The 230,686-nt window shown below is 36.3% G+C and carries 219 protein-coding genes and 7 tRNA genes (2 of these 226 only partly in view); 122 read left to right on the top strand and 104 right to left on the bottom strand.

From position 1 onward, the window contains the following. From mraY to O0955_RS11690, 10 genes are all read left to right on the top strand, one after another. Positions 1-181: the 3' end of a phospho-N-acetylmuramoyl-pentapeptide-transferase gene (gene mraY, locus O0955_RS11735; RefSeq protein WP_269427726.1), read on the top strand. Its footprint begins 1,067 nt before the window's first position; 181 of the gene's 1,248 nt are visible here — the last part of the coding sequence; its start codon lies beyond the left edge, outside the window; the stop codon is at positions 179-181. A 28-nt stretch (positions 182-209) separates the two neighbouring features. Beyond that, positions 210-1,601 carry a UDP-N-acetylmuramoyl-L-alanine--D-glutamate ligase gene (gene murD, locus O0955_RS11730; RefSeq protein ID WP_428982411.1) on the top strand — a complete coding sequence of 464 codons (1,392 nt, stop codon included), beginning with the start codon at positions 210-212 and terminating at the stop codon, positions 1,599-1,601. A 14-nt stretch (positions 1,602-1,615) separates the two neighbouring features. Further along, on the top strand, positions 1,616-2,809 hold the full coding sequence (locus tag O0955_RS11725) for an FtsW/RodA/SpoVE family cell cycle protein (protein WP_269427725.1): 1,194 nt from the start codon (positions 1,616-1,618) through the stop codon (positions 2,807-2,809). A gap of 118 nt (positions 2,810-2,927) precedes the next feature. Continuing rightward, positions 2,928-4,034 carry an undecaprenyldiphospho-muramoylpentapeptide beta-N-acetylglucosaminyltransferase gene (gene murG, locus O0955_RS11720; protein WP_269427724.1) on the top strand — a complete coding sequence of 369 codons (1,107 nt, stop codon included), beginning with the start codon at positions 2,928-2,930 and terminating at the stop codon, positions 4,032-4,034. Between the two features lie 95 nt (positions 4,035-4,129). Continuing rightward, positions 4,130-5,485, top strand: coding sequence for a UDP-N-acetylmuramate--L-alanine ligase (gene murC, locus O0955_RS11715; protein WP_269427723.1), 1,356 nt, complete (start codon positions 4,130-4,132; stop codon positions 5,483-5,485). Further along, on the top strand, positions 5,478-6,527 hold the full coding sequence (locus O0955_RS11710) for a cell division protein FtsQ (protein ID WP_269427722.1): 1,050 nt from the start codon (positions 5,478-5,480) through the stop codon (positions 6,525-6,527). Before murC ends, O0955_RS11710 begins: the two co-directional genes overlap by 8 nt. 51 nt (positions 6,528-6,578) lie before the next feature. Next, positions 6,579-7,937: a cell division protein FtsA gene (ftsA, locus tag O0955_RS11705; protein ID WP_269427721.1), complete on the top strand. Its 1,359-nt coding sequence runs from the start codon at positions 6,579-6,581 to the stop codon at positions 7,935-7,937. Between the two features lie 130 nt (positions 7,938-8,067). After that, positions 8,068-9,705 carry a cell division protein FtsZ gene (ftsZ, locus tag O0955_RS11700; RefSeq protein WP_269427791.1) on the top strand — a complete coding sequence of 546 codons (1,638 nt, stop codon included), beginning with the start codon at positions 8,068-8,070 and terminating at the stop codon, positions 9,703-9,705. Positions 9,706-9,871: 166 nt separating this feature from the next. Then, entirely contained in the window at positions 9,872-11,113 is a 1,242-nt protein-coding gene (locus tag O0955_RS11695) for an aminotransferase class I/II-fold pyridoxal phosphate-dependent enzyme (protein ID WP_269427720.1), read from the top strand. Between the two features lie 255 nt (positions 11,114-11,368). Further along, complete coding sequence (locus O0955_RS11690) at positions 11,369-11,545, top strand: histone H1 (protein ID WP_269427719.1); 177 nt, start codon at positions 11,369-11,371, stop codon at positions 11,543-11,545. A 152-nt stretch (positions 11,546-11,697) separates the two neighbouring features. Here O0955_RS11690 and dapA read toward each other — a convergent pair whose 3' ends face one another. From dapA to O0955_RS11670, 4 genes are all read right to left on the bottom strand, one after another. Further along, positions 11,698-12,585 carry a 4-hydroxy-tetrahydrodipicolinate synthase gene (gene dapA, locus O0955_RS11685; RefSeq protein ID WP_269427718.1) on the bottom strand — a complete coding sequence of 296 codons (888 nt, stop codon included), beginning with the start codon at positions 12,583-12,585 and terminating at the stop codon, positions 11,698-11,700. 60 nt (positions 12,586-12,645) lie between these two features. Next, positions 12,646-13,026, bottom strand: a complete 381-nt coding sequence (locus tag O0955_RS11680) for a GxxExxY protein (RefSeq protein WP_269427717.1) — start codon at positions 13,024-13,026, stop codon at positions 12,646-12,648. 77 nt (positions 13,027-13,103) lie between these two features. After that, positions 13,104-15,116 (bottom strand): NAD-dependent DNA ligase LigA, encoded by a 2,013-nt coding sequence (ligA, locus tag O0955_RS11675; protein WP_269427716.1) that lies wholly within the window; start codon positions 15,114-15,116, stop codon positions 13,104-13,106. Positions 15,117-15,207: 91 nt separating this feature from the next. After that, positions 15,208-15,885 (bottom strand): ACP phosphodiesterase, encoded by a 678-nt coding sequence (locus O0955_RS11670; RefSeq protein WP_269427715.1) that lies wholly within the window; start codon positions 15,883-15,885, stop codon positions 15,208-15,210. A gap of 189 nt (positions 15,886-16,074) precedes the next feature. Here O0955_RS11670 and tyrS point away from each other — a divergent pair, with 189 nt between their 5' ends. Continuing rightward, on the top strand, positions 16,075-17,361 hold the full coding sequence (gene tyrS / locus O0955_RS11665) for a tyrosine--tRNA ligase (RefSeq protein WP_269427714.1): 1,287 nt from the start codon (positions 16,075-16,077) through the stop codon (positions 17,359-17,361). Between the two features lie 54 nt (positions 17,362-17,415). Here the strand turns inward: tyrS and O0955_RS11660 are convergent, their stop codons facing one another. From O0955_RS11660 to O0955_RS11650, 3 genes are all read right to left on the bottom strand, one after another. Then, positions 17,416-18,336, bottom strand: coding sequence for a LuxE/PaaK family acyltransferase (locus O0955_RS11660; protein ID WP_428982410.1), 921 nt, complete (start codon positions 18,334-18,336; stop codon positions 17,416-17,418). Positions 18,337-18,427: 91 nt separating this feature from the next. Continuing rightward, entirely contained in the window at positions 18,428-18,736 is a 309-nt protein-coding gene (locus tag O0955_RS11655; RefSeq protein ID WP_269427713.1) for a hypothetical protein, read from the bottom strand. Between the two features lie 44 nt (positions 18,737-18,780). After that, positions 18,781-21,213 carry a penicillin acylase family protein gene (locus tag O0955_RS11650; protein ID WP_269427712.1) on the bottom strand — a complete coding sequence of 811 codons (2,433 nt, stop codon included), beginning with the start codon at positions 21,211-21,213 and terminating at the stop codon, positions 18,781-18,783. Between the two features lie 185 nt (positions 21,214-21,398). On the opposite strand from O0955_RS11650, the gene O0955_RS11645 reads away from it, so the two are divergent. From O0955_RS11645 to O0955_RS11610, 8 genes are all read left to right on the top strand, one after another. After that, the gene (locus O0955_RS11645; RefSeq protein WP_269427711.1) at positions 21,399-24,290 is read left to right on the top strand and encodes a TonB-dependent receptor; all 2,892 of its coding nucleotides are present in this window, start codon (positions 21,399-21,401) and stop codon (positions 24,288-24,290) included. Between the two features lie 158 nt (positions 24,291-24,448). Next, a complete protein-coding gene (locus O0955_RS11640; RefSeq protein ID WP_269427710.1) occupies positions 24,449-26,911 on the top strand; it encodes a glycoside hydrolase family 31 protein in 2,463 nt (820 codons plus the stop codon). A 60-nt stretch (positions 26,912-26,971) separates the two neighbouring features. Next, complete coding sequence (gene glgB / locus O0955_RS11635; protein ID WP_269427709.1) at positions 26,972-28,936, top strand: 1,4-alpha-glucan branching protein GlgB; 1,965 nt, start codon at positions 26,972-26,974, stop codon at positions 28,934-28,936. Positions 28,937-29,297: 361 nt separating this feature from the next. Next, positions 29,298-29,873, top strand: a complete 576-nt coding sequence (locus O0955_RS11630; protein ID WP_269427708.1) for an MliC family protein — start codon at positions 29,298-29,300, stop codon at positions 29,871-29,873. Between the two features lie 453 nt (positions 29,874-30,326). Next, positions 30,327-33,200 (top strand): hypothetical protein, encoded by a 2,874-nt coding sequence (locus tag O0955_RS11625; protein ID WP_269427707.1) that lies wholly within the window; start codon positions 30,327-30,329, stop codon positions 33,198-33,200. A gap of 30 nt (positions 33,201-33,230) precedes the next feature. Beyond that, the gene (locus tag O0955_RS11620) at positions 33,231-33,920 is read left to right on the top strand and encodes a hypothetical protein (protein WP_269427706.1); all 690 of its coding nucleotides are present in this window, start codon (positions 33,231-33,233) and stop codon (positions 33,918-33,920) included. A gap of 28 nt (positions 33,921-33,948) precedes the next feature. After that, positions 33,949-34,893 carry a T9SS type B sorting domain-containing protein gene (locus O0955_RS11615; RefSeq protein WP_269427705.1) on the top strand — a complete coding sequence of 315 codons (945 nt, stop codon included), beginning with the start codon at positions 33,949-33,951 and terminating at the stop codon, positions 34,891-34,893. 16 nt (positions 34,894-34,909) lie between these two features. Then, positions 34,910-35,890 carry a PorP/SprF family type IX secretion system membrane protein gene (locus O0955_RS11610; RefSeq protein WP_269427704.1) on the top strand — a complete coding sequence of 327 codons (981 nt, stop codon included), beginning with the start codon at positions 34,910-34,912 and terminating at the stop codon, positions 35,888-35,890. Between the two features lie 778 nt (positions 35,891-36,668). Here the strand turns inward: O0955_RS11610 and gap are convergent. From gap to pfkA, 3 genes are read right to left on the bottom strand one after another with little or no spacing between them, the layout of a single operon-like run. After that, positions 36,669-37,670, bottom strand: coding sequence for a type I glyceraldehyde-3-phosphate dehydrogenase (gene gap / locus O0955_RS11605; protein ID WP_269427703.1), 1,002 nt, complete (start codon positions 37,668-37,670; stop codon positions 36,669-36,671). 8 nt (positions 37,671-37,678) lie between these two features. Beyond that, a complete protein-coding gene (locus O0955_RS11600) occupies positions 37,679-38,521 on the bottom strand; it encodes a hypothetical protein (RefSeq protein WP_269427702.1) in 843 nt (280 codons plus the stop codon). 4 nt (positions 38,522-38,525) lie between these two features. Beyond that, complete coding sequence (pfkA, locus tag O0955_RS11595) at positions 38,526-39,512, bottom strand: 6-phosphofructokinase (protein ID WP_269427701.1); 987 nt, start codon at positions 39,510-39,512, stop codon at positions 38,526-38,528. Positions 39,513-39,623: 111 nt separating this feature from the next. Here pfkA and O0955_RS11590 point away from each other — a divergent pair, with 111 nt between their 5' ends. Further along, positions 39,624-40,313, top strand: coding sequence for an NUDIX hydrolase (locus O0955_RS11590; protein WP_269427700.1), 690 nt, complete (start codon positions 39,624-39,626; stop codon positions 40,311-40,313). 97 nt (positions 40,314-40,410) lie between these two features. On the opposite strand, the gene O0955_RS11585 is transcribed toward O0955_RS11590, so the two are convergent. Then, positions 40,411-41,274, bottom strand: coding sequence for an N-acetylglucosamine kinase (locus O0955_RS11585; protein WP_269427699.1), 864 nt, complete (start codon positions 41,272-41,274; stop codon positions 40,411-40,413). Positions 41,275-41,494: 220 nt separating this feature from the next. Here O0955_RS11585 and O0955_RS11580 point away from each other — a divergent pair, with 220 nt between their 5' ends. From O0955_RS11580 to O0955_RS11565, 4 genes are all read left to right on the top strand, one after another. After that, complete coding sequence (locus tag O0955_RS11580; RefSeq protein WP_269427698.1) at positions 41,495-42,520, top strand: threonine aldolase family protein; 1,026 nt, start codon at positions 41,495-41,497, stop codon at positions 42,518-42,520. 187 nt (positions 42,521-42,707) lie between these two features. Next, on the top strand, positions 42,708-44,192 hold the full coding sequence (gene accC / locus O0955_RS11575) for an acetyl-CoA carboxylase biotin carboxylase subunit (RefSeq protein ID WP_269427697.1): 1,485 nt from the start codon (positions 42,708-42,710) through the stop codon (positions 44,190-44,192). Between the two features lie 93 nt (positions 44,193-44,285). After that, a complete protein-coding gene (locus O0955_RS11570) occupies positions 44,286-44,873 on the top strand; it encodes a riboflavin synthase (RefSeq protein WP_269427696.1) in 588 nt (195 codons plus the stop codon). A gap of 180 nt (positions 44,874-45,053) precedes the next feature. Further along, the gene (locus O0955_RS11565) at positions 45,054-45,515 is read left to right on the top strand and encodes a DUF4268 domain-containing protein (RefSeq protein ID WP_269427695.1); all 462 of its coding nucleotides are present in this window, start codon (positions 45,054-45,056) and stop codon (positions 45,513-45,515) included. Here O0955_RS11565 and O0955_RS11560 read toward each other — a convergent pair. Then, complete coding sequence (locus tag O0955_RS11560) at positions 45,512-46,663, bottom strand: tetratricopeptide repeat protein (protein ID WP_269427694.1); 1,152 nt, start codon at positions 46,661-46,663, stop codon at positions 45,512-45,514. The genes O0955_RS11565 and O0955_RS11560 overlap by 4 nt on opposite strands. Positions 46,664-46,798: 135 nt before the next feature. Here O0955_RS11560 and O0955_RS11555 point away from each other — a divergent pair, with 135 nt between their 5' ends. From O0955_RS11555 to O0955_RS11545, 3 genes are all read left to right on the top strand, one after another. Further along, the gene (locus tag O0955_RS11555) at positions 46,799-47,095 is read left to right on the top strand and encodes a hypothetical protein (RefSeq protein WP_269427693.1); all 297 of its coding nucleotides are present in this window, start codon (positions 46,799-46,801) and stop codon (positions 47,093-47,095) included. Positions 47,096-47,130: 35 nt separating this feature from the next. Then, positions 47,131-47,718, top strand: coding sequence for a porin family protein (locus tag O0955_RS11550; protein WP_269427692.1), 588 nt, complete (start codon positions 47,131-47,133; stop codon positions 47,716-47,718). Positions 47,719-47,801: 83 nt separating this feature from the next. Continuing rightward, complete coding sequence (locus O0955_RS11545; protein WP_269427691.1) at positions 47,802-48,071, top strand: hypothetical protein; 270 nt, start codon at positions 47,802-47,804, stop codon at positions 48,069-48,071. A gap of 70 nt (positions 48,072-48,141) precedes the next feature. On the opposite strand, the gene O0955_RS11540 is transcribed toward O0955_RS11545, so the two are convergent. The 5 genes from O0955_RS11540 to O0955_RS11520 all read right to left on the bottom strand — a co-directional run bounded on the left by O0955_RS11540 (position 48,142) and on the right by O0955_RS11520 (position 50,917). Continuing rightward, positions 48,142-49,065 (bottom strand): YihY/virulence factor BrkB family protein, encoded by a 924-nt coding sequence (locus tag O0955_RS11540; protein WP_269427690.1) that lies wholly within the window; start codon positions 49,063-49,065, stop codon positions 48,142-48,144. 70 nt (positions 49,066-49,135) lie between these two features. Further along, positions 49,136-49,537 carry an META domain-containing protein gene (locus O0955_RS11535; RefSeq protein WP_269427689.1) on the bottom strand — a complete coding sequence of 134 codons (402 nt, stop codon included), beginning with the start codon at positions 49,535-49,537 and terminating at the stop codon, positions 49,136-49,138. A gap of 94 nt (positions 49,538-49,631) precedes the next feature. Beyond that, a complete protein-coding gene (locus tag O0955_RS11530; RefSeq protein WP_269427688.1) occupies positions 49,632-49,844 on the bottom strand; it encodes an alkylphosphonate utilization protein in 213 nt (70 codons plus the stop codon). 50 nt (positions 49,845-49,894) lie between these two features. Continuing rightward, positions 49,895-50,416 carry a GNAT family N-acetyltransferase gene (locus O0955_RS11525; protein ID WP_269427687.1) on the bottom strand — a complete coding sequence of 174 codons (522 nt, stop codon included), beginning with the start codon at positions 50,414-50,416 and terminating at the stop codon, positions 49,895-49,897. Positions 50,417-50,551: 135 nt separating this feature from the next. Next, positions 50,552-50,917: a hypothetical protein gene (locus tag O0955_RS11520; RefSeq protein WP_269427686.1), complete on the bottom strand. Its 366-nt coding sequence runs from the start codon at positions 50,915-50,917 to the stop codon at positions 50,552-50,554. A gap of 234 nt (positions 50,918-51,151) precedes the next feature. Between O0955_RS11520 and O0955_RS11515 the strand changes: the two genes are divergently transcribed. Further along, on the top strand, positions 51,152-51,496 hold the full coding sequence (locus tag O0955_RS11515) for a single-stranded DNA-binding protein (RefSeq protein ID WP_269427685.1): 345 nt from the start codon (positions 51,152-51,154) through the stop codon (positions 51,494-51,496). Between the two features lie 67 nt (positions 51,497-51,563). On the opposite strand, the gene O0955_RS11510 is transcribed toward O0955_RS11515, so the two are convergent. The 6 genes from O0955_RS11510 to O0955_RS11485 all read right to left on the bottom strand — a co-directional run bounded on the left by O0955_RS11510 (position 51,564) and on the right by O0955_RS11485 (position 58,339). Beyond that, complete coding sequence (locus O0955_RS11510; RefSeq protein ID WP_269427684.1) at positions 51,564-53,615, bottom strand: TonB-dependent receptor; 2,052 nt, start codon at positions 53,613-53,615, stop codon at positions 51,564-51,566. Between the two features lie 77 nt (positions 53,616-53,692). Then, positions 53,693-54,466 carry a hypothetical protein gene (locus tag O0955_RS11505; RefSeq protein ID WP_269427683.1) on the bottom strand — a complete coding sequence of 258 codons (774 nt, stop codon included), beginning with the start codon at positions 54,464-54,466 and terminating at the stop codon, positions 53,693-53,695. A 5-nt stretch (positions 54,467-54,471) separates the two neighbouring features. After that, on the bottom strand, positions 54,472-54,852 hold the full coding sequence (locus tag O0955_RS11500) for a GntR family transcriptional regulator (protein ID WP_269427682.1): 381 nt from the start codon (positions 54,850-54,852) through the stop codon (positions 54,472-54,474). Between the two features lie 5 nt (positions 54,853-54,857). After that, entirely contained in the window at positions 54,858-55,709 is an 852-nt protein-coding gene (locus tag O0955_RS11495) for a hypothetical protein (protein ID WP_269427681.1), read from the bottom strand. Between the two features lie 3 nt (positions 55,710-55,712). Continuing rightward, positions 55,713-56,552 (bottom strand): ABC transporter ATP-binding protein, encoded by an 840-nt coding sequence (locus tag O0955_RS11490; protein WP_269427680.1) that lies wholly within the window; start codon positions 56,550-56,552, stop codon positions 55,713-55,715. Between the two features lie 26 nt (positions 56,553-56,578). After that, positions 56,579-58,339: a S41 family peptidase gene (locus O0955_RS11485; protein ID WP_269427679.1), complete on the bottom strand. Its 1,761-nt coding sequence runs from the start codon at positions 58,337-58,339 to the stop codon at positions 56,579-56,581. A 307-nt stretch (positions 58,340-58,646) separates the two neighbouring features. On the opposite strand from O0955_RS11485, the gene O0955_RS11480 reads away from it, so the two are divergent. Together O0955_RS11480 and O0955_RS11475 are read left to right on the top strand one after the other, a co-directional pair. After that, positions 58,647-60,866, top strand: coding sequence for an NADP-dependent isocitrate dehydrogenase (locus tag O0955_RS11480; RefSeq protein WP_269427678.1), 2,220 nt, complete (start codon positions 58,647-58,649; stop codon positions 60,864-60,866). A gap of 136 nt (positions 60,867-61,002) precedes the next feature. Next, a complete protein-coding gene (locus tag O0955_RS11475) occupies positions 61,003-61,401 on the top strand; it encodes a hypothetical protein (RefSeq protein WP_269427677.1) in 399 nt (132 codons plus the stop codon). Positions 61,402-61,442: 41 nt separating this feature from the next. Here the strand turns inward: O0955_RS11475 and O0955_RS11470 are convergent, their stop codons facing one another. Beyond that, positions 61,443-63,296 (bottom strand): DNA polymerase III subunit gamma/tau, encoded by a 1,854-nt coding sequence (locus O0955_RS11470; RefSeq protein ID WP_269427676.1) that lies wholly within the window; start codon positions 63,294-63,296, stop codon positions 61,443-61,445. 349 nt (positions 63,297-63,645) lie between these two features. On the opposite strand from O0955_RS11470, the gene rpsF reads away from it, so the two are divergent. From rpsF to rplI, 3 genes are read left to right on the top strand one after another with little or no spacing between them, the layout of a single operon-like run. After that, positions 63,646-64,002 carry a 30S ribosomal protein S6 gene (gene rpsF, locus O0955_RS11465; protein WP_269427675.1) on the top strand — a complete coding sequence of 119 codons (357 nt, stop codon included), beginning with the start codon at positions 63,646-63,648 and terminating at the stop codon, positions 64,000-64,002. Continuing rightward, the gene (gene rpsR, locus O0955_RS11460) at positions 64,002-64,265 is read left to right on the top strand and encodes a 30S ribosomal protein S18 (protein WP_010599582.1); all 264 of its coding nucleotides are present in this window, start codon (positions 64,002-64,004) and stop codon (positions 64,263-64,265) included. Before rpsF ends, rpsR begins: the two co-directional genes overlap by 1 nt. 11 nt (positions 64,266-64,276) lie before the next feature. Then, a complete protein-coding gene (gene rplI, locus O0955_RS11455) occupies positions 64,277-64,720 on the top strand; it encodes a 50S ribosomal protein L9 (RefSeq protein ID WP_269427674.1) in 444 nt (147 codons plus the stop codon). A 119-nt stretch (positions 64,721-64,839) separates the two neighbouring features. Here the strand turns inward: rplI and O0955_RS11450 are convergent, their stop codons facing one another. Then, positions 64,840-65,544: an SDR family oxidoreductase gene (locus tag O0955_RS11450; RefSeq protein WP_269427673.1), complete on the bottom strand. Its 705-nt coding sequence runs from the start codon at positions 65,542-65,544 to the stop codon at positions 64,840-64,842. Between the two features lie 143 nt (positions 65,545-65,687). Here O0955_RS11450 and mtgA point away from each other — a divergent pair, with 143 nt between their 5' ends. Next, complete coding sequence (gene mtgA, locus O0955_RS11445) at positions 65,688-66,410, top strand: monofunctional biosynthetic peptidoglycan transglycosylase (RefSeq protein WP_269427672.1); 723 nt, start codon at positions 65,688-65,690, stop codon at positions 66,408-66,410. Here mtgA and O0955_RS11440 read toward each other — a convergent pair. Beyond that, a complete protein-coding gene (locus O0955_RS11440) occupies positions 66,407-68,827 on the bottom strand; it encodes an AsmA family protein (RefSeq protein ID WP_269427789.1) in 2,421 nt (806 codons plus the stop codon). The genes mtgA and O0955_RS11440 overlap by 4 nt on opposite strands. A 121-nt stretch (positions 68,828-68,948) precedes the next feature. Here O0955_RS11440 and O0955_RS11435 point away from each other — a divergent pair, with 121 nt between their 5' ends. Continuing rightward, positions 68,949-69,386 carry an energy transducer TonB gene (locus tag O0955_RS11435; protein ID WP_269427671.1) on the top strand — a complete coding sequence of 146 codons (438 nt, stop codon included), beginning with the start codon at positions 68,949-68,951 and terminating at the stop codon, positions 69,384-69,386. On the opposite strand, the gene O0955_RS11430 is transcribed toward O0955_RS11435, so the two are convergent. Both O0955_RS11430 and O0955_RS11425 read right to left on the bottom strand, forming a co-directional pair. After that, a complete protein-coding gene (locus O0955_RS11430) occupies positions 69,383-69,670 on the bottom strand; it encodes a YciI family protein (protein ID WP_269427670.1) in 288 nt (95 codons plus the stop codon). The two genes, O0955_RS11435 and O0955_RS11430, sit on opposite strands and share 4 nt — an antisense overlap. Positions 69,671-69,683: 13 nt before the next feature. Next, complete coding sequence (locus O0955_RS11425; RefSeq protein WP_269427669.1) at positions 69,684-70,163, bottom strand: ABC transporter ATPase; 480 nt, start codon at positions 70,161-70,163, stop codon at positions 69,684-69,686. A gap of 51 nt (positions 70,164-70,214) precedes the next feature. Here O0955_RS11425 and O0955_RS11420 point away from each other — a divergent pair, with 51 nt between their 5' ends. Continuing rightward, complete coding sequence (locus O0955_RS11420) at positions 70,215-70,697, top strand: hypothetical protein (protein ID WP_269427668.1); 483 nt, start codon at positions 70,215-70,217, stop codon at positions 70,695-70,697. Between the two features lie 3 nt (positions 70,698-70,700). Here the strand turns inward: O0955_RS11420 and O0955_RS11415 are convergent, their stop codons facing one another. The 3 genes from O0955_RS11415 to O0955_RS11405 all read right to left on the bottom strand — a co-directional run bounded on the left by O0955_RS11415 (position 70,701) and on the right by O0955_RS11405 (position 73,400). After that, complete coding sequence (locus O0955_RS11415; protein WP_269427667.1) at positions 70,701-71,489, bottom strand: (Fe-S)-binding protein; 789 nt, start codon at positions 71,487-71,489, stop codon at positions 70,701-70,703. Positions 71,490-71,533: 44 nt separating this feature from the next. Further along, the gene (locus tag O0955_RS11410; RefSeq protein WP_269427666.1) at positions 71,534-72,043 is read right to left on the bottom strand and encodes a TPM domain-containing protein; all 510 of its coding nucleotides are present in this window, start codon (positions 72,041-72,043) and stop codon (positions 71,534-71,536) included. Between the two features lie 61 nt (positions 72,044-72,104). Beyond that, the gene (locus tag O0955_RS11405; RefSeq protein ID WP_269427665.1) at positions 72,105-73,400 is read right to left on the bottom strand and encodes a 4Fe-4S dicluster domain-containing protein; all 1,296 of its coding nucleotides are present in this window, start codon (positions 73,398-73,400) and stop codon (positions 72,105-72,107) included. Between the two features lie 245 nt (positions 73,401-73,645). Between O0955_RS11405 and O0955_RS11400 the strand changes: the two genes are divergently transcribed. The 3 genes from O0955_RS11400 (at position 73,646) to O0955_RS11390 (ending at position 75,775) form a co-directional block, all read left to right on the top strand. Continuing rightward, a tRNA-Phe gene (locus O0955_RS11400) sits at positions 73,646-73,718 on the top strand. 190 nt (positions 73,719-73,908) lie between these two features. Further along, positions 73,909-73,981, top strand: a tRNA-Phe gene (locus tag O0955_RS11395). A gap of 204 nt (positions 73,982-74,185) precedes the next feature. Then, entirely contained in the window at positions 74,186-75,775 is a 1,590-nt protein-coding gene (locus tag O0955_RS11390; protein ID WP_269427664.1) for a S41 family peptidase, read from the top strand. A gap of 56 nt (positions 75,776-75,831) precedes the next feature. Here the strand turns inward: O0955_RS11390 and O0955_RS11385 are convergent, their stop codons facing one another. Next, on the bottom strand, positions 75,832-76,434 hold the full coding sequence (locus O0955_RS11385; protein ID WP_269427663.1) for a Rossmann-fold NAD(P)-binding domain-containing protein: 603 nt from the start codon (positions 76,432-76,434) through the stop codon (positions 75,832-75,834). A 151-nt stretch (positions 76,435-76,585) separates the two neighbouring features. On the opposite strand from O0955_RS11385, the gene O0955_RS11380 reads away from it, so the two are divergent. The 5 genes from O0955_RS11380 (at position 76,586) to O0955_RS11360 (ending at position 82,648) form a co-directional block, all read left to right on the top strand. Further along, positions 76,586-77,068, top strand: a complete 483-nt coding sequence (locus tag O0955_RS11380; RefSeq protein WP_269427662.1) for a GNAT family N-acetyltransferase — start codon at positions 76,586-76,588, stop codon at positions 77,066-77,068. Positions 77,069-77,192: 124 nt separating this feature from the next. After that, positions 77,193-77,660, top strand: a complete 468-nt coding sequence (locus O0955_RS11375) for a nucleoside triphosphate pyrophosphohydrolase family protein (protein WP_269427661.1) — start codon at positions 77,193-77,195, stop codon at positions 77,658-77,660. Positions 77,661-77,749: 89 nt separating this feature from the next. Further along, complete coding sequence (locus O0955_RS11370) at positions 77,750-78,610, top strand: alpha/beta fold hydrolase (protein ID WP_269427660.1); 861 nt, start codon at positions 77,750-77,752, stop codon at positions 78,608-78,610. Positions 78,611-78,671: 61 nt separating this feature from the next. Further along, complete coding sequence (locus O0955_RS11365; RefSeq protein WP_269427659.1) at positions 78,672-82,061, top strand: DEAD/DEAH box helicase; 3,390 nt, start codon at positions 78,672-78,674, stop codon at positions 82,059-82,061. 287 nt (positions 82,062-82,348) lie between these two features. Next, positions 82,349-82,648, top strand: coding sequence for a GIY-YIG nuclease family protein (locus O0955_RS11360; RefSeq protein ID WP_269427788.1), 300 nt, complete (start codon positions 82,349-82,351; stop codon positions 82,646-82,648). A 373-nt stretch (positions 82,649-83,021) separates the two neighbouring features. Here the strand turns inward: O0955_RS11360 and O0955_RS11355 are convergent, their stop codons facing one another. Both O0955_RS11355 and O0955_RS11350 read right to left on the bottom strand, forming a co-directional pair. After that, complete coding sequence (locus O0955_RS11355) at positions 83,022-83,840, bottom strand: NAD(P)-binding domain-containing protein (protein ID WP_269427658.1); 819 nt, start codon at positions 83,838-83,840, stop codon at positions 83,022-83,024. Positions 83,841-83,855: 15 nt separating this feature from the next. Continuing rightward, on the bottom strand, positions 83,856-84,437 hold the full coding sequence (locus O0955_RS11350; RefSeq protein ID WP_269427657.1) for a thymidine kinase: 582 nt from the start codon (positions 84,435-84,437) through the stop codon (positions 83,856-83,858). A gap of 216 nt (positions 84,438-84,653) precedes the next feature. Here O0955_RS11350 and O0955_RS11345 point away from each other — a divergent pair, with 216 nt between their 5' ends. Then, positions 84,654-85,859 (top strand): hypothetical protein, encoded by a 1,206-nt coding sequence (locus O0955_RS11345; protein WP_269427656.1) that lies wholly within the window; start codon positions 84,654-84,656, stop codon positions 85,857-85,859. A 57-nt stretch (positions 85,860-85,916) separates the two neighbouring features. On the opposite strand, the gene rodA is transcribed toward O0955_RS11345, so the two are convergent. The 7 genes from rodA to purN form a co-directional block, all read right to left on the bottom strand. Then, entirely contained in the window at positions 85,917-87,185 is a 1,269-nt protein-coding gene (gene rodA, locus O0955_RS11340) for a rod shape-determining protein RodA (protein WP_269427655.1), read from the bottom strand. Next, positions 87,182-89,194: a penicillin-binding protein 2 gene (mrdA, locus tag O0955_RS11335; protein ID WP_269427654.1), complete on the bottom strand. Its 2,013-nt coding sequence runs from the start codon at positions 89,192-89,194 to the stop codon at positions 87,182-87,184. Before mrdA ends, rodA begins: the two co-directional genes overlap by 4 nt. Further along, positions 89,194-89,709, bottom strand: coding sequence for a rod shape-determining protein MreD (locus O0955_RS11330; protein WP_269427653.1), 516 nt, complete (start codon positions 89,707-89,709; stop codon positions 89,194-89,196). The genes mrdA and O0955_RS11330 overlap by 1 nt, the downstream gene beginning before the upstream one ends. Continuing rightward, positions 89,702-90,541: a rod shape-determining protein MreC gene (mreC, locus tag O0955_RS11325; protein WP_269427652.1), complete on the bottom strand. Its 840-nt coding sequence runs from the start codon at positions 90,539-90,541 to the stop codon at positions 89,702-89,704. The genes O0955_RS11330 and mreC overlap by 8 nt, the downstream gene beginning before the upstream one ends. A gap of 80 nt (positions 90,542-90,621) precedes the next feature. Next, entirely contained in the window at positions 90,622-91,644 is a 1,023-nt protein-coding gene (locus O0955_RS11320; protein ID WP_010601761.1) for a rod shape-determining protein, read from the bottom strand. A 177-nt stretch (positions 91,645-91,821) separates the two neighbouring features. Continuing rightward, the gene (gene purH / locus O0955_RS11315) at positions 91,822-93,348 is read right to left on the bottom strand and encodes a bifunctional phosphoribosylaminoimidazolecarboxamide formyltransferase/IMP cyclohydrolase (RefSeq protein WP_269427651.1); all 1,527 of its coding nucleotides are present in this window, start codon (positions 93,346-93,348) and stop codon (positions 91,822-91,824) included. 379 nt (positions 93,349-93,727) lie between these two features. Beyond that, positions 93,728-94,306 carry a phosphoribosylglycinamide formyltransferase gene (gene purN, locus O0955_RS11310; RefSeq protein ID WP_269427650.1) on the bottom strand — a complete coding sequence of 193 codons (579 nt, stop codon included), beginning with the start codon at positions 94,304-94,306 and terminating at the stop codon, positions 93,728-93,730. 351 nt (positions 94,307-94,657) lie between these two features. Here purN and rpsT point away from each other — a divergent pair, with 351 nt between their 5' ends. The 10 genes from rpsT (at position 94,658) to O0955_RS11260 (ending at position 106,752) form a co-directional block, all read left to right on the top strand. Continuing rightward, positions 94,658-94,912 carry a 30S ribosomal protein S20 gene (gene rpsT / locus O0955_RS11305; RefSeq protein WP_131535806.1) on the top strand — a complete coding sequence of 85 codons (255 nt, stop codon included), beginning with the start codon at positions 94,658-94,660 and terminating at the stop codon, positions 94,910-94,912. Positions 94,913-94,981: 69 nt separating this feature from the next. Continuing rightward, entirely contained in the window at positions 94,982-95,683 is a 702-nt protein-coding gene (gene radC / locus O0955_RS11300) for a RadC family protein (RefSeq protein ID WP_269427649.1), read from the top strand. A 57-nt stretch (positions 95,684-95,740) separates the two neighbouring features. Next, a complete protein-coding gene (locus tag O0955_RS11295; RefSeq protein WP_269427648.1) occupies positions 95,741-96,580 on the top strand; it encodes an endonuclease/exonuclease/phosphatase family protein in 840 nt (279 codons plus the stop codon). 134 nt (positions 96,581-96,714) lie between these two features. After that, complete coding sequence (pheT, locus tag O0955_RS11290) at positions 96,715-99,114, top strand: phenylalanine--tRNA ligase subunit beta (protein ID WP_269427647.1); 2,400 nt, start codon at positions 96,715-96,717, stop codon at positions 99,112-99,114. A 31-nt stretch (positions 99,115-99,145) separates the two neighbouring features. Next, positions 99,146-99,436, top strand: a complete 291-nt coding sequence (locus O0955_RS11285; RefSeq protein ID WP_269427646.1) for a hypothetical protein — start codon at positions 99,146-99,148, stop codon at positions 99,434-99,436. A gap of 33 nt (positions 99,437-99,469) precedes the next feature. Further along, entirely contained in the window at positions 99,470-99,760 is a 291-nt protein-coding gene (locus tag O0955_RS11280; protein ID WP_269427645.1) for a cell division protein ZapA, read from the top strand. A 295-nt stretch (positions 99,761-100,055) separates the two neighbouring features. After that, positions 100,056-101,627 carry a ribonuclease Y gene (rny, locus tag O0955_RS11275; RefSeq protein ID WP_269427644.1) on the top strand — a complete coding sequence of 524 codons (1,572 nt, stop codon included), beginning with the start codon at positions 100,056-100,058 and terminating at the stop codon, positions 101,625-101,627. Between the two features lie 175 nt (positions 101,628-101,802). Beyond that, positions 101,803-102,306, top strand: coding sequence for an Mpo1 family 2-hydroxy fatty acid dioxygenase (locus O0955_RS11270; RefSeq protein ID WP_269427643.1), 504 nt, complete (start codon positions 101,803-101,805; stop codon positions 102,304-102,306). Between the two features lie 150 nt (positions 102,307-102,456). Continuing rightward, positions 102,457-105,213 carry a TonB-dependent receptor gene (locus O0955_RS11265; protein ID WP_269427642.1) on the top strand — a complete coding sequence of 919 codons (2,757 nt, stop codon included), beginning with the start codon at positions 102,457-102,459 and terminating at the stop codon, positions 105,211-105,213. A gap of 81 nt (positions 105,214-105,294) precedes the next feature. Next, the gene (locus tag O0955_RS11260) at positions 105,295-106,752 is read left to right on the top strand and encodes a hypothetical protein (RefSeq protein ID WP_269427641.1); all 1,458 of its coding nucleotides are present in this window, start codon (positions 105,295-105,297) and stop codon (positions 106,750-106,752) included. 135 nt (positions 106,753-106,887) lie between these two features. Here O0955_RS11260 and O0955_RS11255 read toward each other — a convergent pair whose 3' ends face one another. From O0955_RS11255 to O0955_RS11245, 3 genes are all read right to left on the bottom strand, one after another. Further along, positions 106,888-107,187, bottom strand: a complete 300-nt coding sequence (locus O0955_RS11255) for a hypothetical protein (RefSeq protein WP_269427640.1) — start codon at positions 107,185-107,187, stop codon at positions 106,888-106,890. Positions 107,188-107,322: 135 nt separating this feature from the next. After that, positions 107,323-107,598 carry a hypothetical protein gene (locus tag O0955_RS11250; protein WP_269427639.1) on the bottom strand — a complete coding sequence of 92 codons (276 nt, stop codon included), beginning with the start codon at positions 107,596-107,598 and terminating at the stop codon, positions 107,323-107,325. A 125-nt stretch (positions 107,599-107,723) separates the two neighbouring features. After that, on the bottom strand, positions 107,724-108,935 hold the full coding sequence (locus O0955_RS11245) for a hypothetical protein (RefSeq protein ID WP_269427638.1): 1,212 nt from the start codon (positions 108,933-108,935) through the stop codon (positions 107,724-107,726). Between the two features lie 190 nt (positions 108,936-109,125). On the opposite strand from O0955_RS11245, the gene O0955_RS11240 reads away from it, so the two are divergent. Further along, positions 109,126-110,061 carry a M23 family metallopeptidase gene (locus O0955_RS11240; protein WP_269427637.1) on the top strand — a complete coding sequence of 312 codons (936 nt, stop codon included), beginning with the start codon at positions 109,126-109,128 and terminating at the stop codon, positions 110,059-110,061. A 176-nt stretch (positions 110,062-110,237) separates the two neighbouring features. Here O0955_RS11240 and O0955_RS11235 read toward each other — a convergent pair whose 3' ends face one another. Beyond that, positions 110,238-111,989: a bifunctional lysophospholipid acyltransferase family protein/GNAT family N-acetyltransferase gene (locus tag O0955_RS11235; RefSeq protein WP_269427636.1), complete on the bottom strand. Its 1,752-nt coding sequence runs from the start codon at positions 111,987-111,989 to the stop codon at positions 110,238-110,240. A gap of 98 nt (positions 111,990-112,087) precedes the next feature. On the opposite strand from O0955_RS11235, the gene O0955_RS11230 reads away from it, so the two are divergent. The 3 genes from O0955_RS11230 (at position 112,088) to O0955_RS11220 (ending at position 114,736) form a co-directional block, all read left to right on the top strand. Next, the gene (locus O0955_RS11230; RefSeq protein ID WP_269427635.1) at positions 112,088-112,987 is read left to right on the top strand and encodes a ComEA family DNA-binding protein; all 900 of its coding nucleotides are present in this window, start codon (positions 112,088-112,090) and stop codon (positions 112,985-112,987) included. Between the two features lie 257 nt (positions 112,988-113,244). Then, positions 113,245-114,396: an acyl-CoA dehydrogenase gene (locus O0955_RS11225; RefSeq protein WP_269427634.1), complete on the top strand. Its 1,152-nt coding sequence runs from the start codon at positions 113,245-113,247 to the stop codon at positions 114,394-114,396. 163 nt (positions 114,397-114,559) lie between these two features. Continuing rightward, positions 114,560-114,736 (top strand): DUF6496 domain-containing protein, encoded by a 177-nt coding sequence (locus O0955_RS11220; RefSeq protein WP_269427633.1) that lies wholly within the window; start codon positions 114,560-114,562, stop codon positions 114,734-114,736. Between the two features lie 66 nt (positions 114,737-114,802). Here O0955_RS11220 and O0955_RS11215 read toward each other — a convergent pair whose 3' ends face one another. After that, positions 114,803-115,189 carry a hypothetical protein gene (locus O0955_RS11215; RefSeq protein WP_269427632.1) on the bottom strand — a complete coding sequence of 129 codons (387 nt, stop codon included), beginning with the start codon at positions 115,187-115,189 and terminating at the stop codon, positions 114,803-114,805. A gap of 180 nt (positions 115,190-115,369) precedes the next feature. On the opposite strand from O0955_RS11215, the gene rpsU reads away from it, so the two are divergent. The 25 genes from rpsU (at position 115,370) to O0955_RS11090 (ending at position 139,380) form a co-directional block, all read left to right on the top strand. Continuing rightward, positions 115,370-115,564 carry a 30S ribosomal protein S21 gene (gene rpsU, locus O0955_RS11210; RefSeq protein WP_056871296.1) on the top strand — a complete coding sequence of 65 codons (195 nt, stop codon included), beginning with the start codon at positions 115,370-115,372 and terminating at the stop codon, positions 115,562-115,564. Positions 115,565-115,701: 137 nt separating this feature from the next. Further along, on the top strand, positions 115,702-116,586 hold the full coding sequence (locus O0955_RS11205) for a phage lytic cycle repressor MrpR family protein (protein WP_269427631.1): 885 nt from the start codon (positions 115,702-115,704) through the stop codon (positions 116,584-116,586). Positions 116,587-116,600: 14 nt separating this feature from the next. Then, on the top strand, positions 116,601-116,948 hold the full coding sequence (gene hpf, locus O0955_RS11200) for a ribosome hibernation-promoting factor, HPF/YfiA family (RefSeq protein WP_131539006.1): 348 nt from the start codon (positions 116,601-116,603) through the stop codon (positions 116,946-116,948). 507 nt (positions 116,949-117,455) lie between these two features. Further along, positions 117,456-117,528: transfer RNA gene (locus tag O0955_RS11195), tRNA-Thr, on the top strand. Between the two features lie 35 nt (positions 117,529-117,563). Then, positions 117,564-117,646: transfer RNA gene (locus tag O0955_RS11190), tRNA-Tyr, on the top strand. Positions 117,647-117,731: 85 nt separating this feature from the next. After that, positions 117,732-117,804: transfer RNA gene (locus O0955_RS11185), tRNA-Gly, on the top strand. A 78-nt stretch (positions 117,805-117,882) separates the two neighbouring features. Beyond that, positions 117,883-117,954, top strand: a tRNA-Thr gene (locus tag O0955_RS11180). Positions 117,955-118,081: 127 nt separating this feature from the next. Further along, positions 118,082-119,269 (top strand): elongation factor Tu, encoded by a 1,188-nt coding sequence (tuf, locus tag O0955_RS11175; RefSeq protein ID WP_269427630.1) that lies wholly within the window; start codon positions 118,082-118,084, stop codon positions 119,267-119,269. Between the two features lie 77 nt (positions 119,270-119,346). Then, a tRNA-Trp gene (locus O0955_RS11170) sits at positions 119,347-119,417 on the top strand. 13 nt (positions 119,418-119,430) lie between these two features. Beyond that, positions 119,431-119,628: a preprotein translocase subunit SecE gene (gene secE / locus O0955_RS11165; RefSeq protein WP_131539008.1), complete on the top strand. Its 198-nt coding sequence runs from the start codon at positions 119,431-119,433 to the stop codon at positions 119,626-119,628. A gap of 12 nt (positions 119,629-119,640) precedes the next feature. Next, on the top strand, positions 119,641-120,180 hold the full coding sequence (nusG, locus tag O0955_RS11160; RefSeq protein ID WP_131539009.1) for a transcription termination/antitermination protein NusG: 540 nt from the start codon (positions 119,641-119,643) through the stop codon (positions 120,178-120,180). A gap of 325 nt (positions 120,181-120,505) precedes the next feature. Next, positions 120,506-121,963 carry a hypothetical protein gene (locus tag O0955_RS11155; RefSeq protein ID WP_269427629.1) on the top strand — a complete coding sequence of 486 codons (1,458 nt, stop codon included), beginning with the start codon at positions 120,506-120,508 and terminating at the stop codon, positions 121,961-121,963. A gap of 28 nt (positions 121,964-121,991) precedes the next feature. After that, positions 121,992-122,474, top strand: a complete 483-nt coding sequence (locus O0955_RS11150) for a hypothetical protein (RefSeq protein WP_269427628.1) — start codon at positions 121,992-121,994, stop codon at positions 122,472-122,474. Between the two features lie 84 nt (positions 122,475-122,558). Next, positions 122,559-123,029, top strand: a complete 471-nt coding sequence (locus tag O0955_RS11145; RefSeq protein WP_269427627.1) for a hypothetical protein — start codon at positions 122,559-122,561, stop codon at positions 123,027-123,029. 178 nt (positions 123,030-123,207) lie between these two features. Then, positions 123,208-123,747, top strand: coding sequence for a hypothetical protein (locus O0955_RS11140; RefSeq protein WP_269427626.1), 540 nt, complete (start codon positions 123,208-123,210; stop codon positions 123,745-123,747). A 190-nt stretch (positions 123,748-123,937) separates the two neighbouring features. Continuing rightward, positions 123,938-124,381 (top strand): 50S ribosomal protein L11, encoded by a 444-nt coding sequence (rplK, locus tag O0955_RS11135; protein ID WP_010601094.1) that lies wholly within the window; start codon positions 123,938-123,940, stop codon positions 124,379-124,381. Between the two features lie 20 nt (positions 124,382-124,401). Then, entirely contained in the window at positions 124,402-125,100 is a 699-nt protein-coding gene (gene rplA / locus O0955_RS11130; protein WP_131539010.1) for a 50S ribosomal protein L1, read from the top strand. A gap of 2 nt (positions 125,101-125,102) precedes the next feature. After that, positions 125,103-125,624, top strand: coding sequence for a 50S ribosomal protein L10 (gene rplJ / locus O0955_RS11125; RefSeq protein ID WP_269427625.1), 522 nt, complete (start codon positions 125,103-125,105; stop codon positions 125,622-125,624). A 64-nt stretch (positions 125,625-125,688) separates the two neighbouring features. Continuing rightward, entirely contained in the window at positions 125,689-126,066 is a 378-nt protein-coding gene (rplL, locus tag O0955_RS11120) for a 50S ribosomal protein L7/L12 (RefSeq protein WP_010601097.1), read from the top strand. Positions 126,067-126,221: 155 nt separating this feature from the next. After that, positions 126,222-130,025, top strand: coding sequence for a DNA-directed RNA polymerase subunit beta (rpoB, locus tag O0955_RS11115; protein ID WP_269427624.1), 3,804 nt, complete (start codon positions 126,222-126,224; stop codon positions 130,023-130,025). 88 nt (positions 130,026-130,113) lie between these two features. Next, positions 130,114-134,400 carry a DNA-directed RNA polymerase subunit beta' gene (gene rpoC / locus O0955_RS11110; protein WP_269427623.1) on the top strand — a complete coding sequence of 1,429 codons (4,287 nt, stop codon included), beginning with the start codon at positions 130,114-130,116 and terminating at the stop codon, positions 134,398-134,400. A 155-nt stretch (positions 134,401-134,555) separates the two neighbouring features. Continuing rightward, positions 134,556-136,160 (top strand): sulfatase family protein, encoded by a 1,605-nt coding sequence (locus O0955_RS11105; protein ID WP_269427622.1) that lies wholly within the window; start codon positions 134,556-134,558, stop codon positions 136,158-136,160. A gap of 71 nt (positions 136,161-136,231) precedes the next feature. Beyond that, on the top strand, positions 136,232-136,543 hold the full coding sequence (locus O0955_RS11100; RefSeq protein WP_269427621.1) for a DUF3467 domain-containing protein: 312 nt from the start codon (positions 136,232-136,234) through the stop codon (positions 136,541-136,543). Positions 136,544-136,855: 312 nt separating this feature from the next. Next, complete coding sequence (locus O0955_RS11095; protein ID WP_269427620.1) at positions 136,856-138,082, top strand: OmpP1/FadL family transporter; 1,227 nt, start codon at positions 136,856-136,858, stop codon at positions 138,080-138,082. 11 nt (positions 138,083-138,093) lie between these two features. Then, complete coding sequence (locus tag O0955_RS11090; protein WP_269427619.1) at positions 138,094-139,380, top strand: SGNH/GDSL hydrolase family protein; 1,287 nt, start codon at positions 138,094-138,096, stop codon at positions 139,378-139,380. A gap of 66 nt (positions 139,381-139,446) precedes the next feature. Here the strand turns inward: O0955_RS11090 and miaA are convergent, their stop codons facing one another. The 4 genes from miaA to O0955_RS11070 all read right to left on the bottom strand — a co-directional run bounded on the left by miaA (position 139,447) and on the right by O0955_RS11070 (position 143,249). Next, positions 139,447-140,352, bottom strand: coding sequence for a tRNA (adenosine(37)-N6)-dimethylallyltransferase MiaA (gene miaA, locus O0955_RS11085; RefSeq protein WP_269427618.1), 906 nt, complete (start codon positions 140,350-140,352; stop codon positions 139,447-139,449). 66 nt (positions 140,353-140,418) lie between these two features. Beyond that, a complete protein-coding gene (locus tag O0955_RS11080; RefSeq protein ID WP_269427617.1) occupies positions 140,419-141,063 on the bottom strand; it encodes an IS1096 element passenger TnpR family protein in 645 nt (214 codons plus the stop codon). Between the two features lie 108 nt (positions 141,064-141,171). Then, complete coding sequence (locus tag O0955_RS11075; protein ID WP_269427616.1) at positions 141,172-142,578, bottom strand: CCA tRNA nucleotidyltransferase; 1,407 nt, start codon at positions 142,576-142,578, stop codon at positions 141,172-141,174. A gap of 104 nt (positions 142,579-142,682) precedes the next feature. Continuing rightward, positions 142,683-143,249, bottom strand: coding sequence for an L-threonylcarbamoyladenylate synthase (locus tag O0955_RS11070; protein ID WP_269427615.1), 567 nt, complete (start codon positions 143,247-143,249; stop codon positions 142,683-142,685). A gap of 133 nt (positions 143,250-143,382) precedes the next feature. Between O0955_RS11070 and O0955_RS11065 the strand changes: the two genes are divergently transcribed. The 3 genes from O0955_RS11065 to O0955_RS11055 all read left to right on the top strand — a co-directional run bounded on the left by O0955_RS11065 (position 143,383) and on the right by O0955_RS11055 (position 148,858). Then, a complete protein-coding gene (locus O0955_RS11065) occupies positions 143,383-146,625 on the top strand; it encodes a SusC/RagA family TonB-linked outer membrane protein (protein WP_269427614.1) in 3,243 nt (1,080 codons plus the stop codon). Positions 146,626-146,635: 10 nt separating this feature from the next. Beyond that, complete coding sequence (locus O0955_RS11060) at positions 146,636-148,102, top strand: SusD/RagB family nutrient-binding outer membrane lipoprotein (protein ID WP_269427613.1); 1,467 nt, start codon at positions 146,636-146,638, stop codon at positions 148,100-148,102. A 207-nt stretch (positions 148,103-148,309) separates the two neighbouring features. Beyond that, positions 148,310-148,858: a DUF4136 domain-containing protein gene (locus O0955_RS11055; RefSeq protein WP_269427612.1), complete on the top strand. Its 549-nt coding sequence runs from the start codon at positions 148,310-148,312 to the stop codon at positions 148,856-148,858. Here O0955_RS11055 and O0955_RS11050 read toward each other — a convergent pair. Then, entirely contained in the window at positions 148,848-150,065 is a 1,218-nt protein-coding gene (locus tag O0955_RS11050; RefSeq protein WP_269427611.1) for a glycosyltransferase family 4 protein, read from the bottom strand. The two genes, O0955_RS11055 and O0955_RS11050, sit on opposite strands and share 11 nt — an antisense overlap. A gap of 13 nt (positions 150,066-150,078) precedes the next feature. Next, positions 150,079-150,897: a 2,3,4,5-tetrahydropyridine-2,6-dicarboxylate N-succinyltransferase gene (locus O0955_RS11045; protein ID WP_269427610.1), complete on the bottom strand. Its 819-nt coding sequence runs from the start codon at positions 150,895-150,897 to the stop codon at positions 150,079-150,081. Positions 150,898-151,075: 178 nt separating this feature from the next. On the opposite strand from O0955_RS11045, the gene O0955_RS11040 reads away from it, so the two are divergent. After that, positions 151,076-151,480 (top strand): RNA-binding S4 domain-containing protein, encoded by a 405-nt coding sequence (locus O0955_RS11040; RefSeq protein WP_269427609.1) that lies wholly within the window; start codon positions 151,076-151,078, stop codon positions 151,478-151,480. A 9-nt stretch (positions 151,481-151,489) separates the two neighbouring features. Here the strand turns inward: O0955_RS11040 and O0955_RS11035 are convergent, their stop codons facing one another. After that, positions 151,490-152,263 (bottom strand): EcsC family protein, encoded by a 774-nt coding sequence (locus O0955_RS11035; RefSeq protein ID WP_269427608.1) that lies wholly within the window; start codon positions 152,261-152,263, stop codon positions 151,490-151,492. 109 nt (positions 152,264-152,372) lie between these two features. Here O0955_RS11035 and O0955_RS11030 point away from each other — a divergent pair, with 109 nt between their 5' ends. Further along, on the top strand, positions 152,373-154,295 hold the full coding sequence (locus tag O0955_RS11030; RefSeq protein WP_269427607.1) for a TlpA family protein disulfide reductase: 1,923 nt from the start codon (positions 152,373-152,375) through the stop codon (positions 154,293-154,295). A gap of 40 nt (positions 154,296-154,335) precedes the next feature. On the opposite strand, the gene O0955_RS11025 is transcribed toward O0955_RS11030, so the two are convergent. Together O0955_RS11025 and O0955_RS11020 are read right to left on the bottom strand one after the other, a co-directional pair. Beyond that, positions 154,336-154,818 (bottom strand): nucleoside deaminase, encoded by a 483-nt coding sequence (locus O0955_RS11025; RefSeq protein ID WP_269427606.1) that lies wholly within the window; start codon positions 154,816-154,818, stop codon positions 154,336-154,338. 72 nt (positions 154,819-154,890) lie between these two features. Further along, the gene (locus O0955_RS11020; protein WP_269427605.1) at positions 154,891-155,493 is read right to left on the bottom strand and encodes an OmpH/Skp family outer membrane protein; all 603 of its coding nucleotides are present in this window, start codon (positions 155,491-155,493) and stop codon (positions 154,891-154,893) included. Positions 155,494-156,030: 537 nt separating this feature from the next. On the opposite strand from O0955_RS11020, the gene gyrB reads away from it, so the two are divergent. Next, positions 156,031-157,989 carry a DNA topoisomerase (ATP-hydrolyzing) subunit B gene (gyrB, locus tag O0955_RS11015; RefSeq protein WP_269427604.1) on the top strand — a complete coding sequence of 653 codons (1,959 nt, stop codon included), beginning with the start codon at positions 156,031-156,033 and terminating at the stop codon, positions 157,987-157,989. A gap of 525 nt (positions 157,990-158,514) precedes the next feature. Here gyrB and O0955_RS11010 read toward each other — a convergent pair. The 4 genes from O0955_RS11010 to mdh all read right to left on the bottom strand — a co-directional run bounded on the left by O0955_RS11010 (position 158,515) and on the right by mdh (position 160,950). Next, positions 158,515-159,051, bottom strand: a complete 537-nt coding sequence (locus O0955_RS11010) for an SRPBCC family protein (RefSeq protein ID WP_269427603.1) — start codon at positions 159,049-159,051, stop codon at positions 158,515-158,517. Between the two features lie 54 nt (positions 159,052-159,105). Then, on the bottom strand, positions 159,106-159,507 hold the full coding sequence (locus O0955_RS11005; RefSeq protein WP_269427602.1) for a group III truncated hemoglobin: 402 nt from the start codon (positions 159,505-159,507) through the stop codon (positions 159,106-159,108). A 78-nt stretch (positions 159,508-159,585) separates the two neighbouring features. Next, positions 159,586-160,011, bottom strand: coding sequence for a retropepsin-like aspartic protease (locus tag O0955_RS11000; RefSeq protein ID WP_269427601.1), 426 nt, complete (start codon positions 160,009-160,011; stop codon positions 159,586-159,588). Beyond that, the gene (gene mdh, locus O0955_RS10995) at positions 160,012-160,950 is read right to left on the bottom strand and encodes a malate dehydrogenase (RefSeq protein ID WP_269427600.1); all 939 of its coding nucleotides are present in this window, start codon (positions 160,948-160,950) and stop codon (positions 160,012-160,014) included. A gap of 151 nt (positions 160,951-161,101) precedes the next feature. Between mdh and O0955_RS10990 the strand changes: the two genes are divergently transcribed. Further along, positions 161,102-161,554 (top strand): lipocalin family protein, encoded by a 453-nt coding sequence (locus O0955_RS10990; protein WP_269427599.1) that lies wholly within the window; start codon positions 161,102-161,104, stop codon positions 161,552-161,554. On the opposite strand, the gene O0955_RS10985 is transcribed toward O0955_RS10990, so the two are convergent. Then, positions 161,551-162,249 (bottom strand): DUF6624 domain-containing protein, encoded by a 699-nt coding sequence (locus O0955_RS10985; protein WP_269427598.1) that lies wholly within the window; start codon positions 162,247-162,249, stop codon positions 161,551-161,553. The two genes, O0955_RS10990 and O0955_RS10985, sit on opposite strands and share 4 nt — an antisense overlap. A 343-nt stretch (positions 162,250-162,592) precedes the next feature. On the opposite strand from O0955_RS10985, the gene dnaE reads away from it, so the two are divergent. From dnaE to O0955_RS10970, 3 genes are all read left to right on the top strand, one after another. Beyond that, positions 162,593-167,026, top strand: coding sequence for a DNA polymerase III subunit alpha (gene dnaE / locus O0955_RS10980; protein ID WP_269427597.1), 4,434 nt, complete (start codon positions 162,593-162,595; stop codon positions 167,024-167,026). A 142-nt stretch (positions 167,027-167,168) separates the two neighbouring features. Next, positions 167,169-167,489 (top strand): thioredoxin, encoded by a 321-nt coding sequence (gene trxA, locus O0955_RS10975; RefSeq protein ID WP_131539053.1) that lies wholly within the window; start codon positions 167,169-167,171, stop codon positions 167,487-167,489. A gap of 138 nt (positions 167,490-167,627) precedes the next feature. Continuing rightward, complete coding sequence (locus O0955_RS10970) at positions 167,628-168,839, top strand: PQQ-dependent sugar dehydrogenase (RefSeq protein ID WP_269427596.1); 1,212 nt, start codon at positions 167,628-167,630, stop codon at positions 168,837-168,839. A 67-nt stretch (positions 168,840-168,906) separates the two neighbouring features. On the opposite strand, the gene O0955_RS10965 is transcribed toward O0955_RS10970, so the two are convergent. Beyond that, on the bottom strand, positions 168,907-169,842 hold the full coding sequence (locus tag O0955_RS10965) for a DUF3078 domain-containing protein (RefSeq protein WP_269427595.1): 936 nt from the start codon (positions 169,840-169,842) through the stop codon (positions 168,907-168,909). A 168-nt stretch (positions 169,843-170,010) separates the two neighbouring features. Here O0955_RS10965 and O0955_RS10960 point away from each other — a divergent pair, with 168 nt between their 5' ends. From O0955_RS10960 to O0955_RS10950, 3 genes are all read left to right on the top strand, one after another. After that, positions 170,011-170,928: a DUF58 domain-containing protein gene (locus O0955_RS10960; RefSeq protein ID WP_269427594.1), complete on the top strand. Its 918-nt coding sequence runs from the start codon at positions 170,011-170,013 to the stop codon at positions 170,926-170,928. Between the two features lie 88 nt (positions 170,929-171,016). Further along, positions 171,017-171,478 (top strand): redoxin domain-containing protein, encoded by a 462-nt coding sequence (locus O0955_RS10955; RefSeq protein ID WP_269427593.1) that lies wholly within the window; start codon positions 171,017-171,019, stop codon positions 171,476-171,478. A gap of 2 nt (positions 171,479-171,480) precedes the next feature. Beyond that, positions 171,481-171,996, top strand: a complete 516-nt coding sequence (locus O0955_RS10950) for a DsbA family protein (protein ID WP_269427592.1) — start codon at positions 171,481-171,483, stop codon at positions 171,994-171,996. 31 nt (positions 171,997-172,027) lie between these two features. Here the strand turns inward: O0955_RS10950 and O0955_RS10945 are convergent, their stop codons facing one another. Both O0955_RS10945 and O0955_RS10940 read right to left on the bottom strand, forming a co-directional pair. Continuing rightward, complete coding sequence (locus O0955_RS10945; protein ID WP_269427591.1) at positions 172,028-172,969, bottom strand: chitinase; 942 nt, start codon at positions 172,967-172,969, stop codon at positions 172,028-172,030. Between the two features lie 200 nt (positions 172,970-173,169). After that, on the bottom strand, positions 173,170-174,171 hold the full coding sequence (locus O0955_RS10940) for a quinone oxidoreductase family protein (protein WP_269427590.1): 1,002 nt from the start codon (positions 174,169-174,171) through the stop codon (positions 173,170-173,172). Positions 174,172-174,316: 145 nt separating this feature from the next. Between O0955_RS10940 and O0955_RS10935 the strand changes: the two genes are divergently transcribed. Next, entirely contained in the window at positions 174,317-174,652 is a 336-nt protein-coding gene (locus O0955_RS10935) for a winged helix-turn-helix transcriptional regulator (protein WP_269427589.1), read from the top strand. 91 nt (positions 174,653-174,743) lie between these two features. On the opposite strand, the gene hppD is transcribed toward O0955_RS10935, so the two are convergent. Continuing rightward, positions 174,744-175,874: a 4-hydroxyphenylpyruvate dioxygenase gene (hppD, locus tag O0955_RS10930; protein ID WP_269427588.1), complete on the bottom strand. Its 1,131-nt coding sequence runs from the start codon at positions 175,872-175,874 to the stop codon at positions 174,744-174,746. Between the two features lie 64 nt (positions 175,875-175,938). Continuing rightward, positions 175,939-177,105, bottom strand: a complete 1,167-nt coding sequence (locus O0955_RS10925) for a homogentisate 1,2-dioxygenase (RefSeq protein WP_269427587.1) — start codon at positions 177,103-177,105, stop codon at positions 175,939-175,941. Between the two features lie 314 nt (positions 177,106-177,419). Here O0955_RS10925 and O0955_RS10920 point away from each other — a divergent pair, with 314 nt between their 5' ends. The 3 genes from O0955_RS10920 (at position 177,420) to O0955_RS10910 (ending at position 180,091) form a co-directional block, all read left to right on the top strand. Next, entirely contained in the window at positions 177,420-178,418 is a 999-nt protein-coding gene (locus tag O0955_RS10920) for a fumarylacetoacetate hydrolase family protein (RefSeq protein ID WP_269427586.1), read from the top strand. A 109-nt stretch (positions 178,419-178,527) separates the two neighbouring features. Continuing rightward, the gene (locus O0955_RS10915; protein WP_269427585.1) at positions 178,528-179,415 is read left to right on the top strand and encodes a flavin reductase family protein; all 888 of its coding nucleotides are present in this window, start codon (positions 178,528-178,530) and stop codon (positions 179,413-179,415) included. Between the two features lie 73 nt (positions 179,416-179,488). Next, positions 179,489-180,091 carry a YdeI/OmpD-associated family protein gene (locus O0955_RS10910; protein WP_269427584.1) on the top strand — a complete coding sequence of 201 codons (603 nt, stop codon included), beginning with the start codon at positions 179,489-179,491 and terminating at the stop codon, positions 180,089-180,091. On the opposite strand, the gene O0955_RS10905 is transcribed toward O0955_RS10910, so the two are convergent. The 9 genes from O0955_RS10905 to O0955_RS10865 form a co-directional block, all read right to left on the bottom strand. Further along, positions 180,092-180,643 carry a C40 family peptidase gene (locus O0955_RS10905; RefSeq protein WP_269427583.1) on the bottom strand — a complete coding sequence of 184 codons (552 nt, stop codon included), beginning with the start codon at positions 180,641-180,643 and terminating at the stop codon, positions 180,092-180,094. Positions 180,644-180,756: 113 nt separating this feature from the next. Next, entirely contained in the window at positions 180,757-181,131 is a 375-nt protein-coding gene (locus O0955_RS10900; RefSeq protein ID WP_269427582.1) for a magnetosome magnetite crystal formation protein family, read from the bottom strand. Between the two features lie 91 nt (positions 181,132-181,222). Continuing rightward, on the bottom strand, positions 181,223-181,924 hold the full coding sequence (locus O0955_RS10895; RefSeq protein WP_269427581.1) for an SDR family oxidoreductase: 702 nt from the start codon (positions 181,922-181,924) through the stop codon (positions 181,223-181,225). A 51-nt stretch (positions 181,925-181,975) separates the two neighbouring features. Continuing rightward, positions 181,976-183,760: an aromatic amino acid hydroxylase gene (locus tag O0955_RS10890; protein WP_269427580.1), complete on the bottom strand. Its 1,785-nt coding sequence runs from the start codon at positions 183,758-183,760 to the stop codon at positions 181,976-181,978. Positions 183,761-183,868: 108 nt separating this feature from the next. Beyond that, positions 183,869-184,378 (bottom strand): GtrA family protein, encoded by a 510-nt coding sequence (locus O0955_RS10885; RefSeq protein WP_269427579.1) that lies wholly within the window; start codon positions 184,376-184,378, stop codon positions 183,869-183,871. A gap of 127 nt (positions 184,379-184,505) precedes the next feature. Beyond that, complete coding sequence (locus tag O0955_RS10880; RefSeq protein WP_269427578.1) at positions 184,506-184,892, bottom strand: GreA/GreB family elongation factor; 387 nt, start codon at positions 184,890-184,892, stop codon at positions 184,506-184,508. A 117-nt stretch (positions 184,893-185,009) separates the two neighbouring features. Then, positions 185,010-185,177 carry a hypothetical protein gene (locus O0955_RS10875; protein ID WP_269427577.1) on the bottom strand — a complete coding sequence of 56 codons (168 nt, stop codon included), beginning with the start codon at positions 185,175-185,177 and terminating at the stop codon, positions 185,010-185,012. A 193-nt stretch (positions 185,178-185,370) separates the two neighbouring features. Continuing rightward, positions 185,371-186,891: a catalase gene (locus tag O0955_RS10870; RefSeq protein ID WP_269427576.1), complete on the bottom strand. Its 1,521-nt coding sequence runs from the start codon at positions 186,889-186,891 to the stop codon at positions 185,371-185,373. 134 nt (positions 186,892-187,025) lie between these two features. Beyond that, positions 187,026-187,712, bottom strand: a complete 687-nt coding sequence (locus O0955_RS10865; RefSeq protein WP_269427575.1) for a CAP domain-containing protein — start codon at positions 187,710-187,712, stop codon at positions 187,026-187,028. Positions 187,713-187,855: 143 nt separating this feature from the next. Between O0955_RS10865 and O0955_RS10860 the strand changes: the two genes are divergently transcribed. Beyond that, positions 187,856-189,058: a C40 family peptidase gene (locus O0955_RS10860; protein WP_269427574.1), complete on the top strand. Its 1,203-nt coding sequence runs from the start codon at positions 187,856-187,858 to the stop codon at positions 189,056-189,058. 105 nt (positions 189,059-189,163) lie between these two features. On the opposite strand, the gene O0955_RS10855 is transcribed toward O0955_RS10860, so the two are convergent. The 7 genes from O0955_RS10855 to O0955_RS10825 form a co-directional block, all read right to left on the bottom strand. Then, the gene (locus tag O0955_RS10855) at positions 189,164-189,928 is read right to left on the bottom strand and encodes an SDR family NAD(P)-dependent oxidoreductase (protein WP_269427573.1); all 765 of its coding nucleotides are present in this window, start codon (positions 189,926-189,928) and stop codon (positions 189,164-189,166) included. 86 nt (positions 189,929-190,014) lie between these two features. Then, positions 190,015-190,422 (bottom strand): helix-turn-helix domain-containing protein, encoded by a 408-nt coding sequence (locus tag O0955_RS10850; RefSeq protein ID WP_269427572.1) that lies wholly within the window; start codon positions 190,420-190,422, stop codon positions 190,015-190,017. A gap of 112 nt (positions 190,423-190,534) precedes the next feature. Further along, positions 190,535-190,675, bottom strand: coding sequence for a hypothetical protein (locus O0955_RS10845; RefSeq protein ID WP_269427571.1), 141 nt, complete (start codon positions 190,673-190,675; stop codon positions 190,535-190,537). Then, a complete protein-coding gene (locus tag O0955_RS10840; RefSeq protein ID WP_269427570.1) occupies positions 190,665-191,384 on the bottom strand; it encodes a ThuA domain-containing protein in 720 nt (239 codons plus the stop codon). Before O0955_RS10840 ends, O0955_RS10845 begins: the two co-directional genes overlap by 11 nt. Before the next feature lie 47 nt (positions 191,385-191,431). Then, on the bottom strand, positions 191,432-192,763 hold the full coding sequence (locus tag O0955_RS10835; RefSeq protein WP_269427569.1) for an ankyrin repeat domain-containing protein: 1,332 nt from the start codon (positions 192,761-192,763) through the stop codon (positions 191,432-191,434). A gap of 14 nt (positions 192,764-192,777) precedes the next feature. Next, positions 192,778-193,962 carry an ankyrin repeat domain-containing protein gene (locus O0955_RS10830; protein WP_269427568.1) on the bottom strand — a complete coding sequence of 395 codons (1,185 nt, stop codon included), beginning with the start codon at positions 193,960-193,962 and terminating at the stop codon, positions 192,778-192,780. 127 nt (positions 193,963-194,089) lie between these two features. Then, positions 194,090-195,736, bottom strand: coding sequence for a glycine--tRNA ligase (locus O0955_RS10825; RefSeq protein ID WP_269427567.1), 1,647 nt, complete (start codon positions 195,734-195,736; stop codon positions 194,090-194,092). A gap of 321 nt (positions 195,737-196,057) precedes the next feature. Here O0955_RS10825 and O0955_RS10820 point away from each other — a divergent pair, with 321 nt between their 5' ends. From O0955_RS10820 to O0955_RS10770, 11 genes are all read left to right on the top strand, one after another. After that, a complete protein-coding gene (locus O0955_RS10820; protein WP_269427566.1) occupies positions 196,058-196,975 on the top strand; it encodes a glycerophosphodiester phosphodiesterase family protein in 918 nt (305 codons plus the stop codon). A gap of 123 nt (positions 196,976-197,098) precedes the next feature. After that, positions 197,099-197,680 carry a porin family protein gene (locus tag O0955_RS10815; RefSeq protein WP_269427565.1) on the top strand — a complete coding sequence of 194 codons (582 nt, stop codon included), beginning with the start codon at positions 197,099-197,101 and terminating at the stop codon, positions 197,678-197,680. An 83-nt stretch (positions 197,681-197,763) separates the two neighbouring features. Next, entirely contained in the window at positions 197,764-198,471 is a 708-nt protein-coding gene (locus O0955_RS10810; RefSeq protein WP_269427564.1) for an ATP-binding cassette domain-containing protein, read from the top strand. A 132-nt stretch (positions 198,472-198,603) separates the two neighbouring features. After that, positions 198,604-199,125, top strand: a complete 522-nt coding sequence (locus O0955_RS10805; protein WP_269427563.1) for a hypothetical protein — start codon at positions 198,604-198,606, stop codon at positions 199,123-199,125. Between the two features lie 144 nt (positions 199,126-199,269). After that, complete coding sequence (locus tag O0955_RS10800; RefSeq protein ID WP_269427562.1) at positions 199,270-199,932, top strand: porin family protein; 663 nt, start codon at positions 199,270-199,272, stop codon at positions 199,930-199,932. A gap of 143 nt (positions 199,933-200,075) precedes the next feature. Next, a complete protein-coding gene (gldF, locus tag O0955_RS10795; protein ID WP_269427561.1) occupies positions 200,076-200,801 on the top strand; it encodes a gliding motility-associated ABC transporter permease subunit GldF in 726 nt (241 codons plus the stop codon). Continuing rightward, positions 200,798-202,483 carry a gliding motility-associated ABC transporter substrate-binding protein GldG gene (gene gldG, locus O0955_RS10790; RefSeq protein ID WP_269427560.1) on the top strand — a complete coding sequence of 562 codons (1,686 nt, stop codon included), beginning with the start codon at positions 200,798-200,800 and terminating at the stop codon, positions 202,481-202,483. The genes gldF and gldG overlap by 4 nt, the downstream gene beginning before the upstream one ends. A 33-nt stretch (positions 202,484-202,516) precedes the next feature. Beyond that, entirely contained in the window at positions 202,517-203,641 is a 1,125-nt protein-coding gene (dnaN, locus tag O0955_RS10785) for a DNA polymerase III subunit beta (protein ID WP_269427559.1), read from the top strand. Between the two features lie 78 nt (positions 203,642-203,719). After that, a complete protein-coding gene (locus tag O0955_RS10780) occupies positions 203,720-204,400 on the top strand; it encodes a DUF4397 domain-containing protein (RefSeq protein WP_269427558.1) in 681 nt (226 codons plus the stop codon). 60 nt (positions 204,401-204,460) lie between these two features. Further along, positions 204,461-205,159, top strand: coding sequence for a DUF4397 domain-containing protein (locus O0955_RS10775; protein WP_269427557.1), 699 nt, complete (start codon positions 204,461-204,463; stop codon positions 205,157-205,159). Positions 205,160-205,228: 69 nt separating this feature from the next. Beyond that, on the top strand, positions 205,229-205,906 hold the full coding sequence (locus O0955_RS10770) for a DedA family protein (protein ID WP_269427556.1): 678 nt from the start codon (positions 205,229-205,231) through the stop codon (positions 205,904-205,906). Positions 205,907-205,974: 68 nt separating this feature from the next. Here O0955_RS10770 and O0955_RS10765 read toward each other — a convergent pair whose 3' ends face one another. The 16 genes from O0955_RS10765 to O0955_RS10690 form a co-directional block, all read right to left on the bottom strand. Continuing rightward, entirely contained in the window at positions 205,975-206,931 is a 957-nt protein-coding gene (locus O0955_RS10765) for a zinc dependent phospholipase C family protein (protein ID WP_269427555.1), read from the bottom strand. A 92-nt stretch (positions 206,932-207,023) separates the two neighbouring features. Continuing rightward, a complete protein-coding gene (locus O0955_RS10760; RefSeq protein ID WP_269427554.1) occupies positions 207,024-207,449 on the bottom strand; it encodes a VOC family protein in 426 nt (141 codons plus the stop codon). A 106-nt stretch (positions 207,450-207,555) separates the two neighbouring features. Beyond that, positions 207,556-207,867, bottom strand: coding sequence for a hypothetical protein (locus O0955_RS10755; protein ID WP_269427553.1), 312 nt, complete (start codon positions 207,865-207,867; stop codon positions 207,556-207,558). A gap of 111 nt (positions 207,868-207,978) precedes the next feature. Further along, a complete protein-coding gene (locus O0955_RS10750; protein ID WP_269427552.1) occupies positions 207,979-208,431 on the bottom strand; it encodes a DUF1569 domain-containing protein in 453 nt (150 codons plus the stop codon). A 69-nt stretch (positions 208,432-208,500) separates the two neighbouring features. Then, positions 208,501-209,736, bottom strand: a complete 1,236-nt coding sequence (locus O0955_RS10745) for a DUF3999 family protein (protein ID WP_269427551.1) — start codon at positions 209,734-209,736, stop codon at positions 208,501-208,503. After that, complete coding sequence (locus O0955_RS10740; RefSeq protein WP_269427550.1) at positions 209,714-212,104, bottom strand: DUF2339 domain-containing protein; 2,391 nt, start codon at positions 212,102-212,104, stop codon at positions 209,714-209,716. Before O0955_RS10740 ends, O0955_RS10745 begins: the two co-directional genes overlap by 23 nt. 179 nt (positions 212,105-212,283) lie before the next feature. Beyond that, positions 212,284-212,841: a GNAT family N-acetyltransferase gene (locus O0955_RS10735; RefSeq protein WP_269427549.1), complete on the bottom strand. Its 558-nt coding sequence runs from the start codon at positions 212,839-212,841 to the stop codon at positions 212,284-212,286. A 10-nt stretch (positions 212,842-212,851) separates the two neighbouring features. After that, positions 212,852-213,484, bottom strand: coding sequence for a hypothetical protein (locus O0955_RS10730; RefSeq protein ID WP_269427548.1), 633 nt, complete (start codon positions 213,482-213,484; stop codon positions 212,852-212,854). Between the two features lie 4 nt (positions 213,485-213,488). Next, complete coding sequence (locus O0955_RS10725) at positions 213,489-214,052, bottom strand: YdcF family protein (RefSeq protein ID WP_269427547.1); 564 nt, start codon at positions 214,050-214,052, stop codon at positions 213,489-213,491. 69 nt (positions 214,053-214,121) lie between these two features. After that, the gene (locus O0955_RS10720) at positions 214,122-215,030 is read right to left on the bottom strand and encodes a M28 family peptidase (RefSeq protein WP_269427546.1); all 909 of its coding nucleotides are present in this window, start codon (positions 215,028-215,030) and stop codon (positions 214,122-214,124) included. A gap of 124 nt (positions 215,031-215,154) precedes the next feature. Beyond that, positions 215,155-215,763 (bottom strand): alpha-ketoglutarate-dependent dioxygenase AlkB family protein, encoded by a 609-nt coding sequence (locus tag O0955_RS10715; RefSeq protein ID WP_269427545.1) that lies wholly within the window; start codon positions 215,761-215,763, stop codon positions 215,155-215,157. Continuing rightward, complete coding sequence (locus tag O0955_RS10710) at positions 215,747-215,995, bottom strand: Ada metal-binding domain-containing protein (RefSeq protein WP_269427544.1); 249 nt, start codon at positions 215,993-215,995, stop codon at positions 215,747-215,749. The genes O0955_RS10715 and O0955_RS10710 overlap by 17 nt, the downstream gene beginning before the upstream one ends. Positions 215,996-215,998: 3 nt before the next feature. Next, positions 215,999-216,712, bottom strand: a complete 714-nt coding sequence (locus tag O0955_RS10705) for a 2OG-Fe(II) oxygenase (protein WP_269427543.1) — start codon at positions 216,710-216,712, stop codon at positions 215,999-216,001. 7 nt (positions 216,713-216,719) lie between these two features. Further along, positions 216,720-217,568, bottom strand: a complete 849-nt coding sequence (locus tag O0955_RS10700; RefSeq protein ID WP_269427542.1) for a bifunctional helix-turn-helix domain-containing protein/methylated-DNA--[protein]-cysteine S-methyltransferase — start codon at positions 217,566-217,568, stop codon at positions 216,720-216,722. Positions 217,569-217,713: 145 nt separating this feature from the next. Next, positions 217,714-219,570 carry a molecular chaperone DnaK gene (gene dnaK, locus O0955_RS10695; protein WP_269427541.1) on the bottom strand — a complete coding sequence of 619 codons (1,857 nt, stop codon included), beginning with the start codon at positions 219,568-219,570 and terminating at the stop codon, positions 217,714-217,716. Positions 219,571-219,642: 72 nt separating this feature from the next. After that, entirely contained in the window at positions 219,643-220,884 is a 1,242-nt protein-coding gene (locus O0955_RS10690; protein ID WP_269427540.1) for a glycosyltransferase, read from the bottom strand. A 95-nt stretch (positions 220,885-220,979) separates the two neighbouring features. Here O0955_RS10690 and O0955_RS10685 point away from each other — a divergent pair, with 95 nt between their 5' ends. Then, complete coding sequence (locus O0955_RS10685; protein ID WP_269427539.1) at positions 220,980-221,561, top strand: MiaE family protein; 582 nt, start codon at positions 220,980-220,982, stop codon at positions 221,559-221,561. A 38-nt stretch (positions 221,562-221,599) separates the two neighbouring features. Here the strand turns inward: O0955_RS10685 and O0955_RS10680 are convergent, their stop codons facing one another. From O0955_RS10680 to O0955_RS10665, 4 genes are read right to left on the bottom strand one after another with little or no spacing between them, the layout of a single operon-like run. Continuing rightward, entirely contained in the window at positions 221,600-222,694 is a 1,095-nt protein-coding gene (locus O0955_RS10680; protein ID WP_269427538.1) for a DUF3810 domain-containing protein, read from the bottom strand. A 2-nt stretch (positions 222,695-222,696) separates the two neighbouring features. Continuing rightward, a complete protein-coding gene (locus tag O0955_RS10675) occupies positions 222,697-223,092 on the bottom strand; it encodes a type II toxin-antitoxin system VapC family toxin (RefSeq protein WP_269427537.1) in 396 nt (131 codons plus the stop codon). Continuing rightward, positions 223,077-223,340 carry a DUF2281 domain-containing protein gene (locus O0955_RS10670; protein ID WP_269427536.1) on the bottom strand — a complete coding sequence of 88 codons (264 nt, stop codon included), beginning with the start codon at positions 223,338-223,340 and terminating at the stop codon, positions 223,077-223,079. Before O0955_RS10670 ends, O0955_RS10675 begins: the two co-directional genes overlap by 16 nt. 34 nt (positions 223,341-223,374) lie before the next feature. Next, positions 223,375-224,709: a dihydroorotase gene (locus tag O0955_RS10665; protein WP_269427535.1), complete on the bottom strand. Its 1,335-nt coding sequence runs from the start codon at positions 224,707-224,709 to the stop codon at positions 223,375-223,377. 289 nt (positions 224,710-224,998) lie between these two features. Between O0955_RS10665 and O0955_RS10660 the strand changes: the two genes are divergently transcribed. From O0955_RS10660 to O0955_RS10645, 4 genes are all read left to right on the top strand, one after another. After that, positions 224,999-226,345: a DEAD/DEAH box helicase gene (locus O0955_RS10660; RefSeq protein ID WP_269427534.1), complete on the top strand. Its 1,347-nt coding sequence runs from the start codon at positions 224,999-225,001 to the stop codon at positions 226,343-226,345. Continuing rightward, positions 226,345-226,623 carry a hypothetical protein gene (locus O0955_RS10655; RefSeq protein WP_269427533.1) on the top strand — a complete coding sequence of 93 codons (279 nt, stop codon included), beginning with the start codon at positions 226,345-226,347 and terminating at the stop codon, positions 226,621-226,623. The genes O0955_RS10660 and O0955_RS10655 overlap by 1 nt, the downstream gene beginning before the upstream one ends. A gap of 92 nt (positions 226,624-226,715) precedes the next feature. Beyond that, a complete protein-coding gene (gldC, locus tag O0955_RS10650; protein ID WP_269427532.1) occupies positions 226,716-227,051 on the top strand; it encodes a gliding motility protein GldC in 336 nt (111 codons plus the stop codon). Between the two features lie 9 nt (positions 227,052-227,060). Continuing rightward, on the top strand, positions 227,061-227,468 hold the full coding sequence (locus O0955_RS10645; protein ID WP_269427531.1) for a hypothetical protein: 408 nt from the start codon (positions 227,061-227,063) through the stop codon (positions 227,466-227,468). A gap of 46 nt (positions 227,469-227,514) precedes the next feature. On the opposite strand, the gene O0955_RS10640 is transcribed toward O0955_RS10645, so the two are convergent. Genes O0955_RS10640 through O0955_RS10630 form a run of 3 tightly spaced genes read right to left on the bottom strand, consistent with a single transcriptional unit; the run spans position 227,515 to position 228,696 of the window. After that, positions 227,515-227,658: a hypothetical protein gene (locus tag O0955_RS10640; RefSeq protein ID WP_269427530.1), complete on the bottom strand. Its 144-nt coding sequence runs from the start codon at positions 227,656-227,658 to the stop codon at positions 227,515-227,517. A gap of 39 nt (positions 227,659-227,697) precedes the next feature. Beyond that, positions 227,698-228,213 (bottom strand): DUF421 domain-containing protein, encoded by a 516-nt coding sequence (locus O0955_RS10635; protein WP_269427529.1) that lies wholly within the window; start codon positions 228,211-228,213, stop codon positions 227,698-227,700. Positions 228,214-228,216: 3 nt separating this feature from the next. Then, entirely contained in the window at positions 228,217-228,696 is a 480-nt protein-coding gene (locus O0955_RS10630) for a methylated-DNA--[protein]-cysteine S-methyltransferase (protein WP_269427528.1), read from the bottom strand. Positions 228,697-228,832: 136 nt separating this feature from the next. On the opposite strand from O0955_RS10630, the gene O0955_RS10625 reads away from it, so the two are divergent. From O0955_RS10625 to O0955_RS10610, 4 genes are all read left to right on the top strand, one after another. Further along, positions 228,833-229,498 (top strand): heme exporter protein CcmB, encoded by a 666-nt coding sequence (locus O0955_RS10625; protein ID WP_269427527.1) that lies wholly within the window; start codon positions 228,833-228,835, stop codon positions 229,496-229,498. Between the two features lie 85 nt (positions 229,499-229,583). Continuing rightward, positions 229,584-230,246 (top strand): cytochrome c biogenesis protein CcsA, encoded by a 663-nt coding sequence (gene ccsA / locus O0955_RS10620; protein WP_269427526.1) that lies wholly within the window; start codon positions 229,584-229,586, stop codon positions 230,244-230,246. A gap of 47 nt (positions 230,247-230,293) precedes the next feature. Continuing rightward, positions 230,294-230,512: a CcmD family protein gene (locus tag O0955_RS10615; RefSeq protein ID WP_269427525.1), complete on the top strand. Its 219-nt coding sequence runs from the start codon at positions 230,294-230,296 to the stop codon at positions 230,510-230,512. Positions 230,513-230,645: 133 nt separating this feature from the next. Continuing rightward, positions 230,646-230,686 carry the start of a Glu/Leu/Phe/Val family dehydrogenase gene (locus O0955_RS10610; RefSeq protein ID WP_269427524.1) on the top strand. Its footprint extends 1,381 nt past the window's final position, so only the first 41 of its 1,422 coding nucleotides appear in the window; the start codon lies at positions 230,646-230,648; the stop codon falls past the right edge of the window.

Raw genomic sequence — 230,686 nt, 5'->3', positions numbered from 1 at the left:
GGTTTCCTATTTCAAATACACAAAGAAAAAATTTGGCGAAGGCCGGAGGATTTTCCTGATGTCGCCTTTACACCACCATTATCAAAAGAAAGGTTATCACGAGGCTAAAATTGTAACCAGGTTTTGGATTATCGGAATTATGCTGGCCATTATGACCATTGTAACCTTGAAATTAAGATAAAACATAAAAATATTAAAAAGACAATATAATGAGCATCAATCCTAATTTAACACAAAGCAAAGCGAAGTCAGAAATGGCAGGGCAGAGCCGTGTAGTTATTTTAGGCGCCGGCGAAAGCGGTGTTGGTGCTGCAAAATTGGCACAACAGCAAGGCTTTGATGTATTTGTATCCGATTTCGGTGTAATTACAGATCATTATAAAGCAGCCTTAAAAAAATTGTCTATTGCTTTCGAATCTGAAAAACATACAGAAGATTTAATTCTGAATGCAGATGAGGTAATTAAAAGCCCGGGCATCCCTGCAACAGCAGCTATCATTAAAAAACTGGTTGCAAAAGGTATTTCTGTGATCTCAGAAATTGAGTTTGCGAAAAGGTATACTAATGCAAAAACCATTTGTATTACCGGTTCCAACGGGAAATCGACCACAAGTTTGCTTACTTATCATATTTTGAAAAAAGCTGGGTTAAATGTGGGTTTGGCAGGCAATATCGGGCAAAGCTTTGCAGCGCAGGTGGCTACCGAACATTTCGATTGGTATGTTTTAGAAATCTCAAGCTTTATGCTGGACGATATGTTCAAGTTCAAGGCTGATGTAGCTGTTTTGCTTAACATTACACCAGATCATTTAGACCGTTACGATTATAAGCTGGAAAACTATGCGGCATCTAAAATGCGGATTATTCAAAACCAGACCGGAAACGATGTTTTTATCTACTGCGCTGATGACGAAGAAAGTTTAAAAGCTTTAAAAAATATTAAGCCTCAGGCTAAAACTTATCCCTTTTCAATCACTAAGAAAGTAGAGACAGGCGCTTTTTTAGAGAACGATACCATACACATCCTTATAGAACCAAATAACGAACTAACCATGTCTATTTCAGATTTAGCCTTACAAGGCAAGCACAACATTTACAATTCTATGGCTTCGGGCATTGTTGCAAAAGTATTAGAATTAAGAAATGATTCCATTCGCGAAAGTATGGGTGATTTCAAGAATATTGAGCACAGATTGGAACACGTAGCCAAAATTTCAGGAATAGATTTTATTAATGATAGTAAGGCTACCAATGTAAATTCTACCTGGTATGCTTTAGAAAGCATGAGCACCGATGTAATACTGATTATGGGTGGCGTTGATAAGGGAAATGATTACAACATGCTTAAGGATTTGGTAAAAAGTAAGGTAAAAGCAATTGTTTGTTTGGGTAAAGATAACAAACGGATACATGATGCTTTTGAAGATGATGTGGATGTGATTGTGAATACTTTTTCGGCTGATGAAGCTGCACAAATAGCTTATCATCTGGCAAAGCGTGGCGATACTGTTTTATTATCACCGGCATGTGCAAGTTTTGATTTGTTTAAAAATTATGAAGACCGCGGCAATCAGTTTAAAGCGGCAGTAAGAGAATTATAGAAGGAGGTTGTAATATGTTGCAGGCACTACTTAATAAAACAAAAGGCGATAGATGGATCTGGCTGATCATCATCCTGCTTTCGCTTATATCAGTGATGGCTGTATATAGCGCAACTGGAACTTTAGCCTATAAAAAAGGTATTGGGGTAGAAAAATTATTATTAACCAAGCACCTTATTTTTGTGCTTTTGGGTATTGGCATGATTTACATCGCTCACTTACTGGATTACCGGTACTATGCAGGTATTTCTAAGGTATTGATGATTGTAACCATACCTTTATTGATTTATACATTAATATTTGGTACAAACTTAAACGATGCATCACGCTGGGTTAAAATTCCGGTAATTGGCTTAACCTTTCAAACATCCGATTTGGCTAAACTGGCTTTAATTACCTTTTTAGCCAGGATGCTGACCAAGAAACAGGAAAACATCAAGAATGTAAAAGAATCATTTATTCCAATTATGGGTTCTGTTTGTGTGGTTTTCGTGTTAATTGCGCTGGCCAATTTATCAACAGCTTTAATGTTGTTTGGTGTAAGTATTTTACTGCTTATTATAGGTAGAATTAGTATAAAACAAATTGCAATAGTTTGTGCAGGCGGATTGATTTTGCTCATGTTCGTGTTCTTTTTGGGACCAAGGAGAAAAACGTACATGTCGCGTATTAACTCGTTTATGCATCCGGAGATGCAGCACTCAGATAAAACTTTCCAGGCAGATCAGGCAAAAATTGCCCTGGCTACTGGTGGTGTTTTTGGTAAAGGACCAGGTAATAGCACACAGCGTAATTTCCTTCCGCACCCATATTCCGATTTTATTTTCGCCATTATTATTGAAGAATGGGGAACACTGGGGGGAATTATAATTATGATGCTTTACCTGGTGCTCTTATACCGGTGTATAAAAATAGTAACAAAGGCCCCCAAGGCATTTGGGGCTTTGCTGGCCGCAGGATTAAGTTTTAGTTTAACCATACAGGCATTTGCCAATATGGCTGTTGCGGTTGGTTTAGGTCCGGTAACGGGTGTGCCGTTGCCATTAGTAAGCATGGGTGGTACATCTATGATTTTTACCAGTGTGGCTTTTGGTATTATTTTGAGCGTAAGCCGGGATGTTGAAGAAAATGCCGGAGTGGGTACCAAAGAAGATAAAGAAAAAATAAAAAATAAAGTCATTGTTGGAGAAATTCCGGCAATGGCGTAAAAGCTGAAAGCTTAAATTGAAGCGAATGTTTCATCTCCACGTCATTGCGAGGAACGAAGCAATCTTAAAGCAGAGACAGGCTTTAGTTGAATAGTAATAAATAGAAAGAAAATTAAAAATGAATAATTCCCCAAAAATTATCATATCAGGTGGTGGCACTGGCGGGCATATTTTTCCCGCCGTGGCCATAGCCAATGCGCTTAAGCGTATTGTGCCCGCTTGTGAAATTTTATTTGTGGGCGCCACAGGCCGTATGGAAATGGAAAAAGTTCCTGCAGCCGGATATAAGATTGTTGGTTTAAATATTAGTGGAATACAAAGAGGGTCGATTGTTAAAAATCTGGCGCTCCCTTTTAAAGTAATTGGCAGTGTGCGTAAGGCTATGCAAATTATTAAAGAGTTTAAACCGGATGTTGTGGTTGGTGTAGGTGGGTATGCATCAGGGCCTTTATTGTATGCCGCATCTTCAAAGGGTATTCCATACTTAATACAGGAACAAAACTCTTATGCAGGAGTAACCAATAAATGGCTGGGTAAAAAAGCTTCAAAAATTTGTGTGGCTTTTGATGAAATGGAACAGTTTTTTCCAGCTGATAAAATATTGAAAACCGGAAACCCGGTACGGACCGAAGTTGTTGATATTAAAGGAAAACATTATGCAGGTGCAGAGTTGCTAAAGCTCGATCCTCAAAAGAAAATTATTTTGGTTACAGGCGGAAGTCTTGGCGCCGGAACTTTAAACAAAAGTATTGAAAAACATTTGCCCGAAATACTTGCCGAAGATGTGCAGGTAATTTGGCAAACAGGTAAGTTTTACTACAAAGGAATTATGGAAAGATTAGGACTGGATTATCACCCTAACGTCCGGATTCTGGAGTTTTTAAATAAAATGGATTTAGCTTATGCTGCTGCAGATGTAATCATCAGCAGGGCAGGTGCAGGAACCATTGCAGAACTTTGCTTAATTAAAAAACCGGTGATTTTGGTGCCTTCTCCAAATGTTGCAGAAGATCATCAAACCAAAAATGCAATGGCTTTGGTTAAAAATAATGCGGCCATCTTAATAAACGATCGTTCAGCAGAAGATACATTGGTTGCAGAAGCCTTAAAAATGTTGAAAGATAAAACACTTTGCGAAAAGCTATCCGAAAACATTGGTAAAATGGCTCTGCCGCAAGCAGATGAGATTATTGCAAATGAAGTTTTGAAGTTGATAAAAAACTAGAATAATAGATAATAATAATTGGAGATAATATACCTGAACGAAAGAAAGACAGCTTTAAGCTTTGGTTTTTCATCTTTCAGCTTAGTTAAGAAGAAATGGAATTAGACAAAATAAACAGAGCGTATTTCGTGGGTATCGGTGGTATCGGGATGAGTGCGCTTGCCCGTTATTTTGCTAAGCGGGGTGTTGCGGTTTGCGGTTATGATAAAACCAGAACCAAATTAACCGAAACACTAGAACAGGAAGGGATATTAATTTCTTATTTAGATGAAGCAGCTGCATTGCCATGCGCATTTCTGGATAAACATGATGATACACTGGTTGTTTATACCCCTGCCATTCCAAAAGATTCCAAAATTTTAAATCACTTTAAAAACAAAAACTTTAGTTTAAAAAAACGGTCAGAGGTTTTAGGAATTATCAGTAAAGGCATGTTCTGCATTGCAGTAGCCGGCACACATGGTAAAACTACTACATCATCCATTGTAGCTCATCTTTTAAAAGATACGGGTTACGATTGTACTGCTTTTTTAGGCGGCATTACCAGCAATTATAACAGTAATGTACTGTTTGGCAAAAATAATGTTGTAGTTGTTGAAGCAGATGAATACGATCGTTCGTTTTTAACCCTTCATCCTGATGTAGCTGTAATTACTTCGATGGATGCGGATCATTTGGATATTTACGGTGATAAGCGTCATTTAGAAGAATCATTTCATTTATTTGCTAACCAGCTAAAAGAGGGCGGCAAGTTATATGCGCATGAAGGATTGCCATTAAAAGAAGCAATCACTTATGCAGCAAGCTCAACGGCAACTGCCCGGGCAGAAAACTTAAGAGTTGAAGGTTCAAAATTTGTTTTCGATTATACAGATGCTTCGCATACTATAAAAGATTTGAACCTGATGTTGCCCGGCAAGCACAATGTTGAAAATACAACCGCAGCAATTGCAATTGCTTTACAGTTGGGTATTGATGCAGAAAAGGTTAAACAGGCAGTAGCGAGTTTTAAAGGTGTTAAACGTCGTTTCGAATATGTGGTTAATAACGACAGGCAAATTTATATCGATGATTATGCACATCATCCTGAAGAATTAAAGGCCTGCTTTGATGCCGTTAGGCAGTTATACCCGGATAAGAAATTAACAGTAGTTTTTCAACCGCATTTATTTAGCCGTACCCGGGATTTTGCCGATGATTTTGCAAAAGTATTAAGTACTGCAGATGAGTTGATGTTGCTGGAGATTTATCCTGCACGGGAATTACCCATTGAAGGCATAAACGCTGCTTACCTGCTGGATAAAATTACATTGAATAATAAACAGGTTTGTACAAAGGAATTTGTAGTTAAATACGTTAAAGAAACAAAACCCGAACTGATTTTAACCGTTGGAGCAGGAGATATAGACACATTAATTGAACCCTTAAAAAACACCATTAACAATGCTTAAACGGATTAACTGGAAAGCAATATATTTTGGGTTTGCATGGCTGATTAGCTTGTGCGGAGTGGTTGTACTATTGAGTTTTATCAATGTTAAAAAACAAACCGTTAAATGTACCAACGTTAAGATTTTAATTCCTGGTGCAGATAATTTTATTGAACGTGAAGAAATTGATGCTATCCTAAGAGAAGATCAGGGAGTGCTTTTGGGCAGGAACCTTGAAAATATCAACATTCATCAAATCGAAAAGAAATTAAGGTCTAATCCATACATCGGTTTTGCAAAAGTGTATGTAGATATGGATGGGGTAATGCACATTGAGGTAAAACAAAGACAGCCAATACTGCGAATTTTAAACAATGGCGGACAAGATTTTTATATCGATAATGATGGTTTAAAAATGCCGATCTCATCAAATTTCACGGCAAATGTTCTGGTCGCTACCGGAAATATTGCAGAGGTATTTGGCAGTCGTGTGGATACTTTGCATACACAATTGGCCAGAGATTTGTATAAAACAGCGCAATACATCAAAAGAGATACTTTATGGGATTCTCAGATTGAACAAATTATTGTAGATGATAAAAACGACATGGTTTTGATTCCGCGGGTCGGTGATGAACATATTATATTGGGCAATGCAGATTCACTTGATGTTAAAATGAAAAACCTGCATATTTTTTATAAAAGGGCTATGCCTCAGGTCATCGCCAGACAGTACAAAACGATTAATATTAAATATACCAACCAGGTTGTTTGCGAAAAGAGAGATTCAACAGCCCTGAAGAAAGTAAAACCAGTTTCAGCAGAAGATATTTCAAGATTAAGAGATAAGGTTGCTGATTCATTAATAAATGATGTGATTGGTGATGCGATAAGAAACGATGAAGCTGGAACAGCGCCTGAAAAACCGGTGACAGTGAAGCCTAAACCGGTAGAAAAACCTGTGGCAGTGAAACCAAAACCGGTAGAAAAGCCTAAAGTTGAAAAACCAAAACCAGCAAAACCCGATGCAACACAGCGGAAGCCGGTAACACAAAAGAAATAACAAATAGATCCCTAGAAAAACAATATATATAACTCAACAAAATTAACGAATATGGACAAGGCAAAATTTACCAGTCAGTCTCCCATTGTAGTAGGATTAGATATCGGTACTACAAAAATCTGTGTTATTGTAGGCCGTAGAACGCAGCACGGTAAGGTAGAAATTTTAGGAATTGGAAAGGCAGAATCGGCGGGTGTTACGCGTGGGGTAGTATCTAACATTCAAAAAACAGTGCAGGGGATAGCGCAGGCAGTAGAAGTGGCCAGCGGTCAATCCAATGTAGAAATACAGGTGGTAAATGTAGGGATTGCCGGTCAGCACATTAAGAGCTTACAGCACCGCGGTATTTTAACCAGAAGGGAATTAAATAACGAAATTGGAAAAAAAGATATCGATAAATTAATCGATGATATGTTTAAGCTGGTGATGCCACCGGGAGAAGAAATTATCCATGTGCTGCCACAAGAGTTTACGATTGATAACGAGCCGGGTATTAAAGATCCGATTGGTATGGCTGGGGTTCGCCTTGAAGCCAACTTCCATATTATTTCGGGACAGGTAACGGCGGTAAAAAACATTATCAAATGTGTGAACAACGCAGGATTACAAACTCAGGATTTAATTCTTGAGCCTTTAGCTTCTTCTGAATCGGTGTTGAGCGATGAAGAAAAAGAAGCTGGTATTGCTTTGGTTGATATTGGTGGGGGTACTACAGATATTGCTATTTTCCACGAGGGAATTATTCGTCATACAGCAGTTATTCCATTTGGCGGTAACAGTGTAACAGAAGATATCCGTGAAGGCTGTTCTGTAATGCGTAATCAGGCTGAGTTATTAAAAACACGTTTTGGATCAGCTTTAGCTGAAGAAAATAAAGAAAACGAAATTATTTGTGTTCCGGGCTTACGTGGCCGCGAACCAAAAGAAATTTCGGTAAAAAACCTGGCTTATGTTATTCAGGCCCGTATGGAAGAAATCATAGAACATGTTTACTATGAAATTAAATCTTCAGGTTACGAGAAAAAATTAATTGGTGGTATTGTAATCACTGGCGGTGGTGCTTTATTGAAACACTTAAGCCAGTTGGTGGAGTATGTTACCGGTTTAGATTGCCGGATTGGTTATCCGAATGAGCATTTATCTAAATACGAAGATATGCCAAAAACCATTTACGACGATTTAAAAAGCCCGATGTATGCAACCAGCGTTGGTTTGTTAATTAAAGGTATTTTGAAAGCAGAAGAGCTGATTGAAGAAATGAAACAGCCGGGCGTATTTGTTGAGAAAGCGAAAATAGCGAAGGATAAAGAAAAACGCGGACCTGGCCTATTCGATAAATTGTTGGCAAAAACAAGAACTTTCATTCAGGATGATATGAATGTTAGCGACGAAGATTACCTGAAAAGCTAATTATTTTTCAACAAAAGATGAGTTTTCCACATTCTTAACACTTGTGGAAAACGTGTGTTGAAAAAGTGTTAATATTACATTGAGTAATGAACAGGAATTAAGAATTTTTAAACAACTGATTCATAAGATTATGCAGTTCGAAATGTTAAAAGATAAGTCATCAATCATCAAAGTAATTGGTGTTGGAGGCGGTGGCGGCAACGCAGTAAACCATATGTACCTGTCGGGTATTACTGGTGTGGATTTTATTATTTGTAATACGGATGCCCAGGCCCTCGAGTCTAGCCCTATACCTAACAAGGTACAATTAGGTGCTAGTTTAACCGAAGGAATGGGAGCTGGTTCTATTCCTGAAGTTGGTAAAAACTCAGCTATAGAAAATATAGACGATATTAAAGCCATGCTGGGCAGCACAACCAAAATGTTGTTTATTACAGCAGGAATGGGTGGTGGTACAGGTACGGGCGCAAGCCCGATTATTGCAAAAGCCGCTAAAGAACTTGACATTTTAACTGTGGCCATTATTACTACGCCTTTCTCTTTTGAAGGAAAAAGACGTCGTTTGCAGGCAGACGAAGGAATGGAAGAGCTGAAAAAGTATGTAGATTCTTATTTGGTAATTTCAAACGACCGTTTGCGTGAAATTTTCGGAAACTTAACCCTAGGCTCTGCTTTTGGTCAGGCTGATGATATTTTAACCACTGCAGCTAAAGGTATTGCAGAGATTATTACCGTACCGGGTTACATCAACGTGGATTTTAAAGATGTGCGTACCGTTATGAAAGATAGCGGTGTAGCCATCATGGGTAGTTTTGCATCAGAAGGTGATGACAGAGCATTGCAAGCTGTAGAAGGCGCTTTAGCTTCACCACTATTAAAAGATAACGAAATTGAAGGTGCCCGTTATATTTTATTAAATATCAGTTCGGGCGTACGTGAAGTAACAATGGATGAAGTTTCCATTATTACTGATTACATTCAGGAAAAAGCAGGTTTATCTGCTGATTTAATCTGGGGTAACTGTACCGATGAATCATTAGGAGACCGCCTTTCAGTAACCATTATTGCTACCGGATTCCAAACTTCAGAAGAACGTGTTAACGAAGAAAAAAATAAAAAGAAAATTTCTTTATTAACACCTGAAGAAGCACCATTAGTGCGTGTTGTTGAGCCTGTTAATTCTTTTATCCAGCCAAAAGCCACTCCTTCATACGAGCCGGTTTTAAAAGCGAAAGAAGAAACTTCACAAGCTGACTTATTTGGTGGTTTATTTAACAAACCTGAAGCACCTAAATTAGAGGAGCATGAAAATAATGTTGTCCGCCATACCTTAATAGAAGAAGAGCCACAAGCGGAAGCACCTGCAGAAACTGGTTTTGAATTTGAAGTTAAGCTGGCAGAAACCAATTTTGTATTCGAAACACCGGTTGCAGAAATTCCGGCAATGCCTGAACCTGAGCCTGAACCAGAAATTGAAATGCCTGTTGTTGGTTTGGATGACGATAAAAATGACGAATCAATGGAAGAGCAGCTTAGAAAATCTAAAGAACGTATTTTACGTTTAAAAGATTTGAGCATGAAGTTGCGTACCACCAATGGTTTACAGGAATTAGAAAATGAGCCTGCTTATAAACGTAAACAAATGCAGCTACAACAGGTTCAGCATTCGTCAGAATCGCAGGTGAGTCGCTTTACTTTAAGCAATGATCAGGAAGGCGGAACAGAGATCAGACCGAACAATTCTTTTTTACACGATAACGTTGATTAAAACCAACCAAATATATTTTAAAGCCCCGATTCAACATCGGGGCTTTTTTGGCATAAAATTAGCTTATATGATCGCGAAATTGACGTAACTCAGAAAGAATATATTGATTTTGAGCCAAATAAACATTAAATTTGCAACATTTTAAAGTACATAAATACATATTACATTGGATATATTTGATAAAATAGCAAAACACATGGGGCCGCTTGGTCAACACCAAAAATGGTCTCATGGGTATTTCTCTTTTCCAAAGTTAGAGGGAGAAATTGCACCACACATGCAGTTTCGCGGAAAAGAGCATCTGGTATGGAGCTTAAACAATTATTTAGGTTTAGCAAATCACCCAGAGGTTAGAAAAGCAGATCAGCAGGCAGCTGCAGATTTTGGTATGGCTTACCCAATGGGCGCCCGCATGATGAGCGGTAACTCCAAGTACCACGAACAATTGGAGCAAGAATTAGCTGCTTTTGTAGGTAAACCAGATGCATTTTTATTAAACTATGGCTATCAGGGTATGGTATCAATTATTGATACTTTAGTGGATAGAAATGATGTTGTGGTGTACGATGCTGAATCTCATGCTTGTATTGTAGATGGTTTACGTTTGCACATGGGTAAACGCTTTGTTTACAAACACAATGATATTGAAAGTGCCCGTAAACAATTAGAGCGTGCTACTAAATTGGTTGAAGAAACCGGTGGCGGTATTCTTTTAATTACTGAAGGTGTTTTCGGAATGAGCGGTGCTCAGGGTAAATTAAAAGAGCTTGTTGAACTTAAAAAAGAATTCAACTTCCGTATTTTAGTTGATGATGCACATGGTTTTGGTACAATGGGTAAAACCGGTGCGGGTACACACGAGGCACAGGATTGTATTGATGGTATTGATGTATATTTCGGTACTTTCGCAAAATCAATGGCGGGTATTGGTGCATTTGTAGCCTCAACAGAGCAAATTACCAACTTCTTAAGATATAACATGCGTTCGCAGACTTTTGCCAAGGCTTTACCTATGCCAATGGTAATTGGTTTGTTAAAACGTTTAGAATTATTAAAAAGCCAACCTGAATTAAAAGATAAACTTTGGGAAATTGCAATGACCCTGCAAAAAGGTTTACGCGAACGTGGTTTTGATTTAGGCGTAACAGATTCAGTAGTAACACCTGTTTTCTTAAAAGGCGAATTAACTGATGCTACAGCTATTACTTACGATTTACGCGAAAACTACAGTATTTTCTGTTCAATCGTTGTTTATCCGGTAATTCCTAAAGGTATGATCGAATTACGCTTAATTCCAACAGCTGTACATACATTAGAAGATGTTCAGCGTACTCTGGATGCTTTTAGTGAAGTGGCCGAAAAACTGGAAAGCGGTTATTATAAAGAAAATCAATTTGCTACGGTGTAATTGAAAGAATAAAATAAAAAGCCCTCTGGATTAATTCAGAGGGCTTTTTTATGTGTGTTTATTTGTAAGTTTTTGATTTTCAATGACTTATTTTGTGTTTTATTGCGTTTAATGTTTATAAATGAAGGGAATGTGGAAAAAAAGCACTTTTAAGGCTGTTTTTTCTTTTGGTAAAAGTTTTTTTATTTAATTAAACACATTAAATTAGAGTAAGTATTATTAAATTAACTTAAAAACTAAGAGGAGTTATTAAACATGAAAAAATTTGAAGAAGTAAAAGGTCTGATCGCAGCTTTAGAAGCAGATGCTGATAAGTTTTACAATAAAGGAAACAGCGCAGCTGGTACCCGTATTCGTAAAGGAATGCAAGACTTAAAAAACTTAGCGCAATCAATCCGTTTAGAAGTTCAGGAAACTAAAAACAAAGCCTAAACAAATTAAAAATATTTGAACCACAAAAAGACCTTGAATTTTCAAGGTCTTTTTTATTATGCTTAAGGTTTTAGGAGAGGCAATTACCTATAACAAAAAAAGCACCTGATGGTCTATCAGATGCTTTTCTTTAATTTTATTTTGAGTTTGGATTAAACCAATTGGCTCAATTTTTCTACTTCAGCTACAATGGCTTTTTCAAGAGAATCTGAAATTTTAGCCAAAGGAAGTCTAACTGTATCCCCGCAAACATTTAAGTGTTTTAAAGCCGCTTTAACACCAGCAGGATTGCCTTCAGCAAAAACCATTCTGGTAAAATCTATCAGGCTTAAATGAGCTGGTATTGCTGTTTTAAAATCTCCGGCAAGACAAAGATTAACCATATCAGAAAACTGTTTAGGTAAAGCATTTCCAATAACTGAAATAACTCCTGAAGCGCCTAAAGCAACCATTGGTAAAGTAATCGGATCATCCCCGGAAATTAAAAGAAAATCTTCCGGTTTATCCCTCATAATCTGGTTAAACTGATCGAAACTTCCCGAAGCCTCCTTTGTTGCAATAATGTTTTTAAAATCGTGTGCTAAACGGCAGGTTGTTTCCGGACTCATATTGCTTCCTGTACGCCCAGGTACATTATACAAAATTAAATCCAGCGGACTAACCTCGCTCAGGTATTTATAATGCTGATAAATGCCTTCCTGTGTTGGTTTATTGTAGTAAGGACTCACAGATAATATTGCACTGTAACCTGTAGCGTCAAAAGACTTTATATCTTCAGCAACAGCGAGTGTATCGTTACCACCAATACCAGCAACTAAAGGCAATCTGTTATTGTTAATTTCAGCAGTATAGGCCCAGATCTTCTTCTTCTCGTCCTTGGTCAATGTAGCGGTTTCGCCGGTTGTACCTAAGGAAACGAGATAATCTATCCCTCCATCTATCAAATGATTAATCAGGCTTTTTAAGCCATTATAATCAACTGATCCATCTGTGTTAAAAGGTGTAACAAGAGCTACACCAGTACCCTGAAATTTGTTCATTATGTTATTTTACTTTTTTATTCAAATTATTACAAACCGATAAAAGATAAGAAATTAGATTTAGAGATACCCATTCACAATACACCTTATTCCATCTTTTATTCTTGAAACATTAAAATTGATTAACAGCCCAAGTTTGCAGTTTGAGAGTTTTAAATACGTCAAGGCTTGAGTGAAATCTACATTATTCAATTCACTCACTACTTTCATTTCAATAATTACTTTCTCCTCAACTAAAATGTCAATTCTGTAACCACAATCTAAATTAACTTCCCTGTAAACTACTGGAAGCATTACCTGTGAAGAAACTTTTAACCCTAAATTTTTTAGTTCATATATTAAGCAGGCCTTATAAGCCGATTCTAATGAACCAGGGCCTAATTCTACATGCACATTGTGTGCCGCCTGAACAATAAGTTTGGCAATTTCATCTTCTGTCATCCCATTTTAAATTTAACCAGGATTTAAAAACCTTTATGGTTCTTGTGTCTTAGTGTTTTTATTTTTGGGATGGAGGTTTAATCTATCATTTCAAGCAACTCTGTATCACTAATCATTGGAATATTTAACTTCGTTGCCTTTTCCAATTTTGATGGTCCCATATTATCGCCAGCAACCAGGTAATTTAATTTACCAGAAATGCTGCTTAAAATTTTACCACCATTAGCTTCAATCAAGTCTTTTAGCTCGTCGCGGCTAAAGTTTTCAAAAACGCCCGAAATTACGAATGTTTTTCCAATAAGTTTATCACTAGCGAGTGTAATTACCTTTTCTTCAATTTCAAACTGTAATCCTGCTAATTTTAATAATTTTATTTGCTCTAAATGCTCTGTTTTTTCGAAATACTCAACAATACTCTCTGCAATCCGCTGTCCGATTTCATCAATAGCGATTAATTTTTCTATAGTTGCGGTAGCCAGCTTATCAATATTTTTAACACCGGCAGCTAATTTTCTGGCAACAGTTTCGCCTACGTAACGGATTCCTAATCCAAATAATACCTTTTCGAATGGCATTTCCTTAGATTTTTCTATTCCGGCAAGCATGTTATCAATAGAGCGTTCGCCAAAGCGATCTAATGTTTTAAGTTGTGTAGCCTTTTCATACAATTTGTATAGGTCGCTAATGTGATTCACCAAGCCATTTTTATAAAAGGTTTCTATTGTTTCGTCACCTAAACCATCAATATTCATGGCCTTACGGCTAATAAAATGCTGAATTTTACCCACAATTTGCGGTGGGCAGCCTTCGTCATTAGGACAATAGTGAACGGCTTCGCCTTCTTTTCTAATGAGCTCTGTTCCGCATTCAGGGCAATTGTGCAAATAATGTACTTTAACAGCGCCTGGTAAACGTTTATCCAGATTGACCTTAATGATTTTCGGGATAATCTCTCCACCTTTTTCAACAAAAACGGTATCTCCTTCGTGAAGATCTAAACGCTCTATTTCATTTGCATTATGCAAAGTAGCCCGTTTAACGGTAGTGCCAGCCAATAAAACGGGTTTCAAATTGGCAACAGGCGTAACGGCCCCGGTACGGCCAACCTGATAGGTAACCTGATTTAAAATAGTTTCAACCTCTGCAGCTTTGTATTTATAGGAAATTGCCCACCTCGGAGATTTTGCCGTAAAGCCTAATTCCTGTTGCTGGGCATAACTGTTAACTTTAATTACAATGCCATCAATATCATAACTTAATTTAAAACGTTCATTTTCCCAATGGTGAATGAAGTCTAAAACATCGTCAATACTTTTAACCAGTTTAGTATGTTCGCAAACATGAAAGCCCCAATCCTTTACGGCATTTAAACTTTCCCAATGCGTTTTAAATTCATTTTTATCGGTATAAAGGAAATAAATAAAGCCGTCTAACGGGCGTTTTGCAACTTCTTTACTGTCCTGCATTTTAATTGTGCCTGAGGCAAAATTTCGCGGATTTGCGTAAGGAATTTCTCCTAACTCTTCACGGGCTGCATTTAATTTTAAGAAGGCCGCTTTATGCATAAAAATCTCACCCCGGATTTCGAAGTGATCAGGTGCTGTTTTAGTCCTAATCTGATGGGGAACGATATGGATTGTTTTTACATTATTGGTTACATCATCACCTTGAGTACCGTCGCCACGGGTAACAGCTTTTAAAAGTTTACCATCCTGATAAGTTAAACTAATGGACAAACCATCAAATTTTAACTCGCAAACATATTCAAAATTATCACCGATTGCTTTGCGGATGCGCTCATCGAAATCACGTAAATCCTGTTCATTGTAGGTATTGCCCAAAGATAACATTGGGTATTTATGCTTTACGGTAACAAAATTTTTGGTAATGTCTCCACCAACGCGTTGGGTAGGAGAGTTAGGGTCAGCAAAATCCGGATTTAATTTTTCCAGTTCGGCTAAGTGTTTCAGTTTTTTATCAAATTCATAATCGCCGATGGTTGGCATAGCCAAAACATAATAATTGTAGTTGTGCTGGTTTAGTTCTGCAACCAGGGCATCCATTTCTTCTTTAACTGTAAATAGCGACATGAAACAAAGATAAAAAAAGGAAATATTGATTTAAGATTTTGGAAAACAAAAAGTATTACCTGGTTGAAATCCTGTATTAATTTTTTAGGCTTTACTTTCGTAGTTTTTCCTCAATTTCGTGAAAGATGTTTATGTAATCTTTTGCAAGAGTTTTTTTGAAAAAATCAAGTTGAAGCGTCACCTCGTTTAATTGCTTTTCTTCCAGGCTTTGAGGCCAAAGGCGCATACAGATTCTGTTTAATGCGTAGCTGATGTTTTCCAGTTTTTGATAACTTAATAAATATCTGCTGCTGATAAATCTTTCCAGAAAATTAAAGAAGACTTCAGGCTGTTTAAAATCGCAATGTTCCAAAAAGTCCGACAGGGATTCCTTTTTTACTTCCGTTAAGTGATTGTAAAAGTGAGCAACCTGAATTAGATTATGTTCAATTAATAAATGATCCAAAAGTAACTCCAAGCCAATATGTGCTAAAAAAGAAGGTCGGATTGGCGTATTTTCAACCGCAGGTTTAATTAACGTTTTTAATTCAGCTGTTTTCTCCATAAAGAAATCTGAAGAATGGAAAAATAAATCAACAGCCAAATGACGTTTCCAGCCTTTTAATAAATTTTCTTCATCAGGATTACCCTTAAAAAGGAATTCGTTTTTTTGAGGATATAAATTGGCATCTTTCGCTGCATTTTTAACCAAATCAGGCAAAACAGTACCCATCACCACATTTGGATTGTCAGTTAATCTGTCGAAATAATAATGCGATAGGAAATTCATTCGTTATAATTAAAACCTCCGGGTTAGCCAGAATAGTTTAGGCAAGATAATATTTTAAACGTTTAATTTTCTTCTGGCCAACAGCAAAAAAATAAAGATTGCAATTGTTAGGGTTTTTGGCAATCACATTAATCTTTATGCTTTTACCTTTCAGCTTAATAATTATCTTTGCCCAATTAATTTTATACCATGACAAATTTTGTTGAAGAGTTACGTTGGAGGGGCATGTTACACGATATTATGCCGAATACTGAAGAAAAGTTAAATGAGGGTATGACTTCTGGTTATATTGGCTTTGACCCGACCGCAGATTCGTTGCATGTTGGCCACCTGACTCAGATCATGACTTTAATCCATTTTCAAAAGGCAGGGCATAAGCCTTATGCTTTGGTTGGTGGTGCAACGGGTATGGTTGGCGATCCTTCGGGCAAATCGGATGAGCGTAATCTGCAAACGGAAGAAATGATTGAACACAACCTTGCGGGTATGAAACGCCAGCTTGCCAAGTTCTTAAAATTTGAAGAGGGTGGTAACGGTGCGGTAATGGTTAATAATGCCGATTGGTTTAGGGATATGAATTTATTTACTTTCATCAGAGATGTGGGTAAACACATTACCGTAAACTATATGATGGCAAAAGATAGTGTTAAAAGGCGTTTGGAAGGTGATTCAGGGCTTTCTTTTACTGAGTTTTGTTACCAGTTAATTCAGGGCTATGATTTTTACCATTTATGGAAAAACAATAACTGTTTGGTACAAATGGGTGGATCTGATCAGTGGGGAAACATTGTAACCGGAACGGAATTGATTAGAAGGAAAGATGCCGGAACCGCTTATGCCATTACAACACAGTTAATTAAAAAAGCCGATGGTACTAAATTCGGTAAAACAGAAAGTGGTGCAGTGTGGCTGGACGCAGAAAAAACTTCGCCATATAAATTTTACCAGTTCTGGCTAAATGCTACAGATGATGATGTGAAAAAATGGATCAGAATTTTTACACTTAAAACAAGAGCAGAAATTGAAGCGTTGGAAAAAGAGCATGATGCAGCGCCACATTTGCGCATTTTACAAAAAGCACTTGCGGAAGATATTACGGTAAAAACGCACTCCGTTGAGGCTTTGGAAACTGCCATTAAAACTTCCGAATTCTTATTTGGAAACGGTTCTCTTGAGTTTTTGAAAAGTTTATCTGCTGCGCAGGTTTTAGAAATGTTTGAAGGGATTCCTCAATTTAATATTTCGAAAACAGAACTTGCTGGCGGAATTGATGCTGCGACTTTACTGGCAGAGAAATCGGCGATATTTCCATCAAAAGGAGAAACAAAAAAATTAATTCAAGGTGGTGGTGTTTCTGTAAATAAAGAAAAAGTAGCTGATGCGAATCAAATCTTTAATGCAGATCATTTAATAAACGATAAATTTATTGTGGTGCAAAAAGGTAAGAAAAACTATTTCCTTTTAATCGCCGGATAATAAAATATGAAAGGCAACAATAAAAAAAGCTCCGGTTCTATACCGGAGCTTTTTTTATTGTACCAATAAGTTACAGCCCCTGATGTCGGCATTGTCAAAACGGCCTAAAACTTCAAAGCTGTTATCTTTATTTATTCTGCCTAAATCCTGAGTGGCGATAAAAGAGCAGGAATTTACATTGGCTAAATCGATTACATTTATGCCACCAGTTTTGCCATTTTCAATTAAAGTTAAAGGATCGTTGGTATCGCGGATTAAAACCTGCATCCAGTTTGGACAATTAAAAATACCATCCCCCAAAGAGTAAGCCTGAGAAAGTAATTCTGTCATTCCATATTCACTGTGGATAGATTTAATGCCAAAACCTTTGGTTAGCTGATTATGCAATTCTTCGCGAACCATCTCTTTCCGTTTTCCTTTCATACCTCCGGTTTCCATTACAATTAGATCAGGAAAACTGATGTCATATTTTTCTACAAAATCAAGCAGCGCATACGTAACCCCAATGAGTACTGTTTTTTGGTTTTTCGATTTTAAATCAAGCAAGGTATTCAGCAGGTCATCATGGTTATACAAAAAATATCCACTTTGGGGATGTTTACTTTTTTCAATTAAATCATTCACCATGTAAATTAAAGAAGAACCTGACCGTTGCTGATAAGATGGGAGCAAAGCTAAAAAGTTATATTCTTCAATATTGCCATAAAACTGATTAAAAGCCTGAAGGTAACTTTGTTCGTATAATTTTACATCCGTTACCTGATGGCTGCTTTGTACCATTCCGGTTGTACCCGAACTGCTGAACGTAATTTGGACAGGCTTGGTACTGCTTAATACAGTGTGGGTTTTAAAAAATCCAATGGGTAAAAAAGGAATTTGTTCAATGCGCTCAACTGCCTGTACATTTACCCCCAAATGATGGATATATTGTTTGTAAACAGAACAATTTTCTGCCTGAAACTTAAATATATCCAATGCTGTTTGGTTAAATTGCACTGTATTTTGAATGGAAAATATATCTTCGGAATGCTTTATCACACAACAAAAATACGAAGCATAATGCTATTTAAGCGTCAGATTTTTTCACAAGCATCGCTTTGCGGAATTGATAACCACAATAACCGCTTATTCCGGCTACTAAACCACTAAGAATGCCCGTAACCAGCAGCAACAACCACCACAATTTAACACCCGTCATAATGGCAACGCGACTGGCTAAAATATTATCGTTGGGTAAACTTTTAAACAAGGCGTAGCCTATCCATAAGAGGAATATGGCAAAGAAGGATTGCCAGAAAGAGATTTTGCCTGTTTTGCCGATTATGCCGCAAGTGGCAAAAGCTATTACAATAATAACCCACCAGGGTAAAATCATTTGTAAAAGAAAGCAAACTATTAATATAACGATGAAGACCATTTTTATTTTTTAGATATTTTTAAACGAGAAATAATTTTACCTGACTGATCATCAGGAGATTGCATGTAAAACAAATCGTATAATTTGCCATTGGCCCAGGTATCAACCATGTTATCATAAAATTTACTGCCTGGATTACCGGATTGCCCACCCGGATAAACGCCATGGCCTTTTGGAGTTTTGCCAAGCTCAATAACCATACGCCATGAGGGGCCATTGCTTTCGCTGATGGCATTTATAGTACTTTTTGCTCCGCCAATCATTAAAGTTTTTGAACCAAAGCCTGGTATTTTAGCTAAGTGCGGTACATTGGTTTGTTTTACATTTGCCCAGTTCCAGTCTTTATTAATTGGCCCGAAGCGTTTTTCTAAGCTATCACAGCTGTATTTGAAAGCTTCATTAACCAAATCTGTGAGTGATTCTTTTTTGCTGGTTTTAATATTGTCGTACCACCTGGCATTAGGTTCTTTTAAAATCATTTCTACGGTACGGTCTCTTGAAGGGTAACGCATAGGTACGCCTTCTACTTCAAATTCATCATTCCAGATATCGAAAGACAGCCGTTTGGTCCAGATTTCGAAAACGCTAGCTGCAATTTTATCCGCATCATACCTTTTATCCCATTTGCTCAGGTAATTAAGGGCTTCTTTTTGTGTTGCATTAAGTTGTTCTGTATTAACCAGTGGCATTAAAGCCGGTAATACATTTTGTGCCATTATGCTGTAATTATCGGTTTGCATTAACCTGATGCTATCAGCTGTAGCCTTGTTCATTACAGCCAAACGATCATTAATTCTTTTGCCTCTTTCATAAGGCGAAAACTCCCAATTAATGTAATAAGGATAAGTTTGATCGGTAGAAGATTGATTTGCCGAACTGACAAAACCTCTCGGCGGATTTTTAACCGTTGGGTTCTGTGCTGCCGGAATCCATCCCTGCCAGTCGTAAGCCGCATCCGTACCATCCAAAATAAACTTGCCCTGATCTTTCCATTTTAAAGGAAACTTACCATTTGGTGTAATGGCAATATCATTATCTATACTGGCGAAGACAAAATTTTGGGCGGGGGCAGTATAAAAAGTCAGAGCCTTGCGGTAGTCATCATAGTTTTGACCACGGTTTAAATAGTAAAACGTCATCAGCTCATTCGATTCATCATGAGCAATCCACCTTAATGCATCCCCCACAGGAACATTATTAGCTCTACCATACTTTGGTTTTTGGAAATAAACAACCGGTCCGTGGTGTGTATAATAGACGGTATCAATTTCAGGTTTGCCACCGCGGATTTTGATGGTTTCTAAACGTTTGGTGGTTTTATTCCATTTGTTATTGTACCAATATTCGTTGTGGGCGCTGTCTTTAAATTTAATCTGATAAAAATCCAGTACATCTGCTGCCACATTGGTAACACCCCAGGCAATTTTTTGGTTAAAACCAATAATTACACCCGGTGCACCCGGAAGCGAAACCCCGTAAGTATTAACACCGGGCGCATGAAGCTGAATTTGATACCAGATGGAAGGAAGGCTCAAATCTAAATGCGGATCGTTTGCTAAAATTGGGTAGCCCGATTTTGTTTTAGCACCCGATAATGCCCAGTTATTGCTGCCGATTCCTTCAACCTTTTCTTTTGTTTTTACTTCTCCGGTTATGGCTTGTGTAAAAGATTGAGGTGTTTTTGGAATAGGAAGGGGAGTAAAATCCCATTTAGTGCCTACCGGAATAATCGGATCTTCGCGAAAAGGATAATCTGGAAAAAGATCCCTGGTTACTTCAGGGCCAAACTTTTTTAAAATATTGGTCATATAAAATTCATCCGAACCCATAGCCAAAACCGCCGACATTTGTTTCAGTAGCAAAGCACATTTTATGGGCGTCCAGTTTTCTGGTTTAAAGTCTAAAATTTTATATTCAATTGGGTAGTTGGCCTGATTCAGCGTTTTGATATAAGCGTTAATGCCATCGGTATAGGCATTAATCATCTCTTTTGCCTTTGGATCGGCCATCATGCCTTTTAAGGAATTCTCAGCGCCATAAACCATACCCATGCGGCGCTGGTAACGGTCTACTTCAATAGCCTTATCGCCAACCACTTCGCTTATTCTTCCTGCTGCAAAACGGGTTTGGAAATCCATTTGCCAAAGGCGGTGCATAGCGGTAACATAGCCCTGTGCAAGGTAAAGATCATGATCATTTTGTGCAAAAATATGTGGAATCATGCGGTCGTCAAAAACAATCTGCACCTCCGAAATGGCGCCTTTAATCTTCGCTTTATGGTTAAACATAAAATGATTATTCTCGGCATTTTGCCAAAAACCCATAAAAGGATTCAGAAACTTAAGTAATGGTGGCGTACTGCCTATTTTTGTGTTGAAGAGGAAAGCTATTGTGATTGGAATAAGGATACAAAAGACAGCTTTAATTTTATTCATATGGTTAGGTAAAAATCCAGACGTCATTTAATTATGCGCTGATGGATATAAATTGCAAAATACAAAAAAAATGTGTAGGAAAAATATAATTGACTTTCAAATTATTATGCTTACATAATTTGTTTAAACGAAAAAAAGCAGTTAAGTTTATATAACTAAAAACCAATAACCAAACTATAATATTTATGAGCAGAATTTTTACAAAGATCTTCTTTGTGCTTTTTCTTGTATTTGCAACCGGAGTTGTGGTACATGCACAAAGCATTACGGTGAGTGGAACCGTTAAAGACAAGCAATCAAAAGAGGCCTTGGCCGGGATTAGTATTACTATAAAAGGTCAGTCTGGTGGTGCAGCCACTAATGGCAGTGGTATGTTTTCTTTTACTACCACAGCAAAAACTCCTTTTACTTTAGTAGCCTCTTCAGTAGGTTATGGTACGGTAGAACAGCAGGTTAGCGGTAATACCAGCAACATTACTATAGAAATGGAAGCAGCTGTTGTTTTGGGTGGCGATGTAGTGGTTTCTGCATCCAGAACCCCTGAACGTATTTTAGAATCACCTGTTTCTATTGAAAGGTTAAGTGCAGCTTCCATAAAAGAAATTGCAGCACCTTCGTTTTACGATGCTTTGAGTAATATGAAAGGCGTGGAAACAAGTATGCAGAGTTTAACATTCAAATCCATTAATACACGTGGGTTTAACTCTAATGGAAATACCCGTTTTAACCAGTATATAGACGGAATGGATAACCAGGCACCGGGTTTAAATTTCTCGGTTGGTAACATTGTGGGTATTACAGAACTTGATATTGATAATGTAGAACTTTTGCCTGGTGCATCTTCTGCTTTATATGGCGCTGGTGGTATTAACGGAACTTTGTTAATGACTTCTAAAGATCCTTTTAAATATCAGGGTGCAAGTTTTCAATATAAAACTGGTGTTAACCATGTAAATGATAATAATAGTAGTGTACGACCTTTTAACCAGCTGGATGTACGTTTGGCAAAATCATGGAACAATAAATTTGGTATGAAAGCCGCTTTCTCTTATTTACAGGCGAAAGATTGGTTTGCAAATAATTATTCTAATTATGACCGGGTGGCCAACAGTGTTAAACCGGGAGACCGTAACTCAGATCCGAATTACGATGGTGTAAACAGTTATGGTGATGAGGTAAGTGCTAATCTTCGCTTTGTGGCTGCAGGAGTAGCCTCAAACCCACAACTTGCTCCGGCTATTGCAGGCTTTAATAATGTTATGACTCTTTTTCCTACATTAAACTATAGTAGTCTGGCTGGTTTAATTAATACAAATCCTGCGTTCGCAGCATTAAGGCCAGGCTTGCCATATCTTGGTTTAGCTTATGGGTTAAAGAATGGCTTAATTTCCAATCAGGCAGTATCCCGTACGGGTTATAATGAAGCAGATTTAGTTGATTATGATACTAAATCAATGAAATTATCTGGTGGTTTATATTATAATTTCACGCCAACTATTCAATTGGTTGCACAGGCAAACTGGGGAACCGGTACATCAGTTTATACCGGATCGGACCGTTATTCTTTGAGAAATTTTAATATCGGTCAATACAAGTTGGAACTAAAAGGACAAGACTTCTTTGTTAAAGCCTATACCACCCAGGAACGTTCAGGAGATTCATATATTTCTTCAATATTGGGTAGTTATATTAATGAAAAAACAAACCCTTCAAGAACGGGTTGGTTCCCAACTTATACTGTAGCTTATGCAACCGCTAAAGCTCAGGGTGCTTCTGATGCAGCGGCAAATGCAGCGGCAAGATCAGTTGCAGATGCAAACAGAGCTTTACCAGGTTCGGCAGCTTTTGAAACAAACAAACAAGCCATTATGAAAACGAATATTAGTGCAACAAACTTTGCTACTGGTGTTTATGGTGCTAAATTCGATGATAAAACAAACCTTTATCACTATGAAGGAATGTATAATTTTTCAAATGCTTTTAACAATGTAATTGAATTTCAGGTTGGTGCATCTTCAAGACTTTATCAGTTAAGATCTGCAGGAACAATCTTCGATGATTTAAACCGCAAGATCAACATTAATGAATATGGTGCATTTGCGCAAGCCGGAAAAAAATTCGGAGAGTTCTTTAAATTAACGGTTGCCGGTCGATACGATAAAAGCACCAATTTTGAAGGCCGCTTTACGCCAAGAATCACCGGGGTATTTACTGTAGCAAAAAATAATAACATTCGTCTGTCTTACCAAACAGGTTATCGTAACCCAACCACTCAAAATCAATATATAGATCTTTCTGTTGGTGGCGGTTCTCAACGGTTAATCGGTGGTTTACCAGAAAGCTTAGCTAAATATGGTTTAAGTACCGAAGCCACTAAAGGATATACCGAGGGCAGTTACAGAGCTTACCAAATGGCACAAGTAACCGGAGCGCCTACAACCGGAATTTTACAGAAATATACTTTCGACAGCAGAGGAGTAAGACCTGAAAGTGTACAAGCTTTCGAACTGGGTTATAAAGGCTTATTGGGCCCTAAATTCTTAATTGATGCCTATGCATATTATAATCAATATAAAGATTTTATTACCGCTGTAAATGTTTACCAGCAGGTAGGTTCAACTACAGATTATGTTAAATATGGTGTTCCGGTTAATGCTGAGGGTAAAGTAACGGCCTACGGTGCGGCTTTAGGTCTTGATTATTTAATAGGTAAATACAACATCAGCGGTAACGTTTCTTATAATCAGATTGGTGATTTGCCAGCTAATTATATCAATGATTTTAATACCCCAAAAATTCGTTACAACCTGGGCTTAGGAAACAGGGAAATTATTAAAAACTTCGGTTTTAATGTTTCTTACAGATGGCAGGATAAATTCTATTGGAATTCTTCTTTTGCTGCCGGTGATGTTCCTGCCTACAGCTCTTTGGATGCGCAGGTTAACTTAAAAGTACCTTCAATCATGTCTGTAATTAAATTAGGCGGTTCAAATGTTTTGAATAAATACTATAGCACATCTTTCGGAAACCCTGAAGCAGGTGCCATTTACTATTTAGGCTTTACATTTAACCCTTAAGCTTATTTTTTCTCTCTGAAGCCTCCGTACTTTTTTAAGTATTGGAGGCTTTTTTTATGAATTAGTAACCTGCTTTTATAAAATATTTGTATTATAGTACTTTCTTAAGCACATCCCGGTTTGAGAGTAAGATATTTTTAAATTTTTGAAAAAGTAGGATGGAATCGCAAAACGACAAACAAGACGAGATCAGTGAGTTAATTGAGAAGGAGCAGGAAATACAGCACTTAAATAACCCCGTAGATATATCTGTAAAGCCAATTGTAAAACAATACCTTGGCGCAGTAAAAAAGGTAGAAAAAGAAGGAAACAAATTTTATTTCTCTGATGGAGATGCCCGCGTGGAAATCCGCGTGGTAAGTGATGATATTATCCGGGTTCGTCTGGCACCACACGGTGTCTTTCTGGATGATTTTTCTTATGCCGTGCCTGAAGTAGATCAGAAAGTATCCCTGTTTAAAATGCAGGAAGATGATGATAGTTATACCGTATCTACACACTCTGTAACCTGTAAAATAGAAAAAGCCAACTTCCATATTTCTTTCCATGATAATATCAACAACCTGGTTATGGTTGATGAAGCCAATTCTATGCACTGGGAAGAAAATGTTGATTTCGGTGGTTATTATATTTATGCAACTAAAAAATGCCATCCCGAAGAAAATTTCTTTGGCTTAGGAGATAAATCAGGCAACTTTAATTTACGTGGCCGCAGATTTGAAAACTGGAATACCGATGCCTATTCTTTTGGCTGGAACCAGGATCCGCTATACAGAACCATCCCATTTTATATGGGTATTCATAATCAGGCCGCTTACGGTATATTTTTCGATAATACCTTTAAATCTTATTTTGATTTTGGTAGTGAAGATGTAAATAAAACCAGTTTCTGGTCTGACGGTGGCGAATTACAGTACTATTATATCCATGGCCCGCATATGATGGATGTGGTTAAACGTTATGCAAGTTTAACTGGTACACACCCAATGCCGCCAAAATGGACTTTAGGTTATCAGCAATGCCGCTGGAGTTATTATCCTGAAACCAAAGTAAAAGAAATTGCAAAACAGTTCAGAACCCGTAAAATTCCTTGTGATGCCATTTATCTGGACATCGATTACATGGATGGTTACCGTTGTTTTACCTGGAATAAAAAATACTTCCCCGATCCGAAAAGGATGATTAAAGAGCTTTCTGATGATGGTTTTAAAACCGTAGTAATGATTGACCCTGGAATTAAAGTTGACGATGATTACTGGGTTTTCAAAGAAGGTAAGGAAAACAGGTACTTCTGTCGCCGAAGCGATGATTATTATATGGAAGGGCATGTTTGGCCTGGGCGTTGTCAGTTTCCTGATTTTACTAACCCTGCTGTACGCACCTGGTTTGGTAATCTGTACAAAGAATTGGTTGAAATGGGCGTTGCAGGTTTCTGGAACGATATGAACGAACCTGCCGTATTTGGCTCAGGAACATTCCCTAATGATGTTCGCCACAACTATGACGGTTTCCGCGGTTCGCACCGTAAGGCACATAATGTATATGGGATGCAAATGGTTCGTTCTACTTACGAAGGGCTGAAAAAACTGATGCGCAATAAGCGTCCGTTTACCATTACAAGAGCCGGTTACTCGGGTATGCAGCGTTACGCCAGTGTTTGGACAGGTGATAATATTGCCACCTGGGAACATTTAAAAATCGGAAATATACAGTGTCAGCGTTTATCTGTATCAGGTGTTCCTTTTTGTGGTACCGATATTGGTGGTTTTAGCGGAGAGCCAGATGGAGAATTATTCTCCCGCTGGATTCAGTTAGGAACTTTTTCTCCTTTTATGCGTGCACACTCTGCCGGAGATACCGCAGAACGTGAACCCTGGAGTTTCGGAGAATTTTTTGAAGATATTAACCGTAAATTTATTGAATTAAGGTATCGTTTAATGCCTTATTTATATTCCGTTTTCTGGGAACATCACCGCTACGGATTTCCAATATTAAGGCCGTTGGTGATGCTGGAGCAGGAAAATATCAGTAATCATTTCCGTCAGGACGAATTTACTTATGGCGATAAACTTTTAATTTGCCCTGTTTTAGAACAAGGGGCTATTTCAAGAGTGGTTTATTTGCCAAAAGGCAGCTGGTATAATTACTGGACTAATGAAATACTTGACGGAGAAAGTGAGCATACGGTAGAAGCTAAAATAGACAGTATGCCAATTTTTGTAAGGGCAGGTTCAGTTATTCCTGAATATCCGGTTATGCAGTATGTAGACGAGAAAGCCATAACTGAAGTAACTTTAAATATTTATTACAGCAATTACGAAGTTAATTCGTTTATGTACGAAGATCACGGTGATACTTTTGCATACGAACAGGATATCTATTTGGAGAAAAAATTCACCGTAAAAGGAGATGCTCAGCATTTAAAAATTACTCAATTAATTGAAGGTTTATACACGCCTAATTATGAGTTATATGCCTGCAAATTGATGGGGGTTAAATTCCAGGTTAGAAAAATAATGGTTGATGATAAAGAGATCAAAGATTTTTATACCGACGATAAAAATTGCGTACAGTTTAAATGCAATAAAAACTTCTCAGAAATACAGATTTTCGGTCTGTAAATCTTTTAGCCCCAAATGCTGTTTAGCATTTGGGGTTTTAATTATCTAGCCAAAATACATATGTCAGCAGTAAAAAAAGTTCCTGCAAAAAAAGCAGTAGTACCACAAATTGATCAAAGCCAGTCCGTTTGGGCGTATAGCTTGTTCAGTGATTACGATATTGACCTGTTTTTGGTTGGAAAACACTTTCGCCTCTACGAAAAAATGGGGGCTCATCTGTTAACTGTAGAAAATACAGCCGGAACGTATTTTGCCGTTTGGGCACCCAATGCCATCAAAGTAACCGTTGTTGGTAATTTTAATGGATGGAACCGCGGAAGCCACATTTTAAATAAGCGCTGGGATGCATCCGGCATCTGGGAAGGTTTTATTCCGAATATAGGTAAAGGAGAAGTTTATAAATATTTTGTTAAAGGTTTTGATGAATCTGAACACGAAAAAGGAGATCCTTATGCAACAAGGTGGGAACATCCGCCACAAACCGCTTCTATAGTTTGGGATACCGGTTACAGCTGGAAAGATAAGTCCTGGCTAAAAAAACGACCGAAGTTAAATGCCCTTGATCAGCCAATTTCGGTATATGAGTTACATTTAGGCTCCTGGCAACGCGATCCCGGTAATCCTGAAAGGGTTTTAAATTGCAGGGAAATTGCAAAAACATTAGTTCCTTATATTACCGAAATGGGCTTTACCCATGTAGAGCTGATGCCGGTAATGGAATTTCCATATTTTCCAAGCTGGGGTTATCAAATTACCGGATATTTTGGTGCCAGTTCCCGTTATGGCTCCCCTCAGGATTTAATGTTCCTGATTGATGAATTACATAAAGCCAATATTGCCGTTATTTTAGATTGGGTACCCTCACATTTCCCCGGCGACAGGCACGGATTATACGAATTCGATGGCACACACTTATACGAGCATGCCGATATGCGCAAAGGTTTTCATCCAGACTGGAAATCTTATATTTTTAATTACGACCGCAACGAAGTCAGGTCTTTTTTGATCAGTAACGCATTATTCTGGCTGGATCAGTACCATGCCGATGGACTGAGGGTTGATGCCGTAGCTTCTATGCTTTATTTTAACTTTTCGAGGGAAGAAGCAGATGCTGCAACCAATGAATATGGCGGAAGTGAAAATCTGGGGGCCATTCAATTTTTAAAAGATTTGAATGAAGCTGTTTATGGAAACTTTGAAGGGGTACAAACCATTGCCGAAGAAAGCAGTACTTATCCTGGTGTAACGCATCCGGTTTATGCTGGCGGACTTGGTTTCGGTATGAAATGGATGATGGGCTGGATGAATGATACCTTAAAATATTTCAAAGTTGATCCTTTGGGCAGAAAACATCATCATAACCAGTTAAGTTTTAGCATGACTTATGCTTTTACTGAAAATTTTATGCTTCCTTTCTCGCATGATGAAGTGGTACACGGAAAATCGCCGATGTTATATAAAATGCCTGGAGATGAATGGCAGAAGTTTGCCAATTTGAGGGCCCTTTATGGTTATATGTTTACGCATCCCGGTGCTAAGCTTTTATTTATGGGTAGCGAATTTGGTGATACCAACGAATGGAACTTTACTCAATCTCTGGATTGGCATTTATTACAATATGCTCCGCATAAAGGTATGCAGGAAACGGTTAAGGCTCTAAATTTTTTATACCGTAAAGAACCTGCACTACATCATTTTAATTTTAGCTATGAAGGTTTTGAATGGCTTGATGCCGATAATGGTAACGAATCTGTATTTGTTTACATGCGTAAGGGATTAAAAGCAAAAGATACATTAATTATTGCGCTGAATTTTACACCTGTTATTCGTGAAAATTATAAAATAGGGGTGCCCTTTCAAACCAAATGGAAAGAATTATTTAGCACCGATGCAACCGAATTTTATGGCAGCGGACAGTTAAACAGTGGAGATCTTATTCCGGATAAACAAGGTTATAATAATCAGAAATTTTCTATTTCTGTTAACTTACCGCCCCTTGCAGTAGTCATTTTTAAAAGCAAGTAAAAGAGCTTGATGCTTTTAAAGCATTATTTAGCCTCAAAGATTAGCTTAATAATTTTTTGATTAAATTATTTTTCAGTGTAGGGGTAAAGTAAGATTATCGTGTCTCTTTCTTAAATAATGTCTTATGATCTGTCCAAAGAAATTTTTCATGTTAGGGGCATTATTGGATTGGTGCTCCTCTTCATTATCCTTTTAGTCGTTTACCCCTTTGTATTTTATTCAAAAACTACAGGAAACCATTTGTTTTAAACGGGCATACTGGTTATGGTCTCACCGCAGGTGGAAGTAAAACTTAACATTGACCTGCACTTTTTGGTCAGTTTTTTGTTGTTTCTATATCACATCAATTAATAAAAGTTTTATGATAAGGAAAGTATTTACAGCAGCAATTATAAGTGGTTTATTTCTAGCTTCATGCAACGGGGAGTCAAAAAAAGATTCTAAAGAAACCACGGCTACAGAGACCACTGTTAAAGAGGAAATTGTTGCGGATTCGATAATAAATGAGGATGGTTCAAAACTGGGCATGGCTTTTAATAACAGCAAAAACACTGCAACTGTTCTTTTAAATGGAGAAGAGATAGAACTGGAAGGACAGAAAGCAGCCTCGGGTATCTGGTACAAAAACGATCATTACGAATTGAGGGGAAAAGGCCGCGATTTAGAATTAACCAAAGACGATAAGGTTGTTTTTAAACATAAAGATGATGTTGTAGAGAGTACGGTGATTGATAAAACAGGGAAAAAATTGCAAATGTCGTTTAACAATACCTTAAATAAAGCCACTTTTTTACTGGATGGAGAAACCATTCATTTAAAAGGAGATACAACAGGCTCAGGTATCCAATACAGTAATAAAAACTATGTTTATACAGAACATCAGGGAAATATGGAACTAAAGAAAGACGGCAAAATTGTTTTTGAAATAAAAAAATAAATTAATTGTGCCCGATAATTTACGATGTTTTATTTCAGCTTGTAAGCTAAAAGCCTGATGGATACAGGGGTTAGGAGGAAGCATTTTTATTGGTGCTAAAGATTGGCAAAAACAAATATTTCCGATTGTTGTAGCACTAAAAATACATAATTTTTAATTTATGTAAATGTTTGTTATACAGTTAGTTAGCTTATTTAAAAATTTAATATTAAGTATATTTTTATTAATGGATTTTTGATTATTTTCGGCTGAAAAATCCCCTATTTTGACATATTTAGTACTGCATAACAATTACTAAAATCAAGTTTTTGATTAATAGTTTGTTAGGTTAAAATTTATTCAGTTGCTTAACCGCTTTTGATTAAATTTTAGGAATAAAAATGACGCTGCTTTGTGGATTTTGATCAGTTGCTTATGGTTAAAAATCTACTTAGTTTTTTTTATAACGTATTAATGGCTTTGATATTACTGGGAACAGTAAATATAGCCTCTGCACGTTATCCTGTTTTATCAGAAAACAATACTGATTTAACACTAAAAAACGGGTTGGATTTTTCTTCTTTGTTAAAGGGCACAATTAAAAGTAAACTCTTACCCCCAAGTTATTCTAAACATTATATTGCACCTGCGCCCTGGCAATATTGGAGCAAGGCCAACGAAATTGTAATTACTTCTGATAATGGAACCGTTACCGGAACGATATCCAAAAGTGATGGAACTTTAATCACCTCTTTTACCTGTGCTCAGGGTACGCCCTATGTTTATCGTTTTTCGGGATTGCCTAAAGATGTTCCTGCCTATGCTTTAAATACTGTACTTAGCGGTGCAGGCTTAATTGTACAGGCTACGGGATCGGTTTCAGTAAATTTAAGAAACGTAGCCTCCGATAATCTGGGCAGCACTGATGGCTCAGATGCTGATATTAAAGGTAATGCTTCTCTTTTTAGTTTTGGTGATGCCGCCATCGGGACCTCTTTTCGTGTAGGTTATTACCGGGATGGAAATCTTTCAGGCAGCACCCATCCGCCAATCTATAGCATCATGGCTATAGAAAATAATACCATTGTTAAAATAGGCGGCCTGGCTACAGCGACTTTAAATGCCGGTCAGAGTTATTTATTCACTGCAGCAATGGGTACTTTGGTTGAGGCTTCAGCCCCGGCTGTAATGAATACTGCAGCAGATCTTGATGCGCCCGGAGGCTGTGGTGATGGTGCTTACAATCCAATTCCTCCAATTGCCTCGCTTGGTGCCGAATATGTAGTGGTTAGGGGCGAAGGGAATTTAATTGCAGAACAAACGACCGTAATTGCTACTGAGGCAAATACCAGTTTTACCGTTATAAATTTTGATCAGAACGGTGTACAAAAAGGAACAACAACCTATGTTTTGGCACAACCAGGAGATAAACAAACTTTCAATCATGGCTATATTAATGGTACTTATGATAAAAATTCCAACACAGGGCGATATTCGTCAAGCTGGATTTTAGCCACCAAAAATATTGAAGTTTTTTCAGGTACAGCAGGGGTGTCCAGTGGTGGTGGCTGTGAGGTAGATGTGGCCACATTGGTCCCGATATCGAGTTGTTCGGGCTCTAAGAGAGTCGAAACTTCAAAATTTACAGCTTATGTTCAAAGCACCGATTTGCCTTATTTTGGATATATTATTATTAAAAGCACGGATAAAATTTATCTGACTACCAAAGGATCTTCTCCTTATACCAATAAAGACATAGAAACCATTGCAGGTATAGGTACCCGCAAACCTTTGGGCAGCACCGGGCTTTCGCTAATCAGTTTTACTCAAACTAATATTGGCTCGCCAAATACCATCATTATCACCAGTACCAGCAGACTTACAGTTTCTATGGTGCAGCAGAGCAGTGCTTTCTCGATGTCTAACTTTATTTCCCGTTTTCCTGAAAAAGCCGAACAACCCATTTTAAGTCAAACCGATTGTTCTGCAGCAACCTTAACGGCCACAGCAAACTCGGCTCCTTATCAGTGGTATCTTAATGGTATTGCCATAAATGGAGCAACCAATGATACTTATGTTGCCACTACATCGGGTAATTATACGGTTACAACTCAATTGGAATGCGGCATTAGTGCGCCCTCTTTACCCTTAACCATTTCGCTTTGTAATATAGACCGGTCGATTACCAAAACAGTTGATATTGCCTACCCGGAACTCAATACAAATGTTGTTTTTTCTTTAAAAGCTGAAAATTTAGGAAATGGTAACGCGGTAGGTGTATCAGTTTCGGATAAACTTCCGGCAGGATATGATTATGTATCCAGTATTCCGTCCGCAGGTACAACTTATAATGCTACTTCAGGAATCTGGACGATTGGAGATATGGCAAGCGGGGCCGTAGCAACTTTAAAAATTACTGCGAAAGTTGTTCAAACCGGGGTTAATGTAAATACTGCTACTATAACAGGATCGCAACCCGATCAGGTTAGTAACAACGATCAAAGTTCGGCTTCAACCACAACCGGATCAGGCGACCGGATAGTTTGTGTAAACACTGTGATGAATCCTATTGTTTACGATATTCCGCCTGCAACTACGAATGTTCAGATTACCGGATTGCCTGCCGGGGTAACTGCATCTTATAATTCGGGCACTAAAAAATTAACCATAAGCGGAACACCTACCGTAACAACGGCCGGAATGACTTATACAGTGTCAGCCACGCAAGGTGCTGCCCTAAGTATTACCGGTAAAATTACAGTTAACGATAATGTAACCCTGCCTGTTTTTAATAGTGGCCTTACAGATCAGCGCTGTATTGGTGCCGGAACCAATACTTATACAGCTACGGCCAGTAACACAACGGAAATTGTATATACATTAATGCCCTTGCAGGCAGGCGTTATAAATTCTTCAACGGGGCAGGTAACATGGTCGGCTACTTTTACCGGCACAGCCACCATCACTGCAACAGCCACCGGTTGTGAAGAGAAAAAACAAGATTTTATCGTTATCGTGAGTGGCTTGCCAAACTTAACACTGGGTACCGATCCGGAGATTTGCGTTGGTTCCGCAAGTTCATCATTAACCTATACTGATGTTGTAAATAATCCGCTAACCTATAGCATAAGCTGGGTTAGCGGTGGCTTTGATCCCATTAATAATCAACCTTTACCAGCAGGCAACATTCCTTTTAATATTCCGGTAAATGCCGCGGCGGGTACTTACAATGGAATTTTAACCATTAAAAATGTTGCTGGTTGCAGTACGCAAATCAATTTTAGTGTAAAAATTAATCCAAAACCACCAGCACCACATGTGCTGGTGCATCCAACTTCACAATATTAAATAAACAAACAAACTAAAAAATCAATCCCCATGAACAGTACAATTTCAAAAACAATCTTAGTGGTTGCATGCTTACTAATCTGCAACATTTATCGTCTTTCTGCACAAGTTACGCCAACAACAGCGGGTGTAAACTTATTTTGTCAGGGATCGGAACTTACTTTACCAGCGGCTACACCCGGCGAAGACTGGATTGTAAAATACAGTGCGACACAAACTACACAACCTTCAACCGGAGTTACGCTGGTATCGGGAAACAAGATTTCTTCAGCAGATTTAAAAACCGGTTATTATTATTTAAGCTCTAAATCAACCGCTGCGGGTGCCTGTGAATCCGAAATGCAGGAAATTCCGGTATATGTTCTTAAACCTTTAGTACCGGTATTTACCCCTGCAGGTTTTTGTGTGGAAACTCCATTGGCACAGGTGGGTACCGTTACCAATCCTGAAAACCCGGCCATTACCACACTTGCTTACCAATGGTATACCGTATCTGGCGGTGTAGAAACCATAATTGCTGGCGCAACCAATAGTAGCTATACACCCGCTACGCCAACTGTAGGTACAACTACATTCCGTTTAAAAGTAGGTTATGTGATTAATGGTAATAAATATTGCCCTCAGTTTATAGATCATGATGTTACGGTAACTGCTAAACCAGGTAAACCAACTATTACGGTTGGAACGGCTAATGGTACAGCTGCTGCTGTTACTTTTTAAGAAATATTTTTCTTAAGGTAAACCATAAATGAGGCAAAGGCTTTGTTCCTTTCTGCTTTTGGTATTCCTGTTATTTTTTGTAAAAACAGGATTTAGCCAAAACACGCACGATGAGCTGCAAACCGTATCGATCAGAAAAGGATCGTCGGCGGTTTTGCATGCAAATTCGAGTGGGGCAAGCTCGTACCTATGGTTTAAGGATAATGTTTTAATAAAAGGCCAAAATAAAGATGTACTCATCACAGCAACGGCAGGGATGTACAAAGTGGTTGCCATTAATAATTTTGGATGTACATCCGATGCTTCGGCCAATATTAAACTGCTTATTTTGCCGGAAATAGCTGCGGATATTTCCATCACTAAACGGTCGGAAACAAGGACTGTGCTAAGTAATCAGGTTTTTGATTACTATCTGAATGTGAGAAACAACGGTGTTGATGATGCCAGCCAGATCAATGTTAAAGATGCCTTACCGGATAACCTGATTTTTGAAGGTCTTGGCGAACCCACTGATGGTACAGCCGTTTATAATGGGGCTACAAAAACGATCAATTGGAACATTGCATTTTTAGCCAATCAGAAATTTGCAGAGCTGGTGATTAAAGTAAGGTCTAAACTGCCAGGAACAGTGACTAACACAGCAACTGTAACGGCAAATGAATATGATCCAAACCTGTCTAATAATACTTCGACAGACAATAAAGAGATTTCGGGTTTACGAATACCAAATGTATTTACGCCTAATGGGGATGGCAAAAACGACAGTTTTTATATCGAGAACCTGAACTCTTTTGAAGCTAATGAAGTAACAGTAATTAACCGTTGGGGGAGCACTGTTTTCCAATCTAACGGTTACCTTAATGATTGGACAGCACCGGGATTAAGCGACGGAACTTATTTTTATGTAGTGAAAGTTAGAAACGGAACATCTGCCTGGCTAGAGTATAAGGGCTATGTTACGGTTATCAGGTAATAAAACAAAATCAGGTATGAAGACTTTGAAAAGGATATTTTTTGTTTTGATCATGATTACATCATCCATCAAACTATTAGCGCAGCAGGATGCACAGTTTGGTCAGTATGTTTTTAATGGGATGTACATTAACCCGGGTTATACAGGTTATAAAGAAGAACTTTATTTACAGGCATTTGCCCGAGCACAGTGGACAGGTGTTAGGGGAGCACCACAAACTTTGTCTATATCGGCTGATGAAGCCATTAACAATGAGTGTCTTGGCATTGGACTAATGGTAACTAAAGATAGGATAGGTGCGCAGAGTTCTTTAGATGCATCGGCAAATTTTGCTTACCGCATTAAACTGGACCGTACGGAAACTAACATTCTCGCTTTTGGATTGGGCGTTGGTGTGGTGCAGGCTTCGCTAAACGGAAATATGCTTGATCCTATTGAGCAGGGGGATAACCGGATTCCGGCCGGATACGTGAGCCAGATTATGCCTGATATTCGTGCAGGAATTCATTATTCGAACGAAAAATTCTTCATCGGTTTTTCTGCTGATAACCTTTTATCCAAAAAATTATCGGTTTTTAAGGATTATGAAGCCCTTAATGTTAAAGTACAACCACATTTTTATTTGAGTGCAGGTATGGCCTTTCCTTTAAATGAGGACTTTGTTTTTAAACCTACTTTTTTAATCAAAGATGATTTGCACGGACCAACATCATTAGATTTAAATGCTTTTTTACTGGTTAAAGAGCGCTTTTGGATTGGTGCGGTATACCGGACTTCGGTTAAAATTTATCCTAAACAAAATTTACAAAGTAATTTAACCAGTAAGGCTGCGGTAGGCTTTATCAGTGAGTTATTTGTAAGGTCAAATTTGCGACTGGGCTATGGTTATGATTATAGCTTAAATAAACTGAGTAATTATGATTACGGTTCGCACGAAATTTCTGTAGGTTATTATTTGGTGACCAAAAAGAGCAGAAGACCGAAATGTTATTTTTAACATTTGTTATGTAATATGTGATTAACCAAATGAAATAAAACACCAACCAAAAGAATGATGGATCGGCAAAGTAAAATTTAAGGGTGGCCAAAGGAAATAAAAGAATAGTTACATAGAAAATGATAACCCCAAATAGTAGGAATTAATATCAGGAACTTAAACTTTGGAACCTATAATTATAAAAACCTCTTAAAATAAGAAAAGAGACAATCTATCCAGACTTGTCTCTTTTTTCTAACCAAATATAAACCTGTTATGAGCCAGGCTTTGTCTTAAATTTCTGTTCAAAACTTCCGTTCTGTACGAAATGATTTATCATTTTAATGCGTAATAAATAATCTCTTCATTTATTACTCTACAAATATAGGAAAAAATTTGATAGTGTAAAAAATACACTAAGAAAATTTTGCGTATTTTTTTTGTCATTTTTTAATTGAAAAACTTTTTTAAGTGTGTTTAGGATTTAAAAACGACTGTAGAGCAAATATAGTTTAAAAAACAAAGCCATAATTGTTAAATAATGTCAAATAATTAAGTCCTATATTCAAATAATACCGATTTTAACTTAAAGTGGTTAGTTGACTAATTTTTAACGCTTTAAAACAGGGTTTTTTATTTTATTAAGGCTTTTTAAGAAAAATTTTGAGTGTGAAATTGATTTTTGGTAGAGATTGTAGATTGAAAAAGATCTTAAAAAATACATTGAACAAAAAAAGGCAACATTATTTTACTAATGCTGCCTTTTTAATATTATAAAAATGCTGTTTAAGCGATTTTACTATTTTAAATTACCATAGTATTCTACAAATTTAGCAAGTGCAGAAGAATATCCCCACTCATTATCATACCATGATACCACTTTAACGAAATTATCATTTAATGAGATACCTGCTTTAGCATCAAAAATTGAAGCGTGGTCATCGCCGATAAAGTCAGAAGAAACAACTTCATCCTCAGTATAAGCCAACACACCTTTTAATTCACCTTCAGAAGCGGCTTTCATAGCGGCTTTGATTTGCTCGTAAGTAGCAGGTTTTTCTAAACGTGCGGTTAAATCTACTACAGATACATCTGCAACAGGAACACGGAAAGACATACCGGTTAATTTTCCTTTTAATTCAGGAAGAACCATACCTACAGCTTTAGCAGCACCAGTAGAAGAAGGGATAATGTTAGAGAAACCACCACGGCCACCTCTCCAATCTTTTGCAGATGGACCATCAACTGTTTTCTGAGTTGCAGTTACGGCGTGGATGGTGCTCATTAAGCCTTCTACAATACCAAAATTATCATTTAAAACTTTAGCAATTGGTGCTAAACAGTTTGTAGTACAAGATGCATTAGAAACAATAGTTTGGTCTGCAGTTAATTTATGATGGTTAACACCCATTACATAAGTAGGGATGTCACTATCTTTAGCAGGAGCAGAGAATACTACTTTTTTAGCACCGGCAGCAATGTGTTTTTCTGCATCGGCACGGGTTAAAAATAAACCGGTTGATTCGATTACCACTTCAACACCAACTTCATCCCATTTCAAATCAGCAGGATTTCTTTCTGCAGTTACGCGAATGGTTTTACCATTAACAACTAAATGTCCATTAACAACTTCAATCGTGCCATCAAACTTGCCGTGGGTAGTATCATATTTTAACATATAAGCCATATAATCCGGCTCAATTAAGTCATTTATAGCTACGATGTCTAATCCTCTTTTTAATGCAGCTCTGAAAACCAGTCTGCCAATACGGCCAAAGCCGTTTATTCCAATTTTGCTCATTGTTTTTGTTAATTAGTGTAATGTTTTAATAAATTAAGTATTGGTTCTTTTATAATCGTTTTAATTTGAAGGTTGTGTCTGGCAGCGGCAAGTTGTAACCTGTCTTCTAATTCTGCAGCTACCTTACCTACAAAATGCAGGTCCTGATGGCCATATTTTGCAATTGTTGGTAAAATATAGGTTTGGAAATATTTCTCAAATCCTTCATCAATCATTTTAGCAATGTAGGGGTGTTCGGTATTTTGTGTAAAAAAATCAAAAAACGAAGTTAAGAAAATATTTGCCTGAGGTTTGTTATAAATTCTTTCTAATATTTGAGGGCGGTCCAGGTTATACATCCGGATAAATTTAGCTTCCAGATCGTCAGGTAGTTTTTTGCTTAGAAAATTTTTAAGCAGCATTTTGCCTAAATAATTTGCTGATCCTTCATCACCTAAAATATAACCTAAACCATAGTTATTGGCTATTGGCTTTTTACCATCAAAATAAGCACAGTGCGAACCACTGCCCAATGTACCAACGATGCCTGGCTTATTGTAACAGGCCGCTTTTGCTGCGCCAAATAAATCATCTTCTACAATAACCTTACTGTATCTGAAAAAGGAAGATAAAGTATCTGCTAATTCTTTTTTCCGTTCAGGAGAAGAAGCACCGGCGGCAAAAAAATATATTTTTTTAATACTTTCAGCATTGTTTACTAAAGCCACCTTTTTATTTAAAATTTGAAGGATGGTTTTAGCATCTACAAAACAAGGGTTAATACCCGCTGTATTACAATGAGCAACCACTTGTCCATTTTGAGTAAGTTTCCAAAATGCGGTTCTCGATCCGCTATAAACAACTGCTATCATATTATTATATAGAAAGTACTTCTGTCATTTCCATTAAATCAGGCTCAAGCTTAAAGGTATGAGCACTTAAGGCATCTTCTATGGTGGTTAACTTAATTTCGTTGCCATGCAGGCCAACCATTTTTTCAGTTTCTCCTGCCAGAAGCGCATTTACGGCTGCAAAACCTAACCGGCTGCCTAAAATACGATCGAAACTGCTTGGGCTTCCACCTCTTTGTAAATGCCCGAGTATGGTTACTTTGGTGTCGTAATGATCAAAGGTTTCCTTTACTTTTTTAGCAATATCGTAAGCACCGCCTTGTTTGTGGCCCTCGGCTACAATAACAATGCTTGATGTTTTTTTGGTTGATGCCCCTAAAGCTAACTTAGTAATCAGTTCTTCAATACTGGTGGCACGTTCAGGCAATAATACTGCTTCGGCACCACTGGCTATAGAACTTCTTAAGGCAATACAACCAGAATCGCGACCCATTACTTCAATAAAAAATAACCTGTCGTGTGCATCTGCAGTATCTCTTATTTTATCTATAGCCTCTATCACTGTATTAATGGCGGTATCGTACCCTAAGGTAAAATCTGATCCGCTTAAATCATTGTCGATCGTGCCGGGGATTCCGATTACTTTAACGCCAAATCTTTCCGAAAAAAGTTTTGCACCGGTAAAAGTACCGTCACCACCTATTACCACTAATCCATCTATATCGTTCTTTTTTAAATTATTATAGGCAATTTCCATGCCTTCAGGAGTTTTGAATTCTAAACAGCGGGCAGTTTTTAATACGGTTCCGCCCAGGTGTAAAATGTTACTAACAGAACGGGCGTCCATTGGTTTTATATTATCGCTGATTAGACCCTGGTAACCTTGCATTACTCCGAACATATTTAGTCCATGGTAAATACCCGTACGAATCACGGCTCTAATGGCAGCGTTCATTCCCGGGGCATCTCCGCCAGAAGTAAGTACAGCTATGTTTTTAATATTTGGCTTCATCTTTATAATACGAATATAGTGTGTAATTTTTACACTAAGTAATTTTTTTTATTTTTTTTACTTAATATTGAAAGTACTACCTTTATCTGCTCAAAATAACGAAATTTTACTTTGGAACAAATTTTACCACATTTAGATTCCGTATTCTCTATAGATTGCGTGCTGTTTGGGTTTGATGGGAAGGAATTAAAAATCTTACTTATCGAAAGAAATGAAGAGCCTTTTAAAGATTGGTGGGCTTTGCCTGGAAATATAGTTGGTCCTGATGAGAGCCTGGATCAGTCTGCATCCAGAATTTTATACGAGCTTACGGGTTTGCGTGGAATTTATATGGAGCAATATTATGCTTTCGGCGATCCGCACAGGCACCCGCAGGGCAGGGTAATTACTTTAGCCTATTATGCACTGATTCGTTTGGGAGGGGATAAAGAACTCAGACCGGTGAGTAACTATGCCAAACAGGCAAACTGGTTACCAATTTCTGATTTACCTAAACTGGCTTTTGATCACCAAAAAATCTATGATAAAGGTTTAGAGAAAATTAAAAGAAGAATTAAACATCAGCCCATTGCTTTTGAACTGCTGCCTGAAAAATTTACACTAACTCAATTGCAGCATGTTTACGAATTGGTGCTTGGTAAAAAACTCGATAAGCGTAATTTTAGGAAAAAGATCACCAGTTTTGGTGTTTTGAAGGAGCTTGACGAAAAACAAAAAGGTGTTTCTTATCGTGCAGCTACCCTGTATAGATTTGATAAGCGTAAATATGCCAAGCTATTTGGTAAGGAAATATCTTTTTAAGCTAAAGAATAAAGCTGAAAAAGCAAAAGCCCCGGTTTGATATTCGAACCGGGGCTTTTATTTATCGTTAACTGAACAAGGTTAACCAAATATCGAACTATCCTTCTTTCGGAGCCAGTTCTAAGTGGTAATGTACCAAATCATCTATTGGTGAACGGATAATTTTACCAACGCCCATTTCATAACGATCTGCAACGATGCTTAAAATATCACGGAAACTATAGCCTACAGAACCTACGCAGTTAAGTTTATGGTCTTTGTAGTTTGGATAGTGAATAACCAGGTTTTCAAAAAATGCAGTAAAAGCATAATCAATTGTACTGAAAGTATAATCTTCATAGCTTTCTTTAAAGTCGTATAAAAATTTGCTAAAGCTTGCGCAAAAACGGTTTGGAAGTGGTTTGTTGTAAATATTATCAAAAATATCTTCGTTTGTTAAAGCATAGTTATCGTAAAAGGCTTCACGCAAACCTTTAGGCATATAACCTTTCATGTAATCGCTTAAAATGCGTTTGCCAATGTAAGAACCGCTTCCTTCGTCACCTAAAAAGTAACCTAAAGAATCAATGTTCAGGGTAATGTCGGTACCATCATAAAGACATGAGTTCGTTCCTGTACCCAATATTCCAGCAAAACCCGGCTCGTTTCCAAGTAATGCCCTGCAAGAGGCAAGTAAATCGTGACCAACAAAAACACTGGCATTTGTAAAAATCTGTTTCATAGCATCAGCCACAATTTTTACGTTCCCAGGAGTAGAGCAACCGGCACCATAATAATAAACACCCGTTAATTTCTCTCTTTCCAAGTGGTCTGGTAGAGTCTCATTTAATGATTTTACAATGTACTCCGTTTTTGAGAAATAGGGATTGTAACCTTCTGTATTAAAATAAATTTTTCTGCCGGCCTCGTTGATCAAACACCAATTTGTCTTGGTAGATCCACCGTCTGCAATTACTATCATTTTATTTATTTTTGGTTTTAGCATGATAAAAGTATAAAAACTCTTATATTTTGTATCTTTTTTTTTAATAATTTTTTAACAATTTGTTATTGTTGAAAATTAAGTGTGTAAAAAATACACTATATAGGCGGTTTAAATACCTAAAAACCTTAAAATTATACCAGAAAAGGCATTGGTCTTTTTTTTGAATATCAAAAACTTTTTACAATTCATAGAAAACATGAAGAACGATTTTTTAGATTTTAGAAGTGATACGGTGACCAAACCAACAGCCGGAATGATGGATGCCATGATGCATGCAAAAGTTGGGGATGATGTTTTTGGCGAGGACGAAACGGTTCATGCGCTTGAAGCAAAACTGGCGGCGAAGTTTAATATGGAGGCCGGTCTTTTTTGCCCCTCAGGTACTATGACCAATCAAATTGCGATTAAATGTTTTACCCAGCCTATGGATGAGGTCATTTGCGATCAAACGGCACATGTTTACCGCTATGAAATTGGCGGGATTGCATTTCATTCGGGAGCGTCGGTTAGATTGCTTTATGGAGAACGTGGAATTTTGACACCAGAACTTATTGAGCCTGAAATTAACGAAGAGAATATTCATTACCCCAACTCCAGTTTGGTTGTACTGGAAAATACGGTAAACAAAGGAGGAGGCAGCTGTTATACCTTAGATCAAATTGCACCTATTCATCATTTGTGTAATATAAAAGGGCTTAAACTGCATTTAGATGGCGCAAGGATTTTTAATGCATTAGCCACAACAGGTGATAAAGCACATGACTACGGTCAGTACTTTGATGGGATTTCCATTTGTTTATCTAAAGGTTTGGGTGCTCCGGTAGGCTCTGTATTATTAGGAAGCAAAGAAACCATTAAAAAAGCCATTAAAATTAGAAAAGCTTTTGGTGGAGGTATGCGTCAGGCCGGATTTTTAGCGGCGGCTGGTATTTATGCACTTGATCATCATGTAGAAAGGCTAAAAGAAGATCATAAGCATGCACACGCCTTGGCAGATGCATTGCTTGGAACCAGCTACGTAAAGTCTGTAATGCCGGTTGAAACCAATATTGTAATTTTTGAAGTTGCCAATGGATCGGCATCAAAAATTGTTCAGCATTTTAAAGATAAAGGGCTGCTTTGCAATACAACAAGTTCAAGTACTATTCGTTTGGTTACACATTTGGATATAAGTGCAGCAATGATCGATCGTGCAATTGATATTATAACGCATCTTCAATAGGAGTAGGTAAGAAATGAAAGGTATTTGAGAAAAAGGAAGCTTTATGATTTTGTAGTATAATTTGTGAGTATAAAAAAATAAAAGACGGTCCAAACCTTTATTTGAGTAACACCGTATTTGCTTTGACCAACACATCTTCTTTTTGATTTTTTCATTAAGTTATCTACATTGTACCTGTTAATTAATTATGAAAAAAATTCTGATTGCCAATCGTGGAGAAATTGCCTTGCGTATTATGCGTTCGGCCCGCGAAATGAATATAAAAACAGTTGCTGTATTTTCTGAAGCCGATCGTAATGCCTTGCATGTTCGTTATGCGGATGAGGCTATATGCATTGGACCGGCACCTTCCAATCAATCTTATTTGCTGGGCGAAAAAATTATTGATGCCTGTAAACAAACCGGAGCCGAAGCGATACATCCGGGATATGGCTTTTTATCTGAAAATGCCAGATTCGCAAAAATGGTTGCAGATGCAGGACTGATTTTAATTGGCCCTTCGCCTGAAGCGATGGAAATTATGGGAAATAAGCTTTCGGCCAAGGCAGCAGCTTTAAAGTATAACATTCCGATGGTTCCGGGTACCGAAGAAGCCATTACCAATGTAAACGAAGCAAAGGAAAGAGCCATTGAAGTTGGTTTCCCAATATTAATAAAAGCGGCGGCAGGCGGTGGTGGAAAAGGCATGCGCATTGTTGAAAAAGTAGAAGATTTTGAGGAACAAATGCAATTGGCGGTAAGCGAGGCAACTTCTGCCTTTGGCGATGGTTCTGTGTTTATTGAGCGTTATGTTACTTCTCCAAGGCATATCGAAATTCAAGTTCTGGGAGATTGCCACGGCAATATTGTTCATCTTTTTGAAAGGGAGTGTTCTGTTCAGCGGCGCCACCAAAAGGTTATTGAAGAAGCGCCATCATCAGTGCTTACAGAAGAGATCAGACAGAAAATGGGGAAATGTGCGGTAGATGTAGCCCGGTCGGTAAATTACACTGGTGCCGGAACGGTTGAGTTTATTTTAGATGAAAACCTTGACTTCTTCTTTCTGGAAATGAATACGCGTTTGCAGGTAGAGCACCCCGTTACCGAATTAATTACCGGAATTGATTTGGTGAAAGAGCAAATTAAAATTGCATCAGACGAAGCCTTAAGCTTCAGTCAGGAAGACTTAAAAATAAATGGACACGCCATTGAGTTAAGGGTTTATGCTGAAGATCCGAATAACAATTTCTTACCAGACATTGGTACTTTGCAAACCTATAAAACCCCTAAAGGAAATGGTGTAAGGGTTGATGACGGCTTTGAACAGGGCATGGAAATTCCGATTTATTATGATCCGATGATTGCAAAACTCATCACCTTTGGTAAAGATAGGGAAGAAGCGATTGAACGAATGGTTAGGGCCATTGAAGAATATGAGATTACCGGGATAGAAACTACTTTAGGTTTTGGTACTTTTGTAATGCAGCACGAAGCTTTTAAAACAGGTAAGTTTGATACTCATTTTGTAAACAAGTATTTCAATGCAGAAAGTTTAAAAGCTGAAGATGAAACCGAAGCCTTAATTGCTGCAGTAATTGCTGCACAACTATTTCAGAAAGATGCGGACGTAGTGGCTAACAGCCAAAACGATAAAAATTCGTCAGACTGGAGAAAGAACAGATTGAAGTACTGATTTTGAGCCGTCCTGTCATGCTGAGGCACGAAGCCTCTGTTAAACAAGGCAGATCCTTTCTTCGTCAGGATGACAGCAAATAAATTAAAAATAATGTTTACCGGAATTATAGAAACCTTAGGCGAAATTACCGCCATAAAAAATGAACATACCAACGTTCATTATACCATTTCATCAGCCATTAGCAACGAACTTAAAATTGATCAGAGTGTTGCCCATAATGGAGTTTGTTTAACCGTTGTTGCATTAAATGATGGAACACATACCGTTACAGCAATAGATGAAACCCTTGGTAAAACGAATCTTAACAGTTTAAAAGTAGGCAGCAAAGTTAACTTAGAACGTTGCATGCAGATGAATGCCCGTTTGGATGGTCATATTGTACAGGGCCATGTAGATCAAACGGCGGTTTGTGTGAAAAGGGAAGAGCTGGACGGCAGTTGGGAATATCGCTTTAAATACAATGCCGGTGCTGGAAACGTAACTGTAGAAAAAGGTTCTGCCTGTGTAAATGGCATTAGTTTAACCGTTGTAAATTCTGCAAGCGATGAATTTTCGGTATTTATTATTCCTTATACTTTTGAGCATACCAATTTACACGAAGTTGAGGTTGGCGATACCGTAAATCTTGAATTTGATATTATTGGTAAATATGTTGCCCGGTTAATGGGGAACAAATAAACGCAGGTATAAAATCATTTGTAATTTCAAAACATAAATTATTTTTTGAAAGCAATTGCAGTTTTCAATTAAACGTTAATCCCGTTATTTCCGGTAAAAACCGGAACCACTGCTACCGGGTTTAGGTTATTCGGGATTTTGCAATTGACTTCGGTTCGGTTTCCATTCAAATTCAATAAAATGTACAGTAAAGAGGAGGCGGCAAAATTACGTCAGCAATTTTGGATTAGTTTTGGACAGTATATGAAACCGGTTCCTTCGGCAAGCGGATCCACCGTAAACTGGATTAATTACAAAACAGGTGTTAAACACATTTTTTTTAAAATGGACGTAGATCATAAAAAGGCATCCATTGCCATTCAACTTTCGCACCCTGATGAAGAAATCCGGCACCTGATTTTTAACCAGTTTGAAGAATTTAAACTCATGTTAACCAATACCCTGAATGAAGAATGGGATTGGAATTTAAATTCTACAGATGATTACGGAAAAACTGTTAGCCGGATTTCTACCGAATTGCAAGGCATAAATATTTACAACCAGCAACACTGGCCCCAGCTCATATCATTCTTCAAACCCAGAATAATTGCCCTGGATGATTTTTGGGATAATGTTAAACCTGTATTCGAAAATCTAAGTTAATCTCCCTGATTTAACTGCCCAATCCGGGCCTTTGTATATTTAATTTCTTCAGCATCCCTTTCCGCATCAGGCTTATTTTTTAGGTACTGACCATAATAAATCAGTGCATTTTTCTTGTCTTTGTACTTGAAGTCGTAAAGTATGCCCAGATGATAATAAATGCTTGGGTTTGCTTTAAATTGAAGCCCTTTTTTATAAGCAGCAGTGGCGAGGTTAAGCTGATTGTTTTCATTATAAATAAGCCCCAGCAAATCGTAGTAGTTGGATGTATTGGGCGAAATGCCTTCATCAATGGTTTTCTTTGCATAAATGCCGGCGGTTTTATAATCTTTAAGTTGGCGGTAGCTTAAAGTAGTATAATATAAGGTGGACTCATTTTGCATCCCGAGTGATTCTAAAAGTTTAAGCAGGTCAATGGTTTTTTGATACCTCTTTGTATAATAATAAGCCATTGCCACATCTTTCAAAACATTGCCATCAGCGCCATCTTTCAAAAGTTTTTCCCCTGATTTAATCACCTCATCATATTTTTTCAATGCATTGGCAACAGGCAACTTTGCCCGTTGTAAAATCAGGTTGCCGGAATCTGCATTAATCGCCACATCAAGCGTTTTATAGGCTAAGCTATTGTTTTTTAACCTTTGGTATGATTCTGCTAAATCGTATGCAATATCGCCCTCCAGCGGGTTTAGTTTATTGGCCTTTTGCAAGTATAAAAGCCTTAAGCTATCGGTAGGTATTGGGTATAAATTAGCCAGTTGCTTATAAACATTAAAATTATTACTATCTATTTTAATAATTTCCTTGTAATAGGTTTTGGCTTTGTCATTATTGCCACGCCTGGAGTTTATACTGGCCAGACTAAATAGGATGGGTAGGTTTTGAGGTTGTTGTTTATAGGCCTTTACATAATACTTTTCGGCTTCTGCATAATTGCCAGCCATTAAAAAGCAATAACCCATTTGTGTTACGCCTTTAAAATCTGTTGCATCTTCGCCATATATTGTTTTTAAATATTGTGCAGCTTCTGCATAACGTTGGGTTTGATAAAAATCGTAAAGTTTTTCTTTATCAATAACAGCATTGTTTTGAGCAAAGGTATAAAGACCTAAAAGCGGTAAAAACAACAAAATGCAGAGCTTTTTCATACAGGTTTAATTTTGAACTAAGTTATTAGTTGTTTTGATGAAATGCAAATTTATATACCCGATTTTTAATACATAAAAACAAAAAGAGACGTTATTGGTTATAGATGTTATTATAAATTTTTAAAACAAAGACCTATGAATACTTTAAAGAAGTTCGAATTAATGGAGAAAATTGTGCGTGAATTGGAAGATTTACAGAATTCTCAACAGGCACTGATTCAAAAAATTGGTAAAATAGAGGTAGATAATATTGAACTTGGTGATAAAAGACTGGAGAAAGATTTACCGGATATGCACCAGCGTTTAGCGGATAACTTAGATACGATTGTTTCCATCTTAGATTATTTTGCTGACAAAACAAGTAACTTTGGCGATAAAAATAATATTGATGCTTTAAAAGAGCAACAAGCTATTAACGACGCTACAAGTTAATTTTTAACCCCTATTAATCCCTATTTTTTTATTTTATGAAATCAATTTACATCATCCTGACCTGTGTATTTCTTGGCTATGGCGCAAGTGCACAGGTGTTACCTTCATTCCAGCTTGGCGTTAAAGCTGGGGCAAATTTTTCGAAATTTGATACAGAAAATACATTTAGCAGCGATAACCGGACAGGTTTTTATGGCGGACTTTGGGCAAGAGTTGGTGCGGCGGGTGTTTATTTTCAACCGGAATTATATGTGTCGGGTAAAAAAACAAATTTAGTAGACGCAAACGGGCAGGTTAACTCAGTTCGTTTTACCAGTTTAGATGTGCCTTTACTAATAGGAACTAAATTTGGTGCTGCCGGAGTGGGGCTAAGATTAAATACGGGACCAATGTTTTCCTTAATACTGGATGATAAACAAAGTTTTAGCCAGGCTGCAGGGAACGTTTTCAGAGCTGACTTTAAGGATCAGGCTATTTCGTGGCAATTTGGTGCCGGACTGGATATTAAAAAGCTCAGTTTTGATGCCCGTTATGAACTTGGATTGTCTAAAGTGAATAAAGCCGGATATCCTGGAACCAAGCTAAATCTATTTACTATCGGTTTGGGCTACAGGATTTTGTAAGTTATCCACATTTTGGGCTTCAGGTGCTGATTTGGACTAATAATTGTAATTGATAACATAAATCTAATCAAAATATCAGCCCTATGAATGTAAAAGAATTATTATTGAAAGGCCAGAATTTTATTGCCTTGCTTAATCAGTTCAGGATTGATGTGAACGATTTGATTATTAAAGATGAGGAAACAATTTTTAATAATCAATCTCATCAAAACAATGAAGTGGTTAAAGAAACGGTGTGGATAGAAGGCAAAAGTAACGAAGGATTGATAAATCTTTTTGGTACATTACATTACAATTTATTAAATAAACTGGCTGTATTTGAAATGCAGGGTTACGAAAAGGTAACTGCATAAAAATTCTCTCAAACCAGTAAAAATGAAAGTGGGCAGATTATGAATTTGATCTGCCCATTTTTTATTTTATTTATTTAACCTGATGTTCAATTTGAGTGAGTTCGTAAGCGAATGCACCATTTTTCGGGATAATTGGTGTTTCTCTTTGCTCGCTTAAAGCTTTAATATAAGATGCGCCAAAATAAAATATCAGTGACGAATAAAACACGAAAAGCATAATTACGATAATTGAACCTGCTGACCCATAGATATTTCCGATATTACTAAGCGGTAATAAAATGCGGAGCAAGTACTTTCCAATGGTAAAAAGACAGCCTGTAAGCAATCCTCCGGATAGTGCCGCTTTCCAGGTTGGTCTTCCATTGGTTAAAAATCTAAACAACATGGTAAACCAGGTGGTTACAATCATTACAAAAACAATTTGATTGATAATAGAGGTCATAATCAACTCAAAAGATGGAGAATTGGTATTTATAAAGGAACCGATTATGGCTTGTAAACTATCGGCAAGTAAACCAATGAAAAACAAAATTCCGGCAAGCAGAATAATTGTAACAGAAATTGCCCTTGATTTTAAAGTATCTAAAATCCCCTTTCCGGGTTCTCTGCCAATGGTCCAGATTTGTTCAAGCGAATTCTTAATTACATTAAAAAGGGTAGTGGCAACGAAAAGAAAAAAGATAAAACTAAATAAAGTAACATACCAGGCCTGATCTATTCCCCTGATGTTTCTTAAAGTAAGCTTAATCTGAGCAATGCTACTTTCATCCAAAATGTTAGCCAAACGCTCAAAAATATGGGTAACCAGCAAACGCCTGTCCGTAAACATTCCAAATAACCTGATCAGGATAATTAAGATTGGCGGAAGCGCAAAATTGGTAAAAAAAGCTGTTGCGCCTGCTAATCGCAAAGGGTCATTCTTTTGGAATAGGGTAAAAGCCTTTCTTGCAGTAGAGAAAAAGAATTTTAAATCTTCTTTAATTGATAATGACATCCTTTATAGGTAAACTAAAAAGCCCGAAAATACTAAAAAATTTTGTCCGGCTTATTTTGTAAATGTTAATTTACTCGGCTGATTTGTTGAAAACCAAAAGTGTTTTTTCGCCGTTTAACAGATATAATTTTCCATCTACCATTTTGGCGCCGCTGGTTTCATTTAATGCGGATAAATAAGCGTGCTCTAAATCGGCAGTTTCCTGACAGAACATTTTTGTACCGAAAACATTTTTTAATGCAACTTTATTGTCCTTGATTTCCGCCTGACCGCCATAATTGTTGCAGAAAGATTTTCCACTAACTTTTAATCCTTCACCAAAATTTAAAGTAGCCTTGCTCGTCGCTGGCAATTTTAAACCTGGCAATTCCACCAACTCCCATTTGGTATTAGTGAGCTTAGATGGGTTAATTTTTTCAAGGCAGGCACTAAACAAACAAATAACCAACCCACAGATCATTAGATTTTTCATAGTTAACGATTTTTATATTTTATTAACAAAAACTAATCCAATCAGGTTTATTAAATTTTTATGCAGGTTAAAATGCCTGGATTTATCTGAAAGACTAGTTTTTCTTTTTTAAGAACATGGTTTTAAGTACCAGAACTGTACCATTAACACGACCTTCAATAGCGCCGGGATCGTTGGTTAACCTGATGTTTTTTACTGCAGTTCCTTGTTTAATATCAGACGACATTCCTTTTACTTTTAAGGTTTTAATTACGGTTACCGAATCGCCTTCGTTCAAAATATTGCCGTTACTATCTTTTACTTCCATGTAATTGTGTTTTAAAGTGGCAAAATTAGAATATATATTTAATAACCAAATTATTGTTTTTCCAGCTTTAGCCAGTAATGGGGTACACCCCCGTAATCGAAAATTTCGATTCGCTTTAAGCCAACCTTTTCCAGAATGCGAATTGAGGCCTGATTATTAACATCTGCAATTGCATAAATTTCATTAACATTAAGTTGTTTAAAGGCATAATCTATTGAGGCGAGGGCCGATTCTGTTGCATAACCTTTACCCCAATACTTTTTAATTAGCCGGTAGCCTAAGTCATAATAATTAATATGGTTGTTAGTAGGTGTTGTAATTAGTTTTAACCCAGACCAACCCATAAACAGCCCGGTTTCTTTTTCTATTACAGCCCAGCGTCCAATGCCATTTTTTGTGTATTGGTTTCGGATGTGGGTTATAATATTACTGCTTTCTTCAGTGGTATTTATAGTTGTATTTCCTAAATACCGGTGTACTTCAGGATCTGAATCCAGTTCCAGTATTCCGTTAACATCGTCCGGTAATAATTCTCTTAAAATTAACCTTTCCGTCTCTGCATATATTTTCATTCCGTTGAGCAGTTTTTTGATAAGTTTAATGCTTCAGTCTGCCAATTTACGAACACGCCGATTAAGTTTTCATAGAAATGAAAATTGGTTCTCAACTAAAAGTAATAAACCTGTTGGAACTGCAATCCTGCCAGGCTAAGATAACCACAGAGATTCTTCTCTTTTAACTAATAAAAATTCTTCCTCATTAATTGCCAAGTAGCCATACTCATAACAAAAAACATAGAGATTTCCGTTTTGGGCAAGATAAGTATGCGTATGATAATCAAAATTAAAGCCTGCCGTTAGCAACTTTTTTCGCTGAACTTTGGCTTTTTCTTTAGGATTTAATTTAGATAGAATAGTTCGGTTTTTTCTTAAAATAAAGTTGATTCGTTTTAAAACAGCACTATCCTCACTCTTTAAACGATTATTATAATTATTGCGACAGAAGTCGTCACAAAATTTTTTATCTGCACGCCCTTTTAAAGGTAGTGCGCAATCTTGGCACAATCGATCCATATATATAGGTTTATATCATATGGGATGGCTTTCTAAAATTAATAAAATGTTTCGATCCTCCAAAAAAAATATATGTTCGGATACTGTAATTGCATATTATCCGTGTGCAAACGTTTATAAACGACTATAAATATTTATTATACGGATAATATTTTGACTCTTTTCCACCTTTGTGATGTCGGTAGCCAAGTCGGTTACTGTTCGTTAATAATCAGAAACTTAAATTAGAAGATCATGGGAAGTGCAACAAACAAAGTAGTATTAAGTGGTTTTGCAGGAGCAGATGCAGAAGTAAAAAAACTATCAGGAAATTTAAAATTAGCCCGGGTTAACCTGGCTGTAAACGAAAGTTATAAAAACTCTTCTGGTGAGGAAGTGAAAAAGACTCAGTGGTTTACATTAATCTTTTGGAATGCTAAAGCAGATTTAGCAGAAACTCAGATAAAAAAGGGCACAAATATAACCGTCGAAGGAAGGTTGCAGTGTGGCAGCTACAGTGCAAAAGATGGCAGCAAACGTTTAACAACAGAAATTGTAGTGAATGAAATTACTTTTAAGGTACCCGAAATCGCAAATTAAGCTGATTCAATACACAAATATTTCAGGAAATCAGGTAAAATTATACTTGATTTCCTGATTTGTATTCTTATAATTTTATTGAAATTCCGCTATAGAAATTAATGCCTGCAGCCGGATTAAAATACCTTTCATTAGCTGCATTTAAATCATTTCCTAAACTGTATTTCTCGTTAAGCAAGTTATTAACTCCGGCAAAAATATCAAGGTGAGTATTTTTGATTTCTAAAGATCTGATTCCGGTTTTAACTTCAACAAGGTGATAACGATTCGAAAAAGTGGTATTTGCATCATTTAACGGAATAGCAGAAGTATAATTATGCTGCGCAAAGAAATACAATCCTTTGTTAAATTGAAACTCTAAGCTATTTACCAGAGTATGTTCCGGAACACCTGTAAGTTTATTTCCGTTAAAATTTGTTATTCCAGTTATAAAATCCTGAAACCTAAAATGGCTATAGGTATAACCATTCCGAAGATATAGATTGTTTAAAAAGCCTTTGCGATTTTGAACGATACAAAATGATGTTTCCAGTTCTATTCCTTGTTGTTTCGTCCCTCCAGCATTTATAAAATATTCTGCATCATTATCCCTTAAGCGCCTTACAATTGCATCTTTTAATCGATACTGAAAAAGATTAACATTTGCATAAAATCGGTTGTTTATTGTTTTAAATCTAAGCCCGGTTTCATAATTCCATCCTGATTCTGCTTGTAAATCATTGTTAATTAAATTGCCCGAAGGGCGAACTTCGGCAGTAGTAGGAGGCGAGTAACCTTTGCCCACCGAAACTCTTGCTGAAAGTTCATTATTAATTAAGTAAGAAACAGCAATTTTAGGCATAAACTGTCCGGTAAATTTCCTTTGTTTTTGTGCTGTAATAAGCGGGTAAAAACTTTCGTATTTGTAGTTAAAGAAATTTAAACTGGAGGATAATTCGACAAGAAGTTTACGTTCAAGATCGAAATTTAACCGGATAAAAGCAAAATCCTGATTTGCTTTTAGATGATCAAATGCCTGCATTGCCGCCGGGGTACCTGAATTATTATCATAGTTTTTGATTTGACTTTTTGTTCCTGAACTTTCTAAACCAGCCTGCGCTGTCCAGTTTATAAGTTTTCCTGTTTCCGCAAATTCTAAAAATGTTCTCAGGCCTAGTGTACTTTCGTATCTTTTCTCGTAATTGGTTATAAATGGATTTTTGAAATCTGTATACGAAGTAAATAAAGAGATGACATGCTTAAATTTAGAATTGATTTGATAGGTGTTGGACAGACCCCCAAAAATAGTTTTATTATAAATCGCAGCTTGTTGTGTGATTGCGCCTGGCGTTTTTGAAGTTGCAGGTCTGGCCAATTTGGGATTTTCTCCAGCCTGTACTTCGGTTAATCCTCCGGGCGTTTCATAATCCAGGTCACTGTAAAATATGAATGCTTCTAAAGTTCCACTTTTGTTATAATCCCATTGATGTATGGTTTGAAAATATTTACGGCTTAAAGCACTGTTTTCGCGGTAGCCATTACTTTTTTGGTAACCTTCGGTAAAATTGAAACGATAATTTTTGAAATTTTGCTGAACGTTTGCAGTTTGATGAAACAAGCCATATGAACCTGCAGTTGCAGAAACTTCAACTTTATTTTGATTTAAATCAGCGGTAGAAATTAGAATAGCACCTCCGGTATTGGCTCCAAAAATACTGGCTTCCGGTCCTTTGTATATTTCGAGTGAACCAACAGCGGTAACATCCAATGCATTTAAATAAGTATTTCCGCCGGCATCAGTTAAAGGAAAATTATCCACATATATTTTAATGTTCCTAATGCCGAAGGGCGATCTTAATAAACTTCCTCTTAAGGATAAACGATAGCTGCCGGGAGAACGTTCTTCCATTCTTACTCCGGGAACAGTATTGAAAATGCTTACCAATGAACTGTTTTGTTGATTTCTGATCAGATTGCTATCAACTAGAGATACTGCCGAAACAGATCTTAAAATGGGCTGTTTGTTGTAATAACCTTTAACAGTAACCTCATCTAATTTCAGGGTATCTCGAGGTAAAGCTTGAGAAAATGCAGCAAATGACGATAAAAAGAGGAGCAGGGATGTAAAAATTGATTTCAAAACAAGGATTTTAAAAATACATATTATAAAGGTATGCATTCTAAAGTATGGAGTGCTTTGAAATTTAAAATCAAGGTCTATTTACCAGTCGAAATAATTTTTAACCTTTCATTTCTGAATTCAGTCTGATCTCCTTTTAATCCAATTGCAGAAATTTTTCCAAGTCTTTTAGTGTCTTCTATGTAAATAGAAGCCGGTTGCTGAACATGATAATAAAGATTTGCGATAGCAACATTTGTTGGAGCTGATGTAGTTGAAGTATTATTCAGGGTAATGCTCGATTTTTCTTTTGCATCTATAAACAAACTGTCTGTTTTAAGATCGTTGACTAAAAAACTGGTATTGTTTAACGTATTAATTTTAAAAGATTGCTTAGATACTAAAGAATCAATTCTGGCAGAAACATTCTTTAATGTTGCAGATTGAAGCGAATTTACAGCTAAAAAAATTGTTGGGTCGTAAACAGGACTGGTCAACGTTTTTTCGTTGATGTTGTTTTTTTCTAATGTAATGTATAAAGTGTCTTTGTCAATGTGATATTTCAATAAGGGTTCAAGATATTTAATAATGCCCAGCGCATTCTTGCTGGTATTACTGCTGTTGATTAAACAAACCGGATTCCAAAGAACACGTCTGTCGTTCGAAGTGATGACGGCGCCATCAATTACAAGGTGTTTAAAAGGTGGAATTTCTTTAATCACCATGTCATATTTCCATTCCTCTTTTAAGGCCGACGGGTATTCTGCAAAGGCTCCTTTTTTATATTTTGCCCTCATCATTAAGTTAAAACCAAATAAGCTCACAACAATCAAAAAAGCAAGGGCAACTAAAATTTTATAACTGGTTTTCATAATGCTTATTTTGTAATCTCCTTGTTGTGTTGTTTAAATTTTTCAAAAGCAGTATTCAGATCAGATAATTCAATGCCCATTATATACATTTTATGGAAGAATATAGGAAGTTCTTCTGATAAAAATTGTTCTTTTTTTAATTTATTCAGTAATTCTGCCGCATCATTGTTTACAAAATAACCCATGCCTCTCTTGGTATAAATAATATTTTGATTTTGCAGGTACTCGTAAGATCGCATCACGGTATTTGGGTTAACTTCCAAACTCATTGCCAGTTCTCTAACAGATGGAATTTTTTCGTCAGGAAGCCACTTCTTCATCAAGATCTGATCACTTACGTAATCAGCAATTTGCAGGTAGATGGCTTGTGTATTGTTAAAATCCATGTTTGCTACAATTGAGTTTCTTTTAATTTAAATAAACTCGCCGTAAGTAATGATATAAAAATGATTACACACAAAGAGAAGGGAATCCAGTTGACCGTTTCATCTGCTTTAATTTTGTTATGATCTGAATATTTGGATTTAAAAACCATATCAGAAAATAATGATGCATTATCTGTGGCGTTTTCAAAATTTATTTTCTTTGGATCAATCCCCATTTCATTCATCTTTTTCTGGTAAGTCTGTGAAAATTCAGTAGGCTGTGTATCGGAAAGAATAATTTTAATAATCAAACCATTTAAGAGGCTGAAGAATAAAAAGATGATAATGAATGATAGAAATGCTTTTAGGAATATAAATTTTTTAAAATATAAAGAACAGAATAATACAAAGGATTGAATCATTAAAAAAAGGCAGTATATGATTTTAATATTTCTCGGTGTAACGGAAATGGATCTATTCAGATTTCCAAAAACCTCCGAATCGAGTTGATGAACCAATAACATAACGGGATATCCGAGGATAAAATATAGCAAAGGAAAAAGTACCAGGCCATAAATAACGGCTACTAAAAGTTTTTCTAATGAAGAAACGGGCAACATAAGCATCCGGATGCCACTTGATTTGGGTGTATACACACTTAACAAAGAGCTGCCAAAAATACCACCGAAGATAAACAGGCTAAATCCAAAAATTATATTCTGTACTTCACTTGTTAAACGGCTGTCGGTTATAGGAAAGAAGAGAGTTATGGTTGCTAAAATAATGGGTACAGCAATTGCACCTAATAAATAGAGCTTTTTGTTTTCTGCCCATTGCTTAATAAACAAATTAAAAAACCTTGGAAATGAGAAGTGCATAAACTATTGGTGATTAAAAATTGGCAGAATTTGATTTTTTTCGGATAAAACAGCATTAAAGAAAAGCTCCATGTCTAGTTTTGAATGTTCCTGTTCCTCATTTGCGGCTACAACAACATAGCCTTTTAAACCACCTTCTACATAAAAAGGTTTAGAAATAAGGTCTAAATTCATAACCTGTTTAAATACCAGTTTTTCGGTAATGGTATCGATAGATTCGTGAAGCAGAATTTTTTTATCATCAAGAATTAAAACATAATCAATAAGCTGATCAAGGTCTCTAACCTGGTGAGTACTAATAATAATGGTTTGATCATCCTGCAAAATACCAGCCATTACCTTTCTGAATTGCCTTTTAGATGGGATATCTAAACCATTGGTTGGTTCATCCATAATCAATATTTTAGCTTGGGTAGCAATGGCAAATGCAATCATTACTTTTTTCTTTTGTCCATAGCTAACTTCACTGAGATTGGCGGTTTCAGAAATTTCAAATTCAGCCAGCAACTGGTTAAATAAATCTAAGTCAAATGACGGATAAAAAAGTTTATTAATTTTTAAATAACTTTTTATAGAAATATTAGGGGTATCAACTTCTTCCGGTAACAAATAAACAGATTGTAAAAATGAAGGGGTTCTTTTGGAAGGGATTTCTCCAATAACTTCAATGCTACCTATTTTAGGGAAAATTAAACCACAAATCTGGTACAAAAGACTGCTTTTACCAGCTCCATTAGGGCCTAATAATCCATAAATGTGACCTGGTTTTATTTCTAAACTAAGGTTTTCAAGTACGGTTTCCCGGTTTTGATAAGCAAAGGTTAAGTTTTGAATTCGAATCATGGTTTAAATTTATCAAGAATTTCTTCTTAGTTTTTTGCTGCTGTGGCAAGTGCTTTTTCCAGCAACTCATCCTTACCCTGTATAATTCCCTGAATGGTTGGATGGACCTCAATATCGGGAATAATTCCGATTCTTTGTGTTTCTTTTCCGTCAGGATAATATACACCGATTTGAGTAAAAGCAGTGCTTATTCCGCCAGGCAGTGGAATCTGCATCCCAACAGACCCATCTGCGCCAGCAGTTTGAGAGCCAATAACGACTGTATTTGGCCTGGTTTTTAAAGCCATAACAGATAATTCTGCCAAACTTTGTGTTTCCTCATTAATTAAAACAATTACTTTTCCTTTGTAGTTATCATTTTTAGTTTCCCCAATTCTAATATTCTTCATGTAATCATCAGATAAATAGGTGAATAAGCCCGGAGTTTTAACACTCGCCGCTGTGTACCTGGCAAAATCCATAGGCTGGGTAAAGAGGTATTTGCCGATTTCCCAAACAAACATCGTTTGCTTTGGATAGGGGCGGAGATCTATAATTAAAGCCTTCGACTTCATAATTATTGGCATAACCGATGGTATTTGTTTAACATTCAAAACACCCGGATCAATGTAAGCAATGTCATTAATCACTTTAAAACCTGTGTCAAGTGGCTTTGCAGGTTTTTTATAATTAACCTTGTAAACGGAATAACATTTTACAGTGGCCGTTCCGGCTTTGTTATCGCGGAGATAACTTATATGAAGTGTAGAATCGCCCGTTCTTAAAAAACCAGGTGCAAGTTTTCTTAATAATGTAGGATAATTAGACGCTGTAACATACTGAAGTTTGGTTCGTATAATTTCAGCAACTGGAATATCATTGATTTTCTGAATAACATCTCCTTTCTTTAATGAATTATTTAAACCAATCACCTCATCATTACTATATTTAACTACTGGCATTTTATCAATAAATGTAACCTCAATATTAGGCCTGAAAATACCATCATAAACAATTAAAGTATTGTTGGTTGAAGTCAGATTTGAGTGAGAATCATGGATTTCGGCTAAAAATGAAGAAGCTACCAGTTTATAGTCAAGTTCGTTTTTAGCGTTAATAAATTTTGGAATATATTCTTTTAAAACATCTTTCCAGGGTTTATCCGTTATGTTCTTGTAAGGCGCAAAGTATTCAAAGATATTCCAAAACCGGTATAAGCCTAAAATACGGTAGCCCGCATCGGGGTAAACAGGTTTTAAATAAAGTGCTTCATTTTTAAATATGGCTACCGGTGTTTCTTCGTTGTATAATTTAACGTAGTAATTATCTTCTGGTCTTTTAGCACCTTTAATGGCATTTAATTTAGCAATCAAAGCCTTATCAAAACCTGAGGTATTAAACCAGGCAAAGTCAGGTTTATATCTGGCCTCGCCTGTATTGGTGGAGCTAGACGAGGCCGGGAAACTACCTAATGCGCTAATCCATTTAGATAAGACTTGATTCCTTTCTGCTTTTGATTTACTGCTCAGTACTTTAGGCATAACCCTGAACAATTCATAATCCCAGTTATAATCTCCGGTTGAAATTGCGGGGTGATGATATTTTAAAAAGCCCCAAACCTTTCCTAAAACGGTGAGGTCTTCAATTTGAGCGGGAGAAACAGCTTTAATAGAAATATTAGAACCTGAATTAAAAGCAGTATCCAATTTGGCTTTTGATGGTTTGTCGTCTTTAGTTGGATCGTTGTTTTGACAAATGCCATAAAAAGCAGGAAACAGAAGTAAAATTAAAATAAGTAGCTTTTTCATTTTAATATAGATTTTGACGCTAAAACTTAATGAATGATTTTTAGTGTACTAGTTGAATAGTACACTGCAATTATAAATTTAAATTTCGATATCGCAAAATAATGGCGAAAAATATTTTTGCCGGTTCATTGTGCAGATTCACTTTTATAAAATCGAAGTCTGTTTGTAAAAATGACAAGTATCATTGAACTAATTTAGCCCGGGTATGTTACTTAATTCATTCGTTTATTTTATCTTTAGGCGATTTTGAAATCGATGGTTTATACAAACCTATTGATAGATTAACTTAATAGAAAAAAATTAATATATGTCAAACACATCAAAAATCATCTATACAAAAACAGATGAAGCGCCTATGCTGGCCACTTATTCATTTTTACCTATTGTACAAGCTTTTACCGCTTCAGCTGGTATTGATGTAGAAACCAGAGATATTTCTTTAGCTGGAAGAATATTATCAAACTTCCCGGAGTATTTAAAAGACGATCAAAAAATTGGCGATGCATTGGCTGAGTTAGGTGCATTGGCAACAACTCCTGAAGCAAATATTATAAAATTACCAAATATTTCGGCATCCATTCCACAACTGGTAGATGCAATTACCGAATTACAAGCTCAGGGATTTGCAATTCCAAATTACCCGGATAATGCACAAACTGAAGAAGAAAAAGCAATCAAAACTAAATATGCAAAGGTTTTAGGATCAGCAGTAAATCCTGTTTTACGTGAAGGTAATTCAGATCGCAGAGCGCCTAAAGCAGTTAAGAATTATGCAAAAACCAATCCGCATTCAATGGGCGCATGGTCGGCAGATTCTAAAACTAAGGTTGCAAGCATGACTGAAGGCGATTTTTATGGTTCGGAGAAATCTGTAACTGTAGCAGATGCCACTCAATTTAAAATAGAATTTGTTGATGCAAGCGGTGCCGTAACAGAATTAAAAGGATTATCTCCATTAAAAGCCGGAGAAGTGATTGATAGTTCTGCACTGAGCTTATCTGCTTTAAAAACTTTTGTTGCCAAAGAAATTGTTGAAGCTAAAGCTGCAGGCGTTTTATTGTCTGCACACTTAAAAGCAACCATGATGAAGGTTTCTGATCCGATTATTTTTGGTGCAATTGTAGAGGTTTATTTCGCAGATGTTTTCGCAAAATATGCTGATTTATTCGCCGAACTTAATATTGATACCAGAAATGGTTTGGGTGATGTGTATGCTAAAATTGCGGGCAACGCTAAACAGGCAGAGGTAGAAGCAGCAATTGCTGCGGCTATTGAAAATGGTCCGGCTTTGGCTATGGTAAATTCTGATAAAGGAATTACCAACCTGCATGTTCCATCTGATGTAATTGTTGATGCTTCTATGCCGGCCATGATCCGTACTTCAGGACAGATGTGGAATGCAGCTGGTAAATCGCAGGATACAATTGCTTTAATTCCTGATCGTAGTTATGCTGGTGTTTACACGGCAACTATTGATGACTGTAAGGCGAACGGTGCATTTGATGTAACCACAATCGGATCCGTTCCTAATGTGGGCTTAATGGCACAGAAAGCTGAAGAATATGGTTCTCATGATAAAACTTTCCAGGCTACCGGAAATGGTATTATCCGTGTAACGGATGCTAGTGGAAAGGTTTTCTTTGATCAGAAAGTAGAAAAAGGCGATATCTTCCGCATGTGTCAAACTAAAGATGCACCTATTCAGGATTGGGTTAAACTTGCGGTAAACAGAGCCCGTTTATCGGCTACTCCGGCTGTTTTCTGGTTAGATGAAAAGAGGGCACACGATAGAGAGATTATTGCTAAAGTAAATAAATACTTGCCTGATTATGATACAACAGGTTTAGATATCCGCATTTTAGCCCCGGTTGAGGCAACGAAATTTACGTTAGAAAGATTACGCAAAGGTTTAGATACCATTTCAGTTACCGGTAATGTACTTCGTGATTATTTAACAGATTTATTCCCGATTTTAGAATTAGGAACTTCTGCTAAAATGTTATCTATTGTTCCTTTAATGAATGGTGGTGGTTTGTTTGAAACAGGTGCTGGTGGTTCAGCTCCAAAACACATCGAACAATTTATTGAAGAAGGTTATTTACGCTGGGATTCATTAGGTGAATTTTTAGCACTTCAGGCTTCTTTAGAACATTTATCTCAAACACAAAATAATGCAAAAGCTCAGGTTTTAGCTGATGCCTTGGACGAAGCAAATGCTAAATTCCTGGCTATGGATAAATCACCGGGCAGAAAGCTTGGAACCATCGATAACCGTGGTTCGCACTTCTATTTAGCTTTATACTGGGCTGAAGCTTTGGCTGCGCAAACAAAAGATGCAGACTTAAAAGCAAGATTTACCCCTTTATCTAAGGCTTTACTGGAAAATGAGGCTAAAATAAATGAAGAATTAATCGGGGCGCAAGGTAAACCACAAAACATTGGCGGTTATTATAACCCCAATGACGAACTGGCAAGTAAAGCTATGCGCCCAAGTGCAACTTTAAATGCCACTTTAGCTGCATTGTAATTTAAGCAGTTAATATAAATTATAGAAAGCGTCCTGATTTTAAAATCAGGACGCTTTTTTGTTTTAACCCGTTAGCTTACTAAAACCTTATTGATGCCAGATTGTTATATTTATACAAACTAAAAGAAACCAAATCATGGCAAATAATGAAAACAAAGCAGCAAAAGATAAACTGCACAGTACAAATAAATTTAATAACGAAAACCTGTCCTACGATGAGGTTAAACAAAGTTATGAGTTAGATGTAAAAGGTACTGATGAAGATTACGATCACCCAATGGGTTATGAAACAGTAGCAGTTGGGGCAAAAGATGATGATTCTACTTATGATGAAGCAAACCCATATGTGGGCGATGAATATGCAAACAATGATGAAATTGCCAATGATAACTTAGAAGCACTGGGTATGCATGTTGATAATGGAGAAAGTGTTAAATTAAGCCCTGAAGATGAAATTTTAGCCCGTACGCCTGAAGATAATCGTGATGATTTGGATGAAGAGGGATATCCGGTTAATGACAATCCGTTAAAATAATTACCTCAGTTTATTTGTACGAGGGTTTTTTGGTAAATAGATTACGGAATAAGATCTAGGCCGAACTTTCTGCGTAAATCTTCCAGTTTAGGGTTTTTATTAACCAGGTAATCATAACGCTCTTTAGAAGTATATAATCTTTTCTCGTGCGCCCGCTCGGCATGCTGGTAAGAAATTTCAACACCGAAATTATTTAGGTTATTCCGAAGATAATTCATTAAATCAACAGACTCTCCCTGAATAAAATCTTCCTGTGCTTTGCCTTCTACGGAAATAACAATATGCTCTTTGCCTTTTAAAGCAGGAGCAAAATTGTTTAAAATGGTATAAAGATTGATTTTATTTTCCTTTTTTAACTTCTCAGCATAATTGCTCCAAACTTCAAGCAATCTTTCATAAGTAAATTCCTCACGTGCTTCTCCCGTAACGGTTTTAGGCCCTTTATTTTCTTCACCATTTGCAATGCGATCCAAATCGTTTAAGGACGGAATTAAAATACTTCCGGCATTATTTTTAGGAATATTAATCTTAATCGTAGTAGCAGATGATGCTAATGCCGGTCTTGTCGCTTCCGCAGGTTTTTCTATTTGAATATTTTTTTCAGCTTCGGCTTTAACCTCCGGCACCGGATTTACTTCAGGTGAAGTTACCGTGTTTATTGGTTTTTGTTCTGCCGGAGTAAGCGTTTTCACCTTTTGGGTTTCGTTGCTTACCTCAACTAAATTAGTTTTTTTTTTATCCTGATCTTGGTCAGTTGCTGTATTTGAGGCCGGGCTTAAAGGTTGTTGAGCAAGTTGGACAACAGAGCGGATGTGACACATTTTAATGAGTGCAAGCTCGACCTGTAACCGCTGATTTTTGCTGTTCTTATAGTTTAAATCACAAGTATTGGCCAGGTTTAATGCTGTTAACAGGAAAGAAAGTTCTGTTTGCCTGCATTGCTCCAAGTACTTCTGTTTGATATTTTCGCTTACCTCTAATAATTTAATGGTTGCAGCATCTTTACCCACAAGCAAGTTGCGGAAGTGACTTGATAAACCATTGATGAAATTATTTCCGTCAAAACCGTTGTTTAATATTTCATCAAACAAAAGCAAGGTTTCACTCACCTGTGCTTCGGTTAAATATTGAGTAAGTTTAAAAAAGTAGTCGTAATCTAAAATATTCAGGTTATCAATTACAGCCCGATAAGTGATGTTCTTATTGGCGTAACTGGCAATCTGGTCAAACATCGAAAGTGCATCACGTAAACCACCATCAGCTTTTTGAGCAATAATGTGTAAGCCATCTGTTTCAAATGCAATGTTTTCACGTTGTGCAATGGTTGCCAAATGACTGGCAATATCTTCAACCTGTATTCTGTTAAAATCAAAAATCTGACAACGCGATAAAATGGTTGGCAAAATTTTATGTTTCTCCGTTGTTGCTAAAATAAATATAGCATAAGAAGGTGGTTCTTCAAGCGTTTTAAGAAAAGCATTAAAGGCACTTTGCGAAAGCATGTGCACCTCATCAATAATATAAATTTTATACTTTCCGGCTTGTGGCGGTATTCTAACCTGTTCAATCAAACTACGTATATCATCAACGGAGTTGTTGGATGCCGCATCTAATTCGTGTACGTTAAAAGAGTGCCCATTTTGAAAAGAAAGGCAATTATCACATTGCCCGCAAGCTTCCATGTCTGCTGTAGGATTGGTACAGTTAATGGTTTTTGCCAGGATACGTGCACAAGTGGTTTTACCAACACCACGCGGACCACAAAACAGGAATGCCTGAGCCAGCTGATTGTTTTTGATGGCATTTTTTAATGTACCCGTAATGTGCTGCTGACCAACAACGGTTTCAAACGTGGCTGGACGGTATTTACGGGCAGAAACAATAAAATTTTCCATCGCCACGAAAATAGGAAAAATTTAGTTGTTGCAAATATTAAAAGGTGTTCTGTTGAAAAATAAACACGAACTCAATTTAAGTACCTGACTAAAACTTTATTCGGCCTTTTAGATAAAATTTCGATTATATCAATTTATAATACCCTGATTTCTTATGAATTTTTATTTTGCATAGTAGACAACTATAAGCCAATAGTAATAATAACTTAAAAATAAAAAGAGGTAACCTTAGAGGCTCATACTTTTTTGTTATCTTTTTCCTGATTAATCATTTGATTTTAAGAAATATATTACTACATTTGCAGCCCGAATTATATCGGAAATAAACAAAAAAATTAATTAAATAACAATGAATCAGTACGAAACTGTTATCGTTCTAACCCCGTTGTTATCAGATGAAGCTGCGAAAGAGGCATTAGCTAAATTCAAAAACATCATTACTGGTAGCGGAGCCGAAATTATCCAAGAAGATAATTGGGGTTTGAGAAAATTAGCGTATCCGATTGACAAAAAAACAAACGGATTCTTCAATTTAACTGAATACAAAGCTTCAGGAGAGTTGATCAGCAAATTAGAGCTTGAATTAAAACGCGATGAGCGTGTGTTACGTTTCTTAACCATCAGGTTAGACAAACACGCTGTTGCTTACAATGAGAAAAAGCGTAGTGGTGCTTTTAACAAAAAAACTAAGGAGGTTGCAGCGTAATGGCAAGAGAACAAATTCAATACGTTACTGCCCCTAAAGTAGAGGATAACCGTAAAAAATATTGCCGTTTTAAGAAAAATGGTATTAAATATATCGATTACAAAGACGCAAACTTTTTGTTAAAATTTATTAACGATCAAGGTAAATTATTACCACGCCGTTTAACTGGTACATCGTTAAAATTCCAACGTAAAGTGGCTCAGGCAGTTAAACGTGCCCGTCACATCGGTTTGTTACCTTTCGTTGCTGACCAATTAAAATAGGAGGATTTGATATGGAAATTATTTTAAAACAAGATATTAAATCATTAGGCGAGAAAGATGATATCGTTACAGTAAAGGCTGGTTATGGCCGTAACTATCTGATTCCGCAAGGATTTGCTACTTTGGCTACTTCTTCTGCTAAAAAAGTATTAGCAGAAAACTTAAAGCAAGCAGCATTTAAACAAGATAAAATTAAGAAAGATGCTGAAGGTATCGCTGAGCGTTTAACTAGCGTTAAATTATCAATCGGTGCTAAAGCTGGCGAAAGCGGTAAAATCTTTGGAGCTGTTAATACTATCCAGGTTGCTGAAGCATTAAAAGCTCAGGGTTTTGATGTAGACCGTCGTCGTATTACTTTCGAAACTGAACCTAAATTTGTTGGCGAATATGTTGCTAACTTAAACTTACACAAAGAAGTGAAAGTTCAGGTTCCTTTTGAAGTAGTAGCTGAATAGTAAATTTCTATCCTCAATTATCGGGGAAAAATATTTCAAAAGCCTTCGGATTATATCCGGAGGCTTTTTTATTTGTGTTTATAGGTTTTACTCCTCTGGAGAAAATATATTGAACCTGTTTACCCTTTAGGAGTGGTCGGTCTGATTTCTACCTTACTTGGAAGTGTTCTGGCAGGCATTTTAAGCAAATCTGAGATAAGCTGGCCCATATCTTCCGGTTGTATTTTCCAGGCATCATCTTCTGCATTTGGATTATGATCATTGAAATGACTTGCAACGGATCCTGGCATTATCGTACTCACCTTTACTCCGTATTTACGAAGATCGAGCATAATCGATTGAGTAAAACCCGTTAAGCCAAACTTACTTGCATTATAGGCAGATCCGTTAGCGAAAAAGTTTGTTCCTGCTAAACTGGATATGGTAAATATGTGTCCTTTAGATTTCTTAATTTCTTCTACACAAGCTTTTATACTATAAAATACGCCTGTTAAGTTAGTGTCTATCGTTTCCTGCCACAAGTTGATATCCATTTCATCAATCGGTGCAAAATGTCCGATACCCGCATTTGCAATTAAAACATCTAATTGTCCCCACCTATCAATAATTGCTTTTAGGGCATTTTGTTGTGAGGCATAATCTTTTACATCAGCTTCCAATGCCATTACATCAGCCGGGTTTCCAAGGGCCGTAAGTGCTTCTTGGGCGCTTTGTTTTGAACGGCTTGTTATGGCAACTTTATACCCGTCCTTTAAAAGTGATTCTGCTATTCCAAAACCAATTCCTTTACTTCCTCCGGTAATGAGGGCAACTTTTATATTCATATTGATTTTCTTTTTTTATTTAACGGATAGAAAACAAATATGTTTAAAGGAAATTGCTTTTTGGTTATAAAAATGTCATTCTCTGCGCAACATAGACTTTTTGTTGATTAAGGGGAGATTAAAGATTTTATTACCTTTGCCTCATGGCTAAAACGCGATCAACCAGGATGAAAACCAAACGCCCCCTTTTAAAGAAAATAACCAATATTGCCACTAAAGTATTTATTTATTTTTTGCTGGTTTCAGTCATTTGGGTTATTGCATTGCGATTTATAAACCCACCGATAACCTTATTAATGGTTTTGAGGAATATTGAACGTAAGGCTGACGGAAAATCTTTTAAAACTGAAAAAAAGTGGGTAAAATTTGAAAATATATCCGATAACATGAAGCGTGCTGCGGTTTCTGCAGAAGATCAGTTATTTTTAAAACACATTGGTTTTGATGTTAAAGCCATTGAAAAAGCCTTTGCCAGCAATGCAAAAGGTAAAAAGGTAAAGGGTGGAAGTACGATTTCGCAGCAAACTGCAAAAAATGTATTTCTTTGGCCGGGAAGATCGTGGATTAGAAAAGGTTTTGAGGCTTACTTTACTTTGCTGATTGAACTGTTTTGGAGTAAAGAACGCATTTTAGAGGTTTATTTAAATGTAATCGAAATGGGGGATGGGGTTTATGGTGCTGAAGCAGCCGCCCAGGAATATTATGGAAAATCGTGTACTAATCTTCCCAAAAACCAGGCAGCTTTAATTGCGGCCTGTTTCCCTAATCCACTGCGCTGGACGCCAAAAAATGCAACACCTTATATCAGACACCGGCAATACCTTATTTTAAAAAATATGAGAAGATTAGGTCCTTTGGATTTTTAATCATGATCTTTATTCCACCTGATTTTTACACCACCCTTTTCATCATCAACTGCTTTAAGGTGGAGTACAATACCTTTCATTCTGGCTTCTCTTTTTTGCTGATTATCCAAATTTTCGTCACCTCTTGGGTTTCTTAAAGGAATATCCATCGCAATGTCTGTACCATTGCCTAAAGCGTAAATGCCTTTTACATTAAAGTTTAAAGCAGACGAATTGATTTGCATCGGACTGATTATAACTTTATCGCCTTTTACGGTTAGTGTTCCATCTAGTTTTGGAATCTGAATATCAGATAGATTTCTTCTTGGAAAAGCAAATTTGCCAACATCAGCAATAGGACCAAAATTAACCAGGGCTGCATTTCTTAAATTGAAAATAACTTTGCCATCCATTGATCTGGGTAAAATTGTTCCGGTGTTCGAAATCCTTCCTGATATATTAACGAGAGAGGACAAGTAACCTTTAAGATTTTTATTGGTAATGGTGTTTTGTCCAAAATTATCGAATGAATAAAAGAAATCTTTTACACTTACATTGCTAACTTTAGAGTTAAGCATAAAACGGTTAGAATTACCGTCTTGCTTCACATTTCCGCTTAAAGTTAAAGTACCGCCCGCATTACTTACATTAATTTTATTAAAGAAAATGCCTTCGCTGCGCAATGAAATATCTGCATTAAGATTTTTGGCAATGAATTTTTGATAAATTGCTTTGTCAACATTTAATTGAATATTCATTTTAGACATTTCCAGTACATTACTTAACTGAGCAGTGGTCTCTCTTATGGAATTTTTTGATTTAGACTTGCTTTTGTGTTCCCTTGGCCCGAGGAATGGTAAAAATTCATTGAGGTACAGTTGCGGACTGCTCATTTTTAAATTCACCAAAATCTTATCAGGAGCCGTGTAGTATAGGTTCAAGAAATTATCAATAGTACAATTTAAGTTTAATATGCTTTTTCCTAACTGGAAATGGCCATTTTGAACGGATAAATTATTTTGAGTGAAATTGATATCTAATGCACTTTTGACCAAATGCAGTTTACGTGGCAGGTACATAATATCTGCATCAATAATATGTACTTTACCTGAAACCACCGGTTTGGTAAATTTAAAATGATCAATATCGGCCTTGCAATATAATTTTAAATCGGCAGTTCCATTTTTAAAATCGAAATTTTCACCACCTAAAGAATTGTTAAGGTTGGAGAGTGGGAAATTAGACGTTACAAGTCCTGTGGCAATCGGTCTGGATAAATTGGTTACTAAAAATGTATCAACCTTAATTGGAGCATTAAAGTAATTGGCATTTAGTTTTAAAAGTTTTATAATGGAGTTTTCGTCGCCGATAATTCCGCCTATGGTATCCTGGTTGGTAAAAGAGCCATCAAAATTACAATCGGTTAGTCTGATGGTCGGTAACATAGACACTATATTATTTCTAACTGTCATGCCTACCTTAATTAACGGATCTCCATATTTTCCACTACCATCATCAATAATGTTACCCCTGATATCTACTGGTTTTTCAATGCCAAATTTGAGTAGTTTCGAAGATATGTTGGGCGCCAAAAGCATGGCTACGTCTTTAAACAAGATTTGGTCCACAGCAATGCTAATGGCAAACGCTGATTTACCAAGGTCAACTTTGGCCCCGATTTTAAAAGGTGAACCGCCAATATTTAACTTTTCGGGATCAATAATTACGGCATCTTCAGCTTTGCTGTAATGAGCAGAAAGTGTACCTTCCAAAGTTTTGTCTTTCAGGAAACTGCCTTTTCGGGTGTTAAAAGCAAAACTTTTAACAAATGTTTTAAGTTTGATTTTTCCGGTCCAGCCGCTATCCGGATATTCTATTTTACCCTGGATCTGATCGATATCAAAGCTAAACAGTTTAAAACGCTTTTGATTGTCTAAAATCAGGCTAACCTTGTTAAAGTCGATTTTGCTGATTTCTAAAGGCGCAGATTTTGAAGCGGGTTTCTTTTGATTAGCCTCTTTACCTTTAAATATACTGGTGTTGCTGTAACCCAATGAGTCGGTATAAATGTAGATTGCGGCATTATTAATGGAAATGCGGTTGATTTTTACATCACCGGCAATGAGTGAGAAAACATTCAGGGATACGTTAATATCCTGAGCTTTTAAAAGATCATGTTTGTGTTTTGCCCACAAACTATCGCGTAGGAGCACATCATTTAAAGAAACTGAAATACCCGGAAAACCTTTTAATAAGGTAGGTTCCATACTGCCGGCGGAAATTTTTCCGTTGAGATTTTTATTTAATTGCTCAAGTATCGTGTTTAAAACCTGTTTTTTGTTTTGATTGATGTAAAAGGAGCCCGCTACCCAAATTAGGATAATAAGTATTGCTAAGACCCCAAGAATTTTAAGTGAAATTTTTAACCACCGCGTCATAGAGATTGTTTGATTCAACAATATAATACTTTTAAGGCCATAATTGTTTTTGAATTGGTTGAATTTTTTTTATTCAATTCTGATAAAACTACAAATCGTTAAATATTTTTATCTTTAGGTTATGAAATTAGCACTCTTTATTTTATTCTTCTTTCCATTCGTATTGAAAGCCCAAAAGGTTGAAACAAGTTCTAAACCGGTTAGAAATCAAACAGTTTTAAATTCAATTGACCAACAACCGGAATTTGAAGGCGGAATACCAGCCTGGAGGAATTTTTTGATGAAAAACCTTGATCCTTCACGTGCTGCCGAAGCTCAGGATAGTCTCAGCTTTGCAAAGTTCGGGACACGCCAGATGGCAATAGTAAGATTTACAGTTTGTGATGACGGAAGCCTTTGCGATTTTGAAGTTGTTAACAAACAAAAGGTAAGTCCTGCCGTAGCTCAGGAGGCTTTAAAAGTTATGAAAAAGTCGCCAAGTTGGATTCCGGCTAAGAGTAAGGGCATGAATGTTAAAGCGGCATTTCAGCAGCCGATTATTTTTAGCTTTGAAGATTAGCCTAGCAATTCCTTTAAATCAGGATGGTACAATGAGGTAAGAAATTGCGTAATGGTAAAATGCGCCAGTCTATGTTCGTAAAAAGGGTCTTCTGAAAGAATTTTTTTAAGTTCTTCTTCAGTTTCAACCAGGGCTAAAATAATACCTCCGGTGCGGGGTACTTTCCTGCCCGATGCTACAAAAATGTTTTTAGCATAATACTTTTTAAGGTATTGCACATGGGCTTCCATGTGTTCATCCAACACTTCTAACGGTACAATGTATTGTAAATCGATAATAAACACGGCAGCGTCGTTTTTATAATAAATGGGCAAAAACGGTAGAATGCCAGCTATCTTTAAAAGCAACTTCCCATTTATTTTCCAAATCAGCCAGATTTTGAACCATATTGTTAAAAACAATGGTTTCAGGCGTTATCTGCTTAATATTTACAAGTGTTTCAAAGTCTTCTTTAGCTTGCACTTTAACTTCACCGTCAATTTTATAAGCAATGTTAAACCTGTTGAACAGATCAACATTATATTCCTGCTCAATTTCTTTGATTAAACGAACAGAACTGTCTATAGAACAGCCGGTAACATTTGCCTGACTTTCATCAACGGTCAAGATGATGAAGAAGCCATATCTAATTTCAGCTTTAGCCAATAATTCATTGCCATGTGCTTTCCATTGGTTGGTAAAAGCCGACAGTTTTTGAAGAATTTCAACTTCTTCAGTCTGATTAAATTTTCGGTTGCTTTGGTAGATCCAAACTCTTGATTGTGGAGAAAAACTCATATTACAAATTTAATATTTTAATTAATTTGGTTTGTCTAAAACTTCATCCTTATGAAAAAGTTTACATTACGCTTGAAATTGCCTGTTTTTTTGGCTTTCAGTGTGTTTTTATGTGCTTTTGCTTCGTTCGACTCTATTGATGAATATGTTAATTACCTCCAAAAAAGCTTTACAGATCACTATGATGTTAACCAGGAAAGCGATCAAATTAAAAAGTACGAATTAAATGTTACTAACAATGGCTTTTGCCGTTATAAGCGATATTTTAATAATGGCAAGATTGAGTATTTTGCTTTTAAACTGGCAAAATTTAAAGATATAGATTATATCGGATCCACTTTATCGGGTAAGCTTTATTTACACACCAAAAGTGATGACGTAATTGTGCAAACTTATAACGATAAAAGCGGTGATGTGGATTCTATGGGCACTTGTGTTGCCATTCCGGTAAAAAATATAGAAGCGGAAGACCTCAATCAAATAAGAGAGGCCTTTGTAAAACTAACGGCGAGTGGGCAAGTTATAAAGCCTTAAGCTTTATAACCCGTTTGCTCTGGCTGTAATTTCAGCAATATCCAATACTTTTACTTCCTGCTCTTTATCTTTTAGCTTAATCCCATCGCTCAGCATCGTCATACAAAAAGGGCAGCCTGCAGCAATAAATTGTGGGTTTGTTTCCAAAGCCTCATCAATCCTTTCTACATTAATATCTTTATTCCCTTTTTCAGGCTCTTTAAACATTTGCGCTCCGCCTGCACCACAACATAAACCGTTTGTTTTGCAGCGTTTCATTTCTACCAGTTGTGCATCTAAAACTTCCAGTGCCTTTCTTGGTGCTTCATATATTCCGTTACCGCGACCTAAATAGCAAGGGTCGTGATAAGTAATTTTTTTGCCTTTAAAGCTTTCGCCACCTTCAGCCTTTAGTTTACCTTCATTAATTAAATCCTGGATCAATTGCGTATGGTGGATCACTTCGTAAGTACCGCCTAAACCCGGATATTCATTTTTAATGGTATTAAAACAATGCGGACAGCCCGTTACAATTTTTTTAATGTTGTAACCATTTAAAACCTCAATATTGGTCATGGCCTGCATCTGGAATAAAAACTCATTACCAGCACGTTTAGCCGGATCGCCGGTGCAGCTTTCTTCAGTACCTAAAACAGCATATTTTATACCAACGTGATGTAATATTTTACAAATGTCGCGGGTAATTTTTTGTGCTCTTTCATCGTAGCTTCCGGCACAACCAACCCAAAATAATATTTCCGGCTCTTCACCTGCGGCCATTAATTCAGCCATTGTAGGTACTTTAAATTCCATTGTAATTATATTTTATTCACACTCATTACTGAATATGAAGGTTTTTAGTCTTTAATTTTTGTTTTTAATAATTTAATCAACGCTGTCAGGCCTGTATAAGTACCTGTGTAATATTCATCCTTTTTAAAATACGGGATAATGTACTGATCTATTATTTCTTTGGTTTCTTTATCTGAAATTAGTTTTTCAATTCCATAGCCGTTACTTATTCTAATTAACCTGTGCATACGCGAAAAGCCAATCACAATTCCATTATCTTTTCCCTTTTCACCAACAGCCCATTTATTGGCAATCCTTAAAGCCAGGTTGTTAAATTTTTCTTTACCCGTCATCATGGTATCAATGGTTACTATGGCAACTTGAATACTGGTTTCATTTTTGAAATTGGTAATCAAACTATCCAGTGCTGTAACCTGTTTTTGATTAAAATCTTTTTCGTAATCATTAACCCAACCTGTAGCTGCAGGAATGCTATCCCAAAATTTTTGCCGGTATTCTTCTAATTTTTTCTTTGGTAAAGTTTCTTTCACAACCTGTGCTTCAGCTTGAGTCAAGCTAAAAAGCAGCATAAGCAGCAAGAGAATATATAGATTTTTAATCCTCACCAATCAAAAGTTAATTTCCTTCGGCCCAGTTAAAACGATCAGCAGGTGAATATTTCCATGGTGCCTGGTTGTTTTCAATATTACCCAGCATTGCATTGATACTTCCCGGAGCCTGTGATTCTTCCATCACGGCGTAACGGCGTAATTCCATAATAATTTGCAAAGGATCAATATTTACCGGACAGGCTTGTACGCAGGCGTTGCAACTGGTGCAGGCCCAAATTTCTTCTCTGCTAATGTAATCGTCTAACAATGATTTTCCATCCTGATGCTCAGCACCATGTTTATCAATATTTTTGCCTACTTCTGTAACCCTGTCGCGGGTATCCATCATAATCTTTCTCGGCGATAATAATTTTCCGGTAATATTGGCAGGGCAAACTGAAGTACAACGACCGCATTCGGTACAGGTATAGGCATTCATCAGGTTTACCCAGCTTAAATCGGTCACATCTTTAGCACCAAATTTACCAGGTGCTGTTTCTGCCGGTACAAAAGCAGGATCAAGCATCGCCTTAACTTCATTGGTAACGGATGGCATATTGTTAAATTCTCCCTTTGGCTCCAAATTTGAAAAATAGGTATTTGGAAAAGCAAAAAGAATATGGAAATGTTTTGAGTAGGGCAGGTAGTTTAAAAAAGCCAGGATACCAGCAATGTGAAACCACCAGCAGCCACGTTCTATATAAACCAGGGTGCTTTCTGAATTTGGCAGTAGATTTTGTAAAAACTGGCTAACTGGAAACGAACCTGCATTAACATAATGGCCTATTCCTAAAGCCTGAAGTTTTGCATCGGCTGCATTCATTAATAAAAATGCCGACATTAAAAGTATTTCTGTTATCAGGATGTAATTTGCATCAGATTTTGGCCATGAAGTCATTTCTACACCGCTGAAACGCTTAAGTTTTAGAATATTTCTGCGAATCAGGAAAATGGCACAAGAAAGCCAAACGGTTAAGGCCAGAATTTCAAAAGAGCCGATTAAAAAATCATACAGGCCACCTAAACCATGGAAAATTCTGTGTGTGCCAAATAAACCATCGATCATAATTTCGAGAACCTCAATATTAATGATCACAAAACCTACATATACAAAAAAGTGCAGGAAAGCAGGAATAGGGCGAACCACCATTTTTGATTGCCCAAAAGCAACCCTGATCATAGTCATCAGTCTTTTTTGAGGCTGATCGTTCCGTTCAATCGGTTTGCCTAAACGGATATTGCGAATAATTTTACGAAAGTTAACCGTAAATAAGGCAACTGCTGCAAGTGTAAGGATAAGAAATAAAATTTGGGCCACCATACAATTATAATGATTGTTTAAACGCTAAATTAGGATATTTAATTTAAATAAATTGCTATGCATGCATAAAAAAATCTTTAAAATTATTAGTTTGTATTAATTCTAAGTAAGAATAAAGAGGTTTTAATGATGATTTAAAAATTAATTAATTGATAATCAGTGTTGGGGTAGTCTATTGGGCGTTTTTTTGAAGAAAAAATTTTGCGTTTTAAAAAAGAACACTACATTTGCAATCCCAAACGGATGGTGCCATAGCTCAGTCGGTAGAGCAAAGGACTGAAAATCCTTGTGTCCCTGGTTCGAATCCAGGTGGCACCACATCCAAAAGCCTTTCAGAAATGAGAGGCTTTTTTGGTTTTTAAGCTTTTTGTAATCGCTGATAGCTGAACGGAAATGTATTTTTAGGATGGATTGAAGCGATTAATAGGTAAAAGGAAATTTTTAATAAAAAAATGAAGAAGAATTGTATGTTTAAAAAATAATATTACCTTTGCAATCCCAAACGGATGGTGCCATAGCTCAGTCGGTAGAGCAAAGGACTGAAAATCCTTGTGTCCCTGGTTCGAATCCAGGTGGCACCACTTCCAAAAGCCTTTCAGAAATGAGAGGCTTTTTTAGTTTTAATGGTTTTTTTAATCATTTTATGTTAAATCATTCCGTTTTAGTGATACATTTTTCGGTGTTTTATTTTTTTAAATTATATTGGTATAATATATAAATTAGCTGTGCACAATTTTTTAATTGTTTATTGTGTATATGTATAAAAAACCACGCAAAATATCCACATGAAAAATCATAAATTTAATGCCTTAGCTGTTGTTTTACTGCTTTGTGCAGGGGTATTATTTTCCTGCAAAAAGAATAAATCACCTGATACCCCTCCAACGCCTGAGGTGCCAACAGTTTCCGGTACAAGAAGTGAACTGACAAAGGATTCGATCTTTTTATACTCAAAAGAACTTTACTACTGGAATACTTCATTGCCGACTTATGATGCATTTAATCCGCGTAGTTATGCATCCAATGAAACTGAATTGTATGCAATTACCCAGTTTTCCCTTAATCCATCTACCGGAAAACCTTATGAATATGTCAGTAAGTCAACCAGCCCTAAATACTCTTTTATAGATTATGTGAGTACTTCAGGTAAAACAGGTGCATTGAAAGCAGATATTAATACAGAAAATGACTTTGGTTTTTCAGTTTTTTATCAAAATGATACAGATTTACGCGTTAAATATGTTTATGCCAATTCCTCAGCGGGTGCGCAGGGCTTAACCAGAGGTTGTAAAATTACCAGTATTAACGGACGTACTGATTTAACCCTGAATGATGCAAATATTGATTATGTGGTAAACGCAATTTTTGGTACCAGTCCAAGTGTGGCTTTAACCTTTACCGATTTGGGAGGGGTTTCTAAAAGTGTTACAATAACCAATACTTCTTATACAGTAAACCCAATACTTTACACAAACGTTTATACGGTTGATACTAAAAAAGTGGGCTACCTTGTTTTTAATAGTTTTACCAATAACCAAACCACAGCGCTGAATGCGGTTTTTGCTGATTTTGCTGCAAAAGGGGTAACAGAGTTAATTGTAGATTTACGCTATAATGGTGGTGGATACATTTCAACAGCGGCTCAAATTATAAATGCAGCAGCACCAGCAGCTCAAACCGGAAATACCATGTTTACCTATTACTACAGTTCTTACCTGCAAAATTTAACTACAGCCCAGCGTAAAGCTTCTGTTTTAATTCATCAGCCTTTATTGGATGATGATAATAAATTACAAACAGGTAATTTTTTAAATGGTAAATATGCTACCTACGCTGATGTTGATTACCTGCCGACAGCGAAAGATAATGTTGAGAAATTTTCAAAATCAGGTACGTTGAATTTAAGCCGGGTTTATTTTATTGTTACCAGTTCAACCGCATCAGCCAGTGAGTTAACCATTAATTGTTTAAAACCGGTTATGGATGTTAAACTTATTGGATCAACAACTTATGGCAAACCTGTTGGTTTTTTTCCGGTTAGAATTGATAAACTGGATTTGTACATTCCAGAATTTGAAACCAAAAATCAGGTTGGCACAGGAGGATATTATACAGGCTTAACCGTAGATAAAGTGGCTTCTGAAGATTTAACAAAACCATGGGGAGATCAAAATGAAACCTTATTAAGTTATGCGTTATTGTATGCTAAAAATGGAAACTTTATAACTACCCCGGCCAAAACAGCCAGCTTAAAGGCCGGTTCATCAACCATAGCGGATAAATTATCTGCAGATGAAGTTAAACGTATTTCAGTTAGTTTGGATGGAAACAGATTTAATGGAATGATTAGAGAACCCGGAAGGAAACTTCAATAGGTTAGTTTTATAATTCTTAATAAAGAAGGCCATCTAATCAGATGGCCTTCTTTATTTTAAAGCAATATTTTACTGCTAATGTCTTTATTTATGGTAATGTAACCCGGATATTTAACTGGAGTATTACCCAGCATAAAAGTAGGTCTGATTTTAATGGTAAGCAAGCCAAGTTTTTCATCTTTGGATGCACCACCTTTTTTGGCGGCTTTAATAATATCATTCAGCATATTTCCACTGGAAATTAAACCGTAAATGTTACTGCTTAGTTGTACTGGTACAGTTACTGTTTGCCCCTGGGCAATGCTTACATTTTGGTTCACAATACCTTCGGCCAAATCGGTGTTATTAACCAGAATTTTATACTCAAATTGATTAATGGCTGCCAGTTTAGTAGAAGGATTAGAAATTTCAAGATTAAGGTTTGCCTTTAGTGGAATATCTTTTCTTAATAAACCTAAAGCAACACCAGGCAAACTGGTTAAACTAAAATCCTGTTGATCCAGCAACCGCTTAATATCAGTGCCAGCAATTGAAACCTGTTGTACATTGGTAATTTTATAAGTACAATCCTCTAAGGCTTTTATTTGTTGTGCTTGCCGGTTTATTCCACAGCCAAATATGGAAATTGTTAAAAGGCAAAGCAATATTTTTTGTTTCATGTTAATCATAACGCCAAAATAGTAAAACTATTTCAGTTGAACCGCAAGATGTTTTTTATGGTGTAATGCTCATAAATGATTTGAGTTATATTTTATTCATTATTTTTTTAGCTGTTCTAACTCATTTTATAACTTTACCGAAAAGGAAATTATGGCTATTATTTTTCGTAACATAGAAGAAAGAGATGATAAAGCACTTGCTGCGTTGATTAGAGATGTTTTTGAAGAATTTAAGATAGAAAAACAAGGCACTGTTTATTCTGATCCAACAACAGATCACCTGTCCAAAGTTTTTCAAAATTCCCAATCTGCTTATTGGCTTGCCGAAGAAGATGGGGTTTTATTGGGAGGTTGTGGCATTTATCCAACTGAAGGTTTACCTGAAGGCTGTGTAGAACTGGTTAAATTTTATCTTTCTCCAAATTCAAGAGGAAAGGGGATTGGCAAAAAATTAATGGAGAAAAGTATAGAATCGGCTCAGCAGTTGGGTTATAATGAAATTTACCTGGAATCGTTTCCTGAACTTTCTACTGCAATTGGTATATACGAAAAGGTTGGATTTAAAACTTTATCCGGTCCTTTAGGTAATTCAGGTCATTTTGCCTGTAACGTTTGGATGCTACTGGTTTTATAAGTCCGGAGAATCTGGCTAAAATTCCACATAGAATTTCCAGTTCTTTCATGGCCTATGTTTATAAATTAACAAAATTAATTAAGCTGATTTTTTTAAGTTTGCCGATAAGAAAATCAACGTTGTTATGCAAGAAACAAATTCGTTAAATCAGGTTGCTGAATTTCATACAACCTTCAAACATCCAATATTAGTTAACCCGGTAATTCCTTCAAAGCAAAGGGCTAATCTTCGTATTTCGCTGCTTGCAGAAGAGTTAAAAGAATTGCAGGAAGCTGTTGAAAATGATGATTTAGTTGAAGTTGCGGATGCTTTGTGCGATTTACAATACGTTTTGGCTGGTGCCATCCACGAATTTGGATTGGGTACCAAGTTTAAGACATTGTTTGACGAGGTACACCGCTCCAATATGAGTAAAGCCTGTAAAACAGTAGAAGAAGCCGAACAAACCATTCAGTTTTACAAGGATAAAGACGAAACGGAGTCTTATTATAAAGAAATAGATGGATTATTCCTGGTTTTTAGAAAATCGGATGATAAAACTTTAAAATCAATAAACTATTCTCCGGCAGATTTAAAAGGTTTATTGGTATAATCGTTATGCTGAACATAGTTTGGCATTTTGAGCGGAATAAATCCTGAAAAATTTAGGATGAAATGTGTTTTTAAATTTATTCGGACGGGTTGAAAAAGCTAAAACAAATTGTAACAGATATAAATAATGTCCATCTTCAGGGTGCCAATGCCGATAAATTAATTCGGAGTTTTATATTTTATTCTCCTAAAATGCCTTTAAGATTACATCAGGAGCAATTATTAGAAGAGGCAAAGAAATTTAACCTTAAAGTTTACGATACTTATTTTACCCAGACGGATTTAACCATAAATTGCTTTAGCTGGGGAAATGGAAAAAATAAAGTATTATTAACTCACGGCTGGGCTTCTAAAGCAGCCGATTTTTTTGAGCTGATTACCGAACTTAAAAAGATAGATGATTTGGAGATTATTGCGTTTGATGCTCCTGGTAATGGAAGCTCTGTTTCTGAGTTCTCAAACCTTATGCTCTATGCTAAATCCGTTGAGGCACTGACTAAGGATTATGCCCTTCCAGATTTTATAATCGGGCACTCACTGGGCGGCATGGCAAATGTTTTGGCCATTCAGGAAATTGGAATTAAACCCAGATTACTAATCAGTATTGCGCCACTAATCAGGTTGAAAGAAAATTTTGAGCAAAGTTTAAATTCCATAAACATTGAGGAAAGCATACAACAAACTTTTTTCCACAACTTTAATAATGAGTTTCCGGTACCGGCAGATTATTTCAATCTGGTTGATTTGTATAAAGCCGATCAACACCCCAACCATTTTCTGGCCTTTGATCCAGATGATCACATTTCACCTTATGATTACCTGAAGGATTTTCTTTCAGTAAACCCAGCGGTACAACCGAAAGCCTACGAAAACATCGGGCATTATAAAATTTTAAGATCACCCGAATTGATTGGAGATATTGCAGAGCAGATTAAATCGATTATTTCCTGATAATAAAAACCGTATTAATTTTTATAAATCCTTACTTTTATTCCATAAGTAATTAGCATAAATGAGGGGACAGTTTGCCAGCGATCAACCAACAGAAGAAAATCCGTATGATTATATTTTAAAGGGTTTTAACCTGAAGGATCTGAGCAATCTGGTGATTTTAAAACACCTTAATCAGCAAATTTATACCGATGCTAAAGGTTTTTATAACGTTTTTCCTGAACAACTGGAAATAGATTTTGGAGCTTTCAGCCATGAATCCTCTGCGTTGCTATTCCCAATTGTTCAGGTTCAGCAAAGTCAAAATACCGTTAAACTTTCCTGCAGGTGTGCTGCGCCTAAAAATAAATTATGCGAACATCAGGCACAGGTTTTATATAATATTTTGAAACGACCTGAGTTGCAGGTTTTTTTTGATGAAAACCTTCGTAAAGAAAAAATTAAAAAAATTGCTGCAGATTATGGTTTGGAGCGTGAAACACATTTGGATGAGCTTTTTAATGTAAGGTATGAGGATGGTAGCGTTGTAATTAAGCCCAAAATGGAGGCCTTGCAGCCTTTTGATAAGGAATCGCAGCAAACACTATCTTCTATTTTATTGCCCCAAATACATGTAAAAAAGCCTATAAAAATAGTCCAGGATAAGGGGCATAAAATGATTGTGGTTTTGGGCCATCATCGTTATTACAGCAACCTGACTATAGAATTATACGAGGCTGAAACAACTAAAGCTGGTAAAGTTAAAAACCCTTTAAACAATATTTCGCCTTCGGCTTTGATATTCAAAACTGATCACAGCGATGAATTGAAGTTTTATAGCGGAGTGACCAGATTTCAGCAAAATTATAATGCTGAGCAAGGTGAAGCAGAACTGGAAGCTTTAAAAGCAGTGGTTAAAAACCCTTTAAATCTTTCAACTTACCTGCATGATGCAAAGAAATCTGCCAATGTACAGGCCTCATCGGTCGTTCCGGTAAATATTAAAGTGTTAGATACAGATTTGCGATTGTCTGTAAATCAAAAAGGCGATTACTTTGATATTAGCGGGCGTTTGATGATTGAAGGAAATACTTATGAGTTGGATAACCTGGTTATAACTCACGATTATTTTGTACAACTAAAAGATACACTTTACTTTATTGGCAGAGCAGATTTTTTACGGGTAATTGGTTTCTTTAAAAAGCAAAGTAACCGTTTGGTATTGCACAAAACAAAATATGCCGAGTTTCAAAAAAACATCCTCATTCAGCTGGAAGGAAGTATTCATGTAGATTATTCTTATTTAAAACCTGCAACCAAAAAACAGATAGAAGAAAAAGGGTTCGATTTGGAAATAGAGCAACTGGTTTATTTGTCTGAATCGGAAGATTATATTCTGATTACACCTGTGATGCGTTATGGCAATATCGAAATTCCGGTGTTATCTAAAAAGCAAATTCAGGCACAGGATAAACTTGGAAATCTTTTTACAGTGCACCGGGATGAAGAAAAGGAGTTGCAATTTATCGCAAGCATTTTAAAACAACACCCTTATTTTTATGATCAGGAGACCAATGACTCTTTTTATCTCCACCGGAAACGATTTTTGGAAGAAGACTGGTTTTTAGAGGCCTTCGAAACCTGGAGAACAAAGGATATTCATATTTTAGGCTTTAACCAACTTAAAAATAATAAACTTAATGCTTATAAAGCAGAAATTAACATTGAGGTTTTAAGTGGAACCGACTGGTTTGAAACCAAGGTAAATGTAAAGTTTGGCAGGCAACGTGTTTCGCTGAAGCATTTGCATAAATCTATTCGCAATAAAAGCAAGTTTGTAACTCTTGATGATGGTACATTGGGTATTTTACCTGCCGAGTGGATTGAAAAGTTTACCGGTTATTTTAATGCCGGCGAAATTGTGGAAGAAAGCTTGCTTACGCATAAAATTAAATATGCATCAATAAACGAACTTTATGAAGATGCTTTGTTAAATGACGAAGTGCAGCAGGAACTGCGGGTTTATAACAAAAAATTTGAAGGTTCTGGTTCCATTCAGGAAGTAGAGTTACCCAAGGATTTGCATGCAGAATTGAGGCATTACCAGAAAGATGGTTTAAACTGGCTTAATTTTCTTGATGATTTTAATTTCGGATCCTGTTTGGCAGATGATATGGGCCTGGGAAAAACCATTCAAATTTTAGCTTTCATTTTATCGCAGCGTGAAAAAATGAAACACAATACAAATTTGGTTGTTGTGCCGGCATCTTTGATTTTTAACTGGAAAGCAGAAGTAGAAAAATTTGCACCATCTATTAAAGTTAAAACTATTTATGGTGCCGAACGGGCAAAAAGTACAGCTGGGTTTGAGCATTACGAAATCATTTTAACCTCTTATGGCACACTGTTATCTGATATTCGGTTCTTAAAAGATTATCGTTTCAATTATATTTTTCTTGATGAGTCGCAACACATTAAAAACCCGGAATCGCAGCGTTATAAAACCGTGAGGATGCTGCAGGCCCGTAACCGCGTAGCCATTACGGGAACGCCTGTAGAAAATAATACTTTTGATTTATACGGGCAGTTGTCTTTTGCATGTCCGGGTTTATTTGGCAGCAAACAGCAATTTGCAGATTTATATTCTACCCCCATTGATCAGTTTAAAGACAGTAAACGGGCGGCAGAACTTCAGAAAAAGATTAAACCATTTATTTTAAGACGAACCAAGGAGCAAGTTGCGAAAGAACTTCCTGATAAAACGGAAATTATATTGTATTGCGAAATGGGCGATGAGCAGCGTGAGGTTTATGAAGCAAACAAGAAAGAAATTCAGGACTATATTTTGGGTAAATCGGAAGATGAGCTGCCCAAAAGCTCTATGCATGTTTTAAAGAGCATTACGCGGTTAAGGCAAATTTGCAATTCTGCGGCTTTATTGGCTGACGGAAAATCCTATTTGCAGGCTTCATCTAAAATTGAGGTCTTGATGGAGCAGTTGGAAAGTAAGGTTGGGAATCATAAAATATTGGTTTTCTCTCAGTTTGTAACCATGCTTGATTTGATTAAGAAAGCACTGGAAAGTCGCGGAATCAGGTATGAATATTTAAGCGGGCAAACCCGAAAAAGGGGAGAGGTGGTTGAGTCTTTTCAAAATAATGCAGACATTCCTGTTTTTCTAATCAGTTTAAAAGCCGGAGGAACCGGGCTTAACTTAACGGAGGCCGATTATGTTTACCTGGTAGATCCATGGTGGAATCCTGCAGTAGAAAATCAGGCCATTGACCGGGCTTACAGAATTGGACAGCACAAAAATGTAATGGCGGTGCGGTTAATTTGTCCGGATACCATTGAAGAAAAGATCATGAAATTGCAGGCCACGAAAAAAGATCTGGTAAAAGATTTAATTCAAACTGATGGTGGTATGTTCAAGAATTTAACAAAGAAGGAGTTACTGGGCTTATTGAGTTAAAAATATATGTCATCCTGAGGCACGAAGGATTCTCAAAGCGATGAAATACTCTTTTTTTGAACCTGTTTTTAATTTATTAAGTGAAAAACCTAAATTTTATGCAGGTTATAAACAGATGCTTCCTTCGTCAGCATGACAGGTATGGGAGCATTCTTAAGCATGACAGAGAAATGTGCAAATTGTCATCCTGAGGCACGAAGGATCTCAAACTTATATACTACTGATCAATAAATTATTGTATCTTTTATCATTATATATTGCGCAGTAAATTTCCTGTAATAAGAGATATGAATCATAATTATTTTGTTTACATCCTAACAAATAAAAATAAAACGGTTCTTTATACAGGCGTAACAAACGATTTAGCAATAAGACTAAGGCAACATATAGAATGGGTGAACAAGTTTGCTTTTACTAATAAATATAACTGTCATTTTTTGATATACTTTGAAAGATATCAATACATTGAGCATGCCATTGAACGCGAAAAAGAAATCAAGGGGTGGACAAGGGCTAAGAAAAATGCATTAATCGAAATAGAAAATAAAGAATGGAAATTTTTAAATGAGGACATACTTAATACATAGAAATTTGTCATCCTGAGGCACGAAGGATCTCAAAGCAATGAAATTACTGCCTTTGTTGAATCCTTTTTATTGATTTGTTGGTGAGGAATTTGAATTTTATGCGGGTTATAAACAGATGCTTCCTTCGTCAGCATGACAGGCAGGAAAGTTCTTCAGCATACATAAATAAGCAAATATGTCATCCTGAGGCACGAAGGATCTCAAAGCAATGAAATTACTGCCTTTTTTGAATCCTTTTTATTGATTTGTTGGTGAGGAATTTGAATTTTATGTGGGTTATAAACAGATGCTTCCTTCGTCAGCATGACAGCTATAGGGGCGTTCTTAAGCATGACAGGTATAGGGGCGTTCTTAAGCATGACAGGAAAAAATTCTATAAACTTATCTCAAACTCATAGCCCAGAAAAGCAGGAATATTTACACTCTCTACAACTTTCCAGTTCGTTTTTTCCATTACAAATTCAGGTGCTGATAATCCAGAGATTTTGGCTTCATTGGTATAAAAGTCTTTTCTTAGCGGATGTTCAGCAGCACAAGCATTATACGTTTTTCCAAATGCTTGTTTTTCTATAATCTTACAGGCAATACCAACAGCATCTGTTTGATGGATTAAATTAACGGGAGCCAAACCATTTGGAATTTCTTTCTTCCCGGCAAAGAATTTTCCCGGATTGCGATTGGGGCCAATTAAACCTGCAAACCGAATAACTGTAGTACTAAATGAGTGGTTTGCTTTTATGAGTTCTTCCGCTTCTAATATAATTCTTCCTGAATCTGTATCTGGGCAAGGATCGGTGTTTTCATTAACCGTTTCATTTGTATCTCCGTATACGCTGGTCGAACTTATTAATACAATATTAGCGGTACGATGCTCAGCTGTGGTTAAAATAGCCTTTATTTTATCAGGATAGGCTTTAAATTCTGTAGAGTTACGTTTTGGAGGAATACAAATAAACAAAACATCTGTTTTGAAAAAAACAGGGTCTGCAATAATATTTTCTGCAGAGAAACTAATTAAATAAGGTTGAATTTTTTCTTCAGCTAAGATTGGTAACTTCTCTGGGGTAGTGGTAGAGCCCTTAACAATATAATTCAGTGCAATTAGTTTCTTCGCCAGTGCAAAGCCAAACCAGCCACAACCCAATATTGAAATGGTTTTAATAACAGCATTTTGAGAAGCCGTATAATTCATCAACTTTTTTATTAATTACCCTTTGCCAAGGTTGTAACACGCCCTGCACCGCGGCTCATAACTTTCTTTTTCGCCCAACAGTACGGTTGCATCGTTGGCTACAGTTCGGTAGCTATAAAGTGCCGGATTACCACAGCAAACACAAACAGCGTTTACTTTGGTCACATGTTCTGCAATAGCCATTAAAGCCGGCATTGGCCCAAAAGGTTTACCCGTAAAATCCATGTCCAAACCAGCAACAATTACCCGGATGCCTTTTAGCGCAAGCTTATTACAAACATCGGGCAATTCATTATCAAAAAATTGGGCCTCATCAATGCCAACCACTTGCGTATTGGTACCTAAAAGCAAAATAGCCGAAGCACTTTCAACAGGCGTTGAAGGAATAGAATTCAGATCATGAGAAACTACCGCAGTTTCATGATAGCGGGTATCTGTACGTGGTTTAAAAATCTCAACATTTAATTTAGCAATTTGTGCCCGCTTTAAACGGCGGATTAATTCTTCCGTTTTACCTGAAAACATAGAACCACATACCACTTCTATACTTCCGGAAAATTCACCTCTTCTTCTAAAATTTTGTTCGCTAAATAACATGCTCAATATTTAAATATTCATCTCAGCTTTACGGCTAAATAATTTACCGTTCGAGTTTTAATATGCTCATTGTGAAATGAAGATGTATCGCCCGGTACGAATATAGAATTTTCAATGCCGAACTATAATTTTTAAACCGAACAAATATCATAATTATGTGTTATTTTTGAAGACTTAGTTACCAACATAAATCAGCTAAAATTTCGTTTTAAGTTTATGATGAATCAACAGGACATTTTCAGAAAAATAGGAAGTATTTTAACAGAATTAAATGAGCAATATGAGTTTCTTGCTCAAAACCCCGATAAATTAAATGATTTAGAGGTCGAACTCTTTCTGGCCAATGCCAATTTTCTTTCCGATCACGTTCATATTATTCAAAAATTAAATACAGGAAAGCCTGAAAATAAATTGGATGCTGCTGTAACCATACCTCCGGTTGACGAAACTAAAGTTGAGGGTGATTTATTTACAGAAGCTAAGGGAGAAGTTACTAATGAGTTTAAAAGTGCTGAAATCAACTTTAGTGAAGAGCAGGAACTTGAAAATTTAGAGCTGGAAGAAGTTGTTGCTGCCGAAGAAGCGGATGAACGCATCGATATTAAACCGGAACAGGAAATTGTAGATGAGGAAGATATACACGAGCAAACGGCTGAAACTTTATTGAAAAAGGATTTCTTTAAGCCTGATCAGGATGACCATACCTTCGAATTAATATTGAGTAATCATGATGCTGATGATAAATTTGATTATGAAGAAAAATCGGTTGAACAAATTTTCGACAGACCTCTAAGTAAAGAGGAGGAAGAAATTTTAGCACATAAGAAAAAAATTCATGATAAAGAGGAAGCTCCTGTAGAAGTAGAAAATGAAGTTTCTGTTGTGGAAGAGGATGAAATTGGTCCTGAACCATTTTTAATTCCAACTGAACAAGCTGAAGAAATTGAAACACCAAAAATTGAAACTCCGTTTGTTGAAGAAAAAACTGAAGAACCAGTTGAAGAATTAAAAAACACAATATTTGATGAACCTATAATTTCGCCGGTGGTTGAAGAGCGCCCTGCTTTTGTGCCGGAGGCAGTTCCGGTAAAACCTGTTGTACAACCAATTGTGGAAAAATCTGTACCAACATTGAACGACTTATTATCCAAAACCAATGGTCAGACTGAAGAAGTTAAGGCACCCATTCAGGATTTGAAGCAAGCCATTAACTTAAATGAGAAATTGCTTTTTGTAAAGGATTTATTTGGCGGATATAATATGGCTTATTCTGAAGCTTTAGATTTAGTTAACCGGATGAACAACTTTGAAGCGGCTGATAGTTTTTTACAAAAGAATTATGCAGCAAAAAATAACTGGGCGGCAAAACAAGCTACGGTAGATCAGTTTTACGAGTTGTTAAACAGAAGATTCAGTTCTTAAGCCTTACAGTTTTTTCTTATTGCTAACAATTAGTCAGAGGAGGAGCAGTATTCCTGATTAAATAAAGCCCATTCTATTCGAATCCAATTTCAGGAAGATAAATAGTAATATGGTGAAACTCCATAGAGATGAACCTCCATAACTAATCAGCGGTAATGGAATTCCAATAACCGGGATAATTCCAATCGTCATTCCGATATTGATGAATACGTGAAAAAATAGAATACAGGCTACACTGTAACCATAAACCCGGGAAAAAGTAGACCGTTGGCGTTCGGCGAGGTTTATTAATCTTAACAGTAAAAATATATACAATCCAATTACAACAGTACATCCGGCAAATCCCCATTCTTCACCAATCGTGGAGAAGATAAAATCGGTGCTTTGTTCGGGTACATAACCGTATTTAGTTTGTGTTCCCTGTAAAAAACCTCTTCCGGTTGCTTGCCCGGAGCCTATTGCAATTTGCGATTGAATTACATTATAGCCGGCACCTTTATTATCCGTTTTAAGGCCCAACATTAACTCAATACGGGTACGTTGATGCGGTTCTAAAACTTTGGTGTAAGCAATTTTAACGAGGAATAAATAGCCAACAGCAACCAATGTAACCAGAACCGTAGAAATGATTATTTTTTGTTTCCTTTTATTTGCATAGATAAACAATCCGCCTACGGTAACTAAAATTAGAATTAAGATATAGGTTGGAACGAGGAAATCTGCGATAAAAAGAACGATCATTCCCAGAAAGATTAATAAAAAATAGCCTGATAATCCTTCGCGGTACATGGGGAACATAAAAGCCAAAAACACCAGTGCCGAACCTGTATCAGGCTGTAGCATAATGAGCATCAGCGGAGCTAAAACAATTATAGCCGCAATAAAAATAGATTTTATATCTCTGAATTTTGGATTAAAGGTACTTACATACCTGGCCAGCAGTAAAGCGGTTCCGAATTTAGCAAACTCGGAGGGTTGTAGCCTGAAAGAGCCTAAGGGTATCCAGGCCTGATTACCACCAACATTTCGGCCAACAAATAATACAATGACGAGTAAAATTAAGGTAATCCCATAGATAAAGGGTGCAAAAACATTAAACAGCCTGCCATCAAATAAAAGGATGGATAAACCTAAAATTAGCCCGGTAATTACATAAATCAGCTGTTTGCCGTAACTGCTTCCGAAATCAAACCCGGCTGCGGCCTTATCAGGGTTATAAATTGATGCGTAAATATTAATGAAACCTATTGAACACAGTGCAATGTAGATTAATACCGTAATCCAGTCTACATTAAAAAAGAAACGATTTCCCTGTTGTTGTATCATTTTTGGTTGGTTTCAGGTTTGTTATTTACCAAAGCAGGTTTTGACTGTATGGGTTTTAGCACTACCGATTTACTGGTTATCCCTGGTTTTAATATTAAACTGTCTTTAATTCTTTTGATAGAATCAGTTTTCTTAATATTTAAGCTATCTGTTTTAGTTAGTTTAACTTTTTTAGTCTTATCAATAATAGCTGGAAGGAGATTTTGTTTCTTCATCCATTCTACTCCAGCTGCCCTGCTGCCGGTTACCTGTCCGGTAATGTATTTTTCTACCATATAACTCGCAATAGGAGCGGCATAGATACTTCCATAACCAGCGTTTTCAACAATAACCGCAATAGCAATTTTTGGATTATCCCTTGGTGCAAAACCGATAAAAACAGAGTGATTTTTTCCATGAGGATTTTGTACTGTTCCTGTTTTACCGCACATGATAATATTTGGAATACGTGAAAGTACTGCTGTTCCCCAACCACTATTTACTGCATCTTGCATGCCGTCAATTACCGGTTCAAAATGTTTGGCATCAATACCTACATAATTTTTCTTGATGTATTCTTTCTTCACTTGATTTTTATCGCCAATGGCTTTAATTAAATGCGGCTTGAGGTAATAACCCCTGTTGGCAATAATAGCCATGGCATTGGCAATTTGAAGCGGTGTAGCGGTAATTTCTCCCTGGCCAATGGCTTGAGAGATTACAGTTGTATAACCCCAGCGCTTGCCATATACTTTATCGTAATGATCGGCATTGTAAAAATAACCTGGCCGCTCAAAGGGAATATCAACATCCAGTTTTGAACCAAAGCCAAATTTCGCAACCTTATCCCGCCAGTCCTGGTAAGTTTGACGCTGATTTTTCATGCCGTTTCTGGTAATCAGGTTTTGAAAAACGTGGCAGAAATAAGTATTACAGGATCTTGCAATCCCTTTTCTCATGCTAATATTGCCATCAACGTGCTCGCATTTAACTTTATGATTTCCGGCCATGTAATAACCGGGGCAGTTGAAAGTTGTATTGGGATCAATTACACCTTCCTGCAATCCAATCAAAGCATCAATAGGTTTAAATGAAGAACCCGGCGGATAACTTCCCTGAATGGGCCTCACTAATGAAGGACGATAAGGATTTCCGATCAGGTTCATGTAGTTGTTTCCCTGATCTCTTCCAACAAGTAAATTTGGATCATAACCCGGGCTACTAATCATGGCCAGTATTTCGCCTGTTGCAGGCTCTATTGCTACAATTGCGCCCACTTTATTGAGCATCAGTTCTTCGCCAAGCTTTTGAATTCTGATGTCTATTCCCGAAATTAATCTTTCGCCCGATACCGCGTTGATGTCGTATTTTCCATTCGCATAACTTCCCTGGGGGGTATTTTTGGCATCATAAACGGTATTAATTACACCACGTTCGCCTCTTAATACTTCTTCATAAGATCTTTCAAGACCACTTTTTCCTTTGTAGTCACCTGGTTTATAGTAGCCTTCAGATTTTTCGATATCATCATTACTTACTTCTTTCACATAGCCAAACAACTGTCCGGCAACACTATCAGGGTAATGACGTATGGTTCTGTCCTGGGTAGAAAAACCTGGGAAACGATACATAATTTCCTGTAAACGGGCATAGCTTTGTACTGATATTTGTTTTACAAAGGGGGTAGACTGGTAGTTTGATTTTGCCCGTGCTTTCCTTAAATTTTTTCTAACATCATCAGTGGTAATATCCAGCGCTGTGGCTAAACTTAAAGTATCGAAGGGTTTCACTTCATTTGGAATGACCATTAGATCATAAACGGGTTCATTTTGTACAATAACTTTTCCGTTGCGATCTAATATTGCACCACGGGCAGGGTATTTGTACTTTTTCTTTAAAACATTACTTTCTGCCGAAAGGAATGCTTTATCACTGATGATCTGGATATAAAATAGTTTCGCCAGTAAAATAATGGCGATTACGATAAATAATCCTTGAACGATATATTTCCGGTTAAATAATTGATCCATTAGCGGGAGGTTCTTCTATAGAATATAAACTCTACCAATAAAATAATAAGCAGTGTAAAGATACAACTTAAGCCGCATCTCATTAAGGTATAACCAATTTCTGTTAACCTGAATGTTTCTAAAAAGAACAAAACCACATGATGAGCCAAAACGCACAGCAATGCATACAAAGAAAACCACTGAAAGCCCATATAACTTAATGATGGTTCGGGGTCATCAATTGCATCCCGGTTTAAGCTGATGGAAATAAAAGATATCCTTACAAAGGCCAATACAACACAGGCGGTGGCATGTACACCCATTGTATCGTAAAAGGCATCTAATGTTAAGCCGGTTCCGAAGGCCAGCAGATATAATAAAATATTAGGAATCCCGAAGGGAAGTAAAAGTAAAAACAGGACGTAAATAAATGGAGTAGACAGATCGTAAAAACCCATATTTTTGAGCAAAAAAATCTGCACAAAAAGTAGTAAAAACCACCTGATAATATTTACGATTATAATTCTGCTATTCATTTGGTTTAACCAGGCTTTCTAAAGCTTTTTGTTCCTCAGCTGTTTTATCTTTAACCACATATACATATTGCAATGTGCTAAAATCGGTAAATAAATTTATTTCTGCTGAGAGGAAATTATCATTTGTGGCAACATTCGTTTTACTTACTCTGCCCACTAAAATACCTTTAGGAAAGGAACCGAAGCCCGAAGTAACGATAGAATCGCCAACGTACATTTTAATGTGGTTAGGAACTTCTTTGATTAAAGCTTTTTTAATATTGAAATTTCCATCTCCCCATACCAATGAACCTAATGCCTGGCTCTTTTTTACCACAACGCTGATTTTAGTGTCTTTATGCAATAAAGATTGAATGGTCGCGAGGTGATCAGAAACATCACGGATAAAACCAACAACCCCTCTTTGTGGGGCAATTACAGCCATTCCACCTTTAATCCCATCCAATGCGCCCTTATTAATGGTCATTACATTGTTGCGAAGCGTAATGGAGTTTTTAATTACTTTAGCAGCAAGATAAGTGTATTGCTGGTTGGTTATGGTGTCAATAACTTTGGTATCTTTGGCAGAGTCTACGGTGGTTAATGCAAGTAAACTGGTTTTAAGTTTGGCATTTTCAGCTGCAAGGCTATCGTTTACCATTCCTAAATTTAAGTATCTTTTAAAAACATTTAACCGCTCATAAGCCGTACCCACCACCTCATTGCTTGAGTTTAGGGTTACGCTTCTTTGATAGGCATTATTTTTTAGTGTAAGGGAAACCCCAATCGTAAAAAAAATAATAAATAAAAAAAATGCGTTGTATCTGCTTATAAAAATCCAAAGGTTACGCATTCGATTAGAAGATTGTGGATTTGCGGTTTTAGATTGGCCATAGCATTCGTCAATCTAAAACCGTCAATCGTAAATAAAAATTATTGCATTAAGAATTTATAGCCACCAATATTTTTAAGGGCAATACCTGTACCTCTAACAACTGCACGAAGCGGATCTTCAGCAACGTGAACCGGTAATTTAGTTTTAGCGGCAACACGTTTATCCAAACCTCTTAATAATGCACCACCACCAGTTAAATAAATACCGGTTTGGTAAATATCAGCAGAAAGTTCAGGAGGGGTAATCTCTAAAGCCTTTAAAATAGCTTCTTCAATTTTAGAGATCGATTTATCTAAACAATGTGCAATCTCAGTATAAGAAACTGTAATTTGTTTTGGAACACCCGTCATTAAATCACGTCCCTGAACAGCAAAATCTGCAGGTGCATCCTGTAATTCAGGTAAAGCTGCACCAACTTCAATTTTAATCTTTTCAGCGGTACGGTCACCAATCATAATGTTGTGCTGACGGCGGATGTAGTTTACAATATCAGAGTCAAAGTTATCTCCGGCAACGCGGATAGACTGATCGCAAACAATACCTGATAAAGCGATAACGGCAATTTCCGTTGTACCACCGCCGATATCGATAATCATGTTACCCATTGGTTCTTCCACATCAATTCCAATACCTACGGCAGCAGCCATTGGCTCGTGAATTAAGTAAACTTCTTTAGCACCTGCAATTTCAGCAGAGTCACGTACTGCACGTTTCTCTACCTCTGTAATGCCCGAAGGAATACAAATTACCATACGTAAAGAAGGAAACATCCAGCCTTTACCGCCATTAAGCATCCGGATCATCCCTTTAATCATGGCTTCAGCAGCATTGAAATCGGCAATTACACCATCTTTTAATGGACGAACGGTTTTAATATTATCGTGGGTTTTACCCTCCATTTGCATCGCCTGACGACCTATAGCGATGACTTTGTTTGTTGTGCGATCAAAAGCTACAATAGATGGTTCATCTACAACAACTTTGTCGTTATGTATAATCAGGGTATTCGCTGTGCCTAAATCGATGGCAACTTCTTGCGTAAACCAGTTAAATAATCCCATGTATAAGGTATGTTTTATTTATTTTGTTAAATCTATACTATTCCTAATGTAAAAATAGTCTTTTTATTGTTTTAAGTTTCATTTTCTTTAACGATAAAGCTAAAAGATGAAAGCAGCTAGACTAAAGTAATCGATAACCTTCTTTAAGCTTCGTGTTTTTGCTTTCAACTCAAAAAACTAATGCTTAAAGTGTCTAACGCCCGTGGTAACCATTGCAATTCCTTTTTCGTTTGCTTTTGCAACTGAATCGGCATCTTTAATAGAGCCACCCGGTTGTAAAACAGCAGTAATACCGGCCTCAGCTGCAATTTCTACACAGTCTGGGAAAGGGAAAAATGCATCAGATGCCATTGAAGCGCCTTTAACGCTGAATCCAAACGAAGCCGCTTTTTCAATGGCCTGTTTTAAAGCATCTACACGTGAAGTTTGACCAACACCGCTGGAAATTAAAACATCATCTTTAACCAAAACGATGGTGTTGGATTTTGTATGTTTCACAATTTTATTAGCGAAAAATAAATCTTTTAATTCCTGTGCAGTCGGTGCTTTATCCGTAACAGTTGTCATTTGATCCGGACCTTCAATAATTAAATCTTTATCCTGCTCAATTACACCATTTAATAAAGTTTTGAATTGTTTTTTGCTCAATTCAACATTATTGCGTTGTAAAATAACACGGTTTTTCTTTTTACTGAATAATTCAACCGCTTCAGGCTGATAAGAAGGTGCAATCAATACTTCAAAAAATAAGTTATTAATTTCCTGCGCCGTTTCTAAATCAACTTCTGCGTTGGTAATTAATACACCACCGAATGCCGAAACCGGATCACATGCTAAAGCATCGGTCCAGGCTTGTTTTACCGTAGGGCGAGAGGCAATACCACAAGCATTGGTATGTTTTAAAATTGCAAAGGTTGGATCTTCAAATTCATCAATTAAACTTACAGCTGCATCAACATCTACTAAGTTGTTGTAAGAAAGTTCTTTGCCGTTTAATTTGGTAAACATAGCATCTAAATCGCCATAAAATACACCACCCTGATGTGGATTTTCGCCGTAACGTAAAGTTTTAGCTTCTGTTACGCTTTGTTTAAATACATCAAGTGGCTCTTCCGTATTAAAATAGTTAAAAATTGCAGTATCGTAATGAGAAGACGTGTGGAATGCTTTTTTCGCATACGCTTTACGTTGTGCTAAAGTAGTCTCACCATTTTGTTCTGCTAATTGCGCCTGTAAAGTTGGGTAATCATTTTTTGAAGCAATAATCACCACGTCGTTAAAGTTTTTGGCAGCAGCACGGATTAATGAAATTCCACCGATATCGATTTTTTCAATGATCTCTTCGGCAGTACCACCGGCTTTTACCGTTTCTTCAAAAGGGTATAGATCTACAATAACCAAATCAATTTCCGGAATTTCGTATTCTGCAATTTGTTGCTGATCACCTTCTAAGCCTCTGCGGTTTAAAATACCCCCAAATACTTTTGGGTGCAATGTTTTAACCCGACCGCCTAAAATAGAAGGGTAACCCGTTAAATCTTCAACCGCTGTTACCGGCAGGTTTAAATCTTTAATAAATTGTTCGGTACCACCGGTAGAAAATAATTGTACACCCTGTTCGGCTAACAATTTTACCAATGGTGCTAAACCATCTTTATAATATACTGAGATTAAAGCGTTTTTGATTTTAATGGATTGACTCATTCTACTGAAAATTTTGAGCCGCAAAGGTAGTAAAACAGGGGCATTTATTTAGCCGAAGGAACCAATAAAAATGAAATTATTTATATATTTTTCTTTGCCGGGCATTTTTTTCTTGTTCACTTTATTTTTAACCATTACTTAGGCTCTTGATCCATGTGTGAATTGTAGATATTTAGTTTTTGTTTATGATATTGGCCATAGGACCATATTTCTTTCAACATCTCGGTAATCCACCAGTATTAGCATTATTTTCCGTTGCCTATCAATGGGAAACATTGTTAAACATTAGATTTCTTACTGTGGTAAGCGCTTTATTGCTTTTGATACGAAAAAACAGACTCAAATTTTCTTTGAAGAACCGGCGGCTTTAATAGTATCGCTACTTCTTAATCTTTTTAACCAGGCTTTCTACAATTCTTGGATAGTGTAAATGCTCCAACTGCTGACCTTTGAATTTAACCATTTCCAGGTTGTCATTTTTGTCAATTTTATAACGGGCCTGATAGATGTATTCACCTTCGTCGTAATTCTGATCTACATAATGAATGGTTATACCACCTTCAGGTTCTCCAGCGGCCATTACGGCATGATGCACATGATCCCCATACATGCCCTTGCCACCAAATTTAGGTAAAATAGCAGGGTGAATATTGATGATCCGTCCGGGGTAGGCTTCAATTAAATTTGCTGGGATAAGCCATAAAAAACCAGCCAGTACGATAAAATCGATATCCAGATTTTTGAGCAAATCAAGGATGTTATCTGTTTTAGTAAATTCGTGCCGGTCAAAAATATGACTTGGAATTTCGAAATTATCAGCCCGTTGTAGTACGTAAGCATCTGCATTATTGGTTAAAACCAATGAAATTTCTATATCAGAATTAGATTTAAAATGCTCCATTAATTTTTGGGCATTAGATCCGGAACCTGAAGCAAATATGGCTATTCTCTTTTTCACTAAAAATTCGATTTTCCCAAAAATAGCATTTTTAACGCTCTATCCTAAAATAAGAATATTAATTCTGCAAATTTGATTCACAGGTAAAATTTTTCCAGTAATTTTGCGCTCGTAAACAATGTTTTGCCGAAACTCAATAACTGGAATTTTGTATTCCGGATTTAGAAAATCAGATTCCGATGAGAGATAAGAAGCAAGAGACTTGATTTGATGAAAAATTAAAAGATTGGAATACAGAATATTTAATTGAAATAAAAAAAACAAAAGTGTTTTGTAATTTGAAAATATTAATCCTATATTTGCAACCCGAATTATAGGAAACGAATAAGAAAAATAAAAGGCTAAATAGAAATGGCAAATCATAAATCTTCATTAAAAAGAATTAGAGCAAACGCTACAAAACGTTTACGTAACAGATATCAGGCAAAAACTACACGTACCTTTATTAAAAGATTACGTGCTGCTGAGGACAAAAAAACCGCATCAGAATTATTGCCAAAAGTGATTTCTATGTTAGATCGTTTAGCTAAAAAGAATGTTATCCACAAAAATAAAGCGGCAAACAACAAATCAAAATTAACTAAATTTGTTAATGGTTTAAATTAATCCGTTTTTTTACGATATTAGGAGAAACATCCCAACCAAAAGTTGGGATGTTTTTTTTTGTCTGAAAAAATGGAAAAATATACACAGAAATTAGGGATAAAATTATGGGCCGAAGAGGACAGGCCCCGTGAAAGGCTTTTGCAGCACGGCAAAAGACATTTGACAGATGCTGAACTCATTGCCATTTTAATTGGTTCAGGAAACAGAACCGAAACAGCTGTAGACCTCAGTAAGCGCATACTGGCTTTTTATGAGAATAGTTTAGCCAAACTTGGCCGGGCAAGCATTCAGGAATTAGCCAGGTTTAAAGGTATTGGCGAGGCGAAAGCCATTACAATCATTTCTGCTTTAGAACTTGGCTTGCGGCGTAAAGAAACAGTTGATGATGAAATCATTAAAGTAAACAGTTCAATTGATGCTTACCGATATTTGGAAAGCACGTTGGCTGATTTAAATCACGAAGAGTTTTGGGTAATTCTGCTCAACAGATCAAATCACATTTTAGGGAAATATTTAATCAGTAAGGGCGGACAGGCCGGCACCGTAGCGGATCCAAAGGTTATTTTTAAAATCGCCCTGGAAAATAATGCCGCGAATATTGTTTTGGCGCATAATCATCCTTCTGGCAACCGAAAACCAAGTGACAGTGATCGTAAATTAACAAGAGATATGGTTGCTTCAGGTCATTTATTAGGTTTGCTGGTGGTTGATCATATTATTTTTACCAATAATGGCTATTATAGTTTTAAAGATGATAACTTAATTGGTTAATCATTTTCTAACAATAGGGTTTTATTTAGTTTTTAAATAATTTCTTAAATTGCGAAGATGAAAACCCTAAGATTATTTTTTCTTTTTTTCCTGATTTCCATTGTTTCTTTTGCTCAAAAATCAGGAATCCCAATAAATGTAATTACGTATAATATCCGTTTAAATGTTGCTTCTGATGGTGTAAATGCCTGGCCAAACCGAAAGAACAATGTTAAGGCTTTAATTAAATTTCATGATGCTGATATTTTATGCGTTCAGGAAGCTTTACCTGAACAATATGATGCCCTGCTTGAAAACTCTAACTTTGATGTAGTGGGGGTAGGCCGGGATGATGGCAAACGTAAAGGCGAATTCTCTGCAGTTTATTTTGACAAAACCAGGTTTGCTAAAAAGGAAGGTGGTACTTTCTGGCTTTCTGAAACCCCAAATGTGCCTTCAAAAGGTTGGGATGCTGCTTTAAACCGGGTTTGCAGCTGGGTTAAGCTTTATGATAAGCTAAATAAAAAAGATTTTATCGTTTTTAACACCCATTACGATCACATAGGCGTACAAGCCAGGATTGAATCGGCTAAACTCATTAAACAAAAAATCCAGGAAATTGCACCCAAATTACCTGTTGTATTTACAGGTGATTTAAACGTTACACCGGAAACGGAGGCTATTTCTACTATAAAATCATTTCTTTTAGATGCCAAAGATATTACGGTTGAGCCACCTTATGGGCCCGTAGGAACCTTTAATGCTTTTAATTTTAACAGTGAGCTTAAAGATAAAATTGATTACGTTTTTGTAAACAAAGGTTTCAGCGTCCAAAAATTTGCCGTATTAACAGATAGTAAAGATCAGCGTTATTACTCAGATCATTTGCCGGTTTTTGTAAAGTTGTTTTTTAAGTAAAAAACTGCTTATAAAGCGGGACTATCCTTCAGCCTTTCGGCTTTAAATATTATCTTTGCATTTTATAATTTTTTAGGTAAACGGTTTCCCGAATTTATTCCCGATACCCAATACTAATACTTGATACCCGAATAATGAAAATATCATATAACTGGTTAAAACAGTTTGTACAAATAGACAAAACTCCTCAGGAACTTTCTTTAATCTTAACCAATGTTGGTTTGGAGGTAGAAAGCGTAGATAAAGTGCAGCCGGTTGCCGGTGGACTTGAAGGACTTGTTATTGGACATGTTTTAACTTGTGTTCAGCATCCCAATGCCGATCGTTTACGTGTAACCACGGTGAATGTTGGTCGTGAAGAAAACCTTCAGATTGTTTGTGGTGCACCAAATGTTGCTGCAGGTCAAAAAGTTGTCGTGGCTACCGTTGGTACAACTGTTTATCCTTTGGAAGGCGAGCCTTTTAAAATTAAAGAATCTAAAATCAGGGGAGAAGTATCGCAGGGAATGATTTGCGCTGAAGATGAGATTGGATTGGGTAAATCGCATGATGGGATTATGATTTTGGCAGCAGATACTCAAATTGGTATTTTGGCTAAAGATCATTTCAAAATGGATGATGATTTTGTTTTCGAAATCGGTTTAACACCAAACCGTGCAGATGCGGCTTCACATTTAGGTGTAGCAAGAGATTTAGCGGCTTATTTCAGAAGCAGTTATAAAACACCGGATTTATCAGCCTTTAAAGTTGATGAAGAGAGTTTAAATATTCCGGTATCTGTTGAAGATCAGGAAGCCTGTCCTCGTTATAGCAGTGTAACCATTTCAGGTGTAGAAGTAAAAGAATCACCGGATTGGTTAAAAGATAAACTAAAGGTAATCGGACTGCGTCCGATTAATAATGTTGTAGACATTACCAATTTCGTTTTACATGGATTGGGACAGCCTCTACATGCTTTTGATGCCGATAAAATCTCCGGTGGAAAAGTAATCGTGAAAAAAGTAGCCGAAGGAACACCTTTTGTAACTTTAGATGATGTAGAGCGTAAATTAAGTTCGGATGATTTAATGATCTGCAATGCAGCGTCGCCAATGTGTATTGCTGGTGTATTTGGTGGTAAATCTTCCGGAGTTGACGTAAATACAAAAAATATCTTTTTAGAAAGTGCTTATTTTAACTCGGTCTCGGTGCGTAAAACGGCTAAAAGACATGGTTTAAAAACCGATGCCTCTTTCCGCTACGAGCGTGGTACTGATCCGGAAATTACCATTACGGCTTTAAAATATGCTGCAATCTTAATTAAAGAACTTGCGGGTGGTAAAATTTCATCAGCCATTTCCGATATTTATCCAAATCCTGTTCAGCCATTTGAGTTTGATGTAAATTACAATAACATCACTAAGTTGATTGGTGCAGATATTCCTGCAGCAGAGATAAAAGAAATTATTTTGGCTTTAGGCATTGAAGCAACCAGTGAAAATGCAGAAGGATTATCATTAAAAGTTCCGGCTTATAAAGTAGATGTAACCAGAGAATGTGACATTACCGAAGAGGTTTTGCGTATTTATGGGTATAACAACATCGAAATCCCAACCAAAGTAAATGCTTCACTATCTTATACCCAAAGGCCTGATAAAGAAAATACGCAAAATGTTATAGCCGATATGCTAACTGCAAATGGCTATGCCGAAATTTGGTGCAACTCGCTAACTAAATCTGCTTATTCTAAAAATTTAGATGAGGCCGTACACATTTTAAATCCGTTAAGCAGTGATTTAAATGTAATGCGTCAAAGTTTATTAATGCCTGCTTTAGAAAGCGTAGCTTATAATCAAAACCGTAAAAATGCCGATGTTAAGTTTTATGAGTTTGGAAAAACGTATAGCTTAATTAACGAAAAATATATTGAGCGCCCACGTTTATTGCTTTTAGTATCAGGCGCTAAACAAAGTGAGCAATGGAATCAAAGTACTAAGCCGAGTACATTTTATAATTTAAAAGCAGCAGTTGATGCAATTATTTCACGTTTAGGGATCTCAAGTTATCAAAGCGATGTTTTAAATGATGAAAACTTTGCTTATGGCATTAAATATTACAGGGGAGATAAAATCCTGGTTAGTTTTGGTGCGGCAACAAAGGCAGACCGTAAGCTGGCTGATGTAAATGCGGAAGTATATTATGCTGATTTCGATTGGAGTGCATTGCTTGATGTGATTAAAAAGAATAAAATCGTAAACAAAGAAATTTCAAAATACCCTCAGGTTCGCCGCGATCTTTCCATGTTGATTGATAAAGATGTAACCTTCGAACTGCTTAAAGGAATTGCTTTTAAAACCGACAAAAAGTTAATTAAAGAGGTAAATGTTTTTGATGTTTACGAAGGAGATAAATTACCGGAAGGTAAAAAATCTTATGCATTAAACTTTATTTTGCTGGATGAGGAGCAAACCCTTACAGATAAGCAAATTGAACAAACCATGCAAAAACTAATCGCTAATTTAACCCAACAAGCAGGGGCAGAAATTAGGAAATAAAATATAAATTCGTATTTTTAGAAATAAATTCATGACTTCTGTTGCAGATCAATTAGATAAGGTAATACAAAAAACAACACGGTTAATCGAGTTGTGTAATGCCTTGCAGGAAGAAAATGATTTATTAAGGCTTGAAAATCAATCGTTAAAGGTTGCTCTGGATACAGCAAAAGACAAAAATGTAGAACTCGATGAAAAAATGCGGGTTTTAAAGTTGGCTAAAAGTATTGAAGGAACCAGTGAAAAGTCGCTTGACATTAAACAAAAAATTAACGATTTTGTGAGGGAGATTGATAAGAGTATCGCTTTGCTTAAAAAATAAGTGAAACGAAAAAACAGAAACTAAGCTAAACAAATGGGAGAAATCTCGATTAAAATAACGATTTCCGACCGTATTTATCCTTTAAAGGTTAATATGGAAGAGGAAGAAATTGTGAGACGGGCAGCAAAAATGATCAATGAGCGCATAAAAGACTATCAGGAAAATTATGCGGTTAGAGATAAGCAGGATCTACTCTCTATGTCGTTGTTGCATTATGCAACGGCGGTATTAAGAACAGAGAATAAGGTGCAAAACCAGGATACTGCAGTTGCCGATAAAGTTGAAGAATTAGATGTTATTTTAAACGGTTTCTTTTCAAAATAAAAGGTACGTTCTTTAGAAAATTTCGTCACTCTGAACTTGTTTCAGAGTCTTAAAAAGATGTTGAAATCATCAGCGTGACGATTTTGTAAATATATTAGCACAAAAATATAGCCGCAGCTAGTTTTTGAGTTTCAAATTTTATAAAACTTAACACTTCAATATCTATAGGGTTAAGAGGGCGTATTTCATCTGCTTTGGCACCTGGAAATGGCTTAAACCCTAATTATGCTTAGTTGAGGTTTAAAATGTATGAGACTTTAAAAAATTAGTTGCGGTTTTTTATTTAAAAAACAAAATGGAAATAGTTGAAATATTAGGATACGTATTTGCCTTACTGGCCGGTTTAATTATCGGGGTAGTAGTAGGAAGGTTCCTGCTGCGTAATTTGCTTAAACAGCAGGAAATTGCTGCACAAACCAAAGTAAAAAAGATTTTAAAAGATGCAGAGAACAATGCAGAGATTTTAAAAAAGAATAAACTTCTGGAAGCAAAAGAGAAGTTTTTGCAAATGAAAGCTGAGCATGAACAAGAAGTGAATGCAAAGAATAATAACATTAACCAACGCGAAAATACAATGAAACAGAAAGAACAATCTGTTAATCAGCGTTTGGAAAATTTCAATAAAAAAGAGCAGGAGCTTGACAAGCAAAAAATTAATCTGGAAAAACAAACCGAACTGGCCGTTAAAAAGCAGGACGAGGTAGAAGTTTTAAAGAATCAGCACCTTAAGCAATTGGAAACCATTGCAGGTTTATCCGCTGATGAAGCTAAAAACCAATTGGTAGAAAACCTTAAACAGGAAGCCCGTACGCAGGCGATGATGCAGGTTAAGGATATTGTTGATGAAGCTAAATTAACCGCAAGTAAAGAGGCTAAAAAGGTGGTTATTCAAACCATTCAACGTACAGCTACAGAAGCTGCTATTGAAAACTCAGTATCAATTTTTCATATTGAAAGCGATGAAATTAAAGGCCGTGTAATTGGTAGAGAAGGAAGAAATATTCGGGCTTTAGAAGCCGCTACAGGTATTGAAATTATTGTTGATGATACCCCTGAAGCCATTATTTTATCAGGTTTTGATCCGGTTAGAAGAGAAATAGCCCGTTTGGCTTTACACCGTTTGGTAACAGATGGTCGTATTCATCCGGCACGTATTGAAGAGATTGTTGCCAAAACCAAAAAACAGATCGAAGATGAGATTGTAGAAATTGGTGAGCGTACCGTTATCGATTTGGGTATCCATGGTTTACACCCTGAATTAATTCGTATGGTTGGCCGTATGCGTTACCGGTCGTCTTACGGACAGAACTTATTGCATCACTCTCGTGAGGTGGCTAACTTCTGTGCAACTATGGCAGCAGAATTAGGCTTGAATGCAAAAATGGCTAAACGTGCAGGTTTATTACATGATATTGGTAAAGTACCTGATGATAACCCGGAATTGCCACACGCAATTTTAGGTATGCAATTGGCCGAAAAATATAAAGAACATCCTGAAATTTGTAACGCTATTGGAGCCCACCACGATGAAATCGAAATGACTTCAATGATTTCTCCAATTGTACAAGCTTGTGATGCGATTTCAGGTGCCCGTCCTGGCGCCCGTCGTGAAGTTGTAGAAAGTTACATTAAACGCTTAAAAGATTTAGAAGAACTGGCTTTATCTTATCCCGGAGTGGAAAAAACTTTCGCTATCCAGGCTGGTAGAGAATTACGCGTAATTGTAGAGAGTGAACGCATTACAGATGCACAGGCTGAGTTATTAGCGGCGGATATTTCAACCCGTATTCAAACAGAAATGACTTATCCGGGGCAAATTAAAGTTACAGTAATCAGAGAAACCCGTTCTGTTGCTTTTGCAAAATAAAATGCCTGTCATGCTGAGGAACGAAGCATCTGTTAGGTAAATAAAACAGCTTTTAGATTCTTCCTGTGGTCTCTGAATGACAAAACGAATATAAGCGATGGATTATTCCATCGCTTTTTTTATTTTTACATATTAAACTATCGTCACCTTATGCCGGTCGTTAAAATCATTAGATATGAAAACTGTAGAAGCCAAACGTCCAGTAGATGTTTATTTTGATAAATATCAGGAAAGCCATAACAACCAAACAAATGAAGTAATTCATTGGATTTGTGTGCCTTTGATTATTTTCAGCTTGCTGGGATTAATTTGGTCAATACCGTTTCCTCATCTTGAATTTTTGGGGCGTTATAATGGTTTCATTAACTGGGCTTCATTTTTAATTGCTTTTTCCATCTACTATTATTACCGCCTTTCGCCTGTACTTTCTTATATGATGTTATTGCTTGTGTTTTTGATGAGCTGGGGCATTGTATCTTTAGAGAAGTGGCAAGTTGCAGGTGGTCCGGCTGTTTGGTTGGTTTGTGCAATTATTTTTGTCATTGCATGGATTGGTCAGTTTATAGGACATAAAATAGAAGGAAAGAAACCATCTTTTTTAGATGATGTTAAATTCCTGTTAATAGGTCCAATCTGGTTATTGCACTTCATTTGCAAGAAATTGGGCATCAGGTACTAAATCCGGGCTGGGTAATATTAAATTAACCTTGAATTAAACAAAGCTTAATTAACACCTAATATACAGCTAACATTGTGGTAATAGCTTTGCCTAAAATTAAAAACAGGCAAATTGGACTTAATCACAATTTTAAAACGATCGGCATTAACTATGCTGATCTCATTTCTAAGCATAGCAGTTTATGCACAAACCGGCAAAATTTCTGGTACGGTTACCGATAAAAAAACAGGTGAAACTTTAATTGGAGTAACCGTAAGAATAAAGGGTACTAATAAAGGTGTTTCTACCGATGTTGATGGCAAGTATGTTTTACAAGCCATGGCTAACGGTAAGCATATCCTGGAATTCTCGTATGTTGGATATCAAACTAAAGAGGTTTCCGATATAGAGGTTAAATCTCCGGCAGTTACCAACTTAAATGTTGTATTAAGCGAAGCAAGCGGACAAAATTTACAGGAAGTTGTTGTAAAAGCTAGTTTTAAACAGGAATCTATTAATACATTATATGCACAGCAAAAAAATAGTGCGTTAATTTCTGATGGTATTTCGAGTGAACAAATTAGAAAATCTCCGGATAAAAATACCTCTGATGTTTTAAAAAGAGTTAGTGGTGCAACTATACAGGATAATAAATTTGTAATTGTTCGTGGTTTAAGTGACCGATATAATACTGCTACACTTGATAACTCTACTTTACCAAGTACGGAAGCCAATAAAAAAGCTTTCTCTTTTGACATAGTGCCTTCAAATTTGGTTGATAAAATTACCATTAGCAAAACGGCTACTCCTGATTTACCAGCTGATTTTGCTGGTGGTGCGGTTCAAATTGTTACTAAAGATATTCCGGATCAAAACTTTTTATCGTTTGGAGTAGGATATGGATACAATAGCCAATCAACTTTCAAGGATTTTCTGGGAACTAAGAAAAATGCATTAGCATATTTAGGCTATGAGGATGGCTCAAAACAACTTGCAGAAAATTTTCCGAGTATTGCAGCTGTTGCCGCAGGAAATTTACCCAGTGCTAAAAATATTGCAGCATTAAAATCATTACCTACGGATAACACCATTAAAACTACAAGTGCATTGCCAACGCAAAATTATCAATTTAGTATTGGTAGGGTTAAGCAATCAGAAAATGGAAATAAGTTTGGGGCTTTAATCTCCGGAACTTATAGAAATTCGCAAACCATAAACCAAGATGTTGAACGTAATTTTTATATCTACAACTACAGGGATAATCAATATAAGTTCTCAACAAACGTGGGGGCATTGGCAAACTTTGCCTATAGCTTCGGAAGGAATAAAATCAGTTTTAAGAATATCTATAATAAAAACTACGATGATAACTATACTGAACGTACCGGTATAAAAGATGGAAATTCGCTAAATAAGTTTTATGCTTACGATTTGATGCAAAAATCACTGTTTAAAACAACTTTAGAAGGTGATCATCAAATTGGTAAAGGAAATAATAAATTAAAATGGACTGCTTCATACAGTAGCATTGGTAATAATCAGCCTAACCAGTTGAAAATGAATTATACCAAACCATTGGCGGCTCAAAATGATCCATCTGTTTTATACCAGGCAAACATCACTTCTTTAGGTAAAGATAATACCAGATTATTTTCAGATTTAAATGAAAATATTTATTCGGGTGATGTTAACTATAGTACACCTTTTAAACTGTTTGATGCATCAACAACAATGAAAGTTGGTTTGGGCTCGCAGTACCGTGATCGTACTTTCGATGCCCGTTTTATCGGGGCTGAATTAACAACAAATGATCCGGCTTTGCAAACTAAGATCAGGGCACTGCCTATTACTGAAATATTTTCTCATTCATTGTTCGAATCTGGAGTGTATAGACTTGCTGAAGTTGGCGGGCCATTAGATAGTTATAAATCTAACTCATTTACTAATTATGGTTATTTAATGCTTGACCAAAAGTTTGGTGAAAATTTTAGGGCAGTGTATGGTGCAAGAATAGAAAACTACAATGTTAAAGTATTAAATACAATTGAAACGTATGTAAACGATACACAATTGGATGTGCTTCCTTCAATAAACTTAACTTACAGTTTAACAAAGAAGGCTAATTTACGGGCATCTTACTATCGTACCTTAGCCAGACCAGAATTTAGAGAGCTGGCCTATCCATCGTTCTACGATTATGAACAATTGGGAAATATAGTTGGTAATCCAAATTTAAAAAGGTCACTAATTGACAACGCAGATTTGAGATATGAAATTTATCCTGAAGCAGGGCAGTTATTTTCAATCTCTGCATTTTATAAGCACTTTACTAATGCAATCGAGTCTTATCGGTATGATGTAGGATCAACAACTGATGTATCTTTCTTTAACACACCAAAAGCTTATACTTATGGATTAGAGTTAGAAGCCAGAAAGAATTTGAACTTTATTAACGAAAGCGATTTCTTTAAAAATACAACAGCTTACTTCAATTTTTCATTAATCAAATCTAAGGTAACCAATCCTACAGATCAGGATTATATTGATAAAACGCGTCCAATGGTTGGGCAGTCTCCTTACGTAATTAATGCTGGTTTACAGCACAGTGCTTTAGACAATAAATTAAATTTTAATATCCTGTATAATAAAATTGGAAGAAGGATTGTGCAGGCAGGCGGTATCCGTTTCCCTAGCACCTGGGAAAACCCAAGAGATGTGCTTGATTTCCAGGTGAGTTATAAAGTACTTAAATCTAAAGGTGAAATTAAGCTAAATGCTGGTGACATTTTAAACCAGAGAAATGTAATTTATTTCGACTATAACGGAGACAAAAAATATAATGGTAGTGTGGGTAACGGTGGTGATGAAACTTTCTCAGCTTACAAAACAGGAACAAACATATCATTGTCGTTTAACTATTCTTTCTAGTCTTTACAATATGTTAACAGGATATTAATCCTGAAGAAAAATTAAAAATATCTCTTTGTAAAAATATTTAAAAAAGAAAAAATGAAAAATCAATTTGTACTACTTGCTTTGTCAGTAGTTTTATTTTCAACTTCTTGTAAAAAGAATGTAATAGTTGAATCACCTTCAACAGAAGTTCCTAATGGAGGCACAGCATCAAATGTTGTAGAAGTTTCAGGTGAAATTTCAGCTAGCACAACTTGGTCAGCAAGTAAAATATACTTATTGAAAGGATTTGTATTTGTTAGTAATGGTGCTACTTTAACCATTGAGCCAGGTACAATTATCAAAGGTGATAAAGCAACTAAAGGCACATTAATTATTACCCGCGGATCAAAAATTAATGCAACAGGTACAGTTGATAAACCAATTGTATTTACATCTGGTTTAGCTGCGGGTGCCCGTAGCCAGGGAGACTGGGGTGGTGTTATTCTTTTAGGTAAAGCACCAGTTAACCAGGGTACAGATGTTAAAATCGAAGGTGGTTTGGTACAGCCTGCTGGTAAAGACGAAAAAGCATATATTTATTATGGTGGTACCGATGTAGCGGATAATTCAGGTATTATGAAATACGTTCGTATCGAATATGCTGGTATTGCTTATTCAGTTGATAATGAGATTAACGGATTAACAATGGGTGGTGTTGGTAACGGTACAACTCTTGATTATATTCAGGTTTACCGTTCGGGTGATGACGCTTTTGAATGGTTTGGTGGTACAGTAAATGCGAAACACTTATTAGCTATTGGTACCTGGGATGATGATTTCGATACAGATTTTGGTTATTCTGGTAATGTTCAGTTCGCTTTAGCACAAAGAGTTTCTACAGTAGCGGATCAGTCTCAATCTAATGGCTTCGAATCTGATAATAATGGAAGTGGTACGGATCAAACGCCTAAAACTTCTGCAGTTTTCTCAAATGTAACGGTTTTAGGTCCAATCAGAGCTGCCGGTGGCGCTTACAATGCTAACTTTTACCATGGTGCTCAAATCCGTCGTAATTCTTCAATCAGCATCTTGAATTCAGTAATTTCAGGTTTTCCTATTGGAATTTATATTGACGATACTAAAGTTGTTACTGCTGGTTCTACTTCAGCGAACTTTACAAGTGGCAATATGGTAATTGCCAACAACTTAATTTATGGTACTAAAACAACTGAAGTAAGTGTAAGTAATACGGCGGCAGCTGTGGCAATCGAAGCTAAACTGCGTGCTGATAACACTTTTGCACAAACTACTTTTGCCGGTTCTCTTTTTGGTAACCCTTACCTATATGCAAGTGATTTCGGTGCGGGAGCTACATTAGGTACGGCAAACTTTACATTGGCTGGAAATTCTGCTGCTGCAACAGGTGCATCGTTTACTAATGCTAAAGTATCTGGTTCTTTCTTTACACCAGTAGCTTACAAAGGTGCTTTTGGTTCTGAGAACTGGGCAGCTGGTTGGGCTGAGTCTGATGCTCAGGTTTTACCTTACACTACTCCAGGTGCTGTAAAATAACCTGAATAAAAAGTAATATTAAAAAAGCCTGGAAGTAATTCCAGGCTTTTTTATTTTTCTCAATGGTGAGCAAGTTAAAATAGTTAAAATTAGCTTGAAGCCTGTAAGGAATACCGGCGAATTAAGCATTCAGTTTTATGCCTTTTGTTTGATTAAACGTTTAGGCTTAATTTCTTTTACTGCAGGCTGATCCGCTTTAACTTCTCCTTTTAAAATTGCAGGTGCATCAACAGCGGGTTTATTTTCAGATGTCACAGCTTTTTTAGAAAGTTTTTTAGCCAGTTGTCTGGCAAAATTTTCTACGATTTTTTTACTCTTTTTAGCCTCTCCGTATTGATTAATTACTTCATCAAAAGCAGTTATCAATTTTAACGTTAGTTCTTTCTTTAGCTTTTTGTTTCCTGAACGATTTTGCGATTTTTTCTTCTTTTTCATTTACCTCAAAGATATATCATCGGAAAATTAAATTAATATTATCCTTTTGTTAAGTATGCTTAAAGCACTTAACATCAAATTGTTTTCAGATTTTTAGCTGTGTATAACGCTGTAAATGAATTGAATATGTTGAGTTTAGATATTCGTTCCGGGAATTACATCGCCACCCAAATCCAACGTGTTTTGAAACTCTTCTATATATTGCAGAAGGTGCCGCTCTGCAGTGGCGAAAGAGTTAAATGTAGAAGCGGGTTTATTTCCTTCAGGGTGGCTTTTACTTCTGTAATGCAAGTTAGTTTGAAAAGTGAAGGTTTTTTGATCATAGATGGGCGACATGATTCTAGCTTTAAGCCCGTGAGTATGAATCTCAACAAAATACTCCTTTAATACAGTATAAATAATAGCAGGCATATTTTTTAGATTTATGTTAGCCATAAAAATACCTTAAATACTTATTTATAAAGCCAGTTATTGGTATGATAATATTGTGGTAACATTAACTTAACCTGATTTAAGCTTGTATAGTTTTGCTAAGGTTATTTAAAAGGATCATAAGCATAAACAATTTCATACTTAACGTTTTTAAGCTGAGCCGCAAGCTGACCTATTTTTAAATCCTGTAATTGAGGCGTAGGTTCGCAAAAAGAATATTTTTTACCGTTATAAGTAATAAAATTGCCAACTGGTTTATCAAATTGTACAGCCATCGTTAAATGGGTAGGGTACAGCAGTGCTACCATTGGCAGGTTGTATATTTCTTTTACAAGGAAGAAAAATAAAGCAGCCCGGTCGTCACAATCGCTGTACTTATTTGCCAGGGTTTGCTCTGGTGATAACCGCTTTTCCATTCCAAAGTTTTGTTCATCATTTTCATAAAGAAATGCATATCGTGTAAAGCGCATTAAATAATCTACACCCTTTTTTTGATCCATGCCTTTCAGGTTATCTTTAAGTATTGGAATAAGCGAACTATAGGTTTCGCGGCTCAATGGAATGTTAAAATAAGTTTCAAAATCTACGCCCGGATAGTTTTTAAAAATAGCCTGTATATCCTCGTTTACTTTAAGCTTAAAATGATAAATTTTTTGCTTGTAACTAAACTCTACATCTTTTTCTTCGTAGCGCTCTGGCTTAAAATCGGGCATCCTGGTTACCTTGTAAGAAAAAGAATTAACCGCTTCCGGAATTGCAATATTAACTGGTTTGTAAGCCTCGGCTTGTTTAAATAATTTGCCGTAATCATGGTAGTTTAAACACATGTATTTTTTATGGTCGATGGTAAAGAACGGGATATCGCTAATATCTTCTTCATTTCTTACATAAAATATAATTTGTTCATTGCCCACAGCTACGCGTGCATCATAACCACATTTATTTAACAAAAACCATTTATATAAGGTATACCTGAAATAATTTTCCTTTTTAGGGCTTAGTTGCTCTGCCGTTTTCCTGATCAGCTGATAATAAATCCAGTCGTTAAGTTTATGAGCTTCTTTATAATTTGTTAATGCCGTTACAATGTTTTGATAGTTTGAGGAATTGATCTGACTGTAAAACTCATGAACGGCAGGAGCTGAGGCTGTACCTGATAATGGAATAATGACAGATGGGCTGGCTTCAAAATTAAAAGTGCCATCGTAAAATTCGAAAGAAAAGTTTTGTGCACGCATTTTAGTGCCCATACTTAACAGAAGTACGAATACCAATAGCGTTTTGCAATATTTAATGACTGCACCTTTCAATACCATGTATTTTGGTTACATTAAATTTACCTATAATTAACGTAAAATCAACAATTTATTTATGTGAATTCTGTTTGATAACTTAACTTAAACTTAATCTTAAAAATCTTGAATAGAATAATAAAAAATAAAGTCAAGTTTATTTTGATGATAGTTATAGTAATGTTTACTTTGTTGAAAATAACGACTTTCAGACATGGTTAAAAAGACAAAATTAATATTGGTATTTCTATTGCTTTCTCTTATTGCCTTAAATATTAAAGCTCAGGAAAGTATAGTAAAATTAAGTTATGTTGTTAATTCAGATAAAAGTGTTGACCTCGACTATCTAAAAGAAGATCCTGGTACATATAGTTTGATGTTACGTTTTTCGCGACTCGATAATTCGTACTATTCGGATCGCCAGGTGTTTAATATTGGGAATTATTCGGGTAAACTTATAAAGTTATCTCCTTCAAATAAAGAACAAGGAATAGGGTTTTCCTACTCTTACTCTTTTATTAGAGGCAAGCTCAATCCAAAGTATAATGCTGATTTTGTATATATAATGCCATACAAAAAAGGAACTCCGGTTGTTGTTGCCGAAATGGGGTATGTAGGCTCCCGATATTTTGGAAAAACGGCTCCTGAGGATTGGAAAGTATATAGCTTTTCTACAGAAAAAGAAGATAGTGTAACAGCTGTCAGAAAAGGGGTGGTTGTAGAGATAAAAGATTTATATGAAAATAATGAATCGTCTAAGTTTGAATATACGAGCAAGGTTAATGAATTAACTGTAGAACATGCCGATGGTACATTGGCAATTTATAAAAGTTTTAAGAAAGGAAGCTTTACGGTTAAAGTTGGGCAAACCATTTATCCAGGTACAGTTTTAGGTGTAAACAGCAGGTATAGAGAAAATAGTAAATATAATGTGTCGCTTTATATTACTTACCTAAAATCAATAGACTTTGAAAGTGCAAAGAACCCTCAGAACCCTAAAAGTTTATATGGCTTTGTGGTTCCACATTTTTATACCGCAGATGATCCTATGGCAATATTAGTCTCTCAAAAAGAATATACTGTAGAAAATACACCCGAAATTATTAGGAAAGAATTTTCAAAAAAGGAGCTCAAAGCCAGTATTAAATAAAAAAAGAGCCATATTAATATAACTTAACTTTTTGTAGAGATAATAAATCATTAACAGATACTTAACATCTCGGCTTTACTTTTGCAGTATAAATATTTGGTTAGTATTTATAAAGTTTAGGTTAGTTGATAATAAAAAACCCGGATGGATGTCCGGGTTTTTTTATTTAGAAATGATTATAAATTCTTGCCAAGTTTTTCCAGCATTTCTGGCGGAATATTGTGTGTATCTACCAATAAGAAACCATCTAAACAGTCAGAAAATTTAGGGTCAATATTGAAGGAGATAATTTTTGCATTTAAATTCATGTATTGTCTTAACAACACCGGAACTTTGATGTGCGAATTTTCGATATCACCAATTAAGCTATCTAAATCTTTAAAAGAATCGCTGCTATCCACCAAAGTATCGGTAGAGATCGGCAAAAGATCAGCTTTGAACTTGTTTTTTGGTTTTACATATTTAGCCATCTCATAGTCGAAATGGTTTTTGGTGATGTAATCAACAATTAGCGCTTTACTAAACTTGGAAAAATTATTGCTGATGCTTACCGGCCCAAACATATAACGGTATTGCGGATTATCGATCAGATATTTTAAAATTCCTTTCCAAAGTAAAAACAATGGAAGCGGTTTGCCCTGGTACTCTTTCCTAATCCACGACCGGCCCAATTCAATGCCTTGTTTTAGCATCGGATAAAACTGATCTTTCATTTTAAATAATTCGGAAAGGTAAAAACCACGGCTACCCATGCTTTCTAAAATCTCATCGCCTTTACCAATTCTATAGGCCCCAACAATATTTTCTAAATCCTTGTCCCAAATAAATAAGTGATTGTAGTAAATATCGTAATTATCTAAATCGATTTTTTTATTTGTTCCTTCACCAACCTCTCTAAAGGTTATTTCACGCAAGCGGCCAATTTCCCTTAAAGTATTAGGAATTTTTAGAGTGGGAACAATATAAACCTCGTAATTTTTTTCCGTCCATACTTTAAAGTCTTCCAGCGTTTCTACTTCTGTTTTAATCAGTGTTCTTGATGTCTCCTCAATAATTTCCGCAGGTTTTTTCTTAATCTTAAATAATTTTAAAGGATTAAAAAGTTTCTTTTCAGTATCCAGACCAACACCTAAAGCATAAGTACGGGCCCTTAAAAAGTCCATTAACTTATTGCTGCTGTTCATGTGCGAGATCTCGGAAACTGCGATGGGTTTACCCACTCTTACCTTGATGGTACGGCCATGTTTATTTAAAAATTCGGATGGCAATTTTGCGGTACGTAAAGTAGGGTGGATAAAACTTAAAATATTAAAGAAAACCCCATTATTGCCATGGAAATAAATGGGTACAACAGGTACTTTAGCTTTTGCAATAAGTTTACCCACTACCGGGTGCCACATTCTGTCGGTTACCTGTTGGGCATCAAGTTTAAAAGTCGAAACCTCTCCCGCAGGGAAAATTCCGATGGGTATTCCATTTCTTAATAAATCAAAAGTTGTTTTTAAACCACTGATGCTTGATGAATGCTGCACATTTTCGAAAGGATTAACCGCTACAAAAAACTCATCCAGGTTTGGTATCTTCTTTAAAATAAAGTTAACCATTACTTTGGCATCCGGCCTTACGGTACATAAAAGTTTAACTAAAGCCAAGCCTTCTACACCACCATAAGGATGGTTTGCAATGGCAATAAAAGGACCTGTTTTAGGGATACTGTTTAAATCATCCTCATCAAAATCTATAGAAACGCCAATGGTTTCCAATATTTTATCTACAAATTCTAAACCTTTAAAATGCTGATTTTGAGAGAATACATCATTAATATCATTCAGCTTCATGATTTCCATCATCAGGCCGGCCAATCCCGGAACGCCAAGTTTATCTATCTTCGTCGCCTTCGCAAATTCTGAGGTAGTAATGATCTTCATATAAAAATTGTTAGGTTGTTGTATTTAACAAAGCATGCCTGTTTTGCAATCCCAAAAATAAGATTTATATTCAAATATAAATGTCATAACATATAACGATGAGAACTTGGCTTAATAAACACTTTGGTTTTAGTAAAGGCGAGTTTAACGGACTTATATTCTTAATTTCAATCATCATTATTTTAAAATCTTTACCTTTTATATATGGCTACTTTAAACCTGTAGAAGAGGATGAGTCTAATCTTCTGGCTCAGATTCAAAAAATATCGGTTGGCCAAGAAGAGCGGTTTCATTACACCAAAAATAGCATAGAAGAACCCAGAGATCAAAGGGCAGGAAAGCTTTTTAACTTTGATCCCAATACTATTGATGTTGGAGGTTGGCAGGAATTAGGGCTTTCGGCAAAGCAGGCTCAATCTATTATTAATTATAGAAATAAGGGAGGCAAGTTTTACAAGGCAGAAGATTTGCAGAAAATGTATACCGTATCTCCTGAAATGTACCAGAAGCTACTGCCTTATGTACAAATAGAAAATCAACAGACCGTTTACCCTAAAAAAGATTTCCAGCTTGATCAGAAAGCGTATGTTAAAAAACCATTGGTTATGGTAGATGTTAATTTAGCCGATTCTGCACAACTGGATCAAATAAAAGGGATAGGACCTGCATTTGCTTTGCGCATTTTAAAATACCGGGAGCGTTTAGGTGGTTTTTATAAAAAGGAGCAGCTAATGGAAGTTTATGGCCTTGACTCTGTAAAATACAATGAAATAAAGGATCAGATTATGCTTAGTGAGGCCCGGCTTAAAATTATAAACATTAATACAGCTGCATTTGAAGACTTAAAAAGCAATCCATACCTCAGTTATAAACAAATTAATGCCATTATACAATACCGGAAGCAACATGGTAAATATGCCGGAGTTGCCGATTTAAGCAAAATAGCCAATTTAACCCCACAGGTTATTGAGAAAATTAGCCGGTATATTTCTTTTTAAGCGGTTACAAATTTCAAAACCGAATCTTTAAATCTTCTCTTTTATCTGTAATATGTAGTGATAGTTAGCTTTATTTGGTTTAAAATGCTAAAAAAATAAATAAAACTTTTCGCCATCATTTACAGCCTTTCAAAATCAGGTGTAAACTAATTGAACCAAATACCATTTCATTCTACAAAGAGGTGTTTTTTTAACTATAAGTAACTATCAAATAAATGTTTATAATTGCCAAATACCAATATAAAATATAAATATTAATGAGCGTTAGTTTTAACTTTTCAGAAACAGAAACCCAACAAAGCGTTAGGGCTATGGTTCGTGATTTTGCAGAAAAAAATATCCGTCCGAATATTATGGAATGGGATGAATCACAACATTTCCCTGTAGAGTTATTTAAACAATTAGGTGATTTAGGATTAATGGGTGTTTTAGTGCCCGAAAATTATGGTGGCTCAGGTTTGGGTTATCAGGAATATGTTGATGTGATTGTAGAAATTGCCAGAGTTTGTGGTTCGATCGGTTTATCCGTTGCTGCACACAATTCGCTTTGTACAGGACACATTTTAGCTTTTGGTAACGAAGAACAAAAACAAAGATGGTTGCCAAAACTGGCTACGGCAGAGTGGATTGGTGCATGGGGTTTAACAGAGGCCAATACAGGTTCTGATGCTTTACGGATGATGACTACAGCTGTTGAAGATGGTGATGATTATATACTTAATGGTGCAAAAAACTGGATTACCCACGGTAAAAGCGGTGATGTTGCCGTAGTAATGGTGCGTACAGGGGAGAGTGGAAGTTCAAAAGGAATTTCGGCCATTGTGGTAGAAAGAGGTACACCAGGTTTTTCGGCCGGAAAAAAAGAAAACAAATTAGGTATGCGTGCTTCAGAAACCACTGAAATGATTTTTGATAATTGCCGTGTTCCTAAAGCCAATATTTTAGGCAATGTAGGCGAAGGTTTTAAACAAGCCATGAAAGTTTTAGATGGAGGCCGGATTTCAATTGCCGCTCTGTCATTAGGCATTGCAAAAGGTGCATTTGATGCTGCGGTGAGTTATTCGAAACAACGTCATCAATTTGGACAACCAATTTCAAGTTTCCAGGCCATTAGTTTTAAACTTGCAGATATGGCTACTGAGATTGAGGCTTCAGAATTATTGATTCGCCAGGCAGCGGATTTAAAGAACAGACATTTGCCAATGACTAAAGAATCGGCAATGGCTAAATACTTTGCGTCGGAAGTTGCCGTGAAAGTATCAACAGAAGCCGTTCAGATTTTTGGTGGTTATGGGTATACTAAAGATTTTCCGGTAGAGAAATTTTATCGCGATAGTAAATTATGTACAATAGGCGAGGGCACATCAGAAATACAAAAGATTGTAATTGCACGTGAGATATTAAATTAAGTATAGAGTTTAAAGACCAAAGCCGAAAGCTAAGTAAACAAAGAGCAACAAACCAAATATATTATGAGTGATCCGGAAGGCGAAAACCTCCGGATTTTTTTGTTAAATTTTAAACCAGCAGCCACTTAGATTTGTTTCTAATTATGATTATAAGATTAATGATATGGCAAAGTATTCAGAAAAGGCTGGTGAGAAAGTAGAAAAAACCATGCACGAAATGAAAGAAGGTAAGCTTAAAAGCGGCTCAGGTAAAAAAGTAACCTCTAAAAAGCAAGCGATTGCAATAGGTTTATCAGAGGCTAGAAAAGAAGGGGCAAAAGTGCCTAAAAAGAAAGATTAAAATGGGCATAGTTTAAGGTAATACCATATGGTTTTACCTTAAACTATGCTTTTGATTGGTTAAAATTTACTGAGGAATATCTTTGGAAGAAACAATACTATCCACTACATAAACGCTAAATCCCCTCCATGGCAAGGTGTTTTTATATTCTTTATAGTGTAATTCATAAAATTTACCGCTGTTGGCCATCATTTTATCAGCAATGTCTTTATTCGCAATAGAGAATTCGAATTCATTATTTTGTAATGTTCCGGTTTGCCGCGATTTAACTCCGCTTTGAATGAGCTTGCCTTCATAGGTTTTAAACAGATAGCCTTTCTTTACTACGTAGTTTAATTCTCCTGCTTTTACGCCCTCTCCAAAAACGAAGAAATAGCGGTAATAAGCCAAGCCACCCAGTATTAATAAGGCAATAACGATAATAATGGTAATTATTTTTTTTCCTGCTGTCATATGTTTTTCTTTTGTTAAACTAAGTTATGTTTTTAGAACCAATATCTAACATAGATTGGCTGATAATGTTTTTTATAAAATTAGGGGAAAAATCTTTCTCATTTTCAATAATTTACTTACATTTGCATCCCCGATAAGAAGGGACTATTTAAAAAACACGAGAGGAGGTATTTCAGCGTTATGATCATTATCAACATTAAAGACGGCGAATCATTAGATAAAGCCCTAAAACGTTTCAAGAAAAAGTTTGAAAAAACAGGAGTATTGAGAGAATTACGTAGTCGCCAGGCATACGAGAAAAAATCCGTTGCTCGCCGTACAGAAATTAAACATGCTGTTTACATTCAGAACATGAATCAAGACACAACTGTATAGTTGTTGACTATATAAATTATTAGATGCCTTCAGGATTTTTCCCGAAGGCATTTTTTTTTGTCATAAAAAAATCTAAGAATTTCTTTCTATCAAAACTATTTGTAACTTCATATCCATGCGAATCTAAATTACATTGAATGTTGCTAAACAGTTTTCTAACCTATTTATCGCACGAGAAACGTTATTCTCAACATACAATTGTTTCTTATCAAACAGATCTTGGTCAATTTGAGGCTTTTATAAATTCGACCTTCGAATTGGGCTTCCTGGAAATCAAACATACACACGTTAGAAGTTTTATGGTTGATTTAATGGATCAAAAAACTTCTGAATCTTCTATCAACAGAAAAATATCTGCTTTGCGCAGTTTTTACAAATTTTTATTAAGAGAAGGGAAGGCCAGCCAAAACCCTATGCTTTTAATAAAAGGCCCTAAAGTTCCTAAGCGGCTTCCTGTTTTTGTTGATGCCAATAAAATAAATCACCTGCTGGATGCCGAACATTATTTTAATGAAAGTTTTTCATCGGTTCGGGATCATTTAGTAATCGAACTGCTTTTCGGAACCGGGATTCGTTTAACCGAATTAATCCAGTTAAAGGATACCGATATTGATTTATATGGCGAAACAATTAAAGTTTTAGGGAAAAGAAATAAGGAAAGAATTATCCCCGTAAATAAACAGCTTATCAATCAGGTAAATACCTATATTGACTTAAAAAAGTTGCAAAACTTTAATAACAATTTGCTTAACTTAATCGTTACCAATACAGGAGTAGCGGCATATCCTAAATTAATATACCGTATTGTTACATCATACCTAAACCAGATCACGACCAATGATAAAAAAAGTCCTCACGTTTTGCGCCACAGTTATGCCACCAGTTTACTTAATGCGGGGGCAGATCTTAATGCGATCAAAGAGCTTTTAGGGCATGCAAGTTTAGCCGCTACCCAGGTTTACACACACAATTCAATAGAAAGATTAAAAACAATTTATAAACAAGCCCATCCAAAGGCATAAAAAAAGGAGGAAAAATGAAAATCGGAGTTCAATCAATCCATTTCAACGCAGATAGTAAGTTGTTAGATTTTATACAGAAGAAAGCGAACAAGCTTGATCAGTTTTTTGACCAGATTATAAGCGGGGAAGTGTATTTAAAGTTGGAGAATGTAGATAACGAAGCCAATAAGATTAGCGAAATTAAGTTAATTGTACCAGGTGGAACACTATTCGCTAAAGAACAATGTAAATCATTTGAGGAAGCCACAGATCTGGCGATCGAATCATTAAGAAAGCAAATTACGAAGCACAAAGATAAAACACGTGCAAAATTAAGTGAACATAAGGCAATATTAAGCGAAAGCGAAGTATCGGATTTTTAATTCATATTGAAATATTTTAGAAAAAATCGGCCGGCTACCGGCCGATTTTTTTTATTTCCAAGTTTTTTTTCAATTTGTTTTTTCTGAAAAATAAACTGAAATCAGAGAAAATTTCAAAGAATTAATAAAAGTTGAAGTGGTTTTAGATTTATTTTTTTTCAGGTTTAAGAAAAATTAATGCACCTAAGGCTGCGGATTTTAATCTTTTGAAAAAAACTTTTAAAAAAAATATAGAAATAGTGCTTTTGTAAAACCGGGCAGAAATAACTGATTATTAAGCCAGTATTTTTGGAAATAAAATAATCTGATCGGGTGGGATTAAATTCCTTCAATTTTTTTTCAAATTTATTTTGAATAGAAATATAAATGTGTAGATTTGCATTCCCTTTCAGAAACGGCGTTAAGCAAAGAAGAAAAGGATAAGTTCTGTGAAAAGATAAAATTTTAAAAAACACGTTAATGGTATGAAAAAAGAAGTTTTTTCGTATCATTGCAGCAAATTTAAAAGCCTCCTTAGCTCAGCTGGTAGAGCAACTGACTTGTAATCAGTAGGTCATTGGTTCGATTCCGATAGGAGGCTCTTTATTTTAAAGTGTTAACATTTTAAAATAAGTTGGGGAGATACCAGAGCGGCCAAATGGGACAGACTGTAACTCTGTTGTCGTAAGACTTCGAAGGTTCGAATCCTTCTCTCCCCACACTTTAAATGATAGAATGATCAAATGTTTTGATGATTGAATTTATTCTCTCATTTACTCCATTCCTCAATCATTCATTTAGAAAGCGGAAGTAGCTCAGTTGGTAGAGCGATAGCCTTCCAAGCTATAGGTCGCGAGTTCGAACCTCGTCTTCCGCTCTAATAAATTAAAGTGGGCAGTTTAAAGTCAGTTGGAAGTTTTTACTGAAAACTGAAAACTGGAACTGAAAACTAAAAGCCGAAGTAGCTCAGCGGTAGAGCACTTCCTTGGTAAGGAAGAGGTCGTGGGTTCAAGTCCCATCTTTGGCTCAGGTATATAAAGCTTTGTTAAACCTGTTAAACATACAGAGTAGACAAGGTTTTTTGTGTTGAATTGTATCAAAACAATAAATAAAAAAATAATAAAAAGTTAACCTACTAATTAGTTATAAATAAAATGGCAAAAGAAAAATTTGACCGCAGTAAACCGCACTTAAACATCGGTACAATCGGTCACGTCGATCACGGTAAAACAACTTTAACAGCAGCTATTACAAAAGTTTTGGCTGATGCTGGTTTAACTGAGGCACGTTCATTCGATTCAATTGACTCTGCTCCAGAGGAAAAAGAAAGAGGTATTACAATCAATACAGCTCACGTTGAGTATTCAACAGCTAACCGTCACTATGCACACGTTGACTGTCCAGGTCACGCGGATTACGTGAAAAACATGGTTACTGGTGCTGCTCAGATGGACGGTGCAATTATCGTTGTTGCTGCTACTGATGGTCCAATGCCACAAACTCGTGAGCACATCCTACTAGCTCGTCAGGTAGGTGTTCCTTCATTAGTTGTATTCATGAATAAAGTGGATATGGTTGATGATCCTGAATTATTAGAATTAGTAGAAATGGAAGTTCGTGAATTATTATCTTTCTACGAATTCCCAGGTGATGATATTCCTGTAATCCAAGGTTCTGCACTAGGTGGATTAAACGGTGATGCTAAATGGGTTGGTAAAATCATGGAATTAATGGATGCTGTAGATAGCTACATTCCAATTCCTCCACGTTTAACTGAACTTCCATTCTTAATGCCTGTTGAAGATGTATTCTCGATCACTGGTCGTGGTACTGTAGCAACTGGTCGTATTGAGCGTGGTGTAATCAACTCTGGAGATCCGGTTGAAATCTTAGGTATGGGTGCTGAGAACTTAAAATCTACAGTAACTGGTGTTGAGATGTTCCGTAAAATCTTAGATTACGGTGAAGCTGGTGATAACGTAGGTTTATTGTTACGTGGTATTGAGAAAACTGATATCCGTCGTGGTATGGTAATCTGTAAACCAGGTTCAGTAACTCCTCACACTGATTTCAAAGCTGAGATCTATGTATTATCAAAAGCAGAAGGTGGTCGTCACACTCCATTCTTCAACAAATACCGTCCTCAATTCTATTTCCGTACCACAGACGTAACTGGTGAAATTTCACTAGCTGAAGGTACTGAGATGGTAATGCCAGGTGATAACGTTACAATCACTGTTAAGTTGATCAACGCTATCGCAATGGAAAAAGGTCTACGTTTCGCTATCCGTGAGGGTGGTAGAACAGTAGGTGCTGGTCAGGTAACTGAAATTTTAAAATAAATTGCTAATCCCTCCGGGGAATAGAAATAACTGAAAGCAAGGTGCTTGAGATTACTTAAGTACTTTGCTTTCTAAATACGGGAATAGTTCAACGGTAGAATAGAGGTCTCCAAAACCTTTGATCAGGGTTCGAATCCTTGTTCCCGTGCAAAAATTTAAATATGGCTAAAGTAGTTCAGTTTATAAAAGAATCATACGATGAAATGACTCAGAAGGTTACATGGCCTACCTGGGGAGAGCTTCAAAGTTCAGCAATTCTTGTTTTGGTGGCTTCTTTAATTATTGCATTAGTTATTTTTGCAATGGATAAAGGCTCTACATTTGTGTTAGATACTTTTTATAAATCACTTTCTAATTAATTTTTCCTGATAATGAGCGATCTAAAATGGTATGTGGTAAGGGCTGTTAGCGGTAAAGAAAAGAAAGTAAAGCAGTATATTGATGCTGAGATCAGCCGTTTAGGTTTTTCTCATTTGGTTCCACAGGTATTAATTCCTATGGAAAAATATTACCAGATGAGAGATGGAAAAAAAATTGCAAAAGAACGCAACTACTATCCAGGATATGTTTTAATTGAGGCTACATTAGATGGCGAGCTGGAGCATATTATTAAAGGAATAAACAGTGTTATTGGATTTTTAGGTGATAAAGCCGGCAATCCAATCCCAATGCGCCAGGCAGAAGTTAACCGTATTTTAGGTAAGGTTGATGAAATGAGCGAGCAGGGAGAAACGATGAATGTTCCTTATTATGTTGGAGAAAACATCAAAGTTATGGATGGACCTTTCAACGGTTTCTCCGGTATTATCGAAGAGGTAAACGAAGAGAAGAAAAAATTAAAAGTAATGGTTAAAATCTTTGGTCGTAAAACACCACTCGAACTTAACTATATGCAAGTAGAAAAAGAGTAATTTTCTAAATCATAAAAAATTAAAGGGTATCTAAATTTTAGATACCCTTTTTTATTGCACTTATTAGTGTGTTCATCTAAAAACACAATTTTCGAATTTTTCTCGTTAAGTGTTAATCTCCTTCATGATTATCTTGGGTAATTTATTTTGTACAATTCCAGCATTTTGTAGGTGAAATGATGTGATATTGTATTTTTTTTTTAATTCATATTGTAATAGATGATAATTTTTAATGTATAATTAATTTTATTTTTATTTATGGAAAATGTATTTTTATAACATCATCTCTCATAAATCATTAACTCTTAAAAATCTAAATTAACAAATGAAGAAAATTTACGCCTTGTTAAAGCCGTACGCACTGGTTTTAACTTTATTAACTGCAACAACTATTATTATTTATTCCTGTAAAAAAGATAGAGAAACTTCATCAGCAGAAACAAAAAATGAACTTATATCTGAAGCAAAATCTTATTTTGAAGACGAAGTGTTAAAAAAATCTTTAAAAGATAGTAATGACCCAAATTTTAGGCACAGTATAATTAAAAGACCAATTTGGGAAAAAGCAATAACTAAAAAAATCTCTTTAGGTGAGGCAGTTATTGTACCTGTTAAATTTGATGGCGGTGTTTTTACGAAACCTGAAAAAACTGATATGGTGAATTATTTAGATAAAACAAGCTATTTGATGCTTTACCGGGATAAAAAACAAAAAATGCACGCCGAGTGGGTTACACTTATACCTGATAAAATTAGAAAGGCTAAATCAGAACAATTTTCAGGAATAGTGGCAATTGAAGATTGGGGTGGGAAATTTAATCGTGCTTATGCATTTAATGGTACAGGAAAATATTTCCCTGTTTATATAAGGCAGGCAGTTACTTTTAGTGAGAGTAATTATAAACGCTCTACGTTTTGTATCGAAGTACAGCATTGGGGCTATATCAGCTGGGCTAATGGGCCAGCTATCCCAAAATATTTAGGTTCAGAGACATTTTGCTTTACCAGCGATTCTCCAGGTGGTACTCCTGATTCATACGGAACCCTATCCGATGGCACACGTATGGATGAAGAACCAAATCCAGACGCATATCCTTCATATTACATCGACTGTAACGGGGATATTGATGGCTCTGCTGTTATAGACGATAATTGCGGTTGTATTGGTGGGAATACCGGGTTTCAAAGTTGTGCACAAAAGGAGATTAGAGATAGTGTTAAAAATGCTTGCATAAAAAATGCGCTTACATTAGCTCTATCAAGAAATGCAGTTAATGAAATCAAAACACTGTTCTATGACGCTTTCGGTAGTAACAAAAATTATAATGTGGTATTTGCAGATGGTTCATTGAGTTCCACAACTAAAGACGCTACAACCAAAACGCTCCTAGACCCAATAACCGGTATTATAACCTCAACAATAACTTTTAATACTGATGTAGCGGGAATACGGTCAGAGCAATATGCGGTATCCACAATTTATCATGAAATGGTCCATGCAGAGTTGAGAAAACTTTTTCCTGAAGATTCTCAAGGAAAGATATTAATTCCGTCTCAACACGAATACATGGCACAAAATTTTGTTGATAAGATAATGGCTTCTCTTAAAAGTGTATTTCCTAATTTATCAGATACAGATGCTTGGGCATTATCATGGGGTGGTTTAAAACAAACTTCTTTTTTCGATTTACTTAGTGATGCCAATAAAACTATGATAGGGGAAACATTAATGAAGTATAGCGATAAAGATAGATATGATAAACTAGGTAGCTATTGTAACTAATTTTATTATTGTTTAAATTAAAATAATTATGAAAAGAATGTTAATAATAGGGGTTTTAACAAGTTTATTAATAACTAATATTTGTTATGCGCAGGTGATTGATATATCGAAACAAAACCTGAAAATCAGTATTGGTTTCAAAAAAGACTATATGAATAATCCTTTTATAAAAAAGGCTTTTATATTTTCTATAAGTGTATCTGTTAATAAATTTGGAAAAATAGACTCTGTTTATTTTTCCAAAACGGAAGGTGTAGAATTAAAAGATGCAATGGATTTGAACAGAATAAAAAAATCAGTTATGGCTGAAAAAGTATTTTTTAGTCAATATAAAAATTGTGTAGTTATCATTCCTACAATGGCGTTAAATTTAAATGATCAATATATAAGCAATCAACAGCAGCTATTGAGTGAATGGGGAGGGCTATTTCCAAATATAAATAAATTCAAAAATAAGCGTGTTATATTATGTAAGCCTATAAGCTTTTGGTTTGTAACAGATGTTGATTGAAAAAAATCTCTTAAAAGCATATTACTTGGGGTGGTTTAAACTCCAATAACAAACTGTCTACAACTGGTTGCAATTAAAATTAATATGATGAGATATTTAATGATTTTTGGGATATATAGCCTTTTATTTTTTAATATGCAAAAGGTAAGCGCCCAAATAAAAAAGATAAAAAGGGATACCGTTTATTATCTTTTAGATACTGCAAGTGTGTCAGTTAAAGATAGGATGTTTAAGATCGAAAGAGAAGAATCTGCTATGATGTATCTTTTGCAATGTAAATGTTATCCTTATGCCACTAACATTCCTTTTTATTTTGATATCTATAAAAATAAAAAGGAAATAATTAGCCGAAAAGAGTTTAAGAAGATTAAAACGGTTTCGATAGTAGAATTAATTGTTATAGCACTCAAATGCTTACCTCCAGCAAATAGGACCGATTATAAATTTATATTTATCGAGCCTGATGGAAAAAACATGAGGTTAACAGATATGGTATTAGGTGCTCCGTACAATCCCAGAGAAGTTAATTCAACTGAAAAGATAAAAATTAACTAATGCAAGTTCAGCCTAAATTATTATTGCAAGTTGATATGCTTACAGAATAGATTTACTTTCTTGTTTGTATAAGGCCATGCCGTTCCCTTAATAAATTAATTATAAACGCTCATTTTGTCTTGGAAAAATACAGGCAACTATCAAGTCAAATAGTATTGGCCATAAATGATTTCGAAACATGAAAAAAATACAATATATGCTAATATTATTTTCATTTATATTATTAGCCAAAAGTAGTATAGCGCAAACAGAAAAACAGATTAGAAATAAAATTGAAAGAGCACTGGCTTCCTATTATGACACTTACGGTCGTGAGTTGTTTTCACGGCCACAATATAAAAATAAGGCTTATACATTTGGCTTTGCAATAAGTATTAACAAAAAAGGTAAAATAGATACGATTATATTTTCAAACAAAACCAAATCTTTGGATAGTTTGATTTCTTTCAAAAGTATTGCAAAACAATTAAAGGTAAGTGAAGATATTTTTGCTAATGATAAAAACACAGTTTTTGTTGGTATCGCATTAGTCAGAAGAGAGTGGGATAATAGCATTGATAATTTTTATGATAGTTATTATAGACACTCTAATCCTGAATTAGCAGGTTTTGATCAGTATTTTTATAATTTAATCCCTAATATTGAGAATATTAGTTATTCTAAAAGCATTAGGTTATTGCCAGCATTTAGTTTAGTGCAGATGCAGCCAAAACATTAATATTTGATTGTAATTCTTAAAAATTTTATAAAGTATAATCTCATGAAATAAATTTGTCTAATCTATTGGAGGACTGCAAGATTATTCATATCTTTGCAGTCCTTTTGGTTTTGTATAAGCCATCCAGGAAATAAAATGTTACATGCTTCCAATATTTAACATTGAGTTTTAAATAAATTAAAAACACAAAATGGCAAAAGAAGTCAGTGCAATGATCAAATTACAGATCAAAGGCGGAGCGGCAAATCCATCGCCACCAGTAGGGCCTGCATTAGGTGCTAAAGGGGTGAATATCATGGAGTTTTGCAAACAGTACAACGCTCGTACCCAAGATAAAGCAGGTAAAGTATTGCCAGTTGTAATTACTGTTTATGCTGATAAGTCATTCGATTTCATCATCAAAACCCCTCCTGTAGCTATCCAGTTAAAAGATGCTACTAAATTACAGAGTGGTTCTGCTGAGCCTAACCGTAAGAAAGTTGGATCGGTGACCTGGGACCAGATTAAAGTTATTGCTGAAGATAAAATGCCTGATTTAAATGCATTTACAATCGAATCTGCAATGAGTATGGTTGCCGGTACAGCACGCAGTATGGGAATCACCGTTTCTGGTGACGCACCCTGGAACAATTAATTAAAAAACAGTTTACAACAGTGGCGAAATTAACTAAAAATCAAAAAAAGGCACATGCTAAATTAGAAGCTGGCAAAGCTTATACTTTGAAAGATGCTGCTGCTTTGGTAAAAGAAATCACTACGACTAAATTTGATGCATCAGTTGATATTGATGTTTCATTAGGCGTAGATCCGCGTAAAGCCAATCAAATGGTACGTGGTATTGCTACTTTACCACACGGAACAGGTAAAACTGTACGTGTTTTAGCTTTGGTAACTCCTGATAAGGAAGAAGAAGCAAAAGCAGCTGGCGCAGACTTCGTAGGTTTAGACGAATATGTGGCTAAAATTGAAGGTGGTTGGACCGATGTAGACATTATTATCACAACACCAGCTTGTATGGCAAAAGTGGGTAAATTAGGCCGTGTTTTAGGTCCAAGGAACTTAATGCCAAATCCAAAATCTGGTACAGTAACTAACGAAGTTGGTAAAGCTGTAACAGAGGTTAAAGCTGGTAAGATTGATTTTAAAGTAGACAAAAGCGGTATTATACACGCTTCAATAGGGAAAGTATCATTCCCAGCAGAGAAAATTTATGAAAATGCTTTAGAAGTAATTCAGGTAATTTCTAAATTAAAACCATCTGCTGCAAAAGGAACTTATTTTAAAAGCATTCACGTGTCTTCTACAATGAGTCCTGGGATTGCAATTGAAACTAAATCAGTAGCGGGGATTTAATCATGAACAGAGAAGAAAAAAACGAAGTAGTTTTAGAACTACAAGGACAAATGCAAGAGTTTGGCAATTTCTATATTGCTGATACCTCAAGCCTTTCTGTTGAGCAGATTAATAACATCCGTCGCAAATGTTTTGAAAGTGATATCGTAATGAAAGTTGCTAAAAACACTTTAATCCGCAAAGCGATTGAAGGTTTAGAAGGCGATTCATCAGAGATATACGCAGCCCTTAAAGGTTCTTCATCATTATTATTCTCAAAAACAGCTAATGCTCCGGCTAAGTTGATTAAAGCTTTGAGAAAAACATCTGAAAAACCATTGCTTAAAGCGGCATATATAGATTCATCAGTTTATGTTGGCGATGACCAATTGAACTCATTAGTAAGTCTTAAATCAAGAGAAGAACTTATTGGCGATATCATTGGATTATTACAGTCACCAGCTAAAAATGTTGTATCTGCCCTTAAATCAAGCGGAGGCAAAATTGCAGGAATTGTTAAAACTCTACAAGAAAGAGAAGGTTAACGAACACCTTAAGTTCGCAATTAAACAAAATTATTTTTACGTAAATTTTTAAAATCTTAATAAAATGGCAGATTTAAAAGCGTTTGCTGAGCAATTAGTAAACTTAACAGTTAAAGAAGTTAATGAATTAGCTCAAATCTTAAAAGATGAGTATGGTATCGAGCCTGCAGCTGCTGCTGTAGTTGCTGGTCCTGCTGCTGGTGGTGATGCACCTGCTGCTGCTGCAGAAAAAACATCTTTTGATGTAATCTTAAAAGAAGCTGGTGGTCAGAAATTAGCAGTTGTAAAACTTGTTAAAGACTTAACTGGTTTAGGTTTGAAAGAAGCTAAAGACTTAGTAGACGGAGCACCAAAAGAATTAAAAGCTGGTGTTGCTAAAGACGAAGCAGAAGCTCTTAAAAAACAATTAGAAGAAGCTGGAGCAGTAGTTGAAATTAAGTAATCACTTAATTTAGCTTCGCTAAAAAAGTATCAGACACCGACTGAAAATGTCGGTGTCTTTACCTGTTTATAAACATCTCATTTTGTTTGGTTGATGAGATGCGATAACCAAAGCCAAACAAATAGTTTATTCTTAAACTAAAATCTTTTAGTCCATTGGCAAAGACAGTCGAACAAAGAGTAAATTTTGCAACGAGTAAGCACATTATAGACTATCCGGATTTTCTGGATGTGCAATTGCAATCATTCAGAGAGTTTTTCCAGATAGATACAACTTCAGACGATCGCTCTAGCGAAGGTTTGTTTAAGGTGTTTGCTGAAAACTTTCCAATCACAGATTCAAGAAATATCTTCGTTTTAGAATTTCTTGATTATTTTGTGGATCCTCCGCGTTATGATATACACGAGTGTATCGAACGTGGTTTAACGTACAATGTTCCATTAAAAGCAAAGCTTAAGCTTTCTTGTAATGATGTTGAACATGAAGATTTTGAAACCATTATTCAGGATGTGTACTTAGGTACTATTCCGTATATGACACCAAAAGGTACATTTGTAATCAACGGTGCAGAACGTGTTATCGTTTCGCAATTACACCGTTCTCCAGGCGTGTTCTTCGGCCAAAGCCGTCACACAAACGGAACAAAATTGTATTCTGCCCGTGTTATTCCTTTCAAAGGTTCATGGATTGAGTTTGCTACTGACGTGAATAACGTGATGTATGCTTACATCGATCGTAAGAAAAAATTCCCGGTTACCACTTTATTACGTGCTATCGGTTACGATTCTGATAAAGATATCTTGGAGTTATTTGATCTTGCTGACGAAGTAAAAGTTAGTAAATCAGGCTTAAAGAAATACATCGGTCGTAAACTGGCTGCAAGGGTATTAAAGAAATGGGTAGAAGATTTCGTAGATGAAGATACTGGTGAAGTAGTTTCTATCGATCGTAATGAAGTGATTCTTGAAAGAGAAACTGTTCTTGAAGACGACCACATCGATATGGTTATCGAAGCGGGTGTTAAAACCATTATCTTATCTAAAGAAGATGGTGCAAGCCAGGCCGATTATACCATTATATATAATACATTACAAAAAGATACATCAAACTCTGAAAAAGAGGCTGTTGAAAACATCTATCGTGCTTTGCGTAACGCAGAACCACCTGATGAGGAAACTGCACGTGGTATCATTGACCGTTTATTCTTTTCAGATAAACGTTACGATTTAGGAGATGTTGGTCGTTACCGCATCAACCGTAAATTGAAAATGAATACTCCGGATGATGTAAAAGTTTTAACAAAAGCAGATATTATTGCAATTGTTAAATACCTGATCAAATTGATCAACTCAAAAGAAGAAGTGGATGATATTGATCACTTATCAAACCGTCGTGTACGTACGGTAGGTGAGCAGTTATACGCACAATTTGGTGTTGGTTTGGCTCGTATGGCCAGAACAATCCGCGAGCGTATGAACATTCGCGATAATGAGGTGTTTACACCAACTGATTTGATTAACGCCCGTACGTTATCATCAGTAATCAACTCTTTCTTTGGTACTAACCAGTTGTCTCAGTTTATGGATCAAACCAATCCATTAGCAGAGATTACACACAAACGCCGTTTATCGGCCCTAGGTCCAGGTGGTTTATCACGGGAGCGTGCCGGTTTCGAGGTACGTGACGTTCACTATACTCACTATGGTCGTTTATGTACAATTGAAACTCCAGAGGGACCAAACATTGGTTTGATTTCATCACTTTGTGTGCATGCGAAAATCAATAATTTAGGTTTCATTGAAACACCATACAAACGTGTTGAAGATGGTAAAGTAGTTGTAGATTCAGATGTTATTTATCTTTCTGCTGAAGATGAAGATGGTAAAACCATCGCTCAGGCCAATGCAGAGTATGATGATAAAGGTGTGTTTTCTACGCCACGTGTTAAAGCACGTTACGAGGGTGACTTCCCGATTATTGAGCCTGAGAAATTAGACTTAATGGACGTTGCACCTAACCAGATTACTTCAATCGCGGCTTCATTAATTCCGTTCTTAGAACATGATGATGCGAACAGGGCCCTGATGGGATCCAACATGCAACGTCAGGCTGTACCATTGTTACGTCCTGAAGCGCCAATTGTTGGTACCGGTTTAGAAGGTCGTGTAGCCCGCGACTCAAGAACTTTGATTAATGCTGAAGGTAATGGTGTTGTTGAGTATGTAGATGCAAACGAAATTACCATTAAATATGAGCGTAACGAAGATGATCGTTTAGTTTCATTTGAAGGTGACAGCAAAACATATCGTTTAATTAAATTCAAAAAAACCAACCAGAATACTTGTATCAACTTAAAACCAATTGTTAAAAAAGGTCAGAAAGTTACTAAAGGACAAGTGCTTTGCGAAGGTTATGCAACTGAAAACGGTGAATTGGCATTAGGTAGAAACTTAAAAGTGGCATTCATGCCTTGGCAAGGGTTCAACTTTGAGGATGCGATTGTAATTAACGAGCGTATTGTTCGTGATGACGTTTTCACTTCATTGCATATTGAAGAGTTTGAATTAGAAGTACGTGATACTAAACGTGGTGAAGAGGAATTAACGCCAGATATTCCTAACGTATCAGAAGAGGCGACTAAAGACCTTGATGAGAACGGTATTATCCGCGTTGGTGCTGATGTAAAAGAAGGTGATATTTTAATTGGTAAGATCACTCCAAAAGGAGAATCTGATCCTTCACCTGAAGAGAAATTACTACGTGCAATCTTTGGTGATAAGGCCGGTGATGTTAAAGATGCATCTTTAAAAACACCTCCTTCAATCCAGGGTGTGGTAATTGATACTAAATTATTCAGCCGTGCTAAGAAAACTACAAAAGCTGAAGAGAAATCGGCGATTGAGAAATTAGACAAAGGATATACAAATATCACAGAGAAACTAAAAGCAGAATTAGTTGACAAATTATTCACTATTGTAAATGGAAAAACATCTCAGGGTGTATTCAATATTTACAAAGAATTATTAGTTGCTAAAGGCGCTAAGTTTACTCAGAAAATTTTAGCAGAACTTGATTATAATCACATTAGCCCTAACAAATGGACTACTGATGATGATAAGAACGAGATGATTAAAATGTTGCTTCACAACTACGGTATCCGTGTTAACGAAGAACTTGGTGCTTACAAACGCGATAAATTTGCGATCAGTGTAGGTGATGAGCTTCCTTCAGGTATCGTACAAATGGCAAAAGTTTATGTTGCTAAAAAACGTAAATTAAAAGTAGGTGATAAAATGGCAGGTCGCCACGGTAATAAAGGTATTGTTGCACGTATTGTACGTGATGAAGATATGCCTTTCTTAGCTGATGGTACTCCGGTTGATATTGTGTTGAACCCACTGGGTGTACCTTCACGTATGAACCTTGGTCAGATCTACGAAACTGTATTGGCATGGGCCGGTAAAGAATTGGGTGTTAAATTTGCAACTCCGATTTTTGATGGTGCTACGCATGATGAGGTTGAAGAGTGGATCGCTAAAGCAGGAGTTCCTGCTTCAGGAAAAACCTACTTATACAATGGTTTAACGGGAGATCGTTTCGATCAGACTACAACTGTAGGTATTATCTATATGTTGAAACTTGGTCACATGGTTGATGATAAGATGCACGCCCGTTCAATTGGACCATATTCATTAATTACACAACAACCATTGGGTGGTAAAGCCCAGTTCGGTGGTCAGCGTTTTGGTGAGATGGAGGTTTGGGCATTAGAAGCATTTGGTGCGGCTAATATTCTTCAGGAAATCTTAACCGTTAAGTCGGATGATGTAATCGGAAGAGCAAAAACTTACGAAGCCATTGTAAAAGGTGAAAACTTACCAACTCCTGGTGTACCAGAATCATTCAATGTATTGGTACATGAGTTACGCGGTTTAGGTTTAGATATTACATTAGATTAAATAAGGTAGAAGGTTTAAGGTATAAGGTGAAAGGTTTTAAACCCTACGCCCTAAACCTTAAACCCTACGCCTTTAACCTTACATAAGTATGTCTTACAAAAAGGATAATAAATTAAAAAGCAATTTCACATCAATCACGATTAGCTTATCGTCTCCGGAAATTATTTTGGAACGTTCAAGCGGTGAGGTGTTGAAACCGGAAACCATAAACTATCGTACTTACAAACCTGAACGTGATGGTTTGTTTTGCGAGCGTATTTTTGGTCCGGTAAAAGATTACGAATGTCATTGCGGTAAATACAAACGTATCCGTTATAAAGGTATTGTTTGCGACCGTTGTGGTGTTGAAGTAACAGAAAAGAAAGTACGTCGTGAGCGTATGGGACACATCGCTTTGGTGGTTCCTGTTGCACACATCTGGTATTTCCGTTCTTTACCTAACAAAATTGGTTATTTATTAGGTTTGCCTACTAAAAAACTAGATTTAATTATCTATTACGAGCGTTACGTTGTTATCCAGTCAGGCTTAATGGCCGAAGAAGGTATCAACTATATGGACTTCTTAACAGAGGAAGAATATTTAGATATTTTAGATAAATTACCTAAAGAAAACCAATACCTGGATGATAAAGATCCTAATAAATTCATCGCCAAAATGGGTGCTGAAGCATTAGAAGATTTATTAAAACGGATTAACTTAGATACTTTATCTTACGATTTACGTCACCAGGCAGCAAACGAAACTTCACAACAACGTAAAAATGAGGCTTTAAAACGCTTACAGGTTGTTGAGGCTTTCCGTGGTGCTAATACGCGTATTCAGAATAACCCTGAGTGGATGATTGTTAAAATTGTTCCGGTTATTCCACCAGAATTGCGTCCTTTAGTTCCATTAGAAGGTGGTCGTTTTGCAACTTCAGATTTAAATGATTTATACCGTCGTGTAATTATCCGTAACAACCGTTTAAAACGTTTGATCGAGATTAAAGCACCAGAGGTAATTTTACGTAACGAGAAACGTATGTTACAGGAAGCTGTAGATTCGTTATTTGATAACTCACGTAAAGTTAACGCGGTAAAAACTGAAGGTAACCGGGCTTTGAAATCACTTTCAGATATTCTGAAAGGTAAACAAGGTCGTTTCCGTCAAAACTTATTAGGTAAACGTGTAGATTATTCTGCCCGTTCTGTAATTGTTGTAGGGCCTAGCCTTAAATTACACGAGTGTGGTTTACCAAAAGATATGGCTGCTGAGCTTTATAAACCATTCATCATTCGTAAAATGATCGAAAGAGGGGTGGTTAAAACAGTAAAATCAGCTAAGAAAATTGTAGATAGAAAAGATCCTTTAGTTTGGGATATCTTAGAAAACGTGTTAAAAGGTCACCCGGTATTATTAAACCGTGCACCTACATTACACCGTTTGGGTATTCAGGCTTTCCAGCCTAAATTGGTTGAAGGAAAAGCAATTCAATTACACCCGTTAGTTTGTACTGCATTCAACGCCGATTTTGATGGTGACCAGATGGCTGTCCACTTACCACTTGGTAATGCAGCAATTTTGGAAGCCCAGGTATTGATGTTAGCTGCACACAACATCTTAAATCCTGCTAACGGTACGCCAATTACAGTACCTTCTCAGGATATGGTTTTAGGTCTTTATTACATTACTAAAGGCCGTAGAACAGATGAAACCCGTGTTGTAAAAGGACAAGATGCATCTTTCTATTCTCCTGAAGAAGTTATCATTGCTTATAATGAGAAACAATTAGACTTGCACGCATTTATTAAAGTAAAGGTAAATGTTAAGCAAAATGATGGTTCTATTGTTAATAAGTTAACTGAAACTACTGTAGGTAGAGTATTATTTAACCAGATGGTTCCTGAAGAAGTTGGTTATATCAACGAATTATTAACTAAGAAATCGTTAAGAGATATTATCGGTGAGGTAGTTAAAATGACTGGTATGGCCCGTGCTTCACGTTTCCTTGATGATATCAAAGAATTAGGATTCCGTATGGCATTCCAGGGTGGTTTATCGTTCAACTTACAAGACGTAAACATTCCGGTTGAAAAACATACATTATTAGAGCAGGCAGCAGCAGAAGTTGAAGAGGTAAGAAACAACTATAACATGGGTTTCATTACCAACAACGAGCGTTACAATCAGATCATCGATATCTGGACCCGTATCAACAACAGGTTAACTACTTTCGTTATGACTCAGTTATCGTCAGATAACCAGGGCTTTAACTCCGTTTACATGATGCTTGATTCAGGTGCACGTGGTTCGAAAGAGCAGATCCGTCAGTTATGCGGTATGCGTGGTTTGATGGCTAAGCCTCAAAAATCAGGTTCAGGTGGTGATATCATCGAAAACCCGATTTTATCAAACTTTAAAGAAGGTTTATCGGTATTAGAGTACTTTATCTCTACCCACGGTGCCCGTAAAGGTTTGGCGGATACGGCGTTAAAAACGGCGGATGCGGGTTACTTAACTCGTCGTTTACACGATGTTGCACAAGATATGATTGTTAACGATAACGATTGTGGTACTTTGAGAGGTATGTATACCACTGCGTTAAAAGATAACGAAGATGTTGTTGAGCCATTATATGACAGAATTTTAGGTCGTACTTCATTACATGATGTTTACAATCCTTTGGATAATACATTATTAGTAGGTGCGGGCGAAGATATTAATGAAGATGTTGCTAAACTAATTGAGGAATCTCCATTAGAAGGCGTTGAAATTCGTTCGGTATTAACCTGCGAAGCTAAACGTGGTGTTTGTGCACTATGTTACGGCCGTAACTTAGCATCTGGTAAACGTGTTCAGAGAGGTGAGGCTGTAGGTGTAATTGCTGCACAGTCAATCGGTGAGCCGGGTACACAGTTAACCCTTCGTACTTTCCACGTGGGTGGTACGGCATCAAACATTGCTGCTGAATCAAACATCGTAGCTAAATTTGATGGGGTTATCGAATTTGAAAACATCCGTACAGTTGATACTGAAACAGAAGATGGTAAAGTACAGGTTGTATTGGGCCGTTCTGGTGAGTTCAAAATTGTTGAACCTGGCACTAACCGTGTTATCGTAACCAACAATATTCCTTACGGTGCATTCTTATTCGTTAAAGAAGGAGATCGCTTAACTAAAGGTGATAAAATCTGTTCGTGGGATCCGTACAACGCGGTAATCATTTCAGAATTTGCTGGTAAAGCACAATTTGATGCAATTATTGAAGGGGTTACCTTCCGTGAAGAGTCAGATGAGCAAACCGGTCACCGTGAAAAAGTAATTATCGATACCCGTGATAAAACGAAGAACCCTTCAGTTCAAATCGTTGACAAAAAAGGCGAGTTTATTAAAGGCTATAACATTCCGGTAGGTGCTCACGTTTCAGTTGATGAAGGTGAAGCCATCCAAACTGGTCAGATTATCGCTAAAATTCCTCGTGCTACTGGTAAAACCCGAGATATTACGGGTGGTTTACCACGTGTAACGGAGTTATTCGAAGCACGTAACCCATCTAACCCGGCTGTAGTAACCGAGATTGATGGTGTGGTAACCTTAGGTGGCGTTAAACGTGGTAATCGTGAGATTACAATCGAATCTAAAGATGGTGAAGTTAAAAAATACCTGGTTCCATTGTCTAAACACATCCTTGTACAGGATAATGACTTTGTGAAAGCGGGTATGCCTTTATCAGATGGTTCAATTTCTCCAGCAGATATCTTATCAATTAAAGGCCCGGCAGCGGTTCAGGAATACTTAGTAAATGGTATTCAGGAAGTTTACCGTTTGCAAGGTGTGAAAATTAACGATAAGCATTTCGAGGTAATTGTTCACCAGATGATGCAGAAAGTTCACATCGAAGATCCGGGAGATACTATTTTCTTAGAAAATAATGCTGTAGACCGTTGGGATTTTGCAGAAGAGAATGATGCCATGTACGACAAGAAAGTTGTTGAAGATGCAGGCGACTCAGCTGAATTCAAACCAGGACAGATTGTTTCATTACGTAGATTAAGAGACGAAAATTCTCAGTTGAAACGTAAAGATTTGAAACAAATCACTGTTCGTGATGCGAGACCAGCAACTGCAAGTTCAATTTTGCAAGGTATTACAAGAGCATCATTAGGTACTAAATCGTTCATTTCTGCGGCTTCGTTCCAGGAAACTACGAAAGTATTAAATGAGGCAGCTATTGCAGGTAAACGCGATAACATGTTAGGCTTGAAAGAAAACGTGATCGTTGGTCACTTAATCCCTTCAGGTACAGGTGTACGTGGTTACGAGCGTATCATTGTAGGATCGCAAGAAGAATACGATAAATTATTAGCTTCAAAACAAGAAGAAGTAGAAGCTTAATAAGATTTCTTTTAATCATTTAAATCCCCCAGAACTGAGTTTCTGGGGGATTTTTTGTTTTTATATCTAATTTAGAGGTAATAGAAATCTCCAATGTAAAATGAATTATATTTGTATGGTTTCAACGTGTAGTTTAATTGAATCATTCTAACAATATGAAGAACTTTTTAATCCTGCTGTTTCTTTGCCTGAATACTGTAGCTTTTGCTCAAAATAAACGTCCGAATATCATTTTTATACTCTCCGATGATCATGCTTATCAGGCCATAAGTGCTTATGGGAATAAATTAATTACTACGCCTAATATAGACAGGATTGCAAAATCTGGGGCCTTGTTTAATAATGCAATAGTATCCAATGCCATTTGTGGCCCTAGCCGGGCAGCATTTATAACTGGACAGTACAGCCATAAAAATGGTTATAAAGTTAATGATGGGGTGTTGGATACCAATCAGCGGTTTTTACCACAAATATTGAGCGAAAGTGGTTATCAAACTGCCTGGATCGGAAAATGGCATTTAGGAAGTTTACCACATGGCTTTGATTATTGGAATGTAATGCCTGTACAGGGCCACTATTTTAACCCCGATTTTATTAACCAAATGAATGATACTTTATTGTATCATGGTTATGTAACAGAAGTAATTACAGAGCTGACAAAAAATTATTTAGACAAAAGAGATCCAAATAAGCCTTTCTTCCTTGTTGTGGGAGAGAAAGCAACGCATAGAGAGTGGCTACCCGATTTACAAGATCTTGGTGCATACGATTCCATAAAATTTCCTTTACCCGCTACATTTTATGACGATTATAAAGGTAGAATAGCTGCATCTAAACAACTAATGAGTGTTGGAGAGGTGATGACGCTTAAAACAGATCTAAAAATTAATCAACCCTTCGGAGAAAAAGTCAATGTACGCAATCAGCCTGCAAAACCGGCTGTTAAAGGTAAAGAGATTGAAGAATCAATGATGCGTTATTACCAGCAGGGCGAATATGGGCGTATGGACAGTTTACAAAGTAAAGCCTATCGCACCTATTATGGTAAGCTTTCAAAAGAATTTGAACAGCTTAATTTAACCGGTAATAAGTTGAAAGAATGGAAATTTCAACGTTATATGAAAGATTATTATGCTACGGCAAAATCATTAGACAGGAATATTGGTGAAATATTGGATTATCTCGACCGTAGCGGATTAAGTGAAAACACCATTGTTGTTTACGCTTCAGATCAGGGATTTTACCTGGGCGAACATGGATGGTTTGATAAACGTTTCATCTATGAAGAATCGCTTCGTACGCCATTTATAATTCGGGTACCCCAACTTTCGGCAATGAAAGATAAAAAACTGAATCAAATTATATCCAATGTAGATTGGGCACCAACCATTCTTGATTTTGCAGGTATCGCAAAGCCAGGTTTTATGCAGGGGAAATCCTTTTTACCTGTACTGGAAAATCCAAAAATAAAGAACTGGTCAAAAGAGGGGGCTTACTACCATTATTACGAATACCCGGGGCCGCATTATGTCTCACCGCATTTTGGTATCCGTACCGATGATTATGTTTTAGTTCGGTTTTATAAAGGTACAGAAGCCTGGGAATTATATGATTTAAAGAAAGACCCTAAGGAACTAAAAAATATCATTGAGGATAAAAATTATGCTGCAATTAAAAGTGACCTTAAAAAGAAACTAAAAACCCTGATTATAACCTGCGATGATCAGGAAGCCCTGAATGTTTTTAATCAGAGTTTATAGAATTCAGTTTTTTTGCAAAGATTTAAGTATTAACCAATACATAACCGAAGATTTTTTTACTTTTGATTATCATGGAAGAACAACAAAACGAAAATCAATTAAATATAGAATTATCAGAAGAAATTGCAGAAGGAATTTTTTCTAACCTGGCCATTATCACGCACTCTAATACCGAGTTTGTATTGGATTTTATCCGTGTAATGCCTGGCGTACCAAAAGCAAAAGTAAAATCACGTATTATTTTAACCCCTGAGCATGCTAAACGTTTGTTATCCGCATTAGAAGATAACATCAGCAAATTTGAAGGCGTAAACGGCCGTATTAAAACACAGGAAGAGCCTCCTTTTCCAATGGGTTTTGGTGGACCAACTGCGCAGGCATAATTTTATGGTCTGTCAGCTTTTCTAATCTTTCCTCAGTAATAAAAACATCTCTTAATCCTAAAATCCGGATTAAAAGATGTTTTTCAAATTAACTTTTTAGTTAAAACTTTCCTTAAATTTAATTGTATACTTAGTAAGTGTCTGTAGATCATGTTATTGTGGTCTTATTTTTAGCATAACTACTATTTATTAAGTCATTTAAATAAGCATATCGATACAAATGTTAAACATTGTAACAATTCATAATTTAACAAATAATTACTTGTTTGCTATGTTAGCATAATATATATTTGTGTATAACCATTTATAAGCATGAAAAAAATTTTATTAAGCGTAATACTTGCAGCTCCTTTATGGGTATTTGGACAAGGTTTTCAAGTTAACCTGCAGGGACAAAAGCAAATTGGTATGGCCGGAGCCGGGTCAGCATTAGCATTAGACGAGGCGTCTGTATTTTTCAATCCGGGAGCTGTTTCATTCCTCGAAAAGAATTCCATTTCGGGTGGGGTAAATCCATTATTATTCAAGTCAGCATTTCAACTTTCAGGCTCTAATGTTACAGAGAATGTAAAGAATAAGATAGCACCTCCTTTCGAATTTTATGCTGTTTGGGGGCCAAAATCAGGTAAGTGGAAATTAGGCTTAGGTGTTTATACCCCATTCGGAGGTTTGGTAGATTGGGGAGATAGCTGGTCTGGTAAATACTCATTAACTTCCTTAAATCTTAAAGCCATTTATTTTCAACCAACCATCAGCGTTAAAATTACGGATGCGATTGGTATAGGAGCGGGTTTTGTATATAACCATGGCGAGGTTGACCTTCAAAAAGCAATACCTTATGATTTTCCGGATGGAAGATCAGCTTCGGCTCAGTTAAAAGGAACAGGTAAGGGCTACGGCTGGAATGCAGGGATTTATATTAAAACCTTAAGCGATGTTACTTTTGCCATTACACACAAATCTAAAGTGGTCACCAAACTGGATGGTGGCGAAGCGAACTTTGATGTTCCTGCATCTTTAAGAGGTGCATTCCCTACGGGAAATACATTTAATGCTGAGTTACCTTTACCAGCGACTACTTCATTGGGTATTGGTATTCCATTATCGAAAAGCACTAAGTTAGCTTTTGATGCAAGCTGGGTACAATGGCACGTTTATAAAGAGCTGGCATTTGATTATGCAACAAACCCTCCGGGTGGTTTGCCAGATACAAAATCACCACGTAATTACCGTGATGGATCTTCATTTAAATTGGGTATAAATCATCAGGCATCAGATAAATTTGCGGTAAGAGCAGGTGTTGGTTATGCTTTTTCTCCTGTACAGGATGGATACGTAACCCCTGAGGCTCCGGATGCTGATCGTTACATTTTAAGTGTTGGCGCAGGTTATTCTTTCACTTCTAAATTTGAAGTAAATGCATCATTCTTTTTCGAAGATGTAAAATCACGCACACAGAAAAATCTTGAAACTGGTTTAGATGGTACATTCAAAACGTTAGTTTATGCACCAGGTATTTCGTTAACATATAAATGGTAGGAGAGTTAAAAATGAAAAAATATATATTTAATAGTTTAATTGCTGCTACCATACTATTTGCAGCAGCTTGTAAACCTGAAATTGAGTCAGCGGCAGGAACCACTGCCGGACAGGCAAATTTTTCTAAATACATTGCAGTAGGTAACTCGCTTACTTCGGGTTATGCCGATAACGGTTTATACCTTGAAGGACAAAAAGTAGCATTTCCTAATTTGATTGCCGATAAAATGAAAACTGTTGGTGGTGGAAGTTTCACTTCGCCATTTTTTACAGATGCACAGGCCAGTGGCTCGGGTTATTTACAATTAACAGCTTTAGTTAATGGTGTACCAACCATAACTCCTGTAGCAGGCACTGCCTATTTACCGACAGGAAAGCTTGCTAAATATACAGGCGCAGAGATCCAGAACTTGGGTATTCCAGGAATGCGTTTGGATTTAGCATTTGATCCAACTTTTACTTTTAGTGCAGCAAATGTTTACTTTGATCGTTTATTGCCAGATGCTCAAGTTGGTAAAACTAACTATTCGCAATTTATACAAGGCAAAAACCATACATTTTTCTCTTTATGGTTGGGTAATAACGACGTTTTAGGTTATGCAACTAATGGTGGCGTAACCACTGATGCAACAAACGTACTAACAGATAAAGCTACTTTCTCGTTTTTGTATTCAAACATGCTGAATATTCTTACGGCAGGTGGTCAAAAAGGGATAGTTGCAACAATTCCTGATGTAACCGCAATTCCTTTTTTCAATACGGTTACTATTCCCGCAATATTAACAGGTGCTAAATTACCTTTAACTACATCAATTTATATTCAAACTGCAACCGGACCAAGAGTTGCGACTGCTGCAGATTTATTTACATTATCTTTTCAAACTGCGGCTCCGCTTTTATTGGGCAAACCAAATGCTGCTGGTGCACCTTATGGTTTCCATCCGGCAAATCCTGTTGAAAGTAAATGGGTTTTAGATAAAGATGAAGTAATTAAAGTAAAAGATTATGTATTAAGTTATAACAGTACCATTAAATCTTTAGCCAATACTAAAGGCCTTGCAGTAGCCGATGCTTATACATTCCTTAATCAGGTTAAAGCTGGTGTGGTACTTAATGGCATTGCTATCGATGCAAGATTTATTCAGGGTGGGGCTTTCTCTTTAGATGGCGTACACTTAACACCTAGAGGAAATGCAGCTATGGCAAACTTATTTATTGATGCAATTAACAATAAATATGGCTCAACCATTCCTGTTGTTGATATTTCACAATACAGAGGAACTAAGTTTCCTAATTAATTATTTATTTTAATGAAAAAAGGTCTGCCATTTGGCAGACCTTTTTTCATTTACAGGCATTCTGAGTTATATTTTTGAATCTATAAAATCTGTTACTTCCTTAATCTCATGTGGTTCAAACCATTTTATTTCTTCATCCCGTCTAAACCAGGTTAACTGTCGTTTAGCAAAGCGACGCGTATTTTGCTTAATTGCTGAAATTGCATCTTCTAAGTTCACCTTTCCGTCTACATAATCAAATAATTCTGCGTAGCCCACCGTATTTAATGCATTGTACATTCGGTAGGGCAGAAGTGATTTTACCTCTTCCAACAGCCCCATTTCCATCATTTTATCTACCCTCGAGTTAATGCGGCCATATAAAACAGCCCTATCGGTATTTAAGCCAATTTTAATAATGTTAAAAGGTCTTTCCTTTTTGGTTGCCGATAACATGGAAGATAATTTTTGGCCGGTAGAAAGGAACACTTCCAGTCCGCGAATCATTCTTTGTGGATTTTGCTGATCTACTTTAGCAAAGTATTCCGGGTCATATTCAGCCAGTTGCTTTTGAATAATACCGATACCTTCAGTTTCAAATTGTTTATTCAGTTTTTCGCGGATAGCAAGATCAATTTCAGGCATTTCATCCAATCCATTTACAACGGCATTGATGTATAATCCGGAACCACCAACCATCACTGCGGTATTGTGCCTGCTAAAAATTTCTTCAATTGTTTTTAGTGCTGCGGTTTCAAAATCGCCGGTACTAAAAAGTTGAGAAACAGAATGTGAATCTATAAAATGATGTTTTGCAGCAGCAAGCTCCTCTGTATCCGGCTTGGCCGTGCCAATGGCCATTTCCTTATAAAATTGTCTGCTGTCGGCCGAAATGATTTCAGTATCAAAATGTTTTGCAAGCTCAATGGCCAAAGCCGTTTTGCCTATAGCAGTGGGCCCTACAACAACAATTAAGGTTTTATTTAATGGCATATAATTAATATATAAAAAAACTGCCAGTTTTTGGCTGGCAGTCAAATATTTTCAGGATGTTAAATCTTAATAATCATCTTTTTGACTATCGTCTTCATAGCCCTCGTTTTCAGAAAACTCATCTCCAAATTCGTCGTCTTCACTTTCATCGTCTTCATCTCTTTCCTGTTCATTGATGCCCATTTCGCCCATAGCTTCCAGTTCATCAGTATCTTCGGGAACAAAGTTCATTTCATTTAAGAAATCAAATTCGCTGCTTGCTGCTGCTCCACGTGGATCTACAGCCTGAGGACCATTTTGCTCCATAATTTTTGGGGCTTCTCCGGTACTTTTAGCTAAAAAAGGATATTCAATATGAGGATCGGCATCTAAAATGATCTTGATCAGTTCAACATGGAAATCGTAAGGACGATCGAAATTATAAATGTAGTAGAACTTTTGATGAGGGTCTTCTATAAAACCGCTTAATTTAGAGTTCTCCATTAAAACTACACGATCTTTCTTCCTTTCACTTGGCAAATAGGCAATTTCATCCCCTTTTAACCAGTTATCCGTGCTCACATAAAATGACGAGGGTTTCTCCGCATTGTAACCTGTAGACTTATGAATAGCCTTGTGCAGATCCTCAAACGTTTGGTTTGATTTAATGTCGATCTCTCTCACAACATCATCAAAATCCTCGAAAGTAATTTTAAATTTATAAATAGCCATTATTGTATTTTGGAACCGTAAAAATAAAGTTAATTTACATTACCACAAAGCGGAGAATGTCACAAAAAGCTCTTTGTTTTGCTATTCAACTAATTATTTTCTGTTAAATTATTTATTAACAGGATTTAAACCCATTTGTTTTGCCTGATTTAGCATAAAATTAAATGCTTCGGTATAGTCATTGGTAATTTCGCCTTCCAATATCGCCTCTCTGATGGCATTTTTAATCAAGCCAACTTCTTTGCCTGCCTCCAGGCCGAAAGTTTCCATAATATCGTTTCCGGAAATAGGAGGCTGCCAGTTGCGGATTTTATCTCTTTCCTCCACATCTTTCAGCTTTTGTTTAACCAATTCAAAGTTATTCCGGTATTTTGTTTTTTTGTATTCGTTTTTGGTGGTTACATCGGCATTGCAAAGCGTCATCAAACTTTCAATTTCCTCGCCTGCATCAAAAAGTAAACGTCTTACTGCCGAGTCTGTTACCACGTCCTGAGCCAAAACAATTGGCCTTAAATGCAGTTGTACCAACTTCTGAACATATTTCATTTTTTCATTAAGCGGTAACTTTAATTGTGCAAAAATTTTAGGCACCATTCTAGCCCCTTTATCTTCGTGACCGTGAAAAGTCCAGCCATGACCTTCTTCAAAACGTTTGGTAGCCGGTTTGGCAATATCGTGTAAAATAGCAGCCCATCGCAACCATAAATCATCCGTATCTGCACAAATGTTATCTAAAACCTCCAGTGTGTGGTAAAAATTATCTTTATGACCTTTGCCTTTTATAATTTCTACCCCATAAAGCTGCGCCATTTGTGGAAAAATAATGTGCAGTAAGCCTGTATCAAATAAATGTTTGAAACCAACCGAAGGTTTGGGCGATAAAACGATTTTATTCAGTTCATCGGTTATTCTTTCTTTAGAAACAATGCCAATACGCTGTTTTTGAAGTTTTATGGCATGAATAGCTGCCGGATCAATATTGAAATTAAGTTGTGAAGCAAAGCGGATGGCCCTCATCATCCTCAGGGGATCATCAGAAAATGTAATTTCAGGATCAAGCGGTGTACGGATGAGTTTGTTTTCTAAATCTTCAATCCCATTAAAAGGATCCAATAATTCGCCAAAATTTGCTGCATTTAAATTAATAGCCAGGGCATTGATGGTAAAATCTCTTCTTAACTGATCGTCTTGTAAAGTACCGTCTTCTACAATGGGTTTACGGGAATCGGCCCGGTAAGATTCTTTTCTGGCTCCAACAAATTCAACTTCCAGATCATGGTATTTAATATTTGCGGTACCGAAACTTTTAAATACGGCAACTTTCGAATGGAGTTTTCTGCCTACAGCCTCTGCATATTCAATTCCGCTGCCTACAACAACTACGTCAATATCTTTTGAGGGACGTTTTAAAAACAAATCGCGTACAAAACCGCCGATTACGTATGCTTCTGTTCCCGTTTTATCAGCAATAGCCGATAAGGTTTTAAATATTGGATTTTGTAGGTGTTGCTGCATGAGTTTAAAAATACACTGTAATGCCGGTCAGGAAATGATCTGAAAATTATTAAACAGATCTATCATGCTCCGGGATGACAGGAAGAAATGCAAAAATAGCAAAATTACTTTCTAATAAACTCAAATTGTCCACCAGGTGATAATTTCATAATGGTAGAAGGTTTTTTATTCGCCCTGTTTTCCTGTTCAAAATCTACAATATAATCTACAGCTCCTTTAATCTCTTCATCAACATCATCGAAATTTTTAGGGGAGCTTGCTCCGCTGATATTAGCTGAAGTAGAAACAACCGGTTTCCGGAAACGTTGAATAAGTTGTGTGCAGAAATCGTGTTTTACTACGCGTATGCCCACACTGCCATCTGTATTGATAACATTCTTAGCTAAGTTTTTAGCTCCTGAAAAAATTATGGTTAAAGGATTTTCTGCATACTCAATCAGGTCATAAGCCACATCGGGAACTTCCGAAACATAACTTTGAAGCTTATTATCTGTATCCAGCAAAACAATAAGGCTTTTCTCTGCTGGACGGTTTTTAATTTTAAGTAATTTATCAACGGCTTCTTCATTGGTCGCATCACAACCCAAGCCCCAAATGGTATCGGTAGGATAAAGGATAACACCGCCTGTTTTTAAAATTTCTAAGGCTTTATTTATTTCTTCTTTAAGCATGCACAAAGGTAAGGGATAATTGGGATATTGGAATAGCACGAAAAACTGACAGGACCAGACGGTTAAGTTCCAGTGAAAAGTAAATATTTTTTTATATTAGATTTTATTAATCATTAAATCTAACCTAAAATCTATGAAAAAACTATTGCAAAGCTTGTGTTTTGTGCTGTTTTTTGCTGCCTCAGCCTTTGCGCAGGACAAAACAGTAACAGGCACGGTTGTCTCAAAAGAAGACGGACTACCACTTCCAGGCGTAAGCGTACTGGCTAAAGGAACCAAAGTCGGTACCGTAACCAATTCAGATGGAAAATTTAATTTTAAAGTGCCTGCGAACACAACATCGCTCGAACTTACCTTTATTGGCTACAAACCGCAGAGTGTTCCAATTCCTTCCTCTAATGTTGTTAATGTTTCGATGAACACTGATGCGCAGGAATTAGCGCAAGTAGTGGTTACGGCATTGGGCATTACCAGAAAGAAAAATGAACTTCCTTATTCTGCTCAGGAAGTTAAAGCCGAAGAGATCACCAGAACAAGGGATAATAACCTGGTGAATTCATTGGGCGGAAAAGTTGCCGGACTTGACATTAAACGCAGTAATGCCATGGGCGGTTCAACCAATGTGGTTATCCGTGGTTTCAAATCCATAAGCGGTAATAACCAGGCACTTTTTATTGTAGATGGTGTTCCGGTTAGTAATGCAAATACCAATACGGCAAATCAACAAGCCGGACGTGCCGGCTATGATTTTGGAAATGCAGCTGCAGATATTAACCCGGACGATGTAGCTTCAATGACGGTGTTGAAAGGTGCTGCAGCTACTGCTCTTTATGGTTCAAGAGCAGCAAATGGTGTAATCATCATCACGACCAAGAAAGGCAGAAAAGGTTCAACCAATATTACAGTTAATAGTGGGCTAAGTTTTGGTAAAATTGATAAAAGCACTTTTGCCAAATACCAAAAAGAGTATGGTGCCGGTTACAGCAGTCCTGGTACAGATGGTACTGGCAATCCTGTGCCTGTTCCAGGTTTTTGGTACAGAGATATTTTCGGAACCGGAACTAAAGAAATGACCCCTCAGTTTAGTTCGGATGCCTCTTATGGACCACGTTTCGATCCAAATTTATTGGTGTATCAATGGTCTTCATTAGATCCATTCTCGCCTAACTATAAACAAAAAACACCTTGGGTAGCCGGTGCAAATGGCCCTGAAACTTTTTATGAAACCGCTGTAGTTTCCAATCAGAGTGTTAGTGTTGATGGCGGTGGAGAAAATGGCACTTTTAAAATCGGTTATACCCGTAATGATGAAAATGGTGTTTTGCCAAATAGTAAGATTACTAAAAACCTGTTCAACTTCGGTGCCGGTTATCAAATTGCAAAAGATTTAATGGTAAATGCTTCAGCCAACTATTCTAAAATAGATGGTTTAGGCCGTTATGGAACTGGTTATAGCGGATTAAACCCAAATCAGGGCTTCCGTCAGTGGTGGCAAACCAATGCCGATATTTCGGAACTTAAAGATGCCTATTTCAGAAATCAAAAAAATGTAAGCTGGAACTGGTCGGATACTAAAGCAACCAATCCGATATATGCAGATAACCCTTATTTTAACAGGTATAAAAACTACGTAAATGATACCCGTGATCATTATTTCGGAAACATTAGCTTAAGTTATAAGGTAAACAGCTGGTTTGATGTAGTGGGACGTATTTCATACGATGGAACTTATGATTTACAGGAAGAACGTATTGCTGTAGGTAGCGTGGCTGTACCATCGTATGCCCGTACAAACAGAACTTATGGCGAAACAAATTATGATTTGTTGCTAAACTTTAATAAAAATATCAGCGAAGATATTTCATTCAAAGGTTTATTAGGGGCCAATTTACGCCGTGACAAATTAACATCCATTCGTGCTCAAACAAACGGCGGACTTGTTGTCCCTGAATTTTATGCTTTATCAAATTCAGTAAGCCCTATTGAAGCTCCTCAGGAATTATATGCCAGACGTGCTGTTGATGGTCATTTTGCCAGTGCAACTTTCGGTTATAAAGATTATTTATTCCTTGATGCTACAATTCGCAGGGATTTATCAACTACACTACCAGCAGCAAACAATGTATTCTGGTACCCTTCCGTAGCAGCAAGTTTTGCTTTTTCTAACCTGTTAAAAGAACAAACCTGGTTATCGTATGGTAAATTAAGATTAAACTATGCTGAAGTGGGTGCCGATGCGCCTGCCTTAAGTGTGTACGATACTTATACAAAACCTACTGCATTTGGTTCTGTACCCATGTTCTCTATTTCTAACACTAAAAATAATCAGAACCTTAGACCGGAAAGGACCAAAAGTATTGAGGCTGGTTTAGATGCTGCCTTTTTAAATGAAAGGGTAGGTTTCGATTTAACCTTGTACAAAACAAAAACTGTTGATCAGATTACGCCGGTAACCGTCAGTTCTTCTTCAGGTTATAGCCAATTGTATGTTAATGCTGGTGAAGTAGAAAATAAAGGTATTGAAGCCTCTGTATTTGGTGTTCCAATAAAAACTAAAGATTTCTCGTGGAGACTGAATGTTAACTTTACGGTAAACCGCAATAAAGTATTATCCTTATATGAAGGCGCTGGTGGTAATATAGAACTGGCATCTTTACAAGGTGGTGTAACTTTAAATGCTGCGGTTGGAAAACCTTATGGGATCATCAGAGGTACTAATTATGTTTATATAAACGGACAGCCTGTAGTTGGCGCCAATGGATATTATAAAGCAACTTCAAGTTCTGCTGAAATTATTGGCGACCCTAATCCTGATTTCTTAGCGGGTATTGGAAATACCTTCCATTATAAAAATGTGTCGCTTAATTTTTTGGTCGATATACGCAAAGGCGGAAGTCTTTTCTCTCTGGATCAATGGTATGGTTTAGGAACGGGTATGTATCCTGAAACCGCCGGATTAAATGATTTAGGCAATCCTAAAAGAAATACATTAGCCAATGGTGGTGGAATTATTTTACCTGGCGTTAAAGAAGACGGAAGCCCGAATGATAAACGCGTAGATGTTTCAACATCAGGTGGCTCGGCTTATGGTTACTCTAATAATCCTCCAAGAGCTTCTACTGTGTACGATGCAAGTTATGTGAAATTAAGAGAAGTTTCTTTAACCTATTCGCTACCGGAAAAATGGATACAAAAAATCCATCCATTCAGAGGTATTGATGTTTCATTATTAGGCCGAAACTTATGGATTATACATAAAAATGTGCCTTACGCAGATCCTGAGGATGGATTAAGCTCCGGAAATCTGGTGGGCTATCAGAGCGGAGCCTATCCGGCCGTGAGAACAATTGGTTTCAACGTCAAATTTAAATTATAAGAACACGATCATGAAAAGAATATATATAATCTTAGTAGCAGCCGCTTGTTTAAGCTCCTGCGCAAAGAATCTGGGAGATTATAACATTGATCAGAAAAACTCAGTATCTGCAACAGCACCAACCTTATTTACTGCTGCGCTAAAAAGTTATTCTGATGTATTAACCTCACCAAGTGTAAATACAAACGTTTTTCGGTTTTATGTTCAGCACTGGACAACGACTGAATATTTAGATGAACCAAGGTATAATTTACTTGCTCGTCCGTTGCCACAGGCTTTTTGGCAGGCCAGCTACCGGGATGTGCTGATGGATCTTAAAGAATCTAAACGTTTAGTTGCTGAAGATCAGTTTATTTCTCCAGCACTAAAAGCCAATGAAACTGCACAAATTGAAATTATGGAAGTTATGGCCTGGTCTTCATTAGTAAATACCTATGGCAATGTTCCTTATAAAGAAGCCTTGAACATTTCGAATACACAGCCTCAATATGACGATGCTGCTACCATTTATTCAGATTTACTGGTGCGTTTAGATGCTGCCCTTGCAGCCATCACAACTTCTACTGATGGTTTTGGTGGTGGAGCTGATGTAATTTACAATGGCAATATGACCTTGTGGAAAAAATTTGGTAACTCTTTAAAATTACGTTTAGGATTAATTCTGGCAGATAAAGATCAGGCTAAGGCAAAATCTGTTGTTGAGGCCGCTGCACCAAATGTTTTTACCAGCAGTGCTGATAATGCTAAATTTAAATACCTAAACACCACACCAAATAATAATCCGGTTTCTGAAAACATTAATGCAGCCAGAACCAAAAGGAAAGATTACATCGGAGCTAAACCGTTTATAGATAAATTAAATGCGCTTTCTGATCCAAGAAGAGCAGGTTTCTTTAAAACGGTAGGTTCAGTATATATTGGCGGTGATTATGGGTTTACAAACTCGGCGGCAAACTTTTCTAATATCAGTGATAAAGTAATTGCTCTGGATTTTGAAGCCCTATTGATTGATTATTCTGAAGTAGAATTTGCTTTAGCAGAAGCAAGTGCACGTGGTTTTAATGTAGGTGGCACAGCTGCCAGCCATTACAATAACGGAGTTACAGCCTCTATTATTTATTGGGGGGGTACTTCGACTGATGCGACTACTTACCTGGCAAGACCTGATGTAGCGTATGCAACGGCATCGGCAACCAATAATTATAAAGAAATTATCGGAAATCAAAAGTGGATTGCACTTTATAACAGAGGGTATGATGCATGGGTAGAGTGGAAACGTCTTGATTTTCCAAAATTAAGTCCTCCAAGTGCTCTAACTGCGCCTCCGGGACAAAGCGTGCCATCAGGTTTACAAATCCCGGTACGTTTAATTTATCCTATTAATGAGCAAACCTTAAATGGTGCAAACCGTTCTGCAGCAGCAGCTACAATAGGTGGTGATTTAATTACAACCAAAATTTTCTGGGATGTAAATTAAGAAAACCAAAATTTAGACTGAATCAATTATCTGATAATTCCCGGTTACCCAGGTAGCCGGGAATTTTTATTTGAAATAATTGAACAAAATAAGTCATATGTTCCACACAATTTGATTGTAAAAAGTGTTAAATCAATTGGATATACTATTTTTTGAAGGTATATTTATATTGATTTCGGTTAGGGGAAACACACACAAATAAATCATATGAGAACAACACAAAAATTATTAATGCTATTTGCAGTAGCTGCAATGGCATTATCAGCATGTACCACGTTGCGTACAGCTTCAGATTATGATAAAAAGGTAAGTTTTAGCAGTTATAAAACTTATAATTTTTATGATAAAGGCATTGCCCGATTAAAATTAAATGATCTGGACAAACGTCGAATGCTTTCTGCTATTGATACAGAAATGACAACCAAGGGATTTACTAAATCAGAAAATGCAGATTTACTGGTAAATCTGGTTGTAGTTGCAAGAGAAAGAATAGATGCTTACGGACCTGGTTTTTATGGAGGCTGGGGATGGGGTTGGAGATCTCCATTTTGGGGCGGTGGCATGAGCTATGTCGACCAATATATGGAAGGAACAATCATCATTGATTTCCTTGATCCGAAAACAAAAACCTTAGTATGGCATGGCCGTGGAAGTGGCTTTAACCTGGATAATTTTAGAAAAAGAGAAGAAAGAATGAATACAGGTGTAAAAGAAATTTTGGGTCAATACCCGCCAAATGCATCAACTAATAATTAGCAGTATTTAATAGCGCTTTATAGCTATCCATTAACTGCTGTGTAACTAAAGGGTTGTTGAATTTTTGAACAAATTCAAGACCCTTTTTTTTCATGCGGGCCTGTTGTTGTTCTGAAGAAAGAATTTGATTAATAGCAGCTGCCAGTCCGGTTGAATCTGTAGGCGAAACATATAAACTGTCTGGGCCTCCGGCTTCTTCTAAACACGAACCTGTTGCTGCAACTACCGGAACATTTGAATATAAAGCTTCAATAATTGGAATTCCAAACCCCTCATAAAATGATGGATAGGCAAAAACTGAAGCCATTTGATAAATACCTGGCAAATCTGAAAAAGGAATATTTTTTAAAAATAAAATGCGGTTTTTTAAGCCCAGTTTTTCTATTTCCTTTTCTACGGTTTTAAAATATTTGGTTTGCTTGCCAATCACCACCAGCTTGTAAGCTTCATTTACCTCTTTTAGTGCCTGAACAATCAATTTAAGGTTTTTCCGCTCTTCAATTGTTCCAACATTCAGAATGTATTTTTCAGGAAGCTTATAAGTTGCCCTTATTCTGCTAAGTGTTTCTTTATTAAAAGGCATTTTAAAACTATCATCACAGCTTTGGTAAATAACCTGAATCTTATCCGGATCTATTTTATAAAACTCTACAATATCTGCTTTCGTTTTTTCGCTGATGGCAATAATTTTATTGGCGTGTTTGCAGGCATACCTGCTTTTTAACAGGTATAATTTCCGGTCGATATATTTAAAATACCGAGGAAAACGCAGAAAAATTAAATCATGAATGGTAACCACCGATTTAATTCTGGTATGTTGAATGGCAAAGGGTATTTCGTGACTTAATCCGTGATAAATTTTAACCTCATCCCGGCTTAAATCTTTTAAAATATTTAAACTTCTCCACAAAAAACGACCGTTTAAAGGTAATTTGAGTTCAATGTTTTTAAGTTTAAAAAAAGCATCAATTTGTTTGGACGATTTAACTTTAGGAGAATAAACCAAATATTGGTTTTCAGGAAACTGATGTGCTAAATGTTCAATTAAAGACCGGCTGTAGTTTCCAAGTCCCGTTAAATTATTTGCAGCACGTTTACCGTCGAAACCGATTTTAAGCTGAAAACTTAAAGCCGAAGGCTCAAAGCTTGATTGCTCAAGTTTAGTACCTTCGGCTTTTTGAATGTGCTTTCCGCTTTCTGCTTCCACTTTTCGTTTAAGCTTACACGGCTACATTATTTTCTCTCAACGCATCGTTAAGTGAAGTTTTCTTGTCTGTGCTTTCCTTACGTTTACCGATAATTAAAGCGCAAGGTACCTGATAATCTCCAGCAGGGAATTTTTTGGTATAGCTGCCAGGAATCACTACTGAACGTGCAGGAACAATGCCTTTATATTCAATCGGTTCAGGACCAGTTACATCAATAATCTTAGTTGATGCCGTTAAAACTACGTTTGCACCTAAAACAGCTTCTTTTTCTACTTTTACACCTTCTACAACAATCGCTCTTGAACCCAAGAAACAATCATCCTCTATAATTACAGGAGCAGCTTGTACAGGTTCTAAAACACCGCCAATACCAACACCACCACTTAAGTGTACGCGTTTTCCAATTTGCGCACATGAGCCTACAGTAGCCCAGGTATCAACCATTGTACCTTCATCAACATAAGCACCAATATTTACATAAGAAGGCATCATAATTACACCTTTTGCTAAAAATGCACCATAACGGGCACTCGCCATAGGCACAACACGAACTCCGGTTGCTTTGTAATCATTTTTCAATTCCATTTTATCATGGTAAACAAAAGGCCCAACTTTAATTTCCTTCATCTCACGGATCGGGAAATATAAAATCACAGCTTTTTTAACCCACTCATTAATGCCCCAGGAATTTAATACAGGTTCTGCAACACGAATCTCGCCTTTGTCAAGACCCATAATAACGGCCTCAATGGCTTCGCAATAGTTGCTATATTTTAAAAGGCTTCTGTCTTCCCAGGCGGCTTCAATTAGTTTCTTTAAATCTGAATACATGATGTTTTTAAATTTTACGCAAAATAAATCAATTTTTATTTATTAAGAGCAAATATTGTTTTTAATTACGGTTAACTGAGGAATTGTTTAAATGGATGGGCTGCATTTAAGCTTTCAGCTGTTAACCAACGTAAACATTTAACCAACAAACAAACCAAATTTCTTATTTTTGAACTTTATGACAGAAGCAGAAAAACTCAGGATCGATAAATATTTGTGGGCCATCCGGTTATTTAAAACCAGAAGTTTAGCCACAGACGCCTGTAAAGCAGGAAGGGTGAAGTTGAATGGTCAGAACATTAAACCATCGGCCATTGTAAAAATTGGTGAAGTTTATCAGGTATCCAAAGGAATTGAAAAGAAAATTATAGAAGTTGTTGAATTGTCTTACAACCGTACCGATTCTCCTACTGCCTTAACAAAATATAAAGATTTAACCCCTGTTGAAGAAACACACGCTTTTAAATCTATGTTTCATTCGCCAAATTTAAAAAGAGATAGGGGTACAGGCCGTCCAACTAAAAAAGACAGGAGAGAGACCGACGATTTAATTGGTGGCCTTTTTCAGGATGAAGAAGATTAGTAACAAGCTTTAATTCTCTGCTTTCAGTTGACGATTTTCGTCAGTTTGCGAACTTATAACCGCATACTTTAAGTTGAAATACCGCATTCTGTAGCTCATCATAGCCGTTTTACCAAGTCTCTCAATTAATTTATAGTTAGCAACAGCACCAACTGCGGCGCCAACAAATGGCAACATTTGAGCAAGTTTGGCTAAGTCAATATAATCGCGATATTGCTGTTGAAATGTTAACCAGTCAAACTCATCAATACTTGCTGGAAGCTGATGCGCTTTATCATCCCAGTTCTGCATTTTTATAAAAACATTCTGACTTTCTTCCTTGCTTGAAAAAGCCAGTTGAAAGATGTGTAAAATAAATAAACGCTCCCGGTAATCTTTTACATCATAACCGTAAACTGCGGCAATATCAAAAAGCATTTTCATTTTTATACTCAGCAGCAAAGGGAAATCGGCAAGACTCATTAAAAAGCCACCGGCGCCTGTAATGCCACCTTCTGCCGCTCCGGTTTTTTTATAATTTTCTATCTTTTGTTTAATCAGCGCTTCGCGATGCATAAGCGTTAAATCTAAAACAGGTTTGGCGGTGGTAAACGTTGAACCAAAAAGTACCGCTTTAACCATTTGCTTAATGGCAGATGTTATTGCACTATGTACTTTATCCGGAATGTAGCTGTTAATTTTCTTCTGAACTTTATCCGTAACCTTACTAAAAAGAGAAGGTTTTTGTAAAATTTTATACTTCCAGAAATCAACTTCACTGCTTATTTTTTGTTCATACGTCATAACTGAAATATAACAATAATTGTTCCTCAAAAAAGAGTCGATTTTTTTTGAATATTAAAATTTTAACTATATATTTAGTTGTTCCATTTTAAACCGTAAACTGCTGACTATGAAATCTATCAAATTATTGTTGACACTGCTGATCTTTGCAGGTGTTGCCAAATCTCAGGGTGTTAAATTTTCTGCCGATAAACCGGCGGCAGGAACTAAGATTAGTTTTACCTACGAACCTAAAGGTACCAGTTTGGAAAACCTTGCAGATATTAAATGCACCAGTTACACTTTTTTCTCGACAACAAACCCTAAAGCCGGTAAAATCGATCTTGTTAAAGAAGGATCAATTTATAAAGGCGAGTTTTCTACACCAGATAGTGTAACCCTTGTAGGTTTGGCCTTTTATGTTGGTGATAAAAAAGATGAAGCTCCGGGTGGTTATATTTTGAAATTTACTAAAGCCGGCAAAATACCTGCTGAAGCCCTGATAAATGAAGCTTTTTTATATGGTTTGGCTGGCAACTATTATTTGGGATTAACGATAGATGCAGAAGCAGCTTCGGCATTGTACAAACAGGCTTTTACACTAAGACCAGCTCTTAAACAGAAAAATGCATATCAATACCTTTCATTGGAATATAAGGCGGATAAAGAAAAGGGTACAAAAAATATAAATGAGAATATAAACAGTTTATCTAAAATAAAAGATGCAAAAGAAGATGAAATGACACTGCTTCTGAATCTTTATAACCTCCTTAAGCAAAAACCTAAAGCCGACTCCGTTAAAACAGCGCTTCTTAAAAAATATCCAGTAGGTAATTATGCATACGGGCAGGATATTAATGCTTTATATGTAGAGAAAGATTTAGCTGTTAAAGAACAAAAGGCCAATGACCTGATTGCAAAATTTAAATTCGATACTCAGAAGAAAACCGATGCGGCCAGGTTAAGTTCTGTATATAGTATTTTAGCCAACGCCTCCTCCAAGGAAAAAAATAACGACAAATTTGAATTGTACAGTTCAAAAATTGATAATAAATTAAACAGGGCAAGTTTATATAACAGTTTTGCATGGCCTGCCGCCGAAAAAAATGAAAATATTGACGCAGCAGCTAAATTTTCAAAACGCTCGCTGGATTTATTAAACGAAGCTAAAAATGATGAGGTGCCTGCATTCTATTCTTCAAAAGATGAATATTTAAAAGCACTTGATAATTCTTACGGCATGTATGCAGATACCTATGCTTTATTACTTTATCGCCAGGGGAAATTTAAAGAAGCCCTTGCAGTACAGGAAAAAGCTTTGCCTTTTTATACCAAAGTATCGCCTGATGTTGCCACCCGTTATGTTACCTATTTGATTAAAGATGGGCAGCAGGAAAAAGCGTTTAACGAAGCCGAAAAAATCATAAAAAATGGTGAAGCAAGCGATTCTCTTAAAACCGATTTTAAAAATCTTTATGTAAGTCTTAAAAAGGAAGGTACTTATGATGGGTACATTGCCAATCTGGAAAAAATTGCCTTGGAAAAAGACAGGGCAGAATGGACAAAGAAAATGATCAATACACCTGCACCTGCATTTTCACTGGTTAATTTAAAGGGCGAAACAGTAAGTTTGGCAGGGCTTAAGGGTAAAATTGTGGTGTTGGATTATTGGGCAACCTGGTGCGGCCCTTGCGTAGCTTCTTTTCCGGGCATGCAAAAAGCAATGGCAAAATATGCTAATAACCCAAATGTTGCCTTTGTATTCGTTAATACCTGGCAAACAGAAGATAACCGCGAAAAATTGGTAACAGATTTTATCGCAGAGAAAAAATATGATTTTAACGTTTTATACGACACAAAAAATAAACAGGATCCATCTAAATTTGATGTGGTAAGCGCTTATAAAGTAGATGGCATTCCAACTAAATTTGTAATCGACGGAGATGGAAATATCCGCTTTAAAGCGGTTGGTTTCTCCGGATCAGATGACGGTGTTGTAAAAGAAATTGACTCTATGATTGGTTTAATTGCCTCAAAAGAGGGCAGTAAGTAATCAAACAAAAAAGTCCGGTATTTGTACCGGACTTTTTTGTTTAATAATCTATTCGCATGGGCGAGGTTTCCCAAAGTTTAAAAGCTTGCATGGCCTCATCCCTCAGCATTTGAATAACCGGTAAAGATCTTTTTTCCATTGGCTTATCCAGCTCATCGTAAATAAATTGATCATCAAAACCGATTTTGCCAGCATCTGCTTTAGTATTAGCATAATAAATGGTCTCAATTCTCGACCAGTAAATAGCGCCCAGACACATAGGGCAAGGCTCGCAACTGGTGTATACTACGCAACCACTTAAATCAAAAGTATTTAACGCAGTGCAGGCTAAACGTATGGCCGATACTTCTGCATGTGCTGTAGGGTCATTTGTGGAAGTTACTTTATTCGCCGATTGTGCAATTACCTTTCCATCTTTAACAATTACAGCACCAAAAGGGCCACCCATGTTTTCGCTTACATTTTGTACAGATAATGCAATGGCCATTCGCATAAATGTTTCATGTTGATTGTTGTCTTCCATAATAAAAGGTTTAAACACAAAAAATGCCTCAAATTTTGAGGCATTTTTTGTGTTATATCATTAACAATAATCTTATTTTTTTGTTTTGGTATAATCTTCGTTTAAGCCTTTAATTACATCAGAAGTAATGTCTAAGGTTTCATCAGCAAATAAAATAGTACTGCCCTTTGTATAAGATAAAACCATTTTATAACCTTTATCTTTTGCATAAGTTTTTAAGTAACCTGCAACTTTATCATAAAGTTTTTCAGTTTCTACCGCTTGCTCATTTTGTAAAGCACCACCCGCATTTTGCTGGTAAGTTTGCAGTTCCTGTTGTTTACGTGCTAAACGCTCTTCTGTAGTTTTACGAACATCAGCAGCTAAAGTGCCTGCATTTTGTTGGTATTGAGCTACTTCTCTTTGGAAAGCCTGACCTTTTGCCTGCATATCTGACTGGGCATCTTTGGTTTTTTTCTCAAATTTATTTTTAAGGTCTTTATAGTATTCGTATTTAGTTAATAAAGAGTCCTGGTTAACAAATACAATTTTTTCACTTGCAGATACTACAGCAGTACTATCTGTTTTTTTTGCTGTTTCAGTCGTTTTAGTTTCTTTGTTTTGGCAAGCAGAAAATGTTGTAATTATAGCTGCGGTTGCAAATAAACCAAGGTTTTTAAAGGTTCTTCTTTCCATTATTATTTAATAAATTTTAGCAAACTTATATAAATTAGTTTTTATATGCAATTTAACCTCAAGTTTGTGTTTTATAAGCAGTTTTGATGTAGTAAAGAATCGTTTTTAATTAAATGTAAAAGCAGATTTGGAAAGCAGGGCCAATAATTTATTTTAAAGTTTAGTCCTGCCGTTTGTTTTACTCCGCTGCGCTTTGTGTCCACTCCCGTCAGGTTTAGTTTAGGACTTAAGTGCTATTATTTCTGGTTGCATGGTGCCAATTTTTCTGAAAAGATCTTGATTTAGCTTATTAAACCCAATTGAAATGGAAAGCGTTCGGAATCTTCTTCGGACCTTGTAATAAAAAGCGGGGACAAGTTTAAAAGATTTGCACCACTTTTGCTTTTCAAAACCGGGCTTAAGTTATTGATAAAGCCTTTTAGGACTAGTCTTTTAGCTTTCTGCACGGGACATCTTTTAAACCCTAAAACTTCTCCACATATTGGGTTAATTGCCGAAAAATGCGTATTTTTGATAATTATTGTTTTTAATTAAAATATGAGCGAAGAACAGGATTTAAAGTCAAATTATTCGGCAGATAATATACAGGTTTTAGAAGGTTTAGAAGCGGTGCGTAAGCGCCCTTCGATGTATATAGGCGATACTGGTGTGAAAGGTTTACACCACTTAGTTTATGAGGTTGTAGATAACTCTATTGATGAAGCCCTGGCTGGTCATGCAGATACCATTTACGTAAACATTTTAGAAGGCAACTCCATCAGGGTTGAAGATAATGGTCGTGGTATTCCAACCGGGATCAATACAAAAGAAAATAAATCGGCACTTGAAATCGTAATGACGGTTTTACACGCCGGTGGTAAATTTGATAAGGACACTTACAAAGTTTCAGGTGGTTTACACGGTGTGGGGGTAAGTTGTGTTAATGCATTATCAACACATTTAAAAGCCGAAGTACACCGCGAAGGTAAAATCTGGATGCAGGAGTACAACATTGGTAAACCTTTATACGATGTAAAAGAAACAGGTACTACCGATAAGCGGGGTACAATTGTGACTTTTAGTCCGGACGCAACCATTTTTACACAAACTACCGAGTACAAATACGATACTTTAGCTGGCCGTTTACGCGAGCTGGCTTTCTTGAATAAAGGAATAACTTTAACCTTAACAGACGAACGTGAAGTAATGGAAGATGGAAAATTTCTGTCCGAAGTTTTTCAGTCAGAGGGCGGTTTAAAAGAGTTTGTTACCTTTTTGGATGGAACACGTGCATCTTTTTTACCTGAACCAATTTATATCGATGGTATTAAAAATGGAGTTCCGGTTGAACTGGCTTTTCAGTATAACGACAGTTATTCAGAAAATGTTCACTCTTACGTAAACAACATTAATACCCACGAAGGTGGTACGCACATTGCAGGTTTCCGTAGAGGTTTAACCCGTACACTAAAAAGTTATGCGGATAAATCAGGTTTATTAAAAAACCTGAAAATGGAAATTACCGGTGATGACTTTAGAGAGGGTTTAACCGCAGTAGTGTCTGTAAAAGTACAGGAGCCACAGTTTGAAGGTCAAACTAAAACCAAACTCGGTAATACGGAGGTAATGGGAGCGGTTGATATTGCAGTTGGCGAAGCTTTAGGTGCTTATTTGGAAGAAAATCCAAAAGAAGCCAAAATGATCGTTAACAAAGTGATCTTGGCTGCAACAGCCCGTGCAGCTGCACGTAAGGCACGTGAAATGGTTCAGCGTAAGAGTGTAATGGGCGGTTCTGGTTTGCCAGGTAAACTTGCCGATTGCTCAGACAGTGATCCAGAAAAATGTGAAATTTACTTGGTAGAGGGTGACTCGGCGGGTGGTACCGCTAAACAAGGTCGCGATCGTAACATTCAGGCTATTCTTCCATTAAAAGGTAAAATCCTGAATGTGGAGAAAGCAATGGAGCATAAAATCTACGAAAACGATGAGATTAAAAATATGTTCACCGCTATTGGGGTAAGTATTGGTACCCCTGAAGATGATAAGGCTTTGAACTTAACAAAACTTCGTTACCACAAAATCGTAATTATGACGGATGCGGATATTGACGGATCGCACATTACAACTTTGATCCTGACTTTCTTCTACCGCTATATGAGAGCCTTAATCGAAGCCGGATATGTTTATATTGCATCTCCACCACTTTATCAGGTTAAAAAAGGTAAGGATTTTGAATATTGCTGGAATGATGTACAACGTGATGCGGCTGTACAACGTATTAAAGGTAATGGTAAAGAAGACAGTGTACACATTCAGCGCTATAAAGGTTTGGGTGAGATGAACGCTGAACAGCTTTGGGATACAACTTTAAACCCGGCTACCCGTACTTTATTACAAGCTACAATTGAAAGTGCTGCAGAATGCGATCATACTTTCTCAATGTTAATGGGTGATGAAGTTGCTCCACGCAGAGAGTTTATTGAGCGTAATGCAAAATATGCTAAAATTGATGCTTAGGCAAAACTGAAAGCAAAATAATATAGAAACCTCTTCAAGTTAAATCTTGAGGAGGTTTTTTATTATTATCTGGTCGTAAATAAAAGCGTTATTGCGAGACACAAAGCATTCTCATTTTTATTTTTCTTTCGGTTATTTTGAGGTACTGGTAGGTTTTAAGGAAAAATCTCTATACAGCTAATTAAGATTTGGAAAGCAACTTTACTGCCCGTCGGTTTCTGTAGTCCCGCTTTCCTTTCTCCCGATTAAGGATCGGGATTCATTCAATCGGGTTTAGATAGCAAATATCGGTGCGATTGGCATTGCTATTTAAGGGCGGTCGTTATGGTGACGTGCAGGTAGTCCAGTTTTATCGAAAAGCAATTTCCAGATAATAAATACGAGCGTCATTGCGAGGCACGAAGCAATCTCATTTCTGCGTTTAGTATTCTTGCTCCTGCATTGAGCTTTTGCTAATCGATGGGTAGAAAATAACAAAGCCTTTCAGCAGATTAATGCTAAAAGGCTTTGCCTTATAAAGTTAGACTAGTTTCCTTTTTCTGATTTCTCTTTCAGAAATTTAAGTCCATCCTCAAAATCTTTACCAATCATTTTATCCATACTCATAAACACACACATCCATTTTCCCATCAGGTTATTATCACCACTCATTGTCCAGCTTACCTTTTGTCCGCTTCCTTCCGGTTGGATATCAAATTTAGTATCTGCCAAACTTTCAAAAGGCTTTATAAATTTCAGTTCAATATCAACCTGCGTATTTGGCTTTGCGGTAATAATTTTCATATAACCCTGTCCGGTTTCTTTGCCTTCCCATTCGTATAAATGTCCGGGTTGTGCTACCGGGCCTGATACTTTTGATTTAGCTGTTGGTTCCATTTTTGCCCATGGATTCCATTTGTAAAACTCGTTAAAATCAGCAATGTTTTTATAAACTACACTATCAGGTGCATTAATTACAGTACTGCGTGTAACAGAATAGCTTTTTGGGAGAAAAAGACCACCTCCAACAATAATAATAGCCAGGATAACGATTATCCACAATAAGACTTTTAGAAATTTCATATTTGGTTTGTTTAGTTATTTAAAGTTAACGATAAACAAAGAAAAAATCCAAGTCTATTTGTTTTTAATTGTAATGTGCGATTTAGGCATATTTAATTTGAAATGCATTAAATCTGCAATAGATTGTGCTTTTTGCTTAATGATTTCTGCATTTTCTCCTTCAAATAATTCATCCACAGTTTCATAGAAAATGCTTTTCCATGTATTAAATTCTTCTTCCTGTAAGGTTGTTTTCTCTTTTAAGGCAAAATGTGTAAGCATCGGATTTCCTTTGTAAACTGCCTTTCCAAAAAGTATACTTTCCCAAAAATCGTACATTTTAGGTAAATGATGTGTCCAGTCTACTTTGGCAACTTCGGTAAAAATTGGGCCTATTTTAGCATTTTGTTCAACCTTTTTATAAAAAGTATCAACCAACAGAATAAGGTCCTGACGATTAAGAATGTCTTTTTTCATGAGGTAAATCTTTAAGGTTTAAATAACCCGGCATTGTCGGCAATAAGAATTTAAGATTCTAATACAAGTGGAAAGAAATTATTTATAAAGTGTTAATTCCAGTGTAGAATAATTGATGATAGCCCGGTATTCCATTAAAATATCGCCGCCAATAATGCTGGCAATAGGCGGGTGACCAAATTGTTGATAGGTTTCATTTACAGATTGGAGGTCAAAGGCAACAGTATGATAATCTTTGATTTTAAGTTTGCCAATTTTTAATTCGGGTATACTGGCTTGTATCGTGCTGGTTGTGGTAAAAAGGGTAGCCGCATTAATATCTTCAGATACCTGAAGCGTTTCGGCAAGGTGCTGTTCAATCAGCGTTTTATCAAATACACTCCGAGAAGCGCCCGTATCCAGTACGGCAAAATGTTTTTGTTTAAAAACAACAACTTCCATCAAAAGATGGAAGCCGTCGTCTTGTAAGTTTATAAGTTTTAAAGGAATGGTAATGGCTTTCATTTACACCAGTTTCATCTCAGCCAGTACACTATTCATATTTCTAACGGCATCAGCACTTTTGTTAAATGCAGTTTGCTCGTCATCAGTTAATTTAAAATCGATAATTTTTTCCCAGCCACTGCGGCCAATAATTACCGGAACGCCCAAACAAATATCATCCTGTCCGTATTCACCTTCTAAGGAAACGCAGCAGGTAAATAATTTTTTCTCATCACGCAAAATGGCCTCCACCAAAGCAGCGCCTGCAGCACCCGGTGCGTACCAGGCAGAAGTACCAATTAAGCCGGTTAAAGTGGCTCCACCAACCATGGTATCAGCAGCTACTTTATCAAGCGTAGCTTTATCCAGTAAATTACTTACCGGCAAACTTTGGTAAGTGGCTAAACGCGTTAAAGGAATCATCGTGGTATCCCCATGTCCGCCAATTACAAAGCCCTGTAAATCATTAGGGTTGCAGTTTAATGCCTGAGACAAATAAAATTTAAATCTTGAACTGTCTAAAGTACCACCCATCCCGATAATGCGGTTTTTAGGTAAGCCTAAAGATTTCAGCGCCAGATAAGTCATTGTGTCCATCGGATTACTGATTACGATGATAATCGCATCCGGAGAGAATTTTAATATATTTTCAGCAACGCCTTTAACAATGCCGGCGTTAATGCCAATCAGTTCTTCACGTGTCATACCCGGTTTACGTGGTAATCCTGATGTAATCACAACCACATCCGAGCCAGCCGTTTTGCTGTAATCATTGGTTACGCCGGTAATTTTTGTATCAAAACCCAAAAGGGTAGCAGTCTGCATCATATCGATGGCTTTACCTTCGGCAAAACCCTCTTTAATATCTAATAACACCAATTCGTTTGCTAACTCTTTGCGGGCAATATTATCTGCACATGTTGCGCCAACTGCGCCTGCACCTACAACCGTTACTTTCATATATTTTATTTTATTGGTTTGCTGTGTTAATTATCAATCGAAGTTATAAATAAATATAGGCTTAAAAAATCCTTTTCAAAACTTTATAATTTATTGACGGTTTAGTTATTGTGATATGCCTTTTTTGCCTGGTATAACAAAACATAGGAATATGGAAAACAAACCAGTTGATATGCATGTAGATGTTTTGAGCTACGCCGGACGTTGGTATTGCTTGTATTCAATACCCAGGTTTATAAATTCGCACTGGAAACATACCATAGAAACCTACGTAATTCACCCTGATGGCTATTATGCAGTTTTTACTACTTATAACGTAGTTGGAGAAAAGCAAAAGAAATACATGCGCTCCAAACTGTCTGTAGTGCCAAAAAGCGGAAACTCCCGTTTAAAAGCACAATTTGTCTGGCCTGTTAAAATTGATTACTGGATTATAGAACTGGCAGAAGGTTATAGTTATGCGGTGGTTGGACATCCCAAGCATAAATACCTGATTATTATGGCACGTAAGCCCGAAATGGATGCCAGTTTGCTTAATGAAATTATTGAACGCAGCAAACAACGGGGTTACGATACCAATAAGTTAGTCAGCCTGGAACATTAATTAATTTTTGGCTTAACAATCTTGTCAATCTCCTTTTTGGTATATGCTTTATAAACAATACCCAATCTAAGTGCATTTACTTCAACGGTACTATCGAAGCCGGCTTTTTTACGTCTTTTATTTACATTTTTTGCGTTCTTAATCGGAATTACATATTGAAAAAACTCTTTTTTGCCCGTTTGAGGATTATTAATCATTACCCCGTATACCTGAGTGCCATAAACCTGTTCTTTTCCTTCCTGTCCTAGTTTCCTGTCAAGCATCATTGCAGTGTATTTAAAAGGTAATTCACCTTCTTTACCAGCTTTTTCAATCAAAGGATAATATTGCGAAATCTTACTTGGATTGTGTTGTATCACATAAAAAACTACTGTATTTGCGGGCTCGCCTACTAAAGTTTTTCCGGGGTAACCATATTTTGAAATAATGGCCTCGACCTTTTTGAGATTTATTGAATCAATTTTCGGCATAATGTTCCAAGCCTGTTTTTTCAGTTCTTCTTTCGGGTAATTGAAAAATTGTGCAAGTGTATCTTTTCTTTTTTCTGAGGTTTCAGAATCGACAAATTCTCTTATTCCCTGGTCTGTCTGCAAAATGGAATCAAGTTGTTTTTTTAACTCAAAATTAATTGACTTCTGTGCTAAAGTTGTAAGAGAACTGAAAACGATAAGTAATAAAACAGCGTATATTTTCATAGTAATAAAGATTTGTTATTATTTGCTTGTAAATCTACGAATGTTTCGTAGTTTCAGAAATGAATTAACTTTTTTTAACAAAAAATACTTACATCCAGAATGGCTTAATCTGTTTTTCCTTGTAAAGGACTGTTATTATTGATTCATTGCAGGTACTTTCCAAATCATCTTAATTTGAGTAAAATATAGTCGTGTTTTGCACCTCAACCTGCCGGATAGATTTAAAAAATATTTATATTCTTCAATTAATTATTGTTGATAATTAGCTGACAACTTCCGGCATCAAATTTCTTATTTTTGAAGAACCGTTATATTTCCAACGGTTAATTCTTTACAGCAACATATGTACTTAATTTTTGATACTGAAACCACCGGTTTGCCCCGCAATTATAACGCACCCATTACCGATACGGATAACTGGCCACGTTGTATTCAAATTGCTTGGCAATTGCACGATGAGATGGGGCGATTGGTTGAACATCAGGATTATTTAGTTAAACCGGAAGGATTTAATATTCCTTACGACGCTGAGCGAATTCACGGAATTTCTACCGAGCTGGCTACCGAGCAGGGTATAGGCTTTGATGAAATGCTTGCAAAATTTAATGAAGTTTTAAATAAAGCTAAGTTTATTGTCGGGCAGAATGTTGGCTTTGATGTAAACATTATGGGTTGCGAGTTTCACCGTTTTGGTATAGCTAACCGAATGGCAGAAATGCCTGTGCTGGATACCTGTACTGAGGTAACTGCCGATTTATTAAAATTGCCTGGCGGTAGAGGCGGTCGCTTTAAACTGCCAACCTTAACTGAGTTACACGCTTATTTATTTGGTGTGCCTTTTAGCGAAGCGCACAATGCAACCGCCGATGTGGAAGCCACAACCCGTTGTTTTTTAGAACTGGTTAAACGGGAAGTTTTTAAAAAAGAAGAATTACTGGTTGATGCAGAATACTTTCCACGTTTCAGAGAGGTAAATCCGGGTGAAATCGGGACCTTTGGAATTCAGCATATAAACCTTAAAGCTGCATCCGATGAGATCCGCAAACGCATTCAAAAAACTGAAGGCGGAGGCGTTTCTAAACAGGAACTTGCTGAAAATAAACAAGAGCTTGCTGCGGCTACTTTTGTACACCTGCACAACCACACCCAATTTTCTGTTTTGCAAAGTACCATCAGCATTCCTGATTTGATAAAGGCCGCGGCGGCACAAAAAATGCCAGCTGTTGCCATGACCGATCATGCTAATATGATGGGTGCATTTCACTTTGTAAACCATGTTTTAAATCATAATAAAGCCGCAGAAGCAAAAAATGCTGCTGCAATTGAAGCAGGAGAGCGTCCGACAGAAATTGTAATGAAGCCTATTGTAGGTTGTGAGTTTTTTGTTTGTGATAACCATCTGGATAGAACAGCGAAAGATAACGGTTATCAGATGGTTTTGCTGGCGAAGAATAAGAATGGCTATCATAATTTAGCCAAAATGTCGTCAATAGCCTATACAAAAGGATTTTATTATGTACCGCGGATTGATAGGGCTGTAATTGAACAGTATAAAGACGATATTATTGTTTTATCCGGTAACCTTGGCGGCGAGGTTTCCAGTAAGCTTTTAAACATGGGCGAAGCCCAGGCAGAAGAAGCTTTAATTTGGTGGAAGGAAAAGTTTGGCGCCGATTTTTATGTGGAGATTATGCGCCATAATCAGGAAGATGAAGATCGTGTAAACACTGCTTTAATTAACCTGGCCAGAAAGCATGAGGTAAAAATGGTTGCCACCAACAATACCTATTACATTAATAAAAAAGATGCAAATGCCCACGATATTTTACTTTGTGTAAAAGATGGTGAAAAGCAGGCTACGCCTATAGGCAGGGGCCGTGGTTATCGCTACGGTTTACCTAACCAGGAATATTATTTTAAAACTGCGGATGAAATGAAGGCTCTTTTTGCCGATTTACCTGAAGCAATTTTAAACATACAAGAGATTGTAGATAAAATTGAAATTTACAAACTCGCCCGCGAAGTACTCTTACCTAAATTTGATATCCCAGAACAGTTTTTAGTTACAGAAGATGATGCAGATGGAGGAAAACGCGGTGAAAACAAATATTTAAGACACCTGACTTATGAAGGTGCAAAGATAAGATACGGAATATTGACGCCGGAAATTACCGAGCGTTTAGACTTCGAATTGCAAACCATTGAGAAAACCGGATATCCAGGATATTTCTTAATTGTACAGGATTTTATTGCCGAAGCACGCCGTAGAGACGTATCAGTTGGCCCGGGGCGTGGTTCTGCTGCAGGTTCGGTGGTGGCGTATTGTTTATGGATTACCAATATTGATCCGATTAAGTACGATCTCCTTTTTGAGCGTTTCTTAAACCCGGATCGTGTTTCCATGCCCGATATTGATATCGATTTTGATGATGAGGGCCGTGGCCGTGTAATGGAATATGTAATTAACAAATACGGTTCCAGCCAGGTAGCGCAAATCATTACTTATGGTACCATGGCGGCTAAATCATCTATCCGCGATACCGCCCGTGTATTGGATTTGCCATTATTTGAAGCCGATAAAATTGCCAAGCTGATTCCAAATATGAAGCTGGCAAAAATCTTTACCCTGGATGAAAAAACCTTAAAAGATTCTTTGCGTCCTGATGAATACGAACGTGTACTGGAATTGAAAGCCATGGGGCTTTTAAAAGATTTAAGTGCAGAAACCATTCAGCAGGCACAGGTTTTAGAAGGATCGCTACGCAATACCGGGATTCACGCCTGTGGGGTAATTATTACACCGAGTGACATTACCAATTTTGTTCCGGTTGCCACCGCTAAAGATTCAGATTTATATGTTACCCAATTTGATAACTCTGTTGTAGAAAGCGCAGGTTTATTAAAAATGGATTTTTTGGGTTTAAAAACCCTGACCTTAATAAAAGATACGGTTAAACTGGTTAAGAAAAGGCATAATATAGACCTCGATCCGGATAATTTCCCGATTGATGATGTACTAACTTATGAGCTTTTCCAGCGGGGTGAAACCATCGGGATTTTCCAGTACGAGAGTCCGGGGATGCAGAAATACATGAAAGAGTTGAAACCTACGGTTTTCGACGATTTAATTGCCATGAATGCATTATACCGCCCGGGACCAATGGAGTATATTCCAAGTTTTGTGCGTCGTAAAAATGGTGAAGAAGAAATAAAGTACGATTTAGATGCCTGCGAAGAGTATTTAAAAGAAACTTACGGGATTACCGTTTACCAGGAACAGGTGATGCTTTTATCGCAAAAACTGGCGGGCTTTACTAAAGGTGAAGCCGATGTTTTGCGTAAGGCGATGGGTAAAAAACAAAAGGATGTACTGGATAAAATGAAACCTAAGTTTGTGAAACAGGCCGCAGAAAAAGGTCATGATGCTGCAACCTTAGAAAAAATATGGAAAGATTGGGAAGCTTTTGCATCCTACGCTTTCAACAAATCGCACTCTACCTGTTACGCCTGGATCGCTTATCAAACGGCTTATTTAAAAGCACATTATCCTGCAGAATATATGGCTGCTGTGTTATCCAACAACATGAGCGATATTAAACAAGTGGCCTTTTTTATGGAAGAGTGCCGCCAGATGGGGGTTGTGGTTTTAGGGCCTGATGTTAACGAATCTGATCTTAAATTCTCGGTAAATGCAAAAGGTGAAGTCCGTTTTGGGATGTCGGCTGTAAAAGGTGTTGGAGAGAAGGCTGTAGAAAGCATTATTGAAGAACGTGTCGCAAATGGTAATTATGCCAATGTTTATGATTTCGCAAAACGATCTAATACCCGTATTGTAAACAAAAAGGCTTACGAGAGTTTTGTATATAGCGGTGCTTTCGATGCTTTTGGTGGTCACAGGGCACAATATTTCTACATTGGCCCCAATGATAAAATGAACGGCATTGAAAAAATTATTAAATATGCCAATGATTTTCAAAACAATGAAAGTACTTCTCAGGCTTCATTGTTTGGAGGTTCAAAAGCAGATTTAATTTTGGAACCAACATTACCGGTTTCGCCTGAGTGGGCCTTAATAGACCGTTTAAAATATGAGAAGGATGCAATTGGAATTTTCCTTTCCGGGCACCCGCTCGATAATTATAAATTAGAACTCGATCGTTTCTGTACGCATAGCGTTAAACAGCTTAGCATTATTAATAAAGTACGTATGGGTGATACCAACGAGGAGGTTTTAGCCGAATTTGATAAGCTAAAAAACCGGGAGCTTTGTGTAGGCGGTTTAGTGGTAACGGCATCGCAAAGGGTAACCAAAACCGGAAAACCTTTTGGTACCTTTGTTTTTGAAGATTACGATGATGCCAGCGAGATGGCTTTATTCGGGGAAGATTTTATTAAGTTTAAATCGTTTTTAACTGAAGGTTATTTTCTGCAAATCAGAGGTAGGGTAGGTGAGCGTTTTGGAAAAGCCGGAGACTGGGAATTTAAAATTACAGCCATTAACCTATTATCTGATTTACGGGATAAACTGGCCAAAAGCATTACCATTCAGGTGCCTATAGAAAGAATTAACGATGAGTTGATGCGACAGATTGAAGCCATTTTAGCAGACAATAAGGCAAATTCTGAACAGCAAAACTGCCAGTTAAATTTTGCGATTTATGATAGAGAAAAGGAGATTATGTTGGATTTACCTTCTAAAAGCCTTAAAATAAATCCGAACAACAGGTTTTTAGAACAATTGGTAGGTTTACATGTTGTTAATTACAAACTCAATTAGGTTAACGGTATAAGGTTTAAAGCTTAGGGCCATAACCTTAAACCTGATATCATTAGTCTTTTACCAAACTAATGTCAAATTGGCATTATGTTATAGCTGGCATTAGAATTGAATACATATATTTGAACATAAAAAAATAATTATGGCATTAGAAATCACAGATGCAAACTTCGAGGAAGTTGTATTAAAATCAGATAAACCCGTATTAGTAGATTTTTGGGCAGAATGGTGTGGCCCTTGTCGCATGGTTGGTCCTGTAGTAGAAGAGATCGCTAAAGAATATGATGGTAAAGCAATCGTAGGAAAAGTGAATGTTGATAACAACCCTCAAATTTCTATGCAATTTGGTATTAGAAATATCCCTGCTTTATTATACTTTAAAGATGGACAAGTTGTTGATAAACAAGTTGGAGCAGTTCCGAAATCTGTATTAGCAGAAAAATTAAACAAACAATTGGCCTAATAAGGTTTAAGATTGGGCTAAAGATTTTAAATAAATCTCAGGTTCCGATTTAAAATATATATGACCCGAATTCGTTACAGAGTTCGGGTTTTTTATTACAGATATTTTTTGTTCTTTTAAATAAATAATCATTTCCTCATGAAACTGTTCACATACAAAACATCAAATTTATTGCTGGCAGGGTGCTTACTTAATCTGGCTGGCCTTTCAGTAGCTTTTGCGCAAAACTCAGTAGAAACACAGGAACCCTCTGCTGATTATAAACCTGCTTTTGCTGGTCAAACCAGAATTGGGGCGGTAAAAACTAAAACTCCATTGGATATTTCAATTATTAATTCAAAACTGGAAAATCCCTGGGGCATTTCTAACCTTCCAAATGGTGGGTTTATCATTTCTCAAAAAGCCGGAACAATGGTTATTTTAACAGCTGATGGAAAATTGAGTAAAAAGATAACAGGCTTGCCCAAGGTAGATCCATCAGGGCAGGGTGGCCTGCTGGATGTAACTTTAGATCCTGACTTTGCTAAGAATCGCATGGTTTATTGGGCTTATTCTGAGGCACAGAGTAAAGGTGTTTTATTGGCCATTGCAAAAGGTAAATTATCCGCTAATGAAACAACTATAGAAAACAAAATCATCATTTATAGGGCTACACCAGCCTATTCGGGTAAACTCCAGTACGGATCAAGAATTGTTTTCGATAAAAATGGAAACCTGTTTGTAAGTACAGGCGAACGTTCAGGCAATGACATCAGAATCCAGGCTCAATATTTAAATTCTTCTTTAGGTAAAATTCTCCACCTTACCACAGAGGGGAAACCTGTAGCAAATGGTCCTTTTGCCGGTAAAGGAGATGCACGGCCCGAAATATATGCTTACGGACTTCGTAATCCGGATGGCTTAGCCATTAATCCGCAAACCGGCGATTTATGGGAAGCAGAATTTGGCCCCAAAGGTGGCGATGAGGTTAATATTATTAAACCCGGTAAAAATTATGGATGGCCAATTATTACCTACGGTGTCGAATACAGCGGTAAAAAAGTAGGCGATGGCATTCAGCAAAAAGAGGGCATGGAGCAACCAATTTACTACTGGAATCCAAGTATCTCTCCGGGTTCTATTGCCTTTTACAACAGCAACAGTATTGCCGAATGGAAAGGTAATTTATTTGTTGGGGCGCTTAGCGGTTCTCACATCATTCGCCTGGTTATAAATAATAATAAAATTGTTGGCGAAGAAAGACTGTTAGAAGGTAAAGGCGAACGTTTCCGTGATCTTGTTGAAGGTAAAGACGGCGCATTGTATGCCATTACCGATAACGGAAATTTATATAGAATAGCTAAAAAATAAGTCTGTAGTCCGAAGTCGGGAGAGACTAAGTATTGTACTTAATAACTCCCGACTTTGGATTATTCTACTAGTACTTTCCAAATTTATAAGTTAAGCCTACACCTAAAGTTTCTTTAAGTTGTAGTTTGCCAATTTGGTTGTCATCATAAAATAAATCTGCTGTAATTTGGGTAGAAATAAAGCGGTTTACTTTAAGGTCTAAAATTGCCGAATAGGCAAGAACCAAATTCTGAGGATCTTTTAAATAGTTACTAAACACACCAAAACGGTTATCCAAAAGAATGTTTTCCATCAATTTTGCTTTATAACGGCCACCAACATAAGCACCTAGCTGATAAACAAAATTTTTGCCTGGATCTACACCAAATGCCTGCGTTAAAATACCATCGTGGTCAGGATCAAAAACAGCATCGTCATTTACAAAAGTTAAACGCGAAGTTAAAGGACGAATATTGATTTGAAAATTATCATTTGGAATATAATCAACACCCAAACCGAAAGTTAAATAACCAGGCGCTAAAAAGTTAGATAAGTAGCCCTGAGTAGGCTTGCTATAATCGTAACCCTTGCTAAATTGGGTTTTGATATTTAAACCAGCGGCAGCATACCAGTTACTTTGCTTAATCTGGTAACCATAATTAGAAGTAAGGTCTATAACGTCTTCTACCTTGGTGGTTTGGCTTTTTTGCTCAGAACGTAAACCATAACCCATTAAAATACGGTTTTCCCAAAGATTTTTACCTCTTTTAAGGTTAAATTCATAATCAGCTCTTGCAGTTAAAGCAACAGAATTTATTCCTCCCGCAACCCAGTTTGAAAACGCAGCCTGATTTAATAAAAAAGTATTTGTACCTCTTACTGTCCAGCCTTCCTGTTTTTTTGCTGTATCCAATTTACTGGCCAGTTTAGCACTTTCAGTATTTACTTTACCGTCTTTAACACTTTGTCCGAAACTATAAAGACTTATCAGGGATGATAAAATTAAGAGTACTTGTTTTTTCATTTTATTCAATTAAGCTGCAAAAGTAATATAATTAAAATTATTTTCCATGCCGGCATTGTAGGCGTTAACTTATAGGATAAGTATTCAGATTTATCATTTTGATAAGTTTAATTACCCCCAATTCTGGATATTCATTAAAAGAATAAAATACTTTTTTTAGCTTTACGTATGCAGACAGTTAATTATGGAAACGAAACCAGTTACGGCAATTTGGAATTACTTGCGCAGCAGGTTGTCGAAGGTTTTATAACCGGATTACACAAAAGCCCCTTTCATGGCTTTTCGGTTGAGTTTGCAGAGCACCGCCAATACAATAATGGCGATAATGTTAAAAATATCGACTGGAAACTATTTGCAAAAACAGATAAATTATATACTAAAAGATTTGAAGAGGAAACTAATTTAAGGTGCCAGTTTGTTATAGATGCCTCTTCTTCAATGTATTTTCCTGAACCTAAAAACAATAAACTTTCTTTTTCTATACAGGCTACTGCTTCTTTAATGTATTTATTAAAGAAACAGCGTGATGCCTTTGGATTAAGTTTATTTACAGATGAAATTCTGTTAAATTCTCCTGCAAAATCCACGACTGTACACCAAAAATTTCTATTTACGCAGCTGGAAGAATTACTGCAAAAGCCAAAAGTAAATGCCCAAACCAATTTAAGCGAAGCTTTACATCAGGTTGCAGAGCTTATCCATAAAAGGTCGCTGGTTATTGTTTTTAGTGATTTATTTAACACAGAAACAAGTCAGCAAAAAACAGATGATTTTTTTGATTCTCTACAACATTTAAAGTTTAACAAACACGAAGTTGTGGTATTTAATGTAGTTGATAAATCGAAGGAAGTAAGTTTTGAATTCGAAAACCGTCCTTATCAGTTTATAGATATGGAAACCGGTGAAAGTATAAAAGTCCATACCAACCAGGTTAAGGATAATTACAAACAGGCGGTAGCCGATTACAGACAACAAATAGCCCTAAAATGCACCCAATATAAAATAGATTTAATAGATGCCGACAGGGCAGAAGGTTTTTATCCGGTATTACAAGCCTACCTGATTAAGAGACAGAAAATGGGTTAACTTATATTTCGGTTTTATTTACCGGGAAACAACAAACAAGAAGGCTTTTGCACTGTTATAAAATTAATCCTTATTTAAACCCGTAAATATGTTAGAAAAAGGCGTAACAGCACCAGATTTTGAATTGAACGCTACCCCTGATCAAAAAATAAAGCTGAAAGACTTTAAAGGAAAAAACGTAATCCTTGCTTTTTATCCGGCAGACTGGAGCCCGGTTTGCAGCGATCAAATGGCACTTTATAACGAAATGCTTAAATATTTTACCAAACAGGATGCACAAATTTTTGGAATATCGGTAGACAGTGTTTGGTGTCATCTGGCTTTTGAAAATGATAGAAAATTACACTTTCCATTACTTGCAGATTTTGAACCCAAAGGAGCTGTATCTAAAGCTTATGGAGTGTATGATGATGAAACCGGCGAAAGCAAGAGAGCCCTTTTTGTAATCGATAAGGAAGGTAAAATAGCCTGGAGTTATTTATCTCCAACAGCCGTTAATCCGGGGGCAGATGGTATTTTGGATGCATTGGAAGAACTAAATAAAAGTTAATCATGAGTTTAAAACCTGCAGTAGGTAGTCAGGATCATGTTCAGGGAGATGATTCAGCTTCCATAGAAATAGTAGAATATGGTGATTATCAATGTCCGCATTGTGGAAATGCCTATCCGATAGTAAAAGAAATTCAGGAAACTTTTGGCGACCAGATTCGGTTTGTCTTCCGCAATTTCCCTTTGTCAGAGTCGCATGAGTATGCTTTTTCAGCGGCATTGGCTGCCGAAGCCGCTGCTTTGCAGGATAAATTTTGGGAAATGCATGATGCCCTTTATGAAAATCAAAGCCGTATGGATGATGATCTTTTTGAAGAGCTTGCAATACAAATCGGACTTGATATTGAACAATTTAGAAAAGATTTTGAATCGGCTAATCTGGAACAAAGAATTGAGTTTGATTTTGAAAGCGGTATCCGGAGTGGCGTTAATGGTACACCTTCATTTTATGTAAATGGCGAAAAGTTTGATGGTGGCGTTACAGATTTGTATCAGCTGCTTAAAGAAAGCACTGAATAAGATGAATGCTGTTTGTTAGAGTTAATCATATTTAGTCGCTAAATGGTGTCATTTGTGCACATGAACACATACCATTGATATCATTTGTTTTAAATAATTTCAAAAAGTGCTGATAGAAACCGATTCTATCTTTCATGGCCGGTATGTTTTCACCTTTATTACATTCCAGTTTACCATTTATAATGTTAATGGTCATTCCGAAACCCGGTTTATAACCCTTTTGATTTTCTGCAGCCGTTGGTTTCCATTTTCCTGTAATTACATCATGTGCAGAAGGTTTTAAACTTTGTGGTGTCATCCAGAAATAAATAGCAGTTTCAAAGGCAATTTTTGCATTTAAACTTACCAGATCAGGGTTATTCAATAAGATGTTTTTATCTCCAAAAATACAATCAGAAGCGAAACCATAATTGCCGTTATAACTTAACTGTAAAGGGCCGCGGCCATAATATTTTTTTCCATTAACGGCGGGATAAATCACATTTTGACTGATGTAAGCAGAGTCGGTTACCAATTCCTGAATCAACATTAAACCATCATTATATTTATTGTTTGTCCCGTTCCGGGTTTCGTGGGCCATGTGCGCAAATATTGCTGAAAATTCCTTTTTGCTGGTGCAAAAATCAGCATAATCAATTTCGGCGCTTTGATAAGGCTTTTGCTTAGCCCAGTTTTCATCCCAATCTTTATCCTGTCTTACAACAGTTATTTTTCCGGTGTTTTTATTCGTTCTGTTAATTTTATAAATCCAGTCACCCCGTTTTTCAATCTTTATCTTGACTGCCGCCATTTCATTAACTGCAGAGGTAAAAGCAGCATAACTATAAAATTTGTTCCTAAGTGGAAAGCAAAGGTTGAATTCCTTTTCAGAAATAATTGACCTGGTAATAACACGTTTTTCGTTGTGGAAGCCTGAAAGTAATACCACAATCAGGAGAGATAAGGCTATAAAATTAAAATATTTAAACTTCATGCTTGTGTATTTTAAAATTAAATAAAAAACCCTCATATATTTTTAACAATACATGAGGGATCAGATAAGGGTAACCGGAAAACTAAAAAACTAATTATGAGTTTTTAGAATTTAACAAAACGGAAATCGCTTCTTATGTTTTGTTGTTTCAAAGGTGCAGTTCAATTATGAAGTTTTAGTGAAGATTATTTTTCTTCCGGCTAATCAATCGTCATAACTAGTTTTTTGCCCTTTGTTAAATTATTTTCCATTAAGTTATGTGCTTGTTTTACAGTGTTTAAAGAAAAATGACCCACTATATTAATTGCTGCAGTATCTAATTTATTGCCCTCTATTAATTTTTTTAATTCATTAAGGGTTTCGCCATACCATTCCAGATTATTTTTTAATGTAAAAGAGTAGTTAGAAATATTAAGAATAGAAGCACCCTTATCAAACAACAGTTCCCGTGTTTTTTGAGTGCTTAAGAAGGTAATGTCTGCATAAACACCATTTACTTTTAAAACAGCGGCTGCAATTTCCGAAGATTCATCGCCAACAATATCCACAACATAATCGAAATGCTGTTGTTTATTTGCATCCAATATCCTTTTTTCAAGATCAGGTTTTTTATAATCTAATACCTGATCATCATTAAGTCCCATGGCCTTAATTGCATCTGTACTTTCTATATTCCCCGCAATGGTGATAATTTGATGGATGTTGCTGGATTTTAACAATTTAATCAAAAAAGAACCTACTGCACCGCTTCCGCCAGTAATAAAAATACTTTCATTGGGTTTAACATTTAAACGGTTAAAGGTTTGCCAGGCGGTTAAGCCTGCTGACGGAATGGCTGTTGCCTGCTCAAAACTTAAGCTTTTAGGTTTTAAAGCTGCTTTCTTTTCGGTAAGCGCCATATATTGTGCATAACTGCCATTTGAGCCACTGCTCCCGGAGGCCGCATAAATTTCATCGCCGGGTTTAAAATTTTTAACCCCTTCTCCAATTTCTTCTACTATGCCAGCCAGCTCACGACCCAAAACTGGTGAATTCATCAGCTCGCTTTCCCTTCTGCCAAGGCGCATTTGATAATCTATCGGATTAAATGCGGTGGCCTTTAACCTGATTAATATTTCATCTCCTTTGGGTTTTGGAACAGTTAGATTTTCTAATTTAAAATTATCAGTGCTGCCAAAGGCTTTTAATGTTATTGCTTTCATTGGTCATGGTTTTATAAAAGCTTAGTTTATGATTAAGCTATGAATAAATTCAGTTATTGTTTTTTTACCTTAGTCAAAGTTGACCTAAAAAAACACGGCTGGCAATGGCTTGTTTTATTTGGAGTTACTCAAAAAAAAGTGAGTTATGATTAAAGAAAATTCATCAAATGCATTAAACAAAGCATTTTTGCTTAATTCATGCCGCATAAACGGCGCTTTAGATGTTATTTCAGGCAGGTGGAAAGCATTGATCCTGATTCATATTTTTGAAGGGGTGAACCGATTCAGCTTGTTAAAAAATGTACTTCCTTCTATATCCGATCAGGCTTTAGGCAAACAATTAAAGGAACTGGAAACGGATAAATTACTGACTAAGGAAATTATTGCGGAGGTTCCGGTTAGGGTAGATTACCATTTAACAGAAAAGGGCCAGGCATTAATGCCCATTTTAACTAACCTTTCGGAGTGGTATGATTTATAAATGTAATTGCTGGATTTAAACCGCAAATAAATAAAAAACAAAAGCCGGAGTTATTCCGGCTTTTTGTTTAGGATGGAAGTTTAATCAGGTATTAAAGGTTACCCCTTAATTCCTGTTCACGCTCTAAAGATTCAAATAGGGCTTTGAAATTTCCTGCACCGAAGCTTTGGGCGCCTTTGCGTTGGATAATCTCAAAGAATAGGGTTGGACGGTCTTCAACTGGTTTTGTGAAAATCTGGAGTAAATATCCTTCTTCATCACAGTCGACTAATATACCTAAATCTTCCAGAATTTTGATCTCCTCGTCAATTTTGCCTACACGTTGAGGCATCATATCGTAGTAAGCCTCAGGCGGAGCACTTAAAAATTCTACTCCGCGTGATTTTAATTCCTCTACAGTTTTTACAATATCTTTAGTTGCTACAGCAATATGTTGTACGCCTTCGCCTTCATAATATTCTAAATATTCTTCAATTTGTGATTTCTTTTTACCTTCAGCAGGCTCATTAATCGGGAATTTAGAAAATCCATTTCCATTACTCATTACTTTACTCATCAAAGCAGAATATTCCGTATTGATTTGTTTATCATCGAAAGAAAGAATATTGACAAAGCCCATCACATCTTCATACCATTTAACAGCTTCGTTCATGCGGTTCCAACCCACATTACCCACGCAATGGTCGATGTATAAAAGTCCTGCATCAGCCGGTTTATAATCACTTTCCCAAATCCGGTATCCCGGAAGGAAAGCACCTGTATAGTTTTTACGCTCAATAAACATGTGAACGGTTTCACCGTAGGTGTAAATTCCACTCATTTTTACCTCACCACGTTCATCAGTCAAAGTTTGAGGTTCCATATAAGCTTTTGCGCCGCGTTTTGTGGTTTCTTCAAAGGCACTGTAGGCATCATCAACCCAAAGTGCTAAAACCTTCACACCATCGCCATGTTTTTTTACATGCTCCGCAATCGGATGATCTGATTTTAAAGCCGTCGTTAAAATTAACCTGATTTTGCCTTGTTGTAATACGTAAGAAGCACGATCACGAACACCGGTTTCAGGTCCGGCATAGGCCAGGCTTTGGAAACCAAAAGCTGTTTTATAATAATGTGCAGCCTGTTTTGCGTTGCCTACATAGAATTCTATATAATCGGTTCCGTTAATTGGCAAAAAATCCTGCGCTTTAGATATCTTTTCTGCAAATGTTAATGTTTCCATTGTGTTTTTATGTTTTGTTGTACTGTTAAATGTTGTAATTGAAATATTTGATATGTTTTATGTCTTATTCTATATTGATCTGCCAGCTTTTGTGGTAATTTTCATCTTCAATATCCAATGCTTCCTGTGTAAGCATTAAGGGCTTAAAAGGATCAATCATTACTGCCAGCTCATCGGTTTTTTCTTTACCAATTGATTTTTCAACCGTTCCGGGATGTGGACCATGCGGAATACCGCCCGGGTGTAAGGTAATTTGGCCTTTAACCACACTTTTACGGCTCATAAAATCACCATCCACATAATACAAAACCTCATCGCTGTCTACATTGCTGTGGTTATATGGTGCAGGAATAGAATCAGGGTGGTAATCATATTTGCGGGGAACAAAAGAGCAAACTACAAAATTATGCCCTTCAAAAGTTTGGTGTACGGGAGGAGGTTGGTGTAACCGGCCGGTAATAGGCTCGAAATCGTGAATTGAAAATGCGTAAGGATAATGGTAGCCATCCCAGCCTACGTAATCAAATGGATGTGTGCCATAAGTATAAGGATAAATTAGCCCTTGCTTTTTGATCAGCACTTTAAAATCGCCGTATTCATCATGGGTTTGCAGGTTTTCCGGTAATCTTAAATCACGTTCGCAATAAGGTGCGTGCTCCATTAACTGACCGTATTGATTTAAATAACGTTTGGGTGGACGCAATGGACTGAAACTTTCAACAATGAAAAGACGGTTGTCTTCGGTATCAAATTCCATTTGATAAATGGTACCTCTTGGCACAATCAGATAATCGCCATAAGCGAATTTAATCTCTCCAAAACCTGTTTTTAGTTTTCCTGAACCTTCATGAATAAAAATCATTTCATCAGCCTGGCTGTTTTTGTAGAAATAATCGGTCATTGATTTTCGTGGAGCTGCCAAAACAATGTGTAAATCGCTATTCACCAAAACAGGTTTACGGCTTTTTAAATAATCATCTTCAGGCTTAATTTTAAAACCAATTAAGCTGGTATGTTTTAAATGTTTTTCGCGTGCAATTGTTGGCTCAACACTGTATGGCTCACCCAAATGCTTTACAATTGTTGGTGGATGGCAATGGTAAACAAGGGAGTAAAGGCTGGAAAAACCTTCGGTTGATACCAGTTCTTCTGCATAGAGTTTGCCATCAGGTTTACGAAAAACCGTGTGTCTTTTTGCTGGTATTTGCCCCAATTTATGATAAACAGGCATAATTAAAATGATTTGTGGTTAGAAAAATCTATAGAAATAAACAATTAAAACAGCAATGCGTTTTAACAAAGGAAAGCGGGAAAATATTAAGAATATTGAGCCATGATCAGCTTAGAGAGCATCTTGTAACGGCGTGCAGCAATGGCATCGTTTACTAAATTAATATGTAATGCTTTTAAGATCATGCTTTTGAAAGTACTAAAGTAGGCATTTTATTGATAAGATGAAATTTTATGACATTTAATAAAAAATAAATTACTTAGTTTTAAGCTATAGCTAATTCGTAGCTTTACCCCGAATTTTAACCAAATCTTATGAAATTAGTATCCTATAAAACTGAAGACAGAGAACATTTAGGCATTTTTATTAACGGACATATTTATAATTTAAATAGTTGCGATAAATTGCTGCCCAATAATATGAACGAATTTTTGCAGGGAGGGGTAGAGCTGATGGATCGTGCAAAAAAAGCTGATGCTCAAATAAAGGATGGAAGCTTACAAGCTAAGGAAGAAATTTTTTATGAAGTGCTGGCACCGGTTCCGCATCCGGCGAGTTGCAGAGATGGTTATGCTTTCAGACAGCACGTGGCCGCGGCACGCCGTAACCGTAAAGTAGATATGATTGCTGAGTTTGATCAATATCCTATTTTCTATTTCACCAACCACAATGCCATTCAGGGGCCGGGCGAAATAGAGTGTATGCCTGACCATTTTGAAAAGCTGGATTTTGAACTTGAAGTAGCCGTAGTAATTGGTAAGAAGGGCAGAAATATTAAAGCTGCCGAAGCGGATGAATACATTGCAGGTTATATGGTGATGAACGATATGAGTGCTAGAACGCTGCAAATGGAAGAAATGCTTTTAAACCTGGGCCCGGCCAAAGGCAAAGATTTTTCTACCGTGATTGGCCCATGGTTGGTTACCCCTGATGAGTTGGAAACCTATAAAGTTCCAGCTAAAGAAGGGCATGTGGGTACCAATTATAATTTAAAAATGACTTGCAGGGTTAATGGTGTTGAGTTATCTAACGGTAACATGGCAGATATGGACTGGACTTTTGCCGAAATTATTGAGCGTTGTGCTTACGGGGTTGATATTCTTCCGGGTGATGTAATTGGATCAGGTACGGTAGGTACGGGTTGTTTACTGGAATTAAATGGTACCGGATTACTAAATGACCCTAACTATAAAGTACAATGGTTACAACCGGGTGATATTGTTGAAATGGAAATTACCGGATTAGGCGCTTTAAGCAATACCATAAAAAAAGTTGATACTGATTTTTCAATTCTCGCATTGAAGAAAAAATAGTTGGATAAAATATAATTTGGAAGGTTTAAATATTTGAAAGGTTTAATGTTGAGGCAATAGAATTTCAAACATTAAAACTTTTCCGCCTTTAACATTAAATATCAATAAATTGCTTACGCTAAAAACATCTGATCTGTCTCCGGTTCAATTGCAGGATTATTTGCAGTATGCCATTGCACCAAGGCCAATTTGCTTTGCTTCTACCATAGATGCTGAAGGGAACATCAATTTAAGTCCTTTCAGTTTTTTTAACATGTTTAGTACTAAGCCGCCCATTTGCATTTTTTCTCCGGCCAGGCGGGTTCGTGACAACACAACAAAACACACGCTTGAAAATGTTTTGCAGGTTAAGGAATGTGTAATCAATATAGTGGATTACAGCATGGTACAGCAAATGAGTTTAGCCAGTACGGAGTATGCTAAAGGCGTTAATGAATTTGAAAAGGCTGGTTTTACCATGCTTAAGTCTGATGTTGTGCAGCCACCAAGAGTTGCAGAGGCGCCAGTACAATTTGAATGTGCAATTAATCAGGTTATCCCGCTGGGTGATAATCATGGTGCAGGTAATTTAATTTTAGCTGAGATAAAATTAATTCATATTAACGAATCGATTTTAGATGAAAACGGCAAAATAGATCAGGAAAAAATAGATTTGGTTGCCCGTTTGGGTGGCGATTGGTATTGCAGGGTTACTAAAGATAATTTGTTTAAAGTAGCCAAACCTCTTGCTAAACTGGGCATTGGGGTTGACGCCTTACCACAAGCTGTACGACATTCGAAAGTTTTGACGGGTAACGATTTAGGAATGCTGGGTAATGTAGAACAGTTGCCTGGAGATGAAGAAATTGATTTGATCAGTCAGTTGCCAGAGGTAAAAGAGGTTTTAGATGCCACTATTGGTGATGTTACGAACAGAGAAAGAGAACTACACGAGCTTGCGAAATCCTTTTTAGCTAAAGGTGGCGTAGAAATTGCATTGAAAATTGTTTTACTGTAATTTTTCTAATCAACTACCTGATGGGAACTAGGACAATAGTCAATTCTCCGGGTAATTAATAAAAAATGAGCTTATGCATACTATCGTAGCTGTTGATCAATACATTGCAAATGCAGCCGAATTTGCAATTCCAATACTTACCCATTTAAGAAAACTGGTTCATCAGGCCGATGCCCGCATTGAAGAAAAAATAAAATGGGGGATGCCTTTCTTTGATTTCAAAGGAACTGTTTGCCACATAGCTGCCTTTAAAAATCATTGTGCCTTCGGCTTTTGGAAAGGTTCAATAATGGACGATCATTACAAAATATTTAAAGAACGGACAGAGGCAATGGGTTGGCTGGGACAAATCAGGTCATTTTCTGATTTACCTGCTGATGAAATTATGATTGCTTATATCCAGCAGGCCATTAAATTAAATGAAGAAGGTAAAAAGCTACCGCCAAAACCTAAAACGGTTAAGACAGAATTGATAGTACCTGAATATTTTCTGGAAGAATTACAAAAAGATCCGGCAGCGCTAAGTACTTTTCAGAATTTCAGTCACTCTAATAAAAGAGAATATGTAGAATGGCTTGAAGAGGCCAAAACGGAGGCTACCAAACAAAAGAGACTCGAAACCGCTGTGGAGTGGATTGGAGAAGGAAAAACGAGAATGTGGAAGTATAAAAAGTAATTATAAAATTGAAACAACCTTCATAAAACGACTTTTGTAATAATCGTTAAACTCGGTAATGGTTACGCCGTGTGCTTTACCGGAAGTTGAATGGATAAATTTAATTCCATCATCATCAATAGAGTAAACAATGCCAACATGGCCAATTCTTCTTACTTTTGGATTGGTGCCGGTAAAAATTAAAACATCGCCAACTTTAACATTTTCTAAGCTGGTTTCTTTTCCGGTACTGCTAAATTCAACAGATGACCGCGGTACCTTAAATCCGAAATTGCCAAAAACGTAACTTACAAAACCAGAACAGTCGAAACCTATTTTTGGATTACTGGTGGCATAATGATATGGAATACCCAGCATTGATTTAGCAAAATTGATTAACGTTGCAGAATTTGTACCTGAGCCTGTATTTGAAGATAAATCTTTGCTGTTCTTAGGTAAATTGGCGATCAACTTTTTAACCACTTCCTGATATTGAAGGGGTAGGGTGGTTTGTGCTTTTCCTGCTGTTGCAGACAAAATGAAAAACAAAATTGGAACTAATATTTTCTTCATATGTTGGCGCCAAATATAGAAAAAATATTTTAAGCCGGTTATAATGTTGATAATGAGTTTAAATGAAAAAGCCTGAACTATTGCTCAGGCTCTTTAAAATGCTTTTACTGAAACTATATTGTTGAAAACATAGTTTGTGCTTTTTCTCCAATTAATGGCATTGGTTTTTTCTCGCCTTGTACAGCACCGATAAATCCAATAATCCATATAACAGTCAGGGCAATATAAACAATGTAACCAATATACCCAAGGGCAGCAACTCCGGTAGCTACAATTAATATCCCCAAAACAATGCTTAAAGCAATAACTACTACGGTAGATACAATTGCAAATAATAATGTTTGTCTTAATTGATAACTGCCCAGTTCGGTTTTGTTGTCTTTATGCATGGCAAAATATGCAATTAACCAGCCAATAAGGCCAAAGTAACTGACAATACCGGCAACCTTGCCATTGTCTGTTGTCGTGATGTTGTTGTTTGTTTCCATGTATTTAGTTTTTAAGGTTTTTATCCGGTTGAAGATAAAATAATTAGGTTTTATCTAAGTAATGAAAAAAAATCAACACTATGAAATTTTATTATGGAGTAGTCACGGCAACGGGAATTATTTTGCCATTAAAAAATTTATGTCCTGTTTTGGCAAAATCAGCAACATATTTACCCATTTCAAAGGCCATTACCGGACTTTGATATCCTGGAAATGCTGCTTCAAGCATTTCTGTCTGGGCTGAACCTAAAGCCAAACAATTTATTTTAATACCCGTTTCTGCCAATTCAAAAGCCAAACACTCAGTTAAAGTATGTAAAGCCGCTTTGCTTGATGAATAGGCAGATAAACCAGGGAATTTAACACTACCCTGAAAACCACCCATACTGCCAATATTGACAATATGACTACCTGTATGCATTAATGGAAGCGTGTTTTGGATCATTCTGAAATGACTGATGACATTGCTTTGCAGCATTTCGCCTAAATCTGTTTCAGTAGTTTCTAAAAACGGTTTATTAATTAAGGACCCGGCATTATTAATCAGGATATCTATTTTGCCCAAACGTTCCTTTAAAAAGGGAATTAAGGCTGCATAATCATCATTTACAATGTCAAATTCTACCGGTAAAACAGTACAATCCGGATTTATACCTTTTGCAATTTCTAAAAGTTTACGGAGTTTATCTGCCGAACGTGCAATGGCAACGATTTTATTGTCTTTTTGTAGGCTAAATTCTAAAGCGGCCTCGAAACCTATGCCACTACTGGCGCCAGTTATAATAATATTCATTTCTTTATTGTCGTAATTTTAGGTTTACCTTAGCTCTTTTGTGGGGTAAATTTAGTCATTTTCAATAATCAACTGACTTACTGGATTTTTAATTACATGCAAACCATCATGAATCAGTTTAGTATGATCGGCTTCTTTCCCGGCCTTAATCTCAAGGTAAACCATTAACTCTTTTTCCAGCTGATGGTATAATTTCTTGTGAAACACAATTTCAAGTATCTCTAATGCGCAAAGCCAGTCTTGTCTGTGTTTGCCCTTAAGTTCTTCAAAAATTCCGGCTAACTGATCAAAACCTTCACCACTTTTTCTAATTTCCCTTACGGTTTTATAAAGTTTATGAAGCTGGAGTGTTTTCTCATCGTAATTATGCTTGTGGGTTTTAGCCTGGCTGATTAAGGTTATTTCTTCAAAAGCATCTTTATCTGCCGCTCCATTAAAAACAGAAACAATCTTTTCACCAATCGCCATGTCGTAAATGCCCCATTCGGGTTTAAACAGGTAATTGCCATTGTTTTCGGTAACTGTACAATCTGTAAAGGCAATTAAAATAACTTTTTCATCCTTAATGGTTATTTCTTTTACCTGCCCGCTTACCTTAATTCCACTTTCGAAAACAAGTTCTGCTTTCTCTCCGGTTACTATTCCAGCTGTTTTTAATTCGTCTGTTGTATAATTTTCTAAAGGTTTTGAACTGTTTTTTAATTTCCCGACAGGAGAGGAGAAACCATCTGTATGATATTCCTTTCCATGCCCGCTAAGTTGCTTGTTTGCAAAAGCAAGTGCTGAAACACCTGTTGTTTTAATAAAGGTGAGTGCATCGTCGGTATTGACACCAATATCTGTAAAAATACCGCTTACCTGTAGTCCGGAACTGTAAACAGCCGTTGCTACGTTTTTACAGGCAATAGCTTTCATAATACTTTCAGTACCACCACGTCTGAAGGCCATGGTATTTGCAAATTCTTCTAAAACATTGATCAGGTTTTGAAAGGTCTCTGTTACAAAAAGTTGAGGTTGCGGTTTTGTAATGTCGTACTGATAATTTAAAGTATCAATATTATACCACAATTTCTCCACATCGCTTTGCATACAAGTTGCACTTTCTCCAATAGAAGACAATAAACCTGCGCCATAAATTTTAGGGTCTTCCAGTGTGCCAATCAAGCCATATTCAACTGTCCACCAGTGTAAACGGCCCAGCAAAGCCATTTCAGATGGTTCGCCCATATTTTCACTAATGTAACGAAGTTCTTTTTCAGCTTTGGCAATGTCTGATTCTTTAGCATCAGCTGCTTCCTTTAAAATGGAAAGTTTTCTGATGGCTTCGTAAAGTTCAAAATCTTTGGCCGAAAACATAGCCTTGGCCCCAATCGAACCAAAATAACTTAAATAATTGTTGTAATCAGTATCTGCAATAATGGGTGCGTGACCTGCACTTTCATGTATAATATCCGGCGCTGGCGTATATTCAATATGGTTAATCTGACGGATATCTGCTGCAATAACCAATACCCTGTAGGCCTGGTATTCCATAAAAGCTGCCGGGGGAATAAAACCATCCACCGTAACCGCTCCCCAACCAATTTTACCCAGGTTATCGTTCATGGTTTGCAAATCAGGAATATATTCGATACTTAAACCTGCCCGTTGTAAACCTTTAATGTAAGGGTAATAGGCTACATTTTTTAAGTAGCTGTAATTTTGACGCATTACATAACGCCAAACAGCCTGATCTATGGGAGTATATTTTTCGTAATTCTGCGCAACAATAAATTGCTTTAAATGCCGGGGCAATTTAGCAACCTGTGCGTTGCCAAAATCGTTAAAATCGCTCATATCATGAAAATAAGTTGGTCAGCAGCTAAGTTATGATGTTGCTTTTATCTAAGCAAGTAAAGCAGTCGCATTAATTAACACGTTGATGTAAATAAAGGTTTTAATTGCCTAAATCTGTGGGTTTGATTTATTTTCTCTTCCTTTTAGTTTTTTAACGCTGAATGTAAAGTAATGTTGATACAGATAACTAAATCCGGCAATTAAAACAGTAACAATAACCCTGGAAACGGTTGGGTAGATGTGCAGAATTTCGGCGAAAAACTTTAATAAAACAGTGGTTAACAAAATGTTTATAAAGTTTAAATTTAAAAACCGAAGCAATTGTGTTCTTCCCCGTACTTCACTGTGGGTAAAAATCACATACCTGTTCATTAAGAAACTGTAAGGAATAACGACAGCAAAATCTACAATCAGCGCTGCGGTATCCCTTTTTAAAACCATATTTAAAATTTTAATCTCCGGTTGGGTAAAAATATATTTAAAGGCTATGGTATAGACCAATATTCCCAGTGCAGCAGAACTTCCACCGGTAACCAGGTAGCGGAAATTATGTTGTGAAATATATTTTTTAAAAGGCGGGTGAAAAAAATCAATAAAGGCTAAAATTGCATTACGCATTGCTGATGGTGTACTTAAGTATATTTTGGCGCAATTTACCAATTAAATTTTGATGAGGGCACATTCTAAATATAGATTTGTCATCCGATAGGAAAATAGATTATGATGATCACCCTCATCGTCCGTTTTAAGCGGTAATCAGTTTTTTAACACTTAATATCTTAAATTCTTTAATTCCATCGGGCATTTCCCAGTTAATAATATCACCGGTTTGGTACCCGAAAAGCGCAATACTTATGGGCGCAAAAACAGAAACCTTCTGACTTTTAATATCAGCCTGGCCCGGTTCAACAATTTTGAATGTAAATTCCTGCTGATTTTCCGTATTAATAATTTTAGCTTCCGTATTTAAACAAACTACATCTCCGGGCAATTCATCATCGTTAAATACAGTTGCTTCTTTAATTTCGGCCATTAATTTTTCTTTGTTGTAATTGCTCAGTGCAGATTTCTCTAAATGCGTGTTTAAAAACTTGTAATCGCTTTTGGATAACAGAATGGATTTCTTATTCATGGTATATATTTTTAGGTAATAAAATAAATAGGTATTTGCGTTTTGAAAAAAACACATCAGGCAAAGCTAGCGGAGGTTTATCCCCCGGCGTTAAAAAAATAATAATCTAACCGGGGCTTAATTAATAAAGTCTTTACTGGAAATTTGAAAGCTAAAACCCAGTGAATAGTTTTCGCCAGAGAAACGACGAAACACAGCAAAAGCCTGATCCTTTATGATAAAGGCCCAAATAGGGTTGGTAAACAGGTTTTTGTAATTTTGCATATAAACAAATGTGCGGTTCATTTATGGCAAATCAAAATATAGCCATATAAATGATACGTTAATGATAATTGATTTTGTGAGGCATGATCAGGCGGACTCTGTTCTTTTTGACAATAAAAAGAACAAAAAATTGCTGGCTGAAAATTTTTCTATTAAAGCCAGTAAATAAGGTAATCCTAAAAAAGCCCGGCTGTTTGGCCGGGCTTTTATTAAATTATTGATTTGTTGCTTTATGAGCAGGGTCGGGGTGAACCATGCCTTCCATTGCTTTATCAAGGTTTAAATCCAATCCTTTAGCTATTGCAAGCCCTAAGCCCATATCTGCCCTAAACCAATGGCATAACTGGCGGTTGATAATTTCATCTTTTTTTACGCCGTTAATACCACCCATTGCACCTACAATATTTTTTACTGTATTTTCTTTTGCCTGTGGGTCCATTAAACGGTAAAGATTTCCCGGCTGTGTGTAGTGATCATTTTCACCTTCCGCATTGCGGTCGTAATGATCTGCCAATAACGAATCCAGCGGCCAGGCAGGCTGATCGTAGCTTTGATCAACTTCAATGTCATCAAAACTGTTCGGGAAATAATTTGGTGCCGAGCCGCCGTTGCCATCAATTCGCATTTGTCCGTCACGCTGGTAATTGTTCGTCATATACGGGCAGCGGTTTACCGGAATTTGTTCGTAATTGCCACCTAAGCGGTATCGCTGGGCATCAGGATACGATAAAATTCTGCCTTGTAACATTTTATCAGGAGAGTAATAAATACCATCCACTACGTGTGCGGGTGCAAAAGCAGCCTGTTCAACATGTGCAAAATAATTATCAGGATTTTCGTTTAATTCAAGCTCTCCAACCTCAATTAACGGATAATCACCATGCGGCCAAACCTTGGTTAAATCGAATGGATTTAAATGATAGGTTTTTGCTTCCTCAAAAGGCATAATTTGAACATACAGTGTCCATTTAGGAAATTCTCCTCTTTCAATAGCTTCAAATAAATCCCGTTGTGCATGATCAGGATCCTGCGCTTTCATATCTACGGCTTCATCATTTGTGAAGTTTTGAATGCCCTGCTTGGTTTTAAAGTGAAACTTCACATAAAAACGTTCCTGCTTATCGTTATAGAATGAAAAGGTATGACTGCCAAACCCATCCATATGGCGGTATGAAAATGGTGTTCCTCTATCGCTCATCAAAATTAAAACCTGATGTAAACTTTCCGGGTTTAAACTCCAGAAATCCCACATCATAGTCGGACTTTTAGTATTGGTTTGCGGATCGCGTTTCTGGGTGTGAATAAAATCACCAAACTTTTTAGGGTCTTTTACAAAGAAAACAGGGGTATTGTTACCCACTAAATCCCAGTTTCCATCTTCGGTATAGAATTTTAAAGCAAAACCACGCGGATCACGTTCGCTATCTGCCGAACCTTTTTCGCCACCAACGGTAGAAAAACGTAAAAAGGTTTTCGTTTGCTTGCCAATTTCAGAGAAAAGTTTCGCTTTAGTATATTTTGTAATGTCGTGTGTAACCGTAAAAGTACCATAAGCACCGGAGCCTTTTGCATGTACAACACGCTCAGGAATACGTTCGCGGTTAAAGTGGAACATTTTTTCATGTAAAATGAAATCCTGTACTAATATTGGACCACGAGGGCCAACAGTCATGCTATCTTCGTTATTCGCATACGGAATACCGGACGCACTTGTTAGTTTTTTCTTTTCGCTCATCTTATGTTTTTATTAGTGTTTTGCAATTATAAAAATCAGGTTATTTTGGCATTGACGCAAACTGTTATTTTCTATTTCAACATAGATATTATTGATATAGTTTTAGCAGAAAACCTAAATAAATTTAACTATTATTATTGGTTACCCGCATAAAAAGTTGGCTGCGCAACAAAATCAATCACTGTACAATAATTAAACGAAGGATGTGGCTGAATATTGACACCAACAATGTTAAATTTATATTTTTGATCAAGGATGTTGTACCGGTGCCCTAGCGAAGGTACCCCACAATCTAACAGCAGGTGGCAAACAATATCCAGGCTTTTAGAATAGCCGAAATCTATGTTTTCGGTCATCAGTTTATTAGGAAAGTACCTGGATAAACGTTTTGAAAAATTATCGCCATTGCTGCTTTCGTGAGTATCGATATTATTCCGGCTTAAATCCATTGCATGGCTTCTGCTTGCGGCAGTGAGTTTTGCATCAGGATAGAAAAGACTCAGATTTTTAACACCCTTTAAATTTTTAAGCAGCGAAGTATAATAAGAATTGTTTTTTGTGATTTTAAGCTCGTTATAATTTCTATACTTTCTAACATTGGCATTATAAGTATCAATGTAATCTTGTAAAAAAGTATAATAAAATTTTTCCCCATCCAGCCGGATCAGGTTCATGTATAAAATAATATTCTTTTCTTCCGTACTCAGGTAATTTGCTTTTTCGGCAGTATTTGCCTTTTTAATTTCTGCGTCAGTCCAATCTTGAGCAAAAGTATAATTAGAAAGAATGACGAATACTAAAAGAATTGCAAAGCGGGACATGAAGGGGTTTTTATGGAATAACGTTATTTAAATCTATTTATTTTTTATATTGAATCTTTTAAGCAGTAAGAATTGGTAAGCAATTAGTTACACCACTTAAGACTTCGGAATTTGGATTATCTGTATTTTAGCTTTTTATAATTATGAAAAGAATATTCATTGTTTTCCTGGTTCTTCTTTTTTCTGCCGGACTGAAAGCGCAGACTGACACCACTTTAATTAAAACAATAGCCAAACAGGTTCAAAAAGAATATGCACCCGATAAACGTTCTGTTTATTTTAGTGTCCAGATTAAAGGCGATAGTGTTTTAGCAGAAAGTACCTCGGCACAGGCTTTACAAGAGTTTAGTAAGCAAACAAAGGATATTAATGGGTTAAAGAATATCAGCCAGTTGCTCCCTGCAAAAGCATTAAACGGTTTTGAGTACGGTCTGGCGAATCTATCGGTTTGTAATAACAGGGCTTTTCCTCAAAATTCGGCAGAAATGATGACGCAAATGATTTTAGGCACGCCTGTACAAGTGTTAAAGAAACAGGCCGGTTATTATCTGGTGCGCACACCGGACGGCTATATTTCATGGACAGACGGGACAGCAGTAAGTTTAATGGATAAACAGGCATTTGAGACCTGGAAGCGTTCAAAAAGAGTCATTTACGCAGAAGATTTTGGCCACGCTTTTTCTAAACCGGATGTAACATCTGATCGGGTTTCGGATGTAGTGAAAGGCAATATTTTAGTTTTAGGTGGAGAGGAGAAAGGGTTTTATAAGTTAATTTTTCCGGATCAGCGGATTGGCTACATTAAAAAAACAGAAGCACTGCTGCTTTCTGAATGGGAAAAAAAGGCTAACCCAGGTGCTGATGCAATTCTTAAAACAGCCAAAACATTAATTGGTGTGCCCTATTTGTGGGGTGGTACTTCTATAAAAGGGGTAGACTGCAGTGGTTTTACAAAAACGAGTTACTTTTTAAATGGGATAATTATTCCACGTGATGCTTCGCAACAGGCTTTAATAGGCGAACAGATTGATGTGTTGGAAAATGATTCAATCAGTGTTGCTAAATGTCTTAAAAATTTGTTGCCGGGCGATTTAATGTTCTTTTCTGCCGCCAAACGTAAAGGTATAAATGGTGGGCGTGTTACACATACCGCAATTTATATGGGTAACGGCGCATTTATTCAGGCAGCCGGTATGGTTAGGATTAATAGCATTGTACCTGATGCACCAAATTACGATGAGCACCAAAGCCTTACATTGGTTGGCGCAAGGCGATTACTGACCAATATTGGTAAAGCTGAAATTACAAGAGTAGATCAGCATGAATGGTACGGAACTAAGCTGTAGATTTCAAATTTGAATTTACGGACGTTTTGCCTTACAACTTCTGTTAAAAAAGGAACGGGTTTATCATGAACTTAATTCCTGATAAACCCGCCTTGGTTATTCTGTTTATAAAAACATACCACCAGATGCCTCAATGCGCTGTGCATTAATCCACCTTGCATCTTCGGTACATAAGAAAGCAACCAAACCGCCGATATCATCGGGTAAACCTACGCGGCCTAAAGCTGTTTGGGCAGAGATCATTTTATTGAGTTGTTCATTATCACGAACTGCACCACCACTAAAATCGGTTTCTATTGCGCCTGGAGCTATAATGTTTGAACGGATACCTCTTGCACCTAATTCTTTAGCCTGATATTTCGTTAATGTTTCCATAGCGCCTTTCATTGATGCATAAGCTGCATATCCAGGTAAACTAAATCTTGCTAAACCCGTTGAGATATTTATAATTCCGCCACCATCATTCAATACATTTAGTGCCTTTTGAGTTAAGAAAAATGCACCTTTAAAATGGATATTTACTAAAGTGTCAAACTGTTCTTCGGTTGTTTCAGCAAAAGATGCATGAGCACCAATACCTGCATTGTTAATCAGGAAGTCGATTTTATCTGCATTAAAAGTTGATTTTAGCGTTGCTTTAACTTCTTCGAAAAAGGCATCGAAACTTTTAACATCGGCTACATTTAACTGCAAGGCTGCGGCATTAACGCCCAATTTCTTAATTTCTTCTACAGTATTTAGTGCTTCTTCTTTTTTTGACTGATAAGTTAAGATAACTCCAATTCCCTTTGCTGCAATTTTTAAGGCTGCATTTTTTCCTAAGCCACGGCTACCACCCGTTATTAAGGCAATTTTATTTTGTTTTTCCATTTTCTTTTAATTTGATAAACAAAGTTAAACGGAAACCAACGATAAAAATGGTGACTAGTTAAGTTAAAATGGTGACAGTTTAAGTTTTATGTGGTGACAATTTCCGGTTTTTGTGCTAAAGATTGAAAATAAGCTTCACGGTATTGTTTTGGAGTTTGTCCGGAAAAGTGTTTGAAAAATTTAGTGAAATTTGAGGGGTCGTAAGTTAGCGTTCTGGCAATTTCTGCAATAGGGGTGCTCACGTTTTGAAGCATGGATTTAGAAATTTCCATTAAACGTTCTTCGAAAAAGTAACATGGCGAGTGGCCGGTTGCCGATTTGATGGTATTGCTTAAATGTGTTGGATGTACATGAATGAGTTCGGCAAAATCCCGTACTTCAAACATTACATTGGTTCTGCCGGATACTACATCCTCAAGATGCTTATCTAATTCCCTCAAAAAATCTGCGGCGATTTCGTGTTGACGGGCAAAGAACTTCTGCGGAATTTTCATGTTAATAATCTTGAGCTTTAAACAAATATAATATTCGAAGAAAAGAATCTGAAATCTGCTTAAACATTTGAGCTTTTTTGACCAAAGGATTACCAGAGCAGAAGTGTTGAAATTACTTAACCTTTTTGCCCGTGCCTAACCAGATTAAAGCATTAATAATCATTTTGTTTTGAATTTCATTATCAAAAGTATAGGATAATGTTTTATTGGTTTTATCAAATTTATGCTCATAATCAATATCGTTATGGCCCATATTTACATAAATCATCTTGTAGTTTCTTATTTGTCCAAACCACCGGATAATAACCATTGTGCCAAATTTCATGTTGTTTTGGACCTGTACCCAAAGGAAAGCTGGTAGAATCTATTGCCAATAAAACATTAATGTCAGGATTTTTACTTAAATCATTTTGCCACCTGTACCATTCGTTGGGCTGTGCTTTAAAAGTTGCCGGCAAATTTTTGGTTGCCGGATGTTTTCTGTTTTCCACTTTTAAGATGGCTGAGGTCGGTCGCCAGGTATTGCCTCCATATTCACCCGAGCCTAAAAAAGTATTATGGTACCAATTCCAGTTTTGAGGAAAAGTTGAAGGTGTTAAGGCAAATGCTGAAAAATGAAAACCCATCCAGCCGCCGCCATTTTCCATGTACTTTTGAAATGCTTCTCTTTGTGCAGGTTCTTCAGGACGGGTATCGAGAAATAAAACCACCTGATAGTGAGCTAGAAATGCGGCATTTAAATTATTCCAGTTGGCTGTAGAATCGTAGCTGAAATGGTATTGCGCTGCCATTTTAGGAAACCACTTATTGGCCTCATGTACATAACTGATATGCGCCTGATCGTTTTTGGCTGTATAAAAGGCAATTACATTAAATTTAGGCTTTCGGTTTTGTGCATTGGCTGTTGCAAAGAAGAACAGGGCAACAATGAGAATGTTTAGGGATGATTTTAATTTAAACATAAGTTAATTTTCCAGGTTTTTTTTATCATGGTATTCGTAAAATTAACTTAAGCTTTTAAAATTTTACTCTTTTCTTCATCAAATTCTTCCTGCGATAAAATACCTGCATCAAGCAACTCTTTTAAATCAAGCAATGCCTGCTTTTTAGATGTAATATCTGCTTTTTGAAGAGAAGTCTCCGTTTCTGCAACTGCAGATTTCGACTTGGCAATATTGGCCGGACTATATTGAAGCAGCAATTCAGTAATTTCATTAAAACCTTTTATATTGCTATAATCAATTGCTTTTTGCTCGCGTACATTCATAATGGAAGCATCGGCATTGTTTTCCAGTAAATGTTTAACCATATCTTTTTTACCATTAGCTGCAGCATAATGTAAAGCAGTGTTGCCGCTTTCATCTTGTATATTGATGGAGGCTCCTTTTTCGAGCAATAGTTTTACCATACTTAAATGGCCGTTTTTCGCAGCAAGATGTAATAAGCTTTCACCACCATAGCTATAGCTAAAATCGAAACTGCTATCGATAGATAAATTGTTAGCCGTTTCTACCCAACTTAAATAAGAATACATAGAATCCGTATCGCCCGAAACAGGTTTACAATAATTTATATCAACACCGTTTTCGAGAAACAGGCTAACCATTTCCTTTTGATTATGCGAACAAGCGTACCAAACAGGTGATAAGCCATTTTTTGAAGCAACCATTACTTCTGCCCCTTGCTCTATCAAATATTTACTAAGCATTCTGTTGGCATCATAACAGGCAATAAGCAAAGCACTTTCGCCAGCATGGTTAGTATGATTTATGCTGGCTCCGTTCTGAATAAGAATTTCAGCCAAGGGCATATTTTTAGTGATAGATGCAAAGATTAATGGAGTGTTACCAAGTTTATTCGTTGCATTTACATTGGCACCATTTTTTAGTAGTAGGCTGACAATATCTTTATTTCTATTATAAGTTGCTATTAATAAAGAGGTATCTGCATTATTATTTTCCAGATCTACATCAGTACCGGCTTCCAATAGTTTCTCTACAATTTCTATCTGGCCGTTTTGAGCACTTAAATGTAATAAACTATTTCCCTGATTATCATTTATATCAATTTTCGCACCTTTTTCCAATAAATACAAGGCGGTTTGTTTCTGTTTCTGTAAACAGGCAAAGAAAAAAGGCGTTTCACCATTATGATCTTCATAATCTAATAAAGCACCTTTATCAATTAATAATTTTACAATATCTAAATATCCTTTGTGGGCAGCGTAGTGTAACGCGGTTCTTCCTTTCTCATCTGTGTAAGTGACATCTACTTCGCCATTTGCCAGTAATATTTCTGCTATTTTTCTTTTGCCACTCTCGCAGGCAATAATGAAAGACATTGACATATTCTTTTTTATTTTTGAGTGAGCAATAATTCGACCGTTTTTACTTTTAAATCATCTTTGGAAGCCAGTGTTAAAGGCGTTTCATCTTTATCATTAGTTAAACTTGCATCTGCACCTTCTTCAAGCAATAGTTTAACTTTACGGTAAGTTTCCTTCGCCATTTCTCTATCAAAATTAATGTTGAATTCGCACACTTTATGCAATAACGTATTGCCTTTATCGTCCTGATTGTTAATTTCAATTTTACAGGTTTTTAACAGACTTTGCAAAACATCAGTCTTCTTTTCTGCAAGTAAATCTAATGGGGTTTTGGGTTCTCCATAATAAACAGATGGATAAGTAAGCTCAGCGCCATCTTCTACTAATTTATTTAACAACTCGATCTCTTTGGTAGAATTGCCATACATTATTCTTAAATATTCGAATAAAATACTAACACCGTTTCTGTTAATTAGCTCAAAATCAGGAATATCATATTCGCGAAGCTTATTGTAGAAATCTAAATCGAGCTGTTGTGCAACGGCATAGAAAAATGCCGTATTGCCTTCATTGTCAATATCGTTACAGTGGGCCCCATTTTCTAAAAGGATATCCAGATAACTTGCTTTATGGCCATCAACAGCTTTAATCAGTGGAGTCTTTTTTACAATATTTGGCATATTGATGTCAACACCCCCATCAATTAAAAACTGCAAATATTCAAGTCCTTTTTCTGGTGTTATCCGATTATTTGATACAACAAGGTGGATCAGGTTTTCGCTGTAAGTATTGGTATAGTTAATATCGCATCCGCCATTTACTAAAGCTTTAATCAGAGTAATATCTGCCTTGTTTTCCAGTGCATAGCTTAATAACGTGCCATCACTCAGCTCGTCGTTTATACTTGATAGTTTACCAATAAAGTGATTTACAAAGTTTATGGATTCTTCATCACCGCCAAAATAATTTATAAGGCTCTCAAAAAAGGTTTTAGAAAATGAATCGTATTCATATAAATCAGTTTCAATGGTCTTGTTTTCAACCAGCAAATTAACAATGTCAAAGGCTTTATTTTTAATTAGCTTATCAAATACCTGCCTTTTGTTAAAATCATCCAGTTCGGGCGGAAAACTTTCGCCCTTATTTAATAATTCTTTTGCCTGTTCAAAATTGTCTTTATTTATTGCGTCCAGTAAAGCAGATGTTTGAATCATAGTTGTATTTGTTATATGATTTAAAAGTATAAAAAATATCAAAACTAAAATATTGAAAGAACATTTTCATAAAAAAAGCCAGAGGGTTAATTCTCTGGCTATATCATTCAGGTGTTGAAAATCAGTTCTAGTTAGACAGCAAATTTTTCCAGCTTACTTTATCACCAATAATTTTCTCTAAATCAGCAATCGCAACACGTTCCTGTTCCATGCTGTCGCGGTGACGAATGGTTACGGTATTATCTTCTAAACTTTGATGATCTACTGTAATGCAAAATGGTGTTCCTACAGCATCCTGACGGCGATAACGTTTACCAATAGCATCTTTCTCCTCATAAATGCAGTTGAAATCAAATTTCAGGCTATCCATAATTTCGCGTGCTTTTTCGGGTAAACCATCTTTTTTGGTCAATGGAAAAATAGCCACTTTAACAGGGGCAAGGGCAGGGTGCAGGCGCAATAGAGTACGGCTATCCTGTTTGTCGTCTGTGCTTAAATCCTGTTCTTCAAATGCGTTTATCATGGTTAACAAAAACATACGGTCTAAACCAATAGAAGTTTCGATAACGTAAGGCACATAATTACCATAAGGTTTACCTTCCTCATTTAAATCGTTATCAAAATACTGCATTTTCTTGCCCGAAAATTCCTGGTGTTGTTTCAAATCAAAATCTGTACGACTGTGGATGCCCTCAACTTCTTTAAATCCAAACGGAAATTCAAATTCAATATCTGTTGCCGCATTTGCATAGTGCGCCAGCTTTACGTGATCATGGTAACGGTATTTTTCAGGTGATGTACCTAAAGCCTGGTGCCATTTTAAACGGGCTTCTTTCCAGTACTCAAACCATTTTTTATCCTCACCCGGGCGAACGAAAAATTGCATTTCCATTTGTTCAAACTCACGCATACGCATAATAAACTGACGGGCAATTACTTCATTTCTAAATGCCTTACCAATTTGGGCAATACCAAAAGGAATTTTCATCCTTCCCGATTTTTGAACATTTAAAAAGTTTACAAAAATACCCTGTGCTGTTTCCGGACGAAGGTAAACTTCATCACTGCCTTCTGCCATTGCACCAAACTGAGTGCTAAACATCAGGTTAAACTGGCGTACTTCCGTCCAGTTAGAAGTTTTAGAAATTGGGCAAATAATTTTATAATCAACAATCAAATCTTTTAGCTGGCTTAAGTTTTCAGATTTAAGTGCAAGATTCATTTCTACCTCTAAAGCCAACCCTTTTTTAACAAATTTCCAGCTTGCTTCATCCATAAAGGTGTAGATATTTCTATCATAACTATCATTTTCTGAATTTTTGAAACCAGGTATCCATCCTGCTTGATTTTCATCACTCCAAGAAAGAATACTATGTTGGAATTCCTCGAATTTCGTTTTATTTTCTGTACTGAAATTTGCTAATTCTGAATATAGTTCATCAATTTTATTTTCTAACAACTGGTCGGCACGGTAACGTTTTTTCGAATCCTTATTGTCAATCATCGGGTCATTAAAACCATCAACGTGTCCACTGGCTTTCCAAACTTTAGGGTGCATAAAAATTGCAGAGTCAATCCCCACAATGTTTTCATGCATTTGCACCATGGCCTTCCACCAATAAGTTTTAATGTTATTTTTTAATTCGGCACCCAATTGGCCGTAATCGTAAACGGCACTAAGGCCATCATATATTTCGCTGCTTTGAAATACAAAACCATATTCCTTGGCGTGTGATATTACATTTTTAAATTGTTCGTCGTTACTTTTTGCCATAATGCAGCAAATATAATTATTTTGAACTGAAAGACTAAAGCTAAAACGTATAGGTACTTAAATGACTTTTTGAGCATCAGGAATCTTTGATTTTTCTGTTAAAACCTCAATTGGTTAATGGTTAAAATGCATTTGAAAAGCAAATACAATACTTATCGGTTTAGGCACTTCCTGCTTTACGCTTTACTCCGTTTCACTTCATGTTCGCTGCAATCAGGTTTAGCCGGTCAAAAATGTAAAACGATTAAAGGTTTAAATGGCTAAAATTGACCAACAGAAATTAGAAATCAAACAATAAACCAAATTATCTATTTTTGAAACATGAAATTTCAACGGTTAATCATTTTAGCTTTGCTGTTTGCTTTTGCATCCTGCAAGCAGGAAGAGGGCGTTCATCACTATATTAGCTTTAAAAACACTTCAGAATTATATAAATTCTTAAACTGGACACCCGAACGCTTCCCGCTTATCAGTGCGCACCGTGGTGGCCCAATGCCGGGTTTTCCTGAAAATTGCATTGAAACTTTTGATCACGCAACAACCTACAATCCGGTAATTATAGAATTTGATGTTGCTTTTAGTAAAGATTCTGTAATGGTGGTTATGCACGATGACAATTTGGACAGAACCTCAACCGGTAAAGGCCCCATAGGAAATTATACTTATGAGGAACTAAAAAACTTTAACCTGAAAGATAATGAAGGAAATGAAACAAAATTTAAAATTCCAACTTTAGATAGCGTTTTAAACTGGTCTAAAGGGAAAGTTTTGCTCACTATAGATTTAAAGCGGGGAGTACCTTATGCAAAGGTTATTGAAAAGGTAAAACAATATAAAGCTGAAAGTAATTCTATTATTATTACTTACACGGCTAATCAGGCACAGGAAGTGCATCAGCTGGAACCAGATTTAATGATTTCTGCCTCGGTTCAAAAGCGGTCTGAGCTGAAACGGCTAAATAGTCTAGGCATTCCAAATAACCGGATTGTTGCGTTTGTAGGTGTATCTGCTCCCGGCAAAGACTTTTATAAATATCTTCACGATAAGAGCATTACCACAATTTTAGGTACCATGGGTAATATTGATCAAAGTGCAAAATCAAGTCCTGCAAAAATGGTTTATTATCATTTAGTTAATAATGGTGCCGATATTCTTTCTGGCGATAACCTTCCGCAAGCAGCAGAGCAATTAAATAAATTCAGATATAACAAACATATTTCGTCGTCTTTTGTTAATTAATTAAAAATACTACTTTTACTACTTCATTAGCATGGGTAAGTATACAGCCTGTAATGTTGATTTAGTTATATAGCCAATAATTAATTTACGAATAAATATTATATACACTTTATACTTTACATTATGAAAAAACTATTAATTACTCTATTAACGGCGTCAGTAGTTACTTTATCAGCAAAAGCTCAAATTTCAAAAGGAGATGTTATGATTGGTGCTAATTTATCAAATATCGATTTTGCTTTAGATAAACCAAATGCATTCAGTTTTACCATTAACCCAAAAGCTGCCTGGTTTATTCAGGACGGTTTAGCACTGGGTGGTGATGTTTCTTTTGGAATTGAAACACCAGGTAAAGGTCTGGGCACAACCATTAACTATGGTATTGGTGCTTTAGGTCGTTATTATGGCGCTAAAGGTGCCAACGAACTGGCTAACCATACCCGTTTCTTTGGTGAGGCAACAGTAGGTATCTCCGGAAGAAATTTATCCGGTGGTGGTTCTACTAATGGTTTAGGCTTTAGCTTTGGCCCGGGTTTTACTTACTTCGTAACCAGAAATGTTGGTTTAGAAACTTTATTAAAATACGAAGGTGTTGTTGGTTTTGGCAGCAGTGCTTATGCACATAATTTAAACTTAGGCGTTGGTTTCCAAATTTATCTTCCTGGTAAAGCAACAGCTAAAAAAGTACAGAAAGATTTTAACTAATCAGATTTTAATTTATTGTCAAAAAGGATATGCCAATCAGCATATCCTTTTTTTTATGTCTGAAATAATATGCATATTTGACCGTGAGTATTGTTGTAAAAAATTTATCAAAACATTTTGCTGCACAAAAGGCGGTAAATGATGTTAATTTTAAAGCCAATCCTGGTCGGATTTTAGGTTTTTTAGGTCCAAACGGTGCAGGTAAATCTACCACGATGAGAATGTTAACCGGTTATCTGGAACCAACATCAGGCGGAGCAGAAATTTACGGTAAAGACATCCTGACAGATCCAATTGAAGCCAAAAAACATATTGGCTACCTTCCGGAGAATACACCTTTATACACGGACATGTATGTAAAGGAATACTTGAATTTTGTTGGCCAAACCTATCAGTTAACCAATCTGTCTGCCCGGGTAGAAGAAGTTATTAAGTTAGTGGGTTTAACTCCCGAACAACATAAAAAAATTGGTATGTTATCTAAAGGATACCGCCAAAGAGTAGGGCTTGCTCAAGCCATTATTCATAATCCTGAAGTATTAATTTTAGATGAGCCAACCTCAGGACTTGATCCAAATCAACTGGTTGATATCCGTGCTTTGATTAAAACGCTTGGTCAGGATAAAACAGTTATTATTTCTACGCACATTATGCAGGAAGTAGAAGCCATTTGCGATGACATCATTATTATTAGCAAAGGAAAAATTGTTGCCTCAGATTCATTAAAAGGAATTAAAGAAGCACACCAGGGTAGCTCACTGGAAGATATTTTTAGAAAATTAACCGCCTGATCTTCTGTTTTCTTTTTAACAATTTTGTTGCTTTCTAACTATTGTTTTAGTTTTTTAATTTTTATTGTAACATTTGTAAAAAATGAGTGTCTTATCAATTAACTAAAAAAACACTTTTTAAAAAAAAATCAGATGAAAAAAGTATTACTATCTTTATTAATGGTTGCAGGACTTGGTCTTGTGGCCTCAGCTCAAACCGAAGGTGCAGTAAACAAAATTAGCGTTGGTCCGGATTTCTTATTGCCAGTTGGCGATAACGGCAGCAATCTTAGTTTAGGTTATGGCGGTTCGGTACAAGGCGAATTCAACGTTGCTACTTCATTAAACTTAACAGCGTCTGCAGGTTATATCTCTATTGCACCTAAAAAAGAATGGAAAGATCTTGGTGCTACTAATACAGGAGTTATTCCGGTAAAAGCAGGAGTTAAGTATTATTTCGGTGGTAATTTCTATGGTGCAGCTGAATTGGGTGCAGCAATTTTTACAGATGAAGGTGCTGGTACAGCATTTTCTTATGCGCCAACTTTAGGTACTTCATTTTCTGTTTCTGATAAATCAAGTATCGATTTAGGTATTCGTTACGAAGGTTGGTCAAAAAATAGCACAACATTATCTTTTGTTGGTATCCGTGCAGCTTTCGCTTTCGGTTTATAAGACAAGAAAATTATTTAATGAGCCTCCAGGTTTTACTCTGGGGGCTTTTTTACATTGCAGACAATCCAGTAATTATTTAATTGCGATGGTTAGAGCCTATCGATAATAATTGTCGAAAAACTCAAACAAATTCAAAAAAATCAGATGAAAAAAATCATATTATCTTTATTAACAGTTGCAGGTTTAGGATTTGCAGCTTCAGCTCAAAATTCAACTCCGGTAAAATTTGGTATTAAAGCAGGTGTTGCTTTCCCAAATATGACCATTTCAGCAATGGGTGTATCTGCCAGTTTTGATCCAAAAACATCATATTATGTTGGTGGTACTGCAGATTTTCAAATATCTGATATGTTTTCAATCCAACCCGGGCTAACTTTTACCAATAAAGGAACCAAAATTAGTGGCGATAATTTCGAGTTTAATCAGGAAGACGTAGCTATAGAAAGTGCAAGCAGTGCAACTTTGAATTTTATGTATATAGAAGTTCCGGTTAATGCTGTTGCACGTTTTAACGTGGGTAATGCTGGCAAGGTGTTTATTGGTGCTGGTCCATATTTTGCGTATGCAGTTTCGGCTAATGCTAAAGCTGGTGGTGTAAAAGAAGATATTAAATTCGGAGCATCAGAATCAGGATTTAAACGTACTGATCTTGGCTTAAACTTTATGGCTGGATATGAACTGAATAACGGCTTTAATATCCATGCTGGTTATGGTTTAGGATTGAGCAGTATTCTGGATCAGGAAGTATCAGAAGATGTAGCATTTAAAAACAAAGTTTTCTCCGTAGGACTTGGTTATTCTTTTTAATCCCAATAAAGTTTTTAAAAAAGTCCCGGACTAAAGCCGGGACTTTTTTTTGCATTATACTTTATTAATAATTATTCGGTTTTCAATTTAAGGAAGTTTATTTTGCAGCAATAAATTAATTAACTTCGACCTTTTCAATATTTATGTACGCAGTTTTTAAACGCGAATTATTCAGTTTTTTAAGTTCTATGGTAGCTTATATTACCATAGGCGTTTTTTTATTGGTTTCAGGGCTTTTGCTGTGGTTTTTCCCCGATACTTCGGTTTTAGATTACGGTTATGCCGAGTTAAGTGGTTTTTTTAATCTGGTGCCATATTTATTTATGTTTCTAATCCCTGCAATAACAATGAGGTCTTTTGCAGAAGAAAAACGCGAGGGTACCTATGAACTTTTAGTAACTAAGCCCATTACGGTTTGGCAAATTATTGGTGCCAAATATCTGGCAAGCTTAGTATTGGTGCTTTTTGCTTTAATACCAACCCTGATTTATTATTATTCCGTTTATCAGCTCGGTTTTCCGACAGGGAATATAGATTCGGGTGCTGTAATAGGTTCTTATATTGGTTTATTCCTTTTGGGAACAGCTTTTACCTCGATCGGAATTTTCTCCTCCGCACTAACAAAAAATCAGGTTATAGCTTTTGCCATTTCTGTATTTCTTTGTTTTGTAACGTTTAGTGGATTTGATTCTGTAAGTAAAATCATCAGTTTGCAAAATATTGAAACCACTTTAACCGCTTTGGGCATTAATGAGCATTACCAATCCATTAGCAGGGGGGTACTCGATACCCGCGACCTGATTTATTTTATTACTTTTTCTATCCTTTTTTTATTGTTTACCAAATTAGCAACAGGAGGGAAGAAATGATAAACAATAAAAATAAATGGGTTAATGTGCTTTTTGTGATTCTTTCTTTAGTTATCCTTAATGTGCTGGGGCAATATTTTTATCATCGCTTCGATTTTACTGCAGATCAGCGTTTTACACTGAACGATAAAACAAAAAAGATATTAACATCTACCGATAAACCAATTGTGGTGACTGTTTTTTTAGATGGAGAACTGCCGCCTGCCTTTAAGCGTTTAAAAGCTGCTGTTAACGATTTACTCTCTGATTATAAAGCCTATTCAAAAACAGAAATGAAAATAGTTTTTGTTGATCCGTTAGCGGGTTTAAATCAGGCAGATCAGGATACGGTGATCAATAATTTATACCAAAATGGAATTGAGGCAACCAGTTTAAGTGTCAAAACGGAAAGTGGTTTAACTCAGAAATTTGTTTTTCCGATGGCCATGATTGAAAGTGATGGAAAGCAATTACCCGTTAAACTTTTTCAAAACCTTGACCCAGGGCGTAATTATGAGGAAAATATCAATAACTCAATAGAAAACCTGGAATACATTTTTACTTCCAGTTTAAAAAAAGTCATTACCGGAAAAAATCCACGGATTGGATTTACCGAAGAAAATGGCGAATTGTCCGATCTTCAGTTAAATGATGCCATTCATACACTATCTAATAGTTACGAAGTTGGGCGTGTTAATCTGAATACCATTGATCAGGCAGGACTTGATAAATTAAACCTGTTGATTATTGCAAAGCCGAAAAAAGCCTTTACTGAAGCCGAAAAATATAAAATAAACTACTTTGTTATGAATGGCGGGAGGGTAGTTTGGAGCATTGATCAGGTAAACGCTGATTTAGATAGTTTAAGAGGTAGAGGCAGTCAAATGGTTTTCAATAGTAATTTAAATTTGGATGACATGCTTTTTATGTATGGCGCCAGAATAAATTATAATGTAATTGCAGATGCAAACTGTGCCGAAATCCCTGTTTCAACCGGGAGTGTTGGCGGTCAAAGTCAGATCCAAATGGTACCCTGGTTATATTATCCAATATTATTGCCCGATACCTTACACAGCGTAGTTAAAAATTTAGATGGCATTAAATCTGAATTTCCAAGTACAGTAGATAGCATTGGGGTAAAGGGAATTACTAAATCGTATATTTTAACAACATCTGCTTTTAATAAAACCTTTGAAGTGCCAAAACTATTTTCTTTGCAAATGGTTGCAGAACAGCCTGATCTGAAAGCATTTCGCAGCACACTAAAAAATACAGGGTTAATGCTCGAAGGAAATTTTCCATCCGTATTTGCCGGAAGGCCGTTGCCTGCCGGAATTACATCGCCTTATACAACAGCTACTACAGGCAAGCCTGCTAAAATGATTGTAATTGGAGATGGAGATATCTTTAAAAATCAGGTGGTTGAGAAAGATGGCTCTCCATTACCGCTGGGTTACGACCGCTATTCTAAAACAACTTACGGAAACAAAGCTTTGCTGTTAAATATCGTCGATTATTTTACCGATGCAGATAATTTGATTGCGCTTCGGAATAAAGAGGTTAAAATCAGGCTTTTAGATAAGGCTAAAGTAAAAATTGAGAAGACAACATGGCAAATGGTTAATATTGTTGCACCATTGTTATTGTTAATATTCTTCGCAATTTTTCAACATTATTACCGTAAGTACAAGTACGCTAAATAATTTTTATATTTTTGAAGAAGACTAAATGATATCATGAGATTTATTGTATCCACATCAACTTTATTAAAACACCTGCAAACTGTAAATGGTGCTTCAAGCAGCAGTACAGTTTTACCTATATTGGAAAATTTCTTATTTGAAATTAAGGATGGCAATTTAACCATATCGGCTACCGATTTGCAAACCAGTATGACAACTTCTTTGGCTGTTGAATCAAAAGAAGAAGGTAAAGTAGCTGTCCCGTCAAAAATTTTATTAGATACACTTAAAACTTTACCAGATCAGCCAATCGCTTTCAACATTGATGATGCTTCATTTGCAATTGAAATTAGCGCAGGTGATGGTAAGTATAAATTAAGCGGAGAAAATGGAGACGATTTTCCTAAAATTCCGGTTGTAGAAAATGCTTCTTCTGTAAATTTACCAGCATCAGTTTTAACTGAAGCGATAACCAAAACTATTTTTGCAGTAAGTAACGATGAGTTACGTCCGGCAATGACGGGTGTTTATTGTCAGTTATCTCCTGAGCACATTACTTTTGTAGCAACCGATGCGCATAAGCTGGTGCGTTACCGTCGTATGGATAGCAAAGCGGATAAAGCAACTTCATTCATTTTACCTAAAAAAGCACTAACCCTTTTAAAAGGAGCTTTACCATCTACTGATATTAATGTATCGGTTGATTATAATGCTACAAGTGCTTTCTTCAAATTTGAAAACATCAATTTAGTGTGTCGTTTAATAGACGAACGCTATCCTGATTATGAGGCAGTAATTCCAACTAACAATCCAAATAAATTAATTATCGACAGAGGGTTATTTTTAAATACGCTGCGTAGGGTAGTTATTTTTGCGAACAAAACCACACACCAGGTAAGATTAAAAATCAGCGGCAGCGAATTGAATATTTCTTCGGAAGATTTAGATTTCGCAAATGAGGCACACGAACGTTTAAGTTGCCAATATGATGGTGAGGATTTAGAAATCGGCTTTAATGCACGTTTCTTAATCGAAATGCTTAGCAATTTAAGTGGAGATGAAGTTACTTTAGAGCTTTCTACGCCAAATAGGGCAGGCTTGTTAATTCCTCAAACCAACGATGAAAACGAAGATGTTTTAATGCTTGTTATGCCGGTAATGTTAAATAACAGCTACTAAAGACTATAAATTTAGTTTATTATAAACAATGGCTTGGTTTTTGACCGAGCCATTGTTGTTTTAAACCAATATCTACCTATGAGCTGCTCTACAAAATCATTTTTACCTGCCAGATCCATAATTTTACTTTTTGTAGTCTTTATTTTGTCGTCCTGTAAAAAGAATGACCCTGGGGTAGTGGTTAAAGGAGAAGCAAAAGTTAAAATTGTGAATGCAGTGCAAACAGAATCAGGTCAGAATCTTTACGTTGATGATCAAAAAGTAGAAATTAATGCTTTAAATTTTGGAGAAACGAGCGACTATTTAAAGATATTTTCTGGCAGCAGGAAGATAGGCTTTAAAGATGGAAATAATGTAGCTACGGAAGCTGAAATTAACTTTATACCCTCGATAACCTACACCACTTTCTTAGTGAGTGATAGAACTGGTAAAAAAGAAGTAATAAATTTTGAAGATAATTTGAGCAATACAGAAAATGATAAAGCTAAAATTAAGCTGATCAATTTAACACCCTATTTTAATACAGGTATTAGTGTAAGCGTACAAACCGGAACCCAGTTTGTAAACAGTTTAATGTATAAAGAAGCATCTAATTATTTTACTGTTGATACTGGTTTAAATTTGCGTTTCAATGTAGTTGGTTCAACAAATATTAAAACAATTGCTGGTACAGATTTACAACCTGGTAAAATTTATACCATTTGGTTTAGCGGCACAACCACAGCTACGCTGGAAGCCCATATCATTACAGATAATTAATTTCAACAACTCAAAAGCTTTCTGTTATCTTTACGTTTTAATAGTAAAGTAAATTTCTTTATGAAAAAACCATCTTTTTTTATTTTAAAACTGAGTTTTTTGATTGGATTTATATTGATCATCAGCTCTTGCATTAAGAACGACAATCTTATTGCTGGCGATGCAAAAATTAAATTTTTCAACTTTGTAAATACCGGTGCAGCAAAAGATTTTTATTTAGACAGTGCCAAATACGTTACAGGCGCTAGCTATGGAAACAGTGCCGGTTACACAATTGTACCTGTTAGCACTTTTCCTGGTGGTCAAAGCTATAGGTTTATGGTTAAAAATACACTTAAACCAGACTCTTTAAAAGGAACTCTTAAATATTTAATAGAGGTTGGAAAAAACTATTCCGTTTATTACACAAAAAATAAGAAATTGGATTCGATGCTCGTTATTTACGAAGATAATTTAACCATTGATCCTGATAAAGCCAAGCTGATCTTTTTAAATCTGGGCTATAATCTGAGTAATAAGGTTTACATCAGAGATGAAAAGAAAAGCTATGAGGTAAACTTAAACTACAATGAAAAAACCGATTACAAACTTATAGATATTGACCCTAAATTGGCTAAAATATACATGAATAATGTTGACTCTGTTAATGTTATTGATACCATTTCGGGCACTAATTTTTCTAAAGGAAAAATTTATACCATCCTGATCGATTCCGATAAAGCAGGCAGATTGCTTAAACGGGTACTCGCTAACAATTAATAACGATTAATATTTTAAAACTATCATTAATCGTTTTCATATTCATACTTTTGCTCAAAATTAGATAACTTGGAATTACTACAACAACTTTTAGATTTTATTCTACACATTGATGTCCACTTAGCTCAAATTGTTAATGATTATCAAACCTGGACTTACCTGATTCTTTTCTTAATTATTTTTGCTGAAACCGGTTTTGTGGTGACACCGTTTTTACCTGGCGATTCTTTGTTATTTGCAATGGGTGCTTTAATCGCCGGCGAACATGAAACAGGTTTAAACATCTGGCTTATGTTAATTATTTTAATCATAGCCGCTATTTTAGGTAATACTTTAAATTATAAACTTGGGAGTGTGCTGGGAGCAGGGGTATTTAAAGAAAATAATAAGATTTTAAAACTGAAATATTATCACCAGTCACACGAGTTTTTTGAAAAACATGGTGGTAAAGCAATTATGTTAAGCCGCTTTTTACCGATTTTCAGAACCATTGCACCTTTTGTTGCAGGTATAGCAAAAATGCCATTTGGCCGTTTTACCTATTACAATATTATTGGTGGAGTAACCTGGATTTTTACCTTGTTAATTGGTGGATATCTGCTTGGCCAGATACCGGTAATTAAAAATAATTTTGAACTGGTTATTATATTTATTGCTGTGGTAACCTTTGTCCCGGCAGTATGGGCAGCAGTTAAAAGCCGTTTAAAACCAAAAGAAGTAGAGAAAATGATAGATTCTGAAAAATAAAGAGTCTGAAATGAATAAGTAAGCCGTGTTTCAATAAAGTGAAACACGGTTTTTTATTTTAAGAGCAATTATAGTTCCCTGCCAATCAGCTTGTTATTTTGGTACTTCTTTTCTATCTCTTTTTCTATCGCTACTTCTTCAGGAAGCATTTCAATTAATTTTAAATTTTTAAGCTCCGGCTGGCCGGCATCAACCCAGGCAGAATACCAGAAAGAACCTATTTCGAGTATTGCATTACGCATTTGCTTTTCTACCATGCTATTCATTTGATCCTGATAGGCTTTTGAATAACCGATAGAATACTGTTTTAATACGATATTATTTCTTTCTGAGAAGCTGTATTTCTGATCCGAAGGAAATGCTTTATTTAATTGTGCTTCCAGCGTTAAAACCGAATCTACCAGACCATGAGTATGTTTAAGGATTTTCCAGGCTTCTTTTAATGGGTTTTCGATATAAATGGCTTTACCAACCACATAATTGTATTGAGTCGAAAACAGTTCGGGCAAACGACTTTCCCAAAAAGCATGAATGCCAACCTGATTACTAAGCTGGCCATTGTGATTATTTGTCGTGTGCAGGGGCACGTGGGCATCTCCAATATAATGGCCCAACCACGCAGAATACTTTAATATTTTAAGAGAATCATGTGTTTTAAAGGCCTTAACCAAACTATAATACGTTCTCTGAATTTGCCAGGGAACAATGCCATTTTCATTTAATTTCTTTTGTCCGTATTTTGCCAGTGCATCATTCCATTTTTCAGGAATACTATCTATTTCCTTTTCATAATTTTCTACATCCAGATAATGGCGGGGTGCTTCCAGTGTATCGGCATAACGTCTTTTATCAGGATCAACAGCGTGTTCTGTCAGGTACTTAATATTCTTTTTATATAGAGGCATCATACTTGCCGGCAGGGTAAATACAGCAAGGTGATTGATCCGTTTGTGGGCAAAAAATCCCCAGGAGGTACAAAATAGTATTGGGATGATTAACGCGAGGCATATCGTTAATCTTTTCATAAAGGAAGATACGGAAAATATAATCTGTTAAAGCACGAAGAACCTGAAATATATAAAAGGTTCTTCGTGTTTAGTAGTTCTTCATCCCTATTTTAGGCATTTTTAATCTTGTCAAGATCTAGTTTTTTCATTTGCATAACTTCTTTCATCACCCGTTCTGCTTTTTCGGGTATCGACATTAGCTCTGCGATTATAGAGGGTACAATTTGCCACGAAACACCAAATTTATCTTTTAGCCAGCCACACATGCTTTCCTGACCGCCATCTGCTGTTAACTTTTCCCAATAATAATCTATTTCCTGTTGGGTTTCGCAGTTGATCATAAATGAAGTGGCTTCATTAAATTTAAATTGAGGACCTCCGTTTAAACCCATGAATTTGCTTCCATTTAATTCAAACGTAACCACCATTGGAGTATCATGGGTAATTTTGGAGTCTTTAAAAACTGTGCAGTAAAAATCTGCGGCTTCTTTTGCCTTGCCATCAAACCAAAGGCAGGTAGTGATTGGATTTGCCATTTTTTGATTATTTAGTTATTTAATTGTTCGTTATACAAGTTTAAACAACTTGTAATCATTTTATGAGGCTTGAAAACGACATATTTAAGGGGCAATTGAGACTGTTTTAAAAGGGATTGAAATTTATATCGTAGGCATACGGATGCTCTGCAGGCGGTTCTATAGGTTCTGTTTCATAGATTTCTATTTCATCAGCAATGCTAAAACCGATCTGCATGCCAACGCTTTGGAATAATTCAACACAATCTTCAAAAGATTTTACCCACATTTTCATACCCATGTAGGCATTTCCATTAGGGCAACTAAAGGCTTGTAAATCGGTTACTGTTCCCGCTGCTAAAGCAGTATAGTGGTTGTATTGGGTTTTATATTTTCCGTATTTTAATTTTGATGTTGACTCGATTTGTGATTCTGCCATGGTTAAACTGTATGGATATGTACGCTCTTGCAATTACAAGAACGCTTGATACTAAATTAATATTTTATTGAATAAGTATTTAATTAATGAAAATTAAACGATATCCTATCGTTAAACACCAAATTGATTTAAATGGTGATCTAAATGCTTGTAGAACATGTTATTCCATTCCTGAGCACTTAGTTTGCCAAAGGAGTGGGATTCTTTACCTTCAAAATGTTCAGCACCTAAAAGCTGTGTTTTTTTGATGTATTCAATTAGCCTTGACTTTTCTTTTTCAAAATCCTTCTGCTCTTTAATTACAAACTGTGGCGCTGTTGGATTGTCGCGTTTATAAGGTGTTTCACTCACAACTTTATTTTTAACCATGTTTTTCAAAATGAACCTCATAAATGCATTCGGTTTTTTATGAATATCATCATATACCATTTCATAACTCACGCAACAATGTGCAAGCATTTGCGAAACATTCATTTTGCCCCAAAGTGCTGCCGTTGAAGATGTTAGTTTTTCTATTCTGGCTATAACTTCGTTGGTAATTTCTTCACTAAATATATTTTTCATTTGTTTTGTTAATTATGCAGTTAAATTAAACTCTTTTTTGATTTTTTACCATCAATTAAGCGCTAATTTTTAGTTTTTAAGCATTTTATAAGAAAACCAGCCTAAAAGTGCAATAATTACAACCATTAGCGCCCATAACCAATTTTTGTTGCTAAATAATGGTTGCGCTGTTACAATGGTATTGTACGAAGGATTTTTTTCTTCATTGCCTATGCTTAATGCTGATGGGTTTGAAGGAATCTTATTCTCAAACCTGGCAATATCATAATCAGGGCTAGCCGCTTTATTATTGCCATAATACAATGCATAATTAAGTTTTGGATTATCGAAACGAGCAACTAAATCATAAACATTGCCTTTTAATTGTATTGGATTAAGTCTTAACGGCCTGTTGTCGTAATTTTCTATAGTAATTCTCAGTCTTGACGATATGGTATTTTTGAAATTAAATTCAGGATTTTCCAGCGAGCTGATTACACCATTGTATACATCGGTAAAATTATATTGGATGCCTTTATCGGTTTTAAAACTATCTGTGGCCAGTTCGATTTTTATCGGGCGGTAAAAATCGAAATCACTTTGCGCATTAATTTTAACAAAAGAAATGGGAACAGCATTTGCCAGCGTAACCTCAATAATGCTTTGTTTGGTTTTATTGTCGTTTTTTAATTCAAATCCCGAATATTTTACATCCTGATAGAGACCCTTAACCGTATCAATTAACAACGTTTTTGCGGCCAGCAGGGTTGGTAATTCAGGACTTTTAACTTGTATGCGAAAGTAAGAATAGGCTGCATCGCTAAAATTAAGCTTAGTAAACTGATAATCCGTATCCTTATTTTTAATAGATAAAATACGGTAATCTTTTAAAATGGTAAACCATTCGGTACCATTATTACTGCCTTCTAGTGTTGCTTTCCAATCAAAATTATTTTGTTTAAAGCTTAAATCAATTTGATTAATGGTACTGGTTTTTGAAGCCTGAAGTGTAAAATAATAGCCATTTTGATTGTTGCTTTTATTAATAAGATTAAAAAGAATTTCCTTTTGACTGGTTTGACTGGAACGCTGTTTTATTAAGTAGGGAACTTCTATGGTATCTTTCCCGTTAAAACCGTAAATCCGGATGTCTTCAAAACCAGGCGCCAAATTTTTAAAAACTTGTGCAGGCAATTCAATATTATGCCAGGTGCTGCTAACCTCATTTATAGTTCTTTTATATTGGTATTGGTTAACCTGAGCCTGTAAAGTTCCGGCAAAAAATAATAAAGCGATAAATAGCTTAATTTTCAGTTTTAACATCATCTATAATTAAATGTTTGTACTTGTTGTAAAGGAAAGAGATAATAAGCAGTAACACACCCAGTGATACAAAAACAATGGTTTTAGCAATGGTATCCATGTAAGAAATATCGTAAACGAATAGTTTGATCAGGGTAATACCAAATAGTACAATTGCACCAATACGAAGGTGTTTTTTATTTTTCCATAAACCAATGCTGATCAGGAACAATGAATAAACACCCCATAAAATACTTAAACCAAGCTTATGACCACCATTTATTTTAGATAATTCTAAAATGTTGATCAATTCACTGCTGATTACCCATAGCAAAGAAATGTATAAAAGGTAATCGAAAGCGGTTTTTAGATTTCTCTTAAGTGTATCTAAGTTACTTAAGTAATAACAAGCTGTAATAAGTAAAGCAAAAAATGCAATCGAAATGTACCGGATTACAATATTAATAATCGGGATAGTAAAATAAGAATCACTTTGAGTTTTAAAGGTATCTCTTAGTAAACTTAAATTCCACAGACCATGTGTTAGAAATAGAATAACCACTAATAAATTAATGGCAATAACGGTGATAGATAATGCCGTGTTTTTAATTTTCTTAAGATTTAACCAGGTCAGGGCTGTAGCAAAAATTAGTGTGTAAACATAAATCCAGGCAACTTTTAGGTCCATTATATTATAGTTGTACCTAAACGAATCGTAATTTAGTTTTGCTTTTGGATTGATATTAATCTTTGTTGCATGGTATAAATTATTAAAATATTTTTCAATTTCCATTTTGAAAGTGATATAGGTAACCAGCAATAAAATAGATGGAATGACATAGGTTAAAACTTGTTTTGCCCATAGCCAGCGTTCAGGATTTTCGTTTTCTTTTTTATTAACGCTAAACATCCAGCCGAAAGCTGCAATAAAAATTGACGCCGTTAAAAAGCCAACATTTAAAATTGGAGTGATGGCTTTGTATTGATTATTGTAGTCGTAATAACTATAATTGTAACCAACAGACCAATCTTGTAATAAGCTAAGGAAAGCTAAAAAGATCAGCGGAAAGGACAACTTTTCGTAGATGGAAATGTTTTTAACTCTACCCAGATAAAATAGAACAGCAGCCTCTACTGCCCAAAATATAGTTACCCAACCTCCATTTAATTGTACAGGTACTGCCATGGTGATGAAAGTAATAACCATCGCTAAAATTAAGTAGAACAGGTTTTTATCGGCCAATTGCTTTTTGTAAATAATCAAACTTACTACAAAGTGAATAACTGCGTTAAACAGGGTGAATAATCCTAATAATTGTACGCCTGTTTTTTCTGTTTGCAGGATATAATAACCAAGGCCATAATAAACAAAGGAATTGAGCAGGATTAAAACTATATCCATAAAACCAAACTGTTCTTTTTTGCTCACTTTGTAAGCCAGATTGGTGATATAGAAAATAATGAAAAACAATGTGCTGAAAACCAGAGCAATGGTGTAATGTTGCACAACATCGAAAGAATTCATTAACCATGAGCCAAAAATGAGCCAGCTTAAACCAAATGAAACATAAAACAACGGTTTCCAGTACTTTTTAAAGCTCAATATTAAAATGCCTATGTTAATAATGGCCATGTAGCTAAATAACACCACAACTTTGCCCGAGCCATCACTTAGTAAAAATGGAACAGCATAGGCACCTACCAAACCAATGTGTGCAATAATTTGCTTATTATATTTTATAGCTGCTACAACAGTGAAGGAAGTAAACACAACCATTAAAATAAAGGCAAGTGCCTGTGGAATGAGGGCATAAAAATCGTAGGCTGCATAGGTAATAAAATACATTATGGCGATTGCACCACTAACCAGCACTGCAGAGAAATTTTCGTATTTCTCTTTCAGTTTAATTGCAAAAGCCATTAAGCCAACACCAACACCATAACCTAAAATAATCCGGGTTAGCGGACTAATCATATCATGATCAATGGCGTATTTGGCACCAATTGCAACACCAATAATTAAAATTAAAATACCAATTTTGCTAATCAGATTTTCGCCAATAAATTTTTCGAAATCAGATTTGACGATATTTTCCTTTTTAAAATTATCTGAAAAGCTACCCGTATTAGATGCCCGTGGAAACCTTTGTTGCGGTTGTGGTGCCGGAATATTTTGATTGGAGTAAACCGGTGGCCTGTTTTTCTGAGGAAAATTAACTGTCTGTGGTTCCGGTCTTGGTGTTGGCACCGTTACATCAGGTCTTTCGTTAGGAAATTGCAGTTGCCTTACTTCCTTCTTTAAAGCAATAATTTCGGCTTCAAAATCTTGTTGTCTTAGTAACAAGTTCTCCAGCTTAATTAATAGCAGGTTTAACTGTTTGGAATTATCCATTTTTATATTTTAGATAGAGCTGTAAAATTTTTTCTTACTAAATATAAGAATCAATTTTTATAAGCCTGATAAAATTATTCGCCAGTCTGAGATTTAAGAAAAGCAGAGTGATTTTTTTGATAAAGTAGTTATTATATAATGCCTGAATACAGGACAAATTGCGTATAATATTTTACAGGTTAATTTTGCCAATCCCAAAGTACCATGCTCCATTCTACATCATCTGGTGCTATAAATCTGTGAATTTCTTTAAAACCAATCCGGTTATGTGCTTTCATAGATCTTAAGTTTTTTGTTGCTACTTCAGTAATTGCGAAATCATATTTGCCCTGATAATGTTTTTTATATGCTTTATACACCTCGTCAAAAATACCCTGACCCCGGTAATTTTTATCTACACAAACCTGACCAACAACGAGGTAACTATAATCTGTAATTAATTTTTCCTGATAAGATACCTGTGCAAACATTTCGAACATGGGCACCAAAACTGGCATTTCAAATTTTGATTGAGCAGTCATGGCTAAAACATAGGCTGCTACTTTTTCTTCATCTTTAGCAATAATGTGTCGCTCAATGGTATTAAGCCTGTCTAATTCTTCTAAGGTATGGTAAACGGTAACAAAGCCCTGATCCAGCGCTTCACTTGCCGTTAAATTAGTACCTAAATTTGCTTTTTGTAAATCTAAAATAGCTAAAAGTTCTGGTTGAGTATCGGCAGTTTTATATTGTATCATGTTAAAAATGTTAGTTGTAATGTTGCTTTGCCCATTGTATTGCAGGCTTTATCCATTCTTCCATTGGTTTAAACAAAAAGCCATGTTTTAGCCCGGTATTTAATTCAATTTCTTTAAAATGGTTAATTTTTAAATTGGAAGTTTCTTTTCTTCTAATTGCTGAAACGCCAAATTCATCAGATTTTTCATAAATGGTTAAAATATTTCCACAATAATTTATACCTGGGAAAGCTGTAAGGTCCTTATCCTGGTAGCAACCAATAAAAACGAAGTTTACATCTGGGTTTTTTAAATTACTGGAAACATACTGAGCAATATAGCCACCTTTTGAAGTACCAATTACAGTAATATGATTAGGTTTTACGCCTGATTTTAATAAACTGCCTATTTGGGAGATGACTTTTTGTGTATAATTTCCAACATCCGTATTTGGAGGTCTTTTTTCACTGATGACGCGAAAACCAGCTGCTCTGAATTTGTTTAAAACCTCACGATATTCTGTTTTTCCATATTGAGGATGCGCTTCCGTAAGCGGATGATCTTCTGCAAATTTATTATGTAAAAAGAAAATGTAGCGTTGCCCGAAACTATAAAAAGAACAAAGCAAAAAGGAGAGGAGGAAGATATACTTTTTTAAATTCATTTTATTAAAATAATTCTTTGTAATAAGCTGCAAATTCGCGAATGATTGAATAGATATCCCGCCATTCAAAATACAAGGGACTTGCGCTGCTCAAATCGTCAAAACCATGTTTTCTGAAAAGCATTTTAGTTCTGGTCAGGTGATAATATTGTGAAACAACAATCATACTGTTAAAGTGAAGTTTACTTCGTAAGGCTAAAGTATTTTTAACAGTTTTTAATGTATTATCTCCGTAATTATCAACTGTAATTATGGAATTGGGTACACCATTTTTAACCAGATAATCTTTCATTTTATCACCCTCGTAAAATCCTTCTTTTCCAAGTCCGCCGCTTACAATGATGTTTTTTACCCTTCCCGATCGATATAAATCTAATCCACAGTTTAAACGTTGCGTTAACCTGTCCGACAGTGTTCCGTCGGTATTTACTTTATTTCCTAATATTACTGCCACATCAGCCTTATTATTTGAATTTTTAAGTCCATCAATAACTATAAAAAAAATGTGCAGCACAAACCATGATAAAAGAAAAAGAACTACAATTTTTAATGATTTCTTAATATTCATTCAATTCAGTTTAAGCTTAGGAAAAGTAAGCATATCTGATCAGAAATAAAAAAGAATGAGTTTTAATCATTAAAGTTTGAGCAGTGTAATTCTCACAGCGTCTATAACTTTAGCCATTCGATTTAGATCGAGTGTATCCATTTGGTCGGTTTTCTGGTGATAATTTTTATTTCGATAAAACGAAGTATCTGTAATCATTAAAGCACTAAATCCAAATTTCCAATAATTCAGATGATCAGAAAAATCAATACCAGACAAGGACTTGGGCCCAGTAAAAGTTTTGGTTTTAATGGTTCGGGCAGATCTAAAGATGTGATTAAATTGATTAGCAAACTTGCCAGCAGCAATTTTTTTAACTATTGTAATGTAATCGCCTTTGTCGCCATAAAACATAGAAAGTAGACCAATAGGGTAATCTTGAGATTTTGACTTATCTTTAAAATAACCAATCATTTCAAGAGAGACCATTCCCAATACATCTGCCTTGCGGCTAATTAATGATTTGGCGTGTATATAACTTCCCATAAACTCTGTCCTGAAATAAGGTGGCTCTTCTAAGGTGTAAGCTACCAGATCAATCCGATGATTGAGTTTTTTCCCCTTCAGCTGTCTGGCCAATTCTAAAAGTCCTACTACGCCACTTGCATTATCATCAGCACCTTCTTGTTCATTACAAACATCATAATGTGCCCCAACCACAATTCTTTTTTTTGCCGAAATATTGAAACTACAGATGATATTCTTATAGACCTGGTTATTTACGGTGTATTCCTGGATGAAAACATTATCTGTATATAGTCTGAAGACGGAACGTATATAATCAGCGGTTTTATTTAACTGATCGATATTATGATAGTTGCGGTATTTTTGAGTTTTTGTTAAAACAGTTAAATGCCGCTTGATGATGCTTGTGTCAGAATCATTTGAAGCATGACAAAAACTGATGGACATAATCATCAATAGGAGGGCTAATCGCATAATTTAATTTTATAGAAGTACCAGCGTAAACTTATCTGAACGAATATACTCTTAATCTCTATGGTGAAAAATTAAAAAATGTTAAATAAATATCTGATTAGAAAAATAATCTACTGGCAAATCGTTATTCAATAATCGTTCTGAAAGTTAGGTTAATTCTCGGTTTGTTAATTGTTTTAGTTGGTGGCAAGCGGTGCAGCCAATGGGTTTGCGTGGAGCCCTTCATCACCAGCAAACTCCCATGCTCTAAGATTAAGGAAACGGTTGTTTTATTTTGTTTGTGTTTGAAAGAAAATTTACGTTCTGCACCAAAACTTACCGAACCAATGGCACCGTTTTTCTTTAAATCTTTTTCTCCATCGCTATGCCAGGCCATACCTTCATCACCACTGTGGTATAAATTAAGCAAACAGGAATTGAATGTTTCTCCTGTGTGCTGCTCCATCCTTGTTTTTAATACCAGTAATTCTTCTGTCCAGGGCAGGGCAAGTTTTGTTGTGTTAGAATAGGTGTATTTAAAAGGTTTATTTCCATACCAGGCCACTTTTCGTTTGGTTAAAATGTGCTTGCCCAAAATAATAGCTTCATCATTTTTCCATTCGATTGTATTGAACAATACCTCTAAATAATAATTGGCTTCGTCTCTTGAAAATAGTTTACCGTAGTAATTTACAATGCCGTCCTGTGGCAATAGGTTAATATCTTCTGTTTTTTCGTTACTGAATAAATCCATTTTTCCAATTTTGATATTTAGCATGCATACAATGCCCGCAGGGGCGATACCCGTTTTGTATGGCTTCCGTTTCTGACGAAAAGAAAATTCTGTTTGCCATTTTCATCCGTTTACCCGATTTGCAATGTAAAGTTCCATAAATCTTTAATTTTAAATTCCCTCCGTAGCAAATTTCTTTTTGTTTTTTGGCTTTTTTTAGTTTCAGACTGGAGATGTTGCTATGCAAAATCATGGGTTAAGTTAAGGCATCGTGAAAAATAATACCTAAAGTAGTTCTTTCGCCGCTGTGTATTTCGCTTACTCCATGTTTCATATTTACCCGATAATAACCTTTACTGCCTTTTACCGGTCTGAAATTGGTGGTAAAAATAAGCATGTCGCCCTTTTTAGGTTTTAAAACAATAGCTTTTGATTGTGCTCTCGGTGTTTGCTGGGTGAGTACAAATTCGCCACCGGTATAATCTTTATCCGGTTCGTTTAAGAACAAAACAGTTTGGATGGGGAAATAAACATCTCCATATAAATCCTGATGCAAGGTGTTAAAACCGCCTTGTCCATATTTTAAAATCAGTACAGTTGGTTTTAGCTGATTATTTGTATGGCAAAGTGAAAGCAATTCTGCATGCGCATCCGGAAATTTTGTATCTATGTTTAAAACCCGCATCCACGCATTTGCAATTGGAGCAAGGTGCGGGTAAATGGCCGTTCTAATGCTTTGGATAAGATTGGGCATGGGATAATTAAAATATTTGTATTCGCCTAGCCCAAACCGGTAACGTTCCATGATCACTGTTTTTCGGTAAGCATCCGGATTATTGTAATTGTCTTTCAAGGTTTCGCATTGTTCATCACTTAATAAATTAGGGATAATGGCGAAACCATTTTGATGCATCTGCTCCGTAAGCTGGTCCCAATGAGCAGCTTTTATTCCTGATTCTATACTTTGCATGGCTTTTTTAAATTACAGTCTGGGTTTGTGCATTTTCCCAACCAATTATGGCCGTTTTTCGGGTATTGCCCCACATATAACCTCCAAAATTACCCGAAGACTGGATCACCCTGTGGCAGGGAATTAAAAAAGCAACAGGATTGCTGCCAATAGCGCTACCTACGGCCCTCGATGCATTTGGGTTTTCTAATTTTTTAGCGATTGAACCATAAGTAGAAAGCTGGCCCATTGGAATTTTTAATAGGGTTTCCCAAACTTTAAGCTGAAAATCAGTTCCTTTTAGGTGCAACTTTATTTCGGGCAGTTTGCTCCAGTCATTTTGAAAGATAAATAATGCATTTTGTTGCAACAAATCAAGTTTCCTGTTCAACGAAGCATTTGGAAATTTTGATTTTAAATCTTCCAAACCTTGTTCTTCTGACTCATTAAAGCCCATATAGCACACACCTTTGCTGGTAGAAGCTACAATGATGTTTCCAAAAGGACTTTCAGCATAACTATAGTTGATATTCAGGTTTTTGCCTCCGTTTTTATATTCTGCCGGAGTCATACCTTCAATGTTCACAAAGAGATCATGCAATCTGCTTGTACCCGATAGTCCGGTTTCATAAGCTGTATCAAATAAAGTGCTTTGCGTATCGGTTAAAATTTTCTTGGCGTGTTCTACACTGATGTATTGAAGAAATTTTTTAGGACTTGTACCTGCCCAATCGCTAAACAAACGTTGAAAGTGGAATGGACTTAAATGTACTTTCTCTGCAACTTTATCCAAATTTGGTTGCATTTTAAAGTTTGTTTTGATATAATCGATGGCAGTTGCGATGCGATTATAGTTAATTTGTTCCTGCTCGTTCATCTTCTTAAATTTTATACCACAAATATCAGAAGAGTAGGGTAGCTATAAAATCCGAAACTTGCTGATGTTGTGTATAATGACGATCACCTCAAATTATTTAAGTAACCCATATCGGGTCTAACCTATTTCTAAGTATATGTTAATATTATTCTATCTTTTTACCTTTCATAGCGGTAGAAATGGCGGCATCCATTACACGCTCGGCAAAGGGGCGGGTAAATTCATTTAATTCGTCGGCTTTTTTCAAGATGTTGTCTTTTTCAGCAGTTGCTAAAGCTTGCTTAAGCGCTTCTATGTAATTTTTTGTTTCCGTAATTTCTTCTTTTGTTAAGTGTTCAGCATGTTTTTCAATAAAACGCTCTGCAGTGTAAAGCAATTGCTCGCCTTCGCTGCGGGCTTCTATTAACATACGTTGTTCTACATCACTTTTAGCATAAGTAATGCTGTCGATCAACATTTTTTCTACTGTATCATCACTCAAACCATAACTTGGGGTAATTTCGATTTCCTGTTTTACACCCGAACGAAGTTCAATTGCCTGTACCGTTAGAATGCCATCTGCATTAAGCAAAAAGTTAATATCTACCTTAGGTAAACCAGCAGGCATTGCCGGAATTCCTTTTAAGTCAAACTCTGCTAGTTTACGGTTTTCTTTAACCAAATCACGTTCTCCCTGAAATACAGAGATTTTCATGTTTACCTGCCCATCAATTGATGTGGTGTATTGTCTGCCCGCCTTAGTTGGCACCTTGCTGTTTCTGGCAATAATAGTATCCATTAAACCGCCCATCGTTTCAATTCCTAAAGAAAGCGGGGTAACATCAAGCAATAAAATATCAGAACGGTTTCCCGCCAGTACATCCGCCTGTATGGCAGCACCGAGCGCAACAACTTCATCTGGATTAATGTTATCCTGTGGCTTTTTGCCAAAGAAATTTTCTACCTGCTGCTTAACAAATGGCGTACGGGTAGAGCCCCCAACTAAAATAACTTCGTCAATATCTGCTGTACTTAAGCCAGCATCCGTTAAAGCATTTTTACAAGCCACAATGGTTTCTTCAACCTTGGCAGAGATCAATTGCTCAAAAGTTTGTTTATCCAAAGTGCACCAAATATCGCCAACTTGCTCATTGTATAAATTTTGACTGGATAATGCTTTTTTAGCAGCCTCTGCCTGCAAACGCAGGGTTTGCATTAAAATATTGTTTTGCGCAATTTCTGAAGCATTCAGATTATTTTTCTCAAACCAGTAATTTAAAATAGCTCTGTCGAAATCATCGCCACCTAAATAAGTATTGCCATTAGTGGCTAAAACTTCAAATATTCCATTCTGGATTTGAAGAATAGACACATCAAAAGTGCCACCACCTAAATCGTAAACGGCAATGGTTTTTTGTTGTGTGGGGTCTAAACCAATTCCATAAGCTAAGCTTGCAGCAGTTGGTTCATTAACGATGCGCATTACATCTAAACCAGCCAGTTTGCCGGCGTCGCGTGTGGCCTGGCGCTGGCTGTCATTAAAGTAAGCTGGTACAGTAATGACTGCTCTGTTAACTGGCGTTTTCAGGGCGTGTTCTGCTCTTGCTTTTAATTCCTTTAATATTTCTGCAGAGAGTTCAATAGGGGTATAAAAACGGTTTCCAGCCTGGATTTTAACTAAAGCATCGGTGTCGTCATCAATTATTTTATAAGAAAAAATAGCTGCATGCTCAGCAACGTCTTTATATGAACGGCCTAATAAACGTTTTACAGAGAAAATTGTATTGGAAGGATCTGTAGTTAAAAATTCTTTGGCTTCATTACCTACAATGGCTTCACTTTGGCTATTAAAATATACTACCGAAGGTACTAAAACCCCTTTTCCGGTATCGTTTATTACTTGCGGGTTTTTATCCGGATTGATAAAAGCAACTAAACTATTGGTTGTGCCTAAATCTATACCGACTATAATTTCTTCTTTTTGAAATGAACCTGTGGCCAGGTTGATTGATATTTTTGCCATAGGCAACAAATTTACAACATTGTTATAAGGTTTTAAGGGGTAGAATGTTGTAATGTTGTCAGGATTGAAGATTTACTTGTTTTTATTCTTTTCTTCTATCCATAACGACATGTATCGGGTACTTTGTGTAGTATGATACTGTAAAATCTGACCGATAAAATTGTGTTCGCGGTGTTTGTTAAGATTGTGCATTAAATCCTGAAGTTTTTCAATAAACATATCCTCAAATTTGGCTTTTCCATAATGTTGATTAAGTAATTTAACGCCATTTTTTTGTGCATTTAACCAAAGGTTTTTATTTTGATATAATGCTGCAGCCTGTTGGATAAAAAGTTCCGAATCATCTTCAATAATTCCATTCCAGTTTAAACCCTCTTTCATTGCCTCAGCACCAATAGAAGTGGTTGCTGAAGGTGTGCCAACTTGCATGGCATCTACAAATTTACCTTTTACACCTGCACCAAACTGAATCGGTGCCAGTAATATTCTATGTTTAGCAATGGTATCTCTGGCATCTTTTGCCCGTCCGTGTACGTAAAATTTCTCTTCACTATTGTTTAACTGAAGAACTTTTTGTGAAGCATAAGCACCATAAATGTTCAGGCTTACCCCTGGAAGTTTTTTTCTTAGCTGAGGCCAGATTTTTGCTTTTAAAAACTGAACGGTATGCCAGTTGGGTTCATGTAAAAAGTTGCCAATAAATATAAAATCTTTCCGTTCTTCAAAGGTTTTCCAGTTTTGAATGGTTTGTGCAGTAATTTCTTCTTCTAAAAACGGGAGATAATAAATTAAAGAGGAATCAACTTTAAATTGATCCGATAAGATACCCATTTCAATTTTAGAGATGATTAAAGATAAATCGCAGCGTAATATGGACGCAATTTCTCGTTTGGCCATATCCGTAAATAAATTTATTGATTCTGTTTTTAACCCTTTTTTTGCAGCCTGTTGCCTGGCGTGCCGCAAAGCATGTAAATCTTCTGTATCCAGCAATTTAAAAGCATCAGGGCATTCTTGCTGCACTCTCCATCCATATTGTTCTTCAACCATGAAACGATCAAACATGACAACATCCGGATTTATTTCCCTTAAAAAATCATTAAAACTTTCATCATTCAGTTTAATGTCTCTTTCTGTAACGCCAATACCTTTTAAATCGAAACTAAAATCACTTTTTGAAGCTGCAGAAGCAAATACAACTTCGAATCCTTTTGATAAAAATAAATTGATTAGCTGGATCATTCTGGTGCCTGCTGCCGACGATGTGGGTTCGGGCCATACTAATCCAATAATCAATATTCTTTTAAGGGTCATGTTGCAAAATTTCTGCAAAATAAGTTGTTTTTGCCACACAATTTTAAAACCGTGCTGATTATTTCTAATTTTGGGCTTTGAATTTTGAAACAACCATGCTAGGATTAAAATTATTAACAGACCCGCGTTGGGCAAATATTGCTGAATCTAATTTAGAAGAAATTTTATCTGATCATGCCTGGTGCGAACAAAAGGCGGCAACAAATGCCATTACTTTAATTACACAAAATTCTGAACATCAGGATTTAGTTGATGAATTAACAGCGATTGCTATTGAGGAAATGCAACATTTTCAGATGGTTATTGAAATTATAAAGAAGCGGGGTTATACTTTAAGCAGGGAGCGTAAGGATGATTATGTTGGCCGTTTGGTTAAGTTTAGCAAGAAGGATGGAAGCCGGAATATGGCTTTTATAGACAGACTTTTATTTGCTGCAATGATTGAGGCCAGAAGTTGCGAACGTTTCCGGGTGTTATCTTTGAATATTAAAGATCAGGAACTGGCTAAATTTTATCACGAATTAATGGTTTCTGAAGCAGGACATTATACTACGTTTTTAAACTTTGCCCGTAAGTACAGCACCGATGTTGATGTGGATAAACGCTGGGCTGAATGGCTGGAATTTGAAGGGGAATTAATCCAGAGTTTCGGAATAAAAGAAGCTATACATGGATAGGAAAGCCTGTAAGTGGTAAGATGAAAATGGAATGTGACTCAAGACTTTGGACTTAAGACTGCTAACTCCTTTTTATGCATATTCCAAAGCCAGATTACAATATCCTGGTAACTATCAATACCTTTTTTCTGATTGTTAAGCTTTAAAAACCGATCAAAGGCGGCATCCATATAGCCAAACATTTCTCCATTGTATTTACGCCAGAATTCTTTTTCTGTTTTAAAATCAGTCAAAACCTGAGGCAAAAGCTTATTGTACAGTGTTTTATAATCTTCTGGTGACTTCATTCTGATTTCGAACAAGATATAACGCAACATTTCATAGTTAGCGGAATATTGGAAATTTACGTCGGGACTGTTTACTGCGGTTAAATAACCCAAAAGATTCGCTTCATCTTCGTAAGCAACGCCTAGCTGATGCGCAATTTCGTGACAGGTAACGTATGGTTTAACAAAATCAGGCACATTTGTATTGATGTTAGCCTCGCCTGATAATGGTGCATAATAGCCTTCAATACCCATTTTGCTAGTTAACCATGGACTTAAAACGGCTTTTACGGACGGATTTCGATAACTGAAAACCTGATTTCTGTTGGTCATTACAGCATAAGCAGCAGCAGATTTGGTTTCTAGTTCTTTTATCGTGTATTTGGGTGTAATACCTTGTTTAACAGTCTGTAATTTCAAGGAATTTGTTTTCTCCACGAAATAATTGCCAAGCAAAACCAGTTCTTTAACATCGTATTTTTTATTTCCGATACCTAATTCATGGCTAATACCCGGGCGACTATAATTTAGCCCCCAAACGATTTTGAAAAGGATGTAAAGGATTAAAAATGAATTCAGAATTTGTACTGGAACAATTATTTTGTCTTGCTTTTTAAGCTGTTTTCTATTTTTATAAAATCTAACAATTTTGTAAATCGCAAAGGCGATTAGTGCAACATAAATCAGATCGCCAATAGCGAACGGAAAAATCGAAGAAATAAAGCGCAGGGAAGAAGATATGTACGGATAAAACCCTGTCGAATAATATTTTTGAATTGCCGCAGGAAATAAACCAAAAAGGAAAATCAAAAAAGCAAAACCAAGTAATATTAACAACTTTATAAAAGGAGATTTTCGATATATCATAACTAACCCATACTGAACAATTTCAAATCTTCAATATTTTTGAAATGTTTTTGATTAAGTGTGTCGAAAGTTAAATTATGAGCAACAGCAGTTGAGGCAATAAACAAGTCGGCCTTATCAATTGCTTTTCTTAATTTTTTTAATTTGTTTTGAATTTCTACAGCTATTAAAGCGGCATCGCTATCAAATGGAAAAACGATGAAATTAGACAACATCATTTTCCAGAAACTTAGTTGATCGCTTTTTGCACCTGTATAAATTTCAAATTCAGTTATGCTTGAAATGCATAAATTTTCAAATCTTTGAGATAGAATAAATAGCTTTGTTTTCGATTTGTCTTTTTTACGAAAGTAATCTATCAATATGGAAGTGTCAACCATTATTATTTGGTTCTCCATTCATTTATAGATTTTCTTGTTTCTTCAATACTTTGAATCTGCTCCTCGGAAAAAATCGGGCCATTTAATAAAATATCAGAAAATTTGGATCTGTAAGCGACAAAAGGTTCTTCTACTTTACTGTCTGATTTAGCCGGTATGTTTTTCTGTTTAGATTTTTGTTTTAAAAAGGCGACAAAGTCAGAAACTTCCTGCTTCAAATTTGAAGGGAGTGAAGAGATTTCTGAATATAATTGTAAGTCTGTCATTTTTAAATTGTTAATCTAAACAAATATAGCAAAACTATCTCGAAAATGTTAATCGTTTTCCAATCTGATCTGTCGTAAAACGACCATTCTGATAAGCCAGATTACCTGAAACAAATGTGTGTGTAATACTTGCCTGAAAAGTTTGCCCATCAAATGGCGACCAGCCGCATTTATAAAAATTATTAAGCTTTGTTACTTTCCAGGGATCATTCAGGTTAACTAAAACTAAATCTGCCCAATAGCCTTCTCTAATAAAACCACGCTTTTCAATATCGAAACAAATGGCAAGATTATGCGCTGTTTTCTCTGCAATTTTTTCCAGAGAAATTTTGCCCAGCAAATGCATTTCAAATAAAGCAGGTAAAGCATGCTGAACTAATGGCCCACCCGAAGGTGCCTGTGCGTATGCCTGTTGCTTTTCTTCCAGGGTATGCGGCGCATGGTCGGTTGCAATTACATCAATATGGTTATCTAAAATGCCTTGCAAAATACCAGCCTGATCTTCAATCGTTTTTACCGCTGGATTCCATTTGATCAGGTTCCCTTTTTCAACATAATCTTTATCGTTAAACCAAAGGTGATGAACACAAGCTTCGGCGGTAATTTTTTTATCCTTTAAAGCTGTTGTATGATCAAATAAGGCAATTTCTTTCGCTGTAGAAATATGTAAAATGTGCAGCCGGGTTTGATAACGTTTAGCCAGTTCAACGGCCATCGAAGATGATTTATAGCAGGCTTCAGCACTTCTGATTAAAGGGTGCATATCAATGGTCAAATCATCGCCGTATTTTGCTTTAAATTCTGCCAGATTATGACGGATGGTTGCTTCATCTTCACAGTGCGTAGCAACCAAAATCGGGGCCTTGCTAAAAATATTTTCTAAAGTTTTTTCATTGTCAACCAACATATTTCCGGTTGATGAACCCATAAAAACCTTAATTCCGCAAACGTTTTTAGGATCTGTTTTTAATACTTCTTCAATATTATCATTACTGGCACCCATATAAAACGAGTAATTAGCCAATGAAGTTTGAGAAGCAATGTTATATTTATCTTTTAATAAATCCTGTGTTAAAGTATTTGGAACCGTATTTGGCATTTCCATAAAAGAGGTAATCCCTCCGGCAACAGCAGCCATACTCTCCGTAAAAATATCTGCTTTATGTGTTAATCCGGGTTCGCGAAAATGAACCTGATCATCGATCATGCCCGGTAGGAGATGTAAACCTTCGGCATTTATTTCCTGAGCACCCGTTGCAGATAAATTCTGACCAATTTTGGCAATAATTCCATCTTTAATTAAAACATCAGCAATATATTTTTGGCCTTCATTTACAATTTTGGCCGCTTTTATCAGATAAGTGTTCATGGCTTCAAAGGTAGTAAATTAGTATTAAGTACCGAATATCAAGTATCAAGATTTGGGCTAATGGAAGGAGAGAACTGAGTTTTATATTGCTGTTTTAAGTTAAATAAACCTGATAATAGCGGGCACGAAGTGTAACGAAGTAAAGCGGTTAGCAGGGCTTTCGAAAGCGAAGAATTACTGAAAGTGCTTTACCGCTAAATCCCCTAAAGGGAATTGAGTTTGCAATCAGGTATTAACCTTCTACTTTACGCCTTCAAACCCTCAACCTTAATCACTATCTTTGTACGCTATGGCAAAATCGTTCGAAGAATTTAAGTTAAACAGGCAAATATTAAATGCAGTAGCCGAAGCAGGATATACCGTTGCAACGCCTATACAGGAAAAAGCAATTGCGCCGGTTTTATCAGGACAGGATATTTTCGGGATAGCCGAAACCGGAACCGGGAAAACTGCAGCGTTCGTATTGCCAATGTTAATGCAGTTAAAATATGCGCAGGGCGATAACCCAAGAGCGTTAATTTTATCGCCAACACGCGAACTTGCCATGCAAATTGCCGAAGAAGTTAAACGTTTTTCGGTTTATACAGACATTCGTTCTGTTGTTATTTTTGGTGGCATTGGCCCCAAAGCACAAAAAGAACAAATTGCCAAAGGTGTCGACATTATTATTGCTACACCGGGTCGCTTTTTAGATTTATATTTATCAGGAGATATCAATACCCAAAGCCTTAAGTTTTTAGTGCTGGATGAGGCGGATAAAATGATGGATATGGGTTTTATTGGCTCTATTCACCGGATTTTGGAAATTGTTCCGCGTAAACGTCAGAATTTGCTTTTTTCGGCAACGATGAGCGAACTGGTTCAAAAAATTGCGGGAGATTTTTTAAAGAATCCAACTATAATTGAAACTTCTCAACAGGCCACTCCGGCAGCAAATGTTACTCAAACGCTGTATTATGTGCCTAATTTTAAAACGAAGATTAACTTATTACAGCATTTGTTAAAAAATGATGAAGCTTTTAACCGCTTAATTATTTTCTGCAAAACAAAAACTGTAGCCGATAATATTTATAGTTTTATTGAGCGCAGATATGGCGCTGCAAACGTTCGTGTAATTCATGCTAATAAAGGACAAAATACCAGGATTAACTCTATAAATAGTTTTAAGGAAGGTAATATCAGGGTTTTAGTGGCTACTGATGTGGCGAGCAGGGGAATAGATGTAAGTGATGTAAGCCATGTAATTAACTTTGATGTGCCAATTATTATCGAAGATTACGTACACCGTATTGGTCGTACCGGAAGAGCTTATGCTAAGGGCGATGCCATTACTTTTGCTACCGATGCCGAAAAATATTATATCCGTAAAATTGAAAAATTAATCCGCCAGTATATTCCTGTTGCAGAAATTCCTGAAGGCGTTTATATTGATGAAACTCCATATGAAGAACGTCAGCATATTGCGAAGGAAATTGATATGCAAAAAAGGAAAGAAGATCCTGATTTTCAAGGCGCTTTCCACGAGAAAAAACATGCAGCAGCTATAGAGAAAAAGGTTAGAGAAAAGGCAAAAGCAAAGGCAGGGAAAGTGATTAAAACTTTTAAAAAAGGTAAAAAATTCGATAAGAAAAAGTAATGAAATTAAGGATTACGCCATTAAATATTGTTGCAGCGATTTCTGCGGTTGTTGCAATTTATCTCTTTATTAAACCAGTTCGCTTAGCTACACCTGGCTACAGTTTTAATTTTAATGGCTTAATGGCGTCGCTATTAGTTGGCCTTGTGGTTGTTTCATTTATTACCGATTTAATTTTTAGGTTCACTTTAAAAGACTTAAAAAGAATATGGATTGTAGAAATGGTATTTATCGTCATAGCTATAATTCTGATGTTAATTTTACAAAAAGTAGTTTAACACCAATTAGAAATACCTTTTAAAATAAGCATATTTGCAGCCGTAAAATACAGAACAAAAAGAGTCACCAAAGAGGTGAAATCAATTTTAAAATGAGAAAAGCAGAAATAAAAATAACTGTAGAGTTAGATGATAATAATATGCCCGAGAACATTCTTTGGGAAAGTACCGATGCACAAACTAAAGATCAGGTGCCTGTAAAATCGATGATTTTAGCCCTTTGGGATCATAATTATAAAAACTCGATGCGCATTGATCTTTGGACAAAAGACATGCCTGTTGATGAAATGAAGCGTTTTTTCTACGAAACCCTTCAAACAATGGGAGATAGCTTTTTAAAAGCGACCGGAGAAAACTTAATTGTTGAAGATTTACGCGATTACTGTGCTCATTTTGCTGATAAAATGGGTATTGACATGAAAAAATAAACTCAAAATATGTTGGTTTTAAATAAATTTTATGCCTGGCTGGGTATTGTACTTTGCGTAATTTCCGGCTTTTGCCCAATGCTTAGGGTACCTGTTAAAGGTAACTGGAATTTATATCAGTCAGATACCCGATTATTTTTTATTACCTATGCTTTAGTTGCAATTTCTGTTCTTATTCTTTTTATTAGAAAAGTTGGGGCTTTTAAGTTTATGAGTTTTATTATGGCAATTTGGTATATTTTAAGTGTTGTGGCTGTTTATTTTACAGCCCATAATTATACTAAATATGGTTTTGCTAATAAACTTATTGGTAAAGTGGTTCATTTTCAGTGGGGCTGGATTGTACTTTTGGTCGGGGTATTATTTATGCTTTTTAGCACTTCTAAATTAAAGCCGGCAAAACAGAGTAGTTTATAACTTTGAACTAGTGATATTACAACAACTGAAAAAAGGTTGCGACCTTTTATGTCTTTCCGTAAAATAATTCCATCATACCAAATTGCTTAATATGCTGTCTAACCGGAATTTTTCCAACTTCAAAGTCACATTGCCTATCTTCTATATTAATTAACCGGATTGCTTTGAGGTAATTTTTTTCGCTGGTCATTAAGGAACTTTTTTATTTTCAGGAGATTACGATTTGAGGCTAATTGTTTAACCCCAAGGTTTTATGTTGTCGTTTTCTCTTCCAGTGTGTTTGTTTTAAATTTTTATCACCTGATATAATGCTGATGTTACCGTCAACCTCTAACATGGCCAGTTTAACGTCCCTAAAATGGTCTACACCATGTTCACGCATAGCCTCCTGAAGTTCTTCGTTAGAAATACCCAGTTTACTTAACATGGTGAAATCCATTTTACCATTATGGATTAAAATTTCTGGCTTATCATAAATCAGATCACGCAGTTTTTGACTTTTAAACAGGAATTTTTTCAAAATAAAATTTAAGATGAACAATACAGCAGCTGCAGCAATTCCGCCTAAAAGACTGGTATCTTGTCCAACCATAGCATTTTGAACCGCATTACTGATTAATAAAATCAAAACCACATCAGTTGTATTTAACTGAGAAAGCTCCTTTTTACCTGTAAGGCGTATGGCAACCAGCATAAAAACATATACAGCGGCACTTCGCAGGGCGATATCTAAAAATGGATTCATAGTTTAAAACTTTAATTCTGTTTGTCCGGTATGACTAACTTCTCTTTCATGCTGTAAAAGCCATTGCTTACGCCACAAACCACCTGCATAACCCACCAATTTGCCGTTGCTGCCAATTACTCTGTGACAAGGTACAACAATGGCAAGGTTATTTTTACCATTGGCTGCGGCAATGGCCCGTATGGCTAAAGGATTATGCTCAGAAAATTTAGCATAAGAAGTCGTTGTCCCGTAAGGGATTTTTAAAAGGTTTTGCCAAACTTCCTGTTGAAATTCGGTCCCATTTTGTTTGATCGGGAAATCGAAATTTTGGAGCTTACCCTCAAAATAGTCTTTTAATTGTCCGGCTACCTTTATGGTTAGTGTATTTTCTTCAAGGCTATTCACATCTTTTTCCGCAAAAGTAACCTCGCATACATATGCTTCATCAGCCAGTATGGTTAACTTGCCAACAGGCGATTCTATAACTGAAGCGTATAACATAATTTAAAGGTTTGATGGAGTTTTATTTTTAATCCAGGTTTCTGTGTCTAACTTATTACTAAAAACTCTATACAATATTACAACAATACAACAATTTTAGCATGCAATATTTAGCAATAAAAGTATCTTTGCGGTTATGCAACTGGCCAAAGAGGTTAAATATTTAATCCACAAGGAGATACTGTTAGAATGGCGTTCCAAATACACTATTAACGGCGTTTTGTTGTACGTGGTATCCACTATTTTTACCTGTTATTTATCTTTTGTAAGCCTGGGCGATAAATTAACCTGGAATGCCTTATTTTGGGTTATTATGCTTTTTGCATCTATCAATGGTGTATCTAAAAGTTTTCTGCAGGAAAATAAGGGACAACAATTATACAGCTATATTTTAGCAAGTCCGGCGGCCATTTTAATTTCGAAAACCATTTATAATACGTTGTTAATGTTGGTTTTAACCACTATTGCATTGGGGTTTTATGCCTTGGTTTTTGATACCTTTACTCCGCCTGATTTAGGGATGTATTACATTGCCGTAATTTTAGGCGCCATTAGCTTTTCTACGGTTTTTACAATGGTTTCGGCAATTTCAAGTAAAGCAGGTAACGGGGGCATGCTCATGGCCATTTTAAGTTTTCCAATTATTATTCCGGTATTGATATTACTGATTAAACTGGCTAAAAATGCGGTTGATGGTTTACCATGGGAAAATAGTTTGGATGATATAGGAATGTTGGTTATTGTTAACGTAATGACTGTTGCAGCATCGTTATTGTTATTTCCTTATCTTTGGCGGGATTAAAAATATATAATAAATGAATGATTAAATCACCGGTTTGAATGGTTCAAATTCGAAGTTTAGTCTTTCAACAATCAAATAAATTTATATGCGTAAAACTTGGTGGAAAATTTTGGGTGCTGTTTTGGTGATTTATACCACCATTGCAGGCTTACTTTTGGGCGTACCACACCTGGCTATTTTAAATGAAACAATCAGAAACCTGTATTTCCATGTGCCGATGTGGTTTGCAATGATTGTGCTTTTCTCTATCTCTGTATTTTACAGTGTAAAATCTTTGAGCAGCAAAAGCGAAATCGATGATTTAAAAGCCGTAGAAAGTGTAAATGCCGGTATTATTTTTGGTGTTTTAGGTTTAATAACCGGAGCCATTTGGGCAAAATACACCTGGGGCCAGTTCTGGAGTTTCGATCCAAAGCAAAACTTCGCTGCAATTTCAATCCTGCTTTATTTTGCTTATTTAATTCTTCGTAATGCAATTGATGAAGAACAAAAAAGAGCCAAACTATCTGCCATTTACAATATTTTTGCTTTCCCGATGATGGTGGTTTTATTATTTGTTTTACCGCGGTTGAAAGATTCATTGCATCCCGGTAATGGGGGCAACCCGGGTTTTAACAGCTACGATTTAGACAGCCGTATGCGTATGGTATTTTACCCTGCATGTTTAGGCTGGATATTAATAGGTTATTGGGTTTATACCATCCGTTTTAGAATCCGCACATTAGAAAACAAACATCAACAAAACTAAAACGGTTAGAGCATCTGAATGCTCAGCATTTTTAAATGAAATTAGCAATGAAAAAAATTACTTTCTCCTTAATATTAATGATTACTGCCCTGCAATTATTTGCTCAGGATAATGGTGTAGAAATGGCCGATACCTTGCGTAGCAATGGCAAAATTTATGTCGTAGTAACCTGTATTGTGATTATTTTGATCGGTTTAATCCTTTATCTGTTCTCAATGGATAAAAGATTAAAAAAAATTGAAAAAGAAAATTCGACTAAAAACTAAGTTTAAATCATTTAAACCTATTTTTATGTGTATCCTGTAAATGTGTTAGCTGTACACTAAGTGTTTTTTGATTTGCATATATGCGGTTTTTTTAGGCAATTTTGCAGCATACTAAATTCATAAAAATTATATAATGGCTAATCTAGCAGACGAGAACAAGTTTTTTGCAGATGT

Origin of the sequence: Pedobacter punctiformis (assembly GCF_027213715.1) — a bacterium.
Taxonomy (GTDB): domain Bacteria; phylum Bacteroidota; class Bacteroidia; order Sphingobacteriales; family Sphingobacteriaceae; genus Pedobacter; species Pedobacter punctiformis.
This window is presented reverse-complemented; position numbering and strand designations above follow the sequence as displayed.

Excerpts from the sequence above, each read along its gene's own strand:
- rodA (WP_269427655.1), bottom strand. The coding sequence starts at position 87,185 with ATGATACAACAACAGGGAAATCGTTTCTTTTTTAATGTAGACTGGATT.
- O0955_RS10895 (WP_269427581.1), bottom strand. The coding sequence starts at position 181,924 with ATGAATATTATTATAACTGGCGCCAGTAGTGGCATAGGTTTCGAGGCC.
- O0955_RS10965 (WP_269427595.1), bottom strand. The coding sequence starts at position 169,842 with ATGAAAAAACAAGTACTCTTAATTTTATCATCCCTGATAAGTCTTTAT.
- O0955_RS11155 (WP_269427629.1), top strand. The coding sequence starts at position 120,506 with ATGAAGAAAATTTACGCCTTGTTAAAGCCGTACGCACTGGTTTTAACT.
- O0955_RS11345 (WP_269427656.1), top strand. The coding sequence starts at position 84,654 with ATGATGAATCAACAGGACATTTTCAGAAAAATAGGAAGTATTTTAACA.
- rplI (WP_269427674.1), top strand. The coding sequence starts at position 64,277 with ATGGAAATTATTTTAAAACAAGATATTAAATCATTAGGCGAGAAAGAT.
- O0955_RS11260 (WP_269427641.1), top strand. The coding sequence starts at position 105,295 with ATGAAAAATCAATTTGTACTACTTGCTTTGTCAGTAGTTTTATTTTCA.
- gldF (WP_269427561.1), top strand. The coding sequence starts at position 200,076 with ATGTACGCAGTTTTTAAACGCGAATTATTCAGTTTTTTAAGTTCTATG.
- O0955_RS11670 (WP_269427715.1), bottom strand. The coding sequence starts at position 15,885 with ATGAATTTCCTATCGCATTATTATTTCGACAGATTAACTGACAATCCA.
- O0955_RS11645 (WP_269427711.1), top strand. The coding sequence starts at position 21,399 with ATGAGCAGAATTTTTACAAAGATCTTCTTTGTGCTTTTTCTTGTATTT.
- O0955_RS11360 (WP_269427788.1), top strand. The coding sequence starts at position 82,349 with ATGAATCATAATTATTTTGTTTACATCCTAACAAATAAAAATAAAACG.
- O0955_RS11650 (WP_269427712.1), bottom strand. The coding sequence starts at position 21,213 with ATGAATAAAATTAAAGCTGTCTTTTGTATCCTTATTCCAATCACAATA.
- gldC (WP_269427532.1), top strand. The coding sequence starts at position 226,716 with ATGAGAAAAGCAGAAATAAAAATAACTGTAGAGTTAGATGATAATAAT.
- rpsT (WP_131535806.1), top strand. The coding sequence starts at position 94,658 with ATGGCAAATCATAAATCTTCATTAAAAAGAATTAGAGCAAACGCTACA.
- O0955_RS10990 (WP_269427599.1), top strand. The coding sequence starts at position 161,102 with ATGGAAAACAAACCAGTTGATATGCATGTAGATGTTTTGAGCTACGCC.
- O0955_RS11610 (WP_269427704.1), top strand. The coding sequence starts at position 34,910 with ATGAAGACTTTGAAAAGGATATTTTTTGTTTTGATCATGATTACATCA.
- O0955_RS10960 (WP_269427594.1), top strand. The coding sequence starts at position 170,011 with ATGCAGACAGTTAATTATGGAAACGAAACCAGTTACGGCAATTTGGAA.
- O0955_RS11480 (WP_269427678.1), top strand. The coding sequence starts at position 58,647 with ATGTCAAACACATCAAAAATCATCTATACAAAAACAGATGAAGCGCCT.
- O0955_RS10745 (WP_269427551.1), bottom strand. The coding sequence starts at position 209,736 with ATGATGTTAAAACTGAAAATTAAGCTATTTATCGCTTTATTATTTTTT.
- mrdA (WP_269427654.1), bottom strand. The coding sequence starts at position 89,194 with ATGGATCAATTATTTAACCGGAAATATATCGTTCAAGGATTATTTATC.
- purH (WP_269427651.1), bottom strand. The coding sequence starts at position 93,348 with ATGAGTCAATCCATTAAAATCAAAAACGCTTTAATCTCAGTATATTAT.
- rpsU (WP_056871296.1), top strand. The coding sequence starts at position 115,370 with ATGATCATTATCAACATTAAAGACGGCGAATCATTAGATAAAGCCCTA.
- O0955_RS11005 (WP_269427602.1), bottom strand. The coding sequence starts at position 159,507 with ATGAAAAAAGACATTCTTAATCGTCAGGACCTTATTCTGTTGGTTGAT.
- O0955_RS11075 (WP_269427616.1), bottom strand. The coding sequence starts at position 142,578 with ATGCAGCAACACCTACAAAATCCAATATTTAAAACCTTATCGGCTATT.
- O0955_RS11090 (WP_269427619.1), top strand. The coding sequence starts at position 138,094 with ATGAAAAAATATATATTTAATAGTTTAATTGCTGCTACCATACTATTT.
- O0955_RS10840 (WP_269427570.1), bottom strand. The coding sequence starts at position 191,384 with ATGTTTAAATTAAAATCATCCCTAAACATTCTCATTGTTGCCCTGTTC.
- O0955_RS10635 (WP_269427529.1), bottom strand. The coding sequence starts at position 228,213 with ATGAATCCATTTTTAGATATCGCCCTGCGAAGTGCCGCTGTATATGTT.
- O0955_RS11425 (WP_269427669.1), bottom strand. The coding sequence starts at position 70,163 with ATGAGTTTTTCTCCACAATCAAGAGTTTGGATCTACCAAAGCAACCGA.
- gyrB (WP_269427604.1), top strand. The coding sequence starts at position 156,031 with ATGAGCGAAGAACAGGATTTAAAGTCAAATTATTCGGCAGATAATATA.
- O0955_RS10850 (WP_269427572.1), bottom strand. The coding sequence starts at position 190,422 with ATGAAAATTCCGCAGAAGTTCTTTGCCCGTCAACACGAAATCGCCGCA.
- O0955_RS11035 (WP_269427608.1), bottom strand. The coding sequence starts at position 152,263 with ATGACGTATGAACAAAAAATAAGCAGTGAAGTTGATTTCTGGAAGTAT.
- O0955_RS11285 (WP_269427646.1), top strand. The coding sequence starts at position 99,146 with ATGACTTCTGTTGCAGATCAATTAGATAAGGTAATACAAAAAACAACA.
- O0955_RS11540 (WP_269427690.1), bottom strand. The coding sequence starts at position 49,065 with ATGTCATTATCAATTAAAGAAGATTTAAAATTCTTTTTCTCTACTGCA.
- O0955_RS11025 (WP_269427606.1), bottom strand. The coding sequence starts at position 154,818 with ATGGAAGACAACAATCAACATGAAACATTTATGCGAATGGCCATTGCA.
- O0955_RS10865 (WP_269427575.1), bottom strand. The coding sequence starts at position 187,712 with ATGTCCCGCTTTGCAATTCTTTTAGTATTCGTCATTCTTTCTAATTAT.
- O0955_RS11415 (WP_269427667.1), bottom strand. The coding sequence starts at position 71,489 with ATGGAATTTAAAGTACCTACAATGGCTGAATTAATGGCCGCAGGTGAA.
- O0955_RS10860 (WP_269427574.1), top strand. The coding sequence starts at position 187,856 with ATGAAAAGAATATTCATTGTTTTCCTGGTTCTTCTTTTTTCTGCCGGA.
- O0955_RS11385 (WP_269427663.1), bottom strand. The coding sequence starts at position 76,434 with ATGAAACAAAAAATATTGCTTTGCCTTTTAACAATTTCCATATTTGGC.
- O0955_RS11080 (WP_269427617.1), bottom strand. The coding sequence starts at position 141,063 with ATGGCTATTTATAAATTTAAAATTACTTTCGAGGATTTTGATGATGTT.
- O0955_RS11265 (WP_269427642.1), top strand. The coding sequence starts at position 102,457 with ATGCTGATCTCATTTCTAAGCATAGCAGTTTATGCACAAACCGGCAAA.
- O0955_RS11490 (WP_269427680.1), bottom strand. The coding sequence starts at position 56,552 with ATGATTCGAATTCAAAACTTAACCTTTGCTTATCAAAACCGGGAAACC.
- O0955_RS10935 (WP_269427589.1), top strand. The coding sequence starts at position 174,317 with ATGATTAAAGAAAATTCATCAAATGCATTAAACAAAGCATTTTTGCTT.
- O0955_RS11505 (WP_269427683.1), bottom strand. The coding sequence starts at position 54,466 with ATGAAAACCAGTTATAAAATTTTAGTTGCCCTTGCTTTTTTGATTGTT.
- rpsR (WP_010599582.1), top strand. The coding sequence starts at position 64,002 with ATGGCAAGAGAACAAATTCAATACGTTACTGCCCCTAAAGTAGAGGAT.
- rplJ (WP_269427625.1), top strand. The coding sequence starts at position 125,103 with ATGAACAGAGAAGAAAAAAACGAAGTAGTTTTAGAACTACAAGGACAA.
- O0955_RS11640 (WP_269427710.1), top strand. The coding sequence starts at position 24,449 with ATGGAATCGCAAAACGACAAACAAGACGAGATCAGTGAGTTAATTGAG.
- O0955_RS11150 (WP_269427628.1), top strand. The coding sequence starts at position 121,992 with ATGAAAAGAATGTTAATAATAGGGGTTTTAACAAGTTTATTAATAACT.
- O0955_RS10760 (WP_269427554.1), bottom strand. The coding sequence starts at position 207,449 with ATGGCAAATCCAATCACTACCTGCCTTTGGTTTGATGGCAAGGCAAAA.
- O0955_RS11240 (WP_269427637.1), top strand. The coding sequence starts at position 109,126 with ATGGTTAAAAAGACAAAATTAATATTGGTATTTCTATTGCTTTCTCTT.
- O0955_RS11060 (WP_269427613.1), top strand. The coding sequence starts at position 146,636 with ATGAAAAGAATATATATAATCTTAGTAGCAGCCGCTTGTTTAAGCTCC.
- nusG (WP_131539009.1), top strand. The coding sequence starts at position 119,641 with ATGAGCGATCTAAAATGGTATGTGGTAAGGGCTGTTAGCGGTAAAGAA.
- O0955_RS11525 (WP_269427687.1), bottom strand. The coding sequence starts at position 50,416 with ATGAAAATATATGCAGAGACGGAAAGGTTAATTTTAAGAGAATTATTA.
- radC (WP_269427649.1), top strand. The coding sequence starts at position 94,982 with ATGGAAAAATATACACAGAAATTAGGGATAAAATTATGGGCCGAAGAG.
- O0955_RS10940 (WP_269427590.1), bottom strand. The coding sequence starts at position 174,171 with ATGAAAGCAATAACATTAAAAGCCTTTGGCAGCACTGATAATTTTAAA.
- O0955_RS11530 (WP_269427688.1), bottom strand. The coding sequence starts at position 49,844 with ATGGAAGTAAAAGATAGTAACGGCAATATTTTGAACGAAGGCGATTCG.
- O0955_RS11030 (WP_269427607.1), top strand. The coding sequence starts at position 152,373 with ATGAAATCTATCAAATTATTGTTGACACTGCTGATCTTTGCAGGTGTT.
- O0955_RS10805 (WP_269427563.1), top strand. The coding sequence starts at position 198,604 with ATGAAAAAAGTATTACTATCTTTATTAATGGTTGCAGGACTTGGTCTT.
- O0955_RS10820 (WP_269427566.1), top strand. The coding sequence starts at position 196,058 with ATGAAATTTCAACGGTTAATCATTTTAGCTTTGCTGTTTGCTTTTGCA.
- O0955_RS10835 (WP_269427569.1), bottom strand. The coding sequence starts at position 192,763 with ATGTCTTTCATTATTGCCTGCGAGAGTGGCAAAAGAAAAATAGCAGAA.
- O0955_RS11450 (WP_269427673.1), bottom strand. The coding sequence starts at position 65,544 with ATGAATATAAAAGTTGCCCTCATTACCGGAGGAAGTAAAGGAATTGGT.
- O0955_RS11070 (WP_269427615.1), bottom strand. The coding sequence starts at position 143,249 with ATGCTTAAAGAAGAAATAAATAAAGCCTTAGAAATTTTAAAAACAGGC.
- murC (WP_269427723.1), top strand. The coding sequence starts at position 4,130 with ATGGAATTAGACAAAATAAACAGAGCGTATTTCGTGGGTATCGGTGGT.
- hpf (WP_131539006.1), top strand. The coding sequence starts at position 116,601 with ATGAAAATCGGAGTTCAATCAATCCATTTCAACGCAGATAGTAAGTTG.
- O0955_RS10700 (WP_269427542.1), bottom strand. The coding sequence starts at position 217,568 with ATGAACGAGCAGGAACAAATTAACTATAATCGCATCGCAACTGCCATC.
- O0955_RS11295 (WP_269427648.1), top strand. The coding sequence starts at position 95,741 with ATGAAAACCCTAAGATTATTTTTTCTTTTTTTCCTGATTTCCATTGTT.
- O0955_RS11600 (WP_269427702.1), bottom strand. The coding sequence starts at position 38,521 with ATGATAGCAGTTGTTTATAGCGGATCGAGAACCGCATTTTGGAAACTT.
- O0955_RS11620 (WP_269427706.1), top strand. The coding sequence starts at position 33,231 with ATGAACAGTACAATTTCAAAAACAATCTTAGTGGTTGCATGCTTACTA.
- dnaN (WP_269427559.1), top strand. The coding sequence starts at position 202,517 with ATGAGATTTATTGTATCCACATCAACTTTATTAAAACACCTGCAAACT.
- O0955_RS10970 (WP_269427596.1), top strand. The coding sequence starts at position 167,628 with ATGAAACTGTTCACATACAAAACATCAAATTTATTGCTGGCAGGGTGC.
- O0955_RS11375 (WP_269427661.1), top strand. The coding sequence starts at position 77,193 with ATGCAAGAAACAAATTCGTTAAATCAGGTTGCTGAATTTCATACAACC.
- O0955_RS10825 (WP_269427567.1), bottom strand. The coding sequence starts at position 195,736 with ATGGCAAAAAGTAACGACGAACAATTTAAAAATGTAATATCACACGCC.
- dnaE (WP_269427597.1), top strand. The coding sequence starts at position 162,593 with ATGTACTTAATTTTTGATACTGAAACCACCGGTTTGCCCCGCAATTAT.
- O0955_RS10735 (WP_269427549.1), bottom strand. The coding sequence starts at position 212,841 with ATGATACAATATAAAACTGCCGATACTCAACCAGAACTTTTAGCTATT.
- O0955_RS10885 (WP_269427579.1), bottom strand. The coding sequence starts at position 184,378 with ATGCGTAATGCAATTTTAGCCTTTATTGATTTTTTTCACCCGCCTTTT.
- secE (WP_131539008.1), top strand. The coding sequence starts at position 119,431 with ATGGCTAAAGTAGTTCAGTTTATAAAAGAATCATACGATGAAATGACT.
- O0955_RS10845 (WP_269427571.1), bottom strand. The coding sequence starts at position 190,675 with ATGGGCCATAACGATATTGATTATGAGCATAAATTTGATAAAACCAAT.
- O0955_RS11380 (WP_269427662.1), top strand. The coding sequence starts at position 76,586 with ATGGCTATTATTTTTCGTAACATAGAAGAAAGAGATGATAAAGCACTT.
- O0955_RS11630 (WP_269427708.1), top strand. The coding sequence starts at position 29,298 with ATGATAAGGAAAGTATTTACAGCAGCAATTATAAGTGGTTTATTTCTA.
- O0955_RS11040 (WP_269427609.1), top strand. The coding sequence starts at position 151,076 with ATGACAGAAGCAGAAAAACTCAGGATCGATAAATATTTGTGGGCCATC.
- O0955_RS10670 (WP_269427536.1), bottom strand. The coding sequence starts at position 223,340 with ATGACAGACTTACAATTATATTCAGAAATCTCTTCACTCCCTTCAAAT.
- O0955_RS11440 (WP_269427789.1), bottom strand. The coding sequence starts at position 68,827 with ATGACGCGGTGGTTAAAAATTTCACTTAAAATTCTTGGGGTCTTAGCA.
- O0955_RS11585 (WP_269427699.1), bottom strand. The coding sequence starts at position 41,274 with ATGATAGTAATTGCAGACGGTGGATCTACCAAGACAAATTGGTGTTTG.
- O0955_RS10815 (WP_269427565.1), top strand. The coding sequence starts at position 197,099 with ATGAAAAAACTATTAATTACTCTATTAACGGCGTCAGTAGTTACTTTA.
- O0955_RS11055 (WP_269427612.1), top strand. The coding sequence starts at position 148,310 with ATGAGAACAACACAAAAATTATTAATGCTATTTGCAGTAGCTGCAATG.
- O0955_RS11405 (WP_269427665.1), bottom strand. The coding sequence starts at position 73,400 with ATGGTGGCCCAAATTTTATTTCTTATCCTTACACTTGCAGCAGTTGCC.
- O0955_RS11565 (WP_269427695.1), top strand. The coding sequence starts at position 45,054 with ATGTACAGTAAAGAGGAGGCGGCAAAATTACGTCAGCAATTTTGGATT.
- O0955_RS11680 (WP_269427717.1), bottom strand. The coding sequence starts at position 13,026 with ATGACAGAAGATGAAATTGCCAAACTTATTGTTCAGGCGGCACACAAT.
- tuf (WP_269427630.1), top strand. The coding sequence starts at position 118,082 with ATGGCAAAAGAAAAATTTGACCGCAGTAAACCGCACTTAAACATCGGT.
- O0955_RS11555 (WP_269427693.1), top strand. The coding sequence starts at position 46,799 with ATGAATACTTTAAAGAAGTTCGAATTAATGGAGAAAATTGTGCGTGAA.
- glgB (WP_269427709.1), top strand. The coding sequence starts at position 26,972 with ATGTCAGCAGTAAAAAAAGTTCCTGCAAAAAAAGCAGTAGTACCACAA.
- O0955_RS11065 (WP_269427614.1), top strand. The coding sequence starts at position 143,383 with ATGAAAAAACTATTGCAAAGCTTGTGTTTTGTGCTGTTTTTTGCTGCC.
- O0955_RS10660 (WP_269427534.1), top strand. The coding sequence starts at position 224,999 with ATGGCAAAATCGTTCGAAGAATTTAAGTTAAACAGGCAAATATTAAAT.
- gap (WP_269427703.1), bottom strand. The coding sequence starts at position 37,670 with ATGAGCAAAATTGGAATAAACGGCTTTGGCCGTATTGGCAGACTGGTT.
- O0955_RS11230 (WP_269427635.1), top strand. The coding sequence starts at position 112,088 with ATGAGAACTTGGCTTAATAAACACTTTGGTTTTAGTAAAGGCGAGTTT.
- ftsA (WP_269427721.1), top strand. The coding sequence starts at position 6,579 with ATGGACAAGGCAAAATTTACCAGTCAGTCTCCCATTGTAGTAGGATTA.
- O0955_RS11100 (WP_269427621.1), top strand. The coding sequence starts at position 136,232 with ATGGAAGAACAACAAAACGAAAATCAATTAAATATAGAATTATCAGAA.
- O0955_RS11580 (WP_269427698.1), top strand. The coding sequence starts at position 41,495 with ATGAAGAACGATTTTTTAGATTTTAGAAGTGATACGGTGACCAAACCA.
- O0955_RS11215 (WP_269427632.1), bottom strand. The coding sequence starts at position 115,189 with ATGACAGCAGGAAAAAAAATAATTACCATTATTATCGTTATTGCCTTA.
- rplL (WP_010601097.1), top strand. The coding sequence starts at position 125,689 with ATGGCAGATTTAAAAGCGTTTGCTGAGCAATTAGTAAACTTAACAGTT.
- pheT (WP_269427647.1), top strand. The coding sequence starts at position 96,715 with ATGAAAATATCATATAACTGGTTAAAACAGTTTGTACAAATAGACAAA.
- O0955_RS11570 (WP_269427696.1), top strand. The coding sequence starts at position 44,286 with ATGTTTACCGGAATTATAGAAACCTTAGGCGAAATTACCGCCATAAAA.
- rplK (WP_010601094.1), top strand. The coding sequence starts at position 123,938 with ATGGCAAAAGAAGTCAGTGCAATGATCAAATTACAGATCAAAGGCGGA.
- O0955_RS11625 (WP_269427707.1), top strand. The coding sequence starts at position 30,327 with ATGGCTTTGATATTACTGGGAACAGTAAATATAGCCTCTGCACGTTAT.
- O0955_RS11020 (WP_269427605.1), bottom strand. The coding sequence starts at position 155,493 with ATGGAAAGAAGAACCTTTAAAAACCTTGGTTTATTTGCAACCGCAGCT.
- O0955_RS10720 (WP_269427546.1), bottom strand. The coding sequence starts at position 215,030 with ATGCGATTAGCCCTCCTATTGATGATTATGTCCATCAGTTTTTGTCAT.
- dnaK (WP_269427541.1), bottom strand. The coding sequence starts at position 219,570 with ATGGCAAAAATATCAATCAACCTGGCCACAGGTTCATTTCAAAAAGAA.
- O0955_RS10875 (WP_269427577.1), bottom strand. The coding sequence starts at position 185,177 with ATGAACCGCACATTTGTTTATATGCAAAATTACAAAAACCTGTTTACC.
- O0955_RS10880 (WP_269427578.1), bottom strand. The coding sequence starts at position 184,892 with ATGAATAAGAAATCCATTCTGTTATCCAAAAGCGATTACAAGTTTTTA.
- rpsF (WP_269427675.1), top strand. The coding sequence starts at position 63,646 with ATGAATCAGTACGAAACTGTTATCGTTCTAACCCCGTTGTTATCAGAT.
- O0955_RS10750 (WP_269427552.1), bottom strand. The coding sequence starts at position 208,431 with ATGAAAAATATATTTAGTGAAGAAATTACCAACGAAGTTATAGCCAGA.
- O0955_RS10830 (WP_269427568.1), bottom strand. The coding sequence starts at position 193,962 with ATGATTCAAACATCTGCTTTACTGGACGCAATAAATAAAGACAATTTT.
- gldG (WP_269427560.1), top strand. The coding sequence starts at position 200,798 with ATGATAAACAATAAAAATAAATGGGTTAATGTGCTTTTTGTGATTCTT.
- O0955_RS10710 (WP_269427544.1), bottom strand. The coding sequence starts at position 215,995 with ATGATTTTGCATAGCAACATCTCCAGTCTGAAACTAAAAAAAGCCAAA.
- tyrS (WP_269427714.1), top strand. The coding sequence starts at position 16,075 with ATGACAAATTTTGTTGAAGAGTTACGTTGGAGGGGCATGTTACACGAT.
- O0955_RS10920 (WP_269427586.1), top strand. The coding sequence starts at position 177,420 with ATGAAATTAGTATCCTATAAAACTGAAGACAGAGAACATTTAGGCATT.
- O0955_RS11435 (WP_269427671.1), top strand. The coding sequence starts at position 68,949 with ATGAAATTAGCACTCTTTATTTTATTCTTCTTTCCATTCGTATTGAAA.
- O0955_RS10665 (WP_269427535.1), bottom strand. The coding sequence starts at position 224,709 with ATGAACACTTATCTGATAAAAGCGGCCAAAATTGTAAATGAAGGCCAA.
- O0955_RS11010 (WP_269427603.1), bottom strand. The coding sequence starts at position 159,051 with ATGAAATTTCTAAAAGTCTTATTGTGGATAATCGTTATCCTGGCTATT.
- O0955_RS10950 (WP_269427592.1), top strand. The coding sequence starts at position 171,481 with ATGAGTTTAAAACCTGCAGTAGGTAGTCAGGATCATGTTCAGGGAGAT.
- O0955_RS10900 (WP_269427582.1), bottom strand. The coding sequence starts at position 181,131 with ATGGAAACAAACAACAACATCACGACAACAGACAATGGCAAGGTTGCC.
- O0955_RS11550 (WP_269427692.1), top strand. The coding sequence starts at position 47,131 with ATGAAATCAATTTACATCATCCTGACCTGTGTATTTCTTGGCTATGGC.
- O0955_RS10890 (WP_269427580.1), bottom strand. The coding sequence starts at position 183,760 with ATGAGCGATTTTAACGATTTTGGCAACGCACAGGTTGCTAAATTGCCC.
- O0955_RS11390 (WP_269427664.1), top strand. The coding sequence starts at position 74,186 with ATGAAAAATCATAAATTTAATGCCTTAGCTGTTGTTTTACTGCTTTGT.
- O0955_RS11655 (WP_269427713.1), bottom strand. The coding sequence starts at position 18,736 with ATGATTTTACCCTGGTGGGTTATTATTGTAATAGCTTTTGCCACTTGC.
- O0955_RS10685 (WP_269427539.1), top strand. The coding sequence starts at position 220,980 with ATGCTAGGATTAAAATTATTAACAGACCCGCGTTGGGCAAATATTGCT.
- O0955_RS11000 (WP_269427601.1), bottom strand. The coding sequence starts at position 160,011 with ATGAAAGCCATTACCATTCCTTTAAAACTTATAAACTTACAAGACGAC.
- O0955_RS10775 (WP_269427557.1), top strand. The coding sequence starts at position 204,461 with ATGAAAAAACCATCTTTTTTTATTTTAAAACTGAGTTTTTTGATTGGA.
- O0955_RS11250 (WP_269427639.1), bottom strand. The coding sequence starts at position 107,598 with ATGCCTGCTATTATTTATACTGTATTAAAGGAGTATTTTGTTGAGATT.
- rpoC (WP_269427623.1), top strand. The coding sequence starts at position 130,114 with ATGTCTTACAAAAAGGATAATAAATTAAAAAGCAATTTCACATCAATC.
- O0955_RS11365 (WP_269427659.1), top strand. The coding sequence starts at position 78,672 with ATGAGGGGACAGTTTGCCAGCGATCAACCAACAGAAGAAAATCCGTAT.
- O0955_RS11470 (WP_269427676.1), bottom strand. The coding sequence starts at position 63,296 with ATGGAAAATTTTATTGTTTCTGCCCGTAAATACCGTCCAGCCACGTTT.
- O0955_RS11690 (WP_269427719.1), top strand. The coding sequence starts at position 11,369 with ATGAAAAAATTTGAAGAAGTAAAAGGTCTGATCGCAGCTTTAGAAGCA.
- O0955_RS10740 (WP_269427550.1), bottom strand. The coding sequence starts at position 212,104 with ATGGATAATTCCAAACAGTTAAACCTGCTATTAATTAAGCTGGAGAAC.
- O0955_RS11140 (WP_269427626.1), top strand. The coding sequence starts at position 123,208 with ATGAAAAAAATACAATATATGCTAATATTATTTTCATTTATATTATTA.
- O0955_RS11350 (WP_269427657.1), bottom strand. The coding sequence starts at position 84,437 with ATGTTATTTAGCGAACAAAATTTTAGAAGAAGAGGTGAATTTTCCGGA.
- O0955_RS10645 (WP_269427531.1), top strand. The coding sequence starts at position 227,061 with ATGTTGGTTTTAAATAAATTTTATGCCTGGCTGGGTATTGTACTTTGC.
- O0955_RS10985 (WP_269427598.1), bottom strand. The coding sequence starts at position 162,249 with ATGAAAATATACGCTGTTTTATTACTTATCGTTTTCAGTTCTCTTACA.
- O0955_RS10925 (WP_269427587.1), bottom strand. The coding sequence starts at position 177,105 with ATGCCTGTTTATCATAAATTGGGGCAAATACCAGCAAAAAGACACACG.
- O0955_RS11725 (WP_269427725.1), top strand. The coding sequence starts at position 1,616 with ATGTTGCAGGCACTACTTAATAAAACAAAAGGCGATAGATGGATCTGG.
- O0955_RS10800 (WP_269427562.1), top strand. The coding sequence starts at position 199,270 with ATGAAAAAAATCATATTATCTTTATTAACAGTTGCAGGTTTAGGATTT.
- mtgA (WP_269427672.1), top strand. The coding sequence starts at position 65,688 with ATGGCTAAAACGCGATCAACCAGGATGAAAACCAAACGCCCCCTTTTA.
- O0955_RS11500 (WP_269427682.1), bottom strand. The coding sequence starts at position 54,852 with ATGGATTTTAACAATACACAAGCCATCTACCTGCAAATTGCTGATTAC.
- dapA (WP_269427718.1), bottom strand. The coding sequence starts at position 12,585 with ATGAACAAATTTCAGGGTACTGGTGTAGCTCTTGTTACACCTTTTAAC.
- miaA (WP_269427618.1), bottom strand. The coding sequence starts at position 140,352 with ATGCCATTAAATAAAACCTTAATTGTTGTTGTAGGGCCCACTGCTATA.
- O0955_RS11520 (WP_269427686.1), bottom strand. The coding sequence starts at position 50,917 with ATGGATCGATTGTGCCAAGATTGCGCACTACCTTTAAAAGGGCGTGCA.
- O0955_RS10755 (WP_269427553.1), bottom strand. The coding sequence starts at position 207,867 with ATGGCAGAATCACAAATCGAGTCAACATCAAAATTAAAATACGGAAAA.
- O0955_RS10705 (WP_269427543.1), bottom strand. The coding sequence starts at position 216,712 with ATGCAAAGTATAGAATCAGGAATAAAAGCTGCTCATTGGGACCAGCTT.
- O0955_RS11355 (WP_269427658.1), bottom strand. The coding sequence starts at position 83,840 with ATGAATTATACGGCTTCTCAAAATGCTGTTATTAAAACCATTTCAATA.
- rny (WP_269427644.1), top strand. The coding sequence starts at position 100,056 with ATGGAAATAGTTGAAATATTAGGATACGTATTTGCCTTACTGGCCGGT.
- O0955_RS11545 (WP_269427691.1), top strand. The coding sequence starts at position 47,802 with ATGAATGTAAAAGAATTATTATTGAAAGGCCAGAATTTTATTGCCTTG.
- O0955_RS10945 (WP_269427591.1), bottom strand. The coding sequence starts at position 172,969 with ATGAAGTTTAAATATTTTAATTTTATAGCCTTATCTCTCCTGATTGTG.
- O0955_RS10615 (WP_269427525.1), top strand. The coding sequence starts at position 230,294 with ATGAAAAAAATTACTTTCTCCTTAATATTAATGATTACTGCCCTGCAA.
- O0955_RS11615 (WP_269427705.1), top strand. The coding sequence starts at position 33,949 with ATGAGGCAAAGGCTTTGTTCCTTTCTGCTTTTGGTATTCCTGTTATTT.
- O0955_RS11145 (WP_269427627.1), top strand. The coding sequence starts at position 122,559 with ATGATGAGATATTTAATGATTTTTGGGATATATAGCCTTTTATTTTTT.
- O0955_RS10905 (WP_269427583.1), bottom strand. The coding sequence starts at position 180,643 with ATGAAGAAAATATTAGTTCCAATTTTGTTTTTCATTTTGTCTGCAACA.
- O0955_RS10870 (WP_269427576.1), bottom strand. The coding sequence starts at position 186,891 with ATGAGCGAAAAGAAAAAACTAACAAGTGCGTCCGGTATTCCGTATGCG.
- O0955_RS10675 (WP_269427537.1), bottom strand. The coding sequence starts at position 223,092 with ATGGAGAACCAAATAATAATGGTTGACACTTCCATATTGATAGATTAC.
- O0955_RS11095 (WP_269427620.1), top strand. The coding sequence starts at position 136,856 with ATGAAAAAAATTTTATTAAGCGTAATACTTGCAGCTCCTTTATGGGTA.
- O0955_RS10765 (WP_269427555.1), bottom strand. The coding sequence starts at position 206,931 with ATGAAAAGATTAACGATATGCCTCGCGTTAATCATCCCAATACTATTT.
- O0955_RS10910 (WP_269427584.1), top strand. The coding sequence starts at position 179,489 with ATGCATACTATCGTAGCTGTTGATCAATACATTGCAAATGCAGCCGAA.
- O0955_RS10630 (WP_269427528.1), bottom strand. The coding sequence starts at position 228,696 with ATGTTATACGCTTCAGTTATAGAATCGCCTGTTGGCAAGTTAACCATA.
- O0955_RS11560 (WP_269427694.1), bottom strand. The coding sequence starts at position 46,663 with ATGAAAAAGCTCTGCATTTTGTTGTTTTTACCGCTTTTAGGTCTTTAT.
- O0955_RS11330 (WP_269427653.1), bottom strand. The coding sequence starts at position 89,709 with ATGAATAGCAGAATTATAATCGTAAATATTATCAGGTGGTTTTTACTA.
- O0955_RS10725 (WP_269427547.1), bottom strand. The coding sequence starts at position 214,052 with ATGAATATTAAGAAATCATTAAAAATTGTAGTTCTTTTTCTTTTATCA.
- mreC (WP_269427652.1), bottom strand. The coding sequence starts at position 90,541 with ATGCGTAACCTTTGGATTTTTATAAGCAGATACAACGCATTTTTTTTA.
- O0955_RS10680 (WP_269427538.1), bottom strand. The coding sequence starts at position 222,694 with ATGATATATCGAAAATCTCCTTTTATAAAGTTGTTAATATTACTTGGT.
- O0955_RS10955 (WP_269427593.1), top strand. The coding sequence starts at position 171,017 with ATGTTAGAAAAAGGCGTAACAGCACCAGATTTTGAATTGAACGCTACC.
- O0955_RS10625 (WP_269427527.1), top strand. The coding sequence starts at position 228,833 with ATGCAACTGGCCAAAGAGGTTAAATATTTAATCCACAAGGAGATACTG.
- O0955_RS10690 (WP_269427540.1), bottom strand. The coding sequence starts at position 220,884 with ATGACCCTTAAAAGAATATTGATTATTGGATTAGTATGGCCCGAACCC.
- O0955_RS10640 (WP_269427530.1), bottom strand. The coding sequence starts at position 227,658 with ATGACCAGCGAAAAAAATTACCTCAAAGCAATCCGGTTAATTAATATA.
- O0955_RS11270 (WP_269427643.1), top strand. The coding sequence starts at position 101,803 with ATGAAAACTGTAGAAGCCAAACGTCCAGTAGATGTTTATTTTGATAAA.
- O0955_RS11105 (WP_269427622.1), top strand. The coding sequence starts at position 134,556 with ATGAAGAACTTTTTAATCCTGCTGTTTCTTTGCCTGAATACTGTAGCT.
- ftsZ (WP_269427791.1), top strand. The coding sequence starts at position 8,068 with ATGCAGTTCGAAATGTTAAAAGATAAGTCATCAATCATCAAAGTAATT.
- O0955_RS11220 (WP_269427633.1), top strand. The coding sequence starts at position 114,560 with ATGGCAAAGTATTCAGAAAAGGCTGGTGAGAAAGTAGAAAAAACCATG.
- O0955_RS11255 (WP_269427640.1), bottom strand. The coding sequence starts at position 107,187 with ATGAAAAAGAAGAAAAAATCGCAAAATCGTTCAGGAAACAAAAAGCTA.
- O0955_RS11245 (WP_269427638.1), bottom strand. The coding sequence starts at position 108,935 with ATGGTATTGAAAGGTGCAGTCATTAAATATTGCAAAACGCTATTGGTA.
- murG (WP_269427724.1), top strand. The coding sequence starts at position 2,928 with ATGAATAATTCCCCAAAAATTATCATATCAGGTGGTGGCACTGGCGGG.
- O0955_RS11225 (WP_269427634.1), top strand. The coding sequence starts at position 113,245 with ATGAGCGTTAGTTTTAACTTTTCAGAAACAGAAACCCAACAAAGCGTT.
- O0955_RS11475 (WP_269427677.1), top strand. The coding sequence starts at position 61,003 with ATGGCAAATAATGAAAACAAAGCAGCAAAAGATAAACTGCACAGTACA.
- O0955_RS10655 (WP_269427533.1), top strand. The coding sequence starts at position 226,345 with ATGAAATTAAGGATTACGCCATTAAATATTGTTGCAGCGATTTCTGCG.
- O0955_RS10780 (WP_269427558.1), top strand. The coding sequence starts at position 203,720 with ATGAGCTGCTCTACAAAATCATTTTTACCTGCCAGATCCATAATTTTA.
- O0955_RS11420 (WP_269427668.1), top strand. The coding sequence starts at position 70,215 with ATGAAAAAGTTTACATTACGCTTGAAATTGCCTGTTTTTTTGGCTTTC.
- O0955_RS11320 (WP_010601761.1), bottom strand. The coding sequence starts at position 91,644 with ATGGGATTATTTAACTGGTTTACGCAAGAAGTTGCCATCGATTTAGGC.
- O0955_RS11205 (WP_269427631.1), top strand. The coding sequence starts at position 115,702 with ATGTTGCTAAACAGTTTTCTAACCTATTTATCGCACGAGAAACGTTAT.
- mdh (WP_269427600.1), bottom strand. The coding sequence starts at position 160,950 with ATGAAAGTAACGGTTGTAGGTGCAGGCGCAGTTGGCGCAACATGTGCA.
- hppD (WP_269427588.1), bottom strand. The coding sequence starts at position 175,874 with ATGGAAACATTAACATTTGCAGAAAAGATATCTAAAGCGCAGGATTTT.
- O0955_RS10715 (WP_269427545.1), bottom strand. The coding sequence starts at position 215,763 with ATGGATTTATTCAGTAACGAAAAAACAGAAGATATTAACCTATTGCCA.
- murD (WP_428982411.1), top strand. The coding sequence starts at position 210 with ATGAGCATCAATCCTAATTTAACACAAAGCAAAGCGAAGTCAGAAATG.
- ligA (WP_269427716.1), bottom strand. The coding sequence starts at position 15,116 with ATGTCGCTATTTACAGTTAAAGAAGAAATGGATGCCCTGGTTGCAGAA.
- O0955_RS11710 (WP_269427722.1), top strand. The coding sequence starts at position 5,478 with ATGCTTAAACGGATTAACTGGAAAGCAATATATTTTGGGTTTGCATGG.
- O0955_RS11495 (WP_269427681.1), bottom strand. The coding sequence starts at position 55,709 with ATGCACTTCTCATTTCCAAGGTTTTTTAATTTGTTTATTAAGCAATGG.
- pfkA (WP_269427701.1), bottom strand. The coding sequence starts at position 39,512 with ATGAAGCCAAATATTAAAAACATAGCTGTACTTACTTCTGGCGGAGAT.
- accC (WP_269427697.1), top strand. The coding sequence starts at position 42,708 with ATGAAAAAAATTCTGATTGCCAATCGTGGAGAAATTGCCTTGCGTATT.
- O0955_RS10730 (WP_269427548.1), bottom strand. The coding sequence starts at position 213,484 with ATGAATTTAAAAAAGTATATCTTCCTCCTCTCCTTTTTGCTTTGTTCT.
- O0955_RS11280 (WP_269427645.1), top strand. The coding sequence starts at position 99,470 with ATGGGAGAAATCTCGATTAAAATAACGATTTCCGACCGTATTTATCCT.
- trxA (WP_131539053.1), top strand. The coding sequence starts at position 167,169 with ATGGCATTAGAAATCACAGATGCAAACTTCGAGGAAGTTGTATTAAAA.
- O0955_RS11235 (WP_269427636.1), bottom strand. The coding sequence starts at position 111,989 with ATGAAGATCATTACTACCTCAGAATTTGCGAAGGCGACGAAGATAGAT.
- O0955_RS11045 (WP_269427610.1), bottom strand. The coding sequence starts at position 150,897 with ATGTATTCAGATTTAAAGAAACTAATTGAAGCCGCCTGGGAAGACAGA.
- O0955_RS11515 (WP_269427685.1), top strand. The coding sequence starts at position 51,152 with ATGGGAAGTGCAACAAACAAAGTAGTATTAAGTGGTTTTGCAGGAGCA.
- O0955_RS10855 (WP_269427573.1), bottom strand. The coding sequence starts at position 189,928 with ATGGAAAAACAAAATAAAATTGCCTTAATAACGGGTGGTAGCCGTGGC.
- ccsA (WP_269427526.1), top strand. The coding sequence starts at position 229,584 with ATGCGTAAAACTTGGTGGAAAATTTTGGGTGCTGTTTTGGTGATTTAT.
- O0955_RS11485 (WP_269427679.1), bottom strand. The coding sequence starts at position 58,339 with ATGAAAAAGCTACTTATTTTAATTTTACTTCTGTTTCCTGCTTTTTAT.
- O0955_RS11535 (WP_269427689.1), bottom strand. The coding sequence starts at position 49,537 with ATGAAAAATCTAATGATCTGTGGGTTGGTTATTTGTTTGTTTAGTGCC.